This is a genomic window from Corynebacterium sp. HMSC074E01 (assembly GCF_001808885.1).
In the GTDB taxonomy this organism is placed as follows: domain Bacteria; phylum Actinomycetota; class Actinomycetes; order Mycobacteriales; family Mycobacteriaceae; genus Corynebacterium.
Genome location: NZ_KV794854.1, coordinates 449,611 through 625,115 on the forward strand (window position 1 = coordinate 449,611; position 175,505 = coordinate 625,115).

Below are 175,505 nucleotides of genomic sequence, written 5' to 3' on the forward strand. Positions count from 1 at the left end.
GGGCTCATCCCCGCTTACGCGGGGAGCACCCTTGCTGAACAGCGCATTAACGAGCCGTAAGCTCAGTTTACATACGACTTCTCAGCAGCAAGAGATAGGCTGTGCCCAGTTCTTTCTACTTCCCCTTCTGTTTACGATATGCAGACCGGACCTGCCGTGCCTGCGACCATCCAGTTCTGCTCTGCACAGTCTTCCGTTCAGGAGAGGGACGAACCATGAGCGTGACTCCATCAAAGTCTGTTGGCTGCCAATGGTGCCGGTGAGTCTTAAACTCGAGTCCTTGTTCATTAGCTGCCGAATAAACCAATAACGCTCTTCCGTCCTTACATAGTTCAACTGTTCGCTCCCACAACAAATCACGAATTCTTGCTGAAGGACGACCTACAAACACTCCAGGAGTTAATTCAATCAACCATTTGGAAAGATCACCTCGGAGCCCAGCCGGGCACGCTGTAACGACGAGAACGATCATGAAAGTGTCTCCTCTTCAGACCAGTTCACGCCTGAGGCAATAACCTCGAGTTCACTCCACAACATAAGTTCAACATCACTCACAAGTTCGTCATCAGGGATATCGAACAACGATTTCAAGTCTTTTACCATGCGAGGCATCAGCCTGTGCGAAACAACATAATCGCGAACATGCCGACGGACTTCCGTCGATGGACTTCCCTTGGCAGCAGCAACAGTGTCGAATGCAGCCGGGATTGAAATTTCTGCCTTATATAGATCTGCGATGTCATAAACAAAGGATCGATCGGTTCCCGTGTGAATAACGCCTAGCGCCGGGACGAAACCTAGTGCAGCGATAACAGCATGTGCTACTCCATAGAGCGCTGCGCTCGCAGCGGTAAGCGCCTGGTTGATTGGATCCGATGAATCGAAGTCATTCGGATCATAGGATCGACGATTCCAATAAACTCCGGTCCGTTTCGATTCCGCTTCGTACACTTTCTTCATCCTCGCGCCTTCCCGACCACGTAGTTGTGCCATAGTCAGACTTGACACATCTTCGCCAGGAAACCGCATCGAGTACATGCGGCGCGCACAATCCAATCTCTTTCGTTGGTGAGTGACTACCTCCGCTTGGATTTCTGCCATGCGGCTTGATTTTGCTGGCGGCCGGCCGTGCGCGTAGTACCGCACACCGCGCTCTCCTACCCAGACGGTGCTTACGCCAGCGTCGCCAAGCAGGGCCATCGCAGCATACGTAATCTTTGTCCCCGGCCCCAAAAGAAGAGCTGCGATTTGGGTAGCTGGAAGATGAGCGATGCCCCGTTGGTCCATTATGGTGAGCGAATTGCCATCACGATTCACTACACAGCGTTCAGCGTAAAGAAAACTGATCCGGTCCCCTACGCGCGCCAAGGCCTGGCGTGCGATAGGGACCTCATGTGGCGTAGCCATTAAGAAACTGCCGCCAACGTCATCAAACCACAACCATAACCACGAGCACGACCTATGCCGTGAGTAAGAGTGGAGCGGAGCAGCGCAGAATCTGTGACCTCCAGGGTGCCACGATAGCGGGCCGTTACAATACGGATGTGGCGTCGGTTCCCACCTTTGCGGAAATCAAGGGTCCGCCTCTCCACGATGGCTGTTTCATCTTCTACCGACCAACGTGCTCGTTCTTCCGCAGGCACGGTGTCATTGGCGCGCGGAGCCAACGCAAAACCAGCCTTTTCCGCCCGAGAATAGAGCCACTCAAGCTGGTGATCTACTGAAACGTGAGCTTTAACTTTGCCGCGTTTTCCGTCGTTGGACTGAGAATAGGTTGGGTTTGCAAGCAGCTCAAACCTCCAGCGCTGCCCCTTCTGCAAGGAACCCAGCAGGCGGGTGTAATCAAGGGACTGGGCGGGCCGTGTGTCGTAGCCAGCCTGCTCTACAATTCCAGACGCCGTCGGTTTCTCGGGGCCAACAATGTAAAGAGCATTTTCGTGACTATTTCGATCAATCCGCCATAGCAACCGTGCTTCATCGGTATCGATGTCCGGCGGAAAAGCTGCACTAACTGCCGCATGCATGGCATGTGGATTCGTAAGAAGCTTCCGCCCTTGACGCAACTGAGGGTTGATCAGGATCTTGGTTAGCGTGGTCACGCGTTCATCACCGCTTCCATGAATGGGTCCGGCCGCAGCTGCGATGCATCCAAGGGATTATCAACCATGGCGCTCTCACGTTGAACAACCGTGCGCCAGGAGTACTTTCGGCGCCTCGGATCAAACGACACGGGCACGTCTTGCAACGACTCCCCGAGTTCACCTGGCTTTGCATCGCGATAAATCGGCAGGGCTACCTTCTCTCCACAGGTCTTCATGCACTCCTTTGTGGCATGCCACGTAGAGTGCGCTTGAAGCGACTCAACCGCAGGTTTATCGTCAATTCCCTGCACCAAATTTGGCGGTGCCGGACATGACCGTCGTCCCAAGAAAATCGGAAATGCCGGCTTGTGTAGTGCCTCCGCCAAACCTTCAAGCAATCCACGGTCTTCAGATTCGATCGCAGCAACAAACGCAGCATCGGACAAGAAATACCGGGTTATCAGTTTTGCAGGCGCATTAGGATTGCGCTGCCAATCCTGCGCCGTCTGGTAATCACGCAGCAGACTTCCAGACTGGTCGACTCGCACAGCGAACGTCAGACGCGCAAGATCCTCAATGCCGTCGGTTCGCCGGCGACCTTCCGCAGCGGCGAGCATGCCGAGCACTCCGGATTTCGATGGAATTTGAGACGTTGTTCGCGTGGCGTAGCGCGATTCGTTTCCCCACGACTGCAACGGGGCTTTGAGTAACAGTAACAAGCTCGATGTCATGAGATGACTCCCTTCACTAGGACTGGGAGGAATCCAACACGGTGGTGAGACGCTCCGAAAGCTCGGGCAGAGTAACGGTCTCAGCAATGTCAGCGAACGGTGCTCGCGCTTCGCTTACGCCAACCACGAATGCAGCCAGCGGCTTCAGACCGTAGTTCTCCTCGAATTCCTTTTCTTCTCTTGCCAGAGCTTCGGCACCAGCGATGCGCAAATTCTTGTCGTCGGTGGCTTGGACCGGCTCCTCGAACGCCGTCACGAGGCTCACTGGGCGGGTATCACGCGCGGTGACATAGACCAGCTCAGGCAGCGTGTGGTTGGCAAAGGTGTTGATTTTTCCGGTAGGCATGGACTTGATGAAAGCATCGACAAACTGAACCGCAGCTTGCTTCGCGTTCTCCTCAGAGTCGAGATTCTCCGTAAGGCCCGCTACGTTTACTGTGGCAAACCGGTACAAGGTGGAGGACATCATTTGTACGGTGCCGATCATTCCAGCACCTGTTTCCTCACCTGCTTCAGCAAGATCGTCGACAGCAGTAAAGTAGTCGAATTCCGGAGCGCTATCGTGAATACCCAGAGCATGAGCAACCTGCACTGCGGCATCGACGTTAAAGGCAGCGTCATCAGCAATCATGCGACCAAACATCGCCATATCAACCGAGTGCTTGGTATCGAGAATTTCCTTCGCCTCAGCCTTTTTGATCTTCTCTCCGTCTGCAGCGACGATTGCTCGGACTGCGCGGTCAATCTGCTGCGGGCTCAAGAAAATGAGGTACTTGGTACGTGGATACCGGGCTTCCTTAATAAGTTCCTCTTTATCCTCGACCTTGGACTTTTCTAGTTCCTTGATCCGCTTGTTATCAACTTCGGTCGAAATTCCTGCGACCTTGAAGAGGTCACTAACCTGCTTGATTGCGCGCTCGGAATCCCAGCCTTCATGTTCCTCAACCAGCTTGGCGATCTTCTCCGGCAGGCGCTTCGAGCGGTCCCCCACAGACTCAGGATCAACATTCTTTTCAAAGTAGCTACGGATTGCGCGCTTCCAGGACTGGGAGGACACCCGCTGGCGCGGAACTCCACCAAAAATAGCGGACTTAGGTGCACCCGTATCGTCGCGGTTGATAAGGGATGGCGGCAGGGTTTGCAGTGCGTGGATGTCAATAACCAATGACATGGTGAACTTTCCTTTCGGTTGAAGAGTGTTGTTTAGGATTCAGTGGATTTCGTGCTTTTAGTAAAAGCGCCAGTGGCAAAGTCACGTCCCCATCTCAAGAGAACTCCCTGTCGACGATTCTGATCGACTTGCGTGGAAGTACGAGCGTTGAGAGTTCTGAGGTCTTGTGCAAATTGCCCATAGTCAAAGCCAATTTTTGCGCCGCGAAGCAGTGTGATGAGCGAGCGGATATGGATCAATCGGGAGGCTTCATCACGTGAAACGAGCATGGCATCGAAGCGGGGCTTTGTGGACTGTGATTCGCTCTGTGCGAAGAAACGGCCGCATGCGCGAGCAAAGCTTTGGCCTTCAACGTGGGCGTCAGTCGTCGCGCTTTGCATGTGAATGCCAAACATGACGAGAGCATGAAATGCTGCAAGCTCCGACACTGAGGGGGCATTTCCTCTGCCAAGCTCCCTTTCGCTGAGAGGCAGGTGAAGGCTCAGTAGAACTTCCTCTAGCGCTAGAGGCTGGTCATTGAGGGGAACGGAAGCATACTTGCGAAGATTCGCAAGCGTTGCACGAGCTTGCGCACTTTGTGCGCGGTTTGGTGAGCGCAAGATGGCGAACTGTAGGTCATTCGCAGTCCGAGCTACTGCTGGGCGCAAGGTTGGCCCTGCCGAGGTGCTCGGACAGTCAGTGCTAGTTGGAGTGTTAGTCATCGGAGTCATCCTCGTGTTGTTTTCCAGAGGCAACTGTGCCTGGGGTTGTGCGAGAAACCGTCAATGGGAGGTCCTTGTCCAGCCTTCGATGCAGTTGACGGTAAAGCGAGCCGGCTGAAACTATTCGTCCCTTGCCGGTGTCTCCGGCGTCGACTTCCCTACCAACGATGGCCTTAGTTCCAGCACCACGAAGAAGTTCGCGGGCATCACCAAGCACCTGTTCGCGGACCTGTTCTTGCCAATCACCCTGCCGTGTTTCAGCGTTATCAGAGCTCAAGCCTGTCATCCATGTCAGGAAGAGCGGTTCAAGACGAGCATAGAAGCGGTCAGCAGTACTGCTACCGAATTCATAGTCACCGCCAGCGGCAACGAGCAACTGACCTGCAAACCAGCCGAGGCTGATGGCTGCTTTACCAGTTTTCTCAGCAGAGGTGCGAACTGCATTGCGCACCTTCCGACCCGTATCATCAGCACGCAAAACGACCAGTGGCAAACCGATCGTAGCGATGAATGTCGAGGCTACAGACGATTCCTGTGGGCCATATTCCATCGACACCAAAGCTAAATCAAGGAGGTTCTTGTCCAAGTACCCGTCAGCCTCAAGCTCTGCCAGGTTGGAGAGATTTCTAGGTCGCTTAGGAGCCTTATTCTTACCGTTATCGAATCCGAGGTCATCCTCCAACGCGATCAATGCATCGAGTGCACGCCACATTGTCCGAGTCGGGTCGTATGGGCGAGCGTAGTAGGCGTCGGTGCCTTTCTTCGATTGATTCGGACTGTAGCGGTAAGGGGTCATGGGATCGCCCATGACGTTCTTACCTGCATCTGGGATACGGTCACCATTGGACACGAGTACTTGGACCGCACGGCCGCCTTCAATGAACAGGCGAATACGCCGTGCCTGCCAGGTTGCGAGATCAACCGCACCGTGTGGGACCGCTCCTATGTCATCGCTTGATCCCGGTCGCTGCGTTGCAGTATCAGGTTCGCGTTCCCAAACGGGAGTATCCGCGCTTACTGGTCCTCCTTCCTGGGAATCCAAGACTGCCGATGGAGGAGTGTTGAGAATCAGGGTTTCAAGAATCCCACCTGCCCCTAGGACAATTGTGCCGCCAGTGCGTCCGGTCCAACCAGTTCCAATGGGGTAGCCTCGTCCGCCTTTAACGCGGGGATCTCCTTCCGCACCCGACTTAATTCCGGAGTAATCGAATGCCTGCGCATGGATAAGCCATCTAGCAGCCTCATCGAGCGCTAGAGACTCTCGCCCTTCTGCTGTACGCATGGTGAAGAAATCGTCAGCAGCTTCCGGAACGATGAAGGATACAGGTTTTGCGGCTCCTGACTTCGTATGCAAATCCGCGACTTGCATGAAGGGCGCAATTGGTGAAAGAAGATCGAACCGATCTTTAAAGCCATCAAGGTAGTCAAGGACCACGTCATCGCGCTTCTCGTTTACAAGCTGATCACGCAGATCATCGAACCATTCCGGCCAATCAAAGTCTTCCCAATTATTACCCGCGTAGCTTTCTACAAGATCTAGGGCATGCGCCCGCCAAAAAATGGCCAGTAACACACGTAGCACCGCGTAATCCTGGGTTGGGGAGTCACCAACGACTTTGTAAGCGTCACCGCGGCCAGAAAAGATATCGCGGATGCTCAGGCTTACAGGCTGGTTGGTGCCATCCATGCACTTGATCCATGGCTCGTCGAGAAGGTTAAACGTTGAGGTTTCAGTCATTCTTCTTTCTCCTCCTTTCTTTGTCTTGTTGTGGATTGTTGATTGTTGTAGAGGGGTCTCTTAGAGGAGGCGCCCTCAGAGTACAAAGGACGCCGGACATTCACTCTCTCCCATCGCTAAGAATTTCGATACCCAGCTCGGAGGAATAAATCACGGTAAACCGCCCAAGTTGTGCGGTGTCAGTTTCGTTCAGAGGCAACGCCAGTTGTCCCCTCAGAAGGAAGTGCGATCGCCATTGTGCAGGCGTAGCTTCTTCCAAAGCGCTGACGACTGCCTCAAAATCAGATTCCCACCTAGTCATTCGGGTTGGAAGGCGAACTGTGCTCGAAGCCAAATGGAACGCAACGTTGTAGGACAGTTCGGTGCCATCAAGCACTTCTTCCTCAAAGCCCCACGGCTGATACCCGTATTCGGTACTCCTAATTGGAATGACTTCCACCGAAGGTTCAGCATCTCGTACTTGAGCAGCTCCGCGTTCATCTCCCGATGCTGCGTTATCACTGATGAGTTGCGAGAAAAGAGCATCATAGCTGGTTCGTCTCCGAGGGCTAGGCAGTCGGAACGTCGACGATTTCGAGTGCGCGCTATCTTCAGCAAACAGATTTTGCTCCTGAGCTTTCTCCCATACCTCGTCCCATGCCACCGGCGGCGTGAAGTTCTTGTCATAGGCTGCTCGGACAAGTCTCTCGATATCGTCGGGGCGGTGAAAGACTTCTGGAAGCATCGCGTACGTCGATAGAAGCAAGTTTTGGCCGTAGATAGACTCGGCTCCCGAATCAAACTCAGGGACAGGTTCGTGCTTGAGGATCCCGCGAATCATCACTTGTGGCTGTTGTAGCTTTTCCGGCCGATCGGTGGCTGGTCGCGTATGGCGATGTAAGCGTCCAATACGCTGAATAATGAGATCCATCGGGGCGATATCCGTGACAAGAACATCAGCGTCAATATCGAGACTTTGCTCGGCAACTTGGGTTGCCACCACAATCTTGCGCTGTGGACGTCCACTTCCCCGGTGAGAATCTGGTCCAAGTTCCTCGCGCAGGGCATCTTCCTTCGCTACACGTTCCCACGCAACGAAACCAGCATGATGTAGCTGGACATCGTTACCATATGTACCTTCCAACACTCGGTATGCCTCTTGTGCGCGGGCGATCGTATTGCAAATAATGAGCGCGCAGCCACCGTCGTCAAGGTACTGATCCGCAAATGTGACGAGCTTTTCTACTTCATCGTCTAGGTACTCGATGCGCGCTTCTAAGTTCGTCGGCGTTGGCGGCACCGAGTGAAACTTCACGGAATCCCGTGTTGCGAGTGTAAGCAGTGGATACCCAGTAGGTTCCTCATCCGGCCAGGGAGCACGGGAGTATGCCTGCACCAGTGAACGTCGTTTGTCTGGCGGAAGCGTCGCTGACATGAGAATGACGCTGGCACCGTAGTAGCCGAGCCACTCGATGGTTCTTTGGAGGTAGTCGCTGGTGTAAACATCAAAGGAGTGCACCTCATCGAAGATGATAACTTTTCCTGCCAGCCCCACGTGCCGCAGCATGTGGAAACGCTGCTGTAACGCCATCATCAGAACTTGGTCCACGGTGCCCACAACAAAATTGGAGAGCAGCCCCAATCGACGTCCCGACATCCATTGGGACGCAACCACTCCGCCGCCGTCCCCGGAGTCCCTGCCGATTTGTGAGAATTTCAGCTGTTGGTACGGCTCCGAGAGCACGTTCTTGGAGTGAGCAAGGTACATACTCCTTACCGAGTCAATACTGTTGTTCGAGGCCCATTCGATCGTGCGCTCCAACAACCCATTGGCTGTTGCCATTGTCGGCGCCGCGAAAAAGATCCCCTGTGCGCCGCTGCCAGCACCTAGGATCTCCGCGGTAGCCAGGGCCGCCTCGGTCTTTCCAACTCCAGTTTCGGCCTCAATAACAACAAGCGTTGGTCTCTCCACCTGTTGCACTGCTTCTACGACAGCACGCTGCACCGGCCGAGCACAGTACTCCTCCGGCCAATCAAACGACCGCCGAAAGTGAGCATCGATATCCTGCCAGTCCCCTTCTTCAGGTTCCCAAGGCATCGTTACGTCAATAGCTGCGGCAGCTGCTTCCACTCGTTCAAGCTGCGTTCCACTCACGTGGAGCGTGAATGCGTGTTCGTTAGAAGCTACCCAGTCCGCCATCACTACGAGCCCAGTGAGGATTTCCGCAACGCTCTGATGCAGCTTGCTGCCCCCACAGACTTTCTCGAGTACTGAGTCAGCACCGCAGAGATCCGCCATCGCGTCGAGTAATTCTTTGTGCACGCGCTTCCATGGCTCGGGGTAATCCTCAATAAGTTCGCGCACCTGCCTCGAGGGTTTATTCGCGATGCCGTGGTGTGCGTTAACCACTGCCGCCAATGCGTTAGCTTTTGGGAGACGAACACCTCGCGCGCATAACCATTGCGAGAGGATTTCACCTGATGCGACGCCATGGGGAAGCTTATCGAAGTTAGCCTCATCAACGCTGAGGTCGATGTCTAAACCAGCATCTGAGACAGCATGCACGAGATACGCTTTATCACTGTCCAAAAGTAGGCGCTGAAACGTGCGCACCGCCTTTCCCACATCGTGGACTCCAGCAAGCCACACATACAGCGCCTCAACCCCAGACTCATCAACTCCCAGCTCTTCTGAGAGATAACGCTTCACAGAGGCTGCCAACCAAGAGTTATACAAGAAAGAAGCAGCACACGCCGAGTCCACCATATGCTGTGGCAGCGTCAAGAAATCTGTACCATCACCGGACTTCGCCCACAGACTTTGAGCTTGCGGACTACGTTCGCGTGCCCAGCCATCAGCCCTAAGACAAAAATCACGTGTCCGAGCCTGAATTAAACTTGAACTCGGCCCCCGTCCAGCGGTCTTTTCCATGGCCATCCTCCACGAGAAGTCGTTTAAGACGAGCATAGCACCTTTAGCATTAGCAAATTCAATGCTTTCTGAAGATTGTTCTTTGGCAATCGCAATGTAGGCTTCATGAAGGGCGATTTTACTTCCCTGCTCTGCTGGGATGAGCCCTTGCTGATGCTTAACACCATCACTTCCCCGCGTCAGCGGGGCTTTCTTTTATCCGGAACGCCCAATCTGCGGACGCTGGACCCAGGCATCGTCTACCTTGTCATCATGGCCTCTCCCCTTGATTTCAAGCGCTTGGAGCTCGACTCCAACACACCCATTGGCCCCATTTTCCCCGCAGATGAGCGATGCGGGATTTACGTCATCGAGTTCGACGATGGCACCAAATACGTGGGCCAATCCATCGACGTCGTCAAGCGGTTCAGAGACCATACCCATGGCTCCAACCATCACGAATCCTGGGGCGATGTCGTAGCACTCTCCTTTGCGCCCGCACCACCTTTAGAGCTAGACATCCTTGAAAAACAAATGATCCAGTACCAACTCGATGCCGGAGTCTTACTCAGGAATCGCAGCGGTGTTCTGGCCTCAGAAGGCCCAAGTCCACTGGATTTAGTCGTTACCGTGACGGAACAGAAGCATTGGATTCTTGGAGATTGGGAACCCTCACCATCTGACCGCGCAGCTTTTGTACGGGCCGCCGAAGCTTCAGGCCCTACAAAGCTGGAGAACAACGCACCTCCTGAGGTCGCCCAAGCAGTCATCAAGGACATCGCCTTCGCTCTCGAGCACATAATCCCCGTCGCTCCGGAAACTGAGAGAACCTATTGGACGCTGTCTGACTACCCTTCGACCGCAGGTGGCCGCTACGCCACCCTCAACACCGGGATACTTGAGTTTCTTGTTTTCCCGCGCAGCAGTGTCATCACCGATCCATCTGACTTAGATCCAGGTTTTCTTGACGGCTACAACCTCGGCACTGGATTCTTTAACCTTCTTCCACGCGAGGGCGGTGACTGGAAAGCAGATTCAGACGCCATTTGGTTTAGCAAATCCCCCTACCACTTCGTCGCTTCCCATGATTACAACGTCACGTCAACAGAGGCCTATTACTACCCCATCGGCCAATTAGAGGAAACCTTCAAAGCCCTTGGACCAGAGGTCATCTCTGACGCCCGCAAATTCGCGGTCACCTTGATGCGCAACCGCCCGTCCAACCTCTTCCGCCGCTGGCACAGCTCGGCGCTAGCGGGCCGTGCCTACGAGAGCATCGTGAAGGGTTAGCCCTGCGCCTCCGGCGTCGCATAGGGGCTGCGGGAGGAGTCCACCACCTGGCCCGCGTGTGCGGAGTGCGTGGCGGCGGTTTGGTCGAAGACGAGCGCGGCGGGTTTGACGCGCACGTCGGGCTTCTCGCCCTTGTTGACCATGACGTACTGCCCCATCATTCCCTCGTCCTCATGCAGCAGCATGTGGCAGTGGTACATGTACGGAATGGTCTTATCCGGGAAGTGACCGAACTCCACGAGCAGGCGCGCGGTGGCCTTCGGCGGAAGGTTCACAATGTCCTTCCACCCAGAATTGAACACATTCATCTTCTCATCGCCGTCCCACTCCAGAACCTTGAAGCGGGCGTTGTGGATGTGGAAGTTGTGCGGCCAATCAGAGTTCTCATTGGTCACGGTCCAGATCTCCGGGGCGTCGTGATCGATGACGGTATCCACCCGGGCCATGTCCATCTGCTCACCGTTGATCATGAAGGTGTTGAGCACGAACTCACGCTCTTCAAGGCCCTCCGTGGACGGGATCTTCGCCGCGGCGGAGTCAAGCGTTGCAGGCAGAGCCGGTGGCTCCGGTGCGGACTCTTCCGGCCCGGAAATGGTGAGCAGGTCGAAGGAATCTTGGAAGCCGAAGTCGGCCGCATCCTTGTCCTTGGGCACCCCAAAGTTATCCTTGCGCGGCACCGAGCGCAGCTGCACCTCCTCGCCGGGCTCCAAATCCACGATGATTTCGGCGCGCTCGCCGGGGCCGAGGAAGAGGGAGTCGACTTCTACGGGGGCGTCGAGAAGCCCCGTGTCCGTGGCGATGACGTGGAAGGGGCCGTTGCTGAGCTCCAGGGTGTAGAAGCGCATGGAGGCGCCGTTGAGCAGGCGCAGGCGGACCCGGCGCGTGGTGGCGTCGAAGCGCGCATTCGTGATGCCGTTGACCAGAGGCGTGGTGCCCAGAAGGCCCAGTGTGTTATCGCTCTTCTCATCGATCTGTCCATCGTCGGTGAACTTGGCATCCATGATGACTACCGGGATGTCGTCCACGCCGTAGTCCTGCGGCAGGTCCAGCCCATCGACCACGTCATCGTCGATGAGGAACATACCCGCCAACCCGCGGTAGGCATGCGTGGCGGTAGCCATGTGCGGGTGCGGGTGGTACCACAGCGTGGCCGCAGGCTGGATGATCTCCCACTCGGGTTTCCAGGTCTTGCCCACCTCAATCGGCGAGTGCGGGCCGCCATCCGAGTAGGCAGGCAACTTCATGCCGTGCCAGTGCACCGTAGTCATCTCAATGAGGTTGTTCGTAATTTCCGCGCGGACTTTCTCACCGCGCCGAGCACGCAGTGTGGGGCCTAAGAAGGCGCCGTTGAAGCCCCACGTCCGCGTGCGGTCGTTGCCGGGGAGGATCTCCGAGTAGCCGTCTTGAGCGGTGAGTTTGAATACGCGTGTGCCGTCGACGACCTCTCCTTCCTCCACGGGCGGGATAGGCAGGGCTCGCGGCTCGCTGTCGTAGCCCAGTGGCTCCGGCTGATTCTTCGACCCCGAGGTGGAGCAGGCGCTCAATCCCATCACGGCGGCACCGGCAAGAGTCAGCACGGAACCTTGGACGAACATACGGCGAGACACTATAGGGCGAGCGGAGATAGACATGCCTCCCAGGATAGAGATCAGGTGAACCTTAAGGCCCGGATAAGGCCGAGCCGGGCTTAAGATCACAGTCATGGCTTCGCGTTCTGCATCTTCCCAAGACTCCTCACCCTCCAACGAGTCCGCCAATGCCCGCCGCTTCGTGTGGTCGAATGGCCTGCAGGGCGTGGGCGATCAATTGCTCTCCGGTAAGACGGTTCTACCCTGGCTGTTTAGCGTAGCCGGGGTCCCAAGTTTCTTCACTGGCCTGCTGGTCCCCTTGCGTGAGTCCGGCTCCATGCTCCCGCAGGCGGCACTCACCCCATGGGTGGTGTCCCATCCAGCACGCAAACGCCTGTGGGTGCTGGGCTCGGTGGGACAGGGTCTGTGCGCAGCGATTATCGCAGCAGCCGCCGTGCTTGTCGACGGCCCCCTTCTCGGCCTCATCATCTGCCTCGCGCTTGCCGCGCTTGCCGTGCTGCGCGCGCTGTGTTCGCTGACCGGAAAGGACGTGCAAGGCCGCACCATCTCCAAGGGCCACCGCGGAGTGGTGACTGGTCGTGCTACACAGCTCGGCGGCGCGGTCACCTTGATTACCGGTGGCATCCTCGCCCTTCTCGGTGAGCTCCCGCGCTGGGGTTTAGCAGTGATGCTCGCTATCGGCGCAGCCACGTGGTTCCTGGCGGCAGCGGTCTTCCGCACAATCGAGGAGCCGGTACCAGAGCACTCCGGGCAGAAGGGCATGAACCGCAGCTGGTGGACAGATACCTGGCAGCTGTATACCCAGGATGCCCGCTTCCGTGGCTTCGTCAACGTCCGCGCCCTGCTGTTGGTGTCTGCCCTGTCCACTTCTTTCATCGTGGTGCTTTCGCAGAGTATCGGCTCGCAGGCACTCAGTGGGCTCGGCGGCTTCGTCCTGGCATCGGGTTTGGCCAGTCTCGTCGGCGGCCGGGTTTCCGGTGTGTTGTCGGATAAGTCCTCCCGCTTGGTTATGTCCTGGGCTGCAGGTGCCGCGGCGATCATCTTGCTGGCCATCGTGGCCTGTGCGGCGTGGGCACCGACAGCGGTAAGCATGTGGGCGCTTCCCCTCGGATTCTTCCTGGTCAACCTGGCGCACGCTGCCATTCGCGTGGCGCGCAAGACCTATGTGGTGGATATGGCGGGCGAGGATAAACGCACCCGCTACGTCGGAGCCGCGAACACCATGATGGGCGTCATCCTCCTCGTGATCGGCGGTATCTCCGCCGTCATTGCACTCGCGGGCCCCTCGGCAGCCATTCTGTTCTTAGCGTGCATCGGTCTGATTGGCGCATGGCGTGCCCGAGCGCTCCCGGAAGTGTCACACGGGAAGTAGGCAGCACGCGTTATGATGAAACACAGTAAGTCCTGACCCCCAATCACAGGAGAAGCACACACTCGTGGCTGAAGTAGCTGACTGCGCCGCCATTGTCCTGGCAGCAGGCGCAGGTACCCGCATGAAATCCTCAACCCAAAAGACGTTGCATGAGATTGGCGGGAGGTCACTTCTCGGCCACGCCCTCCACGCAGCCGCTGGTCTAAACCCGGAGCACCTCGTGGTCGTCGTGGGCCACCAGCGTGATCAGGTCTCCCCTGCTGTCGATGCTATCGCCGAAGAACTGGATTGCGCAGTATCCCAGGCCGTTCAGGAGGAGCAGAACGGTACCGGCCACGCCGTGCAGTGTGGCTTGAGCGCTCTGCCGGACTTTAACGGCACCGTCATCGTGACTAACGGTGACGTTCCACTTCTACGCCCGGAGACTTTGCGCCAGCTGCAGGAGGCTCACACCGACGAAGCTAACGCCGTGACCGTGCTGTCCATGACGCTGGAGGATCCCACCGGTTACGGCCGCGTGCTGCGCGCCGAGGATGGATCCGTCACCGCCATCGTGGAGCAGAAGGACGCCTCCGAGGAGCAGCGCACGGTGCACGAGGTCAACTCCGGTGTCTTTGCATTCGACGGTGCCGTGCTTCGCGACGCCCTGACGAAGCTCAACTCCGATAACGCCCAGGGTGAGCTCTACATCACCGATGTTTTGGAGATTGCCCGCGAGGCTGGACACCGCGTCGGCGCGCACGTCGCTGCCGATCCGGATGAGCTCTCCGGTGTCAACGACCGCGTGCAATTGGCCGCAGCCGGCCGCCTTCTCAACCGCCGCATGGTCGAGGAAGCCATGCGCGGCGGCGCCACCATCGTTGATCCCGATACCACCTGGATCGGCGTCAACGTGACAATTGGCCAGGACGTCACCATTCACCCCAACACCCAGCTGTGGGGTGCCACGACCATCGCCGATGGCGCCGAGGTTGGCCCCGACACCACCCTGACCAACATGCAGGTTGGTGAAGGTGCACATGTGGTGCGCACGCACGGCTTCGACTCCGTCATTGGCAGCAACGCGCAGATTGGCCCGTTTACCTACATCCGCCCCGGCGTCATCGTGGGTGAAGAAGGCAAGCTGGGCGGCTTCGTCGAGGCAAAGAAGGCACAGATCGGCCGCGGCACCAAGGTGCCTCACCTGACGTATATCGGTGATGCCACCGTGGGTGATTACTCCAACATTGGTGCTTCCTCCGTCTTCGTCAACTACGACGGCGTCAACAAGCACCACACCACCATCGGCAGCCACGTGCGCACCGGCTCGGACACCATGTTTATCGCTCCCGTCACCGTCGGTGATGGCGCATACTCTGGTGCGGGTACAGTAATTAAGGACGACGTTCCCGCGGGAGCGCTCGCGGTCTCCGGCGGCAAGCAGCGCAACATCGAAGGTTGGGTGCAAAAGAAGCGTCCGGGCACGCCGGCAGCGGAAGCCGCCGGCAAGGCACAGGACACCGAGGCTGACGACCAGACCACTAACTAACGACAAGTAAAGGGATATCTACTGATGACTGGCAAGGTTACCGGCAGCAGCAAGAACATGATGCTCTTCACCGGGCGTGCTCACCCGGCGTTGGCTGAGGCTGTGGCCAAGGAGCTCAAGACTGATCTGGTTCCGACCACCGCCCGCGATTTCGCCAACGGTGAGATCTTCATTCGCTTCGAGGAGTCCGTCCGTGGTGCCGACTGCTTCGTGATGCAGTCCCACACCCAGCCGCTCAACAAGTGGCTGGTGGAGCAGCTCATCATGATTGATGCGCTCAAGCGCGGCTCCGCCAAGCGCATCACCGCCATCCTGCCCTTCTACCCATACGCACGCCAGGACAAGAAGCACCTCGGCCGCGAGCCTATTTCTGCCCGCCTGGTGGCAGACCTGCTGGCTGCTGCCGGCGCCGACCGCATCGTGTCCGTAGATCTGCACACCGACCAGATTCAGGGCTTCTTCGATGGCCCGGTCGACCACATGCACGCCATGCCGATCCTGACGGACTACATCAAGTCCAAGTACCCGATGGACAATTTGGCTGTGGTCTCCCCCGATGCTGGCCGCGTGAAGGTGGCTGAGAAGTGGGCACACGAGCTTGGTGACGCCCCACTCTCCTTCGTCCACAAGACCCGCTCAACCACCGAGGCCAACAAGACGGTGTCCAACCGCGTCGTCGGTGACGTCGAGGGCAAGGACTGCATCCTGCTCGATGACATGATTGATACCGGCGGCACCATCGCAGGCGCAGTCCGAGTGCTCAAGGAAGCCGGCGCCAAGTCCGTGGTTATTGCGTGTACCCACGGTGTCTTCTCCGACCCAGCCCGCGAGCGCCTGTCCGAATGCGGTGCTGTCGAGGTCATCACCACCGATACCCTGCCGCAGTCCACCGAGGGCTGGGACAACCTCACGGTCCTGTCCATCGCCCCGCTGCTGGCTCGCACCATCCACGAGATTTTCGAGAACGGTTCTGTGACCACGCTATTTGAGACTCACTAGATTTGATTCTGCGACAACGCTGCTGCTAAAATTTTGTGCGTCTCGGCGAGGGAGAAATCCGTTATCGACGCGATAGCACAAGTTAAGCAGTGAATCTTGTATTAAGCCTGCGATGACTCGTCCAAGACGTCCATCGGCAGGCTTTTGTCGTATCTACATGGTCCTACAACAGCCCTTGCCGCACAACGATACTTTAAGGAGATTTACTTATGGCTTCTGAGCGCCCCGTATTGAAGGCTGAAGTCCGTTCCGAGTTCGGCAAGGGCTTCGCTCGCCGTCTGCGCGCTGCAGGCAAGATCCCGGGCGTCGTCTACGGCCACGCCGTCGACGTCCTGCACTTCGCCGTTGACCGCCTGGAGATGACCGCACTGGTCCGTAACCACGGCGTCAACGCCGTGTTCGAGCTGGAGCTCGAGGGCGAGCAGCACCTGGTCATGGTCAAGCACATTGACCAGAACGTCCTGACCTTCAACATCGACCACATCGACCTGCTCTCCATTAAGCGCGGCGAGAAGGTTGAGGTCGAGGTTCCGGTTGTCCTCGAGGGCGAGCCGGCTCCGGGCCTCATGTCCATCCAGGATGCCGACGTCCTCCTCGTCGAGGCAGACGTGCTCAACATTCCGGAAGAGATCGTCGTGTCCATCGAGGGCCTCGAGGACGGCACCGTGGTCACCGCCGGCGAGGTTTCCCTGCCGGAGGGCACCACCCTTGCTGCCGAGGAAGACACCGTCATCGTCTCCATCTCCGAGCCGGAGGTTGATGAGGACGTCGAGGCTGCCGCTGAGGCTGCTGAGGAAGGTGGCGCTGAGGCTGGCGCCGAGTCCGCCGACGAGTCCGCTTCCGAGGAGAAGAAGGACGAGGAGTAAACTTCCCCTCACCTATCTAACGCACCGCGCCTGCCCCCAGCTTTCTGGGGACGGGCGCGGTTCGCCGTTTTTCGCCCCTACGCTGTTTAGAATTAGCAGCGTGACTTCTTCTCCCTTTCTCGTCGTTGGTCTAGGAAACCCCGGACCGAAGTACGCTGGTACCCGCCACAACATCGGCTTTGACGTGGCTGATGAGCTAGCCCGCGAGCTGTTTGCTTCCTTCTCAGTTCACAAGAAGACGAACACCGATATCGCCGAAGCGCGGCGCGGGGACACCAAGATGATCGTCGCCAAGCCGCGCAGCTTCATGAACCTGTCGGGCGGACCCATCAAAGCCCTCGCTCAATATTTCTCTGTGCCCGCTGATCACATCATCGTGGTGCACGATGAACTTGAGCTTGATTTCGCCACCATCAAGCGGCGCTTAGGCGGCGGAGACCACGGCCATAACGGGCTGCGCTCCACCACGAAATCTCTGGGCACCAAGGACTACCAGCGCCTTTCAGTCGGCATCGGCCGCCCGCCCGGGCGCATGGACCCAGCCGCATTTGTGCTTAAAACATGGAACAAGCAGGAGGCACAGGAGGTCCCCATCATGTGCGCCGACGCGGTCGATGAGATTCTTCGCGCGCTAGACTAACTGCCATGAAACTCGCTACCCTCCGCACCAGTTTTGGCACCTGCGCTATCCGTATTGACGGCCCCAACGTGGGCACCGAGCTGGATTATGAGGACGTAGGAGAACTGCTCGCCAGCCCCGATTGGCACAAAGCTGCGCAGCTCTCCGGTGAGCCCGTGGTTTTCGACGATGCCGATCTCGCCCCCGTCATCCCTAACCCAGGAAAGATCATCTGTGTCGGCGTTAACTACGCCAAGCATGCCCGTGAGATGGGCCGCGAGCTGCCTACACAGCCCACGCTCTTCATCAAGTTCCCGGAGGCTCTGACCGGGCCCTTCGACGATGTCTATGTGCCGGACTATGCCACGAAGAAGCTGGACTATGAAGGAGAGCTCGCCGTGGTCATTGGGCGCCGTGCGCACCGCATTCCGGTAGCGGAGGCACTCGGGCACGTGGCTGGCTATGCCATCATGAATGACTACACTTTGCGCGATTATCAGCGTGCCACCACGCAGTTCCACGCCGGCAAATCCTTCTACCGCACCGCCGGCTTCGGGCCATGGTTAACCACCGCTGATGAATGGGCCCCGGGCAAGGCCGCGCGACTGGTCACGACCGTCGATGGTGAAGTCCGACAGGACGATAACACCGATGACCTCATCTTCTCCGTGGCCGAGCTCATCGCCTTCTGTTCCTCCCTCTACCCCCTGAATCCAGGCGATGTTATTGCCACCGGCACCCCGGAAGGCGTGGGCTTCGCGCGCGGTGAGGAAGCACTGCTTGGCGACGGCTCCCGCACCCGCATCAGCATCGAAGGGCTCGGGGCAATTGAGAACACCACGCGCTTCGGCGAACCGCCCGCTGCCGGGGGCTGCGGCGAAGGCTGTACCTGTCACGGCCGTTAATATTCAGCCGCATCCAGGATCTTCAGCGAAACCTGACAGGCTTCGTTAGGGTGGGGCACCACACGTGCCCGACCGACCAAGAAGGATGAGCCTCAATGACTCTTCGTTCCCGCTTCACCGCCGCCGGCCTTGCACTCTGCACCAGTACCGCGCTGGTTGCCTGTTCTTCGGATAAAGAGGCCGATCCCGCCCCGACGCCGACTCCCGCGACTGTGGAAACCGTGACGGAAACAGCCGTTGCAACTGGCGCGGACCAGGGCGATGATGATGACGACGATGACCGCGATGACGACGCCCAACAGCCTGCAGCCACGGCTGCTGCCAGGGACGCCGGAAATGCAGAGAATTCTGGGAAGCTCACCGGTGATGAAGCATTCGAGAAAGCTTTATCCCACGCCGGTGTTGATGCCCAGACCGTCACAGAAAAAGAGGTCGACTACGACGATGGTGACGACGGCAAGGGCCCACACTGGGAGATTGAATTCAAGGCTAATGGCCAGGAACATGAACTCGACGTCGACGCCGCCAGCGGCGCGGTGACGCAACACGAGGTTGACTAAATACCTGCCAATTCGCCCCGCCTACCTAACTCTCGCGGTTAGGTATTTACCCAGCTAAGCGGTAAATTTAGAGGTATGAGTTCACAGTCTAAGAAGTCTGCCACCAAGCCGCCGAAGCTAGACAAGCAAGCCTATGAGGACGAGCTCAAGCGCCTCCAAGCAGAGCTCGTCGAGATGCAGCAGTGGGTCGTTGAGACCGGCGCCCGCGTGGTCATCATCATGGAGGGCCGCGACGCCGCCGGCAAGGGTTCCGCCATCAAGCGCATTACGCAATACCTGAACCCGCGTACCTGCCGCATCGAGGCGCTGCCGAAGCCCACCGACCGTGAGGCGGGCCAGTGGTATTTCCAGCGCTACATTGAGAAGCTGCCCACCGCCGGCGAGATCGTCATCTTCGACCGTTCCTGGTACAACCGCGCCGGCGTGGAGCGTGTCATGGGCTTCTGTTCCCAGCAAGAATACGTGCGCTTCCTCCACCAGGCTCCGCTGCTGGAGCACATGCTCATCGAGGATGGCGTCATCCTTCTTAAGTACTGGTTCTCCGTTTCTGATGAGGAGCAGCTCGCACGCTTTAAGTCCCGCCGCAACGATCCGCTGCGCCGCTGGAAGCTCTCCCCCATGGACTTGCAGTCCATTACCCGTTGGGAAGACTACTCACGTGCCAAGGATGAAATGTTCGTCCACACCGATACCCCGTCCTCCCCGTGGTACACCGTGGAATCCGAGGACAAGAAGCGCTCGCGCATCAACGTGATCAACCACATCCTCAAGATGGTTCCGTACCAGCACGTAGAGCAGGATGTCCCTGAGATTCCAGATCGCCCCGAGCTCGAGGCCGAATACGTACGCCCGCCGCGCAATGAGTTTGCCTACGTCCCGGATGTCGCCGCCGATTTGGAGCGTGCCAAGGTCAACGGCGACGGCAAGAAGCAGGGCAAGAAAAAGAAGTCCAAGAAGGACAAAAAGAAGAAGTAGTACTTTCTGCATGTACTACCATGGCCGTCTATGAGCTTTTCCCGCACCGCGCGCGCCTTCCTGTCCTCGGTGCGTTTGGGAGACGCGCTGCTCGCAGGAGTCGCGGGGCTCGTAGCGGCCTTTTATTGTGCATTGGCGTTTTCCTCTGCCGGAACAGTAGAGGTTATCCAATCTCTCTTGTCGCTGCTATTCATACCGTTCTTCCTTGTGTGGCGCTCGAAGCCAGCCCTAAGCGCGGCAGGCTTTTTAGTTCTTCTTTCAGCCTGGGCAGTCACGTGGATGATCCAGCTTCCTGCCAATAACGGCTTGCCGCCTTGGGCATTAACCGCCCCGATGGCCGTGTACACCACCTCGCGGTACATCACCCAGAGGCTGATTCCGCGGGTGGTTCTGTTCATCACCGTGATCGGTACCTTCATCTCCCCCTTCATGTGGCGGATCGATGCTGAGTCCTATCTTCTCCGCTATGAGGTGGACACCCACTTCCTCGCTATGGTTGTGGCTCACTGGGCAGTACTGGGAAGCACATACTTTATTGCTGCCCGCTATTTCGACCGTGATCGCCAACGAGAAGTACTGGCCCGCGAGCGCTTCCACCAGGCACAAGAAGAAGAACGCCTCCTCATTGCACGGGAACTTCACGATGTCCTTGCCCATTCCCTCACCCTGATTAAGGTTCAGGCTAATGCAGGCATCGTTGCAGCGACTGCGGACTCCGGCGCGGCTGAAGAAGCACTTCTTTCGATCCGCGATAATGCGGATACCGCCTTGGGCGAGGTTCGCGGCATAGTCGCTGCCTTGCGCTCACCCGGCCCCACGACTCTAGAGCCTGCTCAACAACTTGAGCACATCGAAGGGATCCTCGAAGGCTTCCGCGCTGCAGGGCTAAAGGTGGACGCCAACCTCCCGACTGAATACGCCGTGCCATCGTTGGTGCAGATGGCTCTGGTGCGCATTATCACGGAAGGATTGACGAATGCGCTGCGCCATCAGGGCGTCGGCACGCACGTCTTCGTTGAGCTTGTACTTGATGACGCCGCCACGCTCACCCTCACCTCCATCAATCCTCATCCCACGCCAAGCAACGTCGCGGGCAGCGGCGTGGGCTTAGTCGGAGTTTCGGAACGAGCCCGTTCGCTCGGCGGTCGCCTCGACTATTCCGGCGATGCTCATTCCTTTTCCTTGCACGCACAGATACCGATGAAGGAGACCAAGGATGCAACCCAGCAGCTCTAGAATCCGCGTCTTATTGGCCGATGATCAAGCAATGCTGCTCTCAGCACTGGCTACCATCCTCACTGCGCAAGAAGACATCGAGGTCGCGGCAACCGCTGCCACGGGGGCGGACGCCGTGACAGCAGCGCTGAGCCACCACATTGATGTGGCGATCCTCGACATTCGCATGCCCGGTATGGACGGCATTGCAGCGGCTCAGGCCATACTCGAGCGAAAGCCCGAGTGCCGCATCATCATGCTCACCACATTCAATGATGAAGAGCTCGTGGCGCGATCCATCTCCGCTGGCGCCCACGGTTTCCTGCTGAAGGATGCCGACCCAGAGGTTCTTGTGACCGCCGTACGCAACGTGGCGCAAGGAGAATCGGTACTGGCCGCCGAGGTAACCGGCCCAGTGCTAGAGGCTTATCGCTCAGCGCTGACACGCGATACCCTCAGCGCCCAGGAACGCCAAGGACTCAGCCTCGTAACGCGCCGCGAGATGGAAGTGCTTTCACTCATCGCGCGTGGTGCTACAAATGCGGAGATAGCCGCCGACATGGTCATCGCAGAAACCACGGTGAAAACTCACGTCTCCGCGCTCATGTCTAAACTCGCCGCACGTGACCGAGTGGCCCTCGTTCTCTTAGCGCAGCGTGCTGGGGTTGCCTAAGCTCCTACCACGGTAGGAGGTCTGCTCGCTGAAGACCATCATGCAGGCGGATTCCTTCATGATGCGCCCCGGCGATACTGCATTCTATGAATTGCGATATCTCTTTTGAGCACATCTCGAAATCTTTCGGTCGGCAACGAGTCCTCGATGATGTTTCCTTCCACATCTCCCCTGGCCGCGTGCATGCGCTCCTCGGGCGCAACGGGGCAGGAAAATCAACAATCTTCTCCATCCTCTTAGGCCTCCTGCCTCCTGACTCGGGCTCCATCAGCGTGGCGGGCCAACCTTGGAACCGCAATGTGCTTCGCCGCATTGGTGCCTCAGTGAACGGGCCAGCCTTTTATGGTCATCTGTCTGCCGCGGCGAATCTTCGCGTTCACGCTCGACTTCTGGGGCTTCCCGACTCTGAGATTGACCGGGTTCTCTCCATCGCTGGGCTCAGCGGCGTTGGCTCCAAGAAGGCGAAATCCTTTTCCACTGGTATGAAGGCCCGCCTAGCGTTAGCGCAAGCTCTCCTCGGCGATCCAGAGGTTCTTGTTCTTGATGAGCCCCAGAATGGCCTCGATCCCCAAGGAATCATGGAATTGCGAGAGCTACTACAACAACTAGCCGCGGCTGGGCACACCGTTATCGTCAGCTCCCACCAGCTTGGAGAGGTACTGCACCTTGCCCATGACATCACCGTCTTGGCCGAGGGCACGATTCGCTATTCCGGTTCCTTGCAGGAACTAGCTCCACGTGGTCAGTTGGAGGAAGAATTCTTCCGACTTACCTCACCGAGCCACCCCTCCCAAGCGCCTACCAACCGGGAAGGAGAGTCACGTGCCTAAGCACACTACTGCCCCTCGCCCGAGTTACCTTTCAGCAGAACTACTGCGCAGCCGTGGAAGCGCCTTACAGTGGTTGCCTTTGCTGGCGCTACCGCTGGTCATCATGACAATCATTTTCTCCTCAATGGCCTCAGCACGCACTGATGCCACGGGCGTCTTGGCTTGGCAATCCTTGTTTGTTACCGGCATGTATTCCCCTCTTACTGGGCTGTTCGCTGCCATTCCAGAACGCCGCGAGACCATCACTCGCAGCGGCGGAACGCAATGGAGAAACCTCAACCCGCGTCTCGAGAATGCTGCCCGCTTTATCGTTGTCATTGTCAGCCTTGCGGTCTTCCATATTCTGAACTTTGGTGTTTCTTGGTTCGTTGTCGCTGCCCAGGGGCGGGAGAATCATGAACTTATCCTCGTAGCTGGGCTCTACTCCTTCCTTGGCGCGCTTGGCATTGCCGGGCTTTCCGCCGCCTGTGCCCGCCGACTGGGCTTCGGCTTAACGCTGGTAGCCGCGGCCCTATGGCAAATAATCAGCATCCTTCCGTGCACTGTCGAATCAGGCAGGTGGTGGGCCTTTCCCCCAGCATGGCCGCAACGATTGCTTCTGCGCGCATTGCGTATTCACCAGAACTCGGTGCCTCTTGAACCACACGACCCACTTCTCACCAGCAGTCCACTACCGGCTTTCATATTGTGCGTCATCCTCGCCGTTCTCGGAGCATTAGCCGCGGTCTACACGCCGCGACGATACCGGCCAATGTTCTCGCTGCGACACCGTTTCGCGCGTTCCACAACGGCCCAGACTGATGCCGACGTTGCTAATACCACCATGGAAGAAGCCCAAGTATGGCAGCCAACGAGCCACCCCCGTGCGGCGGCACAGTCCTCGCTGTGGTCCACGTTGCTAGGACTCCACCGTGCAGCTTTTAGCCCAGCGGTGTTCTCTTGCTTGATGCTCAGCATTCTGGCGCTAGGCTTTGTCGCCCTGCAATATCCCGCTAACTACGTCGAAGGTTTCTTTCACTACTTTCTGCTTCCGGTCGGCGCAGGTATCTTGCCGGTCCTCGTTTGGCCCCGTGTAGCTGATTCATGGCCGTTGGTCCATATGGAAACACGGTTCGGCACATCCGGGATTCTCCTCTGGTTCCTGTGTGTCATCCTGGCGGTATGCGCTGCCGCATACCTGGCCAGTGCGCTCGCAGGTGGTGATGGCGCTGCACAGTTTTCCGCTTTGCCCCTTGCGGTTGGGGTGGGCTATGTCATCGCAGCTGTATCACTCATTCTGGTGATTCGCTTCGGCACTGTGAGCGCTATCGCTCTCACAATCATAGGGACGATTGTCTCCGTCACCTTGGGCGGCGATGTCTTGGCTGATACCGGTCTGTGGGTACTCGCCTTCCCCGCCTGGCCTTTGGTTGCGCACTCACCTTTGCGCTATGCCGTCGCTGTGGTGTTGGCCGCAGTGCTCGGGGTGGCCGCGACATTGCGCGCACGACATTTACTCCATACTCGAGCGCTGTCTTCCCGCTAAAACTGACCAATCTGACGAAAACAGTCTAGATTTTTCGATCTCGGCCCCTACTTTTGGCAGATCGGGCAGTTGTGGGCGTGAAGCATCCTGGCAATGCTAGGTCGCAAGCCGGGCAGGACCCTAAAACAGCACTACCGCCCGCGCCATGCAGCACGGGCGGTAGCAGTGTTTTAGCGTTTAGAGCTCAGAAACATCAACGCGCTTCGGGTAGACCACCGGGCGAGCGCCGGCGATTTCCTCGACGATGCGGATGACCTGGTTGGAGTAGCCGAACTCGTTGTCGTACCACACGTAGAGCACGAGGTGCTTGCCGGAGGAGATGGTGGCGAGGCCATCGACGACACCAGCGTGGGTAGAGCCCACGAAGTCAGAAGACACAACCTCCGGGGAGGCGATGTAGGAGATCTGCTGGCGCAGGTCGGAATGCAGGGAGACGTTGCGCAGGAAGTCGTTGACCTCGTCGCGGTCAGCTTCCTTCTCCAGCTCGAGGTTGAGCACGGCCATGGAAACGTCCGGGGTGGGAACGCGGATGGCGTTACCGGTGAGCTTGCCCTCAAACTCCGGCAGAGCCTTGGACACGGCCTTGGCTGCACCGGTCTCCGTGAGCACCATGTTCAGGCCGGCTGCGCGGCCGCGGCGGTCACCCTTGTGGAAGTTATCAATGAGGTTCTGGTCATTGGTGAAGGAGTGCGCGGTCTCCACGTGGCCGTGAACCACGCCGTAGCGGTCGTTGATAACCTTGAGCACCGGGGTGATGCCGTTGGTGGTGCAGGATGCGGCGGAGAGAATCTGGTCGGAATCCTCGATGTCACCGTGGTTGATGCCGTAGACGATGTTCTTCAGGTCGCCCTTGCCCGGAGCGGTGAGCAGCACGCGAGCCACGCCCTTGGACTGCAGGTGCTGGGACAGGCCCTCGCGGTCGCGCCACACACCGGTGTTGTCCACGACGATGGCGTTGTCGATGCCGTACTGGGTGTAGTCGATCTCCGCCGGGTCGTTAGCGTAAATCATCTGAATCTTGGTGCCGTTGGCCCAGATGACCTCGTTCTCCTCGTCGACGGCGATGGTGCCGTTGAAGGCACCGTGGACGGAGTCGCGGCGCAAGAGGGAGGCGCGCTTGAAGATGTCCATGTCACCCTTCTTGCGCACGACGATGGCGCGCAGGCGCACGCCGCCGTAAGCAGCCTCGCGGGCGATGAGGATGCGGGCTAGCAGACGGCCGATGCGACCGAATCCGTAGAGGACGACGTCGGTGGATTCCTTATCCACAGCAGCGCCGACGAGATCCACGAGGGTCTCCTCGAGGTAGTTGCGCAGGTTATCGGAGCCGGACTCCTGGAAGCCAGTGGCCAGGCGGCCCAAGTCGATGGAAGCGGTGCCCAGGTTCATCGAGCACAGTTCCTTGAGGATGGGCAGGGTCTCTGCGGTGGAAAGCTCACGCTCAGCGATGCGGCGGGCGTAGCGGTGTGCCTTGATGATGTCGATATCGGTCACACCGATGAGCAGGCGGCCGTAGATAGAGGTGACAACGTTGTTATTGCGGTGCAGCTGGTGGATGAGCGGGATCATCTCTTGGGCCAGCTCCAGGCGCTCGTTCCAATCCTCGTGCCCAATGTGCGCGTTCGAAGTCACGTGCTTTGTATCCTTTACTCGTCAAAAAGGGTGTAAAACTATGTCCATCCGTAAATATTAACCCTTATTCATGCCCGTTTGGGTGTAGTTGAGCGAGGATCTCCGCCACACTACCCCCGCGAAGTTTCATTACATCGACACCTACGAGGCAATAGTCCACGTCGGCGTCGAGCTGCGCACGACGCGGTTTCAGCAACGCGTTGAGATAGGGGTAGACCAAAGGCAGGTCCGGGTGTGCCCGTGTGTAGGCGGTCTCCAGCCCGCGGGCGTAGCGCCCGGAGAACGCGCGGGTCGACACCGTCCTGCCGCCACGGCGCAGAAGGTCACGGTTGTGCTCACTCGTTCCGGCTTCTTCGGACAGCAAGAAGGCAGAGCCACAGTTGACTGCCTCTACCCCCGGCCACGCCAGGGCCTCGGCGACATCCTCCCGAGTTCGCAGCCCACCCGCGGCAATGAGCGGAAGGTCCGTGACCTGATGGACCGCCGCGACAAGTTCTTTAAGCGGGCGTTGGTCGGGTTCCGCACTCGGGTCCCACACTCCGCGGTGCCCGCCGGCCTCAGGCCCCTGCACGCACAACACATCGACGCCTCGCGCGGTGGCAGTCTGCGCCTCCTCGGGGGTGGTGACCGTGGTCCACGCCTCTGCCCCAGCGGCATGGATGCGCGCGACTTCTTCCTCGTTAAAGACGCCGAACATCGACCAGAGCACCGCTGCCCCACCCTCCAGCGCTGCGTCGAGCTTGTCCTGCCAGCCGAAGTTTAGGGGGACGTCGCCAAGCACGGCGTCCTCTTCCGCGGCGAGGGACCGTGCAGCTGCGAGCTCCGTTTCAGTCAGCGCGCGCTGCGGGTGAAAGATATTGACCCCGAATCGCGTGCCCGCACACGCAGCGATGGCCTCCCGCGCGGCGTCTACTGAAGAGCTCCCCAGGCCCAGCGCGCCAAAAGAACCGGCGGACTCAGCGGCGGCAACCAGTTCAGGCGTGGTGGGCCCACCGGCCATCGGGGCAGGTAGGACGGGACAGGTGATAGCCTCAAGAAGTTGACTCATGGTCCCCCAGCCTAAAGAAAATCCATCAAGGGAGTTGTTGTGTCCGCCATCCGTGACTTTTTCACCCGCCTCTTTGGCAGCGCTGAGGCTGCGCCGAAGAAGACGAAAAAGGCAGTCAACCCTGGACTAAGTCCAGCCGATTTAAGCGCTAAGTGGCTCATCGTAGGCTTAGGCAATCCCGGCGCGAAATACGCCGCGACCCGTCACAATGTGGGGTACATGGCGGTGGATGATCTCCTCGCCGAAGCTGGCGACATGCTTGAACCCGTCACCGGGCACCAGCTCAGCGCCGCACAGCTCGAGCTCGGGGGCACGAAGGTCGTGGCTTTGCGTTCACACACCTACATGAATCTCTCCGGCGATCCCATCGCACCCTTGGCCGCGCAGCTGGGGGTTGCGGCAGAAAACATCATCGTCATCCATGACGAGCTCGACCTACCCGCCGGCAAGGTGCGCATTAAAAAGGGCGGCAACGAGAATGGCCATAACGGCTTGAAGTCGCTGAGCGAGCGCTTGGGCACGCGCGATTACCTGCGTGTGCGCGTGGGTATCGGGCGCCCGCCCAAGGGTGGCTCCATCCCGGACTGGGTGCTCGCGCCTGTCGACGCCAGCGCTGAGCTCGATTCCACCATCGCCACCGCCGCCGAGGCCGCCCGCCTCATCGTGACAGAGGGACTCAGCAAGGCCCAGCAGGAGATCCATTCCCGGGCGAAATAAACCCCGGCGCAGCGGCGCTCAACGCCCTACACTGTCCAAGTATGAGCCGCGCGAGCAAGAACCTGCCTTCTAGTCATGACCCTCGAACAATTGTCATTACCGGTGCTTCGAGCGGGGTGGGCGCGGCCGCTGCCCGCATCCTTCACCAGCGCCGCCCGCAGGATTCGCTCGTGCTCGTGGGCCGGAACCCGGAAAAGACGCAGGCCGTAGCCGAAGAAATTGGTGCGGCCTTTCACGTGGCCAACTACGAGTCTTTGGGCCAAGTTCGCCGTCTCGCGGAAGAGCTAAGCCAGTACTCGCAGATCGATGCCTTGGGCAATAACGCCGGCGGCATGTTCGACGGCCCCTTCGCCACCGCCGATGGCTTCGAGCGCACGTGGCAGATCAACGTTGTGGCGCCTTTTCTTCTGACCTCTTTATTGCGCGATACCCTGCGGGCCAGCGATGCCACCGTGGTGCAGACCGCCTCTTTGGCCAACGTCCTGTATTCCGCTTTCGATCCCGGTGACCCAAACACCTTTGAAAAATTCACCGCGGAGCGCGCTTACGGCAACGCCAAGTTGGGCGATATTCTTCTGACCTGCTACCTCGACTCGCATGGTCTGACCTCCGTGGCCTTCCACCCGGGCATTTTGAATACTGGCTTCGGGCATAACTCAACGAGTAGGACAAGCAAGCTCTATTCGACCACTGCGGCTCAATACGTCTTAGGCAAGGCGGACAAGGGCGGGGAGAACTTGGCCTACTTCCTCAGCGGCACCCCAGGCATCCATTTCGAATCCGGCGAGTACTACAACCAGAAGCGCAAGCCAGGCCTGCAGCGGCCGATTGCGAAGAAGCTCTCCGTGGCCCGGCGCGTCTTTGATGATCTGGGCCGCCAGCTCAATGTGGAGTGGTAGCAGCCAGCGGCTAAACTAGCCCGCATGAGTATTGCCTCCGAAGCTTCCCGCCGCCGCACATTCGCCGTCATCGCCCACCCGGATGCTGGTAAGTCCACGCTAACGGAGGCGCTGGCGCTGCATGCGCACGTCATCAACGAAGCTGGCGCGGTGCATGGCAAGGGCAACCGCAAGTCCACGGTCTCTGACTGGATGGAGATGGAGAAGGAGCGCGGCATTTCCGTGGCCTCCTCGGCCCTGCAGTTCGAGTACGCGCCCGAGGGTCACGAGGGCGAGCCCTACATGATCAACTTGGTGGACACCCCGGGCCACGCGGACTTTTCGGAGGATACCTACCGCGTGCTCACGGCGGTGGATGCTGCCGTCATGCTTATCGACGCCGCCAAGGGCCTCGAGCCCCAGACCCTCAAGCTGTTTCGCGTGTGTAAGGCCCGCGGCCTGCCTATCATCACGGTGATCAACAAGTGGGACCGCGTGGGCCGGGAGCCGCTGGAGCTTGTCGACGAAATCGTCAACGAAATCCAGCTGCAGCCCACCCCGCTGTACTGGCCGGTGGGTATTGCCGGCGACTTCCGCGGCTTGGCCCACATCAACGATGACGGCGAGGCCGACGAGTACGTGCACTTCCTGCGCACCGCCGGTGGTTCCACCATCGCCCCGGAGGAGCACTACGCGCCCGAGGATGCAGCCGCGAAGGAAGAGGACGCCTGGGAGACAGCCGTGGAGGAAGCAGAGCTGCTGGCAGCCGATGGCGCTCTGCACGACCAGGAGCTCTTCGAGCAGTGCGTGACGTCCCCGCTCATCTTCGCCTCCGCGATGCTGAACTTCGGCGTGCACCAAATCCTGGATACGCTGTGCGCCATCGCCCCGGCTCCGCGCTCGCGCGAGTCAGATCCTCAGGCCATCGAGACCGCTACCTCCGCCATCGACGAGGTACGTGAGGTCACCGATGACTTCGCGGGCGTCATCTTCAAGGTGCAGGCGGGCATGGACCGCAAGCACCGCGATAACTTGGCCTTTATGCGCGTGGTCTCCGGCGAGTTTGAGCGCGGCATGCAGGTCAACCACGCGCAGTCCGGCCGCAGCTTCTCCACTAAGTACGCGCTTACGGTCTTCGGCCGCACGCGTGACACCGTGGACACGGCGTACCCGGGTGACATTGTGGGCTTGGTCAATGCCGGTTCCTTGGCACCAGGTGACACGATTTACACGGGCAAGAAGGTGCAGTTCAAGCCCATGCCGCAGTTCGCGCCGGAGGCATTCCGCATCCTGCGCGCGAAGTCTTTGGGTGATTACAAAGCCTTCCGCAAGGGCTTGGACCAGCTGGCTGCGGAAGGCGTGGTCCAGATTCTGCGCAACGATACGCGTGGCGATGCCGCCCCGGTCATGGCTGCGGTGGGCCCCATGCAGTTCGAGGTCATGCAGGCTCGCATGGAGGTCGAGTACAACGTGGAGACCATCACCGAGCCCATCCCCTACTCGGTGGCCCGCCGTACCGACGCCGAATCCGCGCCCGAACTGGGCCGCCAGCGCGGCGTAGAGATCTTTACCCGCACCGACGGCGAGCTCATCGCGCTCTTTGGTGATAAGTGGAAGCTGGCCTTCATTGAGAAGGAGCACCCGGAGCTGACCATCGAAACACTTGTGGCGGATTAGTTTTCACGCCCTTGTCGGGTGACCCACCTCACGGTACGATTGGCCAGAAATCCGTACACCTTTAGGTAGGTCACCATGAGCTCTCCCCTCACCGGCATTTCAGTCCTTTTCCTCGGCGGCATCGGCCCCGGCCCCTTCGCTGCGATGATGCTTGCGGACATGGGTGCACAGGTCACCCGCGTGGTCCGCCCAGGTAATCCTCCCGCCGCGGTCCCGCACAGCATCCTCTACCGCGGGCAAGAGGTTCTAGAGGCGGACCTTAAGGACCCGGTGGACGTCGACAAGCTGCGCGAAACTTTGACCACAACGGACATCCTCATCGAAGGCTTCCGCCCCGGCGTGGCTGAGCGCTTAGGCCTAGGCCCTAAGGAGGCGCAGGCGATAAACCCGGCGCTGGTCTACGGACGCATCACCGGTTGGGGCCAATCCGGCCCGCTGGCCCACACCGCCGGTCACGACATCAACTACATCGCGGTCTCCGGTGCGCTGCATCCCATCGCTGGCAGCGACGGCACTCCCGTTCCACCGGTTAACTTTCTCGGGGACTTTGGCGGCGGCTCGATGTACCTGGTGACAGGCCTTCTCGCGGGCGTCCTGCAGGCGAAGAACACCGGCCGTGGTTGCGTGGTGGATGCCGCTATTGTCGACGGCGCGGCCAACCTCACCGCCATGCTGCATGCCTTCCGTGCCGAAGGCCAATGGCAGGAACGCGGGACCAACCTTCTAGACGGAGGTGCACCGTTTTATAGCGTCTACCGCACAGCTGATGAAAAGTGGATGGCCGCCGGCGCCATCGAACCGCAGTTTTATACGCTCATGGTGAAAGGCCTGGGGCTTGAACAGGAACTAAGCGGCTACGAACAAGATGACCGCGATGCCTGGCCGGCCATGAAGGAGATCATCGCGCAGCGCTTCGCGGAAAAGACACAAGCGGAATGGATCGATATCTTCCGCGGCAGCGACGCCTGCGTCACGGAGGTCGTCTCCCCCGAGGACGTTCTGGCGCACCCGCACCTTGCCGCGCGAGAAACCTATGTGGAAAGCGCGGGCCACACGGAGCCTAGCGCGGCCCCGCGCTTTCTCTAGCTCAGGCCGGGGATGAGCGCGTTGACGCCGAGCATCAACGCCAGCGTTGCCAGCGGAATGATGATGGTCACCACGGCAACATCCTTATAGGACAGTCGGTGCGTCATGCCGCAGACAATCAGCATGGTAAGCACCGCGCCGTTGTGCGGCATGGAGTCGAAAGATACCGAGGCCATCGCGGTCACGCGGTGCATCAACTCAAGACTGATGCCCTGTTCCGTCGCTAGCTGGGCGAGCTGGTCTCCCAAGGTCTGCATCGTGATGGATAGACCACCTGAGGAGGAACCTGTGATGCCGGAGATGACGGCGGTGGACACTGTGGAAACCACCAAGGCGTTATCGGAGATTCCCATCATGTTGCTTTTGACCACGCTAAAGACAGCCAGTGCGGCAATCACCGCGCCATAGCCAACCTCCGAGGCGGTGGTGAGGCACGGAAGGATTGCGTTCTTGGCGCCATCGGAGAATTCCTTAATGGACTCGGCGGCGCGCTTGGGGAACATCGCCACGATGACGAACACCGCGCAGGCCAAAGCGACCGTCGGTGACCAGATGCCCAACAGCGCATCGAGGTTGGTCTCGCCGTATTTCTCTTCGGCTAAGTAGGAGGTGTCCAGCACTTTCGACACCCCGTAGACCATGGCGAAGTTGACCGCGATGACAACGGCGATGGGCACCAGACCCAGCAAACCCTGCACCTGGACAGAAGGCTCGGTTTCAGCTCTGGCGTGAGTGGCCACCCGGCCACCGGAGTTGGTGTCGAAGGATTCACCACCGATTTCTACACTTGCTTCTTCCCCGCTGTCGCCGATTCCCTCGGGTGTTTCGATGACCTTCCCGTCGGCATCGAGCGGCTCAAACGTCTCACCTTTCGCGCGGAGGGTTCGCACGCGGTATTCGAGCCACGCGGTTCCCGCCGCCAGCATGAGGGCGGAAGAAATGAGGCCGAAGAGCGGCGCCGCGTAGACGTTGGTTCCGAAGTAACTGGTAGGGATGGCATTGTGAATCTGCGGCGAACCTGGGAGCCCGGCCAGCGCGAATGTGATGGTTCCCAAGGCAATCGCACCAGGCATGAGCCGTTTGGGGATCCCGGACTCCTTGAACAAAGCGGTCGCGATGGGCACGATGGTAAAAGCCACAACCCACGCGGACACACCGCCATAGGTAAGCAATGCGGTGGCGACGACCGTCGAGAACATCGCTCGCTTAGGCCCGAATAGCGCGGTAATCCCGCGCGCTAGGTAGCGGGCCAGCCCTGTGGATGTCATTAGGTACCCAAAAATTGCCCCGAAGAGGAAGAGCGGGAAATACTTGGTCACGAAGTTTCCGGCTGCCGGCATAAAGATCTGGGTATAGGTGGCCAGGATAGGCTCGCCGGAAAAGAGCACCGCGATCAGCGCCGCGAAGGGAGCGACGACCACCACGGAGTGCCCGCGATAGGCCATCACGACGAGGAAAATCAGGGAGAGAATCACCCCGATGAATGAGATAACCATTGTTTCTACCTCACAGTCTTGGTCATCTGAGGCAAGAGGACGAATCGCCCTTCCTGCGCATGCGGCGCCGGTACCATGTCCCCTATGGAAGAGAAAGCAGCCTCGACGCGGGAGAGGATTCTCGAGTGCTCACGCGAGCTTTTCAGTGAGCGGTCCTTCTCCCAGGTGTCGATGAAGGACATCGCCGAAAAAGCGGAAGTGTCCGTCGCGCTGATCGTGAAGCACTTCCACAACAAGGAAAGGCTTTTTGAGGCCACGGTGGATTTCACCGCTTCCTCGGCGGCGCTCTTTGCCGGCCCTTTCAGCGAGCTAGGCCGCACCGCGGTGGTGGAGACCCTCACCGCGCCGCATAACGCCCCATACTCCATGGCCCGTACGATTTCGGTCGCGAGCGGGGACTATCAGACGCTCGGAGCTATTGGTAAGAGAATTAAATCCGACTTGCTGGAGGTCTTGGCCTCCCGGATTCGTGAGGAATCCGGACGCCAAACACCTTCGCCAGAGCTGCGAGCCCAATCCGCGCTGGCCCTGCTCATGGGCTTGTCCTTCATGCGGCGCTTCGGTGATACCGAGTTCGCGGCCTTCTCAACCGAGGAACTCATCGAGTACTATGCCCCGCTGCTGCAGGGCATCCTCGACGGGGACCAAACACCCTAGTTTTCAGGCGTTTCTAATCTTAGGATTCGCCCTTGGAACGGACCTCGGAGATGATGGCGGAGAAATCAAGTCCGCCATGGCCTTCATCCACGAAGGAGGCGTACTGCTCCTCCGCAATCCGGCCCAGGACGGTGTCGGTCTTGGTGTCTTCCGCCGCGGCCATGGCCAGCTTGAGATCCTTAAGCATGAGGGCAGAGGCGAAGCCGGGTTTAAAGTCATTGTTGGCCGGCGAGCTCGGCACGATATCCGGGACGGGGGCGTTGACGGACAGCGACCACGAGTTTCCGGTGGCGTTGGAAACGACGTCGTAGAAGGCTTGGTGATCTAGGCCCAAGCGCTCGCCGAGGACGAGGGCTTCAGCCAACACAATTTGCTGGACCGCGAGGATCATGTTGTTGCATGCCTTGACTGCTTGGCCGTTGCCGATGTCACCGCAGTGGGTGACGGACTTGCCCATGATGTCGAGCAGCGGCTTGACCTTCCCAAAGTCTTCGGCTGTGCCGCCGACCATGAAGGCAAGCGTTCCCGCGGCGGCACCGGCGATGCCCCCGGAGACCGGTGCATCAAGGAAGGCGGAGCCTGCCTTGCTCACGGTGTCCGCGAGCTCGCGGGCTTCCGCGACCGCGATTGTGGAGACATCAACGTAGGTCTTCGCGTCCTCGTTTGCTGCGAGGACCGATTCGAGCACCTGCTTGACCAGCCCACCGTTGGGCAAGCTGGTAAACACTACCTCGGCGCCCTGCGCGGCTTCTTCCGCAGTTTCGATGATGGTGATCCCTTGCTCGGCGGCACGGTCCCGGGCTTCTTCCACGACGTCGAAGCCGCGAACCTCATGCCCAGCCTTCGCCAGGTTGGCGGCCATGGGGCCGCCCATATTTCCCAATCCGATGAAAGCGATAGTCGTCATTGTGTTCTCTCCTTACATGACCGGCATGGTGAACTGGGGACCTGCGGAGTCATCACTAGGCCAGCGCGAGGTGACGGTCTTAGTCTTGGTGTAGAAGCGGAAGGAATCCGGACCGTGCTGGTTGAGGTCGCCGAAACCAGAGGCCTTCCAGCCACCAAAGGTGTGGTAGGCAATCGGCACCGGAATCGGGACGTTGACGCCCACCATGCCGACCTGGACGTTCTTGCAGAAGTCGCGGGCCGCGCCACCGTTCTGGGTGAAGATGGCGACGCCGTTGCCGTACATATGGTCATTCGGGTAAGAAACGGCCTCTTCCAGAGTTTCGGCACGGACCATGACCAGCACGGGGCCGAAGATCTCCTCGCTGTAGATAGACATGTCTGCGGTGACGTTGTCGAAGAAGCTCGGACCGGAGTAGAAGCCATCAGCAAGGGAATCCTCGTTGAAGGTCTTGTCGGACATGTCCAAGTCGCGGCCGTCGGTAAGCAATGTTGCGCCTGCTTCCACGCCCTCGGCGATGAGTCGGTGGACACGGTCGCGCGCCTCCGCGGTGACCAATGGGCCATAGTCGGCCTCTGGGTCGAGGCAGTGGCCCACCTTGAGCTCCGGAATCTTTGCCAGGATGGCATCGCGCAGGCGGTCTGCCGTCTCCTGCCCCACCGGAACCACGACGGACAGTGCCATACAGCGCTCACCGGCGGAGCCGAAGGCAGCGCCCACGATGGCGTCGGCGGTGGCGTCGATGTCGGCGTCGGGAAGCACAATGGCGTGGTTCTTTGCGCCACCGAAGCACTGGGCGCGCTTGCCCGTGGCCGCGCAGCGCTCGTAGATGTACTGCGCAATCGGCGTGGAACCAACGAAGCCCACGGCCTTAATCGTCTCGGAATCGAGGATGGCATCGACGGCCTCCTTGCCGCCGTGCACAACGTTGAGAACACCGGCGGGGCCGCCGGCCTCAATGAAGAGCTCCGCCAGGCGAACCGGCACGGAGGGGTCGCGCTCGGAGGGCTTGAGCACGAAGGCATTGCCCGCCGCCAGGGCCGGGCCGGCCTTCCACAACGGAATCATGGCCGGAAAATTGAATGGAGTGATTCCCGCTACCACGCCGAGCGGCTGGCGCAGCGAGTAGGTATCGATGCCGGTGCCGACCTCCGAGGAGTACTCGCCCTTGAGCTGGTGCGGCGCACCGAGGGCAAACTCCAGAACGTCGACGCCGCGCAGCACATCGCCCTTGGCATCCGGGAAAGTCTTGCCGTGTTCGAGGGAGAGCTGGGTGGCCAGCTCATCCATGTTGGCATGGATGAGGCGGATCCACTCCATGATGATGCGGATGCGCTTCTGCGGGTTCAGCGCCGCCCAACCCGGCTGGGCCTTAGCGGATTCCGCAATGACGCTGTCCACGTCGGCCTTGTTCGCCAAGGCCACCGCGGCCTGCTCCTTGCCGGTCGAAGGATTCAGCACAGGCTGGGTATTGCCCGATGTCCCTTCAAACGTTTCTCCGTTGACGTAGTGATACACAGTGCGCATGGCGCGTCTCCTTCCTGGAACCTCCGGCTCCCTGTATGGCTTGGGTCACACACTAACGTTGGACAACAACCTCCCGCCATAGAAATTGAGATACAGAACACGATTCACCCCCTGCAGTGATTTGCCATACACGTAATGTCCAGCGCTTTTGTGAATACCCTCCCCAAGGCCCTGTGGGGTGAATGCCGTTCACCTGTCCTGAGCTCAACGTAGCGTTGGCTAAGGTGATGGCATGGACCACATGGAGCAGCCCACGGCTACCGCGCACACCGGCCCCGAGCCGCAGAATTGGGAAGCCGATGTCATCCTCAACGACGGCGACATCGCCACGCTGCGCCCTATCACACCCGCCGACCGCGACGCCATCCGCGCCTTCTACGACCGCGTCTCGGATCAATCAAAGTACTTGCGCTTCTTCGGCACGCACCCCGCGCTAACCGACGATGACCTAGACCGCTGGCTCCACACGGATGGCTATGACAAAGTCACCCTCGTCATGGTGGAACGCGGCAACATCGTGGCCGTTGCCGGATACTCCATTGTCGAGCAGTTCCTACCCTCGCGGGTGGGCGATGTCTCCTTCCTTGTCCAAGATTCCCACCACGGAAAAGGCGTGGCTAATATCCTGCTCGAGCACCTCGCAGAAATTGGACGCGAAGGAAAAGTGGAGCGCTTCTTCGCGGAGATGCTGACGCAGAACCGCAGGATGGTGCAGGTTTTCGTACGCGCAGGGTATTCCGCGAAGCCGGAACTCGAGGACGGTTTCATCCGGGTGGATTTCCGAATAGCGCCGAATGAGAACTCCCGCGATGTCATGGAGCGCCGCGAGCTGCGTGCAGAAGCGAACTCGATCCACCGTTTGCTCAACCCACGCTCCGTGGCGGTAGTCGGAACGCTGTCCAGCAAGCAGCTAGCTAGCGCCAACTTCGCCGGTACATTACGCCACCTTCACGGCGTGGAGGAGCTCAACACCCTCGATGAGCCGGTGGATCTCGTCGTCATCGAGTTCCAAGGCCACGGCGGCGCGGAAGCTATGCAGGCTGCTGCCGCTGCCGGTGCCAAAGGAGTAGTCCTCATCTCCCGCAGCCAAAATCCCAACCTCTCCCCCGACCAGGCTCGCGACATCGTGCTCGCGGCTAGGGACTACGGCCTGCGAGCCCTTGGCCCAGCTGCGCTAGGCCTTATCAACACAGACGCGGCAGTGAGGCTCAACGCCAGCCCGGCTCCCATGCCGCGTGCGGGACAGGTGGGCCTGTTTACTCAGTCTGCGGGTGTGGCGACGCTAGCTCTGTCCCATGCACTGCAGCTCGGATGCGGCCTAAGCAATTTCATTGCCGCAGGTTCCTTCGCTGACGTCACAGGCAATGACGTCATGCAATTCTGGAGCCAAGATGAGAACACCCGAATTTGTTTGCTCTCCCTCGACTCGATTGGTAACCCGCGCAAATTCTTCCGGGTTCTGCGCCGCCTAGCGCTGGACAAGCACGTCGTCGTTTTCTTGCCCTCCCGGGCTCTGAAGTCGGCCCGCCACTACGCGGTGGAGGGACTATCGGCGGCGAGCCCGGCTGCGCTCGACGAGATCATTCGCTGCACCGGGGCAATGGTGGTCACCCGCCGCGATGCCATGCTCGACATCGCCCAGCTCCTCGCGCGCCAACCCGTTCCGCAGGGCCGTCGCATCGCAGTGATGTCGAATTCCTCCGGCCTCACCGCGCAGATGGAACAGGCAGCCTGGCGCTTCGGACTGCGCCCGCACGCCACCACCGTCGTCGATGACCCCGCCCCCGCCATCACGGAACAGGCCCGGCGCGCCCTAGAAGATCCGGGTATCGACGCGGTGCTGTGCGCCGTCGTGGAAGTTGGTGAGTTCATCCTCAAGGAGGCCTACGTAAATCTGTCCCAGTTGGCGGCAACGACGACGGATACCCCACTCATCGCCAGCTTCGTGGGTTTTGATATCCCCGATTTCCGCACCGCCGAGGGCCCAGAGGCACCCGGCCAACTTCCCGTGTTTGGCACCTACGCCGACGCCATTGAGGCTCTGGCCACCATCATCGATAATGAACGCCGCCGCGCCCTAGCACGCCCCAATCCTTCCGATGAGTTCGCCAACAGCACGGGCCTTGCAGAAGCGCGCGGTGTGGTCGCGGAGGTTCTGACTGATTCCCCCACGGGACGCTGGGCCACCGACGAGGAGTGCGCGCGAATTCTCAAGGCTTATGGCATAGAAATCGTCCCTTGGGCCCCGGTGCGCACCCTCGACGAAGCCATCGCGGCCGGCCGCGATTATGGCTGGGATGTCGCCCTCAAGTGCAGCTCGCAAATGGTGCGAGGCCGCTCGGAGCTGCCCACCGTCGTGCGAAGCATCCATGACGAAGATTCCATGGTGCGCGCGTGGACCACCATCACCCAGCTCACGCGAGATCTCCACTTGGGCGAGGATCCGGCCATTCTCATCCCAGTTGTTCAACGCATGGTCACAGCTGGCGCATCTCTCACTGTGCGTGCCATCGAAGATCCTGTTGTTGGGCCTATGATATCCGCCGGTTTCTCCGGTCTACCCTCGGATCTTTTGGGAGACGTCGAGTGGCGCGTGCCCCCGCTTCGTCGCACCGATGCACTCGACATGCTCAGCTGCCTCAAGGCGTCTCCCCTTCTTGCTGGTTACCGCGGCACCAAAGCTGCCAAACTACACCGTGTCGAAGAGGTCATGATGCAGCTGGCACAGCTCAAGGACGACATCGCTGCACTCGTCGATATTGAGCTTTCCCCCGTCATCGCCGGGGTATCGCACACTGTTGTGGTGGGGGCTCGAATGCGCATCGCACCGCTCGGTGATGTCCGCGATCCTCTCGCGAGGTCCTTGTCATGAACCAGACGAAGCCTCTTCTTTTTGCCTCCGAGGAGATGCACCGCTATTCGCTGGGCCCTGGGCATCCGATGGGGCCGGACCGAGTCGCCGCAGCACTGTCACTGGCGAAACACTTTGGTGTGCTGGAAGAATTCGACATCGAATGTCCCGCCCCGTTGAATACCTCCCACTTGGAGCTCGTTCACAGTCCTGATTACATCGCCGCCACCCGCGCCGAGGTACCTTCCACTCACTTTGGCTTGGGCACTGAAGACAACCCAATTAGCCACGGCTTATCGACGATCGCCGCGCGCATCGCCGGCGGCACCCTAGCGGCCGCGCGCGCTGTGTGGGAGGGCCGTGCGCAGCGCGCCGTTAACCTTTCCGGCGGATTGCACCACGCCTTCGCCGACTCCATGTCAGGGTTTTGCATGTACAACGATGCTGCGATTGCCATCCGTTGGCTTAAGGCAAATGGCGCCCAACGCGTGCTGTACTTGGACTTGGATGCCCACCACGGTGACGGCGTCGAAAAGATTTTTTGGAATGACCCCAATGTGCTCACCATCTCGGTACACGAATCGGGACTCTATCTCTTCCCCGGGACTGGCTATGCACACGAGATTGGTGGTCAAGGCGCGGAAGGGACCGCGGTTAACGTGGCCCTGCCCCGCGGGGTGAGTGACGAGGCGTGGCTGCAGGTCATCCACGCGGTCGTCCCGCCGCTCCTCAAGAAATTCCGCCCCGACTTCATCATTTCCCAACACGGTGCGGACCCGCACCGTTCCGATCCCCTCGCGGATCTGGAACTCACCATCGACGCGATGGCGCGGGCTTATCGCTCAGTGGCGGTGTGGGCGCAACAGTTTGCGGATGGGCGATGGGTCGCGCTTGGCGGCGGCGGATATCACGTCGACGCCGTTGCCCGCGCGTGGACCCAGGTGCTGGCCGCAGTCGCCGACGTTGAGCTCTCAGCTTCGGAACGGATGCCGAACGGCTGGGAGGGCTCATCTACCTTGGGTGATGAAGGTGCGTGCGCCGCCATTGGCGGCTTCGATCCCACCAAGGTCATGGCTGAAAAGCCGCACGCAGCGCTGGTGCAGACTACGCGCGCAGTCTTTCCCTATTGGGGCCTGCCGGCTTATGGCTAGGCCCCGTATCGGAGGGGCGTCGACAATACGCGCGTGATGGGTGTCTTAGGGCTGATTCTTGTGATGAGGCCCTTAGCGTGGCGGCATACGCAGCGCACCATCCAAGCGAATCGTTTCGCCATTGATATAGGGGTTCTCGGTAATGGACACAGCTAGGGCGGCGAATTCCTCCGGCTTTGCCAGCCTTGCGGGGAAAGGCACGGTGGCCTCGAGCTGTTCGCGGAACTCCGGAGTGATCTGTTCCATCATCGGGGTAGCTACGACGCCCGGCGCGATGGCATTGACGCGGATACCCAACGAGGCGAGATCCCGTGCTCCGGTAATCGACAGGGCAGCCACCGCGCCCTTCGACGCCGCGTAGGCCGCCTGGCCAACCTGACCTTCAAAGGCCGCGACGGAAGCGGTGTTGATGATGACTCCGCGCTGGCCGTCTTCGTCGAGTGGTTCTGCCTGGGCCATCGCCTCGGCGGCTGCGGTCATGACGTGGAAGGTCCCCATGAGGTTAACGTTGATCGTCTTAGAAAACAGCTCCGGGTCGTGGGGGCCTTTTCGCCCGAAGATGCGTGCTGAAGGGCAGATACCTGCGCAATTCACCGCCACGCGCAAAGGCTTTTGCTCGGATGCGGCGAGAACCGCTTCGCGTACTGCGGCTGCATCGGTGACGTCGACCGCTGTGTAGTTGATTCCGTTGTGTTTCTCCTCCGGGACGGACAGATCGAGCACGGTGACCGTGGCTCCGTGCTCCGCGAGTGCTGCGGCCGTTGCGGCCCCGAGGCCGGATGCACCGCCGGTAACAACGGCGGATGCTTCGTGCAGGTTCATGATGTTTTCTCCTTTAGTCACCGTGATAGACAGGGCTGTTTAAACGAAAGCGGAAACGCCGGTGACAGCGCGGCCGACGATGAGCGAGTTGATGTCGTAGGTTCCCTCGTAGGTGAAGAGAATCTCGGCATCATCCATCATCTTCGACAAGTCGTATTCGGTCAGGATGCCGTTTCCTCCGCCGATGTTGCGGCCCGCTGCGGCGGATTCGCGCGCCAGGCGGGTGGTGGTTGCCTTTGCCAAGGCGGCAAAGGGCATTTCCAGCTTTCCTTGTTCTTGAACCTCTGCCAGCTGCGCCATCATGGCGAGTGACGCGGTGGCGTTGCCGAGGATGCGGGAAAGCTGCTCCTGGACCAACTGGAATTTGGCGATTGGCCTGCCAAACTGCTGGCGCTTGACCGCGTACTCGCGGGCCTTGTCGAAGATGCCTAGTTGCAAGCCGGCTCCCTGCCAGCCCACCCAGGCGCGCGAATAACACAGGAAGTCATTGACGTTGGCAAAGGATTCCGCACCCGGAATCAGGTTCTCGTGTGGGATGAGGACGTTGTCGAACTTAAGGTCCGCATTCTGCATGATGCGCAGGCCCATCTTGCGCGAAATCTTCTTGCGCGTCACGCCCTCGCGGTCGAGTTCAACGATAAAGGCCTTAATCTCGTTGTCTGCTTTATCCCGGGCGAAGGTGATGGCAAAGTCGGCGAAGGTACCGGCCCCAATCCAACGTTTCGCGCCGTTGATGAGCCAGCCTTCAGCGGTGCGCTCTGCTGTGGTGGCAAGGCCGCCGGCGATATCGGAGCCATGCTCCGGTTCGGTCAATGCAAAGCAACCCACCTTGGAGAATTGACGCAAACCTGCTAGCCAGGTGCCCTTTTGCTCTGGCGAGCCCAGCTTGTCGATGAGTCCGAGGACCAACTCATTGTGAATGCCCACCAGAGCAGACAAGGACACATCCGCGCGGGTTACTTCCGCGTACACCAGTCCTCGGTAGAGACGCGAGGTATCAGTGAGTTCAATTTCGCCCAGACCCATCTCCGCCATGCGAGGAAGAAGATCGAATGGCAGCTCCTCACGGTCCCAGTATTCGCCTACGACAGGGCGAATCTCCGTCTGCAAGAACTCGTGGATCTCTGCCAAACGCACCTGTTCCTCTGGGACGAGACGATCTGCCACCGCGAAAATATCAGCGTGGGGGTACTTAATGCTCTCCAAATGTTTCCCGCTGGGGTGTTGCGAACTAAGAATCGGCGGCATAGTTTTCTACCTTTCTAGCTGGGGCTTAAGGTCGCTGCATGGGCTTTCTCCAGGCCACATACAAACTCTTGGACTCAAGTATCAATGGGCTCTTCACATTGAATGAGTACGAATATACATCGTTCCGTACTCTCACGTGTCATGTTCTATGATCGTTGTACGCAACAGACTGGGGAGAACGCACGCAAAGACCCCGCAAAGCCAGGATCCCCCAGAGACAGAAAGACTCATGACCCAACCACTCACACCACGACAACGCGAGCTGTTCAATGCCCTCTTGCAGGACTTTCTGGCCGAGGGTTTCGAATCCTTCACCATCGACGGCGCAACGAAGCGCTACCAATGCTCAAAATCGACCATGTACGCATTAGGCCCATCCAGAGACGCGATCATTCGCCGCGTACTAGTCAGCTTCTTCAAAGAAATCACCCGTCGCACCGCAGTCACAACAGCACCCACATACGCCCAAGCTCTTGAGAATTACTTCTCCTCGATGACCATTGCTCTGGAACCCGCGAGCCCTGAGTTCATGCGCGACCTCGCCTCTGAACCCGCCGCTCAGGAGGTGTATAGCTTCAACACTAAGAGAGCCACTGAGACCATCCACAAGTTACTTAGTCAAGGCGTCGAAGCTGGGGAATTCACCGCCGAGTACACCGACTTTGTCTCCCGCCTTATCCAGCGCTCAATGAGTGATATTCAGCAGGGCTTTTACTCAGACACCCTAGCCCCAGCAGAGGCTTATCACACCCTTGGCCAGCTCATTCTCCACGGAATTTCGCTACGCTAACCTGCATCTTTCAAAGGTAGTTCGGAAAATCTCTAGCCATTACTTCGAACTCGAAGTAAAGTAGGCTGCGACCCACGTCACAGAGACGAACGGTTTGGGACACGGGCCATAGCCATTGCGCCGTCCTTCCCCATTTGAGCACGAGCTAGAGGAGAACCAATGACCACGGTGACCGAACAATTCCAAGCAGCCCGCGACCTGCTGGTTTCTTATCAGACTGATTATGAAGCAGCCCGCAGCAACTTCGAGTGGCCGCGCTTCGAGCACTTCAACTTCGCACTTGATTGGTTCGATCACCTCGCCACTGCGGAGGATTCAAAGAACCGCGAGGCTCTCGTCATCTGTGAGACAGATGGCAGCAGCACCCGCCGTACCTTTGCTGAGATGTCAGCCCGCTCGGCACAATTGGCTAACTGGCTGGAGGCCCAGGGGGTCCAGCGCGGCGATCGCGTCATGCTCATGCTCAACAATCAAGTAGAGCTGTGGGAGTGCATGCTGGCCTGCATCAAGGCAGGCTTCGTTCTTAACCCGGCGACCGCAATGCTCGGCGCGGCCGATCTGCAGGACCGCACCGACCGAGCCAATATTTCCTGGGTCGTGGCCAATGCCGAGGACGCCGCTAAATTCCAAGACGTCAGCGGTGACTTCACTCTGATCCAGGTCGGTGATGAACCAGATGCACAGACAACGCACCCCACCCTGCGCTATTCGGATTCTTTTACTGGCTCGGAAGAGTACACGCCGAAGCAGGAAACCAAGGCTGATGAGACCCTCCTACTGTATTTCACTTCCGGCACTACGTCGAAGGCGAAACTCGTCGAACACACTCACACGTCCTATCCAGTGGGTCACCTGACCACGATGTACTGGATTGGCTTGGCGCCTGGCGACGTCCACCTCAACGTCGCCGCCCCCGGCTGGGCCAAGCACGCATGGTCAAACTTCTTCGCGCCGTGGATCGCCGGGGCCACCATCTTCCTATACAACTATGCGCGCTTCGACGCCGCTGCGCTCATGGACAAGATGGAAGAAGAAGGCGTCACCAGCTTCTGCGCGCCGCCAACGGTCTGGCGCATGCTTGTCCAAGCAGACCTGGGCCGTATGAAGACCCCACCGAAGAAGCTGGTTGCGGCTGGCGAACCGCTCAACCCTGAGCTCATCAGCACCATCAGCAAGGCTTGGAACACAAACGTTCGCGATGGCTTCGGACAGACGGAGACGACACTGCAGATTGCCAATACCCCAGAGCAAAAAGTGAAGCCAGGTTCAATGGGGCGCCCACTGCCAGGCTGGGAAGTCGTGCTCAAGGATCCCGCTACTGACGAGATTGGGGATACCGGAGAAATCTGCTTGAAGCTCGATCCCCGCCCAGTCGGCCTGACTGTGGGTTATTTCAATGACCCAGACAAGAACGCGGAAGTCTTCCGCGATGGTTACTACCACACGGGAGATACTGCGGAACGCGATGAGGACGGCTACATTTTCTACATTGGTCGCGCGGACGATGTTTTCAAAGCCTCCGACTACCGCCTCTCCCCTTTCGAACTAGAATCCGTTGTCATTGAGCACCCGGCAGTCGCCGAGGTAGCGGTGGTTCCCTCCCCAGATCCAATCCGCCTCGCCGTGCCAAAGGCCTACGTCGCTCTCGCCGGCGGCTACGAACCGACAGCGGAGACCGCCGAGTCCATCCTTAAGCACTGCCGCGATGGGTTGGCACCCTACAAGCGCATCCGCCGCCTCGAGTTCTATGAGCTTCCAAAGACCGTCTCCGGCAAGATCCGCCGTGTAGATCTGCGCAAGCGCGAAACCGAGATCCACTCCGCTGACGGCGGCGAGACGAAGGCATCGACGGAATACGCTGATTCCGACTTTCCAACTCTAAAGGGTTAACCCCACCGCCCTTCAGCAACGCAGGCCCCAGCCCACTGCTGGGGCTTTTGCATCTGCGACGCCAAAATCCTCCGGTAGCTTTCCCCGCCTGGGACCCTATCCGCGATGCCTATGGTCGGGTTCTTAGAACAGCGAAGCTCTCATTTATAGTTATCTCACGTACCGCAAGGAGGTTCTTTCCGCTCATGGATATCATTGCTGAAGCACGCCGCCAGTGGGCGAAGCGTTATTCCGCGCGCTCTGCTCGTGGCCTCGCCACAGTATCCTCCTTCGAACGTGCCGCACACATTTTGCGTAATGGCGCCGAAGATGTGCTGGCTCCTTATGGGGTGAGCTACAACCAGTTTGAGGTCCTCGCTGTGCTCATGTGGTCACGCGCGGGAAGCATGCCCATGTCTAAAATCAGCGCTCGGCTTCAGCTTCCGCCGGCTTCACTCACTCACACGGTGCGCAAACTTGAGAAGGACGAACTTATCGAGCGGGTCAGCGATCCAAAAGACAGACGCTCGACCTTGGTCACGGTCACCGACCAAGGCATCGTGTTGGCCTCGGCGGCGGGACCTGCCCTCGATCGCTATTTTGATTCCGTTGCGCTTTCTACTGGCGAGCAAGACCGCATCATTGCTGCTGCCAACCGCATACGTCGCGCAGCCGGCGAAGATGTCGAGGATTCCGGCGCCCAGTAGCCATCAGTTCTTTAAGAAGCGTGCCCTCGCGCACGTGCGGCCGAAGAAACCAAAATAGAAACTGCCCTAGCTGCCAATTCCTGTGCTTCCGCCTTCAAGATCTGGCCAGATCTTTGGCAACTAGGGCAGTTTAAAGCGTGGGGCTCCCTCGTCCGGGAGCTAATCCCCAATGGCTAACTCGCGGTTAAGGTTTAGGAGTGTTTAAACTCCGGGTCGCGCTTCTCTACAAAGGCTGCCATGCCTTCCTTCTGATCATGAGAAGAGAACAAAGCGTGGAAGGTACGGCGTTCGAACTGGATGCCCTGAGATAGAGAGAGCTCATCTACCGCATTGACCTGTTCTTTGATTTGAGACGTTGCCACGAAGGACTTCGAGGCAATGAGCTTTGCCGTCTCCAGCGCCGAGTCAAGGAGCTCACCCGCAGGAACCACGCGGGCTACCAAGCCGGAGCGTTCTGCTTCCTCGGCTGCCATCATGCGGCCAGTCAGGCACATCTCCATGGCCTTCGCCTTTCCGATAGCTCGGGTCAGTCGCTGGGAGCCTCCCATGCCTGGTGTGACTCCCAAGTTGACTTCCGGCTGGCCAAACTTGGCCTTGTCGCCAGCGATGATGAAGTCACACATCATGGCCAGCTCGCAACCTCCACCGAGCGCGTATCCGTTCACTGCGGCGATGATCGGCGTGCGGGCTCGTGTGAGGACGTCCCAGCCTGCGAACCAATCCGCGGTGTACATCTCTGTCGCCGACTTCGAGGACATTTCCTTGATATCTGCACCAGCCGCAAACGCTTTCTCTGAACCGGTGATGACGATTGCCCCGACTTCTGCATCGGCGTCGAATTCCTGAACTGCCTGGGTAACTTCAAGCATTGTGTCGTTGTTCAGGGCATTAAGCGCCTCCGGACGATTGAGCGTGATGAGAGCGACGCGGTCGCGCTTTTCGCTAAGAATTGCCATGGTAATAGTGTCCTTCCTGTGGTTCTTGATTAGTACTTAGTCAGTGGTGATCGTTGAATTCTGGGGCTTCCACGCAGCCCTCGATGGGTTCGAGGACAGATGCCACCACCTCGTCGGGGACGGCGCCAATGGACTCATATTCCCAGGAGGGATTGCGGTCCTTATCGACGATTTGCGAGCGAATTCCCTCCACAAATTCCTTGTGTTTTTGCATGTTCACGGACATCCAGAACTCCTGGGTCAAGGTCTCCGCGAAGCTCATCGACGCATTGCGATTCAAGGATTCCTCGGTGACGCGAATGCCCAGCGGGGAATTCAAGCTCATCCGCTTGGCGGCCTTCGCTGCCCAATGCCCGTCGCCGCCTGCTGCTGCATATTCTTGCAAGCGGGCAAGGGTCTCTTCAGCGGTGTCTGCCGCGTAGACGTCCACCATTTCGGCGCGGTCCTTACCGAAGCCTGGGCCCACTGACTCAGTGAACTTCTCAATATCGGCTGGGTTGCCCGTCTCCACCAGCTGCTCAACGAGAGCATCGAGCTTGTCCTTAGGCACGAAGTAGTCCGCAAAGCCGGTATCGATCGCCTCCGCGGCCCCCACGTGGATCGCGGTATACGCCAAGTGCCGGCCAAGACGATCCGCAGCCCGGGACAGAAGATAGGACCCACCGGCATCGGGCGAATACCCAATCCCAACCTCCGGCATTCCGATGCGCGAATCCTCGCAAACAATGCGGTGTGAGGCGTGTGCTGAGACACCAATTCCGCCGCCCAACACAATGCCTTCCATGAGCGCCACATAGGGCTTTGAATAGGTGGAGATTAAATAGTTCAGTTCATATTCCGTCTTCCAAAAATGGGCACCTGCCGTGCCGCCCTCCAGGGCATCGTGGTACAAAGCCGCGACGTCGCCACCAGCACACAGCCCACGTTCACCAGCGCCCCGGAGGATAACGAGCTTGACGCGGTCATCGTCCTGCCAGTCCTTCAAAACTGCCGTCATCTCATCAATCATTGTCTGGTTTAGCGCGTTAATAGCCTTGGGCCGGTTTAGTGTAAGAACACCAGCGTGGCCGCGGATGTCGTGGATAATTTCGTTCGTCATCGTTTATTCCTCCTCTTTATGAACAATCGGGCGCGTTCTAGTGCGGAGCTTCAAGCAACAGAGCTTCACCCTGGCCACCGCCGCCGCACAAAGTGACACCCGCGCGATGGGCCTGGCCACTCGCAAGGCGATGCGCCGCATGAGCTACAAGTCGAGCACCGGATGCACCAATGGGATGTCCCAGGGCAATCGCACCGCCCTGCGGGTTCACGTCATCGGGATTGATTCCAAGGACATTGGCCGAATGAACCACCACTGCGGCGAAAGCCTCATTGATCTCAATGTGATCGAGATCAGCAATACCCCAGCCTTGGCGCTCAAGGGCTGCGAGGAGAGCCCGAGCGGGTTGTTCCTGCAAGGAAGAATCCGGTCCGGCTACCTGCCCTGGCGCGCGTAGGACCGCCATGACCGGCAATCCTTCCTTTTCCGCGTACTCACGTGTGGTGAGGACGACAGCTGCCGCTCCATCAGTGATGGGTGAGGAATTTCCGGCAGTAATGCTTCCCTCACTCTCAAAGGCCGGACGCAGCCCGGCCAAAGTTTCTCCCGTGACCCCTTCCCGGATGCCTTCATCACACGAGACGGTGCTCTCGTTGCGCCGGATCGTCACCGTGATAGGAGCGATTTCCTTGTCGAAGGCTCCCTCCTCGATCGCCTGCAGAGCGCGCTGGTGTGACAGCGCGGCGCAGCGGTCTTGTTCGTCACGGGTCACCGGGTAGCGTTCTGCATATTTCTCCGACAACGAACCCATGGAAATCCCAAGATCGGCCGCTCGCAGGCCATCGTGATCCATGTGATCGAGCAGCTCAACAGACCCAAACTTCTTGCCCCTACGTGACTGCGAAAGCAAGTGAGGAGCATTCGACATCGACTCCATTCCCCCAGCCACCACCACTGTGGCTTCGCCGGAGCGTAGAAGCCGGGAGGCGTCAATAATCGCGGTCAGTCCAGAAAGACACACTTTGTTGACCGTCGCGGTGTGCGCATTCGGAGAAATTCCTGCCCCGAGCGCCGCCTGCTTCGTAGGGTTTTGTCCCACGCCTGCCTGCAGGACTTGACCACAAATCACAGCGTCAACGTCGTCCGGGCTCACTTGTGCCTGCGCGAGTGCAGCGGCAATGGCATGGGAGCCAAGCTGCGTCGCGGACAAGGGCGCAAGGGAACCAAGCAACTTGCCGAAAGGCGTGCGCGCAGCGCCCACAATGACGATATCCATATCTCGCTCTCCAAACTGTACGAAGTTATCCTGAATCGTACCGATGGATTGTGCGCCGCGCTACCTTTTGGCCCTAGCTAAGCTCACAAAATGCCGGAACACTACACAATGGAACTGTTTGAAGCGAGAATAAAGCTATAAAAGAACAAACTGCGTAGAGCGCCGTCTAGTCCCTACGCAGCTGCAATCCGCACTATTTAAATCGTGAGCATCAGCGGAATGACCACAATTTTGACTATCTGCGCCACCACAATGGTGGCCGCATAGCCGGTCATGATGCGCGAATCCGTGCTCATTCCCGTGGCGTAGTTGACCACTGCTGGCTGGCCAAAGATTCCTGAGATACCGCCGGCGGTGCGGGTCTCCGACTGGCCGAGGAACCTGTTGGCAACAGCGAAGATAGCGACGGCAACCACGGTAATGATGGCGGCCAAGATCATGGACTTCAAGCCCATCCAGGAGAAGGCCGTGGACTGGAAAGCCTCACTTGAGGCGAGGCCCACCGACGCCAAGAAGATGACTAGACCCCACTGCTGAAGAGCCATGTTGATAGAGGCCGGGACCTTCCACGGCACGCGGCGAGTGCGGTGGAGAGCACCAAGGACAAGTCCGGTAATCAGCGGCCCCAGCGCGAAGCCCAGCTCAAAGGACGTGCCACCCGGCAACGGCACCACGATGAGCGCAATGAGGTAGCCCAAGAACAGGCCGCCACCCACGGCGATCCAGTTCAGCTGCGAGTAGCCCTGAACCGAGTCACCGAAGTAATCGCGAATATCGCCCATACGGTCCTGATCCACAATCACCGTCACGCGGTCACCGGCATCGAGGTGCGTATCGAAGCTGGCGAGGAACTCCTCATCGCCGCGCTCCACGTGGATAATGCGGCCGCCATAGCGCTGGAAAAGGTTGAGCTCTTCCACGGTTCGACCGGCGATGTCGGTGTTCGAGACCACCACGTTTTCAATGACCAAGCGCTTGTCCACGAAGGGCACTTGGGGCTGACGCTTACCCAAAGCGGCGGTAATCTCATGCCGCTTAGCCTTCGTCACGAGCACGCGCAGGATGTCTCCCTTGCGAATCTCTGGATGGTCTCCCGCCACGGTGCGGGTATTCCCGCGGCGAATCGTGGCGATGACAAATTGGTCCTCGAAGCGCTCCACGAGCTCCTCGTAGGTGATGTCCTTGGTCACCCGAATGGTGCGGGAGCGGAAAACTTCTTCTGCAGAATTGTCTTTGTCCTTAGAACCCGGCCAGGACTGCTTGAGCAGGAAAGCCACGAGCAGAATGGCAACGGCTACGCCCACCGGGTAGCCCAAGGAATAACCCACGGCGGGCAGTTCCTCGCCGGTCTGTTGTTGGGCAACCGCAAGCGACGCCGTCGAGGTCGTCGCACCGGAGAATACACCCACGGAAAGCAACGGCGACAGGCCCAGCCATCCGCCCGCGAGAAGCGCCACTGCAGCAGCACCCACCACCGCGATAGCGGCAGTGATCATATGTTTTAACTGCTCAGAGAATCCTTTGAAGAAGCGTTCACCGGCAGACAAGCCTTGCATATAGATGAAGAGGCCAAGGCCCATCTCTTGTAGGCTGCTCAAAATCGTGCCATCGAGATCGATAAAGGCGCCGATGGCCAAGCCCACGAACAAAGTACCGGCCGCGCCGAAGCGCAACGGGCCGAAGGGGATCATGCCAAACAACGTGCCGAGCAAGGCAACAAAGAAAATGCTCAGCCAAATATTTCCATCAAATAGAGCCAACACGAAACGTCATTGTAGGAAAGCAAGAGCAAAACACCACGTCCAAGAGCGCTTTTCTGCGCCAAGGGTGCTTGGTCTCACGTCCTAGGCATCAAGGTGAGCTAAGTACGCACCCACCGTGTTGGCGAGCTAGCTACCGAGGAATTCCTTCCATGCCGGCCATTCCGCATAAGTCTGCGCGCGCCCGGCTTCATAGTTGGCGCGAAGCTTAGTCACCGAGCGCTCGGTCGAAGCCACCTGCATATCCTCCGGGAAGAAGAGCTGAGCTCGCCCTTCCTTTTCCAGCTCCAAAAGCCGGTCCTTGGAGGCGTTGTAGCGTGGCGGGCGCGCAATCATCGCCTCTGCCACAGCCGGGTATTTGCGGAAAACCCGCCGCAGCGCCGCCGGCCGCCCCACCTCAGGGCGCACGTAGCCGCGCGGTTTCGAGCCGAGGAATAAGAACTTCTCAAACCCGGCCTTCTCCGCCTGCTCGATGAGAATGCCACCGGACTCGCCCATGGCACCGTCGACATAAGGCACACCATCGATAACGCGCATCGGCATGATCAGCGGCAACGTCGAAGAGGCCCGGACGCGCACCATCAGGTCCTCTTGGGTCTTTATGTCTTCACGCCCCCAGTACACGCTTTCCCCGGTATCGGCGCGCGCGGCGGAAATGCACACCTGCGCCGGGTTAGCGTCAAAGGCTTCCCAGTCAAAGGGCATGTCCTGGTCCGCAGCCTTCTCGTAGATGAACTCCGCATTGAAGTAGCCGCTACCGCGCAACAGTGAGCCCAGGCCGCCGAAGCTGGGGTTCTTGGCAAAGTCCACGAAGGATTCCTCGGAGCGAACCACATCGCGGGAAAGGAAGTTCACGGTGTGCGAGGAGCCCGCGGAAACGCCTCCGACCCAGCCGAATTCCACCTCCTCCTTTAAGAGTTTGACGATGCACGCGGCAGTATAGGAATTGCGCATACCGCCGCCTTCAATGACGAGTGCTGTATCTTTCGCGTCAATCACACTGCACGATGGTACCCCCGCGCTAGGATCGCGCCATGAGTTTGTTTTCTGCGGTAAAGGATATCGTCGATAAGCTCGGTGGCTCCTCCACCGTCCGCTTAGCTTCCCCGGATCCCCACGCCGTCGAGATCTCTGTAGATCACCTGTCCGTCCACACGGCCGGCAGCCTCATCATCTTGGTTACCTCCCCAGCCGGCGCACAAGTACTCAGTGAGGTGGCGCGCTCCGGCGAGCCCGCGCGCTTAAGTGGCTCTAAGACCACAGTGCACCTCTCCCCCACGACGAAGGCACAGCGTCCGGTCCATGATCCCAAGCGGGGCTGGGCCATCCCGCTATCCCCTGCGGAACGGGACACGCTGGCCCAGCTTCACGCCGACCCCGGCGATTATGAGGTCTCCGAGTCGCTTGCGGTCTCCATCGAAACTACCCCTGAAGAAAGCTAGCCTGCCATGCTCATCCTTCCCTTCCAAGGGCGCACGCCCCGCATCCACCGCAGCGCCTGGATCGCACCAAACGCCACCATCATCGGTGACGTCACCATCGGCCCGGATTCCTCCGTGTTTTATGGCTCCGTGCTGCGCGGGGACGTTGGTTCCATCCGTCTTGGGGCGCGCGCCAATATCCAGGACAACTGCGTCATCCACGTTGAAGCCACCGAGCCTTGTGTGCTGGAGGATGACGTCACCGTGGGCCACATGGCCATGCTCCACGGCACGCGAGTGGGCGCGGGCACGCTAGTCGGAATGAAAGCCACCCTGCTTTCGGGCTCCACCGTGGGCCCTGGCTCTCTCATCGCCGCCGGCGCGGTGGTGCTCGAAGGCCAGGACATTCCCGCCGGCGCCCTAGCCGCCGGGGTTCCAGCCAAGGTGCGGCGCGAGCTGAGCCAGGAGGAATCCGCCGCCTTCATCCCGCACGCCGCGCGCTACGTCGAGATTGCTAAAAATCAGGCGCTGCTTAGCGACGCCCTCCCCCTCGACGAAGTCCTCTACGACTAGTCCCGCAACTGCCGTTGTTGACAAAGATCCGGCCAGATCGTGCCGCGAGTTCAAAAGTTTTGGCAACAACGGCAGTTCCACCTCCGCGAACTAGGGCCGCGAGCGAAGCCACAATCGCCTCATTCAGGGCTACAGCACTAGAGCAGGGACACAAGGCCCATGACCACAAGGAAGGCTGCCACGCCGTAGCCGCTCCACAATGCCACGGTGGTGGAGTTCTCCCGCGCCCACGCGAAGGCACGTCCGGCCCAGGACTGTGGTTTCGCCCGCACAAGGGCGATGAACAATCCGCACACTGTCGGCAATGAGAGCGCAAACGTGGCGTAGAAAAAGAGGCCACCATACTTAACGGTATTGCTAAAGTCCCCAGCCGCTAGGTGCATCAGGCCATAGAAGAAGGGCACGGAGGTCAAGGACTGGATAACGCCCATGGCATAGCCCACCACAACGGTCTTAGCCGAAGGAGTGCGCAGCGGGCCGAGGAGCTTCTGCACCATATCGTTGGGTTCACCCTTGGAGCGCCAAGCTAAAAGGCCCAGCCCCAAGCCGATGACAACCAGCCCCCACCCCAGCAGAGGCGATTCCAAGGCCGCGGCGACCTTGTCCTGGATACCGACGAAGATGAACATCACCACGGCGGCCGCGGTGAGCACTCCGAACCAGTCCCCAACGATGACGAGGGCCGCAATCTTGCGGTAGCTGCCCCGCGGAAGCATGATGCCGATAGCCACCAAGATTCCGATCAATAAGGCATTGACGGAATCGGCAAAGGCATTGAGCACGGCTTCAAGCATGCGCGCCAGTGTACAGGGCGCGTTTGCAGAACTTACTCTGGACACCGAGCCTCCTGTGCTCTGCACCATGCTTTGTTCTAGTGGTGCAGACCGAGGAAACATTCACTCACTGTTTACCGTTAAGGGCCCTCATGTGAGGGCTGTCAACGGTAAGGTATTGAAAAGTGCTTGCCGCCGCGACGGGTGTCTCCCCCATCGTCGGCGGCACCCTAACTCATGCCCCGACAGTGATGTGGAGAGATAAAAAATGAAGGTAGCGATTCTCGGCGGAGACGGCTTCTGCGGTTGGCCCGCTTCCCTCTATCTCTCCGACCAAGACCATGAGGTCATCATCGTGGATAACCTCTCCCGGCGCGCCATCGATGAGGAGTTGGGCGCAGAATCTTTAACACCTATCGCCTCCATTGAGGAGCGCCTGGCCGCGTGGACCGAGGTCTCCGGCAAGACCATTGGCTTCCACAACCTCGACGTGGCCCAGGACTACGACGGCCTGCTCGAGTTCCTCAGCACTGAGCGCCCGGATGCCGTGGTGCACTTCGCTGAGCAGCGCGCCGCCCCCTACTCCATGAAGAATTCGCGCACCAAGCGCTACACGGTGGATAACAACATCAACGCCACCCACAACCTGCTCGCCGCCATCGTAGAATCTGAGCAAGATATCCACGTTGCGCACCTGGGCACCATGGGTGTCTACGGTTACGGCACAGCCGGCATGAAAATCCCGGAGGGCTACCTAGATGTGCAGGTGGATGCGGGAGAGAATGGCGTCGTCAAGCAGCAAATCCTCTACCCCTCCAACCCGGGCTCGGTCTACCACATGACGAAAGTGCTGGACCAGCACCTGTTTGCCTACTACGCCAAAAACGATGAGCTGCGCATCACCGATCTGCACCAGGGCATCATCTGGGGCACTCACACGGAGCAGACTCAGAAGGATGAGCGCCTCATCAACCGCTTTGACTATGACGGCGACTACGGCACGGTGCTCAACCGCTTCCTCATCCAGGCCGGCATTGGCTACCCGCTGACCGTGCACGGCACCGGCGGCCAGACCCGTGCGTTTATCCACATCCGTGACATGGTGCGCTGTATCGAGCTAGCTTTGCAGAACCCGCCGGCGCGCGGTGAGCGCATCAAAATCATCAACCAGATGACGGAGACCCACCGCGTGCGTGACTTAGCGGAATTGGTTGCGAAGATCTCTGGCGCACAGGTGGCCTACGTGCCGAACCCGCGCAAGGAATCCGCGGAGAATGAGCTGCACGTCACCAACGACACCTTCCTCGAGCTTGGTCTGGAGCCGACCACCTTGTCGGAAGGGTTGCTCCATGAGGTGGAGGAGGTCGCTCGCAAGTACGCCGACCGCGCTGACCGTTCCAAGATTCCGGCGCAATCCTTGTGGACGCGACAGCAGCACGCCGGCGTTCCTTCCACGGAGGTTTAAGTCCCACCGTGCGCATCGCAATCGTTACCGAGGTCTTTCTCCCCAAGATCGACGGCGTGGTCACGCGCCTGACGCGCACGCTGGACCAGCTGGCCGCGATGGGCCACGAGGTACAGATTTTTGCCACGGGCAAGGGCCCTGCAACCTACGCCGGCTTCGAGGTCACCCGCATTCCCAGTTTGTCGCTATGGGTCTACCCGGAGATCAAATTCGGCTTGCCCTCGTGGAAGTTCTTCAAGGAAATCCGGGATTTCGATCCCGATGTCATCCACGCGGTCAACCCCATTTGGACAGCGGCTCTCGGCGTCTTTGCCGCGCAGCGCGATGCCGTGCCGCTGGTGGCCAGCTTTCACACCAACGTGCCTGAATACGTCGATGCGCTGGGCATCGGGTGGACCCGCCCGCTGACTGAGGCCGCTCTGAAGTATCTACACAACCAGGCAGCGGTGAACCTGTGTACCTCTGGCCCCATGGTGGAAAAGGCTCGGAAGATGGGGATCCGAAACGTGCAGCTGTGGCCCAAGGCTGTGGATACGCAGACCTATCACCCTGACCGCGCCACGGCGCAGATGCGCGAGCGCCTGACCGACGGTAACCCGGAGGCCCCGCTGGTGACCTATATCGGCCGAGTATCCAAAGAAAAGGACTTGGAGCGCCTCGACCACGTGATGCAGCTGGTTCGGGCACAGCTTAGCGACGCCCGCCTGGCCATCGTCGGCGATGGCCCCGCCTTGGAGGAGCTCAAGGCTAGCTTCGATCCTGCACACACAGTGTTCACCGGATACCTGTCTGGCGAGGAGCTCGCCGCTGCCTTCGCCGTGGGAGATGTCTTCCTCTTCCCCTCCGCCACGGAGACTTTGGGGCTGGTAGCACTCGAGTCCTTCGCCTCGGGCGTGCCGGTCGTCGGCACGAATGCCGGTGGTATTCCCTTCGTCATTGAGGAAGGCGTGACCGGGCACCTCATCGCTCCCGACGCCGATGATGAGGCTTGGGCCCGCGCCACGCTCGGACTCCTCGAAGACCCTGCCCGCCGGGAGACAATGGGCGCTGCCGCCCGCCGCGAGGCTGAAAAGTATTCCTGGGTAGAATCCACCCAAGCCCTCCTCCACGCCTATGAGGAGGCTATCGAGCACCCCTTCCGCAGGGAAGAGAACGAAGTCAAGGAGCACTAATGGATTCCGCCCAGAACCTGTACTCCGCAGGCGCTTTTATCCAAGCCGGCATCGACGCCACGTTTGCCTCCCGATTGGGCGACGTGCGCGACGTCGAACTGAACTTTGCGCCTGCTGACCCCGCGCCCGAAGCCCAACAATCAGCGCAGCCAGACCAAGACCAGCGCGCGGTGGTGCGCATTAGTACTGATTCAGGGAGCTATGACTTCGATGGACTACGTCTAGCCACCATCCAGGATGGGCAGCTGCACTGGGCCACGGGTTTGGCGGAACAAGCGCCCCAGCCTCAGTTCCACGGACCACAGCCCGATTCCGCCCTGCTCCGCGGCTTAGCGCGGCGGTTGGTGGGCGACCGCCCTGTTCTCCGCGTCCCGCAGGGCGAGGGCGAAGCACTCGTCGCCGTCGACTTTACGGAGCTCCACCCAGATCCCCGTGTCAGCATCTTGGCCGGACTCGAACGCTCGGGGGATGTTGCAGGGGGCGTCGACGAGCGCCGTGCTACCTCTGAGCTCGCTTCTTACTTGGGCGTGGACCCAGCGGCGGCAGAAGGCCTCGCACGCTTCCACGGCACTCGGATCGCGGCCCTTCCCCACCCTTCGGGCCGGGCCGGGCTCAGCGCACGCGATGTGTTGGCGGATGCCCATTATATTGCCACCGAGCACAATTTCTTTTTGGAGGCCCGCTTCCCCAACCTGTCTGCGGACCTCGACCCTGGAACGTCTCGCACCGTGGTGAACTCTGATCATGGTTCGCTCACGGTTCCCGCCCATCTCATTGCTACTCTCGACGCTTCCACGGACACGTTCACGTGGGCGTGGGCGGACGAGCTATCTAGTTCCATGTCCGCTCAAGCAGCGGCGAACCTGCGCCGCTTCGGCTATGACAATGCGCTTCCCGAGCTGATCCGCGCCCGGGTGTCGATCCCCGAAGCGCGCTCGGCGCGCCTGCCGCAGCTAGCCATGCCGATCCTGGGGCTGTGGACCCTGCTGCCTGTACAGCTGCCCGATGGCCGCCAGGGATTGGCGCTGACCGATGCCCCTGCCTTCCACCTGCCCGCACCAACTCCGGCCGCCACGCAGGCCACCCTCAACGTTGCCGTGCCGGCAGGAGTGGATGAACACCGGGCGCGCGCCGCCTATCAGCGGGCACGCGGCCTATAAGCCCTGACTAGGAGTTCAGCACTGCGCGGAATTCTTCGGCGTCAACCTCCTCGGTGGTCGCCGGGTCAAACGCAGCATCCTGGGTCTTGTCCACCAGCACCGCGCGCACGCCCTCGGAAAAGTCGGGGCGTCGGTACATGTGCATGCCCAGTTTGAGTTCTAGCAGGAGCGCCTCACGGATATCGTCGACAGCGGCTTCCGCCTCATAGAGCTCATTGGCCGCGATGATGGCGGCTGGGCAGGCGGCGGCCATGAGGCGGCGTACTTCGCCGGAAATGTTCGGGCGCTTATCGAGCTCCGCGGAAATCTCCTCCCACGTCGGCAGCGCGAAGGTTTCCTCCAGGTCTTTGGCTACCTGCTCCAGCGGCGCCGGCTGTTGTGGTGCAGGCAAAGCTAGATCTTCCAGTGCGGCGTCGATGCCCCGCTCGATAGCTGCCTCAATCAGCTCGGCGGCATCCTTAACAACGTGGGTCGCGACACCCGTCCACAACATGTCCGCGGCATACATGCGGTAGCCGCTTAAGCCCCAGAACTTTGCCAAGCCCGGCGAAGCTACTCCGCGTGTACCCACCATGCGCTGCGCCGCATAGGCCACTCCCACGTCCGTGACGTAGCCGATATTCATCTCCGGCATCGACGCGAAGGCCTTCTCAGTTACCACGCGGTGCGAACCATGCATGGAGATGCCTAATCCTCCACCCATCACAACCCCGTCGATGACGGCAATATAGGGCTTCGGGAACTCGGCGATATCACCGTTGGTGAGGTACTCGCTGGCGAAGAAGGCATCGACTTCCTCCAGCTTGCCTTCCGCGATTCCCTCACGGGCGTGGCGCACATCGCCACCGGCGCAAAAAGCTTTGGGGCTGTTGGAATGAATCAGGACTTGCTCAATCTCGTCATCCTGCGCCCACGCTTCGAGGGAGCGGCGGATGATGTCAATCATCTCCGGGTTCAAAGAATTCAGAGCCTTCGGGCGATTGAGTTCAAGGACTCCGGTACGGTTGCGGACAGAAACGAGTACTGGATCAGTCATAGTCATGCGCACCAGTGTTCCATATCACAAATGTTTCAGCCACCTATTTTTGGCGCTACCTTGGACATGGTTTCTGCTTTTTGCCCAACCCATTTAGATTGGTGTGACTTTTTTGCTCCCACAACTTGTTGCTCTTGACATGGACGGCACGCTCCTCGATGCCCACGGCCAACTACCAGCGGACTTCGCGGAGCTGCAGGAGCTTGCCGCGCACCATGGATGCGAGCTAGTTCCGGCCTCAGGGCGCCAACTGGCAACACTCAAGCAGATGTTCCCGCAAGGCGAAACCTTCATCGCTGAAAATGGCTCAGTAGTCATGCGTGGTGGCGACATCATTGCGACATTCCCGCTCCCAGAAGCGACCGTGCACTCAGCACGCGAGGCCTCAGCGGCCTTGGAGGTGGAACACACCGTGGTGCTGTGCGCCCCGGAAACCGCCTACGTCGCGCAGGATGCATCCGATGCAGCGCGCGCAGAGATCTCCAAGTACTACAAGGCGGTCACGTGGGTCGATGACCTAGACGCCGTCCCCGATAGCAACATCATCAAGATCGCCATCTTCTGCGAATCCGGTTCAGAGGCACACATCTACGAGCCCATCGTGCGCGCTGTCCCGGAGGATAACGTGGCGGTATCAGGCAAGGTCTGGCTCGATGTCATGGCTCGCGGCGTGGATAAGGGTGCAGCCTTGGTCAAGCTCGCTGAACTTGCCAACGTTCCCATCACCGCCACCGTGGCCTTCGGCGACTACCTCAATGATCTCGAAATGCTACGCGCTGCCGGGACAGCCGTCGCGATGGAGAACGCGCATCCGCAGCTGAAGGACCTAGCGGACATCATTGCCCCTCCCAATACTGACAACGGCGTCAGCACCGTGCTTCGCCAGCTTTTGCGCACCTAACACGCTCCCCTGACTCGTTGCCCGACTAGCCACGCGCACAGAGTAGGATTACTCGGGTTACTAAGCCTCAGTACCCGAACCACGGTGTCTACCTGCGGAGTGTGAAGTGAAGAAATTTTTGCGGTCGGTGGTGTCACGCTTGGCAAAGGGCGAATCATCCACATCGAGTCCCACTCCGGACTCCCCTTCCGTTTCCCAGAAGCCTTCTTCAACTTCGACTACTGCATCTAAAGGCTCTGCTGCGACTGCTAAGTCCACTCCGGCTGCCAAGCGCACGTCGGCTTCTCCATCCACCGCACCTACTGACACCACGAAGCCTGGAAAGTCGACCACTCCCAGCAAGCCCACCACCTCGGATAAAAGCGCTGCGCCCAGAACTCAGCGGCCCAGCACTCAGCGCCCGGCCGCGCGGCCTAGCCGCGTGCGCCCACGGCCAGCGGAAGACTTCACCTTAGACTTGTCACCGAGCGCCCTTCCCAAGGCTTCGGCGGTGAAGAAGGCCAAACTAGTCAAAACCCGCGAGGAGGCCGACGTAGCTTCGACTGGCCGCCGCGGCCCACGACGCACCGTCCCTCGCCGCCCGGCGCCCCAGCAGGCTGCCCCGCAGAAAACAAGTTCTGAGCAGCAGGACAAGACTCCTTCCCCGGGAAACAAGGTCTCGGAGACCAGCCGTGCCGGCAAGAATCCGGCCGCCACACCAAGCGCCCAGCCCGCTGCGTCAAAGTCTCCTACAGCTGCCAAAGCGCAGGCACCTGCCCCGGCTCCGGCACCGGCTGCACAAAAAGAAAAGGCTGCCCAACCTACAAAGAATCCTGCACAGGGCGAAGAACGCCAGAAAGCCCAGCGCGCTGAGGCCAAGAATGACAAAGTACCTGAGCAAGCCAAAGAACCTGAAAAGAAAAAGAAGAAAACAGAGACGGCCAGGCCAGAGAATGAGATTTCGCGGGCTCTGGCTCGTCGCTCACAGTCCGTCGGGGTACTGAGCACAAAACAAGAAAAACAAGAAAAGCGCCGTTCAGAAAAGCGGCCGGTAGCGAAGGAATCCACTGCTGCTGCCGCGGCTCCGGCAGCTGCAACCGCGGCAGCGGTAGACGCTACAAAGGCAAGCGCCACGCCCGCCACTGCGACTGCCACTGCGGCTCCCTCCACAGCCCCCGCCGCTGCCAGTGCGTCCGCCAGCAGCACAGCTGCCCCGGCTACAACTGCACCTGCAACCACACCGCGCCGTCGACGCGCCCGGCTGCGTCAAGTACCGGGCCTGGATGGTCTGCGTGGTCTCGCGGTGCTTGCCGTGGTGATCTATCACTTCTTCGGGGACATTCTCCCCGGCGGTTACCTCGGCGTGGACATGTTCTTTGTCCTTTCCGGCTTCCTCATTACCTCGCTGCTGGTCCGTGAATTCAACGCGACTGGGCGCATCAGCCTCAAGGATTTCTGGATCCGCCGCTTCCGGCGCATTCTCCCTGCCGCACTCGTGGTCCTTTCGATATGTACTGCGATTGTGGCCCTCATCGGCGGCGACCTAGCAGTAGGCATCCGCCAGCAATTCTTGGGCACCTTCTTCTTTGTCAACAACTGGACCCAAATCGCCACCAGCCAAACTTACTTTGCGCCAAATGAAGTGCAGGTTTTCGCGCACTATTGGTCCTTGGCCGTCGAGGAACAGTTCTATCTGATTTGGCCTCTGCTGATGTTTGGCGTCTTCGCCATTTCCCGCCGCAAGCCCAAGCGCCTGCCCATCGCGGTATCGCTGATCCTCGCGATCGCTTCAGCCGTCGCGATGGCGCTCATCTTCACCCCAGGCGAGGATCCCACCCGCGTGTACTACGGAACCGATACCCACGCCTTCGGTCTCCTCATTGGCGCAATGTTGTCCCTGCTTTTGACCTCCACCGACAAGGATGTCGACGCCGACTCCTGGCCAGCAGCAAACAAGGGCATTCTCGCTGGCGCCCTTGGCGCCCTCGCACTCGTTGCCTACCTTGCCCAACTGGTGTGGATGGGCGCGGACCGCGAATTCACCTACCGCGGTGGTTTGGCCCTCACCAGCGTGCTCGGCGCGGCGATGATTTGGGGAGTGGTGCGTGAAACCGGCCCCCTCACCTGGATTTTCCGCACCCGTGTGATGCGCTGGCTGGGACAGCGTTCCTTCTCTTTGTACCTCTGGCACTGGCCGGTGGTCATGATTGTCCACGCGCTGTCCGACGCCCCTTCGTGGCTCCTGGGTCTCCTTTGCCTGCCGCTGAGCTGCTTGTTGGCAGAGGTGACCTACCAATTTGTAGAAAACCCCTTCCGCCGCGCCGGATTCCGCCCCACGTGGCATGCCTATTGGGCGGCCCGCCCCAGCATGGAGGAAATTAAGGCTGGCTTTGGCAAGGCACTGTGGCCTGCAGTCCCCGTCATCGTCGTGCTATCTCTGCTCGGTGTGGGCTATGCTCTGGTGACCTCGGAGGATAAGAGCGAACTAGAGCGCGAGCTCGAGCGCATGGCACAGTCCAACGAGCAGGCTGCAAGTTCCGCTCCGGCACAGCCCGCGGAGACTACAAAACCGAAGGAAAAGCGCGCGATACCCACCGGCAACGAGATCAGCGCAATCGGCGATTCTGTCATGCTCGCCGCCTCCGAAGCACTTAATGAGCGTTTCCCGGGTATCAGTATCGACGCTGCCATCTCCCGCCACTATTCGGCAGCCCTGCCGGTGGTTCAGGGGTTGAAGGATTCCGGCCAGTTGCGCTCCACCGTATTTGTGGGCTTGGGCACCAACGGAGCTACATTCGAGGGCCAAATGGACGAGCTCATCGATATCGTCGGCTCCGAGCGCACACTGGTACTCGTGTTGCCTTACGGTGAGCGCGATTGGATGGGGCCGGCGCGCGCCGAAATCATCGAGGCCGCAACGACGCACGACAACGTCTATATCGCAGACTGGTGCGGAGTAGCACAGGAAAATCCTGCCATGCTTTACGACGACGGCGTCCACCCGTTACCCGAAGGTGCACACCTCTACGCGGACGCTCTGTACGATGCCCTCGAGCAGTACGCAGACGAGGAGAAAAGCCTCAACACAGTCTGCTCCAGCTAAGTAAATCGAACTTCGAGCCTGAGGATCAGGAAAGCCGCCCAGCTTCTGCTGGGCGGCTTTTGTCTAAGCATGTGCTCTAGACCGAGAATTCAGCCATCTTATCCCATGCCGTCTTACCTGGAATGGAAGTATTGATGATGTCCGGGGTCTCCACCAGGTACTTCGGCAGCTCCTCACAGGAGCGCTTGAAGTGCTCGGTGTTGACGTGGTCGACGTCAGTGCCGTCCTTGTAGGACTCAAGGAGCAGGAAGCGCTGCTTGTCTTCCGGATCGCGGAACCACTTGAAGTCGATGCAGCCGGGCTCTGCCTGGCAGGCCTTGGTGTACCAATCAATCTCTTCCAAGAAGGTATCGGCGTACTCGGGCTTAACGTGGAACTGTACGTTGATCAGAATCATGGGGCCCACTGTAACCCTCTGCGCGAAAACATGCAGAAGGCCCTGCCTAAAGCGGCAGGGCCTTGCTCAAGGGCGACTTTCAATGTGCCGCTCGGAGCTTTACTTATTGAAGAAGTACTCCGCAACATAGACGTGGGTGCCATCAAAAGCCTGGGCGACGCCGAAGCCAGTGCCATCGGCCTTGGTCACGGGCACGTCGCGGTTGAGCCAGTTCACGCGGTCCTTCGCTTCCGACTCAGTGAGCTTGTAGATGTTGCCGCTGCCCTCCTCCAGGTGGGTCAGGCCATCGCCAACATTGCCGTGGAAGGTGACCTTGCCGGCCGCGGCCTGGTTTGCCCACTCCTGAGCAATGTTCTTGGCGTTGGCATCCTCGTGGTGGCCTTGCTTCAGCAGGTGGGCGTGGGTTGCACCAACGAGCTCATTCGCCACGGCCGGGGTCGGCTTTTTGATGAAGCCTGGCAGCTGGACGTTGTACTGCTTGGCCAAGTCATAAGCCTGCGCGGGCAGCTCGATTTCAAAAGAGTTGATCTGCTCAGCAGCCTGGGAGGACAACTGGTTCAGTTCCTGCGGCTGTGCGGAGGAAAAGTTAGCCGGGGCGGCCTGGGCCGCAGACACCGACAAAGCGGCGCTAAGGGATGCTGCCACGGCTGCGGTAGCGGACAGGCGGGAAACACGACGGAAAGAATTCATGCCTTCCACCGTGCCATACAACGGCGAGCGCAGTGAAGGTCTGCCCGGCTCTATGGGATTTTCGATACCACTTTGTTATCCGCTGCTGGGGTTAGTACCCCGACATGAAAGAATGACCGGAGGCTAGCTTTAACGATTATTCGAAAGGTTGATCACTGTTGCTGGACGTCTTAACCGGCTTCGCCATCATTTTTGTGGTTATCGGCGTGGGCTTCTTCTTGGCTCACCGAGGCGTTATTGGCAAGGGGTGAAGCCCGACTGCAATTCAACCGTACAGCATTCTGGGCAGCCACCCCAGCGCTAATTTTTTCCAGCGTGGCCACCTCAGATACTTCTGCCTTCACCTCTCCCGTTGTTGCTGTCATTGCGATTGCTTCAGTCACCACGATGGCATTGTATGGGTTGCTCAGCGCACTGTTCTTCCGGCGAAGCGGGGCAGAAACGATGGCCGGAGCGGCAGCGGCGAGCTATTACAACTCCGTCAACATTGGACTGCCGATTGCCACCTATGTGATCGGTGATGCCACTTTTGTGGTGCCAGCACTCGTACTCCAGATGGCGGTACTCTCCCCCTTCATCATCGCCGGCCTCAACGCACAGGGAACAAGCCTGCGTTCGATTACCAGCTCCGTGGTTTCCGGGCTTACGGCGCCTGTCGTCATAGCGGCCATCGCCGGCTTCATCGTTTCTGCGGCTGGCTGGCAGGTCCCCGACGTCATCATGGCGCCCCTTGAGATCCTCGGTGGGGCTTCCATTCCGATGATCCTCATGAGTTTCGGAGCCTCTCTCACCGGTAAAGGGTTGTTGGCCAATGACCGCCTGCCGACGATTACCGCCACGGTGCTCAAGCTCATTGCCATGCCGGCCATCGCCTTGGCGGCAGGACTAGCCTTGGGACTGAGCGGCAACGAGCTCTACGCAGCGCTTATCTTGTCCGCGCTTCCGACCGCACAGAACGTCTACAACTATGCCGCGACCTACCAGTCGGGAGAAACGGTGGCGCGCGATACGGTCTTCCTCACCACCTTCCTCTCCCTGCCGGCCATGCTGGCTATCACTGGCTTCTTTGGGTAGGGCTGGGCCTAGTCCTCAAGCACTAGCCTTCGAGCTTCTCCCCCAGCTCCAGCCATTCCATCTCAAGTTCTTCACGCTCGGCGGCAACGGCCTTGAGCTCGGAGTCGAGCTTCGCTAGCTCACCACTGTCCCCCTCGCCAGAGGACATCTTCTCCGCGGCTTGTGCCATCTTTTCATTCAGCTTCGCAGTCTTGTCGTCGAGCTTGCTCATCTTGCGCTCCAACGCATTCATCTTCTTGGTCAGCTCGCGCTCCTCCTGGGAGCTCAAACGCTTGGCCGGGACGGCTTCCGCGCTCTTCTCGTCGGCGTCCTTGGAGGCTTCTCCTAAGTCGAGAACGCCGCGGGCAGTGGCGGCTTCCATCTCCTGACGGCGACGCAAGTATTCCTCAATGCCACCCGGCAGGTTGGTGAGCTTGCCATCCCCGAACAGCGCATAGGTGTTATCAGCGATGCGCTCGATGAGGTAGCGATCGTGCGAAATGACCACCAAGGTGCCGGGCCACGAGTCGAGAAGAGACTCCAGCTCCTGGAGGGTATCGATGTCGAGGTCGTTCGTGGGCTCGTCGAGAAGCAGAACATTCGGCTCTGCCATGAGCACGCGGGTCAGCTGCAGGCGACGGCGTTCACCACCGGAGAGATCGCCAACCGGCGTGCGCTGCCGTTTCGCGGAAAAGCCCAGGCGCTCCGCCAGCTGCGAGGCGGAGAGCTCTTTCTTTCCCAAATGGACGTAGGTGGCGACGTCCTCCACGGCATCGAGAAGCCGGCGCTGTGGATCCAGGTCATCGAGTTCTTGGCGCAACCAGCCCAGGCGCACGGTCTTGCCCTCGATGCGCTTGCCCGCGGCAAGCTCTGATTCCCCAGCAAGGGCGCGCAGCAGCGTGGTCTTGCCCGAACCGTTAACGCCGACGAGACCGATACGCTCGCCCGGCGCCAACCGCCAGGTGAGGTGATCCACCAGTGTGCGACCATCCGGGGTGGTGACCTTTGCATCCTCAAGCTCAATGACAACTCGTCCCTGGCGCTGCTTAGAAAAGGCCATGAGCTCAACCTTGTCGCGCGGCGCAGGAACATCCGCGATGAGCGCCTCAGCCGCCTCAATGCGGTAGCGCGGCTTCGAGGTACGTGCCGGTGCCCCGCGGCGCAGCCAGGCCAGCTCCTTTCGCGCCAGGTTCTGCCGGCGCTGCTCGATGGCATCGGCTTGGCGCGCGCGCTCGGCGCGGGCAAAGGTCCAGTCGTTGTAGCCACCCTCATAGGCGTCGACGACACCGTCGTGCACCTCCCAAGTAGTGGTGGCAACGGTGTCGAGGAACCAGCGGTCGTGCGTGACGACGACGACCGCCAGCTTGCGTGAAAGCAGGTGGCTGGCTAGCCACTGCACGCCTTCGACGTCAAGGTGGTTGGTCGGCTCATCGAGCACCACGATGTCGAGGTCTTGAACGAGTGCGGCAGCCAGGTTGACGCGGCGCCGTTCACCACCAGAGAGCGATCCCACAGGGGTGTCTAGCCCTAGGTCAACGATGCCGAGGCCGCCGAGGACATCGCGCACCTTGGCATTAGAAGCCCACTCGAAGGTTTCCAAGCCCAGTGGTTCGATGATGACCTGGGCGATGGTGAGGGACTCCTCCAGCTCAAAGCGTTGGGTCACCACTGCCATGCGCAAATCCGAATTGTGGGATACACGGCCCGAGTCCGGGGATTCGATGCCGGTGAGAACTTCCAGCAGTGTAGTTTTGCCGCCGCCGTTGACGCCGACGATACCGATGCGATCACCGGTTTGAACGCCGAGGGAGACCCCATTCAGTAGGGTCTTGAGCCCGAAGGACTTGGTTACGTTTTCGAGGTTAATGAGGTTCGCCATATCGAGAGTTCATCTTAGTGCTTCAGCACGGTTACCCCCGCACCATTACCTTTATTGCTATTGATTTTCACTTCCAATACTGTGGCGCACTATGAAAAAAGAACGTCTCGCCTTGTGCGCCGCACTATCCGCCACCATCCTCACCATCACCTCTTGTTCCTCCCCTGACAGCGAAGAAGCCTCATCCCCCTCCAGCGCTGAAGCTAGCAACGCGCATGCCGAGCACAGCGAGAGCCATGACGGCTTTGAAGCCGCTGAGGGTGAGACTGAAGTTGCTGAACTACCTCCCCGCATCCTTCTATCGCACAAGAATGGTCTCACTACTCTCGACGGCGAGACCGGTGAGACCATCGACAGCGAAGAATTGAAGGCATTCCTCCGGCTGAGCGATGCCGGCGATAACCGCCACATCATGGTGACTAAAGGCGATAGCTTCCTCACCTTCGACACAGGTCGCATCACCAAGCCCCACGGAGACCACAAGCACTACTACGCAGCACAACCACAGCTTCTCAGCGCAGCCATTGAAGCACCGCACGCCGGCCACGTGGTTCACCACGACGGCTTTACCGCACTCTTCTCCGACGGCGATGGCGTAGCACGGATTTATAAGACCGAGGACATCGGCAAGGAAGACGCCAAACCCGTCAACACCGTCGAGACAGGCGCTGCGCACCACGGCGTAGCCGTCCCGCTGAAAGACGGCTCAGTAGTCACCACTAAGGGCACGGAAGACGAGCGCCACACCATTCAGCACCTAGACCCCTCCGGCAAGCTCCTTGCGGAAACCACTGAGTGCCCCGGTGTCCACGGCGAAGCCGCCGCCGGCAATGGCAGTCTCTTCTTCGGCTGCGAAGACGGGCCCGTCGTCTTCGACGGCACCGACTTCCACAAGATCGATGTCTCCGCTTATGCCGGAAAGGGCGGCTACCAGCGCTCCGGCAACTCCGCAGGCTCGGAGGAATCCGACATCATCCTGGCGGATAACAAGACCGACAAGGATGCTGAATTCGAGCGTCCGACTTCGGTGACCTTGATCAATACGGAAGACTACTCCGCCAAGAAGGTCGAGCTCGGCGAGTCCTATTGGTTCCGCTCGTTGGCCCGCGGCCCCCTGGGCGAGGCACTGGTGCTCACGACAGACGGCAAGCTCAACGTCATCGACCCGGAATCCGGCGAGGTAACCAAGAAGATTGACGCTATCTCCCAGTGGAAGGAAAACGAGGAGTGGCAACAACCGGGACCGATCCTGAAGGCGGCAAACGGCTATGCCTATGTCACCGATGCCAACAAGCAGGAACTGGTAGTTCTTGACCTCCTTGGTGACCAGGAACCACAGCGCTACAAGCTCGACTTCAAACCCGTGGAGATTGCCGTCCTCTAAGAACCGCCGCCAAAGTGCAACGCGGGCGCTAGACCGGTGTTTGGTGCTAGACCAGCGTTACGCCGGTGGTTGGCCCGCGGGTCACCAATCCGCGAGTACCGCGGTTATCAGCGCAGACCTGGGCCACCACTTCCTGGGCGATCTCCTCATCTTCGCAGAGGAAGGCGCAGGTTGGCCCCGAGCCTGAGACAATCCCCTTAAGTGCACCGGCAGCCTCACCAGTATCAAGAATCTTGCGCAGGTCCGGGCGTAGCGAGAGGGCTGCCGGCTGGAGGTCGTTGTGCATCACCGCAGCGAGCTCGCGGGGGTTGCCGCCCACGAGGGCTTGGCCCACGACTTCAGTGTCGAGGTGTGGGGCACTTCCGCGTCCGGCAGTGCGTAGCTCATCTAGCTTTCGGAAGACAGAGGGCGTCGACAAGCCCTCCGCATTGGTGATGATTGCCCAGATATAGCGCCCACGCGAGAGCATCGGCGTCAATAGTTCGCCACGCCCGCGACCCAAGGCCGTGCCACCCATGAGGGTAAAAGGAACGTCGGATCCCAGCTCCGCGGCGAGTTCGTAGAGCTTCTCCATGCTGAGGGCTTCACGGCTGAATTCGCTGCTCAAAGCTTGGTTAGCCAAAAGCAGGGCGGCCGCGGCATCGGCGGAGCCGCCAGCCATCCCGCCGGCGGCAGGGATGTTCTTTTCCATCGTGAGCTTTCCAGCAGCCGGCAGCATGAGGTTCTGTGCCACCAGCTCCACCGCGCGCCACGCCAGGTTCTCGGTTGATGCCGGAACGCCCTTCGCATGGTTGCCGGTGACTTCCACGGTGCTTCCCTCGCCCCAGCGATAGCTCACACGATCGTGCACATCGAGAGACTGGAAGACGGTGGCCAGCTCATGGAAACCATCCGCGCGAGCTTCACCCACACCCAAGTGCAGGTTGACCTTGGCGTGGGCGCGCGCCTGCCAGAGCTGCGGGGAGTCGTTTACTGGCTTGCTCATGAGACTGCCGCCAATCTAACGAAGTCCTCCACGCCTAGCCTCTCGCCGCGCAGGCGCGGATCGATGTCCGCCGCGCGTAACGCTTCCTCGGCTGCCGCAGCGGATCCATAAAAGCCCGCCAAGGCGGCGCGCAACGTCTTGCGGCGTTGGGCAAAGGAGGCGTCGATCAGCGCAAAGAGCCGTGGTCGCAGCCCCTCGTCGTAGGGGCGGGTGCAATCAATGCGCACCAGACCCGACTCGATCTTCGGCGCCGGCCAGAACACGTTCTTCCCAATCGTCCCGGCTTGGCGGACCGGTCCATAGAAGGACGCTTTGACGCTCGGAATGCCATAAACCTTGCTGCCCGGCGCGGCGGCGAGGCGCTCAGCCACCTCCAGCTGCACCATGACCAGGACACGGCGAATCGATGGGTAGACCTCCAACAGGTGGAGCAGCACCGGCACCGCCACGTTATAGGGCAGGTTGGCCACCAAGGCGGTCGGCTCCCCCAGCTCCCCTGCCTCAACGGTAAGAGCATCCTTCTCCACCACGGTGAGGCGATCCGCAAAGTCGGCCGCCCGCGCGCCCACGGTATCTGGGAGTTTGCGGGCGAGCCGCGGGTCAATCTCTACTGCCGTGACGTGCTCCACCTCCCCCAACAGTCCCAAGGTCAGCGAACCCAGACCAGGGCCGACTTCCACCACGCGATCCTCCGGGCTCAGGTCCGCAGCGGCAACAATGCGCCGGATGGTGTTGGGGTCATGGAGAAAGTTCTGGCCCAGCTTCTTTGTCGGCGTCACGTCGAGCTCAGCGGCGAGCTCGCGGATTTCCACCGGGCCCAGCAGGTGGGGTTGTGTCATGTCATCCAGACTAATACGCGCGGCTCGGGAGCTTTAGCGCAGGCCAAGCTTCGAGGTGCAGGCGGGCCATGCACCCCAGCCCTGCGCGGCCTGAACCTTCTGGGCCACGGCAATCTGCTGCTCGCGGGAAGCCTGCCATGCCTGCGGGGCGTACTCGGTTCCGCCAAAAGCAGCCCAGGTCGACGGGGTGAACTGCAGACCACCGGAGAAACCGTTGCCGGTATTGATGGACCAGTTACCGGTGGCCTCACACTGCGCGAGGGCATCCCACACGGAGCCCTCAGCAACGGCCGGGGCGGTGGACTTGGGCTTGGTGCCGCGCGCGATCACTGCGGCGACGGCCTCATTGCGGACGTCTTCCTTGATGATCTCGTTGGACTCTTCCTTACCGTTGACCTTCACAATCTTGCGGGTCACGGTGCGCGAACCTGGGGTGCCTTCCTCGCGAACTTCCTCGGTTCCCTCTTCCAGCTCGGGATCATCGACAAAGTTAGCGGGTGCGTCGAAGTCCTCCGTCTTTTCTTCCTCGGAGATCTCCACGCGGTCCACGGTGATGGCCGTACCGGCCTTGACCGGGGTATCCAAGGCTGGGGACACGCGGTCATCCTTGTCCACGGTGATCCCGCGGGCTTCCAATACGTCTTCCACGGTTTTAGCTGCAACGCTGGCGTAGGAGACGGAACCACCGTCAGAAAGCTTGATGATCTTCGGGGACGTAACCTCAAGGTTCATGCCCTCAGTCACCGTTTCATCCTCCTTCACGGTCTTGGAGCCGGAAGTGATGGCAGCTCCCGGGACGATACCATCGAGGCCGCCCAACAGGTCAGAGACCGTGAGATCGGTGGAGGAAAGCTGCTTCTCAACACCATCGATGGTCACCGCAACCGGCTTAGCGGTACGAACGGTGATCGAATCACCGTCGGAAACCTGCTCTGACAGCGCGGGGTAAACAACGTCTTCTCCCCCGACGTTGACGCCTGCAGCCTCCAGTGCGGCGTTGACATCGCCGGCGAAGGTAGCTAGCTCGGTGGTCTCACCGTTGACGTCGAGCGTGATGTCCTTCTGGGCACCAACGGCAACAACACCGCCCACGGCAAGGGTGCCGAGCACACCGCCGGTAGCCATGCGCAGCGGCAAGGAGCGGGAGTTATTGATTCGCTTGATCTGCTTCTTCGGGGACATAAACCTTTACTCGTCTCTGCGATGCTTCGTATCCGAAAGGCGGGGGACCGCCTTTCGGCACCTGTCATGGCGCGCTCTGCGCGCGCCGGCCGGCAACATCAAGGCCGGACTAACTTTGAATAACGATACGGTAACAGAACTCAACGATCGAAACGTATTTACACGCCAGGACCACTAGCAACACATTCGCCACAACAAACACGCGCGCCACCCATGAGCAGCGGATTTGCACTTAGTGAAGATCATCACACCCCGAAGACCTGCGCGAAGGTATCAGCAACCTCCGCAGCCAAGTCCTCTACTTCCTGGCCACGCGCCTGGGCCACGCAGCGATACGTGTGCCCGATAAGGGAAGGTTCGTTGCGTGCACCGCGGAAAGGCTCCGGTGTCATGTACGGCGCATCCGTCTCAATAAGCAGCTGGCCGGCTGGGGCAAGCGCTGCGGCCTGGCGCATCTCTTCGTTACGCTTAAACGTCACGTTGCCGGCAAAGGACAGAATATATCCGCGCTCAAGGGCTTCCTTGGCCACATCAAGTGGTGAGGAGAAACAGTGCAGCATCACCTTCGGTACTTCAGAGCACTCCCCCAACACACGCATGAGATCCTCATCGGCCTCACGGTTGTGGATCATGAGCGTCTTCCCCACCTTCGCTGCCAACTCAGCGTGCCAACGAAGAGCCTCTTCCTGCACCTCGAGGGGCGCGGTGGTTTCCGGCTCGTGGTGAATCCAATAGGTATCCAGGCCCGTTTCACCAATAGCCACGCAGCGTGGGTCCGCCGCCATCTCGCTCAGGCGCGAACGGGCGGCCTCATCCAGCTCATGAGCCTTTGTCGGGTGAATCGCACACGCGGCATACACGTTGTCGAATTCGTGTGCCGCGGCCAAAGCTTTCTCCGCCTCCGCTAGGCCATCACCCACGGTAACGATGCGCTCAACACCAGCAGCACGAGCGCGCTCAACGAGGTCGGCATCAGCATCACGGCAGGAGGCGAGGTGCGTGTGGGCGTCGATAAGCTGGCTCAAACCTTCGGCGGGAACGGGCGTGGGGCGTGGCTTCTTCTTAGACATGGCTGTGAGTGTAGTCTTGCGCGCATGATTATCCGTGAAGCGACGGACGCCGACGTCCCCGCGATGACCGCCACCCTGAATTGGGCCATCCGAGAGACCCACTTCATTTTTCGCAGCGAACCCGCCACCGTGGAGGAACGCACCGAGTACCTTCATCAACTACGCCGCGACAATTGTCCCTGTTTCGTGGCCTTCGCTGACGACGGCACGTACTTAGGCTGGGCACTCTACCGTCCCTACCGCGATCCTAAGGTGTGGCTGGGCTGCTACGAGACAACAATCTACGTTGATCCCACCGCCCACGGCCGCGGGGTAGGCACGCGCTTGCTCGGTGCTGTCGTTCAGCATGCCCGTGAGTCGGAGCAGGTCCATACGCTGCTGGCGCTCATCGTGGCGGACAACGCCGCATCCATCAAGTTGCATGAAAAGTTCGGCTTTGCCACTGTAGGAACGTTAAAAGAAGTCAGTCGCAAAGCTGGGCGCTGGATAGACCTCACCCACTTGCAACTCATGGTTTAAGGAACATCATGCACGTTCGTCCCGCAGAGCTTGCCGACGCCCCCACAATCTCCGCCATCTACAACTCCGCCTCCGCCGCGAAACCGGCCACCAACCTGGTGACCTGGCAAGAATCCGTAGAAGACCGAGAAGAGTGGCTGGCACAGATGGACAAGGAAGGCTATCCGGTCTATGTCGCCGTCGATGACGATGAGATCGTTGGCTGGGCCGCCTACTTCCAGTTTGTCACCCCGGCTATCTACTACGGCACAGCGGAGGACTCCATTTATATTGCGGAGTCCGCACGGGGCAAGGGCGTGGGCAGCGAGCTCATGGACACGCTCATGGATCACGCGAAGGAAAATGACTACGTGGAGACGATGATTACCTACATCGTGGACACCAACGAGTCCTCCATCGCCCTGCACAAGAAGTTTGGCTTCGTGGAGACCGGCCGCATGCCCAATATCCACACCAAGGACGGCGTGCGCCTCGGCTTGGTCCACTTGCAGCGCGACTTCGACCGCTCCTAAAGCGGCTTACTGGCCACTAACTAAGCCGACGCAGCTTGAAGCGGCACAATATCGTCCAACTCAGCAAGAATTTTGTCTTCTGCGACATCCAAGTCGTAGTGAGTCTGCAGCCCCAGCCAGAACTGTGGGGACATCCCAAAGTACTTGGCGAGGCGAAGAGCCGTATCGGCAGTAATAGCCCGCTTTCCGTGGACGATTTCGTTAATACGCCGAGGCGGGACCCCTATCGAAACAGCGAGTTTGTGTTGGGTAATCCCCATGTCCTTGAGAAAATCTTCCATAAGGATTTCACCTGGGTGTACCGGGGGGAGCTTGTTAGTGGTAGTCAACGATTTCAACCTCCTCTGGCCCTAAAGCGGTCCACCGGAAGCAGATCCGCCATTGGTCATTGATACGAATACTATATTGACCCCGCCGATCGCCCTTCAAAGCTTCGAGCCTATTTCCCGGAGGAATCCGAAGCTCATCAAGCCTCTGCACATAGCCCAATTGCCTCAGCTTGCGGAGGGCTACCGAGTGAATACGTGAATCAATCGAGAGCACCCTCTCTCGATTCCATAGACGCTCAGTGGTCCTATCCGCGAACGACTGAATCATAAACGCACCATACCCCCCATAACGCAACGCGTCAATAACGTGAGACGTTAATTCTACCTAACGCTGTAATACAAAACTACCGCAACTATCGAGAACCAGCTATGCAGCAAGCTCGTCGTCAATGTAGACACGCGTCGTCGCACGCAGGCCCGCGACCAGCATGCAGAAGCTAAGCACCATAAGACCAATGAGCACAGCGGTCCAATTGCCGGTGGCGTCCCGCACCACTCCCACGGACAGCGGCACGAGGCCCGCCAAGACGTAGCCACCAGGCTGAACAAAGCCAGACAGGCGCGCGGTCGTCAGCGCACTTCGCGTGCGCGCGGTGAGCAAAGCGAGCGCCAACGGGAAGCACATGCCACCGATCCCCATCAAAGAGGCCCAGGCCAACGGGGCGGCGTCGGCAGCCACGAGCACTCCACCCCACCCGGCGCACGTGCACAGCGCCAGCACCACGGGCACGGGGGCAAGACGGTCCAGTCGCGAGATAAGCCACGGCATGACCACGCCGCCGACAATGTTGAAGAAACCGATGACAGCAAGTGCCACACTGGCGGTATTTTCGCTCACGCCCTTCTCCACCAGCATGCGCGGCAGCCACCCCATCTGGACATAGGCCATCGTAGATTGCAGCCCAAAGAAAAAGAGCATGGCCACCGCCGTGGGCGAGGTGTACATGGGGCGCTGCACGCCCGCACCGGCAATCGTGCCGTGAGCGACATCCTTGCCAGCCTGCGGAAGGACCACTATCCAGGCCACCAGCTGTGCGACGGCCGGCAGGCACCAGATCCACAGAGCACCTTGCCACGTACTCTGCGTCACCGCGGACAGGGGGCCGAGAGCGCTGGAAACACCCAGCATCGTGGTGTAGGTGGTCATCAATGCCACCAGTGCGCGGCCTGAACCATGCTGCTTGATCCATGCGGGAAGCAGCACGTTCGCCAATGCGATGCCGGCGACAACGCACAAGGTCAGTGCCACAAAGAGGGGGAAACTATCGACCCACGGCCGCAGTGCCAGCCCCACCGCCAAGGCCAGCGTACCGCCGGCCAAGGTACGGCTCAGCCCAACCCGCCGAGCAATGGGTACGGCGGCCAACCCCATGGCAGCAAAACACAGGCCAGGAAGCGCGGTCAACAAACCTGCCTGTCCAGAACTAATCCCAAAGAAATTCTGGATCTGGCCCAGCACCGGTGCCACCGAAGCGATACCGGATCGCAGGTTCAGCGCGGTGAGGCAAACAACGGAAAAGAGCAGGAAGGACGCAAGCGAGCGCCGAAACGCCGAGCCCACGCCTTTACTTCTGAACCGGGGCCCACTCCGGGCCGGTCTCACCGAGCTCCGGGTCAAGCTTAGCCACCAGTGGCTTCGGCTTCTGCAGCGCGGTGCCCGGCGTAATGTCGAAACGCTTCCACGCAGCCTGCTGCGCGGAGTAGTCACCGGTGATGATCGGGTACGGGTGGTTTTCCGGCGGGAGGTCTACACCAACGAGCTCGACCGGCATATCATCCACCACCTCTTCGACTCGCGGCTGTGCGGCCCACACGCCCTCACGGCCCAGAGTTTCGTGCACCTTCTGCGCGGTAAAGGGCAGGAACGGCGTGAGCATCACGTTGCAATCGGAGACCACCTGCAGCGCGGTCCACAGCACGGTGGCCAGACGCTCCCGCTGGGTCTCATCCTTGGCCAGCTTCCACGGCTCCATCGCCGCGACATAAGCATTGGCCTCGCCGACGACGTGCATGATGGCCGTCATGGCCTGCTTGAACTTGGACTGTTCGAGGAATTCCGCGGCGGTAGCGAAGGTTTCCTCTGCGAGGGAAAGAATATCCTTATCCGCCTGCTCCAACGCTGCAGGAGCCGGGACCTCGCCGAAGTTCTTGTGGGCCATCGACACGGTGCGGTTGACCAGGTTGCCCCAGCCGTTAGCGAGCTCGTTGTTGATGCGGCGCACGAACTCGTCCCAGGTGAAGTCGGTGTCGTTGTTCTCCGGGCCAGCCACGGCGATGAAGTAGCGCAGCGCATCCGGCCCAAACTCCTCCAGGAAGTCCTTGACGTAGATAACAACGCCCTTGGAGGAGGAGAACTTGGAACCGGACATGGTCAGGTACTCCGAGGACACGATTTCCGTCGGCAGGTTGAGATCACCATAGGTGTGCAGCTCACCGCCCTTGGAGCCCTTGCCCGCGTAACCCAAAAGCTCAGCCGGCCAGATCTGGGAGTGGAAGGTGATGTTGTCCTTGCCCTGGAAGTAGTAGTGGCGCGCCTGCGGGTTCTGCCAGTAGTCTTTCCACGCATCCGGGTTACCGGTGCGGTGGGCCCACTCGATGGAGGAAGACAGGTAACCAATCACCGCATCGAACCATACGTAGAGCTTCTTCGCGCCGTTATCCTCCCAGCCTTCGACCGGAATGGGAATGCCCCAGTCGATATCGCGGGTCATGGTGCGTGGGCGCATATCCTCCAGCAGGTTGAGGGAGAACTTGAGAACGTTGGGACGCCAGTCCTCGCGCGTCTTCAGCCACTCTTCGAGGACATCCTTGACCGCAGGAAGGTCCAGCAGGAAGTGCTCTGTATCGATGAACTTCGGGGTTTCGCCGTTGATCTTGGATACCGGGTTGATGAGATCCACCGGATCGAGTTGGTTGCCGCAGTTATCGCACTGGTCACCGCGCGCGCCATCGGCGCCACACAGCGGGCAGGTGCCCTCGATGTAGCGGTCGGGCAAAGTGCGCCCTGTGGACGGCGAGATTGCGCCCTGAGTGGTCTCCTTAATCATGTAGCCGTTCTCGTACAGGCCCTTGAACAGCTCCTGCACCACCGCGTAGTGGTTGCGGGTGGTGGTGCGGGTAAAGAGATCATAAGACAGGCCGAGACCAGCCAGATCAGTGACAATCTGACGGTTGTAGCGATCCGCCAATTCACGAACCGTCACGCCTTCCTTGTCCGCTTGTACCAGCAGCGGGGTGCCGTGCTCGTCGGTACCGGAAACCATGAGGACGTCGTTACCGCGCATTCGCTGGAAGCGGGCGAACACATCGGAAGGAACGCCGAAACCCGCCACGTGTCCGATGTGGCGGGGTCCGTTGGCATAGGGCCAAGCAACATTAACGACAACTGTCTCAGTCATGGCCTCTACTCTATCGAACACCCCCTCACCGGCAATGCAGTGAGGGGGTGTATCAGAGAAATGCTCGCGCACCAGAGCTAGATGCTAACTAGTGCTTGTGGCTGTGCTGGCGACGGCGGGCCTTGTAGGCCTGCTCGCGCTGGAACTCGCGGTGCAGGCGACGCTCACGCGCCAGCTTGCGCTGGAAGGCCTGGGACTCGCGATACTCGCGGTAAATCACATCGTTGCTCAAGTCCTTGAAAATAGCGAACATGAGCCCGATGAGGATGAAGAGGAATGGCAGCGCCGCCACAATGGTGACGTTCTGCAGGTTCGACAGGGAATCCTCACTCGACAGAAGCAGGGTCAGGCCGACGGCTGCGGTGAGCACACCCCACGCCGCGGATAGCCACGGCTTCGCGGTGGTTGCACCGGACTGGGACATCGAGCCCATGACTGTCGACGCCGAGTCGGCCGACGTAATAAAGAACGTAGCCAGCAGCAGGGCGGCAACGATGCCCGCAATGAAACCACCAGGCAGGCTCTGCAGAAGATTGAATAGCTCCTGCTCGGCAGACTCACCGGAGATGGAGTTACCCTTCTGCTCCATGTGGATAGCGGTACCGCCGAAGATGGCGAACCACACAGTGGAGACACCCGCCGGGACGAGAAGCACGCCAACGCAGAACTCGCGGACGGAACGGCCACGGGAGATGCGGGCGAGGAACATACCCACGAACGGCGACCAGGAAACCCACCAAGCCCAGTAGAAAATCGTCCACGTCGACAGCCACTCGCCGGCAGTTCCGTTATCGGACTCAGCGGTACGAGCAATCATCTCGGTGAAGTTCGCCAGGTAGTTACCAATGGAACCCGGAATCTGGTTCAGGATAGAGACTGTAGGACCAAAGATGAACACGAAGATAGCCAGCAGAGCGGCCAAAACCATGTTGGTGTTGGACAGGTACTGAATACCCTTGCCCACACCCGACATGGCCGACAGAATAAAGGCCAAGGTCAGTACGAGAACAATGCCGATGACGACGTTCTGCGTGGGGTTCTCAATGATTCCGGAGGCCTGCAGGCCTGCCTGAATCTGCATGGCACCCAGACCCAACGAACAAGCCGTGCCAAAAACAGTGGCAAAGATGGCCAAGATGTCAATGATCTTGCCCACGGCACCGTCCGCAGCGCGCTGGCCAATGAGCGGCACGAAAGCCTGGCTCAGCAGCTGCTTGCGACCAATACGGAAGGTGGAATAAGCGATGGCGAGGCCCACGATGGCGTACACGGCCCACGGGTGCAGGGTCCAGTGGAACATGGCCGTGGCCATTGAGGTTCCTACCTCATTCTCACCATGGCCCGGAACGCCGTTCTTAAAATAGTTGAGCGGCTCGGAAGCGCCGTAGAACATCAGGCCGATGCCCATGCCGGCAGCGAACATCATCGCAATCCAAGAGACCGTGGAGAATTCCGGTTCTTCATTTATCTTGCCCAAGCGGATGGTGCCGAACTTAGAGGCAGCAATGCAGATGACAAAAACAACGAAGATTGTTCCGAAGAGGACATAGGCCCAACCAAAGTTATTCACCACGAAGCTCAGAGCATTGCTGGAGAAAGAGGCAAAGCTCTCCGGAGCGGCCAAGCCCCATGCCACAAAGGCGGCAACGAGCAGGCCGGCGATTCCCACGATGGTCCAGTCGATCGGCGAATCGATGCCACCGGGCCCGTACTCGTCGTTTTCTTGTTCTTCAACTGGTGCAGGTTCAGCCGCAGGATCGAACGCCTTGTTGGTGAGCATGTCCTGGAGCTGGCTCGTGGCTGAAGATGCCTCGAGGCGCTCGTCGACAGTGCGGTATTCCTCCACCGCAGCCGGCGAGCTCTGTCCTTGGGAAGCAGCCGAAGACACCTCCGTGTCCTTCACATTGTCTGAATTTGTCGAGTCTGTCATACCTACCGACCTTGGTGCTGTCTCATCAACTAGTCAAACCCTAATGGAAACAAAAAGGCTGCACAGCGCCCCAGTTGCAGAGATTCGACGTCAGCAATGTTGGTGGGGTTGCCCTTTAATCCCACTGCAACGAGCACCCCTTTTCGCACCGCTCTGTGCAGCAACTATGCAGCGTGTCCACACAATCCAACGTTTTCCCAGCCGTTCCACAGCCATGCCAGCTTTCAAGACACATAACGATGCCATAACGATTGCCCTAAAAGAGACCTCTATCACCAGACGCTAGTGATAGTGCTCAGCCGCGGGCAGCAAGGTAGGCATCATAAAGCTCACGATTAGACCACGCCGTTCCCGCGGCGGCCTGCTTGCAGGCATCCTTGGCACGCACGCCGCGTTCAACCTCTGCGCGGACCTGCTCCACGAGGGTCTCCAACGACACGGGTGCGGCATCACCGCCCTCGATGACTACGGTGATTTCACCCCGCGCATTCTCTTGCGCCCATTCGGCAAGCTCGCCCAAGCAACCGCGCTTAATCTCCTCATATGTCTTCGTCAGCTCGCGGCAGACGGCAGCGCGACGGTCGGCGCCGAGGATTTCGGAGGCGTCGCCAAGCGTCTGCGCCAAGCGGTGTGGGGACTCGAAGAAAGCAATAGCGCGCTGCTCCCCCACCAAGGACTCCAGCCACGCCTTGCGCGGGCCGGGCTTGCGCGGCGGGAAGGCATCGAAGAGGAAATGCCCCACCCCCAACCCCGAAAGCGCGAGGGCGGTCGGTACCGCCGAAGGACCCGGGAAACACGTCACGGGCACACCCGCCTCCACAGCGGCGGTCACGATGGAGTGCCCCGGATCAGAAACCAGCGGCATGCCGGCGTCCGACACGACAAGCACGGTTCCCGTCCGGGCAGCGGCGACTAACGTGCGCGAGCGTTCCTCTTCGTTGTGGTCGAAGTTGGAGACCACCTTGCCGCGGATCTCGACTCCTAGCGCTTGGGCAAGATTGCGAACACGGCGGGTATCTTCCGCCGCAATCACGTCTGCGTGGCCCAAAGCCTGCATTAGTCGGGCGGAAGCATCACCGGGATTTCCCAGCGGCGTAGCGGCAAGGATGACACCGCGGGGCAAGGGATCAAGCTGAAGACTCATACTCACCAGCATGGCACACGCAAGCTAGACTCTTCCGGGTGAGTATCGCAACCCCTACAGATCGATCTGGCCGCCGCAAGCGCACGCGCCTATCCGCCGCGCGTGGCGCGCATACCCGGCCGGCACCGCCTGCCCCTCGGCCCTACACCTGGACCCGGGCCGACACGATCAGCACCGCGATCATCGCGGTACTGGCTTTACTCACACGATTCATTGGTTTGGCTGCTCCGGTTTCTGAAGGCACACCCGTCTTCGACGAGAAGCACTACGTGCCGCAGGCCTGGGACATGGTCACTAGCTGGCATAACCTCTTCCTCGGCGGTATTGAGTCCAACCCAGGCTATGGCCTGGTTGTGCACCCGCCGCTGGCCAAGCAGATCATTGCGATATCAGAAGCACTTTTCGGCTATACCCCACTGGGCTGGCGGGCCATGGCCGCGCTGTTTGGCGTGGGCACAGTGATGCTCACCATGGCGCTGGCTCGCCGCTTGTCTGGTTCCTGGCAAGTGGGATTCCTGGCTGGTCTTCTCGCCGTGTGCGATGGCGTGCTGCTCGTGTCCTCCAAATTCGGAATGCTCGACATCTTCCAAGTCTTCTTTGTCGTCGCCGCCGCGTGGGCTTTGGCGCGCGATCACCAGCAGATGCGTGAGCGTCTCCACTCCGCTTTCGTGTCGGGCACGATGGGTGACTCCGACTTCGGGCCCCGCTTTGGTTTCCGGTGGTGGCGTTTTGCGGCCGGTGTTTTCTTGGGGCTGACGCTTGCTGTGAAGTGGTCCGGCCTGTACTACATCATGTTCTTCGGTCTGATGAGCGTTTTCTCGGATCTCGCGCTGCGCCGTCTCTACGGCGTGCGCCGCTACATTGTCGGCACGCTGGTACGCGATACACCAGCGGCCCTCGCCTCCATCGTCGCGGTTCCCGTTGCCCTGTACGCCTGGTCCTGGCGTGCGTGGTTCGCTGACGAAACAGCCGTTTACCGCCACGCCAAAGTGGACGGAACCATTGAGGAGGGCTCTTGGTTGCTTCACCTCCCCGAGCCACTCGCCGGCTGGTTCTACTACCACTCTTCGGTGCTGGAGTTTCATGCTTCTTTGACCACCTCCGGTGGGCACAGCCACCCCTGGGATTCCAAGCCGTGGGCCTGGCTGGTGGCCGCACGCCCTATCCTCTATTACTCCTCCACGGACATCTCCTGCGGGGACGGCGGCTCCTGCCGCAAGATGCTGTACCTCTTCGGTACTCCCGCCATTTGGTGGCTGGTCGTCCCTGCAGTGTTGTGGGGACTGTGGTCCCTGCTTGTCCGCCGAAACCGGGCCTTCCTCATCCCACTCGTGGGTGCTGCCGCAGGATTCCTGCCCTGGCTAGCAGTCTTCGACCGCCAGATGTATTTCTTCTACGCCACGGCGTTCATCCCGTTCATCATCGTGCTGATTTCCTTGGCTTTGGGCCAAATGATCGGCCGCGGACGGCTACTGCAGTGGCGCAGGCTCACAGGACTCTTTGGTTCCGCGATGCCGTTGGGCACCTTCCTTACGGTGTGCTATGCCGCACTAGTTGTGGCAATGTTTGCCTACTTCTCCCCGATTCTTTATGGCTATCTCATCCCTGATTCGTGGTACAACTCCATGATGTGGCTGCCGTCCTGGTCCTAGCGTGGGCTAGCGGAAATCGCCCGAAAGACGTCGTGCAACAGGAATCCCCGGTCCGCTGCCCAAGCCCAGCCCAAGCTGACGGTGGCCAGGCCCGTGCCGATGAGGATATAAACCTGCCCCGCAGCGACGCTGCCTAAGGCAAAGTCGCGCATTGTAAAACCGCACAAGAACGCGAACATCGTACAAGCTACCGGCAGCAATCCAGGGGCCGAGGCTGGGCGCCATGCGGCAAAAGCCAAACCGCTTGCGATACCGAAACGCAGCGCCGCAGCCTCCATCAACAGGTGTGCGCGTCCTGGGTCAGCGCCGTCCGCGAGTGTTCCTTCGCTCGCCAGAGTTGTTAGCCCCGAGGCACTGACGACGACCACGACCGCCCACACCACAAACGCTAGGGACAGCACCCCGAGGGCTACCCGCGCCAAGGTCAGCGATGCCTGTCGCGCGCTGGAGGCTCGCTGCCATTCCGGCTCCACGCCGGCGAGGATGACATCAGATAAGTCGTGCGGCGGAACACCAGCGGGTTCCACAACGCTCAATGAGCGTGAAAGGGCTGCGGCCTTGTCCCGGAATGCCGCGCACTCAGAGCACCCAGACACGTGTGCTTCGATGACGTCTGGTGAGAGCTGTGGAGCTTCCCCATCAAGCTGTGCGGAAATCGCCGCCTGCACCTGCTCATGCGTCAGCACGGCTCAGCACTCCATCTACGCTCGCCCGGCCGGAACCGAAGACCACAATCATGAGCAGTGACACGATGAGAACTAGCGGGTACTCGATGCCACCATCGGTAGCGAAGAGGCCGTTGCCCATGTGCACGAAATACAACGCACATGCCATGAGCAGCGCTAAAGCCCCCGCAACAAAGGTCGTGAGCAAACCTACGACCAGGGCCGCCCCGCCCAGCATTTCTGCGAAGGCAGCCAAGTACGCCGATGTTTGTGGCTGTGGGACGCCCATGGCGGAGAACTGCCCGGTTACTTCGTCCATTCCGCTAAAAAACATCTTGTCTACACCGTGCGCCACGAAGATGACTCCCAGCACCGCGCGAAAGATGAGAAGCGCGGCATCGCGTACGGCGGGTCTATTCATGGTTCATAGACTACCCTGGATGGCCACCGCCCTCCGAAAGGACTCCCCTCCCAACATGCACATGTGGACCTCTCTGGACACTCCCCTCGGCCGTCTCACCCTCGTGGGATCTGCACAGGGTTTATCCCACGTATATTTCGACGGCGAAACTCCGGATCTCGGAAGCATGCAACGCCTCACGGATGTCACCGAACCTGGCTCTGCGGGCGCGGTGCTTGTCGACGCCTCTCAACAAATTGCCGAGTACTTTGCCGGTATCCGGAGGGAATTCGAGTTGCTTCTCGCCGTCCCGGCGACTCCTCGTGCCTTCCGCGACCGGGCACAACGCACGCTTCGCGACATCCCCTTCGGCGAACGTTGGACCTATTCGGCTCTTGCCACCGCCGCCGGTAGCGCTCAAGCTGCCCGTGCCGCGGGTAGCGCCTGTGCCAGCAACCCGCTTCCTATTGTGGTGCCGTGCCATCGCGTCGTGCCAGCCAGCGGCGGCCTAGGCTCCTATCGCGGGGGTGTGGCCGCAAAACGGCTACTGCTGGAGCACGAAGCAGGGAACCAATAACTAGATTTTGCAGTCTAAAAAGGCATGACTACTACACACATGGCAAACGATACGAAACTTGTATATGACTCTGCGGGCCTTGGCCGCCCCGCGTGGGCAATGACTTCTCCACTGCTCAAGGAGTATTACGACACCGAATGGGGCATGCCCGTCCATGAGGAATCCGCTCTGTTGGAACGGCTCTGTCTGGAAGGCTTCCAGGCCGGGCTGAGCTGGGAGCTCGTGTTGCGCAAACGCGAAGCCTTCCGCGCTGCTTTCGTCGGCTTTGATGCTGACCTTCTGGCCAGCTTTGGCGAGGAAGAAGTCGAACGCCTCATGAACAATCCAGAAATTATCCGCAACCGCCTTAAGATCAACGCGGTGCTCGCCAACGCCAAGGCCACGCTGGCCCTGCGCGAGCAAGGCGGGCTGGATGAATTCATTTGGAGCTTCTTGCCGGCAGAAACGATTGCGCCAGAAAGCGAAGAGGACATCCCGAAATACACAAAAGAAGCCTTGGACATGTCCAAGGCTTTGAAGAAGGCTGGGTTCAAGTTCGTCGGCCCAGTGACCTGCTTTTCACTCATGACGGCCATCGGGATGGTCGACGCCCACCTTATGGGCTCGCATCGCCGCGGTAGTTCGGGAGTGTGGTCGGCCTAGCGCTCAGCGCGCTTGAACGAAAGGCACATTCACGTGCTGCTTAACCGACTCGCCGTGCCGCGAGGTCATCACGCCGCTGGCGCGGGGAAGGATGCGGCCCATCGAAACCGCCGTCGGAATCATCCTCTGAGTACACCGGAAGGTAATCAAAGTCCGGGCTTTCATCATCGATTTCCAAGATGAGCGCGCCCGGGCGGCGCAGGTTCGGCGGCAGTGACTCAGCAGGGTTCTCCGCGTTGCGCACACCCAAGCGCGCACGGCGCAAGTGGTAGACGCGGCGACGAAGTAGCTCCTGCTCGCGGCGCACCTGGGCGCGCAGCGCCACCAGGTAGACCGTGGTCACAACACCAGCGATGCCCGCCAACCACCAGGTCCAACCGCCCACGACGATGCCCAGGCATACCGTTGCGACCACCGCCACGGCTAGGCCGATGAGCGTGCGCTGGCGGCGCTGGTACCGCGTGGCCGAAGCCTCCTTCTCCTTCACCGGATCCCAGCCGCCGCGGCCAAGACGGCGCTGCGCAAAGGCAAGCTCTTCCGCGGAGAGCTCGGTATCGCTGCCGTTGTTTTCAGCGTCCTCAGCGGAGTTCGTATCTGCGACATCAATGCTCTCGCCCTCAACCGCCGTGGTTTCTTCCTGCTCCAGAGCATCATAAGCGCCGTCTGCCTCCTCGGCGATGGTGTCCTCCGGAGTCTGGTCCACAGAGTCAATAGCACCCGGGTACATCAAATCGACCGGAGAGGTATAGGAGTCATCCAAGCTGTAAGCATCTTCTGCGACGCTAGCGTTGGCCGGAGCCGTGAAAACCTCAGCTGCGTTCGCTTCAACGCTCTCAATATCATTATCGAGGTCGTGCTCATTTTCGGTATCATGCTCAGGTTCCGCTGCTAGCTCGAAATCCTCTTCCGCATCTTCAGCCTCGAGAACTTCGCCGTCAATCGTGTCGGCGACATCTGGCTGCTCAGCAGCATCAGCCGCAGCACGGCCGGATTGAGAATCCTCACTGACGCCTTCGGCCTCGACCAACTCGTAGCCTGCCTCCTCAGCATCAGCCTCCGCCCCTGCCTGGGAACTCAGGCGGACATCTTCCTTGCTCAAGCGCGGCTTAGGACGGCCCGGCACGGAGCCGGAATCGCCTTCGAAGAGCACGCGGGTCTCTTCAAAGGCCTCACCTGTATGGCTCATCGGGCGTTGCGAACGCAAAAGCAACGGGGCGAGGATGAAGAGCCACAACACGATTACGAGAACGATCGGCACGGCAGTCATCATGCGGCTGTGTCCCACTTTCAGGGGTCGACGAAAAAAGGGAATATAACTAGGCCCCTACTCTAGCCGCCCAACCCCAGCCTGTGGGCATCAACGAGACCATAAATTACAAGGTTGTTACTTAAGTGAAAGCAGAGGTAGTTGACCTAAAATATCTGCTGGAATATCTGCTGTCTCAGCATCGGCTAAGCACCGCTGAGGCGGCCCGTCGCGCGCAAGCGCTCCACCGCCCCGGAAGCAAAATCCTCACGATTCAGTGCCAAGAAGTGGTGGTCCCTCCACGCGCCGTCGATATGCAGGTTGCGACGCAGGAAGCCTTCATCCCGAAACCCGTTGCTGTGCAGTACCTTGCCTGAAGCGGGATTCTCCGGCAGGTAAGTAGCTGTCACACGATGCAACCCAACGCGATAAAAGGCATGGTCAACACCGAGGGCACAGGCGGCAGTCGCCACACCCGCGCCGTGCACACCGGAATGCACCCAATAGCCTATCCAGCACTCACTGACCCCACCATGCTGAATATTCCCTAAGGTCAACTGCCCGCGGAACTGACCATCGACGTCGATAACGAGCGGCACCACAGTTCCAGCGCGGGCCGAATCACGCAAAAACATCAGGTGATTCCACCAGGCTGATTGTGAATGCGCCGCAGCCCACGAGGTCGGCAGAGTCGGCTCCACCGGTTTGAGAAAATCCCTATCCTCCATGCGCTGTCGCCGCCACGCTTCGCCATCGCGGCGCAAGAGCGGGCGCAAACGAACTGTCGCCCCATGCGGGAAGACGCTTGACGCCCGCAACCGAACCGCAGGAGTTGCCTCCGGCCAGCCAGGATGGTCGGGATTGGCTTCACCGCTGGCCGGGGTGGCAAAGCGCCCAGCGGCGGTTCCGAAAGGATCAAGCATGACCGTGAGTATCTGCCTGCATCTAGCTGCGTTGGGTCAGGAAGAGGACGTCCACCACATCACCCGGGCGAATCTCGGTGACTTCCTCCGGGATACGAATCATCGCGTTGGCCTCAGATAGTCCGGCAAGCAGGTGCGCCGGCGCGCCCGCCGCACCACCCAGGCCTTCCACCAGGTAATCGGATGTTTCGGCATCACGCATGAGCCGGGCACGAATATAGCCACGACGGCCCGGGCGGGACTCCATGTGGTTGAGCACGCGTGCGCGCACCACGCGACGCTGACCGCTGCGCTTGCCCAGGGAGAGCCGGATCAGCGGGCGCACAAAGACCTCAAAAATAACCAGCGCGGACACCGGGTTCGAGGGCAGCAAGAAGGTCGGGATGCGTTCCTCACCTAATAGTCCGAAGCCTTGGACCGAACCGGGGTGCATTGCCACGCGGGATGTGTCCACATCTCCTAGCTCATCGAGGACCTCACGGATTTCTTCCGAACCTGCGCCACCCACGGCGCCGGAGATCACCAGCACCTCGCTGCGCGCCAGATAGGTTTCCAAGGCCTCCCGCATGCGGCGCGGCTCGCCGGCTGCGATACCGACGCGATGCACATCGGCGCCGGCCTCCTTCGCGGCCGCCGCAAGCGAATAAGAGTTCACGTCGAAGACTTGACCCAGGCCGGGTTCACGGTCGACGTCGACAAGCTCCTTACCATAGGACACGATGGTCACGCGTGGACGCGGATACGCCAACACCTTTGAGCGTCCCACTGCCGCGAGCAGGCCAATTTGTGCGGGGCCCAAGATGGTTCCGGAAGACACGGCAACATCCCCGGGCTGAATGTCATCGCCCACGCGGCGCACGAAGTCGCCCGAACGCACCGGGCGGTGCGAGGTCACACGCTTGCGGCCGCGGTCCGTCCATTCGAGGGGAAGGACGGCGTCGGCAAGCGTCGGCAACGGCGCACCCGTGTAGACGCGCACCGCTTGCTTGGGCTGCAAACGCAAAGGCTGGCGCGAGCCTGCCGGAACCTCCCCTACCACCGGAAGCGAGCGCTCAATTTCAGTCTCCGAGGCAGGAGCATCAGCATCCTCGGAGTCGTGGCGCGAGCGTGCCTTGAGAGCTTTTTCTCCCCCGACGTCCACGGCACGCACGGCATAGCCATCAATGGCTGCTTGCGGAAACCCCGGGAGCGGCTGGTTTGCCTGCACCTCCTCCGCGCACTTGAGACCTAGGGCATTCGCGATGGCGATGCGTACCGGCTCGGGAGTCATCGCTGCATCAAGAATGAACGCCATCTGGTCATCGACCGAACGCATGTACCGCCTGCCTTTACTCTGGGGTATGTGGGGTCTAAAGGGGTGGAAGTTACTGGAGTAGAGCTTAGCGCGCTAGGCGTGTGAAGGCTTAGGCCTTCAGCCCTTTTTCTTCTTCGTAGTCCTCCACAATCTTCTTGATTGCCTTGTAGAGCGCGGGGCCGTACTTCTCATTGCGCAGACCAAAGTCAACGTTGGCTGGGATGTAGCCGCCCGGGTTGCCCAAGTCGTGACGCTTGCCTTGGTGGACTACGACGTGAACGGGGTGGCCTTCCTTAATGAGGAGCTCAATGGCGTCGGTCAGCTGCAGCTCCCCGCCCTTGCCTGGCTTGATGCGGCGAAGGGCATCAAAAATCTTCCTGTCGAGCAGATAGCGCCCAGTGGCCACGAGGTTCGAAGGCGCATCTTCCGGATCCGGCTTCTCCACCATGCCCACAACCTTCTTCACGCCCGGCGCGTTGGTGTCCTCGACATCGAAGACGCCGTAGTTATAGGTCTCTTCGCGCGATACCTCGAAGGCGCACAGCACGCTACCACCCAGCGCTGCACGAACGCGGGCCATCTCCCCCATGACGGTGGCCGGCAGGACAATATCATCCGGGAGCATGACGGCGAAGAATTCTTCGTCATCCTCCAGCACAGATTCCGCCAAGCCCACCGCGTGCCCCAGGCCCAGCGGCTTTTCCTGCTCCACGGAAATCGGGTGAATCAACTGGGCAGCGCGCTTGACCTTGGCTACTTGCTCATCTTTGCCGCGAGCGTCGAGGGTCTCAACAAGATCAGGGAACTCATCGAAGTGCCGCATCACTTCCTGCTTGTTCGGCGCGGTGATCACCGCGAGGCGCTGGGCGCCCACGGACGCGGCCTCTTCCGCGATGAGTTCAATGCCCGGCGTATCAACGACGGGGAGCAGCTCCTTCGGTACGGTCTTGGTGGCGGGCAAAAAGCGTGTGCCCATGCCAGCAGCGGGGACAACGACCGTAGCGATCCCGGTATGGGAATCCTCGTGTGCAATAGCCATAAGTTCCACTTTACAATGCATCCCCCGCGCTCCCGTGCTGCGCTACGCCGTCCCGCTATGATTAAAGCCTATGACGACCTCCCCCAAGGACGCCTTAAGATCCTTACTCCTGAACGCTCGGCGCGAGCGCAGCGCCGAGCAGCGCGCTGATGACAATGCTGCGTGGTGCGCCGGTGTGGGTGAGTTACTTACTCCCGCGATGCGGATTGCCGCCTACCACCCCCTGGGCACAGAGCCCGGCGGGCCCAACTTCGTAGAGACCGTGGCAGCGCTTTGCAAGGAGGTCTACCTGCCCATTTCCGGCAAAAACGGTGAGCTTTTATGGACGCTGTATGGCGGGCCAGAGGCCATGCGCCCGGGGGCATTAGGAATTGCAGAGCCCGTCGGGCAACGCCACAGTAGCAATGTCTTGGCGCGACTTGATCTCATCCTCGCGCCCGCGATGGCAGTGAGCGAATCTGGCATGCGCTTGGGCAAGGGAGCGGGGTACTACGACCGCGCGCTCACTCCCCTCCCCACTGGACGCCCGCCTGTCGTTGCCTTGGTGCATTCCAGCGAGGTCCGCGATGTCCCCTTCGATGAGCACGACCGCCCAGTCGATGGCGTCCTCACCGAGCGCGGGATGCGCTGGCTTTAATCGCTTTCGGGCCCCGCCCGGGAACCACGCGGCGCCACGCGCAGTCTAAGAAGGTATGGATTTTCTACATGTTCTGCGCACCCCGGGACATCGCCGCAGTGTGCTCCTGCGCCGCGTTATCGCAGCTGTCCTGCTCGTGACCGCCGCAGCCAGTGCGCTCGCTTCCACGCGTGAGCAGCCCCACGTCGTGGTCATGGCCCGGGACGTGGCGGCCGGGGAGACGCTAGCGCTTGGCGATGTCTCCGTGGCCCGCGTCCCCTCCTCCGCTCTTCCCGCCACGGCGTTGGGAAATAACCCAGAGGATGCCGTGGGACGCGTGCTGGTAGCGGCCGCGAGCGCTGGCGAAATCTTGACCACAACTCGTCTACTCAGCTCAGATCTCGTCGCAGATTTCGGTATGGACAACGGCCACCTCATCCCGCTTACGCTGGCTGAGCCGGAGATTTCTCTTAATCTCCACCATGGAGATACGGTCAATATCGTCGGCACGGTCGAGGATGAGCCCGACGGTACCGCCCCCGCACGCGGAACGACTATTGCCCGTGGCGCTCGCGTCGTGTCGGTGGGAACAGGCGGAGATGATGCACGCACCCAATCGTTGCTCGTTGCCCTCCCCGCCGAGGCGGCCGAGGACGTCGCTGCCGCTTCCCTTGCGCAACCGCTCACGGTCGTCATCGTGGGCGACCGTGCCCACAATTAAGATGACACTGTGAAGATCGCCGCGTTTGCGCATCAATGGTGCCGCGGGATGTTGCCACCACCAACAATCTCTGCCTAGTATGGGCGCATCCACTCAGGCGCTAATGTTTGTGTGTCTTTCCTGTCTCACAACGTCGTGGCAACGCATGCTGTGAGCGCTCAACAGTGGTCTTTTCTATTCCCCGCAAGTTTCCCCCGATGTTTCTTCCCGAGGAAGCACTCCTATGCTTCAAGACTCTCTCTCAATCGGGCTCCTTCAGGTTATAAACGTGCTAGGTGCCACCTCCCTGAACAGCGTTAGAGCACTCACCGCGCGCACTGCGACGCAGCCGCGCGCTACCGAAGAAGCAATTACTCCGCAGAAAAGGACATATTCCCATGCTTAAGGGCTTTAAAGATTTCATCTTGCGCGGCAACGTCATCGAGCTAGCCGTGGCCGTCATCATCGGTGCTGCATTCACCGCAATCGTCACCTCCATCACGGACCACCTCATCCAGCCGCTGATCAACTCCTTCGGTTCCCCGGACTTCGGTGGCCTGGGCTTCGCGATTACCGACAATCCCGAGACCTTCCTTGACTTTGGTGCGGTCATCACGGCACTCATCAACTTCCTGATCGTCGCCGCCGTCATCTACTTCGTCATTGTCGCTCCGCTCAACGCCGTCACCGAGCGCACTAAGCGCCGCCAGGGTGTTGACCCGGAGGAGCCGGCTCCGACCGCCGAGCAGCTGCTCGCTGAGATCCGCGACCTGCTCGCTGCTGAGAACGGTGGCACCACCACTGAGAAGCCAGGTTCCAGCTTCTAATTCACAAGCAAAACCTGCAATCCCGCAGAGCCTGCACAATGCTGAAGCTCTGCGGGATTTCCTTATGCGCTCTAGGCCCTCGACGCGCTACTGCGTAGTACCAAAGTGCGGCGGCATATTCTCGCGGTAGAAAGCCTCACCGGTGACATCATCGTCACCGTCGCCTCCGGGCACCTGTGTGTCCCCGTCGAAATTCACGGTGCGCAGTTCGTCGCTACCCGCAACAGCGGAAGCAGCATGGGGTACCGGCCCGCTGGGGACATCGAAACTGCGATCGTAATTCTCAGCGGTCGACGGACGCTGAGCTCGACGACGGCGCGGACGCGAGGAGCGTGGCGTGGGTTCGGCCATTAGACGCTGGATTTCTGCAGCTGATCAACGAGGTGGTGCACCAGCGGCGTCAAAGTGGCCATGCCATCGCGCACCGCCGCGCGGGACGACGCGACGTTAACGATGACCGTTGACCCAGACACTCCCGAAATACCGCGGGAGGTGCACGCATCCACCGCGCCACAAGCCTGGCCGGAAGAGCGCAACGCTTGCGCTACGCCCGGAACCATTTGGTCCAGCACTGCGCGGGTTGCCTCCGGAGTCTTATCACGCGGGCCGACTCCCGTGCCGCCAATCGTGAGCACCAAGTCGACTCCCCCGACCACGCCGGTCTCGATAGCCTGCCGGATCTTGGACTTCTTGGAGCGGACAATCACTGCGCCGTCAACGGTGAACTCGGCTTCAGCCAGCAGTTCACCAGCCAAGCGCGATGTGTCCTGGGCCGCCTCATCCGGGTGATCGGTGACGATCACAACGAGCGCGCGGCGTGGCGCTTGAACGCTTTGTTCTTGTTCGCTGGCAATGAGGAAGGCGTCATCGGGTTCGGTAACGTCATCGAGTTCGCGTGAGGCATCGCGCCCCAACAGCTCGGTTGCGTCGGTGTTGTCTGCCACGGAGGTTCTCCTTAAAGGTGGGACGGAATCTTCCGGAAGTAGTTTCTTGAAAAGGTGTCTGGGTGCGAGGCTCACGCGGCGCTGGCGCACCGCCCAAGTATTTGTAAACTTACTCGCTTGCCAGCGTTACCTCTACCTTTCTCGCATCTTCACTATCGCGACTCTTCACCTCAAGGGTGACGGTTGCACCAAACTCCTGGGAACGTGTTGCCGCGATCAGGGCATCGGAGCTTTCAATGAGGCGCTCATTAACGCGGGTGACCACGTCACCGGACTTCAGTCCTGCCTTATCAGCTGGGCTATCAGGTTCCACGTCGACAATCTCTGCACCTTGGGTCTCGCTCTGCGCGCGAACCTTAACACCCAAGGTGGGGTGCTTGACCCTGCCGTTATTAATGAGCTCATCGGCCATGCGCTTAGCAAAGTTCGAAGGAATTGCGAATCCCAAGCCAATGGAACCGCCTTCGGAACTCGAGCCACTCGACAGCGAGGCGATCATCGAGTTCATGCCAATGATGTTGCCCTCCATGTCCACCAAGGGGCCGCCGGAATTACCGGGGTTTACGGCTGCGTCGGTCTGAATGGCGTCGATCAACGAGGACTCCCCACCTTCCTGCGAGGCACGAACAGGGCGGTTCTTGGCTGACACAATTCCCGACGTCACCGTTGCGTTCAGCCCCAGCGGGGAACCAACGGCGACTACTTCTTGCCCCACTGCGGTAGCGTCCGAATCACCAAACTGGAGATAGGGCAGGTCATTGACATCATCAATCTTGATGACGCCTACGTCCGTCGTCGCATCCGACGCAATGAATGTAGCGCTATGACGCGAGCCGTCATTCATTGTCACTTCCAGACGCCCTCCTTGGTCTGCACCGGCAACCACGTGGTGATTGGTCAGCACATAGCCATCCGGGGAAATGATGGACCCGGAGCCCTCGGCACCGCCCGAGCGAGTTATGGAGTAAATGGAGACCACCGCTGGGAGAACCTTCGACGCCACGTCCTCCACAGAACCATCAGCTGGCTCTTGGCCGGTGCTATTTGCCACCGGCTGACGTTCCAATACTTCGTTGACGGTCGAAGTGGAAGACTTATCCTTGCCCGCTGCGCCGACAACCGCACCGGTGACACCGCCAGCACCAACGGCTGCGACGAGCATCATTGCCAGCGCAGTGCCCAGACCTATCTTGCGCTTATTCTTCTGATCGGGGCCCGGCTGCACGCCGTGCACGCCCGCACCTTGTTGTCCTGCATAAGGCTGCGTTGGATTCTGCGACTGCGGGCTGCTCTGATTGGGTTGGCCGAAGCCGTAGCTCGCTCCGCTATAAGGCGCTTGCGCGCCGTAAGAAGCCTGGGAGGGCTGAGCACCAAATGAAGGTCGGCTCCCCTGCCCTGGCTGGCCCCCATAAGGTGCCTGCCCGCCAGACTCCCACGAGTTGGTGCGCGGTTGATTCCAACCATTCGATTCGCTTCCCGCCGAAAATACCTCGCCGCGCTGTTGCGCCTGTCCCCGCCCATCAGAGTTCTGCGGGTTATCCATGGGACTATCCATGTTCGAATTCCTCATATTCATGTCAGGTAGTGTGCTCTTTCAAGCTGGTGCGCATCTGTCTCTGCTCTGCCAGTGTGCTAGGAAAAGCTGGACGTTTCCTGTGTGCACTGAGCTGGGGTGATCCATCGCACGTTAACCTTGATTGAACCACCGCTCGGCAAAGATTCTGCCGCGGTCATTGTGGTTCCCCGAATGTTCTCCGGAAGTCTCCTGTGCCTGTCCCGTCGCTTGTTGCGCAGCGGTCGAATCGAACTGAAACTCATTCGGCTGCTCTTCCAGGCCGTCCACCATGGCATCGCCCTCGGTAGGATGTCCCGGCAGGATGACTTCCATGCGCGTTCCCCCATCTGCAGATTCCTTGATGGTGATGGCTCCGTTGTGCCGCTCGAGCACGGATTTCACGATGGCCAACCCCAACCCGGATCCCGGCATCGCCCGGGCTTCCGCGGAACGGTAGAAGCGCTCAAAGACCTTGTCTCGTTCCTCCGGGGCAATACCGGGGCCGGAGTCATCCACGCGCAGGCGCACCTTATCTTGGGCCACCTGCTTCATCGATACGCGCACGGTGCCCGTCGCTGGAGACCACTTCGCGGCATTGTCCATGAGATTGAGCGTGGCGCGGCCCAAGGCAAACGGATCCCCGTCAAGGACCCACGGGATAAACCGCACACGGAAGTCGACGTCCGGGCGGCGACGCTTAGCTCGGTTGAGGGAATGCTCCAAAACCTCGTGCAGCTCCACCGGCTCGGGTTCCTTTTCGGTGGCATCTTCACGCGCCAAATCCACGAGGTCACCAATCAAAGTCGACAGCTCGGACATCTGAGCCATCACATCCTCTTCCAAATCACGCCGGTCCTCCTCACTGATGCCAAAGCCGCCACCGGACTTATTCAGCATCATGAGGAGCTCAATGTTGGTTCGCATGGACGTCAGCGGTGTTTTCAGCTCATGGCCGGCATCGGCCACGAATTGTGATTGCTGCACGCGCGCGTGTTGGAGTGCGGACAGCATTCGGTTGAAGGACACCGTCAGCTGCGACATCTCGTCGTTGCTCTCGACCGCAATCGGGCGCAGATCATTGGTTTGCGTCACATAATCAACCGCGCGCTTCAAGCGAGCGATGGGCTCCATGCCAGTCTTGGACACCACCATGCCGGCGAAGACGGACAGCAAAACGCCAAAGGCCACGATGATGAGCAGGGCCGAGCCTACTGCGGAGACGATGTCTTCGGTAGGCCCCAAGTCCTTAGCTAGGACTACCGTCGCACCGCCTTCTTGATACTTAGCCAGTACGCGCTCACCACCCAAAGTGCGGATGGAGCTTTCCATCCTGTCCCCATCCGACTTGAAGTCACCACCCACGGGCAGTGCATCACCGTAAGAAAACGCAACTGCAGGCGGAGAGACGGAGACCCGAGTCGAGGGGTTATAGAGCTTAAATGTCGCGATCTCTTGATCGATATTCTCTACAAAGGCCGGGTCCTGAGCTTGCTGCATCAGCACATCCGCTTGCTGCATGATCTGCCTATCGACGCTCGCCGTCATCGACGCTGCAACCAACCAGTAGGTCACAAAAGTCATTACTGCTACCGCAACGGCGACAACGACACCGGTAACTAGAGAAAGGCGCCACCGAAGCGGCACCCGCGAAGCCCAGCCGCGACGGCCTGAGAGGCCCAGCCACGCAGTAGTATCTAGGGCTTCAGAAGGCACCGCGTCAGGCGCGGGCCTCCGCAGAATCACGCGATAGCCTCCCTCATGACGTAGCCAACGCCACGCACGGTGTGAATAAGACGCGGCTCGCCATTTTCTTCCGTCTTCTTACGGAGGTAACCGATGTAGACCTCAAGAGCGTTGCCGGAGGTCGGGAAATCATAGCCCCATACCTCTTCCAAGATGGTATTGCGGGAGAGCACCTTGCGGGGGTTCTCCATGAGCAGGCGCAGCAGGGCAAACTCAGTACGGGTCAGAGAAATCTGACGCTCGCCGCGGGTCACCTCACGCGTATCGGCATCGAGCTTGAGGTCCTCAAAGCTCAACTGGGTTTCAACCGGCTGCTTCTTTGCAATCGACTCCGCAGCGGCGCGGCGGACCAAGGAACGCACGCGGGCTAGCAACTCTTCCAGAGCGAAGGGCTTGGGCAGATAGTCATCGGCGCCGGCGTCTAGACCTGCAACGCGGTCAGACACTCCGTCGCGAGCCGTCAATACCAAAATGGGGCGGTCCCAACCTTCGCTGCGCAGGGTGCGACAGACCTCCAGACCATCCATGTTCGGCATCATCACATCGAGGATGAGAAGCTCTGGGTGCTCACTGTGCACCATTTCGACAGCCTGTACGCCATCAGCGGCCAATATGACCTCGTAGCCATTAAACTTCAGAGAGCGGCGGAGCGATTCGCGTACAGCCTGCTCGTCATCGACGACAAGAATCTTCATAGTCTCAATTATGTCCTATCGGGGTTGAATTCTCGAAGTAGAACCCAGCCTGTCGCCCCCCTAATATTCACCCTTTAAGCACCACAATGGTCTACACGCGCGCCAAACAATTGGCCTACGCTGCACAAACAGTGGACACGACAACAAAACGAAAAATTTTCACGGATAACAAAAATCCCCGCGAATTCACGCAGAAAAGCGAATTCGCGGGGCAACAGTGGCGGCCCTAAGACCTCAACGCTACAAGCGCCTCAGAACTTAGAACTGCTCGACGTCTACCAGGCCGAGCTTGGCAGCCTTAACCAGGCGGCGCGGAATGCGCACGGTCTGGCCATCGATGGTGACTTCCTGGAGGGCGACATTGTCAGCCTTCCACTGGGAACGGCGAGAGTGGGTGTTCGCGCGGGACTTCTTAAACTTAGGAGTTGCCATCTTCTTCTATCCTCCTTACGCGTTCTTCTTCTTGCGGCGAGCCATTGCACCGAAGCGCTGGTTGAACTTCTCAACACGGCCAGCGGTATCCATAACGCGCTGTGCACCGGTCCAGAACGGGTGGGACTCAGCAGTCACGTCAACGACGATGAGCGGGTACTCGTTGCCGTCTTCCCACTCAACGGTGCGATCGGAGGTAGCGGTGGACTTGGTCAGGAAGGAGTGGCCGGTACCGGCGTCCTTAAAGACCACCGGGTGGTAATCCGGGTGGATATCTTTCTTCATATGTCGATTCCCTCAGGGTTGAACTACGGGTCGGTTCCTTCCGCAACGCTTCCCTTTTCGTACTATCGCACACCGTCGCTATGACGGCACCCGATGGCATATGGGGGCGTGAAAGGATCGTGCCCGAGTTGGGTCTCTATACTTACAAAACTGTGCGGCTCGCGCCGACAACTCGAAATATCCTACAGGCCAGCGGCATTAAAATCGAAATCGCCGCAGGACGCAGCCCGCGGGGCTAGCTATAGGATTCCCTCTCCAACGCCCTCGCCTGCACCTTCACCATGGAACAGTCGTCGACTAGACACAGACAATAGGCGCCAAAGCCCGCCAATATTTCAACGGTGATTAGGTTCTACAGTCCGCGGCATGTAAGATTTCCCCTTGCTGTTGTCAAAGTAATCGTTTTACGCCCTCATCAACTGGTGTTCAACGGATATACGCCTCCTGCTCAACCTCACTTTTTCGAGCGCCGCGCCTCACCGCGGAATAGGCACTCCGTTAGTCGCTTTCGATGTGGGCGGCTAGGAGAAAGAAGACCCATGTCGGCTATTTGCCAGGTAACGGGCCGCAAGCCGGAATTCGGCAAGCAGGTCTCGCACTCGCACCGCCGCACCTCGCGCCGTTGGAACCCCAACGTGCAGCGTCGTCGGTACTACCTGCCCTCTGAGGGCCGTACCATCACCCTGACCGTTTCCACCAAGGGCATGAAGATCATCGACCGCGATGGCATCGAGTCCGTCGTGGCTAAGATTCGCGCACGTGGGGAGAAGATCTAAAGATGGCACGTAATGACATCCGTCCAATCATCAAACTGAAGTCCACTGCGGGCACCGGTTACACCTACGTGACCCGTAAGAACAAGCGCAACAACCCGGATCGCATCACCTTGAAGAAGTTCGATCCGATCGTCCGCAAGCACGTCGAATTCCGCGAGGAGCGATAATTTATGGCTAAGAAGTCAAAGATCGCCAAGAACGAGCAGCGCAAGGAAATCGTCGCCCGCTACGCGGAGCGTCGCGCTGAGCTCAAGGCAATCATCAAGAACCCGAACACCCCGGACGAAGAGCGCCTCGAGGCGCAGTTCGAGCTGAACCGTCAGCCGCGCGACGCCGCCCGCGTCCGCGTCCGTAACCGCGACTCCGCTGATGGACGTCCGCGCGGTTACCTCCGCAAGTTCGGTCTGTCCCGTGTCCGTATGCGCGGCATGGCTCACCGTGGTGAGCTGCCGGGCGTTCGCAAGTCCAGCTGGTAAAGGGGTACCCATACAATGGCTGTCAAGCGTAATAATCACAAGAAGTTCCGTATGGAGCAGACCCGCCGCCCGAAGAAGAACCCGCTCAAGGCCGAGGGCATTGAGAAGGTTGACTACAAGGAGATCAAGACCCTGCGTCTGTTCATCTCCGACCGCGGCAAGATCCGCTCCCGTCGCGTCACCGGTCTGACCCCGCAGCAGCAGCGTCAGGTTGCTACTGCCGTCAAGAACGCACGCGAAATGGCTCTCCTGCCGTTCACGTCCCGCTAAACACTAGCTGGTTTCAACAGCGCACTTTTGCCGCTGTACTCGTGACACACTAGGACAGGACAAAAGAGCTTTTAGCCGCCGCCTACCTCCCCTGCTAAAAAGGGGAAGGTAGGCGGCGGCTTTCGTTTTCCTACCAGCAACCTTGTGCGCCCGTATCCACCCTGTCATGTTCAGTGCGCCCGTCCAGAGTGATAGATTGAAGGGCTAGAACGCCCCTGATGGAAAGGGAAACAAGGACCTTATGCCACTGCACGAATCCCTCACCGATCTCAGTGAACTCGCCACCCATTGCCACTCCCCTGCCCATGCCCGTGGTCTGCTGGAGGAGGCACAGGACCTGCTGCGCAACGCCACGGCCCACCGCGGAGATGGAGTTGAGCTCGCTGCCTGGTTTTCTCGCGTGGTCACCGATATTGTCCGCTCTCCCGGTCTGGCAAGTCCCGTGCGGCTCACCGGCGCCGCTGCCCGCGGCGATCTTCTCCCCTCGCTCCCCATCACGTGGCTGGGCACAGACGAACAGCTGGAGCAGATCATCACTGAAGCCGGCCTATCCTGTGGTGCGGTGCAAGACCTAGCATCGACGCGTGCGGATGCCGGCCTTCCCTTAGGCACGGGCGGCGAGGAGGAACTCTATGCCGAGGCAGTGTCTCAGCGGCCGGCACCGCTGAAACTCGTCGACGGTCTCCCCGACCGCTCTGCCGACGTGTCCATTCGTCTCTCCTTGCTCGCACCGGTGTCTGCCATCGCCCGCTGGGCGGCGCCAGCACCCCGCCCCACTCCAGACCGCCTCGCCATTGGCGTCGAGCGTGAGCTTCTTACCTCCGCCGAAGCGGAGGGGCTGAGCTTAGCTTGGGGCACGGGCATCGCCCTAGAGTTGGGTCGGTGGTACGAGGGCGTCGATCAGCACAGCGTTGTGCTGGCTGATTTGCCGCCTTTGGACCGTACCGCCTACGGTTCGGCGTGCCGCACTGTCTCTGCTGCTATCGAATCCATCGTGGCTAGGCACGGTAGTGTGGTTAGCTGTAGTCAAAGCTAAGCCGTGACGATCGCCGTTCGCGGCGGGGTGTAGGATTACTGACTTGCCGTCAGTTATTACATGAATTTTATCGAAGGGAGTCCGCCTCATGGCAGGGAGCGTTGGCAGGCCACGGAAGAATAGCCCACGCCGCCGGGGAAACACCGCGCGCGAGGAAATCCTGGATGCTTCATCCGAGCTCTTCACCACCCAGGGCTTTGCTACAACCTCCACGCACCAGATTGCCGATGCCGTCGGCATTCGGCAGGCCTCGCTGTACTACCACTTTCCTTCGAAGACGGATATCTTCCTCACTCTGCTCAATTCCACCATCGAGCCTTCGCTGGAACTCGCGGATGAGCTCGCTGCCTCAGACGCTGCGCCGGCACAACGCTTGTGGTCTCTCGTAGCCGCAGAGTCCCGCCTGCTGTTGACCTCGGCGTGGAATGTAGGCCGCCTGTATCAACTGCCGGTGGCAAACTCTCCGGAATTCGGCGAGTATCACGACCAGCGTGACCGCTTGAAGGAGCATTTCCGCACTGCTGCCGCGGAGATTGTGGGAGAGGATGATCCGCGCCTCGAGCTGCCCTTCCACATCGCGCTTTCCGTCATCGAGATGCGCCCCAACGATGGCAACGCACCATTTGATGCTTCGCAGCGCGTGCCGGAGCAGTCTGCCATGCTTGCCGACGCCGCCCTCGCAGTCCTCGGCGCCACCCCGCCTGAGGACGCCGAAGCGACCACGTTGGAGCTGCTCAAGAACCGCAACGACTCTATTTCCTCCGCCGCCGCGGCCGCGGCAGATCGGAAGAAGTCGACCCGCTAGCGGCTGTGCCAGATGTCTTAGCGGCCGTGCCGGATGGCATAGTGCGCGAGGAAGGTCTTATAGGGCTTATACGCCTTTTCACCGTCTGCTCGGAGGCTGTCCACTAGGCGATCCATCTTGTGATTCGTCTTCTTTTCCGTCCACCCCAGCTCCTCGGCGATCTCGCGGACCGAAGGGATATCAGCATCGGTGGAGCCCGGCTTCTTGAGGTAGCTGGCTAGCAGGCGCAGCAACTCTTCTTGCTCATCATTGGGAACGTGGCGGGTGCGCGTGCGCTCCTCATCGACATCCTGCTCGCGCTTTGTACGGCGCGAGTAGTTGCTGTTTTCCACGTCGATGTACAGCTCATAGGGGCATTCGGGGGTCTCAAAGGTAATCCGCGACGGCCCCGGTGGTACGGCCGCTACTGAGCGCGGGCCCAAGTCGATGCGCGAAAACCCCGTGACACCGCGCAGCTCGATGCGCAGTGGGATATGGCTGCCCACGTTGCAAATCATCCAGCCCTGCCCGCCGTACCACAGCTGAAAGAGCTGGCGGTGCAGGCTGAGGTCCTCCTCGCCGACCCGGAAGTCACCGGCGCGGCCGACAATGATTTCTTGGCCTGGGGACATAACCATCACGCCGCCGATCAAATCATCAATGCGCAGCCGCGGCCCCTGAGGAGCATTCTGCGGTGGGAGTGGCTGTTGCTGGCTCATAGACACCTCCGGAGGGCTGGGAAACGTGCGCACATCGCCATCCATCCCGGCGAGGTGCCTTCAAACAGTGTCTTTCAGTGTAACGGCACTCACTTTAGTTCCGCTCGCTAAGTTACTCCCCCACCCCGCTGGCGCTAGGCCACGATAGCCCACGTCACCACGAAGATGAGAATGATGACAACGACGGTCACCGTAATGATGAGGGCGTTTGAATTGTCCTTCGCAGGCGGCCTGTGGTTTGCTCGCTGCGGCGTGGAACGGCGTTGCACGGTGGACCCTGGCATCGCCGGCGTCACCGGTGTAGAGGGTGAGACAGTCCCGGGGGACGCGATCGGGTTCGAGGGGGCGACGAAGCCAGTGGGCCTTGCCCGCTCCACGGACCCGAAGGACGCGGAGGGTTCCGGCCAGCGTTGGGAAGGTTGAGGATGCTGGCCAAACTGGCTCGGCTGCCCAGCTCTTCCGGCATTTCGCGGCTGCTCCGGCCGTGGTGAAGACTGCGGCGTGGGCGCGATACGCGGAGCATCGACGGCGGGTGCCGCCGCACGCTGGGTGGGGTGGGACTGGGAGACGTCTCCAAGCGCGGCAATGAAGTCCTGGGCCCGCGCATAGCGCTGCATGGGCACGCTGTTGAGCGCTTTGTTCAGTACGGTCTGTACTTCCGACACCACTCGGATTGTGTCCCCTGCCAGGAATTCGGCGAAGGCATCACTAGACAGATCCGGGATGCGCCGCTGCCCCTCCCACTCGCTGCGCGGCATCGTGTCCTTGAGGTGATGAAGAGTGAGCATCTCGAAGGCGATGAGCGCCAAGGAGTAGTCGTCCGCGCGCGCCGACATATCATCATCGCCATAAGCATTGCCGTTGTTCTCCGGGGCCAAGTATTTCTCAGTACCCACAATGTGACCGATTTTGGTCAGGCGAGATTGGCCTTCCTCAATGCTGATTCCGAAGTCACTTAGCACAGCCGGTGGCAAGCTGCCGGGGTTCTTGCGCAGCAGAATATTAGCGGGCTTGATGTCCCGATGCACCCACCCGGGATGCAACTCATGGTGCATATAATCCAGCGCCGAGGCAATTGGTTTGAGGTAATACACAACCTCAGCCACGCTAAAACCCCGGCCTTGGTGGGCCCGCTCACGGATAGCATGCCCCAGGGTTTTGCCATCGATGAAGGCCATGACCATCACGTCATCTCCGCGCGGGGTGGACTCCTTGGAATAAAACTGAACTACCCCTGGGTGGCTGCCGATCTTGGTGAGCGCCTTCATTTCATTATGGAAACGGGCGCGAGAAGCTTCATCACGGACATCATCCAACAGCACCTTGACGGCGAGCTCACGGGAAAGGTCCGGATCCGTGGCATGAAAGACCTGCCCCATGCCGCCTTCACCCAGCAGGTACACGTTGGTGTAGCGCTTCTGCTGGGTCAGCCATTGCACGAAGTAGGAATTAGTCACTGCCCCATTGGACCATATGCACTGGGCAGCATGATGTTGCCATGTCCCATCGCCCCCAAATGGAGGGTACTTAAGCGCGGTTCCGTCCGGTATTGCAAGGCCGGTTATGCTACGTGTTGTTCTCTACTGTTTTCCAAGGACCCTATGACGACCCCAGGATTTAGCACTAACTATCACGAGCATAAGACCCCTACACCGGTGTCGGGCCAGTCTCGACAGCCCCAATCGGAACAACGCAACCTCGTTCCGTTCATCTGCGCGATCGCAATTCTCATTGCGCTGGTGATTGCAGGCCTCGTGATCTGGTACGACGTCCGCTCCACCAGCCAACAAACGTCCAGCACCAGCGACACCTCAGAGCAGACAGCCCCGCAGGAGGAGGCAACCACCCCGGAGGACTCTCCTGCACAGAAAGATGGAAAAGCAGACGAGACAGAAGCACCGAGCGAGCAGGCTCCAGAAACATCAGTGAGCACCGGGGCTGCCGACGTCCCAGAGGGGCTCACTGCTGCCGGTTGGTCCGATTATCCTGAGGCACGCTGCCAACAGGGTGAGGATATGATCTTCGCCGCGCATGGCACCGATCCCGATTCACACATTGTGGTCTGTGAGAAACAGGACTCCCTCTTCTACCGCGGTGTCTGGTCCAGCGGCGCTGCCTTTGGCCCGGCGCGTGGTGAAGGTGATTCCTTCAGCGCCACGATTCTTGATCCAACCAGCAGGAAAGACACCGGCTCCGTGCTGAACATCCGCGGCACGGACTATGACATCGACGGCGAGGCCGGCGAATTCGAGGATTACTGGCCGCGCTAGCGCCTTAACATCGCTCGTGCTTCTTAAACTGCCCCCTGCTGGCATCCCGCATCGGGCCACTCGACCTCTGCGGTGGCCAGCTGTTTGACCACACGGCTCAGCATCTGCTGTGCTTCGCCATAATCGCCGGAAGGCGCTGCGGCATAGATCGCCACCGCCACCGTGTGCCCGCCTAGGGTGATTAATCCCATCTGGCGGGCTTCATAGGAGCCGTCCTCGGCCGGCCCCCAGCCGCCTTTCATCACCGCGCCCTCTAAAGTCCGGAGACCATAGTTCTGCGTGGGATCCGGCTGCCCCATGGCTGCAAGGATTGGATCCGCGCCTTCTTGGCACCCCAGCGCTGCGATGAATTCTGCCTGCTCGGACACCGACCACTGGGTTTGACCGAAGGCGCTGAAACCGGGGCGCGGTGGCGTAGCGGGGACCGTGGTTGTGCCAATGATGGCCTGGGTGGCTTGTGCGGCCTGTTCTCCCCCACCGAGGGCCTCCCAGAGAGAATCCGCCGCGGCGTTATCGGAATACGTGATTGCCCGGGATACAGTATCTGGGTCCGCCACCCCGGCGCGTTCGGCGGCGATGGCCAACGGGACTTTCACGGTGGACCACGCAGGCAGCGGGCCGGTGTTGCCGGCCGCTGCGACGGTTCCTGAGCCGGCCACCGCGATTCCGGTACCGGGGTTGTCTGCGGCGATGGCGTCGACGGCTTCCTGAAGGTCGGTAGCTTTAATCACGGTTGGTTCCTTGTCAAGGGCTGAGTCAGCGGCGGGTCCATCAGATACCTCTGCCCCGGAATCAGGCAGCGTGGGCTGTGGGCTGCTCGCCGGAGCGCTGGGCTCAGGTGTGGAGACATCACCAATGGTGCAGGCGCTTAGCGACGCCCCCGCGATCCCCACCAGCGCTGCTAGTACTGCCCTCCGGCGCCGCGGCTGTGCAGGGCTGTGACGTCGCTGTGCTACCTGTTTCATTGTTGACCGCCTAAGCATTAGAGGATGAGCACAACCGCGTTGTTGCCGCCGGTACAGGTGACAAATTCACCGTTATCGGAGCAATCCATGGTGTAGGTGATCTTGGTAACTGGGCTGAAAGCCTTAATGGTGGCATCAAACTCGTGGGTTTCCACGTAGTGCTTGACGTACTCATCGCGCACAACGTTGGCAAAGGACTCCGTCGTCACCACAGTTCCACGGTAGACGCTGTTGAAGTTGCCGCCCGGTTCGTTGTTGCGTGCGGCGTCGTTTGCCGGAATCGCCCCCTCAGGCAAGTCAGGGTGCTCGGGGCGCTTTGGTGACTGCGAGGTCGTCGTGGGCTGCTCTGTCGTCTTTTCAGAGCTCTCCGCGTTCGACTCTTCTTCCTGTGCGCTCTCGTTCTGCTCGGTGAGTTGCGCGGTGGTCAGGGGCGAGCCGGCTTGGGAATTTGAGTCGGCATGTTTGAAGAAAAAGATGTAGGCCAGCGCAGCCATAACGAGGACGACCGCCAGGATCAGCACGGCGATAAGCACAAATTTGCCAGAGTTAGAAGAGCTGCCGCTTCCGCCACCCTCCTGAGAATAGCCAGCGGGGTACCCTGCTGGCTGCTGGTTATACTGTCCGCTACCGTCCTGCGGTATTTGCTGGGACGAGAAGTGCTGCGTCTGGAATTGCTGTTGTTGGCCGTACTGGCCCGATGCGCCGGGGGCGACAAAGGGGTTCGAGTAATTGCGTTCTCCGGATTGCGCATAATTCTGATTGTTTCCCGTGTTCTGCGGGTAGCTCTGGGGCGGCAGGGGGCGCTGTTGCGTCGGCGGCGCTTCAAAATCCGCGGTTTCCGGGTGGGTATCTTTACGGGAAGGCTGCGGCTGGCCGCTATTTCCCTGCGGGTGCTGCGCGCCGAATCCATGGTTGCGATCTGAATCAGTCACCGAAGCCTCCGTAGATCTAGACGTTCTGGGTATGCCCTATAGGCGTTTTCTATCTTTCTTATCTTTGCACAGGTACTACGGTTGCGGTGAGGTTCGTGCATCGTTCTTCAGTCACGACGCCGTGTTTCCACGGCTTTTTCGATTCTGGTGGGGACTATTCCCACGAGTTTGCATCTCTGCCCGCGCGGGCAGCGGTAGAGGGTTTAGATTATTAGAGGTATCTCAATGCTCTATCTCCCCTGCGCACGGAAAGGTTGTTATTCTCCCAGCCATGACGTTTCCTACCGGCCCTTCGGGCACTCCGCCACACAATTCCGGTTCCTCCGGCTTCGGTTCTCCTGCTCCCGGGTTTGGCCGCCCCGGCACCCCCGGCGGTGCTAACGGCTCAAGCGGAAGTTTCGGTGCTCCGTCCGGCCCACCCAGCCCGTCTGGGCCACAACACTCCGGCCCGAGCAGTTCTCCGGGCGGGTTCGGCAACACTCCACCGTTTGGTGGGCAATCTGCTGGCCCCAGCTCGCAGCCTTTCGGCGGGAGTGCTCCAACTCCGCCGAGTCCGCCTCAACCCACCACGTACACCGCTCCAGAACCGCCGAAGGGCAAAGGTCGTTTCAGCGGTGCCATCGCCGCGCTGATTGCTCTACTCGTCATCCTGGCGGTCATTCTCGGCGTCGGTGCATGGTTTATCTGGGGACGCGAATCTTCCGACGCCAACCACACCGGTGCTTCCTCCGAACCGACCTCAACAGCTACGCTTCCGGGAACTCCTCTTGCCACCAGCGGCCGTATCGATACCGATCTGGAAGCAGACGGCGTGGTCATTGCCCGCACTTTCTTCCCGGATTCCTATGTCTCGCGCTCCGGCAGCACCAACATCGCTGATGTACAGCTGGCCGAAGGCCATAGCCAACTCAACGCGGTCTTTGGTTTCAGCGATGACCGGGAAAATACCGATGTTGCCAGCGCCACCGTTACCGTCAACGGTGCTGACGGTACTGAGTTGGCCTCCTTCGAGGTCCCGGCAGAGGAAGCCCTCGAGATGCCCATCAACATCGCAGACCACCAGGACCTGCGCTTTACTTTTACGTATAAGGACGCCAACGGCAATCCCGCGGACAACACTGGCTTCGCGGTGGCTTCCCTCCACGCGCAGTAGCGCCCCCGGCGGGCCTAAACGCAGTGGTGCCGAAGCTGCCCGAGTTGCCAAAGTTATAGCCGCTGACCGCGTTGGCGGCGCATAACTTCGTCGTTTAGGGCAGTAGTTTTCCTCTAGGGACAGCTCCCATGTATGCGAAAGCCGCCTCCCGTTCCCACGCAGTGACGCGCGCGAATGAAGACGGCGGCAGTGCGCTGCACACGGCAGCGCCACATTTACGCTCTAGTGGAAGAAGTGGCGAGTACCGGTGAAGTACATCGTCACCCCGGCCTTCTTGGCGGCCTCGATGACTTCCTCATCGCGGATGGAGCCACCTGGCTGCACCACGGCCTTCACGCCGGCTTCGAGGAGAACCTCAAGGCCATCGGCAAACGGGAAGAAAGCATCGGAAGCAGCGAAGGAACCTTCGGTGCGGTTGGCGCCGTCGGCCAGCGTGTTAGCGCGCTCCACCGCGAGCTTGGCGGAATCGACGCGGTTGACCTGACCCATGCCGACACCCACGGTGGCGTTGTCCTTGGCCAGCAGGATGGCGTTGGACTTCACCGCGCGCACGGAGCGCCAGGCGAATTCGAGCTGCGCCAAGTCAGACTCGTTCAGTGCTTCACCGGCAGCCAGCGTCCAGTTGGCCGGGTTATCGCCCTCTGCCTGGTAGGTATCCGGCTCTTGGGTGAGCATGCCACCGGAGATAAACTTAACTTCCTCCTTAGGCGCTTCATGCTCTGCCTGCAGCACGCGCAGGTTCTTCTTGGCCTTGAGAACCTCGATGGCGCCTTCCTCGTAGGACGGAGCCACAATAACCTCGGTGAAAATCTCCTTGACCTGCTCGGCCATCTCCACGGTGACCTCGCGGTTCACAGCGATGACTCCGCCAAAGGCAGACATCGGGTCGCAGGCGTGGGCCGCGCGGTGAGCAGCAGCAATCGACTCCTCAGACACCGCGATGCCGCACGGGTTGGCGTGCTTGATGATGGCCACGCACGGGCGCTCGTGATCCCAGGCGGCGCGCCAAGCGGCGTCCGCATCCTGGTAGTTGTTGTAGCTCATCTCCTTGCCGTTGAACTGCTTCGCATTGGCCAAACCAGTGGTGCCGATGCGGGTCACGGTCGCGGACTGGTGGGAGTTCTCGCCGTAGCGGAGCGGGGTGGTCACCTCGCCCTCGCTGAGCTGCTCGACGAACCATGCGGACACCGCAGCGTCGTAATCAGCGGTGTGCAGGAAAGCATCGCGGGCGAGGCCACGACGCTCTTCCAAGGTGAAGCCGCCGTTGGCCACAGCGTCAGCCACATCGCCGTAGCGGGCTGGATCCACGACCACAGCAACAGACGGGTGGTTCTTGGCAGCCGCACGCACCATGGACGGTCCGCCGATATCGATCTGCTCCACGCAGCCATCAAAGTCTGCGCCGGAAGCCACAGTCTCGCGGAAGGGGTACAGGTTAACCACGACGAGCTGGAAGGGCTCTACCTCCAGCTCCTCCAACTGCTTCAGGTGGTCCTCCTTGCGGGTATCCGCGAGGATTCCTGCGTGCACGCGCGGGTGCAGGGTCTTCACGCGGCCTTCGAGGCACTCCGGGAAGCCGGTGAGCTTCTCGACGGGCGTGACATCAATGCCCAAGTCCGCGATCTTCTTCGCGGTGGAACCGGTGGAAACAATCTCCACGCCAGCGTTATCAAGTGACCGGGCAAGGTCTTCCAGACCGGTCTTGTCATAAACACTAATTAGCGCGCGCTTGATGTTCTTAGGATCTTCGCTCATGGTACGGGGACTTAAGCCTTCCTTGCGGTAATGAGATAGTTAGAGCTGAATGCTGAGTTCCTCGCCCTTTACGCGCGTGGCGCGAAGGACGGCAACGATGAGTTCTCTTTCGACCACTTTGATGCGCTCGTGCAAACTGGCCTCATCATCCTCTGGCAGGACCCGGACGGGTTCCTGGGCAATGATGGAGCCGGTATCGACACCCGCATCAACGAAATGGACAGTCGAGCCTGTGACCTTGGCGCCATAAGCCAGCGCATCGCGCACGCCATGCGCGCCTTTGAAGGCAGGCAAGAGCGCAGGATGAGTATTGATGGTGCGACCTTCGAAGCGATCCAGAAAATCCTTCCCCAGGATCTTCATAAACCCTGCTGAAACAACAACGCCTGGTTGCGCAGTATCCACTGCAGCAACCAGACGCTTATTCCATTCGGTGCGGTCAGCACCCATCTCTACAACCTCGGTGGCGATTCCCGCCGCCTGTGCACGCTCAATGCCTTGGCAGGGCACGTCCGCGATGACTTTCACAACGCTGTAGTGCTCATCCTGGCCATCCAAGATGGCCTGCAATAAAGAGCCGGTTCCAGAAACCAGAACCACAACGTTGAGGCGGGCAGTAGCAACGGGCTGATGCGGTGTAGTCACGCGCTACAGCCTAGCCGCTACCGCCGCGAACCGGAGAATTTTCACTCTTTATTGGAGCCTTCGGGCTCTTCGCTCTCCTCTGTGTCTGGAGCATGCTCCGCATTGCCGTCCTCATCCGCTACTGCTTCGGCCTCGACTTCAGCTTGGGTGTCGACGTCAACATCGCTCGTCTCCACGATTTCTGCATCACGCACATCAGCCTCTGGCACAGCCTCCGATTCAGCGTCACCCTCGACTTCAAAATCGGCTTCCTCCGTATCAGCCTCCGCTTCGGCATCAGCTTCATCGTCGGCGTCAGTATCGACCTGAGCCTCTGCGTCGGTGTCAGTCTCGGTGTCAGTTTCAGTATCGGCGTCGGCGGCTGTCTCGGCACCGGTGTCGTCGCCAAGCGCTGCCTGCTCCTGCTCGTGTTCTTCCTGAGCCGCGCTGGTGGAGTCTTCAGTGGCCTCCTCATCGCCCTCGGCTGCAGCCGATTCTTCCGGCTCAGCAACCGGGGCGGTGGCGCGGCGCGCACGCCACGCCGTCACTGCCTGTGCAGCGGCAAAGGCACATCCCACGACAAGGCACCACAGGGAGCTCAAGCCTACCGCGGTCCACACCTCAGGTCCTGTGTACCCGTACACTCCCAACGTGCCAGAAACACCGTAGATCGCCACGAGGGCGGTCACTGCCACCGTGATGGTTGCAACGAGCACGACCTGGAAAGACACCAGGGCGCGGCGCCGAGCAAATGCCGCCACGGCTGCGATTGCTGGAATCACCAACAGCACCGCGAACCAAGGGCTAATGGAAGGCGGAACCGCGGCGGCCAAAGGTATCGGAGGAAGTGGAACTACATGGCCGCTAAAGAGGCTCACACTGGTTCCCTCACCAATGTGCATCTCCGAGCCGCTCAGCACTGCGCCGGCTGCCACCGCGGCGTTGGGAAGGTAGAAAATACTCACCAGAAACAGGCCGATTGTTCCCAGCGCATTGAGCACCGGATAGCTGGCAAGTATTTCGGACTGGCGCGACCAGCCGAATCCCCACAGAACCACCACGAGAATAAGCCCAGCTGCAACCAGGTACCCGAGGTAGCTCAGGCCGATGCGGGCGGCATCGACGAACACGTGCGGAACGCCGCTGCGCTTTGCCAAGGCCTTCCACAGGCGCGGGCCCATTCCGCCAATAAGGGCAACCGCATGCAGCAGGAGCATGCGGGGAAGAACGCGATAGAGCTCCGGAGGAGAAACGTCATAGACCTTCCCGGCATCCCACAACATCAACCACGCAATGAAAGTCAGGACGAGTGGCACCACCAGCACGCAGGCACTCAAGACAAGCAGGTCGTTGATGCTCACCTTATCCTTCACCGCCTCGCGCACGCGGCGGCCGACCAACCAGGCCAAGAGCAGCGCGGGGAGGGCCGGGATGAAACCCAGATCAATTCCGCCAGCGCGGATAGGCGCAAGATTGAACACCATCCAGGCCTCCCCGACGATGGTGTTTAGCCACGCCGACGGGGAGCTGGTGAGAAGAAGCGCTGCGATGGCAACCACCAGGATGCTGAGGACAACAACGAGGTGCGGAACACCGACGACGATGAGCATGCGGCGAATGCGCCCGCGCAGCGTCGTTGGGGCCTGTGCGCGGCGGGCACGTGCCTTGTCAGACTCGATTCCTTTAATACGCTGCGCCGGATCCCGGCGATCCCGTCGGTGCCCTCGCTCAGAGTGCTCAGCGCCATCACCGCGTCCACGCACGTGCGCGCGTGGACGAGCAGACGACCTGGACTGGGGACTCGTGTTCTTATTCATTGGCGTCCACTTTGCCACGCGCACCTCCCCCACCGGGGGTGGCGCGACGAGGTCTGATTTAAAAGGTCGGGCACACCCCCGAACGGATACTCCTTATCAGCTTTATCCTTAGCTGCATCCGCTGATGAGAACTACCCACGCGCACTCCGCTACCGGAGATCTTAAGCACCGCCAGAGATTCACTTCATTCACAGGAATCAGCTACCGCATCAGAACAAGCACATCTGTCGACGTATCAAAAAGAAAAACCGCAATGCGGGTTGCTCCGCTCTCGCCGAGACGCTACTGTTACATCTCGTTGGTAACAGGAAGGTCACAATCGGATAACCAACCAGGTTTAGACGTAACGATTGTTCTGGCTGGACGATAGTGAATTAGGATGGAAGTAGAGTTCATGCGAAGCAAGACTCAGCGAAGCGCAGGTCGCCACCGCAAGATCACCACCTCGCAGACTGCAAAGGGGCGTTTGGCGGTAATGACCGTCGCCGCAGGCGCCGTATCTACCGCAGGTGTTGGCGGTGCAGCAGCCGGCACCATTCAATCCGCTGGCACTGGTGAGACCAAGGCGCAGTCCATCGACTACACCTTGCAGGCAGATACCGATCCGCTCAAGGACGCACAGGCCGCCGTCGAGGATGCCGCACCACAGATCCTCTCCATCGCTGAGACCAAGCCGGTCGCCGACCTGGCTACCCAGCTCGACAAGGCCATTCAGGCAGCCGATGCGCGCGCCGCCGCTGACGAAGCCAACCGTGCACCGTCCGTCGCCCGCCCGGCAGAAGGTACTTTCACCTCGGGCTTCGGCCCCCGCTGGGGCTCCTTCCACTCCGGCATCGACATCGCCAATGCTGTGGGCACCCCAATCCTCTCCGTCATGGACGGCACCGTCATCGATTCCGGCCCTGCTTCTGGCTACGGCCAGTGGATCCGCATCAAGCACGATGACGGTTCTATGAGCGTCTACGGCCACATGCAGACCCTCGACGTCGCTGTGGGCGAGCGCGTTCACGCTGGCCAGAAGATCGCTGGCATGGGCTCCTTGGGCTTCTCCACCGGCTCCCACCTGCACTTTGAAATCCACCCCACCGGTGAGGGCGCAGTTGACCCGATTCCGTGGCTTGCAGAGCGCGGCGTCAACATTTCTTAAGCCCTACTCTCAACCTAGCCTTCCAACAACTTTCAGGCGGCATAGAGCACTTTTGCTCTGTGCCGCTTTTTGCATCTCACCCACTCCGCCCCGCCTTCGTGCACGCTCCACCGCATACCCCACACTGGGGTACATGGAGGGGGTACTGAAAGATTCCTTCCCGAAAACTCTTGACCACCCCAAAGGTTACCCGGTAACTTACCGGGTATGTACCGATTGTATCCTCCTCTTACCCTCCGAACAGGAGGTGACCATGTCCGTCAAACACTCCGTGCTTGCTCTGCTGAGTGAAGAGCCCGCCACGGCCAGCCACATCAAAACCCGCTTTGCTGAAACCTTTGATAACCTCTGGCCGCTCAACATGGGCCAAGTCGCCCAAACCTTAAGCCGCTTGGAACGCGATGGACTCATCGCCACTGACGGCGAGCTCACCGGCCCCACCGGGCGCCGCGCCACCAGCTATGCCATCACCAACGCAGGCCGTGAGGAACTCTCGCAGTGGTGGATGTCCACCTTGCACAACGACGCCATCGAGCGCGATGAGCTCGTACTCAAAGTGTCACTTGCAGCGCGACGCTCCGATATCGACGTCATCGCCGTCCTTGACGCCCAGCGCTTTGCCACCGTCCGCCAACTTCGGGAGCTCAACCGCCAAGCCTCGAAACTCCCCGCAGAGCGCAGCGCCCAGCGCTTGGCCGTCGAGCGCCAAATCTTCGACCTGGAATCTCTCTCACGCTGGCTCGACCGCGTGGAGTCCCTGTCCAACCCAGCCACCACCGCCACCGAGGAGGAAACCCGATGACCCCCGACTCTGTGCCCACGACCCAGCACATTCCTTTCCCGCTCGAACTTGAGAACATCACCTGCGTCTTCGGTAGCGGCGCCCGCCAGGTCACCGCCCTGGATTCGGTCAACCTGCAGCTGCAACCGGGCGAGTTGGTCGCCGTTATGGGCCCCTCCGGCTCCGGCAAATCCACGCTGCTCAACGTCGCAGGTCTGCTCCAACCACCAACATCAGGACGCGTGCTTCTCGACGGCGCCGATGCCTCCCAGCTCTCCAAGGCCAAGGCAGCTATCGCTCGCCGCCGACACCTTGGTTTGGTATTTCAGCACTTCAACCTAGTGTCTTCCCTCACCGTCGGAGAGAATGTGTCCCTCCCTCTTGAGCTAGACGGACTCTCGCCTGCGCAATGCCGCGAAGCTGCTGAGCAAGCACTCAATGAGGTCGGTCTCGACGGCACCATCGACCGCTTCCCGGAGGAAATCTCCGGCGGCCAAGCCCAGCGCGTGGCCATTGCCCGCGCGCTCATCGGCCCGCGTAAGGTACTGCTCGCCGATGAACCTACCGGAGCCTTGGATACCTCGACGGGTGAGGAGATCATGAAGGTTCTACGCGCGCGTATCGACGCCGGCGCCTCCGGCATTTTGGTTACCCACGAGCCACGTTTCGCGGGCTGGGCCGACCGTGTCGTCATGGTTCGTGACGGACGCCTGACCGGCGAGGAGGTGCGTTAGCATGTCAGGCATTAATGCTGCCACCCGCCCAACGCGGCGCGACCTGTGGCGCCACCCGTGGCGCACGCTGGCCGCTGTCATGCTCATCGCGCTGCCAGTGGCCCTCGTGGTTGGAATGGCCCTCTTTGATAATTCCTCCGGTCGGCTCTCCGCGGCCTTGAGCTCACCCGAGCGAGCCCTGCAGGTCAGCGGCCCGGGCATTAGCAACGAAGACGTACCGCGCTTGGCTGCCGAGGTGCTTCCTTCGGGCCTCAGCTTCAGCCCAGTCACCACTTTTTCTAGCACGTCACTAATCCATAATGGGAAGTCAACCAACTCCTGGGTAGATCAGTTCGACGCAGAGAATCCGCCGGAGCCGGCGCAGGAGGCCGTCGACAAGTTCAATCTTGGCCCCAACCAGGCAGTTCTATCGCGCTCTACAGCACACAAGATCGACGCCTCCGTTGGAGACGTCATCACGGTGCGCACCAACGCCCTCAGCGGTGACCACCAAGCCACAGTCGCGGCCATTGCTCCCGAAAACTATGACTTCGTCACCTCCCCCACCCTCAATGACGCCCTCAGCGACCCGTCCTCTCAGATACACACCTCCTGGGCCATCGTGGGTGATACACCGCTGACCAAGGAGGATGCCGACCGTGCCCGTGAAGCTGGGCTGGAAATCTGGGCACCGGAACTGCGAGATACGGACCGGCCCGATTCTGAGCCTGATTCCATTGGCGGGACCTTGAGCAGCATTCTTTTCGTGCTCTTCTTCGTCGGCCTCTATGCCATCGCCGGATTGCTCATCCTTTTCCTTCTCGCCCCCGTCTTCACGCTGGCCACTGGACGCAATACCCGCCTGTACGCGCTGATGTCGAGCCAGGGTGCATTGCCACGCCACATCATGTTCGCGGTGATGGCTTATGGCCTGCTAATGGGGCTCATCGGCGCCACTATCGGCGTGGTTGTTGGCCTCACGGCTTCGTGGGTGTGGTGGACAGCCCGCTACCCGGACTTTGCTGCCCACCCGCCCTTCCTAGCTATTGGCCTCGCCTGGCTCGTGGCGGTGGCAGGCTGTGTCATTGTCTCCATCGTTCCTGCGTGGTTGGCGCAACGTGGTGCTTTAGCCACGGCGATCCAGGGCGCCGCACCCGACCGCCTCTTGCGCTTCCGGCGGTGGATGGCCGTCGGCCCCGCATTCCTGCTTCTGCTCGTGTTATTCAGCTTCACTCCCTGGGGAAAGTACATCCCTACGGTGCTGGCTCTCTTCGGAGTCATCGCGGTTGCCGCCTCAGCCCCGGCCTTGGTCTTCTTGTGCTCCCTGCTGTCTCGCCGGGGCCCTCTCTCGCTTCGCCTGGCCGGACGGGGCCTGACCCGGCGCAGCATGCATGCCTTGCCGACGTCCATCGCTCTCGTCTCAGTCACCTTCGTGACCACCCTGTTTGGCGTAGGCATCATGACGGATAGCGCAAAGACCACTGCCGAAGAAAAGCTCGTCATGCCGCCTACTTCTGCACTGATTGAGGAGACGACGTTTGAGCAACCATCGCAGGTGTCCACTCCGGAAGAACGCGCCGCGGTAGAGGCCGTCCTGCAGACCACCTCTGCCCGCACGTATCCCTTCTATGCTTTCCCCTCGTGGACGACGTCCTACAGCCTTCCGGAGGAAGGCACCTTCTATGAGCTCAGTACCGAGTTTGATTACCAGTGTGAACAGGTCGATCTCAGCAAACCAGTTGAGAAGGCAGTCTTTGTGGATAATCAGGGGCGACGCACCGATGAGTCCGAGGAGGCTCGCCAAGAATGCGCCCACGAGCTGATGACGTCATTTCCTTATAACCCGTTGATCTATCAAAGCAGGATGATTCAAACGGATTCTTCCCAGCTTGAGCTGTGGCAGTTCGACTCGGAGGAAGATCGCCGCGCAGCGGCGCAGACATTGGACGCCGGGGGCATCGTGCTTCCCCACAGCAGCCACGTCGGCGATAACACGCACGGCACGGTGACTCTAAAGTCCTATAGCCGCATTGACAGCCAAGAACCGAGCGGGACACAGGAGTCGGATCTGCCAGTTGTGGAGGCACTACCCACCGCGGCCCGCGACGTGGTCTTGATTAGCCAGCAGGCAGCAGAAAAGCTAAACATGGAGCCCTTCTACGTGGGCCAAGCCCTCGCTTTCGACGAGCCACCGAGCGAGTCAGAGCGTGAGGAGCTGCAAGACCTGACAGCGAGCGCCTCGCAATCGCAATACTCGCTAAACTTCGCAGTCTCTACTCCCGAGAGCTTCCGCTACTACCTAGGCCTCGGAATGGGGATTGTCTGCCTCATCGTGCTGGCGCTCATCATTGCCAACGCCGCTAGCAGCATGCGCCAGGAAAGCACCGTGCTGCAATCAATCGGCGCCCACCCTTCGCTGATGTCCAAGGTAGCGGCGTGGCAGACCTGGATGCTGGCCACCGCAAGCATGCTCTTCGGCGTGATTGCGGGCCATCTCGGCACGTACTTCTTTGCCGATAGCTCCGGATACGCCTACTCGACGCCGCCCTATGGTCTGCGCCTGCAGGACTATTTCACCCCAGATTGGTGGCAATTCCTCGCCGTGCTTATCGTGCCTCTCCTGGCCGCAGCACTAGCGGCTGCTGTGAATCGCAGCGATAAGACGGCTCCGCTTACCGCACGGGATCGCAGTGAATCACGTTCGCTGACTTAATCCCTTCTGACCTAGTACCTGCACTTCACAGTGCTCTCCTCCCCAGCGCTCTCGGCTGAATGATTGGCCGAGGGCGCTGCGCTTTTCACACCCCCATAACCTACCCCCATTCTTTAAACCTCTACTTTACCCCTGTAACAATTTTCACTTCTTTCACACATGTAACACGCTGGGCTGTTCGATGGGTTTTCGAACAATTCCTGTATTTACCTGCATTTTTAGAGATTGCGCAGGGCGATAGCTCGGGATAGTTTGTATCTCGTTGCCACAAAGCCTCAGCACGCAGACGCAACCACGCCGGCGTGTCGCAGGCTTCAAGGCGCATCGCGGCTGTTATGGCCGCGCCCTATCGCTCACAGGCTTCCTGCCGCCTTCGTCGGCGGAAGCGAGCCACAGCAGGACTTAAGGACGTGAAGTTATGAAGCGCACGCTCAGCGCACTCGCCGCCGTGGCGGTTACCACCGCTACCGTGACGGCCCCAGCGTTCGCCGCCGAACCGGCAGCAAGCGTGGATGTCTCCGACGGGTCCTCCCAGGGCCCTACCGCCGGCGACATCGAAGTCAAGGAAGACTCCAAGGCCGACCTCTTCAAAGCATTCTCCGGGCTAATCGTGTCCACGGCCGGAGCCCTCAACGGGGCCTCCACCCCGGAGATCAACTCCACGCAGGACGGCTTCGATATCGTCCTCGATCCCTCCAGCATTCCTGGTCTCGCCGAGGCCTTCGCCCCACAGGGCGATCACTCCGGTCTCACTCCTACACGCGGCCAGGATGCCAACGGTAATACCGTGGTCTTTCCGACCTCCGGAACCTTTACCTCTGGCTTTGGCCCGCGGTGGGGTTCCTTCCACAACGGCATCGACGTAGCGAACCCAATCGGCACGCCCATCTACGCCGTCATGGACGGAGAGGTCATCTCCTCCGGCGCAGCCCAAGGCTTCGGAAACTGGATCCGTATCCAGCACGACGACGGCACCATCACCGTCTACGGCCACATGCCCAGTGATCAGCTCTTGGTCAAAGTTGGTGACCATGTCTCGGCCGGCGACCAGATCTCCGTCATCGGCAACGAGGGCCACTCCACCGGCCCGCACCTGCACTTCGAAGTGCACCCGGGCGGCGGCGCGGCCGTTGATCCGGTGGATTGGTTCAGCGAGCGCGGCATCCTCATCTAAAGCTTTAAAGCTTTTCCATCGGCACACCGCCGATGAGCATGAGGCGGACCTTGCCCGCTGAACCAAAGTCCACGGTGACCGTCGCACGCGCGCCGGTACCGGAGGCTTCGATGACCGTGCCCAGCCCGTACTTCGCGTGGTTGACACGGTCCCCCACAACTAAATTGAGATGGTTATTCTTCGGCATCGATGTTGCCGAAGCTGGCTTGCGCGAGCGCTGCGAAGGGGAAGACGCAGCGCCCCGCGAGCCATAGCCGCCCCCACGGAAGAACCCACTATCTGAGCCGAAGGTTCGCCCGTATTGGTAGGAATCATCTCCACCCCACGCGCCGGACAGCGAGCTGTCTGGTTCTTCACGGCGCCAGTCGATGAGGTCCTCTGGGACCTCGGCGAGGAAGCGGCTGGCCGGGTTCGTCACCGGGTTGCCCCAGGACGAACGGAGAATCGCGCGCGTGAGGTAGAGCTGTTCCCTAGCGCGCGTAATACCCACGTAGGCAAGGCGGCGCTCCTCACTGAGCTCCTTCGGGTCCCCCAGGGAGCGCATGTGCGGGAATTGGCCATCCTCCCAGCCGGTGAGGAAGACAACTGGGAACTCCAGGCCCTTCGCGGTGTGCAGGGTCATCAGCGTGACTACTCCGGACTCATGATCCGGAATCTGGTCCGCATCAGCCACGAGCGAGACCTTTTCGAGGAAGGCTTGAAGCGAGCCCGGCGCGGCTTCACCTTCCGATAGCTCCGGGGCCTCCTCTGCGTCTGCACCCAAGAAGGCCATCTCATTGGCCGCCTCAGAGCTGAACTCGCGCGCCACCGATACCAACTCGTTGAGGTTGTCGAGGCGTGCCCCATCCTGCGGGTCATTGGAGTTTTCAAGCTCCGCGCGGTAGCCGGTGGCATCGAGAAGCGCGTTGAGCAACTCCCCCAAATCCGGCTGGCCCGTCACCTCATTGACCATGCCCGGAATCTGCGCGCGCACGCCCTCCATCATCTCGTTGAATTTGCTTACGGCATTCACTGCTCGTGTGCCAAGCCCGGCGACCTTGCCCGCTGCCGCATCGCGGAGAGCAGCCCCAAAGCTCACGCCAAGGTTCTCCGCGTGCAGGGCGATCTGTGCCTGTGCCTTGTCACCAATAGCGCGCTTCGGCACGTTGATAATGCGGCGCAAGCTCACCGTGTCATCCGGATTATCCATGATGCGCAGATAAGCCACCATGTCCCGGATCTCGCGGCGCTCGTAGAAACGCGTGCCACCGACCACCTTGTACGGGATGCCCGAGCGCACGAAAATATCCTCCAACGCGCGGGAGGCATTGTTGGTGCGGTACATCACCGCAATATCCGAATACGCCGTGCCTTTATCCGCCAGGGAATCAATCTCCGAGGCGATGTATCGCGCCTCGTCGTGCTCGTTATCCGCCACGTAGCCGACGATCTTTTCGCCTTGGCCGTGGGCAGTCCACAGATTCTTCTCGCGGCGACCCTCATTCTTCGCAATCACCGCATTCGCCGCGTTCAGAATGGTCTGCGTCGAACGGTAGTTTTGCTCAAGCAGAATCGTGTGCGCCTGCGGGTAGTCCCGCTCGAACTCCTGAATATTCCTGATGGTGGCTCCGCGGAAGGCATAAATCGACTGATCAGAATCACCCACCACACACAGTTCCGGAGCATCCGGCGGCAGCTCGCCCCTGCCCACCAAGGCCGAAACAAGCGCGTACTGCGCGTGGTTGGTGTCCTGGTATTCGTCGATAAGCACATGCTTAAAGCGGCGACGATAAAACTCCACTACCTGCGGGTGCTGGTTAAAGATGCGCACTACTTCCCCGATAAGGTCATCGAAGTCCACCGCGTTCGCGGCACGCAGGCGGCGCTGATATTCCTCGTACACACTCGCCACAGTGAGCTCGAAAGGACTCTTCGTCCTCTCTGCCTCCGCGCGCGCCTGCTCCGGAGAGACGAGCTCATTCTTGCGGTTGGAAATCTGATTCGCCAGAACACGTGCCGAATACTTCTTCAGATCCAGCTGCATGTCCTTTGCAATCATGGTGAGCAGCCGGCGCGCATCATCGCCGTCATAAATGGTGAAATTGGTGTTCAACCCCGGCACCAGTTGGGCGTTATTGCGCAGGATACGCACGCAAATGGAGTGGAAGGTAGACACCCACATCCGCTCTGCGACGGGGCCGACAAGCTGGCCCACGCGCTCCTTCATCTCCGCGGCTGCCTTGTTAGTAAAGGTGATGGCAAGGATCTGCCACGGGGCGACCCCACGCTCGCGCATGAGATAGGCAATGCGGCGGGTCAACACGGCGGTCTTACCCGAGCCCGCGCCGGCCACGATGAGCAGCGGCGAGCCCGAATGCGTCACGGCCTCTTCTTGTTGCGGGTTTAAACCTTCCAGCAACGGATCGGAGCCCTGACCGGAAGGGGCATCCGCGTTGAGTCCGGGCGTGGGAAATAAGCCACCAGCGGTGGCGTCAGTGGAAGGATCAGAAGAAGAACGAGGCCTAAACGGAGAATTGTTATTCATAATGCTCTCCAACCTACTAGCACCACCGGACATTGCCTGCCACACCACTTTTTATCTGCGAATACCGACGTCACGACTCATAATTCCCCTTTGCTTGAACGTGGTGGCACAATTTGAAGACATGAGCGCTTCACAATCTGGCACCCCTGACTCGGGCTTGAGCCCCGAACACCAAGACCCCAACGTCGTGGACAATGGCCTCGATATTCGTATGCCCTCGGGCACCGATGACCCGCTGAGCGATGCCGAGATTCAGCGCTACCGCGAAGAAATCAACCGGCTCGACCGCGTTATTCTCGACGCCATCAAGCGCCGCACCGATATTTCCCGCACCATTGGCAAGACGCGAATGAGTTCGGGTGGTACCCGTTTGGTGCATACCCGCGAAATCGCTATCCTCAACGAATTCCGCAGCGAGTTGGGTGAGGAAGGCCCCGCCATCGCCTCTGCCCTGCTGCGGTTGGGGCGCGGCAAGCTTGGCTAGCTAAGCACCTCGCGGAATAGTCCCCAACGCCCGCTCCTCACGCCTGGTCGTGAGCTACTCTCTCTTCATGCGCTTTTTCTCTCGTCTCGCTGCAACTCTCGCCGCAGCTAGTTCTGCCTTCGTGCTGACCGCCTGCAGCGGTTCTTCCTCCCACGTCGCTTCCATTACCACCACGACCCTGAACCTTCCCGCCGCCGGCGATTCCGGCCGCACACAGGATTCCGGAACAAATAGAGGTTCGGAAGAGGTCCTCGACAGCAATTCTCTCTGGGATAACACCACTGAAATCCCCCAAGCGGAGCGCCCTGATCCCCGCGTGGACTTGGCCCAGCCGGAAGCCGCTGAGTACTTCATGACGGTGGGGTTGCTGACGCCAGGAGCAGCTATTTATAACGCCGCTGGCGATAATCGGTGTTCAGCCGGGCACTTCGTAGGCGATGGCGAGCGCCTCTTTATTCTCACCGCCGGCCACTGCGGGGACAAGGGCGACACCTTTTTCTATAAGGATCGCGCTGGAGACAACGTGAAGATCGGCGAAATGGTGCTAGAGGCCCGTAATACCAATACGGACAGGATTAACTCGGCCGACATCGCGCTTATCGAAGTCTCCAACCCAGCTGCACAAGTGTCGACGTCACCGGCCCTTAATGCTCCTTTGGCGGGATGGATGCCTCTTGAGGAGGTAGCTTTGACGAAGCCCACAATTTGCCGCGCCGGCTCGACGCGAGGAGTCTCCTGTGGCAACTTCATCGACCGCCACGAGGATCAGGGGCTGTTTACTTTCGGCAATGACAGCGCCCCAGGCGACAGTGGCGGACCAGTCTATGCTTCCATCGACGGCGAGCTCTGGGCCGTTGGTGTGCTGTCCTTCGGTAATGACCAAGATCCCTCTGACGTCGAAGTAGGCGCCATGGAAATCGGAAACACGATGAAGCAATTCGACCTGAAGCTCTACGCCTAGCGCCTAGCAGCGCAGCCTTCTGTCTCGGCGCCGAAAGGATTTCTGGACTACGGTAGAAACAGTAAGTTTCATGTCTGCTACCTGCCAGAAAGGCTTTTGCAATGGACATCACCGCTCAACCGCAGTGGGCCGCGCTCACCTCGCTTTTTGAGAGCAAAAAGGACCTCAACCTGCGTGAGCTTTTTGCCAACTCCACTTCCCGCGCCGCAGACTTTTCTTTCGATGCTGCGGGACTGCACGTAGATCTGTCGAAGAACCTCATCGATGAGGAAGTCGTCAACGCACTGGTAGAACTCGCCCGTGCCGCGGACGTCGAGGGGCGCCGCGACGCTATGTTCGCCGGCGAACACCTCAACAACACCGAGGATCGCGCCGTTCTGCACACCGCGCTGCGCCTGCCTGTTGAAAAGGACTTGAGCGTCGACGGCCAAGATGTCGCTGCCGACGTCCACGAGACTTTGGGCCGCATGCGCGACTTCGCCACCGCGCTGCGCTCCGGTGCGTGGCTGGGGCATACGGGCCACACCATCAAGAAGGTCGTCAACATCGGCATCGGCGGCTCCGACTTGGGCCCCGCGATGGCTACCAAGGCGCTGCGTTCCTACGAGGTAGCGGGTATCAGCGCGGAGTTCGTTTCTAACGTCGACCCGGCGGATCTCGCCGCGACTCTCGACGGCCTCGACGCCGGCTCCACCCTATTCATCGTGGCCTCCAAGACCTTCACCACCCAGGAAACCCTGGCCAACGCACACGCTGCGCGCCGCTGGCTGATTGAGCAGTTTGATGGTGATGAGTCGGCCGTCGCCAAGCACTTCGTTGCCGTTTCCACCAACGCGGAGAAGGTCGCGGAGTTCGGCATCGACACCCAGAACATGTTTGGTTTCTGGAACTGGGTGGGCGGGCGCTACTCCGTCGATTCCGCCATCGGCCTGTCCCTGATGTGCACCATCGGCCCGCTGGACTTCATGCGTTTCCTCGAGGGCTTCCACGCCATGGATGAGCACTTCCGCACTGCGCCTCTGGAGCAGAACGTACCGGTGCTCATGGGTCTGCTCGGCGTCTGGTACTCCAACTTCTTTGGAGCGCAGACCCACGCGGTGCTGCCTTACTCCGAGGACCTCGGCCGCTTCCCGGCCTACCTGCAGCAGCTGACTATGGAGTCCAACGGTAAGTCCGTGCGCCGCGACGGCACCGCTGTCACCACCGGCACCGGTGAGATTTACTGGGGCGAGCCGGGCACCAATGGCCAGCACGCCTTCTTCCAGCTCATGCACCAGGGCACCCGCCTCATCCCGGCGGATTTCATCGGCTTTGCCCGCCCGAAGGAGGACTTCCCCACTGCGGACGGCACCGGTTCGATGCATGACCTGCTCATGGGTAACTTCTTCGCGCAGACCAAGGTGCTGGCTTTTGGTAAGACGGCAGAAGAGATTGCCGCCGAGGGCGTGGACCCAGCCGTGGTCCCGCACAAGGTGATGCCGGGCAACCGCCCGTCCACCACGATCCTGGCGGAGGAGCTCACCCCGCAGGCCCTCGGCGCGCTCATCGCACTCTACGAGCACATCGTCTTCACCCAGGGCATCATCTGGGACATCAACTCCTTCGACCAGTGGGGTGTGGAGCTGGGCAAGCAGCAGGCCAATGACCTGGCACCGGCAGTCTCCGGCAAGGAAGAGGCCGCATCCGGCGATGGCTCGACTGATGCTCTGATCGGTTGGTACCGCAACCACCGCTAAGCACTGCTTGGCGACGTCCCCCGGCCGAACGGTCGGGGGTACACGCGTTTTTAACGGGCAATCGAGATGTGGGATCGCCAACGCCGCGGAGGCCCTGTGGGCGTCCGCGTGGTGGTGCGTTTCCTTTGCGTTGCGTGTCCTTCGTGCTGCGTGGCGGTTTACCCGCCACGCGGTCCAAGTCCGCGTTGTGCGGCTTGATACGCAGCCTGGGCGGTTATCGGTTCTCCCCAGGGAGGGATGTAATCCACATCGCCGCGTAGTCGGAAGACATAGCCGGCACCGGTGGGTTTCTCCGGGTCATCATCATTGACGCCGTTGTGATAGGCACACAACATTGTCAGATTCGGCGGGTCGGTGGTACCTCCTGCTTTCCATGGGATGAGGTGGTGTACCTGGGCATAATCAGCAGGTTTATTACATCCCTTCCTGGCACAGGTGGGATGCTCGGCGCTGGCCATCATGCGCTGCTCAAACCCGGCCAAACGTTTCATGCGGTGCAGCCACACCGGCCCGATCGTGGGGTGGATGAGGGTTACGTAGCCGATCTCGGCAAACTTATAGTTCAGAAATTCCGTGCCGGTCATGCGGCCGCCATTGGTTAGTTCGAGCACGATGTCATCACCGTCGCCGCTCACAATCTTGTCGAGCTTGTCCAAGGTAACGACCACGCTGGTGAGCACCGCCGGTTTGGTACCGCCGTGAGATTTGTTGAAGAAGACGTGCCTGGAAGCATCAAGCAGGTTGTCCTTGTTGATGGATTCCAGCACGCCGCGCATCTCAGTGACGGTCAAAGGGTCATCGGTAATGGTCAGCGAGTGCGGCCCATCAGCACGGTAGGTCATGCGCACCCCGGGCGTGGGAATACGTTTGGGCTTGAGCTCTTTGAGGCGTTTAGCCGCCACGGCGGGGATGTTGTGGGCGGGCGTGCCGGCGAGCTTTACACGCAGGTTCCACACATGAAGCTGATTCTTCAGCTTCTTCGTGTAGGACTCAATAAGGCTCAGCGTGGCCAGGTCATGGCCTTGTTCTAAAGCTCGGCTGCGGGCGGTGCGTTGCTTGCCCGTGAACTTGGTGGCGCCGAAGTAGATGTAGTTTAAGCGCGCCAGTTCGGCGGCGTCGGCCGGTCCAGCGCCGAGTGCGCGTAAACGTTTCTCGCCTCCTACCGCCTGCTCCACCAACTTAATCCCCGAGTTGCGGTAGGAGAAGTAGGTCTCTAAATCCCCCATGCCTCAGAACACTAAAGCACCCTTGGCAACCCCGCAACCGGAGACAGAAACTCTAAAGCTTGATCATCGACTCCCAGCCGAACGGAATGTGGTCAGAGTCCACAATCTTGCGGCCGAACGGGAAGCACGTCACCGGGATCATCTTCAGGTTGGCCAGAGCCACCGGGATGCCCACGATGGTCACGGCCTGCGCCGCTGCAGTGGTGACGTGGCCGATGGCCAGCCACAGGCCAGCGACAAGGAACCAGACAACGTTAGAGAACCGAGACATGCCGCCGGTACCTTTGACCGGTTGAATGACGGAGCGCCCAAAGGGCCACAGGGCGAAATTCGCCATACGCATCGAGGCCACACCGGCGGGAATCGTCACGACGGGGATGCAGGCCAGGATGCCTAGGAGAAAGTAGCCCAGTGCGAGGACAAGGCCACCAGTTGCCAACCAGATGATGTTCAAAATGATCTTCATGCATCCCAGCCTAGCGATGCGGCTGGCAGTGCGGGCACCACCAGATGACGCGTTCTAGCTCACCTTCGTCGCCGCCCGCGTCCACTCCTCCCAACGTGGACTTCTCAATCAGCGTGCCGCAGCGCCGACAGCGCTGACGGTTGCGCCCGAAGACGTACGTGGTCTCCCCTGCCCGCTTCACGCCGGTCGTTACGCGTATCGGCGAGTCCCGGTTAGCCCAGATGAGGCGGCGGGAGATGGTGAGGATATGAGGGACGTCGACAAGCGCTACCGGTGTTGCTGGATGAACGCCGGCTAGGAAGCAGATCTCGGCGCGGTACTCGTTGCCCAAACCCGCCACGTTGCGCTGGTCCAAGAGCGCGGCGCCGATGCTGCGCTCGGGGCGTGATTCGATGCGGCGAACGGCCTCCTCGAAGCCGCCGTCTAACCACTCGGGCGCGAGGATGTCTGGGCCCAGGTGCGCCATGCGCTGCTCAAACTCGCGGGCTGGAAAGACCTCGACCAGCCCTAGCCAATGCCCTACCAACTCAATATCGCGCGGGGTGTTCTCCATCTGCAGCACCACGCGTGCGCTGTGGCCGGGCTTGCGCCAGCGGTCCCCGGCATAGTGGATGGCCCACGTGCCCTCCATCTTGAGGTGGGTATGCAGGATGAGCTCGCCGCCGAAATCCATGAAGAGGTGCTTGCCATAGGGCCAGACCTCCTCGCACACCAGCCCGTCGAAGCGCACGGTGGCATAGCGCGGCACGCGCAGGGAGGAGGAGATCACGCGCCGGCCTTCCATGAACTGCAGCCGGTTCGACAGCTGCAGTACGGAATCACCCTCGGGCACAGCAGAACCTCCTCACCGAACGGGTGCCTACTCTACCGGCGCGTCCTTTCCCGCACCGAATGCCAGCGCGCCCGGCTCCCACGGGGTGACCACGTGCTGGCGGGATAGGTCTTCGATCTTCTTCACGCCGAGCAGCTGGAGGGTGTTCTTGAACTCCTCCGCGAGCAGCTCGATGACGCGGTCGACGCCTTGCTTGCCGCCGGCCATCAACCCGTAGAGGTAAGCGCGGCCGATGAGGACGAAGTCCGCACCCAGAGCCAGCGCAATGGCGATGTCGACGCCGGACATGATGCCGGAGTCGTAGATGATTTCCACGTCCGGGCCCACCTCTGCGCGCACGGCCTCAAGGGCCTGGAGGGTGTTGACCACGCGGTCGAGCTGGCGCCCGCCGTGGGAGGACACCACGATGCCGTCGGCACCAAGGTCAATGACCTTGCGCGCGTCCTCGGGATTGACGATTCCCTTGACGAAGAGCTTGCCCGTCCACTGCTTGCGAATCCACGCCAGGTCCTCGAAGTTGAGGCCTGGGTCGAACATGGTGTTGACAAGCTCGCCCAGGGTGCCGGTGGTCGAGGTCAACGACGCGAAGGTAACTGGGTCCGTGGTGAGAAAGTTGAACCACCACTCGGGGCGCCACGCGGCATCGAAGACCGTGCCGGCGGTCAGGCGCGGCGGGATGCGCATTCCGTTGCGGGTATCGCGCAGGCGCTGGCCCGCCACGGGCGTGTCCACGGTAACCACGAGGGTGTCGTATCCATTGGCGGCAGCGCGCTCGATGAGTTCTTGGCAGGCAGAGTGGTCCTTCCACAGATAAAGCTGGAACCAGCGGCGTCCGCTATTGCCTTGCGACGCCGCGACCTCCTCGACCGAGCGCGTGCCCATCGTGGAGAGCGTAAACGGGATGCCTGCGTCGCGGGCGGCTTGGGAACCAGCGTCCTCGCCTTCGGCATGCATGAAGCGGGTAAAGCCGGTCGGCGCGATGCCGAAGGGCAATGCTGCCGGCTCGCCGGCGATCTCGGTGCCAAGGCTGATGTCGTGCGCGCCGTTGAGCACGTTGGGCATGAGGCGAACATCGCGGAAGAAATCGCGAGATTCCTGGTAGCTAACCTCATCGCGGGCTGCACCATCGACGTAGTCAAAGGCCGCCTTGGGTGTGCGGCGCTTGGCAATCTTGCGCAGGTCCCACACATCAGCGGCCTCTGCCAGGCGGGCAGCCCGGCGGTCGAGGTTGGGTGCTTCGAACCGCATGAGGTTCTTGAGCTCGGACACGTTAGGTAGTTGGCGCTTTAGCCGCATGGAAACAAGACTCCTTTTCTATTGGGCTATCAGCTTTTGAGGTTAGACCCATGAAAAGCCCGTGGGCTAAATGAAGGTGAATATCATTCAGCGGCGTCGGCGGCGCGGGCGGAAGCCGCCTGGGCTTCCCGGTGCAGTCGATGGGCCACCAGACTCAGTGGAATCCTCCGGATCATCGAAGGAAAGCTCCTCCATCGCCTCGGCGGCGCGGCGCCCGCCGCGACGTGCGGGACGGTAAGGCTCGGCGGAGCGCGCGGCTTCTCCAGATTGGCCGTGCTGTCCTGCACGGCCGGAAGAGGCGGTGTGGGCAGATCCAGTAATCCGCACGCCCTTCGGGGTCAGTGCCGCCCCTAGTGTGCGCAGCTCGCCGCCCAGCTTTGATTCGAAGATGGGCCGCCCGTTCGCCTTCTCAATGACCAGCTTGCCCAAGCGCCCAGCGGCCACCAGCTCGTTGAGGCCTGCAAGCACTGCGGCTAGTACCTCGGTGCGCTCGATGCCCTCGGGCAAAGCGTTGAAGAACGTGGTCAAGGTCTTTCCGCCGCGAGTCAGGTGGGCTACGGGCAGGCCATCCATGAGCACCACTAAAGCACCCGCGGCGCGGGTGGGACGGGCCGCTGATTCGCCAGCATCAGCGGGTGGCCAGGACAGCGCCGCGCCATAGGGGTTCGCAGGGTCGGTCGCGGCTAGAACATAAGTCTGCGGCTCGCGGGTACCGGACGGCCAGCCCGTGACATCGGGGGAATCATCCACCCCGCGCAGGCGGTCAATGACCGCAGGCGTGGAGAACTGCGCGGCGCCCAAGCCTTCAATGACATAGCCGCGCATGGCCTTGCCAGATTCCTCAAAACCGGAGAGCACCTTATAAGCCAGGGCGAAACCGCCCAGGACGTCCTCAGCCACCACGGATCCGCGGGTGAGCACGCCGTAGCGGTCCAGCCAGGCCTCGCCGTGCGCGATGGAACGCGACGTGGCATCGGTGGCCGCGGGAACGGACAACGACCACCGCCCCACCACGTCTGGTGCGACCTGCGCACCAGACACATTGTGAGCTTGCGCAAAGGAGGTGCGCCCCATGCGCAGGCGCGAGCGCGATGGCCGACGCCGCGCGCGATGCGCCGTACGCCCCGCGTTCCCCGTCACTAAGTGCGCGCGGATAGGAGCGAAGGAATCGGGGCTGACCAAGCCTGCCTCCACTAGCCCCCAGAGGGCCTCGCGAACCTCCTCGGGTGTACCGCTCAGCTGCGGTTGGATATCAGATAGGAGGTAGCTGCCTCCGCCCTGCAAGGCCTCCAGCAGCTGGGTCTGCAGCATGGACACGCCCGCCTCCTCCGCAGAGACCTGCGGGGCAAGCTGCGCGGCATAGTCCGCCGGCAACAGCATGATCCAGGGGTCGTTGGAGCCAGCCTTCCCCGCGCCCACGATGAGAGCCTCGCCGCTGGCGGTGAGCTCATCGAGCATCGTCGGTGAATAATCCCCTACGCGCGCAGGCAGGATGAGGCTCTCCCAGGCCGAGGCCGGCAAGCGCACCCCGGCCAGCTGTTCAATGACGGCGAAGACGCCATCCACCCCGCGCAGCACCGGGCGCCGGCCCACCGCCGCCACCTGCTGCCAGTCCGGAAGGAAGCGTCCAAAAGCTGCGGGCGAAACCGGTTGTGTCGCCGCCCGGGCAGCCGCCAACGAACGCGAGCGGATGACCTTGAGCACCTCCGCCGCGCAGTACTCTTGCTCCTCCACGCCCTGGCGGTAATGTCCCGCCAGGATGGAATTCAACCCATTGAGCGTCGAGTGCGCCACCGCAGCCGACAGGCCAAAGGCCTCCTGCACATCGCGCGCTACAAAGGGCCCGCGCGTGCGCGCCCAGCGGCTGACTAGTTGATCCAGGGCGTCGGTAATCGTGGCCTGCTGGGCGGGGATGCCGGGCGGGACGGGGATGCCCAGGCCGTCGCGAAGCAGCGGCGCATCAAGCGCCTGGGCCACGTGCTCGCGGCCGTTGATGCGCACCCGCATGATCCGCGCACCGAGCGCATCGAGTGCACTCAATGGCACCGTGGCGTGCGCGCCGAACTCCTCGACCGGGATGGGGCCCAGCACGCGCAGCAGGTCCGCGACCTCCTCGGTGGTCCGCGCCTGGCGTTCTACAGTGGTGCGCTGCAGCTGGGCGTGGACTTCAGCAATAACTTCAGCGGGGAGAAGCTCGCGCAGCTCCACCGTGCCCAGAAGCTTCGCCAACAGCACGGGGTCTAGGGCCAAGGCCGCCGCGCGCTTTTCCGCCAGCGGCGAGTCCCCCTCGTACATGAACGCGCCGGTGTAGTTGAACAGCAGCGAAGATGCGAACGGCGAAGGCTGCTCCGTGGTGACCTCCGCGATGCGAATGCGGCGGTGCGCCAGCTCCCGCATGACCTCCGTGAGCGCCGGCAGGTCGTAGACGTCCTGCACGCACTCGCGCACGGTCTCCAGGATGATGGGGAAAGAGGGGTAGTTGCGGGCGACGTCGAGAAGCTGCTCTGCGCGCTGGCGCTGCTGCCACAAGGGCGCGCGCTTGCCCGGGTTACGCCGCGGCAGAAGCAGCGCACGCGCCGCGCACTCCCTAAACCGGGAAGCAAAGAGCGCGGAGTTTCCCACCTGCTCGGTGACAATGTCGGCGATCTCATCGGCGTCGAAAAGAAACAGCGCTGCATCCGGGTCCGCCTCACCCTGCGGCAGGCGCAGCACGATGCCGTCGTCGCCCGCCACGGCCTGCGCATCCATCCCGGTGCGCTCCGCCACGCGCTGACCCACCGCCAGCGCCCACGCCGCATTCACCGGCCTGCCAAACGGGGTGTGCAGCAGCACGCGCCAATCCCCCAACTCATCCGTGAAGCGCTCCAGCAGCAGCGTCTTTTCATCCGGGATGAGCCCGGTGGCCTCGTTCTGTTCCTGCAAGTAGGCGGCGATGTTACGCCGGGCGCGCTCATCAGCGTCGCGCACCACGGACGGATCCGCGTATGCCTCTCTCCGGAATGCGCCCAACGCCTTGCCCAGCTCATACGGCCGCCCCGCGGAGTCACCATTCCAGAAAGGCAAACGCCCCGTGTGCCCCGGCGCGGGTGTCACCAACACCTGGTCACGCGTGATCTCCTCCACGCGCCAGCTCGTCGCGCCGAGGGTGAAGATGTCCCCCACCCGGGTTTCATAGACCATTTCCTCATCGAGCTCACCCACGCGGCGCGGCGCTTTCTCCTCACCGCCCACGAGGAAGACCCCGAACATGCCGCGATCCGGGATGGTGCCGCCGTTGGTCACCGCCACGCGCTGCGCGCCGGGACGCGGGGTGAGCACGCCCGTGACGCGGTCATAGACCACCCGGGGTTTCAGCTCCGCAAAATCCGTCGAGGGGTACACGCCACTGACCAGGTCCAGCACGGAGTCGAAGACCTCGCGCGCTAGGTCCTTATAGGGCCAGGCGCGGCGCACGGTGTCATACCATTCGTCGGCCTCGAGTCCCTCGCTCGTGCCCGCGCTTGCCGACGCCACCACCGCCGCCACCGTCTGCTGTGCCAAGACATCCAACGGGTTGCGCGGGGAGTGCATCTCTTCGATGAGACCCTCCTCCATGCGGGCGACGGTGAGTGCTGATTGCACGAGGTCCGCGCGGTGCTTGGGATAGAAGGATCCGTGCGAGACCGCGCCGACGGAGTGCCCGGCGCGGCCCACGCGCTGCAGGCCCGAGGCCACCGATGGCGGGGATTCCACCTGCACCACCAGCTCCACCGCACCCATGTCGATGCCCAGCTCCAGGGAGCTCGTGGCAACCACGGCCTTGAGCGTGCCTTCCTTGAGCATGGTCTCCGTCAGCGCGCGCTCGTCCTTGGATACCGAACCGTGGTGCGCGCGGGCGATGACGGCAGGGGCCTTGCCTGCGACGTCGACCTGCTTCATCAGCTGGGCTGGGTCGCGCCGGGTAGCCGGGTTCAAAGACTCCGGGTCATGTTCCTGGGCATAGAGCTCGTTGAGCCGGCTGGTGAGCCGCTCGGCGGTGCGGCGCGAGTTGACGAAGACGAGAGTGGAGCGGTGCTCCATGACCTCGGCGTAGAGCTCTTCCTCGATGAAGGGCCAGATGGACTTCGCCGTGGGCAGGGCGGAATCTCCAACCCCGCCTTCTTCCTTGCGTTGCGCGTGCACGCGCAACGCATCCTGGGGGCCTTCGGTGATGCCAAGGGGGTCGTCGACAGTCGCCTCCCCGATAGGTGATCCCTGCTCCGGGGTGGGCAGATCCGACATGTCCTCGACCGGTACGTGGACGTCGATCTGCCAGCGCTTCTTCGCGGGCGGGGCAATGATGTCCACGGGGCGGTCACCGCCCAAGAAGTTCGCGACAGCACTCAGCGGGCGCACCGTGGCGGAAAGCCCGATGCGCTGAAATTCCCCGGCGATGAGTCCGAGGCGCTCCAAGGTTAGGGCTAGGTGCACGCCGCGTTTCGTGCCGGCCAGCGCGTGGATTTCATCGATGATGACGGTATCCACAGTCTTCAAAATCCCCGCCGCCTTGGAGGTGAGCATCAGGTAGGCCGATTCCGGCGTGGTAATGAGGATGTCCGGTGGCTTGCGTACCTGGCGGGCACGCTCTGCCTGCGGGGTATCGCCGGAGCGGACTCCCACAGTGATATCCGGCACCTCCAGGCCCAGCCGCTCGGCGGTGCGGGCAATGCCGTTGAGCGGGGCGCGCAAATTGTTCTCAACGTCCACTCCCAAAGCCTTGAGTGGTGAGATATACAGCACTCTCACGCCGTCATGAGCGCCCTCACGGGAGGGTTCATTACTTAGCGGCAGCGCGGTCTGGCCTTCGCGCTCCACCAAAGAATTCAGCGCCCACAGAAATGCCGCGAGCGTCTTACCGGAGCCGGTTGGCGCTACAACCAGTGCATTCGCACCACCGGAAATCGCCTCCCATGCCTGCTCTTGGACGGAGGTGGGGGCGGCGAAAACGTCCTGGAACCACCCGGCCACCTGTGGGCGGAACTTCGCCAGAACGTTTTTAGACATGCCCTACTGTATCGCGCGCGCTAATCTGGTCACTATGACCGTTGAGATTTCTGATTCCCGTCTAACCAACTCCCTCGCCGATGGCTGCGGCGAAATCCTCAAAGGCGTGCGCAACGGTGGCCTGCTGCGCGGCTTGGCGCTGGGTGATGCCGGCGATGAGGCCGCTCAGGAGTGGATCTCCCGCGTCCTTGAGCAGCACCGTCCCAAGGACGGCGTCCTGTCGGAGGAGGCTGCCGATGACTTGAGCCGTTTGAAGAAGGACCGCGTGTGGATCATTGACCCGCTCGACGGCACGAAGGAGTTCGCCACCGGCCGCCAGGACTGGGCCGTCCACATCGCGCTGGTAGAAAACGGCACCCCGATCCATGCGGCAGTCGGCATGCCGGACATGGGCGTGACCTTTAAGTCCTCTGACGTGCGCGCGGTGACCGGCCCGCTGTCAAAGAAGTTCGTGGTTTCCCGCAACCGCCCGCCGAAGGTAGCGGATTATGTCGCGGAGAAGATGGGCTTTGAGACCGTCGGCGTAGGCTCCGCGGGTGCGAAGGCCATCCACGTGCTGCTCGGTGACTATGACGGATACATCCACGCCGGCGGCCAGTACGAGTGGGACCAGGCCGCCCCGGTGGGCGTGGCCTTGGCCGCGGGCCTGCACTGTTCACGACTGGATGGCTCTCCCATCAAGTTCAATAACGAGGACACCTTCATCCCGGATCTTCTGATCTGCCGCCCGGAGTTGGCAGAGGAGATTCTGGAGCACGCCGCCGCCTACGCGGAGGCCAACGGCGGGTACTAGGTTTCTTGTGTGGTGTTCCCCTCCTACGCAGCGCCGCTAAGTCAAAGTCCCAACTCGTCTGCAAGACGAGCAACCATTCGAGCATGAAACTCGTGGTAGTCATTTAGTGTGTCTTTGCCGAGGTAACCGAAAACCTCGGCATTAATCACGCCAATTATCTGTATCCACGCCTCAAGCGCCTTTTCCATGACGTCAGCGGGAAGTTCCACATCAAGCTCATCAGATGCCGCCGCAAGGTCTTGCGAGAGCTGAGAGGAACGCGGTTCTAACTCTTTAACCGAGGTCTCAGTTAACAAAACGGCTAGTCGCCGACTAACTTTTGTACCCGCACCCGTTGTTTCTGAGGCGGGCGCTTCGTATCCAATGATGGGCGTGCCGTAAATAAGCGCCCACCTTTGAGGAAATTTCAAAGCCCACATCCTCATAGCGGCCACAAGGCTCACGAATTTAGCTCGCGTCCCAGTGGCCGCACCCACTCCTTGGGCAACGGCGCCATCGAGCGCTTCAAACGCATCGATAATCAGCATCGTTAATAGGTGGGCCCTGTCGGGCACATAGCGGTAGATACCCGAAGAAACTATCCCCAAATCACGAGCAATTGCACGCAGATTCAAGGCTTCTGGGCCACCTGCATCAAGCTGCTTTCGTCCGAGCTCAACAATGCGCGACATCGTCTCTTCGCGAGCACGCGCTCTTGGTGTCATCGACATATGAAAACTATATCAACACAAAAGAGAGCACTGCTCTTGACGGTAGCCGAGTGCACCTATAGCCTTAGAGAGCACCAGTCACTAATAAGAGTGGAGGACACTCAATGCACTTTCTCATCACCGGCGCGGGCCCCGTTGGCCGTGCACTATCACGTGAACTCGCAAAAAGAGGGCACACATGCACAATCATGACGCGGCGACAGCCCCAATTCGCCACCAGTGAAAACGTTGATTTCAAGAAGGGCGACGCAACATACAGTGACGCCTACCCAGACCAGATCGACGGCATTGCCCACTGCATCCACGCCCCATATGACGCACAAAAGTGGCGCGACCTACTCATTCCAGCTGAAGAAACCGTGCTGAAGGTAGCCACCCAACTAGGCATCCCCGTCGTCTTCCCCGAATCGATGTATGGGTTCGACCAGACTTACGAGGTGATTTCGCCTGATACTCCCCTCACCCGATCTCGCAATGGAAAACCCGGTGTTCGAGCGACCCTAATCGAGAACCGCTTAGCCTCCCCCTCGCGCACTACCTCGGTAATCGCGGCCGATCTGTACGGACCAGATGCCGGCCCCGGATGCGTCTACCATCAGCTCATCATTGGGAAGAAGCGTCCCCTTGCTCTTTTTAACGCACACGCTAAACACTCGGTCACGTATCTTCCAGACTTTGCACGAGCGTTGGCAGACGCACTTTTAGATGATTCGACACCCCCAATAATTTCCACACCTTGCGCTCCCGCTCTGACTCAAGCTGAGTTTGCTCGACGTGCCGGATGCCAACACTCCCCCATCACTATTCACCCATGGATGCTGAAAGTAGCTGGCGTTGCCAGCACGGGCCTCCGAGGACTGAAAGAAATGAGATACCTGTGGGACCGTCCCTCAATTCTTACCGGCGCCACGTCCTCATGGCAGGCGACCCCAACCGACGAGGCTCTAGAGGTTATTTATCAAGCCCAGCTGTCGAAATAACAAATCTCATCACCAGTACCCCTACCGCTCTACCTAAGATTTCTCCAACGTTCTACACTTGGACATCATGAGTGACACTCCCACCGCTTCTTCAGCCCTCACAACACCATATGAGGACCTCCTGCGCCGCGTCCTGGAAGAAGGCGCTCCCAAAGGCGACCGCACTGGTACCGGTACCCTCTCCCTGTTCGGTGCCCAACTTCGTTATAACTTGGCGGAGTCTTTTCCCCTGCTGACCACCAAGAAGGTCTACTTCCACGGCGTGATTGGTGAGCTGCTGTGGTTCTTGCGCGGCGAATCCAACGTGACGTGGCTGCAGGAGAACAAGGTCCGCATCTGGAACGAGTGGGCCGATGAGGACGGTGAGTTGGGCCCTGTCTACGGCGTGCAATGGCGCTCCTGGCCCACGCCGGATGGCCAGCACATCGACCAAATTCAGGCCGCCCTGGACACGCTCAAGAACAACCCGGATTCCCGCCGCAACCTGGTCTCCGCGTGGAATGTCTCTGAGCTGGACAAGATGGCGCTCATGCCCTGCCACCTGCTGTTCCAGCTCTACGTCGCTGACGGTGCACTCTCCATGCAGGTCTACCAACGCTCCGCGGACATGTTCTTGGGCGTTCCTTTCAACTTGGCCTCCTATGCCGCGCTGACCCACATGTTTGCACAGCAAGCAGGCCTGAAGGTGGGCGAGCTCATCTGGACCGGCGGCGATTGCCACATCTACAACGACCACATCGAACAGGTCAAGGAGCAGCTTTCTCGCGAGCCCCGTGCATACCCGCAGCTCAAGCTCCACAAGGCGCAGGACATGTTCTCCTATGACTTCGATGATTTTGAGGTCATCGGCTACGACCCTCACCCCACCATCAAGGCGCAGGTGTCCGTTTAATGCTGGGCGCAATCTGGGCCCAGTCCCTTGACGGCATCATTGGTGACGGCGTGGTCATGCCCTGGCACGTGCCGGAGGATCTCAAGCACTTCAAGGAAGTGACCATGGGCGCGCCCGTCATCATGGGCCGCAAGACATGGGAATCCCTCAACCCCAAGTTCCGCCCGCTGCCGGGCCGGGAGAACATCGTGCTGTCCAGCCGCGAGCCCGACGAGTGGTCTGCGGGCGCCACCGTGGTGGATAGCATCGACGCCGCACTCGAAACCGCGCCCGGCGACGCCTGGATCACCGGCGGTGGCCAACTTTATAGCTCCGCCCTCGACCGCGTGGATACAATCGAGCTCACCCTCATGGGTGTACAAGTCGGCGATGCCTACGGCGCAGATGCCGTACTCGCCCCGAGCGTTCCGGAAGAATTCAGCCTATCTGCCGATAGTGACTGGCTGACCTCCGAATCAGGCCACCTCACCATTCCCGGCCAGCCCCCGAGCGAGCTGCCCATGAAATACCGATTCCTCACCTACGACAGAAAGGCTGCTGCATAATGGCAACTACCCCCGAAACCACTGAGCACGTCACCATCTTCTTCGCTGACTGGTGCCCGTTCTGTGTAAAGCTGATCAAAAACCTGGACCGCACCGAAACCCCATATGAGCTCGTCGATGTCGAAGGTGAGAACACCGACGACATCAACGCCTGGATTGAATCCGTCAACGACGGCAATCGCATCGTTCCAACCGTCCTCTACTCCGACGACACTCACGCCACCAACCCTTCCGCCAGCGAGGTTCGCGCCAAGTACGCGGAGCTGGCCGGCGAGTAGACCCAAGGCGACGCATTTACCGCCGCCTAAAGCAGGGCTGCTAATCTTACTTAGGTGCGCAACGCACCCCCGCCCCAGTAGCTCAGGGGATAGAGCACGGCTCTCCTAAAGCCGGTGTCGGAAGTTCGAATCTTCTCTGGGGCACGCTGTGAAGTCTCGAGACATCGTTCCGGTCGGTGTCTCGAGATTTTTAGTTGCCCCGACTGGGGTTGAGTTCGTTGTCTTTCTAGTTGTAGTAGATCTTTTCTTCGGTGAGTGTGTAGGCGGCGATTTGTGCCCCAGTGATGGCTATTTTGACGTCGACGTGGTTGTCGACGCAGACCATGGTGATGGGTTCTCCGCCCCATCGGCGTCCGATGTAGAGGCGGCGTAGTTTGTCGCCCCATCGCAGTGCTGTCTTGCCGTTCGTGCCTACTTTGTCGGTGCGTAGTCGGTAGTCGTGCTCTGGTTTGATGTCCGCTTATCTGCATTCGCCCCCATTAAGGGTGAACCTTCAGATCAATACTAGAAATAGTTTATAAACAGTATTATATGTATTAGGCAAGCCTTACCTTGCCTGATTTTCATGAATCGAGGTTTACTATGACCAAACAGTCCTCTACGCCCGCACGGAGTACAAGCTCATCCAGTGGGTCGACGGCACGTTTAAACACCAGAGATCTCATCAACGCTGGCATCTTTGCTGCACTTTACTTTGTAATCACCTTTATAAGCGGAATGATTGGATTCGCAGGACCACAATTCATGTTTATTGGATGGTTCATCGCGGCAATCGCAAACGGAATCGTGCTAGCGCTTTATGCCGCCCGCACGCCCAAAATGGGTGCTTTCACCCTCGTCGGTGGTATTAACGGACTAGCATTCATGCTCACCGGACACTACTTCTGGACCCTGCTGGGAAGCATAATTCTAGGGTTTATCGCGGATTTGATTATTACAAAAAGCCACCTCAGTATTGCCAAATCCTTCCCTATTGCCTACAGCGTCTTCTGTGTCTGGATTTCTATGCCTTTTATCCCGCTAATTCTGGATACGGACTCCTACTACGTCGATATCGCAGACCAAATGGGTCAAGAATATGCCGATGCCATGTCGGATATCTTCCAGCCATGGACCATTGGAGTACTGGCCATTTGTGCGCTCATCGTCGGCTTTATCGGAGGAAAGGTCGGAGTTCGCGTCAGCCGCAAACACTTTGAAAGCGCTGGTCTCCTGTGAGCCTGCCAAAACAGGGCGTGCTTCATCGATCTTCGATCGATCCACGGACCGTGCTGCTTTCTGTTCTAGTAATCAATGCGGTAGCTCTCAGCCACGGCCACCTACCGACACTGCTGATTTCTATCGCTTTCAGCTCCATCGCACTAGCTACAGTAAAGCCACACTATGGTCTTATTTGCCTGTTCGCTTTTGCATTATCCTATCTAGGGTACTGGGGCCTATTACAGCTTCCTGGCTCCACATTTTTCGCTTTTTCAGCGGCAATTTTTTCGTGGCTAAGCCGTTTTGTCATCAGCATGTCCATCGGCACATTCGGCTTGCTCACTCTCACACCATCCACGTTGACCTCAGCACTGCGGGACCTGCGTTTACCAGGCTGGGCCACCATTCCACCGGCGGTATTCCTGCGCGTTTTGCCGATCATCGTGGCAGAAGCCAAAGCCATCCGCGATGCCATGGTCCTTCGGGGTCTCCAGCCTGGAGTAAAAAGCTGGATCACACAGCCCACACAATCGTCCGCGATGTTGATCATCCCCTTATTAGGTGCCGTCGTCCGCGCTGGTGATGAGCTCGCTGCCTCTGCTCTTGTCCGGGGATTGGGAGGACCCGCACGCCCAACCACCACCGCCGATCTTTCCTTCAAGCTTGTCGATGCAACTGCACTAGCTGGGTTGGGCCTCGTTGTTGCCTCTGTCTGGCTTCCCACGGAGGTCCACTTATGAACGAACGCAGTATCGCAACCAGTGTAGACGCCCACAACGTTTCTTTTACATATCCATTGGGAGCTCGGCCAGGTATTCAAGGTGTATCTGATGTGTCTTTTTCTGTCTCTCCAGGACAGTGTCTACTGATTACCGGTGATTCCGGATCGGGAAAGTCCACGGTACTCAAGTTGATCAACGGACTCATCCCCCATTTCAATCCAGGAGAGCTACTAGGCACCATCACTATTATAAAGGATGACCAGGCTTTTACCCCTGCGGAAGAACCGCTGTCCCGAGCCATCGAGTTCAGCGCCTCAGTATTCCAGAATCCAAGGACACAATTTTTCACTGAAAGCGTCAATGCAGAATTGGCCTTCGGGCTAGAAAACCTTGGTGTAGATCCCAAAGAAATTGAGTCGAGGATTCAATCAGCGGTCGAGCTACTAGGCATTAACGATCTTCGGGGCCGGCGATTCAAAGAATTATCCGGTGGGCAGTTACAAACCGTGGCATGCGCATGCGCGCTTGTGTCCCCGGGCAGTCTCGTGCTTCTCGATGAACCCACGTCCAATCTCTCTATGGAAAGCATCGATATTCTTGCACGCGTGCTACACCGCTTGAAGGAATTAGGCACAACGATCATTATCGCTGATCACCGTCTCTTTTTCTTAAAAGATATCGCTGACCAAGTTATTTACTTGACTCAGGGAAAAATAACGCGGAGTTTCCGCGCTCAGGAGTTTTATGCCTTAGACGAACCCGAACGCAAACAATTGGGGCTACGCAGCTTACACCATGTTCCCCTGCCCGCGAGCGTGCCGGTACCACCCACGCTCGAAAACGCCGATCCCCAGCGGAGCGGACTCGAGCTAAGCAACATCTGTTTTTCTTATGGCGCACATGAGGTATTAAACATTGACCACGCATTTTTCCCCAGCGGCGAAGTCACCGCCTTAATCGGGCCCAACGGCGCTGGAAAAACCACCCTCGCCAGGATCATTTGTGGTCTTGCTTCTCCCAAACGCGGCGGTAGTCTCCGTTTGAACAGCAAACGAGTAGGAGCGGCTGCCCGCAGACGTGCCGCGTACATGGTGATGCAAGATGTTGGCCGCCAATTATTCGCAGCCACCACCGAAGAAGAAGTCACGCTCGGACTGGCAAAGAAGAAGCGGGACCACATCGATGTCAATGAGATTCTCCATCGCCTCGATCTGGCAGGAATGGCCCAACGGCATCCGCAGTCTCTGTCCGGTGGGCAACGGCAACGCTTAGCCATAGCTTCAGCCCAAGCCGAGCAAGCAGCGATCTACATCTTCGATGAACCTACCTCTGGCGTGGGCTGGCGCCAACTGCAATCCATCTCTGCGCTACTTCGATCTCTTGCAGCAAGCGGAGCAGTGGTCATCGTCATCACCCATGACCACGAATTCATCCAAGAATCAGTCACCAGAATCATCGATATGACTGACATCAACAAGAATTGAGAAAGAAATGTCTGAACTAAAACAAAGTTCCACAGAATCAAGCAGAACCCACGCACCAGAATCACACGGTGCGTCACCGGAAGAAGAGGCTCGCGCAAAACTAAAAGCCGGCCAAGTCGCTCTAAAAAAACTACTGGCCCCAGTGCAAACAACCATCTACTTCGCACAGTTTCTCGCGCTTATATCCTCGGTACTCGCCGTAGCACCCTACGTCGCGTTGGTGGCACTGGGAAATGCTCTAATCGACGGCAATACTGATGACGTCGCGTCCATTGTGAAATGGCTACTTGCTGCATTTTTGGGCCAGCTATTCTTCTATTTCCTTGCCCTTGCAATCACCCACTTCGCTGATGCAAAGTTGGTGGGGATTAACCGGCGCCGAATTATTACCGCTATTGCGAAAGCACCACTCTCGTGGTTTAGCCAGACTAATTCCGGCAAAGTCCGCAAAGCCGTCGAGGACGATACGTTAACTCTGCACACCCTGACAGCCCATGCTCCTGTAGAGAAGGTCGCCGCGATCTTTACGCCCCTCGCGCTTCTGGTTTATGCCTTTATCTTGGATTGGCGCCTTGGTCTACTTTCTATTGCCACTGTGCCCATTTTCCTAGCAATCCAAGCATATTCAATGAAAGATATGGGCACAAAAACTGCGGAAATGGATAATTATCTGGGTGAGGTCTCTGCGACTGCGGTGGAGTTCTCCGAAGGTATTTCCGTCGTCAAGGCTTTCGGCACCGTTGGCAAAGCCCACGCTCGATATCGCGAAGCTGCCCAAAAATTCGCGGAATTCTATTACGAGTGGGTACGTCCGCTTCTGCGTGTTTCCGCAATCTCAGAGTCTGTGGTGGCGGTTCCTGTCCTCATCCTTATCAATCTAGGAGTCGGTTCCCTGCTGATAGCTGGTGGCTATGTCACGGTCGCTGAAGTCATCGCAACAACGTTAATTGCGCTGGTGCTCCCGGGCACGATTCAAACCGTCGGCCAAATGATGTGGTCTTACCAGCTCGCTGGCAATGCGGCGTTGCGCCTTGATGAAGTCATGACAATTTCCCATGTGAAAGAAGGCCAAAAGAGCCTCGACGCCAATAGTCAAGACATGGAGGTGGAGTTCCATAAGGTCAGCTTTAGCTACGCCCCAGACACACCAGTCCTCCAAGACTTTTCTGCGCAACTAAATGCAGGCACTGTCACGGCATTGATTGGCCCCTCCGGGTCTGGCAAATCCACAGCAGCAACGATGTTGGCGCGTTTCCAGGATCCAGATTCGGGCACAATCACTATCAACAACGTGGATATCCGTGATCTCACTTTCGACAGTTTGTACCGCACTGTGGCTTTCGTCTTACAAGATCCTCACTTACTGCGTATGAGTATTCGGGAAAACATTCGCCTTGCACGCCCAGAAGCCCGCGATGAAGAGATCTGGCAAGCCGCAGAGGCTGCGCACATAGCTGCTGATATTCGCGCTTTACCGGCTGGGCTCGACACCGTTGTTGGTGAGGACACCTCTTTATCCGGTGGACAACAGCAACGCATTTCTATTGCCCGGGCAATCATTACCAATGCCCCAATCTTGATCCTGGATGAAGCTACTGCGGCAACTGATCCTGACTGCGAAGCAGAAATTCAAGCAGCTCTAGCCACACTCGTCAGAGGCAAGACCGTCTTAGTCATCGCCCACAAGCCGGAGTCCATCCAAGGAGCAGACCAAATAATCTGCCTCAAGCCTATGAAGGATAATTCTCATGTCTAATGCCACTACGCCTGTTAGTTCGCGTCTTCGTGATCCGCTACTCACTCGCAGTGTCAAAAAGCTGCAAAGTCCTGTAGGCCATAAGCTCAATAAAAGGTATGCTTGTCTATCGCTTATCGTTGGCGTGCTTGATGGCCTCGCCGTTCTCACGCTCGTGCCACTTACAAAGGCACTCGATGGGGATACGACGATCGCACCATGGATGTGGACGCTTTTGGCAATTGCGCTCGTAGCTTTTGCGCTACGATTTTTCGCAACCATGGCCTCTTACCACACGGCCTTGGATTTCATCCGAGCCGCGCACACGACTGTGGGCGATAAATTAGCAACGCTACCGCTCGGCTGGTTCGTACCGGCTAATACCGGCGGCCTATCTCGCCTCGTTTCAGATCGCTTTATGGTGGCGGCCGAGACCATTGCGCATATTCAAGGAACGATATACCGCGATAGCGCGGCACTTGTCACCTTGTTAGTAGGAGCGTGTTTCTGGAACCCGAAGCTGGGCTTGGTCCTTCTTATCATCGCACCATTGGCGCTCGTGGTGATGCAGTTGGCTGCATGGATTCGTGAGAAAGCATCGAACCGCGCACTGGGGCCGAGTAAAGAGCTCTCCCAGCGCATCGTAGAATTTGCTAACCGTCAACCAGCCCTGCGCGCGGCAGGACAATCACAAGTTTTTGCGCCACTAGAGCAAGCGCTAGAAATCGACCATAAAGCACGAATACGCGAGCTATGGGTATCCACATTAGCTTTGCTACTCAACGGCATAGTAGTGCAGATCTTCATTGTGGCTCTCATTATGGTCTCCGCGGATCTTGCCGTTGAAGGCGCCCTATCGCCACTAGAAACAATTGCGATCATCGGAATCAGCTTGAGGTTTACCCGCACGCTTGAGCAGCTGGGTTCTTCTTTCGTCGGTTTAGATGCCGGCCGTATCGCGCTTGCAGAAACTGAGCTCATCACCGATGCTCCTTCCCTGCCAGAACCCACTACTCCGCGCCTAGGCGATGGTTCGGGAAATGTAGAGCTGCTTAATGTCACGTTTGGATACGGCGATACACCAGTATTGGTAGATGTCACTTTCCATGCTCGACCAGGCACCGTTACCGCCATTGTCGGTCCTTCTGGCTCCGGAAAGACCACAATTGCGCGCCTTATTTCGCGATTCTGGGATGTAGATTCCGGGGCGGTGATGGTTGACGGCGTAGATATCCGCGAGCTTGGAACCGAACAGTTAATGTCCAGGCTGTCCATGGTCTTTCAGGACGTTTACCTCTTCGACGACTCGTTAATCGCTAATATCCGCGTTGGTCGTCCCGACGCCTCCGATGAGGAAGTCTTCCGCGCAGCTGATCTTTCAGGCGTGACTTCTATTGCCAACCGCCTAGGGTGGCATACTCCTGTTGGTGAAGGCGGTCGGCTTCTATCCGGTGGTGAACGCCAGCGCGTATCTGTAGCTCGCGCGCTTCTCAAGCAAGCGCCGATTGTACTCTTTGATGAGGCTACCTCCGCGCTCGATGCAGAAAATGAGGCAAACATTCTTGCTGCGATGGACGAGCTACGGGAGCAATCTACTTTTATTGTCATCGCCCATAAGCTGGATACAATCAAATCTGCTGATCAAATCGTAGTCTTGGATGAACACGGGCAAGTCAGCCAGCTGGGCACGCATTCTGAGCTTTCCGATGTCCCCGGTATCTACCGTCACTTCTGGCAGCAACGCAAAGCAGCACGCGGGTGGAAAATCAGTTCGGGACGCGATTAACGCGGGCACCGAGATCGGCGTTGTTTGCGGGGGCACCCTTCTCCCCCGCAGCACGGAGCACCCTAAGTGCACCGACAAAGCTCAGAGCGAAGAATGCGGTAGCGGCTACGAGCGACCACTGCGCGGCGTTGGCCATGCCTTCGCTTAAGGCCCACACCACTGCCCCAGGCGCACGGTGGTTTGCGTTGCGGAGGCTTGCCCGGAGTCATCGACGGGAATATCCCGCAGCATCGTGCCGGTCAGCTGCGCGGAGGCGAACCCTAGGCCCAAGCCGTACAGGGTCAGCGGCGCGGCGATGATCCAACCATTCGTATCCGGCCCCATAAGCAGGACGAGGATAAGGACGCCGACGGCTTCCAAGCCGAGCCCAATGAGCACGGTGCCAGGCGCCCCGTACCGTGCCGCGACGTGGGGGCTGCTGCAACGGAGAAGAATGCACCGATTGCCGTGGCTGCCAGCACCAGGCCAGACAACACCGTGCAGAGGTCCAACGTATTAATCAGGTACAGCAGCAACACGAAGATGATGGCAAACTCGCCGATTGCTACCGCACCAGCGGTGATATTGTCCCACGAGAACGTGGAATAAGAAAACAATTCAAGATACAACAGCACCGAGCGGTGACCCCGCTCGCGGTGCTTTTCCGACCTGATTAACAGCGCGAAGCCCACGGCCGAAACCGTGAGCCCTAGCGGAACCGGTGAAATAGCCGCGTTTTCGAACCAGGTCCAGCCAAAGAAGCTGAATGAGGATTGGGGCTCCCACCAGCCTAGGTCGGGCCCTCGATAATCGCGAATACCAGGACACCCATTCCGTCAGTGCACCACCGGCAAGGGTCCGACCGCTGCCGCACCGGAAATTACCGCGCCCCACACACCAAAGGCTGTTGCGCGGTATTTGCCGCGGAATACGGTTTACCCGTGGAAAGCGTGGAAGGCATGATGAACGCAGCACCGATTGCCTGTACTGCGCGCGCGGAGATCCACGTGGCGGTCGAGGTAGGAAATCCCGCCAATACGCTGCCTGCCACGAATATTGTCAGGCCGGTGAGGAAGGCGCGCTTGCGTCCCCAGGTATCCGCAATCTTGCCCCGTCGCAGAGCAGCTCCGCCAGTAGCACCGCATAGAGGCTGTTGACCCACTGCGCCTGCGTCAGGTTGAGCTGCAGGTCAGTGATGATTGAAGTGTCCCTGTTTTGTCCCGACTGAGTAGATAGGACAAAACCTGGGGCACTTTAACTCCAGAACCGAGAGCCGTTCAGCCTAAACGTGTCATTCTCCGTGAATAGTGGACGAGAATTCACAGTTTTCGCCTGCCATTTACCGTGAATGACATCAAGCACTGACGCTGGGACACGTCAGGCTCAGACGGCCTGAGCCTTTTCGTTGATGCGCGCTACACATTCAGTCGGGTTCTCCAAGGAAACGATGAACCGATCGAAATGCTCGTCTTTAAGCTCGATGACAACGGCATTCTCATAGCCGCTAATGTTCCAGAAATGTCGGCCGCCATCCGCGTGGAAGGTGCCCGCTAGCTTCTGTCCACTGCGCAGCCCCGGCGCACGAAAACCTTTTGGCTCATGCTTCATGCCAGGGTCATGGGTAGCGCCTCGCACATGCTCCCACGGAACCTTGATACTGCCGGTCAACGACCAGAGCTTATCTAGCCCGAGTGGTTCGACGATGAGTTCTGTTTCTGTCAGAGTGAGTTTGTTGTTCATGATGCCTCCCCTTAGTGTTTGCGTCCTTGTGCACGGGCGAGCGCATGCTGCCCTAACGATTCCGGGCCCGTGAAGCACAGTTCATAAGCCCGCTGGATAAGCTCGCGTAAATCCTTACTGACTGGCGCCACCTCAACCAGTGCCACCACCACGAAGTCCTTTGTCGCATCCGATACTCGGCCGCCTTCAGCTTCAGCGCACACCGTTTCAGCTGCTGCACGAAACAGTCCATGCTTCGAGCCATAAAGGTTGTAGAAGCTGGACCGGTTAAGTCCCAGTTGATTCACCACATCATCCACTGAGACTGCAGTGAATCCGTTCGTGCCAAATAACGCGATCGCGCCGGCAAGAACTTCTTTTTCATTGAATTTACGAGGCCGTCCCATAAGTTTCACACTACTCATTCCAGAATGGTTTGTCCATAACTAGATTGCCGTTGGCCACGCAGCGAAGCCGCTTCATCGAAGCAACGTTTCTAACAAATAGTGACCGCCGCGAAATGTAGCAACACAACAGAAAATCCCCCGTCTCACTGTGAGACGGGGGATGGAGGTTAGTGGGCTGAGCTCTCTAGTTCAGGCCCGGAATCTTCGGCAGCTGTGGCTGTGGGATGTTCAGACCGAAGATGCGGTTGATGGTGGGAATGAGGCCGTAGGCAGCACCGCCAAGGACTGCGATGACTGCCAGGATTGGAGCAATAATCTTCGCGCCGCGGCTCGAGCCGGCGAAGAAGGCCGCAGCCATGTCGTCGGCGGAAGGTTCGTTGGTGTGAGTCGGTTCAGTGGGCTTGGTTGGCTCGCTAGGCGTCGTGGTGGAGGTGGTCGGCCCTTCCTCCTTTGCGGCAGGGCGGGCGGTGAGCCACTCATCGGAGTCCAGAACGCCCTGGGTCAGGCGGGTCTCACCAATCCAGCCGTACCACGGGTCCTGCGGCTTGCGGTTATCAAAGCCAGCGCCCATGACCCACTGCAGGTCGCGCGGGAGCAAGCCCTCAGCGCCCTTGGCGTTACGCAGGATAGGAGCACCGTTAATGAACATCTCTACGGTGTCGGAGTCCGGCTTGTTTACTACGGCGATGTGCATCCACTCATCGGTGGGAACCTCGTGAGACCACACGGTCGAGCCTTCACCTTCCTTGGGCTCCGCCCACCAGCGCAGCTCACGCAGGTTGGAGATGCCGAACATGACGGTGGGGTCGGTGTCATCAGAGCCGTCGACAAGCTCAGCAATGCTGGAGTCGCGGGAGAGCGCACTCCCCCAGCCGTGCTCAGAGCCGTTGAAATACTTCGGGATCTTCACGAAGGACTCGAAGGTGTAGCCCGCGGAGGTATCGACCTTGTTGATCTCAGCGCCCTCCTTGGAGCGGAACTCCGCCATCGCGAGCTTGCCGGCCGGGTCAGACCAGTAGAGGGAGCCGGAATCGGAGGACAGCGGGTGGTGGTCCGTGCTGTAAGTGATGCGCTCGCCCAGGTTGGAAGGGCCGCCTTCGCGAACCAGGTCACCGGCACCGTCGGAACCGAAGGCATCCGGAATGATTGCGCCTTCGGTGGCCACGTCGCCGTCGGCAAGCTGCTTGCCGTCCTTGTCCTTGGTCTGGCCTGGGCGCCAGTGGAAGACGGTCTCATCAGCCTTCACGTAGTCATTCGGGCCCTCCGGCAGCTGGTCCTGCGGAATGGTGTACGGGGTGTAGCCTTCCTCAACGATGTCGCGGGCCTTCTGGCCAAGATCCGGGTCATTTTCATCACCGATGCTCCACTCCGGGGCGAAGTCAGCGAAGCGCTCCTTGAAGTTGAGCGGCACGTGGTAGCTATCGCCTTTGCCGTCGAGAATGAGCTTGTCGAACTGCGTGAGCTCCTTAGCTGGCTTCTGTGCCACCCACGGGGACAGGGCGGTCATCTCCAGTTCGTTGCCGGAGAGGTCAAACTCCAGCACGCCGAGCAGGCCATTGCCGCCCTGATAGGCCATCTGATAATCCTGCAAGATGCCGATGACGTCGTGGCCCGCATCGTTCTTGTCCACGCGGTAGCCCGCGCCGTGGTGGTGGCCGCCCATAGTGAGGAAGATCTGGTCGTTCTTCTTAATGAACTTGTCCCACAGGCCCTGGCCATAGTCATCGGAGTAGAAGACCTCGCCAGCGCCATTAATGTTGAGCACCTCGTGGCTGGTGAGGATGACCGGCAGGTCTGGGTGAGCGTCGAGAACTCCCTGTGCCCAGTCCAGCGCCGCATCATCCGCGCGCCAGGCCAGCGCCAGAACCAGGTATTTCTGGCCCTCGGCTTCAAAAATGTGGTACTCGGAGTCGCTGTTAACCGCGGTATGGCGCTCCTGGAAGGTTTCCGGGTTGGCGGCCTTCGCGCGCTCAGCGCTGAAGTAGTCGTTGTAGGGATGCGCTGAACCATCCTGAATCATGTCGTGGTTGCCCGGGAGGATGGAGTAGTTCAGGTCGGAATCATCGAGGACCTTCATGGCTTCATCGGCAACCTTCCACTCGCCGTCGACGTCCGGCTGGTCCACCACGTCACCAAGGTGCGTCGCGAAGTCCATGTTCAGCGCTTCCTGGTTCTTCACCAGCCACTCGACCTGTGCCTTAAACGGTTCACTGCCGTAGCGCGCCTGGGCCAGGTTGCCCGTTTCCGGTGTGGAGTAACGGGAATAGAACTGGGTATCCGGCAGCACGCCGATGCTAAAACGCGAGCCCAGGCCTTCTGCAGGTTCGGCAGCAGAGGCAGGGGCAACGAGGAACGTACCGGCCACCGAAGCGGTGACCACGGTGCCGAGCAGGCGGCGAGAAGTCATAGATCTTCCAATCACAGTGAATAAAGCCAAAAGAGACACCAGAAATATATTCTGCGCAGCTTGCCCCCACGTAACGACCGCATGAACGCCCGTTTAAAAGATTATCCGCCGCTAGGATGAACGCTCATGAGCAATATCACGAAGAAATACAACGTCGATGTCACCCGCGTAGATACCGGCCACTACCGTGCCACGAATGCTGCGGGCGCGACCCTCGAATTCGGCTCGGGCGAGGGACTACTGAGTCCGGTCGAGCTGTTGCTCGCTGCCGTGGCGGGCTGCTCGGCCGTGGATGTCGACGTAGTTACCTCCCGGCGCACGGAGCCGGAGCTTTTCGACGTCCATGTGGAAGGCACCCGCGTCGACGAGGACGGCGCCTCAAGGCTGAGCGACGTCGACGTGGAATTCTCCCTCCGCTTCCCTGATACCGACGCCGGCCGCCAAGCCCAGTCCATGGTGGATCGCCTCGTGCGCATCTCCCACGACAAGGACTGCACCGTGTCCCGCACGGTAGAAAACCCCACCAACGTCACGTTCCGCACGACCCAGCCCTAAGGCTGCACGCCTTAAGCGCCTGTGGGGCGCTTTAAGCGAAAGGGTTATCGTCGCGCGAGGGGTTCTCCTCCCAGGATTCGGCGAAGGGGTTGCCCATAGCTTCCTGCACGTTGCGAGGGCCGTCCCCAAAAGGGTTGCGCCCAGCATCGCGGTGCCGGCGGCGATAGCGTTCAAGGTCCGCTTGGGCCATGTATCCCAGCTCTTCGCCTTCCACCATGAGCCAAGGAAGCGGGTTGGGATCCACCATGCGGCGCGGCCGACCCTGATGCGGTGAGGACAACATCGTGCGGATATCCGCCCGCGCCTGGTCCAGTTCCCCGAGGTCCTTCGGACTTAACGCGGTTTTGACGGTTTGCCCGCCTCCGGCCCCAACCACCTCGACCTTGATCATGCTGAAACTAAAGACTCCAGTAGGAACCGAGGGGTTACGCATATCTACCTTGTCGAAGGCAAGAACGTCGTCATCATCGAAAACCAGGATGAGACCCTGCGGGGTGATGTATGCCCAAGCCTCGTGCTGCATATCAACGTCTACCCGGTAGAAACCGATAATTGGCTCGTCCGGCTCCAGCAAACCATAGGCGTTGAGCTGTATCGTTCCCACACCACCACACTGCGCAAAGCCGTGATCCCACAGGCATTTCACCTGCCCTTGCAGCAGAACTTCCCACAAGCCACGAATGAAGTCAGACAGGAGAGCTCCGTATTTATTGGCTAGCGGCTTGTGGACACGCAGGTAGCCGGAACGGATCTCAAACACGATGGGATAGGTCAGGGGCAACGACTCAACGAAGGCTTCATCGATATCCATGCGGTCACTATTCGCCTCGATGAATTCCTCCGCAGGAAAAAGGTGCTCCACCACGAGGGTGTTTCCTTCTTCACGGGTATCGAGGATCCACTGAGAGTTCCGGCGACAGTTCTCGATGTAGCCCTGAAGCATCGCTTGCACCTCAGCATCGCTGAACTGCTGGTGGTTCAGCCGGAAAACGCTGTCTCCCTGAATGAAACGCATTCTCAGCTCTTCAGCCATACTTATCCCTCCGTCGTTTGGGGCTCCGTGGTGAAATTTTAGACCATAGTGACTAAAGTTATCCCAGATACTTTCTTCACCCTCGCCTGCATCGTTGCATTCAGCCCTTTAGGAGAACTCCACTATGCCTCTGTCCCGCCGCTCGCTCATCAAGGCCGGCGCTCTCGCGCTGACCGCCGGCGCCATCGGCAGCCAAGCACCCGCTGCGCTCGCCGTGGGCCCAGCTTTAGGCACCATCATTGACTTCTCCGCCGGTGTCCCTTCTGCGCGCGCAATCAAGGCTGCAGGCCACCTTGGCGCCATTCGCTATGTTTCCCAGCGCCGCCCCGGCGCCGACTGGATGAAGGGCAAGCCCGTCACGCTGGCGGAGACGAAGGCCAACGCCGCAGTCGGCCTGAAGACCGCCTCCATTTACCAGTTCGGACGTGCCGAGACCGCCGACTGGCTCAACGGCGCTGCGGGCGCTGCAGTCCACGCACCGCAGGCCATCGCCATCCACAAGGCCGCTGGTGGGCCGACGGGCCGCCCGATCTACATCGCGATCGATGACAACCCCACCCGTGCCCAGTACGAGAACCAGATTCGCCCCTACCTCAAGGCCTTCTCGACGGCGCTGAGCGCCGCCGGCTACCAGACCGGCGTGTACGGCAATTACAACGTCATCGACTGGTGCGTCAACGACCGCATTGGCCAGTTCTACTGGATGCACGATTGGGGTTCGGGCAGCAAGATTCACCCGCGCACCACCATCCACCAAAAAGCCAAGAACCAAGCCACCATCGACGGCGTGACCTGCGATATCAACACCGTCTACGCCAACGACTGGGGCCAGTGGACCCCGGGCCAAGGCGCGGTGACTCCGCCCAAGGTCAAGGACATCCCGACCGTGCCGGACAACATCCCGCTGCCCAACATCACCCTGCCGGATCCCACTGGTCGCGGCTCCAGCGTGAGCAGCGATGGCATCACCATTGCTGGTTCTTCCATCAGCAATGATCAGGTGCGCGGAGCGGTAGATATCCTCAACACCGTGCGCAAGTCCATGGGCTAATAGCCGTCCCGGGGCGCGGTCTTCTAGCGCGCCCCGGGGGTCTTCGAGGCCGACGCTTTAGACGTTGGCTGAGAGGACGGCACAGAGGAAGACGGTTCCGAAGAGGAAGATGTCGCGGCAGCCGACGTCGCCGTCGTGGAGGTCGCAGTGGGCGCAGCGCTGGACGTCGTCAAGCGCGTGGCAACAGCGCCAGGATTAGCCAGCGCCTCCTTGTTCAAGTTGTTGCCCTTCACCAGGTTCTTACCGGTGATCTCCTTGCGTACATAAGACGTGAGTTCCTGAGCGCTGCCTTCGATGGACGCAGCTACAACGAAGTTCTCCCCAAAAGACACCGAGGAATGGCGGTCCTTACTGTCCGACCATCCCCATTTAGAGCCCACGACGTCGCTCAGCTTCGCGGTGCCATAGTTCTGCTCATATCCGTCGGCCGATACGGCATCGGCGTGGGACATCGCCACCAACACAGGGTGCGTCGGATCATCCTCCATGAGCTGGACAATAAACCGCACGACGTCGTACGTAGAGGTCATGGAATGCCCCCAGTCCTCCCCCGCGGACGTGGACTCCAAGCCGTATTCCTTAGCGATGGCATCGATAGATCGCGGATATTTCTCAAAGAGCTGTGCGGCGCTCTCGTCAGAGGAATCAGCAATCATATCCAGCGCTACGTACTTGTCCTCAAAGGACCCGCGTTCCAGCACGTAGGTGGCGATGTAGAGCTTGATCAGGCTCAGCGCATAGCGCGGCTGGTGTTCGGTGGTCGAGCCCATGTGCATGCCCGTCTCAATGCGGTAATACGTGATGGCCTTGGACTCATCGCCCTTGAGGAACTGACCTACCGAGTCCGGGACAGCGGCCAGCTGCAGCTGCCCCTTCCTATGGGTGATGGGGCCAGGTTTGCGTGCGCTGGTCTGCGCTGAACCGCCAGCCGAGGAGTCTTCTTCGTGCGCTGGCGAGCACGCGACGAGAGAGGCAGCACCGAGTACGCACGCCAGAAGGGCGGCGCCAGCTCGCGCTGACGCCGCCCTGTGAGAAGGCTGAGAGTAAAACACGATGTTTGATTCTACTCTCTACCGCCTGAAACGGTGTGATTGAGGCGTTTTAGTGATCCACCGGCGCCTCAACGCCCACGCCGGTCAGGGAGCGAACCTCCATCTCGGCGGACAGCTCATCCAGGTTGTCCGGCGGGGTCATGATGGAGACGATCCAGCCAGCAAAGAAGGCCAGCGGGATGGTGACCAGACCCGGGGAGGACAGTGGGAAGATGGACCAGTCAGCGTTCGGGAACATCGAGGTCGGGGTACCGGAGACTGCCGGGGACAGGAAGATGAGCACCAAGCAGGAGATGACACCGGTGTACATCGATGCCACGGCACCTGCGGTGTTGAATCGACGCCAGTACAGGGAGTACAGGATGGTCGGCAGGTTGGCGGAGGCAGCCACGGCAAAGGCCAGGGATACCAGGAAGGCAACGTTCTGGGTCATGGCCAGAATGCCCAGGATGATGGAGACAATGCCCAGGACGACCACGGTGATTTGGGAAACGCGGACCTGCTCAGCCTCGGTGGACTCACCGTTGCGGATGACGGAGTGGTAGATATCGTGCGCAATAGAGGCTGAGGCGGTGATGGCGAGGCCGGCGACAACAGCCAGAACGGTAGCGAAGGCCACCGCGGAGATGACCGCCATGAAGATGGAACCACCGATTTCCAGCGCCAGCAGCGGTGCCGCAGAGTTTGCGCCACCCGGTGCGGCGAGAATGCGGTCCGGGCCAACGAGGGCGGCCGCGCCGTAGCCCAGAACCAGGGTCATGAGGTAGAAGGCACCGATGATGACGATAGCCCAGGTAACAGAGCGGCGAGCTTCGGTAGCGGTCGGCACCGTGTAGAAGCGCATGAGAACGTGCGGCAGACCGCCAACACCGAGAACGAGGGCGATACCCAGGGAGATGAAGTCCAGCTTGGTGGTGAGGTTCTTGCCGTACTTCAGACCCGGCTCCATAATCTGGGTGGCCTCGTAGCCGCCTTCCTTGATAGCAGCGGAGCTAGCGTGCATATCAATCGCTTGGGTGAAGAGCGTGCTGAAGCCCCCCTTGAGCATGACGAAGGTGAGGATGCACATGATGACCACACCGGTCACAAGGAGCACGGCCTTGATCATCTGCACGTAGGTCGTGCCCTTCATGCCGCCGACAAGGACGTAGACGATCATGAGGATGCCCACGATGCCGACGACGACGGCCTGCCACTTGAACTCATGAATATCCAGCAGCACGGCAACCAGGGAGCCGGCACCGGCCATCTGCGCAATGAGGTAGAACAACGACACAAACAGGGTCGAAATCGCCGCCGCCACGCGCACCGGGCGCTGCTTGAGACGGAAGGACAGCACGTCCGCCATGGTGAAACGGCCGACGTTACGCATTGGCTCGGCGACGAGCATCAGCGCAACGAGCCAGGCGACGAAAAAGCCCACTGAGTAAAGGAAGCCATCGTAGCCATTGAGCGCCACGGCACCCACGATGCCCAGGAAGGATGCGGCGGACAGGTAGTCGCCAGAGATAGCAAGGCCGTTTTGCCGGCCGGAGAAGCTACCGCCGCCGGTGTAAAAGTCAGAGGCTTCCTTGGTGGACTTTCCGGCTTTCAGCACCACGTACATGGTGACAACAAGGAACGCCGCGAAGACTGAAATATTCAGAATCGGGTTGCCGGCGGAGGATTCCGCTGCGGCCAAGGTAATGGTCTGCATTGTTTAGCCCTCCAGTTCCTGGCGAATGGCCGCTGCCTGCGGCTCGATGTTCTTGTTGGCGTAATTGACGTAGATATACGTGATGATGAAGGTGGTCAGGAACTGGGCCAGGCCGAAGATGAGGCCGACGTTCCAGCCTCCCCCAAGTTCAATAGCCATGAAGTCTGGCGCAAAAACGGCGGCCAGCACGTAGAGGACGTACCACACAAAGAACGCCACAGTCATGGGGAAGGTGAACTTGCGGTATGTGCCGCGCAGCTTAGAAAACTGCGAGCTATCACGCATCTCGACGAACTCTTGCGGCGTTGGTTCGCGGCGCGAGTTAATCGAAGCAGGTGCGTCAGTCATGTCGCTCTCCTTACAAAGGGTCTTTTCTCCACAAACCGCGGTGAGAGACAAAAGTTAGTGTCTTCAATCACGTTTTGCCTTGCACAGTAAGTTACCTAACCACTCTTGCAAGGTTGTAAATCCTGCCAAGAAAAGTTAATAACACACACTTTTGCTACCCCCTCTCCTTGCATCTACAAGGCATTTTCAGCTCACCGCTAACACCCCCACAGGAGAATTCAAAGAGGGAATCTAATTTAGCAAACCGAAACTTCACAGGGTTTTTAACAGATCTTCACTGCCCTCCCCTGCCGATTTCCACCCCCAGGAACACAACAAAGCCCGCCTTCAGCACCCCCACTCCTCTTCCCCAATATTGAAGGAAGAAAGAGCACGGTGCGGAAGACGGGCTCCATCGCTCACGGGCGCATAACGCGTCCCCTAAGTGTTCAAGCTTTAGGCGCCAGGAAACTCACGCGGGTCCTTGAACATGCGGCCAAATCCTTCCTTGCCATCAAGCGCGTCGAGAGCCGCAATATCCTCTGCAGTGAGCTCAACCTTCGCGGCAGCGAAGTTTTCCTCCAAGCGCTCGCGGCGGCTGGACTTCGGAATGACCGAAATCCCCTTGCTCAACAGGTACGCCAGGACAGCTTGGCCAGCAGTAATATCGTGTTTCTCGGCCACGGCCATAACTTCTGGGTTATTGAGGATGATGCCGCGGGCCAACGGCGACCACGCCTCCGTCACGATGCCATGGCTATCGTGGAATTGACGCAGCTCCGGCTGCGTAAAGCCCGGATGCAACTCAACCTGATTGAGGACAGGAACGACACCAGTCTCATCGATCAGGGTTTGCAGAGTTTCCTCATAAAAGTTGGCCACGCCAATCGATGCAATCTGCCCCATGCCCTGCATGCGGGCGATCTCCTCAAAGGTCTCCACGTACAACCCGCCCTGTGGCCAGGGCCAGTGGATAAGGTACAGGTCAAGGTAATCCAGCTGCAGCTTGTCCAGGGACTCACGGAAGGCCTGGCCCACTTTGTCCTTGCCATGGTGGTCGTGCCACACCTTGCTGGTAATAAAGAGCTCATCACGGGTCACGTCGCCAGCCTTCATAGCGGCGTTGAGCGCTTGGCCTAGCTCTTCTTCATTCTCGTAGAGGGTGGCAGTATCGAAGTGGCGGTAGCCCAGGTCGATGGCTTCACGCACGGAGCGGACAAGCTCCTCCCCGTGCATCTTGTAGGTGCCGAGACCCAGCAGCGGCATCTCGCGGTCATCATTGAACGTAGTTTGTGGGACACTCATGCCCTCCATTGTGCCGCACTCCCGCGCGCTGTGTGGCGGAAAATGGCGGCTCGCGTCCTTCAACCCAGACGAAAACGCGCGAAACGCCCTCACCAATGTGTGCCGTGCTCTAGTGCACGGCCGGTAAGGGCGTCGTTTCGGGAAACGGAAAGGGCTATGCCCTTCTACGCTAGGCGCGGATGAGATCGATAACGAAGGTCAGCGTGCGGCCAGACAGCGGGTGTGCACCACCAGCCGGGCCATAAGCCTTCTCCGGCGGGATGACCAGCTTGCGGCGGCCGCCCACCTTCATACCCGGGATTCCTTCCTGCCAGCCGGCGATGAGGCCAGTCAGCGGGAACTCGATGGACTGGCCACGACCCCACGAAGAGTCGAATTCCTGGTTCGTCTCATAGTCAACACCAACGTAGTGAACCTCAACGAAGCCGCCCGGCTGGGCTTCGGCGCCGTCACCCACCACAATGTCTTCGATGACAAGGTCCTGGGGAGCAGGCTCCGTTGCCGGCTCAATTACGGGCTTTTCCATTGGGGATTATCCTCCTTGGATTACTTTCTTCTTTGCTGGCCGCATACACGTAGGCCGAGCCACAACGCCCTCCAGTATAAGCGGAGATGTGGGGCTCGGCCCTAGAAATGCAGCGTATGGGCTATACGCTAAGCCACGGCAGCCTGTGGAAGACCGCCGCTGAGGTTACTGTTTAGCGCTCGCTACGCGGGGTGACCTTACGCAGGGTCTCGCCGGTGTAAATCTGGCGCGGGCGGTTGATCTTGGTGTTGAGCTCAAGCTGCTCGCGGTACTGAGCAATCCAGCCCGGCAGGCGGCCGATGGCGAAGAGGACGGTGAAGAAGTCCGTCGGGAAGCCCATGGCGCGGTAGATCAAGCCGGTGTAGAAGTCGACGTTCGGATAGAGCTTGCGGGAGACGAAGTAGTCGTCGTTCAGCGCAATCTCCTCGAGCTTCATGGCCAGATCCAGCATCGGGTCGCCGCCCAGGTGATCGATGATCTCGTGAGCAGTGTCCTTGACGATGGCCGCGCGCGGGTCGTAGTTCTTGTACACGCGGTGGCCGAAGCCCATGAGGCGAACGCCCTTTTCCTTGTTCTTCACGCGGTTCATGAAGTCGGTAGCGTCACCATCGTGGTTGTTCTGGATATCCTCAAGCATCTCCAGAACGGCCTGGTTAGCGCCACCGTGCAGCGGGCCAGACAGTGCGTTGATGCCACCGGCGATGGCAACGAACAGGTTGGCCTGCGCAGAGCCGATCATGCGGACGGTGGAGGTGGAGCAGTTCTGCTCGTGGTCAGCGTGGAGGATGAGGAGCTTGTCCAGAGCCTTGGCCACAACAGGGTCAACCTCGTACTCCTCAGTCGGGTAACCAAACATCATGCGCAGGAAGTTCTCGCGCGCGTTGAGCTTGTTATCCGGGTACATATAAGGCTTGCCCTGCGACGCACGGTAGGCATAAGCGGCCAGCATCGGGACCTTAGCCAGCAGGCGGACAGTAGCCTTGTCCAGCTGCTCCTCATCCAGTGGGTTGAGCTGATCCTGGTAGTAAGCGGAGAGAATGTTAAGGGAGGAGGCCAGCACGGCCATCGGGTGCGCATCGCGCGGGAAGATGTTGAAGGCGGCCTTAAAGTCCTCATCCAAGAGAGTGTGGTGGCGAATCTCAGTGTTGAACTTCGACAGCTCGTCCTCAGTCGGCAGGTGGCCCTTAATCAGCAGGTAGGACACCTCGTTAAAGGTGGCGTTCTCAGCCAAATCCGCGATGTCATAACCACGGTGGCGGAGAATGCCTTCCTCACCATTAATAAAGGTGATCTTGGACTCGGTGGAACCGGTCGCTGCATAACCCGGGTCGAAGGTCACCAAGCCAGTCTCGTTACGGAGCTTGCCAATATCGAAGCCGGAGTCACCCTCCGTGGACTGCTTAATGTCCATCTCGTACTCGCCGCCGGGGTACTGCAGTACAACCTTGTTCTTTTCAGAAGCCACGTGTTTTCCTTTCCTCAATGTTCAACGCCGACCAAAGCCGGCGCGACAGATCTAAACCTCTTCACACTGTAGCAAAACTTGTGACTCTGCCAACATTGGCAATCCTGGCAAAGTATCTAGTGCGCGAACGAAATTAGGCTACACTGCCCACATGAGCAACTCAGAACTCGTCCTGCCAGCAGATATCCTCCCTTCCGACGGCCGCTTTGGCTGCGGGCCCTCCAAGGTTCGCCCCGCCCAAATTGAGGCAATCACCGCCGGTGCCGACACCATCATTGGCACCTCGCACCGCAAGCCGGCCGTCAAGAACCTCGTCGGTTCCATCCGCGAAGGACTCTCTGAGTTGTTTTCCCTGCCAGAGGGCTATGAAATCGTTCTCTCCCTCGGCGGCGCTACCGCTTTCTGGGACGCAGCAACCTTCGGCCTGATTGAGAAGAAATCAGCCCACCTAAGCTTCGGTGAATTCTCCTCTAAATTTGCTAAATCCGCAGCCAACGCCCCTTGGCTTGACGCCCCGCTCGTCACCGAAGCCGAAGTTGGTACCGCCCCGGATCCGAAGGCCGCCGACGCCGAAGGCGCCGACATCATCGCTTGGGCCCACAATGAAACCTCCACCGGCGCTATGGTTCCGGTAACCCGCCCTCATCCGGATAACGCAGAGCAGCTCGTCGTCATCGACGCCACCTCGGGTGCCGGCGGCCTGCCCGTGAATATGTCGGATGCCGATGTCTACTACTTCTCCCCGCAGAAGTGCTTTGCATCCGACGGCGGCCTGTGGCTGGCAGCAATGTCCCCGGCAGCCCTGGAGCGCATCGAGAAGATCAACTCCTCCGATCGTTTCATCCCGGCCTTCCTCAACCTGCAGACTGCAGTGGACAACTCCCGCAAGAACCAGACCTATAACACCCCGGCTGTAGCCACGCTGCTCATGCTGGAGAACCAGGTCCAGTGGATGAACGCCAACGGCGGCCTCGACGGGATGGTCAAGCGCACGACGGAGAACTCTTCCATCCTCTACAACTGGGCCGAGGCCCGCCCGGAGGCCACCCCCTTTGTGGCCGAGCCTTCCGAGCGCTCCCTGGTGGTCGGCACCATTGACTTCGAGGACAGCGTCGATGCCGCTGCGGTCGCCGCAACGCTGCGCGCCAACGGCATTCTCGACGTCGAGCCCTACCGCAAGCTAGGCCGCAACCAGCTGCGCGTGGGCCTGTTCCCGGCAATTGATTCGGCGGACGTCACCAAGCTCATCAAGGCTATCGATTACGTCCTAGACAACCGCTAAGCTTCGCTCGAAGCTCCTTCAGCCGCACAACAACATTTGTTGCATTTATTTGTTGCCGCGTACAACATGCCCCGCGCTCTTGCCAGAGTTCGGGGCATGTTCTGGGTAAAGTGGACTTCATCACATGTCCGCTACCAGGCTAAGGAGCGCCATCATGCGCGAGATTTTCCTCGCACCCAGCGACTCAACTGACACCTCGCTCGTCCTCCGGGCTGAGGATGGTGAGGAGTTCTTCCTCGAAGTCACCGACGAGCTTCGCGAGCTTTTCGCTCCCGCCGACTCTGCCGAATCCGAGTCCGAAACCGCGGCGGAAGGCTCGGCCGCCCAGGAGGAGGACGACGCCACCACGGCAACCGAAGATTCCTCCACCGCGTCTGCACAGGCTGAGCGCTCCACCGGCTTGCACACCGTCATGCCTGCCTCTGGCGGCTCACCTTCCTCCCCGCAGAGCCAGCCCACACCGCAGGCACAAGAAATCCGCCTGCGCCCCAATGAGATTCAATCCCGCATCCGCGCCGGCGCAACCGCCGCGGAGATCGCTGAGGAACTCGACGTTCCGGAATCCCGCATCGAGCCTTTCGCGCACCCGGTGCTCTTGGAGCGGGCGCGAATCGCGGACGTCGCCAAGCAGGCACACCCCATCCGCGAAGATGGCCCGGCCAAGCTCACCCTGTGGGAGATTCTGGCCACCGCCTTCGCCGCCCGCGGGCACTCGCTGTCGGAGGCCACGTGGGATGCCTACCGTCACCAGGGCGAGCCGTGGATCCTGCGCATCACGTGGAAGACCGGGCTGTCCGCCAACGAGGCGGAGTGGACCTTCAAGCAGACGATGTCCTCGCCAGCCACGGTGGAGGCACGCAATTCCGTCGCCGCTGACCTGACGGACCCAGACTTCGTACAGCCGGTACGTTCGCTGACCTCCGTGGGCCGCGGTGAGCGCTATGACGAAGCCATCGATGGGCGTGACTACGCCGACGACCGAGAGGTCAACGAGGACGCGCGCGCTGGTACCCCCGGCGTGACGGAGCTGTCTTCCTACGCCGGCGTCGACAACGCCGGCGACCGAGACGACGCCGACGGATATGCTGAGCCCTCCGTGCTTCCATCCCCGCACGGTGGAGAGCACCCGGCCGAGGCCGCCAGCGATGAGGACGCGGCCCCCGCTAATGAAGCGTCCGCACAGCAGGCGGAGGAGAAGGAGACGGGAGTGGACGAGGATTTCCTCCAGAACCCGGATCCGGAGCCCAAACCCACCAAACGCCGCCGCAAGGCCGTCACCCCGCACTGGGAGGATGTGTTGCTCGGCGTTCGCTCCTCTACCAAGCGCCCCCGCAACTAGCGAGTAGCCTGCCGTGGATACCCAAAGCGCCGTTCTCACTCTCTGGTACGTCACCGCCGCCGATCCCGCCGAGGTTCTCCGCGGCGAGCCCAAGGCAGACCGCGGTTTCGGCCGCAAGTTCCTCGCTCAACTCAACCCTTCTCTACCTGTGACGCCCATCGGGCAATTCCCCCTCAACCGTTCTGCTGAGCCCGGCGCGAGTGAATTCTATGTCGGCGGCTATCCCGGTGTGACCGTCGTGCAGACGATCATCCACGATGATCAGCTGATTCTCTCGCAGCTCTCCCGCACCCTGCGCGAGGCCGTGCCCGCCACGGAGATTTACGCCTTCGCCTGCAATTCGGAGACCGGCTACGCCGGGTTTGCGCACTGGACGGGCAGCCGCCTGCGGCGCTCCCTGTGCGGAACGCGCTTTAACCTCTATGAGGATCATGGCCTGCCCGAAACCTTTGAGGCCCCTTATTGGGCCGGGGAGATGGATGAGCCAGTGGGCGGTATCTCCCTGCCCTTCGAGCCGCTCACCATCACCGAAGCCGCCCAGGAGTTCTGGCTGGGCATTGAAGTGGGTGAGGATGGCCCAGACGTGGACGTCGTGGGCTATGCCACCGACGGCCGCCCCGAGCCGAAGGTCGACACTCCCCCACCGCGCCGCACCGTGGCCGAGGTGGCCACGACCTCAGTGGCGAAGCTGGGGCTCAACGACTATGACGACTACGAAGAGCATGACCTCGAGCCGGAATCCACCGGCGAAGAGATCGTCCGCACCGCCAAGCACCTCGGCGGCTTGGTGCGCCGCTATGCGGTGTCGACGTCACGGAGCCTCTGGGAGCGCTGGCGCTCGTAGAAGGCAATGGCCGCTGAGGTTGCCACGTTGAGGGAATCCGTGCCCTCCGCCATGGGGATACGCGCCCTCACATCGGTGGCGCGCATGGCATGCTCAGTCAGGCCCGGCCCCTCCGCGCCAACCAGCAGCGCCACCTTGTCCGCGCCCTCTAGGGCGTCGGCAATATGCACGGCGTCTGGGTGAGGGGTCAGAGACACCAGCCGGAACCCCTTTTCACGCAGCTGCTCTAGGCCCCGCTGCCAGGTGGTAAAGCCGCCGTCAAAACGCGCCCAAGGCAAACGCAGGACGTGCCCCATCGAAACGCGCACCGAGCGCCGGTAGAGAGGATCCGCAGCCCCCGATCCTAAGAGAATGCCGTCGACATCCATGCCCGCGGCATTGCGGAAAAGCGAGCCGATATTTTCGTGGTCGCCCACGCCTTCCATGATGGCCAGGGTGCGAGCACCATCAATGACCTCGTCCACGGTCCAGGCTTCCGCGCGGTCGGCCGCGGCAACCAGCCCGCGGTGCATGTCGAAACCAGTGACCTCCCCCAAGGTGGCACGAGTGACCTGATAGACGGGGATATCGCCAACATCGTGGTTCGCTAAGAACGTGTCGAGCTTTCCTTCAAAGCCGATGATGCAGCGCACTGGGAACCGTGAGGCAAGCAGGCGCTCCACGCACAGTGGGCCCTCACCAAAGACGAAACCCTCGCCGGATTTATCCGCGTGCTTGAGATCGCGGATATCGTCCAGGCGAGGGTCTGTGGGGTCATCGATGACAAAACGCATGGCCCCTAGTTTAGGCGCAGGGTTGAGATCTCAACCCAGGCGGGCTATCCCAGCAGCGAGCTGATGGGCTCCATGGCAAAGTAGACCACGAAGAGAGCGGCCACGAGCCACATGATCCAGTGGACCTTCTTGGCCTTGCCGGCGAAGGTGGCCATCAGTGCATAAGCGATGAAGCCCACGCCAATACCGTTGGCGATGGAGTAGGTGAAAGGCATAACCACGATGGTCAGGAAGGCCGGGATGGCTTCTTCCATGCGGTTCCACTCGATGTCCTTGAGCTGTGCCGCCATCATCACACCCACGATGACAAGGACGGGGGCTGCTGCCTCAATGGGCACAATCTCGTAGAGCGGGGTGAGGAACATGGCCAGCAAGAAGATCACGCCGGTCACCACGTTGGCCAGGCCGGTGCGGGCACCGTCACCAATGCCGGCTGCCGAGTCCGCGAACACGGTGTTGGAGGAGACCGAACCAGCGCCACCAGCAACGGCACCAAAGCCCTCAACCACCAGGGCGGTCTTCATCTCCGGAAGGTTGCCCTTCTCGTCCACGAGGTTAGCTTGCTTGCCCAGTCCGTTCATGGTGCCCATGGCATCGAAGAAGTTGGTGAGCAGCAGGGTAAATATCAGCAGCACGGTGGAGACCACGCCCAGCTTCGTGAAGGCGCCGATCGGATCAACCTGGCCCACAATCGACAAATCCGGCAGACCGCCCAGGGAGCTAGGTACCTCCGGGGTGGCCATGCCCCAGTCCTCGGAACCGGTCAGCGCCTGGACGATCATGGCGATAATGGTGGTGATGACGATGCCGATGAACAGTCCGCCGCGGACTTGGCGGATGACGAAGAAGGCGGAGAGGATCAGGCCCACGACGAAGACGAAGGCCGGCCACGTAGCGATCGAGCCGTTCACGCCCAGGCTCACCGGAACAGTAGTCATCGCAGCATCCGGCACGCGGGTAACAAAGTGACCATCCACGAAACCGATGAGCGCGATGAACATACCAATACCCACGCCCATCGCGGCTTTCATGGAGGCCGGGATGGCGTCAAAGACCGCCTGGCGGAAGCCAGAGATGGCCAGTAGGACGATGATGATGCCTTCAATGACGACGAGGCCCATGGCCTCGCGCCATTCCAGGCCGTTGAGGGAAACCATAGTCACGGCCACGAAGGTATTCATGCCCAAGCCCGCAGCCATGGCGAACGGGTAGCGAGCAATCATGCCGAAGGCGATGGTCATGACACCTGCTACCAAGGCGGTGGCGGCGGCGACCTGCGGGATGCCCAGGGTGGTGCCGGCAGCGTCAGCGGACGTGCCCAGGATGAGAGGGTTGAGGAGGATGATGTAGGCCATCGCGAAGAACGAGACCACGCCGGCGCGGACCTCAGTTCCTACGGTGGATCCGCGTTCGGAAATCTTGAAATAGCGATCGATAGCTGCGTTCATCGTGAGAGAGCGCCCCTTCTATCTAGAGAAATGAAGTTTTACCTGCTAAGGGTGCTCCATCCAGGCACTAAAACGCAAAACCCGCACGCGGCATTGCTGCTGCGCGCGGGAAGAAAACCTCACTCTTTAGTAGATAGGTCTCTCATCATCGAAGGGCCTCTCCTGCTCCGATCCCTCCTCACGGACGGTCGTGCCGGAATGCGCACCACACCCATAGGTGGCGTGCACCACTTTTCCATCCGCCGAGTATTCATTAGCACAGACACCATAATTAGGCAGCAGTTCGAGATAGAAAGCACAGGTTTTGCACTGCAGCTGGGCTTGGGATGCCATGTCCGAATTCGGCCCATACTTCTTGCGCCAGCGCTCCTTGGCCTCCTTGAGGCCAATCTCGGAGAGCTTCCCTTCCTCCAGCCTGTCGTCATCGGGCGCGGGCGGCATGAGGTCGCCCGGGCCAAGGTCTCCTGGGCGCAGGCGCTCGGAATAAGGAACCCACTCCGGTGCCTGAAGGGCCTGGCCGCCGGGAACAAGCGCGACCTCATTGACGGTCGGCGTACGCGAGCCTTCCGCACAGGCAACAACGGCGTGCCACTCCCACCCCGGATAGCCCGGCACGTGCGCATCAAAGCGGTGAGTGGCCACGTTGCGGCCCACACCGGCAACGCCGCGGTGCTTGCCGACGTCCCCCTCGCCCACCTCCTCCACGGCCCGGCGCGCCAGGTTGACGGCGGTCGAATCGAGAAGCGGGGAATGCATCTTTTTCTTGCGAGTCACTCTCCCATTATTAATCACGTACCGCGCCATAGTGCACAATGACAGTCATGCCTCTCCCCCACACCGCCCGCGCCCTCCGCGCGCTTACTGCCGTCCTCTCCGCTGCCACACTGCTCGCGCCCTTAACATCATGCTCTTCTCACCCCGCGCGCGAGGACGCTTCCTCGTCTACGGGGACGGGTGGGGCGTCGCCAAGCGCAAGCTCCCCAGAGCGCCTCGGCGTCACCGTCCTCGACACCGCGCCGCTGCCTCCCGATACCTTCACCCAAGGTTTGGAGGTCGACCCCGATGGCAACGTGCTGATCGGCACCGGGCTCAAAGGCAAGTCACGGCTGCTGCGCCTCGAACCCGGAACACAGACCCCGCAGGAGGAAACCGCGCTTGAGAGCTCATTCTTCGGCGAGGGCATCACGCAGACCGACGCCGGCATCTGGCAGCTGACCTGGAAATCCGGGACAGCTTTCCTGCGAGACCCCGAAACCTTCCAGGAACTCGATCGTGCCACCTACGATGGCGAAGGCTGGGGCCTGTGCAACGCGGGTTCCGAGCTCATCATGTCCGATGGTTCCGCCACACTGCGCCATCTCGACCCAGTAACCTTCGAGGAGCTCGGCCCACGCACCGAGGTCACCCTCGACGGCTCCCCCGTGGACAACCTCAATGAACTTGAGTGCGTCGATGGCGCGGTCTATGCCAATGTCTGGATGAGCGAGGATATCCTGCGCATCGACCCGGAATCTGGCGTGGTCACAGCGGTTATTGATACCGCGAACCTCAACCACGTTCCCTCTACAGATCCCAACGCGGTCCTCAACGGCATTGCCCGAATCCCGGGCACCGACGAGTTTTGGATCACCGGCAAGCTCTGGGATGAGCTGTACCGGGTGCGCTTCGAGTAGGATTTTCTGCCATGGCTACCGTGAAGCAAGCAAGGAAGAAGTCGCTACTGCAGTTTCTGGCGCTCATTATCGCCGTGGCAGTCATCGTCGTTGCAGTGGTGTTGTTCCAGAAGTGGTGGAACGACCGCCCCGGCCCCGAGCCAGCAGACGTCACGATCACGGCCACAGTGGGCGAGGACACCTTAGAGGTCTCTCCCTATATCGTCTGCGAGCCCGGCACGGACTGCGAAGAGGGCGAAGTGCCTAACCTGACGGTGGGCCCCGATGACACCCTGAAATTGGAGATCCCCGAGGCTATCTACAACCACGAGTGGTCCGTGCTGTCCATCTATGATGACCCGGCCGCCAATGACAGCACCGCTCACGGCGCCAACGAAACCACCTCGCTAGAGATCCCCGGCTCCGTGCCGCCGATTGAGGCCTCCACCGGCGAGCGCCCCCAGCTAAAGGTGGTGGAGATTTCCACGCTCATGATTGGCCGCGATGCCAACGGCGAAGAGACCCCAATGCACACGGTGTGGTCCCTGTCCACCATGACGGATGAGGAGCTCAAGGAGTCCAAGGCCACTGGCGACGCTGAAGCTCCAGCTGAGAAGTAGCAGCGCTGCGGCGCGCGCTGCCCCCCCCCCACGCGCCTACACAAACGACAAAGTGCCCTAGTTGCCAAACCTAGGACTGATCATTGAAAAATCAGCCCAACTTTCGTCAGCTAGGGCACCTTTTAGTTACGGGTCTAAGGCTTTTGACCCTTAGCTATCCAAGTCCTTGGCGATAGCACGCAGGATCTCGGCAACCTGGCGGCCAGTCTTGCGCTCCGGGTAGCGGCCTTGGCTCAGCACCGGCTGCACCTGGGTCTCAAGCAGTGTCATGACGTCGGAGAGCATGCTCGCCAGCTCTTCGGGCTTGCGGGCCGGGGTGCGACGGCGCGGGACATCAAGCACCTTGACACGCAGTGCCTGCGGGCCACGGCGGCCAGCCGCGAAATCGAATTCAATACGCTGGCCCTGGTGCAGCTCATCAACGCCCTTGGGCAACACATTGCGACCAACATAGACGTCTTCATCGCCGGGGTTGCTGACAAAGCCGAAGCCCTTGTCTGCGTCATACCACTTCACTTTGCCGATAGGCATGGCTCTTCACTCACTTTCTTTCCGTGTCTCCTCTTCTAAGAGCTTAGGCGCTGCCAGGCCCCAGGCTGATAGGCTCCGCCCGTCTTGGGACGAGGAGGCGCGGCGAAGCGTGAACCGAATCCTTGCAGCCGCGCGGAGGAATTATCCGTGGAACTTTTAAAGAGATACATTTTAACCCTCACGCTCCCGACAAAGAAACCCACGATAGATATCACCCCAACAATCACACCCGTTACATGTGTGATATAGCTAACATTTCCGCGCCGAGCAGGGGAAATGCTAAGAAATTGACACTTCCGTTACCGTTTTGGGCCATTTAACGTGACTGTTTCGTTATAAACCGCTACTCTCTCCCTCAGGCACTTCGGCTGCCGGCCGTGGAAGTCTCGCCCCAGACACAGTCCGGGCTTCCGCACGGCGGCCATACATGATGTGCATGAACATGAACATCAATTGCAAAACTATATGCCGGACTGGGCATCATCTGGGCGCGAGAAAGCAAGAACAACCTAGAGAAGGAATACTTTAATGGGACGCCACTCCGCTAAGAACAAGTCCATCGCCACCAAGTTTGCCGCCTCCACTGTTGCCGTGGGCGCCGCCGCAGCCATCATGGCACCGAACGCTGCCGCTGCACCGGATTCCGATTGGGACCGCCTCGCACAGTGCGAGTCCGGCGGCAACTGGGCCATCAACACCGGCAACGGTTACCACGGCGGTCTGCAGTTCAACGCTCAGACCTGGCAGGCCTACGGCGGCGGTGAGTTCGCTCCGACCGCTAACCTGGCAACCCGCGAGCAGCAAATCGCTGTTGCTGAGCGCACCCTGGCACAGCAGGGCTGGGGCGCATGGCCGGCCTGCTCCGCCAGCCTGGGCCTGAACTCCGCCCCGACCCCGCGCAACGTGAGCGCTGCCCCGGCACCGGCTGCTACCCAGGTAAAGGAAGAGACCGCACCGCAGGCACCGGCTGAGGCACCGAAGGCAGTCCACGAAGCTGCCGAGGAGCCCACCGACGAGCTGGCTGTTGACGCCCTCTACACCCTCATCGAGGACACCGCTACCCAGTACGGCCTGACCATCCCGGCTTCCTTCACCGAGCAGTACAAGGCCAACCGCCACGACTTCAACGCCTTCTACTCCGCTAACCGCCACGTCATCGACCCGCTGGCACAGGTTCTGGCTGCACGCTAAGCAGCGCGCCGCGCCGTGCAAGCTGAGCACATAAAGGCAAAGCTTTAACTACACAAAAGAGGCTGGATGGTTTTCTCCATCCAGCCTCTTTTAGTTTTGACTAAGCCTTTTCCTCAACGGCAGCGTCTTCCTTAGCGCGCGACCGATCACAGGCCAGCAACACTAGGCCAACAACAATCCACAGCCCTAGCGACCACCACGCATGGCCGAAGCCTTGCCCATCAAAGAAGGACAGCGAGCGGACTAGGTGACCCGTCGCGCCGATGGGCATCCACTGCCCCAGCGTCGACCACCCGGTAGGCAGCAGCCACGGGCCGGTTGCCAGACCCGACAGCGGGTTCGCTAAGAAGATAGTCAGCACGGCACCGATTCCAATACCCGCGGCACCCATCACCCCCGCAAGGCCTGCAGTCACCGCAGACGTCGCAAGGATGCCCGCAGCGATAGCCATCCACTCGGCAGCGAAGCTGCCACCGAGGGTTCCATAGACGGAGTGCAGCATCCACGTAGCAACGAGCCCGCCGAAAAGCGCAATACCAACGAGCACCCCCAGCTTGACCCATTTCTTGCCACGAAATGCAAAGGTGGCAATGACAGCGGAAATAATCCCGCCAAAGGCCAGCGGCAGGCCCAACAGTGCGATACCGCTCGCCTGCGGGTCCTCCGCAGTCGTCGGCGCCAGCTCCTGCTCCTCCACGGATATTCCTTGTGCTTCAAGCTGGCCAGCGAGGCCATCAATCATCGTCACGTAGGGAGCACCATTTCCCGCAGCGGTGAACGCACTCGCGCCCTGCGGGGAGATGACCAGTCCACCAACAGCTTCACGCTGCAGCACCGCGTCGCGCACCTCGGCCTCGCTGTGCTTCACGACGATCTCCGGAGCCTCATCCCCCGCCGCACTCTCAATCTTCTGCGAGATACCTTCGAGCATGGGCTCCGGCGCCGAAATGGCAACCGGAACGCCAGCCGGACCCGATGCAAAGATGGGCGCCAAAAACGCCCACAGCATAAGGCCGATGACGACGGGGATCCCCACAATGGCAACTATCGATTTCACAGCAACCGATGGCTGCTTTCCTTCCTGACTTTTCACCGCTGACACTTCCAACCTCCAAACGGAACAGGGTGTTTCACTTACAAAGTGGAGCATAGTGTTCCGTTTGGTATGATGCAAGCTGTGAGACAAGACGGAGCAGAAAACAAGCAAGCCATCGTCGCAGCAGCCAGGCAGCTGCTCATCAGCGAGGGACCGGGCGTGTCCATGCGCTCCATCGCCAAGAAAGCCGGCGTGGGCGTCGCCACGGTCTCACGCCACTTCCCCGAACGGCTCTCCCTCCTCGATGCCGTCACCGGCGCGGAGGTAGCACACATCAAAGAAGAGGTGGACAGCCACCTACAAGGTTTCGACGAGGATCCCGAAGGCACCTGGCGCGATCTTATTCATCGGATCGCCAGCCTTAACTTCGCCGCGGTTGTTCAAGCAGCGGCAGCCGAGGTGAATACTGCCTCATTCTCAGACGATGACGTGCAGGAGATCGCTACCCAGCGCAAAGCTGAACTGAAGTCGATCTACCAACCGATTATCGAACCCACGCGACAAGCAGGTCTCTGCCCCGAGTCCCTCACCCCGCTCGAACTTCACATCGGCATCGGTCTCATCACCCGCCCGCTGCCCAGAACACCAGTGAGCGCCGACTACCTATCAGGTATACAAGCCCAGCTCATCGATACGCTGCTCGACGGCCTTAAAGCCCAAGCCCGTGCCAACTAGTTGAGGCGCAAGTACATTACAAACACGTATAGCCCCACCGAGGAGAACATTCTCGGAGGGGCTGAAAGCAAGCCGGAAGGCTCAACGTATCCGCTAAGTGAAGCGCAGATTTCTGCGCGCCTACTTAGCGGTTGATGCGGGTGTACGGGTGAACGTAGTTGAGCTTTTCTGCCGGCATCGGCAGAATCAGGTCGTCACCGTACGGGCTGGAAGCACCAGCAAAAGGTGCAGTAAGTTCAGTAATAGCGTGCTCGCGGGGGCTGTTCTTCGGCCAAGCCGGGGATACGAAGCCTTTGTTCTCGTTCGACATGCTCCTTATTATTCCAAACCCCGCGGCAAAAAGTAACTTATTCACCCAACGAGGGCCCCATGCCTCCCCCGCCTACTAAGCTTGAGGGCCATTATGACCTCCCCTTCACACCGCGCCCGCGTTACCGAGAGCTACCGCGAGTGGCTCAGCCAGTTGCCTGACAAGGACCTGCGCGCCCTGCTCAGCAACCGCAGTGATGTTCTCTCACCCGCACCGAAGGACTTTGATGCGTTGGCCTCGCGCCTGACACTTCCGATGCACGTCGCGGATGCCTTAGCGGCAAGCAATGCCGAGCAACTAGCTACTTTGGAGGACATCGCACAACGCGGCGGCGAAATAGCCATGGTGGAAGACACCAACCCTGCAATCACGAAGCAGCTCAAGGAGCGCGGTCTCGTCTTTGGTGACGCCCCACAGGTGCGCATCGTCACCGCCGTGATGGGCTCACTTCCCACCGGCTGGTCGTTGCGCAACCAAGTAGAGTTCGATGAGAAGGATCTAGCCGCGCTTGCCCCCGAGGAGCGCCGAGTCCTTGATGCTTTAAGCAAAAGCGACGGCATGGGCTATACCACCGACACCGAGCCGGACATCAACTCCGAGGATCCCGCCAAGCGCCTGCTGGCCAAAGGTTTTCTGGAGCGTATCAACGCGCACTCTGTGCGCTTGCCGCACTCGCTCGCCCGCCTGCTGGCTGGTGATACCACCCCGCCCATTCCCACCACCCCCTCGGGGCGCGCGGGCACCCCGGAGCCGGATGCCAGGGCTGACGACGCCGGTGCCGCAGCTGGCCTCGAAGCCGTGCGTGGCATGGAAAGGCTCCTCGAGTTGCTCGGCAGTCATCCGGTAACTCTGCTCAAGGATTCTTCGGTCGGCGTTCGCCCACTCAACCAGCTGGCCAAGGATCTCGCTCTGGAAAAGGAGGAGGTCGCGCGGCTCATCTGCTTGGGCCACCACGCTAGGCTTCTCCACCGGGGTGAGCCGGATGGCTTAGAGGGCCACTTCCTCGCGCCTACCACCGGCTCCCAGGACTGGCTCGAGGCCGACCTCGGGGAGAAGTGGCGCATTCTTCTCGACGCCTGGCGTACCTCCCCCTGGGCCAGCTGGGCTGAGACCCGGGTGCTCGCGGAGGATAGCCTCGTGCGCCGCCTGCCGCGCTTCCGCGCTTTCGTTCTCGGCGTCTATGCACACTCCGCAGTCGCGCTGAATGACGATGAGTTCTGGGAAGAGTTGCGCTTTCGATCCCCACTCTTTGCCAGCCACACGCGCACGGTGACCATTGAGCAGCTGCGCGCCGAAGCCGAGTGGATCGGCGCGGTGGCACTGGGCAAGGCTACTAACGTGCTGGGTGATTCCGCCGCAGCCACCAGCCTCGTCCCCGATACCGTCAGCGAATTTATAATCCAGCAAGACCTCACCGTCCTCGTTCCCGGCCCCCTTGAACCAGGCACACACCGCACCCTCGCATCCCTGGCGGACCTCGAATCCCCAGGCCTAGCCAGTGTGTACCGCATCAGTGAGGCCACTATTCGCCGCGGCATGGACCAGGGGCTCACCGCGCAGGAAATGATCGACTTTTTGGAAGCGCACTCCCCGACAGGCGTGCCGCAGGCATTGGGGTTTGCCATCGGGGACGTCGCCAAGCGCCATGGCACCCTCCGCAGTGGACCTGCTCTGTCCTATTTGCGCAGTGAGGATCCCGCGCTGCTGGAGCTCGCTGTTGCCTCAGTCCCGGGCCTGCGTCTACTCGCGCCCACCGTGGCGGTATCTCAGCTGCGCGTGGGCGAGCTACTGGAGAAGCTGCGCGCTAAGGGCCTCTCCCCCACTGCGGAGGATGAATCCGGCGCCTCCCTTACCGTCGCACCCGAGCCTTACCTGCTTCCTACGCCTCGTCCGAAAGCCCACAAGCGGGAGCCGGCCTCGGTGGACCAAGCGCTTCAGGCTTTGCAGAAGTCAGCACAGAATCCCAGCGCGCAGAAGGAAGAGGAACCGGATCCCCTCACGCTCGCCCGTGCCGCCGCGCGCTTCCACGCCGATATCGTGATCTCCTATGCCGATAAAAGCGGCGAGCTGCGCACCGTGACTGTGAAGCCACTGTCTGTGGAAGGCGGCTACATTGATGCCCTAGGCGCAGCGGGCAAACCCGTGCGCTTCCCGGTTCACCGCATTTCCTCCGTCCGCTTCGCCGACAGGGATTGAGTCCTTCCCTGACGCCCAGAGTAGAAAGGCCCTAGTTATGCCCGGACCACTCATCGTCCAATCGGACAAGACCGTCCTCCTCGAGGTGGATCACCCGCAGGCCGACGAGGCTCGCGCAGCGCTCGCACCTTTTGCTGAGCTGGAGCGCGCGCCCGAGCACATCCACACCTACCGAATCACCCCGCTCGCCTTATGGAATGCCCGCGCCGCCGGGCATGATGCCGAGCAAGTCGTCGACGTTCTGGAGAACTACTCCCGCTTCCCGGTGCCGCAGGCGCTGCTGATCGACGTCGCCGAGACCATGTCGCGCTACGGCCGCGTGCGCCTGCTGGCACATCCGGCCCACGGTCTCATCCTCGAATCGGACGAGCCTGTCATCCTGGAGGAGCTCACGCGCACCAAGAAGGTCAGCGAACTTCTGGGCCCGCGCATTGATGACAACACCATCGCCGTACCACCCTCCGCGCGCGGGCGGCTCAAGCAGGAGCTGCTCAAGGCCAGCTGGCCCGCCGATGACCGCGCCGGCTACGTCGATGGTGAATCCCACCCCATCGCGCTGAGCACGGAGGAGGTGGACTGGAGCTTACGCGATTATCAGCAGTATGCCGCCGATTCTTTCTGGTCTGGTGGCTCCGGCATCGTGGTCCTGCCCTGTGGCGCGGGCAAAACCATCGTGGGTGCTGCCGCCATGGCCAAAGCACAGGCCACCACGCTCATCCTGGTGACCAACACCGTGGCCGGGCGCCAATGGCGCGATGAACTACTGCGCCGCACCAGCCTCACGCCGGAGGAAATTGGTGAGTACTCGGGTGAAAAGAAAGAGATCAAGCCGATTACCATCGCCACTTACCAAGTGGTCACCCGCAAGACCAAGGGCGAATACCGGGCACTCGAGCTCTTCGATTCCCATGACTGGGGCCTTATCATCTACGACGAAGTCCACCTCTTGCCTGCCCCAGTCTTCCGCATGACCTCCGACCTCCAATCGCGCCGTCGCTTAGGCCTGACCGCCACCCTCATCCGCGAGGATGGCCGCGAGGGCGATGTCTTTTCGCTCATCGGGCCCAAGCGCTATGACGCGCCGTGGAAGGAGCTGGAATCCGCCGGCTATATCGCCACCGCGGACTGCGTCGAGGTGCGCGTCGACATGACGCAGGAGGAACGCCTGCTTTATGCCACGGCACAAGCGCGGGAGCGCTACCGGATTGCGGCGTCGGCAGGCGCGAAGCTGCGGGCCGTCGACAAGCTGCTGAAGAAACATGAAGGTCAGCAGGCACTCATCATTGGCGCTTACGTGGACCAGCTGGAGGAGCTCGGTGAGCACCTCAACGCACCGGTCATTGACGGCAAGACTTCCACCGCCAAACGCGAAAAGCTCTTCCAACAATTCCGGGAAGGCAACCTGGACACCCTCGTGGTGTCCAAGGTAGCCAACTTCTCCATTGACCTGCCCGAAGCCGCCCTGGCCATCCAAGTCTCCGGTACCTTCGGCTCCCGCCAGGAGGAGGCCCAGCGCCTAGGCCGCCTACTGCGCCCGAAAAAGAACGGGCAGGAAGCCACGTTCTACACTCTCGTGGCGCGTGAATCGATTGATGCGGAATATGCCATGCACCGCCAGCGCTTTTTGGCCGAGCAAGGTTATGCCTACCGGCTGGTGGACGAAGTAGACTTGTGAGCTGATGAAGATTTTCAAGTTTAAAGTCAACGAAGACTTTGCCAAGAAGAACAATGAGCTCCTGCGTGATTCCTCGCGCCTGCGCAATTCCGGCCTCGTCATGGGTCTGGTGCTTATCATCGGTGCGATTGCCGTCTATTTTGGAATCGACCCCGTCTGGCGCATCACGCTGGCGGTAGGCATGGCGCTCTTCGGCGTCTTTTGCGCCGTCATCGGTGTCTTGGCTTCGAGCAAGGTTGGATCGGCCCAAAAGCTCTACGACTCCTATCCGCTTGCCCCCGCCGTCGTGGCGGAGGTCAACGAGCGCGACATGGTTCTCATGGCGCTGGTGAACACCAACGTTGATCCGAAGGCACCGCCGCGGTGGGGCGCGTGCTTACGCACCGTCAGCAACATCCCGGGCATTAAGCGCACCGTGGGAACCAAGGTTCCGGTGGCCGCTGTCTCCGGCCAGCGCAGCAGCGACGACAAGGATCATTGGCAGCAGATCACCCCCATGCCGATTGCCTGGGGCACCCCAGATGCGGAGACCGTGACGATTGCCCGCAAGTCCATTCCGGAGGATCAGTGGCAGCGCCTCGAGCGCGCACGCAAGCGTCTGACCGATGTGAAAGCTACGAAATACGATCTGCTGGTGCTCTAAATGACTGTTGAGAGACTACAAGAATTTGGCGAAACCATCTTCGCCACCATGACCGCGCTTGCCGTGGAGAATGACGCGGTAAATCTGGGACAGGGTTTCCCCGATAGCGACGGCCCACAGCGCATGCTGGAGATTGCCCAGGAGAACATCGCCGGCGGCAACAACCAATACGCTCCCCTTCGCGGCGTCTCGGAACTGCTCAGCGCCATCGCGGAGACCTACGCTGTTCCGCAGGATCACGTCGTGGTCACCGCAGGTGCCACCGAAGCCATCACCGCGACGGTGCTGGGCCTCGTGGAACCCGGCCACGAGGTCATCGTCCTCGAGCCCTACTACGATGCCTACGCCGCTGCCATCGCGCTTGCCGACGCCACCCGCGTCCCCGTCCCCTTGAAGGAATCCGGCAACAGTTGGGACATCGACGTCGATGCCGTGCGCGCCGCAGTTACGGACAAGACCGCCATGGTCATCATCAATACACCGCACAATCCGACCGGCTCGGTCTTTTCCCACGAGGCACTCACCGAGCTCGCCGAGCTCTGCGTGGAGAAGGACCTCCTAGTTCTTGCCGACGAGGTATACGAAAACCTCACCTTCGGCACCGAGCACGTCAGTATCGCCACCCTGCCGGGGATGGCTGCGCGCACCGTCACGGTGTCTTCTGCTGCCAAATCCTTCAACTGCACCGGGTGGAAGACCGGCTGGGCCATTGCGGAGCCTAAGCTTCTCGACGGCGTCATCAAAGCCAAGCAGTTCACCACCTTCGTCTCGACCACGCCCTTCCAGCCGGCCGTGGCGCATGCCCTGCGCTATGAACAGGAATGGCTGGACGGCATGGTGGATGAGCTTGCAGAGTGCCGCAGCATCCTAGTGAAGGGCCTAGAACAGCTGGGGTTCCACGTGCATGACACCGGCGGCACCTACTACGTGGTTGCCGATATCTCCTCTACCGGTTTAAGCGGCATCGATTTCTGCATGCAGCTGCCCGAAACAAAGGGCGTGGCCGCCATCCCGCTGGCCGCCTTCACGGACAACCCGGAACCGTGGCAGCATAAGGTTCGCTTTGCCTTCTGCAAGCGTCCCGAGGTCATTCGCGAAACCGTGCGGCGTCTAACTGCAGAGTCCTAAGAATTCAGGCTCCTAAGCTTGCCCCTTCTGTCCTGCGCATTCTTGTCTTTAACGGCTTTCAGCCCCCTACATTCCGTTCTGGCCTTTAGGAGAACCGGGTTCTACAATCAGCGCGAGTCCCGAAGCAAGGTCTGCCAGCAACTGCTTCGACGAGTCCACAGGAGCATTGAGGTAGTCGATCGTCAGCCCGTTGACCAGTGCAGTGACAAGACGAGCACCTTGCTCAGGCGACAGCCCTCGGGCCAATTTTCCGAAACGTTGCGCTGCTTCGAGACCTTCAGAAACGCGCGCCCGAAACTTCGTCACCTCGGCGTCGTATAAGTCAGCCAGCCATTCACGCGTCGAGGCAGCAGCTCCCACTATGACCCACACAGCGGAATCCTCGCGCTGGACAGGTCCAATTGGCAAGAGTTCAGCCAGGCGACCGTGGAAGGCCGCGTGAAAATCCGTCGCATCGGTTTGAGTAAGGGCCCGCGACTCCTGGCGCTGCAACGACCTGACAAAAGCTTTCGCGATGATGTCGTCCCGTTTACCCATCTGGTACTGGACAGTCCCAGGCGCGACGCCAGCCTCAGTGGCGACGTTGCGCACGCTCAGGGCATCGAGGCCCTGGCTGACCATCACTCGAATAGCAGCATCAGCGATCATTGCGGCGGTGCCGGTGATGGGTGTGTTGCGATCAACGGACATGGAGCTCCAATCTTGCGTAGCTCAGATGCGATGAGCCATTCATAAGTGTAGTTGCACTCGCGCATTGCGCCTCGTACAATCGTACCAAACCCGCGATTAATACAACCGTACGAAGCTGGATTGAGGCCTCTTTCGAATCTAAGGTCAAACTCCCCGCAAACACCCGACTACTGGAGAATTCCATGTCAGACTTCCTTCCCCTTGCCGGCCTTGCACTCGTAGATAGTTTGAGTGCAGGAACCCTTGTCATTCCTATTGCACTGATTGTTATCTGGCGACGAGTACGTTTAGGCCTATTGGGCACCTATCTCGCTACGATCGCCACGGCCTACTGCGGCCTTGGTATTGCGCTTCTATTAGGGTTCGATGCGGCAGTATCGAGACTTTCTGGCGTAAGCGAGACTGATTGGTTCCGGTGGGTGACTCTTGTACTGGGCGCGGGGCTTTTCATCTTCGGTGCGTTCTCGCCAAACCCCAAAAAGCCCGCGGCCACGCAGACCGCCGACCCAGAAGTACCAAAGAGTCGGGCTTCTCGCCTTGCACGGGGCGCGTCACTGAGTGCGTCCGGCATGGTGGGGCTTGCGCTAGGTGCTGCCGTTGTCGAGGCTGCGACGATGTTGCCCTACCTAGGCGCAATGGGAATTATCCAGTCTATGTCCTTCGGGTTTAGCGGCAAGGTCGCGCTTATTGCGGGGTACTGCATCATCATGGTCCTACCGGCAACTCTTATGGCTGTCATTGCAGGCGCAGCGGGGTCGGCTATATTTCCTCGTCTGGAGCGCGCCATACGTCGGCTGGAGTATGAAGCGAAAGTGACGTTGCTGTGGATCGCGGCAATTGTGGGAGTCTACATGGCGGCATCGAGTGCACAAGGGCTCGGATTGATCGGTTGAGTGCCAGGTTGAACGTTGAGCGATAGCGCCGATTGAAGAGCCCCTTCCTGCAGAGCTAGCCCCCGGCCCGTCATAACGGCGGCCGAGGGCTACGTCTTCTTCATCCCCTATCCGATGCCTACCAAGGCGGCAACAGTTGGGAGAAAGAAGATAATCAGCGCGCCGCCGATTATGTCGAAGCTGACGCCTGTGCGGATCATACGCGCGATGGAAACGCAGCCGGAGCCATAAACGATGGCATTTTGCGGCGTGAAAATTGGAAGCATGAAGCCAAAGGATGCGCCGAAGGAAGCGGCCATCGCCGGGATAACAGGGTCTACTCCCGCAGCCATGGCGAGTGGAACAACACTCGGCACAGTGACAGCCGCTGCCGGGGTATTACTTGTGGTCTCAGAGATGAGGATGGCCAGCAACACCGCCATGGCAGTGATGACCAGGGCACTAGATACGCCCAACATACTGTTGAGGCCGGAACCGATAGTTTCTGCTAGACCGGAGCTGCCCAGCATGGCGCCGAAGATCATGCCGCAACCACACAATATGATGGTGCCCCAGTCAATCTTGGCCGCATCTGACTAGTCCAGGGTGTACTGCAGCTTCTTGGATTCAACGGGCAGCGAGCCCATATGACTACTTGTTCAAGCTGGTTAGAATCCAAGCACTACCCGGATTATCCAGAGAAAAACTGAGAGCAACTGTCGTTGACTCCATGATTAAAGAAGACGGACTTGATGGCGAACACAGATCAAGAGCCTGTCGAGAGAACTTCACCCATTGTTCGCTGTCGCCCTTTCCTCTAAGAAAGAGGAAGTTTTCTTGATCGGAGAAGCCGTGTTCTGGAACAGGGGGATCATCAGCCATAAGTGTTTCTTTGACTGTTTGATACGGAGTGTATGGGCACACGAGCGAAAACTCAGTCCACTCTGGTCCGTAGAGTTCCTCCAGTGTGATGGACTCAGTAATGGGGGTTTCATGTCCCGATCGTCCTACGGACGCGAGATGAGAAGCCAATGGGTCATCAAAACTACAAGAGGAGAGTAATAGGGAGACAATACTAGTGAACCCTATCCGCGCCATCATGCGTCTCATTAACATAACCCCCTACTCGTGCCTATCCTAGGAAAGTGTAGATAGCAGTCCAATTCTAGCCCAGAGGGCGCACTGGTTCAGAACAGAAGCTTCGTCGCCACTACTTGCGAAAGCAGATCCAAGAAATCGACCTTGGGCATTGTTATACAGGTCCATGCTGGTCTCATCCGCTGGCCCCTGAGCGACAGTTTCGTGGTTAGTAGCAATGCGTTCAGCTGCACCTGCACCGATTGTCATCGTCATCAGGGCATTCCACGAGCAGTGCCGAAAAGCATCGCCCTTTCCACTGTGGAGTGATGCGGCGCCAGGAAACCGGTTCTGCGCTTCCATACTCGCGGTTGTGGGTGCCTGATTGGCGATGACGCATGATACTACGACCAGCGCGATGCAGGACAGCATTTCAAAGCCCTGGATATATATCCGGTAGGGGTCCGACTGGGCGGTCGCAAAAGACGCTACCTGAGGATTGATGTCAGTAACCCTGGACGCTTCATCTGGGACAAATAGCGCGTATGAACGGTGCAGGGATCCATTGCGGTCCATAAGCGCAGACGTGGATGTGCAGCACGTAGGTCTGTGTTTCGGGTCTGTGCTTGTAGGCTGTGTGCGAAAACGACGACGAAGCCCGTCACCGTTGAGTTGTTGCTCAA

163 protein-coding genes, 1 tRNA gene and 4 pseudogenes are annotated in these 175,505 nt (G+C 60.0%); 81 read left to right on the top strand and 87 right to left on the bottom strand.

The window, feature by feature from the left end:
* Positions 1-115: 115 nt before the first annotated feature.
* The 8 genes from cas2e to HMPREF2537_RS11500 form a co-directional block, all read right to left on the bottom strand.
* Positions 116-472, bottom strand: coding sequence for a type I-E CRISPR-associated endoribonuclease Cas2e (gene cas2e, locus HMPREF2537_RS12575; RefSeq protein ID WP_083299022.1), 357 nt, complete (start codon positions 470-472; stop codon positions 116-118).
* Positions 469-1,407: a type I-E CRISPR-associated endonuclease Cas1e gene (gene cas1e / locus HMPREF2537_RS11470; protein WP_070529197.1), complete on the bottom strand. Its 939-nt coding sequence runs from the start codon at positions 1,405-1,407 to the stop codon at positions 469-471. The genes cas2e and cas1e overlap by 4 nt, the downstream gene beginning before the upstream one ends.
* Positions 1,407-2,099: a type I-E CRISPR-associated protein Cas6/Cse3/CasE gene (cas6e, locus tag HMPREF2537_RS11475; RefSeq protein ID WP_070529201.1), complete on the bottom strand. Its 693-nt coding sequence runs from the start codon at positions 2,097-2,099 to the stop codon at positions 1,407-1,409. The genes cas1e and cas6e overlap by 1 nt, the downstream gene beginning before the upstream one ends.
* On the bottom strand, positions 2,096-2,812 hold the full coding sequence (cas5e, locus tag HMPREF2537_RS11480; RefSeq protein ID WP_070529204.1) for a type I-E CRISPR-associated protein Cas5/CasD: 717 nt from the start codon (positions 2,810-2,812) through the stop codon (positions 2,096-2,098). Before cas5e ends, cas6e begins: the two co-directional genes overlap by 4 nt.
* A 16-nt stretch (positions 2,813-2,828) precedes the next feature.
* Positions 2,829-3,983 (bottom strand): type I-E CRISPR-associated protein Cas7/Cse4/CasC, encoded by a 1,155-nt coding sequence (gene cas7e / locus HMPREF2537_RS11485; protein WP_070529207.1) that lies wholly within the window; start codon positions 3,981-3,983, stop codon positions 2,829-2,831.
* Positions 3,984-4,015: 32 nt separating this feature from the next.
* Positions 4,016-4,684 carry a type I-E CRISPR-associated protein Cse2/CasB gene (gene casB / locus HMPREF2537_RS11490; RefSeq protein ID WP_070529210.1) on the bottom strand — a complete coding sequence of 223 codons (669 nt, stop codon included), beginning with the start codon at positions 4,682-4,684 and terminating at the stop codon, positions 4,016-4,018.
* Entirely contained in the window at positions 4,677-6,422 is a 1,746-nt protein-coding gene (gene casA, locus HMPREF2537_RS11495; RefSeq protein WP_070529212.1) for a type I-E CRISPR-associated protein Cse1/CasA, read from the bottom strand. Before casA ends, casB begins: the two co-directional genes overlap by 8 nt.
* Before the next feature lie 100 nt (positions 6,423-6,522).
* The gene (locus HMPREF2537_RS11500) at positions 6,523-9,333 is read right to left on the bottom strand and encodes a CRISPR-associated helicase/endonuclease Cas3 (protein ID WP_070529513.1); all 2,811 of its coding nucleotides are present in this window, start codon (positions 9,331-9,333) and stop codon (positions 6,523-6,525) included.
* Positions 9,334-9,438: 105 nt separating this feature from the next.
* Between HMPREF2537_RS11500 and HMPREF2537_RS13085 the strand changes: the two genes are divergently transcribed.
* The gene (locus HMPREF2537_RS13085; RefSeq protein WP_246818778.1) at positions 9,439-10,602 is read left to right on the top strand and encodes a GIY-YIG nuclease family protein; all 1,164 of its coding nucleotides are present in this window, start codon (positions 9,439-9,441) and stop codon (positions 10,600-10,602) included.
* Here HMPREF2537_RS13085 and HMPREF2537_RS11515 read toward each other — a convergent pair.
* A complete protein-coding gene (locus HMPREF2537_RS11515) occupies positions 10,599-12,233 on the bottom strand; it encodes a multicopper oxidase family protein (RefSeq protein WP_070529214.1) in 1,635 nt (544 codons plus the stop codon). The genes HMPREF2537_RS13085 and HMPREF2537_RS11515 overlap by 4 nt on opposite strands.
* A gap of 70 nt (positions 12,234-12,303) precedes the next feature.
* Here HMPREF2537_RS11515 and HMPREF2537_RS11520 point away from each other — a divergent pair, with 70 nt between their 5' ends.
* The 12 genes from HMPREF2537_RS11520 to HMPREF2537_RS11575 all read left to right on the top strand — a co-directional run bounded on the left by HMPREF2537_RS11520 (position 12,304) and on the right by HMPREF2537_RS11575 (position 24,258).
* Positions 12,304-13,563 carry an MFS transporter gene (locus HMPREF2537_RS11520; protein WP_070529216.1) on the top strand — a complete coding sequence of 420 codons (1,260 nt, stop codon included), beginning with the start codon at positions 12,304-12,306 and terminating at the stop codon, positions 13,561-13,563.
* Between the two features lie 64 nt (positions 13,564-13,627).
* Complete coding sequence (glmU, locus tag HMPREF2537_RS11525; RefSeq protein ID WP_070529218.1) at positions 13,628-15,091, top strand: bifunctional UDP-N-acetylglucosamine diphosphorylase/glucosamine-1-phosphate N-acetyltransferase GlmU; 1,464 nt, start codon at positions 13,628-13,630, stop codon at positions 15,089-15,091.
* 24 nt (positions 15,092-15,115) lie between these two features.
* Complete coding sequence (locus HMPREF2537_RS11530; protein ID WP_070529220.1) at positions 15,116-16,090, top strand: ribose-phosphate diphosphokinase; 975 nt, start codon at positions 15,116-15,118, stop codon at positions 16,088-16,090.
* A gap of 209 nt (positions 16,091-16,299) precedes the next feature.
* Positions 16,300-16,956 carry a 50S ribosomal protein L25/general stress protein Ctc gene (locus HMPREF2537_RS11535; protein WP_070529222.1) on the top strand — a complete coding sequence of 219 codons (657 nt, stop codon included), beginning with the start codon at positions 16,300-16,302 and terminating at the stop codon, positions 16,954-16,956.
* Between the two features lie 100 nt (positions 16,957-17,056).
* A complete protein-coding gene (gene pth, locus HMPREF2537_RS11540; protein ID WP_143342291.1) occupies positions 17,057-17,596 on the top strand; it encodes an aminoacyl-tRNA hydrolase in 540 nt (179 codons plus the stop codon).
* Between the two features lie 5 nt (positions 17,597-17,601).
* Positions 17,602-18,480 carry a fumarylacetoacetate hydrolase family protein gene (locus HMPREF2537_RS11545; protein WP_070529224.1) on the top strand — a complete coding sequence of 293 codons (879 nt, stop codon included), beginning with the start codon at positions 17,602-17,604 and terminating at the stop codon, positions 18,478-18,480.
* 95 nt (positions 18,481-18,575) lie between these two features.
* A complete protein-coding gene (locus HMPREF2537_RS11550) occupies positions 18,576-19,040 on the top strand; it encodes a PepSY domain-containing protein (RefSeq protein WP_246818779.1) in 465 nt (154 codons plus the stop codon).
* A 75-nt stretch (positions 19,041-19,115) separates the two neighbouring features.
* The gene (gene ppk2 / locus HMPREF2537_RS11555; protein ID WP_070529226.1) at positions 19,116-20,015 is read left to right on the top strand and encodes a polyphosphate kinase 2; all 900 of its coding nucleotides are present in this window, start codon (positions 19,116-19,118) and stop codon (positions 20,013-20,015) included.
* A 30-nt stretch (positions 20,016-20,045) separates the two neighbouring features.
* Complete coding sequence (locus tag HMPREF2537_RS11560) at positions 20,046-21,251, top strand: sensor histidine kinase (RefSeq protein ID WP_070529228.1); 1,206 nt, start codon at positions 20,046-20,048, stop codon at positions 21,249-21,251.
* Entirely contained in the window at positions 21,232-21,903 is a 672-nt protein-coding gene (locus HMPREF2537_RS11565) for a response regulator (RefSeq protein WP_070515891.1), read from the top strand. The genes HMPREF2537_RS11560 and HMPREF2537_RS11565 overlap by 20 nt, the downstream gene beginning before the upstream one ends.
* Positions 21,904-21,989: 86 nt before the next feature.
* Positions 21,990-22,733, top strand: a complete 744-nt coding sequence (locus HMPREF2537_RS11570) for an ATP-binding cassette domain-containing protein (protein WP_070515892.1) — start codon at positions 21,990-21,992, stop codon at positions 22,731-22,733.
* Positions 22,726-24,258: an ABC-2 family transporter permease gene (locus HMPREF2537_RS11575; protein WP_070515894.1), complete on the top strand. Its 1,533-nt coding sequence runs from the start codon at positions 22,726-22,728 to the stop codon at positions 24,256-24,258. Before HMPREF2537_RS11570 ends, HMPREF2537_RS11575 begins: the two co-directional genes overlap by 8 nt.
* A gap of 177 nt (positions 24,259-24,435) precedes the next feature.
* On the opposite strand, the gene HMPREF2537_RS11580 is transcribed toward HMPREF2537_RS11575, so the two are convergent.
* Both HMPREF2537_RS11580 and HMPREF2537_RS11585 read right to left on the bottom strand, forming a co-directional pair.
* Positions 24,436-25,890, bottom strand: a complete 1,455-nt coding sequence (locus HMPREF2537_RS11580; protein WP_070529231.1) for a glyceraldehyde-3-phosphate dehydrogenase — start codon at positions 25,888-25,890, stop codon at positions 24,436-24,438.
* 64 nt (positions 25,891-25,954) lie between these two features.
* A complete protein-coding gene (locus HMPREF2537_RS11585; RefSeq protein WP_070515898.1) occupies positions 25,955-26,938 on the bottom strand; it encodes a nitronate monooxygenase in 984 nt (327 codons plus the stop codon).
* Between the two features lie 39 nt (positions 26,939-26,977).
* Here HMPREF2537_RS11585 and pth (HMPREF2537_RS11590) point away from each other — a divergent pair, with 39 nt between their 5' ends.
* From pth (HMPREF2537_RS11590) to HMPREF2537_RS11605, 4 genes are all read left to right on the top strand, one after another.
* Complete coding sequence (pth, locus tag HMPREF2537_RS11590; RefSeq protein ID WP_070529233.1) at positions 26,978-27,655, top strand: aminoacyl-tRNA hydrolase; 678 nt, start codon at positions 26,978-26,980, stop codon at positions 27,653-27,655.
* A gap of 41 nt (positions 27,656-27,696) precedes the next feature.
* A complete protein-coding gene (locus HMPREF2537_RS11595; protein WP_070529235.1) occupies positions 27,697-28,554 on the top strand; it encodes an SDR family NAD(P)-dependent oxidoreductase in 858 nt (285 codons plus the stop codon).
* A gap of 24 nt (positions 28,555-28,578) precedes the next feature.
* Positions 28,579-30,210, top strand: coding sequence for a peptide chain release factor 3 (locus HMPREF2537_RS11600; protein ID WP_070529237.1), 1,632 nt, complete (start codon positions 28,579-28,581; stop codon positions 30,208-30,210).
* 75 nt (positions 30,211-30,285) lie between these two features.
* Complete coding sequence (locus HMPREF2537_RS11605; RefSeq protein WP_070529238.1) at positions 30,286-31,296, top strand: CaiB/BaiF CoA transferase family protein; 1,011 nt, start codon at positions 30,286-30,288, stop codon at positions 31,294-31,296.
* On the opposite strand, the gene HMPREF2537_RS11610 is transcribed toward HMPREF2537_RS11605, so the two are convergent.
* The gene (locus HMPREF2537_RS11610) at positions 31,293-32,792 is read right to left on the bottom strand and encodes a GntP family permease (protein WP_070529239.1); all 1,500 of its coding nucleotides are present in this window, start codon (positions 32,790-32,792) and stop codon (positions 31,293-31,295) included. The genes HMPREF2537_RS11605 and HMPREF2537_RS11610 overlap by 4 nt on opposite strands.
* Positions 32,793-32,867: 75 nt before the next feature.
* On the opposite strand from HMPREF2537_RS11610, the gene HMPREF2537_RS11615 reads away from it, so the two are divergent.
* Positions 32,868-33,449, top strand: a complete 582-nt coding sequence (locus HMPREF2537_RS11615; RefSeq protein WP_070529241.1) for a TetR/AcrR family transcriptional regulator — start codon at positions 32,868-32,870, stop codon at positions 33,447-33,449.
* 19 nt (positions 33,450-33,468) lie between these two features.
* Here HMPREF2537_RS11615 and mmsB read toward each other — a convergent pair whose 3' ends face one another.
* Positions 33,469-34,356 carry a 3-hydroxyisobutyrate dehydrogenase gene (mmsB, locus tag HMPREF2537_RS11620; protein ID WP_070529242.1) on the bottom strand — a complete coding sequence of 296 codons (888 nt, stop codon included), beginning with the start codon at positions 34,354-34,356 and terminating at the stop codon, positions 33,469-33,471.
* 12 nt (positions 34,357-34,368) lie between these two features.
* Positions 34,369-35,883 (bottom strand): CoA-acylating methylmalonate-semialdehyde dehydrogenase, encoded by a 1,515-nt coding sequence (locus HMPREF2537_RS11625; protein WP_070529245.1) that lies wholly within the window; start codon positions 35,881-35,883, stop codon positions 34,369-34,371.
* A gap of 232 nt (positions 35,884-36,115) precedes the next feature.
* Between HMPREF2537_RS11625 and HMPREF2537_RS11630 the strand changes: the two genes are divergently transcribed.
* Both HMPREF2537_RS11630 and HMPREF2537_RS11635 read left to right on the top strand, forming a co-directional pair.
* Positions 36,116-38,755: a GNAT family N-acetyltransferase gene (locus tag HMPREF2537_RS11630; protein WP_070529247.1), complete on the top strand. Its 2,640-nt coding sequence runs from the start codon at positions 36,116-36,118 to the stop codon at positions 38,753-38,755.
* Positions 38,752-39,885, top strand: coding sequence for an acetoin utilization protein AcuC (locus HMPREF2537_RS11635; protein ID WP_070529249.1), 1,134 nt, complete (start codon positions 38,752-38,754; stop codon positions 39,883-39,885). The genes HMPREF2537_RS11630 and HMPREF2537_RS11635 overlap by 4 nt, the downstream gene beginning before the upstream one ends.
* A gap of 72 nt (positions 39,886-39,957) precedes the next feature.
* Here HMPREF2537_RS11635 and HMPREF2537_RS11640 read toward each other — a convergent pair whose 3' ends face one another.
* Both HMPREF2537_RS11640 and HMPREF2537_RS11645 read right to left on the bottom strand, forming a co-directional pair.
* Positions 39,958-40,707 carry an SDR family NAD(P)-dependent oxidoreductase gene (locus HMPREF2537_RS11640; protein ID WP_070529252.1) on the bottom strand — a complete coding sequence of 250 codons (750 nt, stop codon included), beginning with the start codon at positions 40,705-40,707 and terminating at the stop codon, positions 39,958-39,960.
* Positions 40,708-40,746: 39 nt separating this feature from the next.
* Positions 40,747-41,955 (bottom strand): acyl-CoA dehydrogenase family protein, encoded by a 1,209-nt coding sequence (locus tag HMPREF2537_RS11645; protein WP_070529255.1) that lies wholly within the window; start codon positions 41,953-41,955, stop codon positions 40,747-40,749.
* A gap of 229 nt (positions 41,956-42,184) precedes the next feature.
* Between HMPREF2537_RS11645 and HMPREF2537_RS11650 the strand changes: the two genes are divergently transcribed.
* From HMPREF2537_RS11650 to HMPREF2537_RS11660, 3 genes are all read left to right on the top strand, one after another.
* Entirely contained in the window at positions 42,185-42,745 is a 561-nt protein-coding gene (locus HMPREF2537_RS11650) for a TetR/AcrR family transcriptional regulator (protein ID WP_070529258.1), read from the top strand.
* Positions 42,746-42,904: 159 nt separating this feature from the next.
* Positions 42,905-44,635, top strand: a complete 1,731-nt coding sequence (locus HMPREF2537_RS11655; protein WP_070529262.1) for an AMP-binding protein — start codon at positions 42,905-42,907, stop codon at positions 44,633-44,635.
* A 185-nt stretch (positions 44,636-44,820) separates the two neighbouring features.
* Entirely contained in the window at positions 44,821-45,321 is a 501-nt protein-coding gene (locus tag HMPREF2537_RS11660; protein WP_070529265.1) for a MarR family winged helix-turn-helix transcriptional regulator, read from the top strand.
* Between the two features lie 191 nt (positions 45,322-45,512).
* Here the strand turns inward: HMPREF2537_RS11660 and HMPREF2537_RS11665 are convergent, their stop codons facing one another.
* From HMPREF2537_RS11665 to HMPREF2537_RS11685, 5 genes are all read right to left on the bottom strand, one after another.
* Positions 45,513-46,277, bottom strand: a complete 765-nt coding sequence (locus HMPREF2537_RS11665; protein WP_070529268.1) for an enoyl-CoA hydratase — start codon at positions 46,275-46,277, stop codon at positions 45,513-45,515.
* Positions 46,278-46,317: 40 nt separating this feature from the next.
* Positions 46,318-47,376 carry an enoyl-CoA hydratase/isomerase family protein gene (locus HMPREF2537_RS11670; RefSeq protein ID WP_070529270.1) on the bottom strand — a complete coding sequence of 353 codons (1,059 nt, stop codon included), beginning with the start codon at positions 47,374-47,376 and terminating at the stop codon, positions 46,318-46,320.
* A 37-nt stretch (positions 47,377-47,413) separates the two neighbouring features.
* The gene (locus tag HMPREF2537_RS11675) at positions 47,414-48,592 is read right to left on the bottom strand and encodes an acetyl-CoA C-acyltransferase (RefSeq protein WP_070529272.1); all 1,179 of its coding nucleotides are present in this window, start codon (positions 48,590-48,592) and stop codon (positions 47,414-47,416) included.
* A 197-nt stretch (positions 48,593-48,789) separates the two neighbouring features.
* A complete protein-coding gene (locus HMPREF2537_RS11680; RefSeq protein ID WP_070529274.1) occupies positions 48,790-50,355 on the bottom strand; it encodes an aspartate-alanine antiporter-like transporter in 1,566 nt (521 codons plus the stop codon).
* A 126-nt stretch (positions 50,356-50,481) separates the two neighbouring features.
* A complete protein-coding gene (locus HMPREF2537_RS11685; RefSeq protein WP_070529276.1) occupies positions 50,482-51,351 on the bottom strand; it encodes a patatin-like phospholipase family protein in 870 nt (289 codons plus the stop codon).
* Between the two features lie 35 nt (positions 51,352-51,386).
* On the opposite strand from HMPREF2537_RS11685, the gene HMPREF2537_RS11690 reads away from it, so the two are divergent.
* Positions 51,387-51,794, top strand: coding sequence for a hypothetical protein (locus HMPREF2537_RS11690; RefSeq protein WP_083299023.1), 408 nt, complete (start codon positions 51,387-51,389; stop codon positions 51,792-51,794).
* Between the two features lie 6 nt (positions 51,795-51,800).
* On the top strand, positions 51,801-52,346 hold the full coding sequence (locus HMPREF2537_RS11695) for a gamma carbonic anhydrase family protein (protein WP_070529278.1): 546 nt from the start codon (positions 51,801-51,803) through the stop codon (positions 52,344-52,346).
* A 137-nt stretch (positions 52,347-52,483) separates the two neighbouring features.
* On the opposite strand, the gene HMPREF2537_RS11700 is transcribed toward HMPREF2537_RS11695, so the two are convergent.
* The gene (locus HMPREF2537_RS11700) at positions 52,484-53,140 is read right to left on the bottom strand and encodes a hypothetical protein (RefSeq protein ID WP_070529280.1); all 657 of its coding nucleotides are present in this window, start codon (positions 53,138-53,140) and stop codon (positions 52,484-52,486) included.
* A 247-nt stretch (positions 53,141-53,387) separates the two neighbouring features.
* Here HMPREF2537_RS11700 and HMPREF2537_RS11705 point away from each other — a divergent pair, with 247 nt between their 5' ends.
* From HMPREF2537_RS11705 to HMPREF2537_RS11715, 3 genes are read left to right on the top strand one after another with little or no spacing between them, the layout of a single operon-like run.
* Positions 53,388-54,584, top strand: a complete 1,197-nt coding sequence (locus HMPREF2537_RS11705; protein WP_070529283.1) for an NAD-dependent epimerase/dehydratase family protein — start codon at positions 53,388-53,390, stop codon at positions 54,582-54,584.
* Positions 54,585-54,592: 8 nt separating this feature from the next.
* The gene (locus HMPREF2537_RS11710; RefSeq protein ID WP_070529285.1) at positions 54,593-55,756 is read left to right on the top strand and encodes a glycosyltransferase family 4 protein; all 1,164 of its coding nucleotides are present in this window, start codon (positions 54,593-54,595) and stop codon (positions 55,754-55,756) included.
* Positions 55,756-56,916, top strand: a complete 1,161-nt coding sequence (locus HMPREF2537_RS11715) for a DUF6882 domain-containing protein (RefSeq protein WP_070529288.1) — start codon at positions 55,756-55,758, stop codon at positions 56,914-56,916. The genes HMPREF2537_RS11710 and HMPREF2537_RS11715 overlap by 1 nt, the downstream gene beginning before the upstream one ends.
* A 7-nt stretch (positions 56,917-56,923) precedes the next feature.
* On the opposite strand, the gene HMPREF2537_RS11720 is transcribed toward HMPREF2537_RS11715, so the two are convergent.
* Positions 56,924-57,958 carry an enoyl-CoA hydratase/isomerase family protein gene (locus HMPREF2537_RS11720; RefSeq protein ID WP_070529290.1) on the bottom strand — a complete coding sequence of 345 codons (1,035 nt, stop codon included), beginning with the start codon at positions 57,956-57,958 and terminating at the stop codon, positions 56,924-56,926.
* A 97-nt stretch (positions 57,959-58,055) separates the two neighbouring features.
* On the opposite strand from HMPREF2537_RS11720, the gene HMPREF2537_RS11725 reads away from it, so the two are divergent.
* Entirely contained in the window at positions 58,056-58,853 is a 798-nt protein-coding gene (locus HMPREF2537_RS11725; RefSeq protein ID WP_256375191.1) for an HAD family hydrolase, read from the top strand.
* A 60-nt stretch (positions 58,854-58,913) separates the two neighbouring features.
* Here the strand turns inward: HMPREF2537_RS11725 and HMPREF2537_RS12920 are convergent, their stop codons facing one another.
* A complete protein-coding gene (locus HMPREF2537_RS12920; RefSeq protein ID WP_210383654.1) occupies positions 58,914-59,195 on the bottom strand; it encodes a hypothetical protein in 282 nt (93 codons plus the stop codon).
* Between the two features lie 898 nt (positions 59,196-60,093).
* Here HMPREF2537_RS12920 and HMPREF2537_RS12925 point away from each other — a divergent pair.
* Positions 60,094-61,935 (top strand): acyltransferase family protein, encoded by a 1,842-nt coding sequence (locus HMPREF2537_RS12925; protein ID WP_210383664.1) that lies wholly within the window; start codon positions 60,094-60,096, stop codon positions 61,933-61,935.
* Positions 61,936-62,011: 76 nt separating this feature from the next.
* Here the strand turns inward: HMPREF2537_RS12925 and HMPREF2537_RS11735 are convergent, their stop codons facing one another.
* Positions 62,012-62,332: a putative quinol monooxygenase gene (locus tag HMPREF2537_RS11735; protein ID WP_070529295.1), complete on the bottom strand. Its 321-nt coding sequence runs from the start codon at positions 62,330-62,332 to the stop codon at positions 62,012-62,014.
* Between the two features lie 99 nt (positions 62,333-62,431).
* The gene (locus HMPREF2537_RS11740) at positions 62,432-63,022 is read right to left on the bottom strand and encodes a hypothetical protein (protein WP_246820325.1); all 591 of its coding nucleotides are present in this window, start codon (positions 63,020-63,022) and stop codon (positions 62,432-62,434) included.
* A 158-nt stretch (positions 63,023-63,180) separates the two neighbouring features.
* Between HMPREF2537_RS11740 and HMPREF2537_RS11745 the strand changes: the two are divergent.
* A pseudogene (locus tag HMPREF2537_RS11745) lies at positions 63,181-64,096 on the top strand (AEC family transporter).
* A 22-nt stretch (positions 64,097-64,118) separates the two neighbouring features.
* Here the strand turns inward: HMPREF2537_RS11745 and HMPREF2537_RS11750 are convergent.
* Complete coding sequence (locus HMPREF2537_RS11750; protein WP_070529297.1) at positions 64,119-65,954, bottom strand: ABC-F family ATP-binding cassette domain-containing protein; 1,836 nt, start codon at positions 65,952-65,954, stop codon at positions 64,119-64,121.
* A 91-nt stretch (positions 65,955-66,045) separates the two neighbouring features.
* Between HMPREF2537_RS11750 and HMPREF2537_RS11755 the strand changes: the two genes are divergently transcribed.
* Complete coding sequence (locus tag HMPREF2537_RS11755) at positions 66,046-67,338, top strand: NHL repeat-containing protein (RefSeq protein WP_070529300.1); 1,293 nt, start codon at positions 66,046-66,048, stop codon at positions 67,336-67,338.
* A gap of 46 nt (positions 67,339-67,384) precedes the next feature.
* Here the strand turns inward: HMPREF2537_RS11755 and HMPREF2537_RS11760 are convergent, their stop codons facing one another.
* The 4 genes from HMPREF2537_RS11760 to HMPREF2537_RS11775 form a co-directional block, all read right to left on the bottom strand.
* On the bottom strand, positions 67,385-68,323 hold the full coding sequence (locus HMPREF2537_RS11760) for a 4-(cytidine 5'-diphospho)-2-C-methyl-D-erythritol kinase (protein ID WP_070529302.1): 939 nt from the start codon (positions 68,321-68,323) through the stop codon (positions 67,385-67,387).
* Complete coding sequence (gene rsmA, locus HMPREF2537_RS11765; RefSeq protein ID WP_070529304.1) at positions 68,320-69,162, bottom strand: 16S rRNA (adenine(1518)-N(6)/adenine(1519)-N(6))-dimethyltransferase RsmA; 843 nt, start codon at positions 69,160-69,162, stop codon at positions 68,320-68,322. Before rsmA ends, HMPREF2537_RS11760 begins: the two co-directional genes overlap by 4 nt.
* Before the next feature lie 33 nt (positions 69,163-69,195).
* Complete coding sequence (locus tag HMPREF2537_RS11770; protein ID WP_070529306.1) at positions 69,196-70,344, bottom strand: resuscitation-promoting factor; 1,149 nt, start codon at positions 70,342-70,344, stop codon at positions 69,196-69,198.
* Positions 70,345-70,589: 245 nt separating this feature from the next.
* Positions 70,590-71,414, bottom strand: a complete 825-nt coding sequence (locus HMPREF2537_RS11775; RefSeq protein WP_070529308.1) for a TatD family hydrolase — start codon at positions 71,412-71,414, stop codon at positions 70,590-70,592.
* 24 nt (positions 71,415-71,438) lie between these two features.
* On the opposite strand from HMPREF2537_RS11775, the gene HMPREF2537_RS11780 reads away from it, so the two are divergent.
* The gene (locus HMPREF2537_RS11780; protein ID WP_083299024.1) at positions 71,439-71,933 is read left to right on the top strand and encodes a GNAT family N-acetyltransferase; all 495 of its coding nucleotides are present in this window, start codon (positions 71,439-71,441) and stop codon (positions 71,931-71,933) included.
* A gap of 8 nt (positions 71,934-71,941) precedes the next feature.
* Positions 71,942-72,445 carry a GNAT family N-acetyltransferase gene (locus tag HMPREF2537_RS11785; RefSeq protein WP_070529310.1) on the top strand — a complete coding sequence of 168 codons (504 nt, stop codon included), beginning with the start codon at positions 71,942-71,944 and terminating at the stop codon, positions 72,443-72,445.
* A 20-nt stretch (positions 72,446-72,465) separates the two neighbouring features.
* On the opposite strand, the gene HMPREF2537_RS11790 is transcribed toward HMPREF2537_RS11785, so the two are convergent.
* The 6 genes from HMPREF2537_RS11790 to rsmI form a co-directional block, all read right to left on the bottom strand.
* Entirely contained in the window at positions 72,466-72,726 is a 261-nt protein-coding gene (locus tag HMPREF2537_RS11790; protein ID WP_070520778.1) for a HigA family addiction module antitoxin, read from the bottom strand.
* Between the two features lie 34 nt (positions 72,727-72,760).
* Positions 72,761-73,042, bottom strand: a complete 282-nt coding sequence (locus tag HMPREF2537_RS11795; protein ID WP_070529312.1) for a type II toxin-antitoxin system RelE/ParE family toxin — start codon at positions 73,040-73,042, stop codon at positions 72,761-72,763.
* A 99-nt stretch (positions 73,043-73,141) separates the two neighbouring features.
* Entirely contained in the window at positions 73,142-74,335 is a 1,194-nt protein-coding gene (locus HMPREF2537_RS11800; RefSeq protein WP_070529314.1) for an MFS transporter, read from the bottom strand.
* 4 nt (positions 74,336-74,339) lie between these two features.
* Positions 74,340-76,172 (bottom strand): methionine--tRNA ligase, encoded by a 1,833-nt coding sequence (metG, locus tag HMPREF2537_RS11805; RefSeq protein WP_070529317.1) that lies wholly within the window; start codon positions 76,170-76,172, stop codon positions 74,340-74,342.
* Between the two features lie 88 nt (positions 76,173-76,260).
* Complete coding sequence (locus tag HMPREF2537_RS11810; protein ID WP_070529319.1) at positions 76,261-78,102, bottom strand: BCCT family transporter; 1,842 nt, start codon at positions 78,100-78,102, stop codon at positions 76,261-76,263.
* A 295-nt stretch (positions 78,103-78,397) separates the two neighbouring features.
* Positions 78,398-79,246 (bottom strand): 16S rRNA (cytidine(1402)-2'-O)-methyltransferase, encoded by an 849-nt coding sequence (rsmI, locus tag HMPREF2537_RS11815; protein ID WP_070529321.1) that lies wholly within the window; start codon positions 79,244-79,246, stop codon positions 78,398-78,400.
* A gap of 38 nt (positions 79,247-79,284) precedes the next feature.
* On the opposite strand from rsmI, the gene HMPREF2537_RS11820 reads away from it, so the two are divergent.
* Positions 79,285-80,898, top strand: coding sequence for a dolichyl-phosphate-mannose--protein mannosyltransferase (locus HMPREF2537_RS11820; protein WP_070529323.1), 1,614 nt, complete (start codon positions 79,285-79,287; stop codon positions 80,896-80,898).
* Here the strand turns inward: HMPREF2537_RS11820 and HMPREF2537_RS11825 are convergent.
* Entirely contained in the window at positions 80,895-81,584 is a 690-nt protein-coding gene (locus HMPREF2537_RS11825) for a zf-HC2 domain-containing protein (RefSeq protein WP_070529325.1), read from the bottom strand. The two genes, HMPREF2537_RS11820 and HMPREF2537_RS11825, sit on opposite strands and share 4 nt — an antisense overlap.
* Entirely contained in the window at positions 81,571-81,984 is a 414-nt protein-coding gene (locus HMPREF2537_RS11830) for a DoxX family protein (RefSeq protein WP_070529327.1), read from the bottom strand. Before HMPREF2537_RS11830 ends, HMPREF2537_RS11825 begins: the two co-directional genes overlap by 14 nt.
* A gap of 19 nt (positions 81,985-82,003) precedes the next feature.
* Here HMPREF2537_RS11830 and HMPREF2537_RS11835 point away from each other — a divergent pair, with 19 nt between their 5' ends.
* Both HMPREF2537_RS11835 and HMPREF2537_RS11840 read left to right on the top strand, forming a co-directional pair.
* Positions 82,004-82,540: a methylated-DNA--[protein]-cysteine S-methyltransferase gene (locus HMPREF2537_RS11835; protein ID WP_246820326.1), complete on the top strand. Its 537-nt coding sequence runs from the start codon at positions 82,004-82,006 to the stop codon at positions 82,538-82,540.
* 24 nt (positions 82,541-82,564) lie between these two features.
* Complete coding sequence (locus HMPREF2537_RS11840) at positions 82,565-83,182, top strand: DNA-3-methyladenine glycosylase I (protein WP_083299026.1); 618 nt, start codon at positions 82,565-82,567, stop codon at positions 83,180-83,182.
* Positions 83,183-83,222: 40 nt separating this feature from the next.
* On the opposite strand, the gene glpR is transcribed toward HMPREF2537_RS11840, so the two are convergent.
* The 4 genes from glpR to HMPREF2537_RS11860 form a co-directional block, all read right to left on the bottom strand.
* Entirely contained in the window at positions 83,223-84,452 is a 1,230-nt protein-coding gene (gene glpR / locus HMPREF2537_RS11845) for a divisome protein SepX/GlpR (RefSeq protein ID WP_070529331.1), read from the bottom strand.
* A 182-nt stretch (positions 84,453-84,634) separates the two neighbouring features.
* Complete coding sequence (locus HMPREF2537_RS11850; RefSeq protein WP_070529333.1) at positions 84,635-85,351, bottom strand: GNAT family N-acetyltransferase; 717 nt, start codon at positions 85,349-85,351, stop codon at positions 84,635-84,637.
* A 22-nt stretch (positions 85,352-85,373) separates the two neighbouring features.
* Complete coding sequence (glp, locus tag HMPREF2537_RS11855; RefSeq protein ID WP_070529335.1) at positions 85,374-86,666, bottom strand: molybdotransferase-like divisome protein Glp; 1,293 nt, start codon at positions 86,664-86,666, stop codon at positions 85,374-85,376.
* Positions 86,667-86,754: 88 nt separating this feature from the next.
* Positions 86,755-87,684, bottom strand: coding sequence for a UTP--glucose-1-phosphate uridylyltransferase (locus HMPREF2537_RS11860; RefSeq protein ID WP_070529339.1), 930 nt, complete (start codon positions 87,682-87,684; stop codon positions 86,755-86,757).
* A gap of 70 nt (positions 87,685-87,754) precedes the next feature.
* Between HMPREF2537_RS11860 and HMPREF2537_RS11865 the strand changes: the two genes are divergently transcribed.
* The 3 genes from HMPREF2537_RS11865 (at position 87,755) to mscL (ending at position 89,827) form a co-directional block, all read left to right on the top strand.
* Positions 87,755-88,321, top strand: coding sequence for a 5-formyltetrahydrofolate cyclo-ligase (locus HMPREF2537_RS11865; protein WP_070529341.1), 567 nt, complete (start codon positions 87,755-87,757; stop codon positions 88,319-88,321).
* A gap of 55 nt (positions 88,322-88,376) precedes the next feature.
* A complete protein-coding gene (locus HMPREF2537_RS11870) occupies positions 88,377-89,021 on the top strand; it encodes an SAF domain-containing protein (protein WP_070529343.1) in 645 nt (214 codons plus the stop codon).
* 377 nt (positions 89,022-89,398) lie between these two features.
* Positions 89,399-89,827, top strand: a complete 429-nt coding sequence (gene mscL, locus HMPREF2537_RS11875; RefSeq protein ID WP_070529345.1) for a large conductance mechanosensitive channel protein MscL — start codon at positions 89,399-89,401, stop codon at positions 89,825-89,827.
* Between the two features lie 87 nt (positions 89,828-89,914).
* Here mscL and HMPREF2537_RS11880 read toward each other — a convergent pair whose 3' ends face one another.
* From HMPREF2537_RS11880 to HMPREF2537_RS11910, 7 genes are all read right to left on the bottom strand, one after another.
* A complete protein-coding gene (locus tag HMPREF2537_RS11880) occupies positions 89,915-90,178 on the bottom strand; it encodes a hypothetical protein (RefSeq protein ID WP_070529347.1) in 264 nt (87 codons plus the stop codon).
* Entirely contained in the window at positions 90,178-90,771 is a 594-nt protein-coding gene (locus HMPREF2537_RS11885) for a MogA/MoaB family molybdenum cofactor biosynthesis protein (protein WP_010187605.1), read from the bottom strand. Before HMPREF2537_RS11885 ends, HMPREF2537_RS11880 begins: the two co-directional genes overlap by 1 nt.
* A 109-nt stretch (positions 90,772-90,880) precedes the next feature.
* The gene (locus HMPREF2537_RS11890; RefSeq protein WP_246818783.1) at positions 90,881-92,326 is read right to left on the bottom strand and encodes a trypsin-like peptidase domain-containing protein; all 1,446 of its coding nucleotides are present in this window, start codon (positions 92,324-92,326) and stop codon (positions 90,881-90,883) included.
* A 132-nt stretch (positions 92,327-92,458) separates the two neighbouring features.
* A complete protein-coding gene (locus tag HMPREF2537_RS11895; RefSeq protein WP_070529352.1) occupies positions 92,459-94,069 on the bottom strand; it encodes a sensor histidine kinase in 1,611 nt (536 codons plus the stop codon).
* Positions 94,066-94,764 (bottom strand): response regulator transcription factor, encoded by a 699-nt coding sequence (locus tag HMPREF2537_RS11900; protein ID WP_070529354.1) that lies wholly within the window; start codon positions 94,762-94,764, stop codon positions 94,066-94,068. Before HMPREF2537_RS11900 ends, HMPREF2537_RS11895 begins: the two co-directional genes overlap by 4 nt.
* A gap of 258 nt (positions 94,765-95,022) precedes the next feature.
* On the bottom strand, positions 95,023-95,196 hold the full coding sequence (rpmF, locus tag HMPREF2537_RS11905) for a 50S ribosomal protein L32 (RefSeq protein ID WP_010187615.1): 174 nt from the start codon (positions 95,194-95,196) through the stop codon (positions 95,023-95,025).
* Positions 95,197-95,211: 15 nt separating this feature from the next.
* Positions 95,212-95,481: a type B 50S ribosomal protein L31 gene (locus HMPREF2537_RS11910; protein WP_005530151.1), complete on the bottom strand. Its 270-nt coding sequence runs from the start codon at positions 95,479-95,481 to the stop codon at positions 95,212-95,214.
* A 539-nt stretch (positions 95,482-96,020) separates the two neighbouring features.
* Between HMPREF2537_RS11910 and rpmB the strand changes: the two genes are divergently transcribed.
* The 6 genes from rpmB (at position 96,021) to HMPREF2537_RS11940 (ending at position 98,844) form a co-directional block, all read left to right on the top strand.
* The gene (gene rpmB, locus HMPREF2537_RS11915) at positions 96,021-96,257 is read left to right on the top strand and encodes a 50S ribosomal protein L28 (protein ID WP_010187623.1); all 237 of its coding nucleotides are present in this window, start codon (positions 96,021-96,023) and stop codon (positions 96,255-96,257) included.
* A 2-nt stretch (positions 96,258-96,259) separates the two neighbouring features.
* On the top strand, positions 96,260-96,424 hold the full coding sequence (gene rpmG, locus HMPREF2537_RS11920; protein ID WP_010187624.1) for a 50S ribosomal protein L33: 165 nt from the start codon (positions 96,260-96,262) through the stop codon (positions 96,422-96,424).
* A gap of 3 nt (positions 96,425-96,427) precedes the next feature.
* A complete protein-coding gene (gene rpsN / locus HMPREF2537_RS11925) occupies positions 96,428-96,733 on the top strand; it encodes a 30S ribosomal protein S14 (protein WP_010187625.1) in 306 nt (101 codons plus the stop codon).
* A gap of 15 nt (positions 96,734-96,748) precedes the next feature.
* A complete protein-coding gene (rpsR, locus tag HMPREF2537_RS11930) occupies positions 96,749-97,003 on the top strand; it encodes a 30S ribosomal protein S18 (protein ID WP_010187626.1) in 255 nt (84 codons plus the stop codon).
* 241 nt (positions 97,004-97,244) lie between these two features.
* The gene (locus HMPREF2537_RS11935) at positions 97,245-98,039 is read left to right on the top strand and encodes a hypothetical protein (RefSeq protein ID WP_070529356.1); all 795 of its coding nucleotides are present in this window, start codon (positions 97,245-97,247) and stop codon (positions 98,037-98,039) included.
* A gap of 88 nt (positions 98,040-98,127) precedes the next feature.
* Positions 98,128-98,844 (top strand): TetR/AcrR family transcriptional regulator, encoded by a 717-nt coding sequence (locus HMPREF2537_RS11940; RefSeq protein WP_070529358.1) that lies wholly within the window; start codon positions 98,128-98,130, stop codon positions 98,842-98,844.
* A 17-nt stretch (positions 98,845-98,861) separates the two neighbouring features.
* Here the strand turns inward: HMPREF2537_RS11940 and HMPREF2537_RS11945 are convergent, their stop codons facing one another.
* Together HMPREF2537_RS11945 and HMPREF2537_RS11950 are read right to left on the bottom strand one after the other, a co-directional pair.
* Complete coding sequence (locus tag HMPREF2537_RS11945; protein WP_246818785.1) at positions 98,862-99,542, bottom strand: DNA-binding response regulator; 681 nt, start codon at positions 99,540-99,542, stop codon at positions 98,862-98,864.
* Between the two features lie 134 nt (positions 99,543-99,676).
* Positions 99,677-100,999 carry a serine/threonine protein kinase gene (locus HMPREF2537_RS11950; protein WP_070529362.1) on the bottom strand — a complete coding sequence of 441 codons (1,323 nt, stop codon included), beginning with the start codon at positions 100,997-100,999 and terminating at the stop codon, positions 99,677-99,679.
* 144 nt (positions 101,000-101,143) lie between these two features.
* Between HMPREF2537_RS11950 and HMPREF2537_RS11955 the strand changes: the two genes are divergently transcribed.
* Positions 101,144-101,812, top strand: coding sequence for a hypothetical protein (locus HMPREF2537_RS11955; RefSeq protein ID WP_070529364.1), 669 nt, complete (start codon positions 101,144-101,146; stop codon positions 101,810-101,812).
* A gap of 23 nt (positions 101,813-101,835) precedes the next feature.
* Here the strand turns inward: HMPREF2537_RS11955 and HMPREF2537_RS11960 are convergent, their stop codons facing one another.
* Entirely contained in the window at positions 101,836-102,777 is a 942-nt protein-coding gene (locus HMPREF2537_RS11960; RefSeq protein WP_246820327.1) for a serine hydrolase, read from the bottom strand.
* Positions 102,778-102,794: 17 nt separating this feature from the next.
* Entirely contained in the window at positions 102,795-103,709 is a 915-nt protein-coding gene (locus HMPREF2537_RS11965) for a hypothetical protein (protein ID WP_070529368.1), read from the bottom strand.
* 271 nt (positions 103,710-103,980) lie between these two features.
* Here HMPREF2537_RS11965 and HMPREF2537_RS11970 point away from each other — a divergent pair, with 271 nt between their 5' ends.
* Positions 103,981-104,862 carry a flagellar basal body-associated FliL family protein gene (locus tag HMPREF2537_RS11970; protein ID WP_070529370.1) on the top strand — a complete coding sequence of 294 codons (882 nt, stop codon included), beginning with the start codon at positions 103,981-103,983 and terminating at the stop codon, positions 104,860-104,862.
* Positions 104,863-105,084: 222 nt separating this feature from the next.
* On the opposite strand, the gene purH is transcribed toward HMPREF2537_RS11970, so the two are convergent.
* Genes purH through HMPREF2537_RS11985 form a run of 3 tightly spaced genes read right to left on the bottom strand, consistent with a single transcriptional unit; the run spans position 105,085 to position 109,004 of the window.
* Complete coding sequence (gene purH, locus HMPREF2537_RS11975; RefSeq protein WP_070529372.1) at positions 105,085-106,617, bottom strand: bifunctional phosphoribosylaminoimidazolecarboxamide formyltransferase/IMP cyclohydrolase; 1,533 nt, start codon at positions 106,615-106,617, stop codon at positions 105,085-105,087.
* Positions 106,618-106,656: 39 nt separating this feature from the next.
* Positions 106,657-107,262 (bottom strand): phosphoribosylglycinamide formyltransferase, encoded by a 606-nt coding sequence (gene purN, locus HMPREF2537_RS11980; protein ID WP_070529374.1) that lies wholly within the window; start codon positions 107,260-107,262, stop codon positions 106,657-106,659.
* Between the two features lie 41 nt (positions 107,263-107,303).
* Positions 107,304-109,004 carry a cell division protein PerM gene (locus tag HMPREF2537_RS11985; RefSeq protein ID WP_246820328.1) on the bottom strand — a complete coding sequence of 567 codons (1,701 nt, stop codon included), beginning with the start codon at positions 109,002-109,004 and terminating at the stop codon, positions 107,304-107,306.
* Between the two features lie 448 nt (positions 109,005-109,452).
* Between HMPREF2537_RS11985 and HMPREF2537_RS11990 the strand changes: the two genes are divergently transcribed.
* The 5 genes from HMPREF2537_RS11990 (at position 109,453) to HMPREF2537_RS12010 (ending at position 115,586) form a co-directional block, all read left to right on the top strand.
* Positions 109,453-110,205 (top strand): M23 family metallopeptidase, encoded by a 753-nt coding sequence (locus HMPREF2537_RS11990; RefSeq protein WP_070529531.1) that lies wholly within the window; start codon positions 109,453-109,455, stop codon positions 110,203-110,205.
* A 253-nt stretch (positions 110,206-110,458) separates the two neighbouring features.
* The gene (locus HMPREF2537_RS11995) at positions 110,459-111,007 is read left to right on the top strand and encodes a helix-turn-helix transcriptional regulator (RefSeq protein ID WP_070529379.1); all 549 of its coding nucleotides are present in this window, start codon (positions 110,459-110,461) and stop codon (positions 111,005-111,007) included.
* Positions 111,004-111,720, top strand: a complete 717-nt coding sequence (locus HMPREF2537_RS12000) for an ABC transporter ATP-binding protein (RefSeq protein WP_070529381.1) — start codon at positions 111,004-111,006, stop codon at positions 111,718-111,720. Before HMPREF2537_RS11995 ends, HMPREF2537_RS12000 begins: the two co-directional genes overlap by 4 nt.
* A 1-nt stretch (position 111,721) precedes the next feature.
* A complete protein-coding gene (locus HMPREF2537_RS12005; RefSeq protein WP_070529384.1) occupies positions 111,722-114,412 on the top strand; it encodes an FtsX-like permease family protein in 2,691 nt (896 codons plus the stop codon).
* Between the two features lie 418 nt (positions 114,413-114,830).
* Entirely contained in the window at positions 114,831-115,586 is a 756-nt protein-coding gene (locus HMPREF2537_RS12010; protein WP_070529386.1) for a M23 family metallopeptidase, read from the top strand.
* Positions 115,587-115,590: 4 nt separating this feature from the next.
* Here the strand turns inward: HMPREF2537_RS12010 and pcrA are convergent, their stop codons facing one another.
* Complete coding sequence (gene pcrA, locus HMPREF2537_RS12015) at positions 115,591-118,110, bottom strand: DNA helicase PcrA (protein ID WP_070529388.1); 2,520 nt, start codon at positions 118,108-118,110, stop codon at positions 115,591-115,593.
* Positions 118,111-118,231: 121 nt separating this feature from the next.
* Between pcrA and HMPREF2537_RS12020 the strand changes: the two genes are divergently transcribed.
* The 3 genes from HMPREF2537_RS12020 to pgi all read left to right on the top strand — a co-directional run bounded on the left by HMPREF2537_RS12020 (position 118,232) and on the right by pgi (position 121,291).
* Positions 118,232-118,594 carry a chorismate mutase gene (locus HMPREF2537_RS12020; RefSeq protein WP_070529391.1) on the top strand — a complete coding sequence of 121 codons (363 nt, stop codon included), beginning with the start codon at positions 118,232-118,234 and terminating at the stop codon, positions 118,592-118,594.
* A gap of 67 nt (positions 118,595-118,661) precedes the next feature.
* Positions 118,662-119,555 (top strand): trypsin-like serine protease, encoded by an 894-nt coding sequence (locus HMPREF2537_RS12025; RefSeq protein ID WP_070529533.1) that lies wholly within the window; start codon positions 118,662-118,664, stop codon positions 119,553-119,555.
* Positions 119,556-119,656: 101 nt separating this feature from the next.
* Positions 119,657-121,291: a glucose-6-phosphate isomerase gene (gene pgi, locus HMPREF2537_RS12030; protein WP_070529393.1), complete on the top strand. Its 1,635-nt coding sequence runs from the start codon at positions 119,657-119,659 to the stop codon at positions 121,289-121,291.
* Positions 121,292-121,449: 158 nt separating this feature from the next.
* On the opposite strand, the gene HMPREF2537_RS12035 is transcribed toward pgi, so the two are convergent.
* The 5 genes from HMPREF2537_RS12035 to HMPREF2537_RS12055 form a co-directional block, all read right to left on the bottom strand.
* On the bottom strand, positions 121,450-122,517 hold the full coding sequence (locus HMPREF2537_RS12035) for an HNH endonuclease signature motif containing protein (protein ID WP_070529395.1): 1,068 nt from the start codon (positions 122,515-122,517) through the stop codon (positions 121,450-121,452).
* A 52-nt stretch (positions 122,518-122,569) separates the two neighbouring features.
* Positions 122,570-122,983 carry a YccF domain-containing protein gene (locus HMPREF2537_RS12040; RefSeq protein ID WP_049155174.1) on the bottom strand — a complete coding sequence of 138 codons (414 nt, stop codon included), beginning with the start codon at positions 122,981-122,983 and terminating at the stop codon, positions 122,570-122,572.
* 10 nt (positions 122,984-122,993) lie between these two features.
* Positions 122,994-123,815 carry a DNA-formamidopyrimidine glycosylase family protein gene (locus HMPREF2537_RS12045; RefSeq protein WP_070529398.1) on the bottom strand — a complete coding sequence of 274 codons (822 nt, stop codon included), beginning with the start codon at positions 123,813-123,815 and terminating at the stop codon, positions 122,994-122,996.
* Positions 123,816-123,842: 27 nt separating this feature from the next.
* Positions 123,843-125,111, bottom strand: a complete 1,269-nt coding sequence (locus tag HMPREF2537_RS12050; protein WP_070529400.1) for an alpha-hydroxy acid oxidase — start codon at positions 125,109-125,111, stop codon at positions 123,843-123,845.
* Positions 125,112-125,198: 87 nt separating this feature from the next.
* The gene (locus HMPREF2537_RS12055; RefSeq protein WP_070529402.1) at positions 125,199-130,133 is read right to left on the bottom strand and encodes an Lhr family ATP-dependent helicase; all 4,935 of its coding nucleotides are present in this window, start codon (positions 130,131-130,133) and stop codon (positions 125,199-125,201) included.
* 34 nt (positions 130,134-130,167) lie between these two features.
* Between HMPREF2537_RS12055 and HMPREF2537_RS12060 the strand changes: the two genes are divergently transcribed.
* Positions 130,168-130,926 carry a 3'(2'),5'-bisphosphate nucleotidase CysQ gene (locus HMPREF2537_RS12060; protein ID WP_198525898.1) on the top strand — a complete coding sequence of 253 codons (759 nt, stop codon included), beginning with the start codon at positions 130,168-130,170 and terminating at the stop codon, positions 130,924-130,926.
* Between the two features lie 41 nt (positions 130,927-130,967).
* Here the strand turns inward: HMPREF2537_RS12060 and HMPREF2537_RS12065 are convergent, their stop codons facing one another.
* A complete protein-coding gene (locus HMPREF2537_RS12065; RefSeq protein WP_049155183.1) occupies positions 130,968-131,636 on the bottom strand; it encodes a TetR/AcrR family transcriptional regulator in 669 nt (222 codons plus the stop codon).
* A 104-nt stretch (positions 131,637-131,740) separates the two neighbouring features.
* On the opposite strand from HMPREF2537_RS12065, the gene HMPREF2537_RS12070 reads away from it, so the two are divergent.
* The 5 genes from HMPREF2537_RS12070 to HMPREF2537_RS12090 all read left to right on the top strand — a co-directional run bounded on the left by HMPREF2537_RS12070 (position 131,741) and on the right by HMPREF2537_RS12090 (position 134,475).
* Positions 131,741-132,616, top strand: coding sequence for an NAD-dependent epimerase/dehydratase family protein (locus HMPREF2537_RS12070; protein ID WP_049155185.1), 876 nt, complete (start codon positions 131,741-131,743; stop codon positions 132,614-132,616).
* 67 nt (positions 132,617-132,683) lie between these two features.
* The gene (locus tag HMPREF2537_RS12075) at positions 132,684-133,508 is read left to right on the top strand and encodes a thymidylate synthase (protein ID WP_049155187.1); all 825 of its coding nucleotides are present in this window, start codon (positions 132,684-132,686) and stop codon (positions 133,506-133,508) included.
* Positions 133,508-134,053: a dihydrofolate reductase gene (locus HMPREF2537_RS12080; RefSeq protein ID WP_070529404.1), complete on the top strand. Its 546-nt coding sequence runs from the start codon at positions 133,508-133,510 to the stop codon at positions 134,051-134,053. Before HMPREF2537_RS12075 ends, HMPREF2537_RS12080 begins: the two co-directional genes overlap by 1 nt.
* Positions 134,053-134,331, top strand: coding sequence for a glutaredoxin domain-containing protein (locus HMPREF2537_RS12085; RefSeq protein ID WP_070529409.1), 279 nt, complete (start codon positions 134,053-134,055; stop codon positions 134,329-134,331). Before HMPREF2537_RS12080 ends, HMPREF2537_RS12085 begins: the two co-directional genes overlap by 1 nt.
* Positions 134,332-134,402: 71 nt before the next feature.
* Positions 134,403-134,475: transfer RNA gene (locus HMPREF2537_RS12090), tRNA-Arg, on the top strand.
* A gap of 21 nt (positions 134,476-134,496) precedes the next feature.
* On the opposite strand, the pseudogene HMPREF2537_RS12580 reads toward HMPREF2537_RS12090, so the two are convergent.
* Positions 134,497-134,773, bottom strand: a pseudogene (locus HMPREF2537_RS12580) (IS481 family transposase); the annotation flags it as partial.
* Positions 134,774-134,913: 140 nt separating this feature from the next.
* Between HMPREF2537_RS12580 and HMPREF2537_RS12100 the strand changes: the two are divergent.
* Genes HMPREF2537_RS12100 through HMPREF2537_RS12120 form a run of 5 tightly spaced genes read left to right on the top strand, consistent with a single transcriptional unit; the run spans position 134,914 to position 141,258 of the window.
* Positions 134,914-135,549: an MptD family putative ECF transporter S component gene (locus HMPREF2537_RS12100; protein WP_070529416.1), complete on the top strand. Its 636-nt coding sequence runs from the start codon at positions 134,914-134,916 to the stop codon at positions 135,547-135,549.
* A 50-nt stretch (positions 135,550-135,599) separates the two neighbouring features.
* A complete protein-coding gene (locus HMPREF2537_RS12105; RefSeq protein WP_232748473.1) occupies positions 135,600-136,271 on the top strand; it encodes an energy-coupling factor transporter transmembrane component T family protein in 672 nt (223 codons plus the stop codon).
* The gene (locus HMPREF2537_RS12110) at positions 136,268-137,737 is read left to right on the top strand and encodes an ABC transporter ATP-binding protein (RefSeq protein WP_012714930.1); all 1,470 of its coding nucleotides are present in this window, start codon (positions 136,268-136,270) and stop codon (positions 137,735-137,737) included. The genes HMPREF2537_RS12105 and HMPREF2537_RS12110 overlap by 4 nt, the downstream gene beginning before the upstream one ends.
* Before the next feature lie 7 nt (positions 137,738-137,744).
* A complete protein-coding gene (locus HMPREF2537_RS12115) occupies positions 137,745-139,493 on the top strand; it encodes an ABC transporter ATP-binding protein (protein ID WP_070529421.1) in 1,749 nt (582 codons plus the stop codon).
* Positions 139,486-141,258 (top strand): ABC transporter ATP-binding protein, encoded by a 1,773-nt coding sequence (locus tag HMPREF2537_RS12120; RefSeq protein ID WP_070529423.1) that lies wholly within the window; start codon positions 139,486-139,488, stop codon positions 141,256-141,258. The genes HMPREF2537_RS12115 and HMPREF2537_RS12120 overlap by 8 nt, the downstream gene beginning before the upstream one ends.
* A 144-nt stretch (positions 141,259-141,402) precedes the next feature.
* Here HMPREF2537_RS12120 and HMPREF2537_RS12125 read toward each other — a convergent pair whose 3' ends face one another.
* From HMPREF2537_RS12125 to HMPREF2537_RS12145, 5 genes are all read right to left on the bottom strand, one after another.
* Entirely contained in the window at positions 141,403-141,636 is a 234-nt protein-coding gene (locus tag HMPREF2537_RS12125) for a hypothetical protein (RefSeq protein WP_070517043.1), read from the bottom strand.
* A gap of 481 nt (positions 141,637-142,117) precedes the next feature.
* Positions 142,118-142,399, bottom strand: coding sequence for an MFS transporter (locus tag HMPREF2537_RS12700; RefSeq protein ID WP_118779515.1), 282 nt, complete (start codon positions 142,397-142,399; stop codon positions 142,118-142,120).
* A 221-nt stretch (positions 142,400-142,620) separates the two neighbouring features.
* Entirely contained in the window at positions 142,621-142,977 is a 357-nt protein-coding gene (locus HMPREF2537_RS12135; RefSeq protein WP_070517041.1) for a hypothetical protein, read from the bottom strand.
* A gap of 11 nt (positions 142,978-142,988) precedes the next feature.
* Positions 142,989-143,363: a TetR/AcrR family transcriptional regulator gene (locus HMPREF2537_RS12140; protein ID WP_230308896.1), complete on the bottom strand. Its 375-nt coding sequence runs from the start codon at positions 143,361-143,363 to the stop codon at positions 142,989-142,991.
* 184 nt (positions 143,364-143,547) lie between these two features.
* Positions 143,548-145,770, bottom strand: a complete 2,223-nt coding sequence (locus HMPREF2537_RS12145) for a LamG-like jellyroll fold domain-containing protein (RefSeq protein WP_070529427.1) — start codon at positions 145,768-145,770, stop codon at positions 143,548-143,550.
* Between the two features lie 126 nt (positions 145,771-145,896).
* Here HMPREF2537_RS12145 and HMPREF2537_RS12150 point away from each other — a divergent pair, with 126 nt between their 5' ends.
* Positions 145,897-146,325, top strand: a complete 429-nt coding sequence (locus HMPREF2537_RS12150) for an OsmC family protein (RefSeq protein ID WP_070529428.1) — start codon at positions 145,897-145,899, stop codon at positions 146,323-146,325.
* A gap of 31 nt (positions 146,326-146,356) precedes the next feature.
* Here the strand turns inward: HMPREF2537_RS12150 and HMPREF2537_RS12155 are convergent, their stop codons facing one another.
* Positions 146,357-147,340 (bottom strand): hypothetical protein, encoded by a 984-nt coding sequence (locus HMPREF2537_RS12155; protein ID WP_246820329.1) that lies wholly within the window; start codon positions 147,338-147,340, stop codon positions 146,357-146,359.
* A gap of 142 nt (positions 147,341-147,482) precedes the next feature.
* Here HMPREF2537_RS12155 and HMPREF2537_RS12160 point away from each other — a divergent pair, with 142 nt between their 5' ends.
* Positions 147,483-148,409: a DUF1906 domain-containing protein gene (locus tag HMPREF2537_RS12160; protein WP_070529433.1), complete on the top strand. Its 927-nt coding sequence runs from the start codon at positions 147,483-147,485 to the stop codon at positions 148,407-148,409.
* A gap of 23 nt (positions 148,410-148,432) precedes the next feature.
* On the opposite strand, the gene HMPREF2537_RS12165 is transcribed toward HMPREF2537_RS12160, so the two are convergent.
* The 6 genes from HMPREF2537_RS12165 to HMPREF2537_RS12190 all read right to left on the bottom strand — a co-directional run bounded on the left by HMPREF2537_RS12165 (position 148,433) and on the right by HMPREF2537_RS12190 (position 154,780).
* Positions 148,433-149,461, bottom strand: a complete 1,029-nt coding sequence (locus HMPREF2537_RS12165) for a hypothetical protein (RefSeq protein ID WP_070529436.1) — start codon at positions 149,459-149,461, stop codon at positions 148,433-148,435.
* 49 nt (positions 149,462-149,510) lie between these two features.
* Positions 149,511-151,157 (bottom strand): solute symporter family protein, encoded by a 1,647-nt coding sequence (locus HMPREF2537_RS12170; protein ID WP_070529438.1) that lies wholly within the window; start codon positions 151,155-151,157, stop codon positions 149,511-149,513.
* A 3-nt stretch (positions 151,158-151,160) separates the two neighbouring features.
* On the bottom strand, positions 151,161-151,505 hold the full coding sequence (locus tag HMPREF2537_RS12175; protein WP_070529440.1) for a DUF485 domain-containing protein: 345 nt from the start codon (positions 151,503-151,505) through the stop codon (positions 151,161-151,163).
* A gap of 435 nt (positions 151,506-151,940) precedes the next feature.
* Positions 151,941-152,798, bottom strand: coding sequence for an aldo/keto reductase (locus HMPREF2537_RS12180; protein WP_070529442.1), 858 nt, complete (start codon positions 152,796-152,798; stop codon positions 151,941-151,943).
* A 160-nt stretch (positions 152,799-152,958) separates the two neighbouring features.
* Complete coding sequence (locus HMPREF2537_RS12185; protein ID WP_010187736.1) at positions 152,959-153,315, bottom strand: FKBP-type peptidyl-prolyl cis-trans isomerase; 357 nt, start codon at positions 153,313-153,315, stop codon at positions 152,959-152,961.
* Between the two features lie 172 nt (positions 153,316-153,487).
* A complete protein-coding gene (locus HMPREF2537_RS12190) occupies positions 153,488-154,780 on the bottom strand; it encodes a citrate synthase (RefSeq protein WP_083299027.1) in 1,293 nt (430 codons plus the stop codon).
* Between the two features lie 151 nt (positions 154,781-154,931).
* Here HMPREF2537_RS12190 and serC point away from each other — a divergent pair, with 151 nt between their 5' ends.
* From serC to HMPREF2537_RS12205, 3 genes are all read left to right on the top strand, one after another.
* Positions 154,932-156,062: a phosphoserine transaminase gene (serC, locus tag HMPREF2537_RS12195; protein WP_070529444.1), complete on the top strand. Its 1,131-nt coding sequence runs from the start codon at positions 154,932-154,934 to the stop codon at positions 156,060-156,062.
* 154 nt (positions 156,063-156,216) lie between these two features.
* Positions 156,217-157,401 (top strand): septation protein SepH, encoded by a 1,185-nt coding sequence (sepH, locus tag HMPREF2537_RS12200; protein ID WP_070529446.1) that lies wholly within the window; start codon positions 156,217-156,219, stop codon positions 157,399-157,401.
* 13 nt (positions 157,402-157,414) lie between these two features.
* On the top strand, positions 157,415-158,245 hold the full coding sequence (locus HMPREF2537_RS12205; protein ID WP_070529448.1) for a DUF6928 family protein: 831 nt from the start codon (positions 157,415-157,417) through the stop codon (positions 158,243-158,245).
* On the opposite strand, the gene HMPREF2537_RS12210 is transcribed toward HMPREF2537_RS12205, so the two are convergent.
* The 3 genes from HMPREF2537_RS12210 to HMPREF2537_RS12220 form a co-directional block, all read right to left on the bottom strand.
* Entirely contained in the window at positions 158,197-159,018 is an 822-nt protein-coding gene (locus tag HMPREF2537_RS12210) for a TrmH family RNA methyltransferase (protein WP_070529450.1), read from the bottom strand. The genes HMPREF2537_RS12205 and HMPREF2537_RS12210 overlap by 49 nt on opposite strands.
* A 44-nt stretch (positions 159,019-159,062) precedes the next feature.
* Positions 159,063-160,466 carry an NCS2 family permease gene (locus HMPREF2537_RS12215; protein WP_070529452.1) on the bottom strand — a complete coding sequence of 468 codons (1,404 nt, stop codon included), beginning with the start codon at positions 160,464-160,466 and terminating at the stop codon, positions 159,063-159,065.
* A gap of 126 nt (positions 160,467-160,592) precedes the next feature.
* On the bottom strand, positions 160,593-161,222 hold the full coding sequence (locus HMPREF2537_RS12220) for a DUF3027 domain-containing protein (RefSeq protein ID WP_210383665.1): 630 nt from the start codon (positions 161,220-161,222) through the stop codon (positions 160,593-160,595).
* Between the two features lie 65 nt (positions 161,223-161,287).
* On the opposite strand from HMPREF2537_RS12220, the gene HMPREF2537_RS12225 reads away from it, so the two are divergent.
* The gene (locus HMPREF2537_RS12225) at positions 161,288-162,139 is read left to right on the top strand and encodes a glutaminyl-peptide cyclotransferase (RefSeq protein ID WP_070529539.1); all 852 of its coding nucleotides are present in this window, start codon (positions 161,288-161,290) and stop codon (positions 162,137-162,139) included.
* Positions 162,140-162,150: 11 nt separating this feature from the next.
* Positions 162,151-162,738 carry a DUF2771 domain-containing protein gene (locus HMPREF2537_RS12230; RefSeq protein ID WP_010187766.1) on the top strand — a complete coding sequence of 196 codons (588 nt, stop codon included), beginning with the start codon at positions 162,151-162,153 and terminating at the stop codon, positions 162,736-162,738.
* A gap of 150 nt (positions 162,739-162,888) precedes the next feature.
* On the opposite strand, the gene HMPREF2537_RS12235 is transcribed toward HMPREF2537_RS12230, so the two are convergent.
* Positions 162,889-163,269, bottom strand: coding sequence for a cold-shock protein (locus tag HMPREF2537_RS12235; RefSeq protein WP_010187767.1), 381 nt, complete (start codon positions 163,267-163,269; stop codon positions 162,889-162,891).
* Between the two features lie 528 nt (positions 163,270-163,797).
* Between HMPREF2537_RS12235 and HMPREF2537_RS12240 the strand changes: the two genes are divergently transcribed.
* Positions 163,798-164,460, top strand: coding sequence for a resuscitation-promoting factor Rpf1 domain-containing protein (locus HMPREF2537_RS12240; RefSeq protein WP_010187768.1), 663 nt, complete (start codon positions 163,798-163,800; stop codon positions 164,458-164,460).
* A 100-nt stretch (positions 164,461-164,560) separates the two neighbouring features.
* On the opposite strand, the gene HMPREF2537_RS12245 is transcribed toward HMPREF2537_RS12240, so the two are convergent.
* Positions 164,561-165,517 (bottom strand): ABC transporter permease, encoded by a 957-nt coding sequence (locus HMPREF2537_RS12245; RefSeq protein WP_246820330.1) that lies wholly within the window; start codon positions 165,515-165,517, stop codon positions 164,561-164,563.
* Between the two features lie 111 nt (positions 165,518-165,628).
* On the opposite strand from HMPREF2537_RS12245, the gene HMPREF2537_RS12250 reads away from it, so the two are divergent.
* Positions 165,629-166,231 carry a TetR/AcrR family transcriptional regulator gene (locus HMPREF2537_RS12250; protein ID WP_246820332.1) on the top strand — a complete coding sequence of 201 codons (603 nt, stop codon included), beginning with the start codon at positions 165,629-165,631 and terminating at the stop codon, positions 166,229-166,231.
* 124 nt (positions 166,232-166,355) lie between these two features.
* Here the strand turns inward: HMPREF2537_RS12250 and HMPREF2537_RS12255 are convergent, their stop codons facing one another.
* Positions 166,356-166,541, bottom strand: coding sequence for a hypothetical protein (locus HMPREF2537_RS12255; protein WP_010187772.1), 186 nt, complete (start codon positions 166,539-166,541; stop codon positions 166,356-166,358).
* A gap of 93 nt (positions 166,542-166,634) precedes the next feature.
* On the opposite strand from HMPREF2537_RS12255, the gene HMPREF2537_RS12260 reads away from it, so the two are divergent.
* From HMPREF2537_RS12260 to HMPREF2537_RS12275, 4 genes are read left to right on the top strand one after another with little or no spacing between them, the layout of a single operon-like run.
* Positions 166,635-168,737, top strand: a complete 2,103-nt coding sequence (locus HMPREF2537_RS12260) for a helicase-associated domain-containing protein (RefSeq protein WP_070529461.1) — start codon at positions 166,635-166,637, stop codon at positions 168,735-168,737.
* 37 nt (positions 168,738-168,774) lie between these two features.
* Positions 168,775-170,412 carry a DNA repair helicase XPB gene (locus HMPREF2537_RS12265; RefSeq protein WP_070529463.1) on the top strand — a complete coding sequence of 546 codons (1,638 nt, stop codon included), beginning with the start codon at positions 168,775-168,777 and terminating at the stop codon, positions 170,410-170,412.
* A gap of 4 nt (positions 170,413-170,416) precedes the next feature.
* Positions 170,417-171,055, top strand: a complete 639-nt coding sequence (locus HMPREF2537_RS12270) for a DUF3239 domain-containing protein (protein ID WP_070529466.1) — start codon at positions 170,417-170,419, stop codon at positions 171,053-171,055.
* Positions 171,056-172,183: a pyridoxal phosphate-dependent aminotransferase gene (locus tag HMPREF2537_RS12275; RefSeq protein ID WP_070529468.1), complete on the top strand. Its 1,128-nt coding sequence runs from the start codon at positions 171,056-171,058 to the stop codon at positions 172,181-172,183.
* Positions 172,184-172,249: 66 nt separating this feature from the next.
* Here HMPREF2537_RS12275 and HMPREF2537_RS12280 read toward each other — a convergent pair whose 3' ends face one another.
* A complete protein-coding gene (locus tag HMPREF2537_RS12280) occupies positions 172,250-172,873 on the bottom strand; it encodes a TetR/AcrR family transcriptional regulator (RefSeq protein ID WP_070529470.1) in 624 nt (207 codons plus the stop codon).
* 182 nt (positions 172,874-173,055) lie between these two features.
* Between HMPREF2537_RS12280 and HMPREF2537_RS12285 the strand changes: the two genes are divergently transcribed.
* The gene (locus tag HMPREF2537_RS12285) at positions 173,056-173,766 is read left to right on the top strand and encodes a GAP family protein (RefSeq protein WP_070529473.1); all 711 of its coding nucleotides are present in this window, start codon (positions 173,056-173,058) and stop codon (positions 173,764-173,766) included.
* Positions 173,767-173,873: 107 nt separating this feature from the next.
* On the opposite strand, the pseudogene HMPREF2537_RS12290 reads toward HMPREF2537_RS12285, so the two are convergent.
* The 3 genes and pseudogenes from HMPREF2537_RS12290 to HMPREF2537_RS13090 all read right to left on the bottom strand — a co-directional run.
* Positions 173,874-174,383: pseudogene (locus HMPREF2537_RS12290) on the bottom strand (SLC13 family permease); the annotation flags it as partial.
* A 13-nt stretch (positions 174,384-174,396) separates the two neighbouring features.
* The gene (locus tag HMPREF2537_RS12705) at positions 174,397-174,627 is read right to left on the bottom strand and encodes a hypothetical protein (RefSeq protein ID WP_148138149.1); all 231 of its coding nucleotides are present in this window, start codon (positions 174,625-174,627) and stop codon (positions 174,397-174,399) included.
* A gap of 255 nt (positions 174,628-174,882) precedes the next feature.
* Positions 174,883-175,505 (bottom strand): annotated as a pseudogene (locus tag HMPREF2537_RS13090) (hypothetical protein); the annotation flags it as partial.

Coding starts and splice junctions, on each gene's coding strand:
- cas2e (WP_083299022.1), bottom strand. CDS start 472: ATGATCGTTCTCGTCGTTACAGCGTGCCCGGCTGGGCTCCGAGGTGAT.
- cas1e (WP_070529197.1), bottom strand. CDS start 1,407: ATGGCTACGCCACATGAGGTCCCTATCGCACGCCAGGCCTTGGCGCGC.
- cas5e (WP_070529204.1), bottom strand. CDS start 2,812: ATGACATCGAGCTTGTTACTGTTACTCAAAGCCCCGTTGCAGTCGTGG.
- cas7e (WP_070529207.1), bottom strand. CDS start 3,983: ATGTCATTGGTTATTGACATCCACGCACTGCAAACCCTGCCGCCATCC.
- casB (WP_070529210.1), bottom strand. CDS start 4,684: ATGACTAACACTCCAACTAGCACTGACTGTCCGAGCACCTCGGCAGGG.
- casA (WP_070529212.1), bottom strand. CDS start 6,422: ATGACTGAAACCTCAACGTTTAACCTTCTCGACGAGCCATGGATCAAG.
- HMPREF2537_RS11500 (WP_070529513.1), bottom strand. CDS start 9,333: ATGGAAAAGACCGCTGGACGGGGGCCGAGTTCAAGTTTAATTCAGGCT.
- HMPREF2537_RS13085 (WP_246818778.1), top strand. CDS start 9,439: ATGAAGGGCGATTTTACTTCCCTGCTCTGCTGGGATGAGCCCTTGCTG.
- HMPREF2537_RS11515 (WP_070529214.1), bottom strand. CDS start 12,233: ATGTCTATCTCCGCTCGCCCTATAGTGTCTCGCCGTATGTTCGTCCAA.
- HMPREF2537_RS11520 (WP_070529216.1), top strand. CDS start 12,304: ATGGCTTCGCGTTCTGCATCTTCCCAAGACTCCTCACCCTCCAACGAG.
- HMPREF2537_RS11530 (WP_070529220.1), top strand. CDS start 15,116: ATGACTGGCAAGGTTACCGGCAGCAGCAAGAACATGATGCTCTTCACC.
- HMPREF2537_RS11535 (WP_070529222.1), top strand. CDS start 16,300: ATGGCTTCTGAGCGCCCCGTATTGAAGGCTGAAGTCCGTTCCGAGTTC.
- HMPREF2537_RS11545 (WP_070529224.1), top strand. CDS start 17,602: ATGAAACTCGCTACCCTCCGCACCAGTTTTGGCACCTGCGCTATCCGT.
- HMPREF2537_RS11550 (WP_246818779.1), top strand. CDS start 18,576: ATGACTCTTCGTTCCCGCTTCACCGCCGCCGGCCTTGCACTCTGCACC.
- ppk2 (WP_070529226.1), top strand. CDS start 19,116: ATGAGTTCACAGTCTAAGAAGTCTGCCACCAAGCCGCCGAAGCTAGAC.
- HMPREF2537_RS11560 (WP_070529228.1), top strand. CDS start 20,046: ATGAGCTTTTCCCGCACCGCGCGCGCCTTCCTGTCCTCGGTGCGTTTG.
- HMPREF2537_RS11565 (WP_070515891.1), top strand. CDS start 21,232: ATGCAACCCAGCAGCTCTAGAATCCGCGTCTTATTGGCCGATGATCAA.
- HMPREF2537_RS11570 (WP_070515892.1), top strand. CDS start 21,990: ATGAATTGCGATATCTCTTTTGAGCACATCTCGAAATCTTTCGGTCGG.
- HMPREF2537_RS11585 (WP_070515898.1), bottom strand. CDS start 26,938: ATGAGTCAACTTCTTGAGGCTATCACCTGTCCCGTCCTACCTGCCCCG.
- HMPREF2537_RS11595 (WP_070529235.1), top strand. CDS start 27,697: ATGAGCCGCGCGAGCAAGAACCTGCCTTCTAGTCATGACCCTCGAACA.
- HMPREF2537_RS11600 (WP_070529237.1), top strand. CDS start 28,579: ATGAGTATTGCCTCCGAAGCTTCCCGCCGCCGCACATTCGCCGTCATC.
- HMPREF2537_RS11605 (WP_070529238.1), top strand. CDS start 30,286: ATGAGCTCTCCCCTCACCGGCATTTCAGTCCTTTTCCTCGGCGGCATC.
- HMPREF2537_RS11610 (WP_070529239.1), bottom strand. CDS start 32,792: ATGGTTATCTCATTCATCGGGGTGATTCTCTCCCTGATTTTCCTCGTC.
- HMPREF2537_RS11615 (WP_070529241.1), top strand. CDS start 32,868: ATGTCCCCTATGGAAGAGAAAGCAGCCTCGACGCGGGAGAGGATTCTC.
- mmsB (WP_070529242.1), bottom strand. CDS start 34,356: ATGACGACTATCGCTTTCATCGGATTGGGAAATATGGGCGGCCCCATG.
- HMPREF2537_RS11625 (WP_070529245.1), bottom strand. CDS start 35,883: ATGCGCACTGTGTATCACTACGTCAACGGAGAAACGTTTGAAGGGACA.
- HMPREF2537_RS11630 (WP_070529247.1), top strand. CDS start 36,116: ATGGACCACATGGAGCAGCCCACGGCTACCGCGCACACCGGCCCCGAG.
- HMPREF2537_RS11635 (WP_070529249.1), top strand. CDS start 38,752: ATGAACCAGACGAAGCCTCTTCTTTTTGCCTCCGAGGAGATGCACCGC.
- HMPREF2537_RS11640 (WP_070529252.1), bottom strand. CDS start 40,707: ATGAACCTGCACGAAGCATCCGCCGTTGTTACCGGCGGTGCATCCGGC.
- HMPREF2537_RS11645 (WP_070529255.1), bottom strand. CDS start 41,955: ATGCCGCCGATTCTTAGTTCGCAACACCCCAGCGGGAAACATTTGGAG.
- HMPREF2537_RS11650 (WP_070529258.1), top strand. CDS start 42,185: ATGACCCAACCACTCACACCACGACAACGCGAGCTGTTCAATGCCCTC.
- HMPREF2537_RS11655 (WP_070529262.1), top strand. CDS start 42,905: ATGACCACGGTGACCGAACAATTCCAAGCAGCCCGCGACCTGCTGGTT.
- HMPREF2537_RS11660 (WP_070529265.1), top strand. CDS start 44,821: ATGGATATCATTGCTGAAGCACGCCGCCAGTGGGCGAAGCGTTATTCC.
- HMPREF2537_RS11665 (WP_070529268.1), bottom strand. CDS start 46,277: ATGGCAATTCTTAGCGAAAAGCGCGACCGCGTCGCTCTCATCACGCTC.
- HMPREF2537_RS11670 (WP_070529270.1), bottom strand. CDS start 47,376: ATGACGAACGAAATTATCCACGACATCCGCGGCCACGCTGGTGTTCTT.
- HMPREF2537_RS11675 (WP_070529272.1), bottom strand. CDS start 48,592: ATGGATATCGTCATTGTGGGCGCTGCGCGCACGCCTTTCGGCAAGTTG.
- HMPREF2537_RS11690 (WP_083299023.1), top strand. CDS start 51,387: ATGAGTTTGTTTTCTGCGGTAAAGGATATCGTCGATAAGCTCGGTGGC.
- HMPREF2537_RS11695 (WP_070529278.1), top strand. CDS start 51,801: ATGCTCATCCTTCCCTTCCAAGGGCGCACGCCCCGCATCCACCGCAGC.
- HMPREF2537_RS11700 (WP_070529280.1), bottom strand. CDS start 53,140: ATGCTTGAAGCCGTGCTCAATGCCTTTGCCGATTCCGTCAATGCCTTA.
- HMPREF2537_RS11705 (WP_070529283.1), top strand. CDS start 53,388: ATGAAGGTAGCGATTCTCGGCGGAGACGGCTTCTGCGGTTGGCCCGCT.
- HMPREF2537_RS11715 (WP_070529288.1), top strand. CDS start 55,756: ATGGATTCCGCCCAGAACCTGTACTCCGCAGGCGCTTTTATCCAAGCC.
- HMPREF2537_RS11720 (WP_070529290.1), bottom strand. CDS start 57,958: ATGACTATGACTGATCCAGTACTCGTTTCTGTCCGCAACCGTACCGGA.
- HMPREF2537_RS11735 (WP_070529295.1), bottom strand. CDS start 62,332: ATGATTCTGATCAACGTACAGTTCCACGTTAAGCCCGAGTACGCCGAT.
- HMPREF2537_RS11740 (WP_246820325.1), bottom strand. CDS start 63,022: ATGAATTCTTTCCGTCGTGTTTCCCGCCTGTCCGCTACCGCAGCCGTG.
- HMPREF2537_RS11750 (WP_070529297.1), bottom strand. CDS start 65,954: ATGGCGAACCTCATTAACCTCGAAAACGTAACCAAGTCCTTCGGGCTC.
- HMPREF2537_RS11755 (WP_070529300.1), top strand. CDS start 66,046: ATGAAAAAAGAACGTCTCGCCTTGTGCGCCGCACTATCCGCCACCATC.
- HMPREF2537_RS11760 (WP_070529302.1), bottom strand. CDS start 68,323: ATGAGCAAGCCAGTAAACGACTCCCCGCAGCTCTGGCAGGCGCGCGCC.
- rsmA (WP_070529304.1), bottom strand. CDS start 69,162: ATGACACAACCCCACCTGCTGGGCCCGGTGGAAATCCGCGAGCTCGCC.
- HMPREF2537_RS11770 (WP_070529306.1), bottom strand. CDS start 70,344: ATGTCCCCGAAGAAGCAGATCAAGCGAATCAATAACTCCCGCTCCTTG.
- HMPREF2537_RS11775 (WP_070529308.1), bottom strand. CDS start 71,414: ATGTCTAAGAAGAAGCCACGCCCCACGCCCGTTCCCGCCGAAGGTTTG.
- HMPREF2537_RS11780 (WP_083299024.1), top strand. CDS start 71,439: ATGATTATCCGTGAAGCGACGGACGCCGACGTCCCCGCGATGACCGCC.
- HMPREF2537_RS11785 (WP_070529310.1), top strand. CDS start 71,942: ATGCACGTTCGTCCCGCAGAGCTTGCCGACGCCCCCACAATCTCCGCC.
- HMPREF2537_RS11790 (WP_070520778.1), bottom strand. CDS start 72,726: ATGGAAGATTTTCTCAAGGACATGGGGATTACCCAACACAAACTCGCT.
- HMPREF2537_RS11795 (WP_070529312.1), bottom strand. CDS start 73,042: ATGATTCAGTCGTTCGCGGATAGGACCACTGAGCGTCTATGGAATCGA.
- metG (WP_070529317.1), bottom strand. CDS start 76,172: ATGACTGAGACAGTTGTCGTTAATGTTGCTTGGCCCTATGCCAACGGA.
- HMPREF2537_RS11810 (WP_070529319.1), bottom strand. CDS start 78,102: ATGACAGACTCGACAAATTCAGACAATGTGAAGGACACGGAGGTGTCT.
- rsmI (WP_070529321.1), bottom strand. CDS start 79,246: ATGAGTCTTCAGCTTGATCCCTTGCCCCGCGGTGTCATCCTTGCCGCT.
- HMPREF2537_RS11830 (WP_070529327.1), bottom strand. CDS start 81,984: ATGAATAGACCCGCCGTACGCGATGCCGCGCTTCTCATCTTTCGCGCG.
- HMPREF2537_RS11835 (WP_246820326.1), top strand. CDS start 82,004: ATGGCCACCGCCCTCCGAAAGGACTCCCCTCCCAACATGCACATGTGG.
- HMPREF2537_RS11840 (WP_083299026.1), top strand. CDS start 82,565: ATGACTACTACACACATGGCAAACGATACGAAACTTGTATATGACTCT.
- glpR (WP_070529331.1), bottom strand. CDS start 84,452: ATGATGACTGCCGTGCCGATCGTTCTCGTAATCGTGTTGTGGCTCTTC.
- HMPREF2537_RS11850 (WP_070529333.1), bottom strand. CDS start 85,351: ATGCTTGATCCTTTCGGAACCGCCGCTGGGCGCTTTGCCACCCCGGCC.
- glp (WP_070529335.1), bottom strand. CDS start 86,666: ATGCGTTCGGTCGATGACCAGATGGCGTTCATTCTTGATGCAGCGATG.
- HMPREF2537_RS11860 (WP_070529339.1), bottom strand. CDS start 87,684: ATGGCTATTGCACACGAGGATTCCCATACCGGGATCGCTACGGTCGTT.
- HMPREF2537_RS11865 (WP_070529341.1), top strand. CDS start 87,755: ATGACGACCTCCCCCAAGGACGCCTTAAGATCCTTACTCCTGAACGCT.
- HMPREF2537_RS11870 (WP_070529343.1), top strand. CDS start 88,377: ATGGATTTTCTACATGTTCTGCGCACCCCGGGACATCGCCGCAGTGTG.
- mscL (WP_070529345.1), top strand. CDS start 89,399: ATGCTTAAGGGCTTTAAAGATTTCATCTTGCGCGGCAACGTCATCGAG.
- HMPREF2537_RS11880 (WP_070529347.1), bottom strand. CDS start 90,178: ATGGCCGAACCCACGCCACGCTCCTCGCGTCCGCGCCGTCGTCGAGCT.
- HMPREF2537_RS11890 (WP_246818783.1), bottom strand. CDS start 92,326: ATGGATAGTCCCATGGATAACCCGCAGAACTCTGATGGGCGGGGACAG.
- HMPREF2537_RS11900 (WP_070529354.1), bottom strand. CDS start 94,764: ATGAAGATTCTTGTCGTCGATGACGAGCAGGCTGTACGCGAATCGCTC.
- rpmF (WP_010187615.1), bottom strand. CDS start 95,196: ATGGCAACTCCTAAGTTTAAGAAGTCCCGCGCGAACACCCACTCTCGC.
- HMPREF2537_RS11910 (WP_005530151.1), bottom strand. CDS start 95,481: ATGAAGAAAGATATCCACCCGGATTACCACCCGGTGGTCTTTAAGGAC.
- rpmB (WP_010187623.1), top strand. CDS start 96,021: ATGTCGGCTATTTGCCAGGTAACGGGCCGCAAGCCGGAATTCGGCAAG.
- rpmG (WP_010187624.1), top strand. CDS start 96,260: ATGGCACGTAATGACATCCGTCCAATCATCAAACTGAAGTCCACTGCG.
- rpsN (WP_010187625.1), top strand. CDS start 96,428: ATGGCTAAGAAGTCAAAGATCGCCAAGAACGAGCAGCGCAAGGAAATC.
- rpsR (WP_010187626.1), top strand. CDS start 96,749: ATGGCTGTCAAGCGTAATAATCACAAGAAGTTCCGTATGGAGCAGACC.
- HMPREF2537_RS11935 (WP_070529356.1), top strand. CDS start 97,245: ATGCCACTGCACGAATCCCTCACCGATCTCAGTGAACTCGCCACCCAT.
- HMPREF2537_RS11940 (WP_070529358.1), top strand. CDS start 98,128: ATGGCAGGGAGCGTTGGCAGGCCACGGAAGAATAGCCCACGCCGCCGG.
- HMPREF2537_RS11945 (WP_246818785.1), bottom strand. CDS start 99,542: ATGAGCCAGCAACAGCCACTCCCACCGCAGAATGCTCCTCAGGGGCCG.
- HMPREF2537_RS11955 (WP_070529364.1), top strand. CDS start 101,144: ATGACGACCCCAGGATTTAGCACTAACTATCACGAGCATAAGACCCCT.
- HMPREF2537_RS11960 (WP_246820327.1), bottom strand. CDS start 102,777: ATGAAACAGGTAGCACAGCGACGTCACAGCCCTGCACAGCCGCGGCGC.
- HMPREF2537_RS11970 (WP_070529370.1), top strand. CDS start 103,981: ATGACGTTTCCTACCGGCCCTTCGGGCACTCCGCCACACAATTCCGGT.
- purH (WP_070529372.1), bottom strand. CDS start 106,617: ATGAGCGAAGATCCTAAGAACATCAAGCGCGCGCTAATTAGTGTTTAT.
- HMPREF2537_RS11990 (WP_070529531.1), top strand. CDS start 109,453: ATGCGAAGCAAGACTCAGCGAAGCGCAGGTCGCCACCGCAAGATCACC.
- HMPREF2537_RS11995 (WP_070529379.1), top strand. CDS start 110,459: ATGTCCGTCAAACACTCCGTGCTTGCTCTGCTGAGTGAAGAGCCCGCC.
- HMPREF2537_RS12000 (WP_070529381.1), top strand. CDS start 111,004: ATGACCCCCGACTCTGTGCCCACGACCCAGCACATTCCTTTCCCGCTC.
- HMPREF2537_RS12005 (WP_070529384.1), top strand. CDS start 111,722: ATGTCAGGCATTAATGCTGCCACCCGCCCAACGCGGCGCGACCTGTGG.
- HMPREF2537_RS12010 (WP_070529386.1), top strand. CDS start 114,831: ATGAAGCGCACGCTCAGCGCACTCGCCGCCGTGGCGGTTACCACCGCT.
- pcrA (WP_070529388.1), bottom strand. CDS start 118,110: ATGAATAACAATTCTCCGTTTAGGCCTCGTTCTTCTTCTGATCCTTCC.
- HMPREF2537_RS12020 (WP_070529391.1), top strand. CDS start 118,232: ATGAGCGCTTCACAATCTGGCACCCCTGACTCGGGCTTGAGCCCCGAA.
- HMPREF2537_RS12025 (WP_070529533.1), top strand. CDS start 118,662: ATGCGCTTTTTCTCTCGTCTCGCTGCAACTCTCGCCGCAGCTAGTTCT.
- pgi (WP_070529393.1), top strand. CDS start 119,657: ATGGACATCACCGCTCAACCGCAGTGGGCCGCGCTCACCTCGCTTTTT.
- HMPREF2537_RS12035 (WP_070529395.1), bottom strand. CDS start 122,517: ATGGGGGATTTAGAGACCTACTTCTCCTACCGCAACTCGGGGATTAAG.
- HMPREF2537_RS12040 (WP_049155174.1), bottom strand. CDS start 122,983: ATGAAGATCATTTTGAACATCATCTGGTTGGCAACTGGTGGCCTTGTC.
- HMPREF2537_RS12050 (WP_070529400.1), bottom strand. CDS start 125,111: ATGCGGCTAAAGCGCCAACTACCTAACGTGTCCGAGCTCAAGAACCTC.
- HMPREF2537_RS12055 (WP_070529402.1), bottom strand. CDS start 130,133: ATGTCTAAAAACGTTCTGGCGAAGTTCCGCCCACAGGTGGCCGGGTGG.
- HMPREF2537_RS12060 (WP_198525898.1), top strand. CDS start 130,168: ATGACCGTTGAGATTTCTGATTCCCGTCTAACCAACTCCCTCGCCGAT.
- HMPREF2537_RS12065 (WP_049155183.1), bottom strand. CDS start 131,636: ATGTCGATGACACCAAGAGCGCGTGCTCGCGAAGAGACGATGTCGCGC.
- HMPREF2537_RS12070 (WP_049155185.1), top strand. CDS start 131,741: ATGCACTTTCTCATCACCGGCGCGGGCCCCGTTGGCCGTGCACTATCA.
- HMPREF2537_RS12075 (WP_049155187.1), top strand. CDS start 132,684: ATGAGTGACACTCCCACCGCTTCTTCAGCCCTCACAACACCATATGAG.
- HMPREF2537_RS12080 (WP_070529404.1), top strand. CDS start 133,508: ATGCTGGGCGCAATCTGGGCCCAGTCCCTTGACGGCATCATTGGTGAC.
- HMPREF2537_RS12085 (WP_070529409.1), top strand. CDS start 134,053: ATGGCAACTACCCCCGAAACCACTGAGCACGTCACCATCTTCTTCGCT.
- HMPREF2537_RS12100 (WP_070529416.1), top strand. CDS start 134,914: ATGACCAAACAGTCCTCTACGCCCGCACGGAGTACAAGCTCATCCAGT.
- HMPREF2537_RS12110 (WP_012714930.1), top strand. CDS start 136,268: ATGAACGAACGCAGTATCGCAACCAGTGTAGACGCCCACAACGTTTCT.
- HMPREF2537_RS12115 (WP_070529421.1), top strand. CDS start 137,745: ATGTCTGAACTAAAACAAAGTTCCACAGAATCAAGCAGAACCCACGCA.
- HMPREF2537_RS12120 (WP_070529423.1), top strand. CDS start 139,486: ATGTCTAATGCCACTACGCCTGTTAGTTCGCGTCTTCGTGATCCGCTA.
- HMPREF2537_RS12135 (WP_070517041.1), bottom strand. CDS start 142,977: ATGAACAACAAACTCACTCTGACAGAAACAGAACTCATCGTCGAACCA.
- HMPREF2537_RS12140 (WP_230308896.1), bottom strand. CDS start 143,363: ATGGGACGGCCTCGTAAATTCAATGAAAAAGAAGTTCTTGCCGGCGCG.
- HMPREF2537_RS12145 (WP_070529427.1), bottom strand. CDS start 145,770: ATGACTTCTCGCCGCCTGCTCGGCACCGTGGTCACCGCTTCGGTGGCC.
- HMPREF2537_RS12150 (WP_070529428.1), top strand. CDS start 145,897: ATGAGCAATATCACGAAGAAATACAACGTCGATGTCACCCGCGTAGAT.
- HMPREF2537_RS12155 (WP_246820329.1), bottom strand. CDS start 147,340: ATGCGTTTCATTCAGGGAGACAGCGTTTTCCGGCTGAACCACCAGCAG.
- HMPREF2537_RS12160 (WP_070529433.1), top strand. CDS start 147,483: ATGCCTCTGTCCCGCCGCTCGCTCATCAAGGCCGGCGCTCTCGCGCTG.
- HMPREF2537_RS12170 (WP_070529438.1), bottom strand. CDS start 151,157: ATGCAGACCATTACCTTGGCCGCAGCGGAATCCTCCGCCGGCAACCCG.
- HMPREF2537_RS12175 (WP_070529440.1), bottom strand. CDS start 151,505: ATGACTGACGCACCTGCTTCGATTAACTCGCGCCGCGAACCAACGCCG.
- HMPREF2537_RS12180 (WP_070529442.1), bottom strand. CDS start 152,798: ATGGAGGGCATGAGTGTCCCACAAACTACGTTCAATGATGACCGCGAG.
- HMPREF2537_RS12185 (WP_010187736.1), bottom strand. CDS start 153,315: ATGGAAAAGCCCGTAATTGAGCCGGCAACGGAGCCTGCTCCCCAGGAC.
- serC (WP_070529444.1), top strand. CDS start 154,932: ATGAGCAACTCAGAACTCGTCCTGCCAGCAGATATCCTCCCTTCCGAC.
- sepH (WP_070529446.1), top strand. CDS start 156,217: ATGCGCGAGATTTTCCTCGCACCCAGCGACTCAACTGACACCTCGCTC.
- HMPREF2537_RS12210 (WP_070529450.1), bottom strand. CDS start 159,018: ATGCGTTTTGTCATCGATGACCCCACAGACCCTCGCCTGGACGATATC.
- HMPREF2537_RS12215 (WP_070529452.1), bottom strand. CDS start 160,466: ATGAACGCAGCTATCGATCGCTATTTCAAGATTTCCGAACGCGGATCC.
- HMPREF2537_RS12220 (WP_210383665.1), bottom strand. CDS start 161,222: ATGCATTCCCCGCTTCTCGATTCGACCGCCGTCAACCTGGCGCGCCGG.
- HMPREF2537_RS12225 (WP_070529539.1), top strand. CDS start 161,288: ATGCCTCTCCCCCACACCGCCCGCGCCCTCCGCGCGCTTACTGCCGTC.
- HMPREF2537_RS12230 (WP_010187766.1), top strand. CDS start 162,151: ATGGCTACCGTGAAGCAAGCAAGGAAGAAGTCGCTACTGCAGTTTCTG.
- HMPREF2537_RS12235 (WP_010187767.1), bottom strand. CDS start 163,269: ATGCCTATCGGCAAAGTGAAGTGGTATGACGCAGACAAGGGCTTCGGC.
- HMPREF2537_RS12240 (WP_010187768.1), top strand. CDS start 163,798: ATGGGACGCCACTCCGCTAAGAACAAGTCCATCGCCACCAAGTTTGCC.
- HMPREF2537_RS12250 (WP_246820332.1), top strand. CDS start 165,629: ATGCAAGCTGTGAGACAAGACGGAGCAGAAAACAAGCAAGCCATCGTC.
- HMPREF2537_RS12255 (WP_010187772.1), bottom strand. CDS start 166,541: ATGTCGAACGAGAACAAAGGCTTCGTATCCCCGGCTTGGCCGAAGAAC.
- HMPREF2537_RS12260 (WP_070529461.1), top strand. CDS start 166,635: ATGACCTCCCCTTCACACCGCGCCCGCGTTACCGAGAGCTACCGCGAG.
- HMPREF2537_RS12265 (WP_070529463.1), top strand. CDS start 168,775: ATGCCCGGACCACTCATCGTCCAATCGGACAAGACCGTCCTCCTCGAG.
- HMPREF2537_RS12270 (WP_070529466.1), top strand. CDS start 170,417: ATGAAGATTTTCAAGTTTAAAGTCAACGAAGACTTTGCCAAGAAGAAC.
- HMPREF2537_RS12275 (WP_070529468.1), top strand. CDS start 171,056: ATGACTGTTGAGAGACTACAAGAATTTGGCGAAACCATCTTCGCCACC.
- HMPREF2537_RS12280 (WP_070529470.1), bottom strand. CDS start 172,873: ATGTCCGTTGATCGCAACACACCCATCACCGGCACCGCCGCAATGATC.
- HMPREF2537_RS12285 (WP_070529473.1), top strand. CDS start 173,056: ATGTCAGACTTCCTTCCCCTTGCCGGCCTTGCACTCGTAGATAGTTTG.
- HMPREF2537_RS12705 (WP_148138149.1), bottom strand. CDS start 174,627: ATGGCTGATGATCCCCCTGTTCCAGAACACGGCTTCTCCGATCAAGAA.